General features: G+C 55.8%; 187 protein-coding genes, 2 tRNA genes and 2 pseudogenes (2 of these 191 running past the window's edge). 137 read left to right on the top strand and 54 right to left on the bottom strand.

The window, feature by feature from the left end:
* The 4 genes in view from OB87_RS02870 to OB87_RS02855 are tightly spaced (at most 9 nt apart) and all read left to right on the top strand, a layout consistent with a single transcriptional unit that may run on beyond the window.
* On the top strand, positions 1-136 hold the end of the coding sequence (locus tag OB87_RS02870; RefSeq protein ID WP_033567898.1) for an ABC transporter permease. Its footprint begins 587 nt before the window's first position; only the last 136 of its 723 coding nucleotides appear in the window; its start codon lies beyond the left edge, outside the window; the stop codon is at positions 134-136.
* The gene (locus OB87_RS02865; RefSeq protein ID WP_033567897.1) at positions 133-849 is read left to right on the top strand and encodes an ABC transporter permease; all 717 of its coding nucleotides are present in this window, start codon (positions 133-135) and stop codon (positions 847-849) included. The genes OB87_RS02870 and OB87_RS02865 overlap by 4 nt, the downstream gene beginning before the upstream one ends.
* Positions 842-1624 carry an ABC transporter ATP-binding protein gene (locus OB87_RS02860; RefSeq protein ID WP_033567896.1) on the top strand — a complete coding sequence of 261 codons (783 nt, stop codon included), beginning with the start codon at positions 842-844 and terminating at the stop codon, positions 1622-1624. Before OB87_RS02865 ends, OB87_RS02860 begins: the two co-directional genes overlap by 8 nt.
* 9 nt (positions 1625-1633) lie before the next feature.
* Entirely contained in the window at positions 1634-3181 is a 1548-nt protein-coding gene (locus OB87_RS02855) for an HAL/PAL/TAL family ammonia-lyase (RefSeq protein ID WP_033567895.1), read from the top strand.
* 47 nt (positions 3182-3228) lie between these two features.
* Here the strand turns inward: OB87_RS02855 and OB87_RS02850 are convergent, their stop codons facing one another.
* The 4 genes from OB87_RS02850 to hutC all read right to left on the bottom strand — a co-directional run bounded on the left by OB87_RS02850 (position 3229) and on the right by hutC (position 8304).
* Positions 3229-3921: a response regulator gene (locus OB87_RS02850; RefSeq protein WP_072025410.1), complete on the bottom strand. Its 693-nt coding sequence runs from the start codon at positions 3919-3921 to the stop codon at positions 3229-3231.
* Positions 3922-3944: 23 nt separating this feature from the next.
* Positions 3945-5558, bottom strand: coding sequence for an ATP-binding protein (locus OB87_RS02845; RefSeq protein WP_033567894.1), 1614 nt, complete (start codon positions 5556-5558; stop codon positions 3945-3947).
* Positions 5559-5646: 88 nt separating this feature from the next.
* Positions 5647-6963: a PTS transporter subunit IIC gene (locus OB87_RS02840; RefSeq protein WP_033567893.1), complete on the bottom strand. Its 1317-nt coding sequence runs from the start codon at positions 6961-6963 to the stop codon at positions 5647-5649.
* A 630-nt stretch (positions 6964-7593) separates the two neighbouring features.
* Complete coding sequence (hutC, locus tag OB87_RS02835; protein ID WP_395856381.1) at positions 7594-8304, bottom strand: histidine utilization repressor; 711 nt, start codon at positions 8302-8304, stop codon at positions 7594-7596.
* A 501-nt stretch (positions 8305-8805) separates the two neighbouring features.
* Here hutC and OB87_RS02830 point away from each other — a divergent pair.
* From OB87_RS02830 to hutU, 4 genes are all read left to right on the top strand, one after another.
* Entirely contained in the window at positions 8806-9570 is a 765-nt protein-coding gene (locus tag OB87_RS02830; RefSeq protein ID WP_033567891.1) for a YkgJ family cysteine cluster protein, read from the top strand.
* A 283-nt stretch (positions 9571-9853) separates the two neighbouring features.
* On the top strand, positions 9854-9988 hold the full coding sequence (locus OB87_RS21075) for a hypothetical protein (protein ID WP_268745826.1): 135 nt from the start codon (positions 9854-9856) through the stop codon (positions 9986-9988).
* Positions 9989-10102: 114 nt separating this feature from the next.
* Complete coding sequence (hutH, locus tag OB87_RS02825; protein WP_033567890.1) at positions 10103-11659, top strand: histidine ammonia-lyase; 1557 nt, start codon at positions 10103-10105, stop codon at positions 11657-11659.
* 13 nt (positions 11660-11672) lie between these two features.
* Complete coding sequence (hutU, locus tag OB87_RS02820; RefSeq protein WP_033567889.1) at positions 11673-13364, top strand: urocanate hydratase; 1692 nt, start codon at positions 11673-11675, stop codon at positions 13362-13364.
* A 34-nt stretch (positions 13365-13398) separates the two neighbouring features.
* Here the strand turns inward: hutU and OB87_RS20475 are convergent, their stop codons facing one another.
* Positions 13399-13659: a hypothetical protein gene (locus OB87_RS20475; RefSeq protein ID WP_152605864.1), complete on the bottom strand. Its 261-nt coding sequence runs from the start codon at positions 13657-13659 to the stop codon at positions 13399-13401.
* Positions 13660-13772: 113 nt separating this feature from the next.
* A complete protein-coding gene (locus OB87_RS02815) occupies positions 13773-14204 on the bottom strand; it encodes a DUF29 domain-containing protein (RefSeq protein WP_033567888.1) in 432 nt (143 codons plus the stop codon).
* Positions 14205-14529: 325 nt separating this feature from the next.
* On the opposite strand from OB87_RS02815, the gene OB87_RS02810 reads away from it, so the two are divergent.
* Positions 14530-15618 (top strand): iron-containing alcohol dehydrogenase family protein, encoded by a 1089-nt coding sequence (locus OB87_RS02810; protein WP_033567887.1) that lies wholly within the window; start codon positions 14530-14532, stop codon positions 15616-15618.
* Between the two features lie 98 nt (positions 15619-15716).
* On the opposite strand, the gene pelI is transcribed toward OB87_RS02810, so the two are convergent.
* The gene (gene pelI, locus OB87_RS02805; protein WP_033567886.1) at positions 15717-16757 is read right to left on the bottom strand and encodes a pectate lyase PelI; all 1041 of its coding nucleotides are present in this window, start codon (positions 16755-16757) and stop codon (positions 15717-15719) included.
* 604 nt (positions 16758-17361) lie between these two features.
* Here pelI and OB87_RS02800 point away from each other — a divergent pair.
* The gene (locus tag OB87_RS02800; protein WP_033567885.1) at positions 17362-17697 is read left to right on the top strand and encodes a hypothetical protein; all 336 of its coding nucleotides are present in this window, start codon (positions 17362-17364) and stop codon (positions 17695-17697) included.
* Positions 17698-17950: 253 nt separating this feature from the next.
* Here OB87_RS02800 and OB87_RS02790 read toward each other — a convergent pair whose 3' ends face one another.
* Positions 17951-19054 (bottom strand): M20 peptidase aminoacylase family protein, encoded by a 1104-nt coding sequence (locus OB87_RS02790; protein ID WP_033567883.1) that lies wholly within the window; start codon positions 19052-19054, stop codon positions 17951-17953.
* Positions 19055-19347: 293 nt separating this feature from the next.
* Positions 19348-20457 (bottom strand): ABC transporter ATP-binding protein, encoded by a 1110-nt coding sequence (locus tag OB87_RS02785; RefSeq protein ID WP_033567882.1) that lies wholly within the window; start codon positions 20455-20457, stop codon positions 19348-19350.
* Positions 20458-20813: 356 nt separating this feature from the next.
* Here OB87_RS02785 and OB87_RS02780 point away from each other — a divergent pair, with 356 nt between their 5' ends.
* The 6 genes from OB87_RS02780 (at position 20814) to OB87_RS02755 (ending at position 28196) form a co-directional block, all read left to right on the top strand.
* Entirely contained in the window at positions 20814-22046 is a 1233-nt protein-coding gene (locus tag OB87_RS02780) for an extracellular solute-binding protein (RefSeq protein WP_033567881.1), read from the top strand.
* Positions 22047-22120: 74 nt separating this feature from the next.
* Positions 22121-23428, top strand: coding sequence for a carbohydrate ABC transporter permease (locus tag OB87_RS02775; protein WP_033567880.1), 1308 nt, complete (start codon positions 22121-22123; stop codon positions 23426-23428).
* Positions 23429-23438: 10 nt separating this feature from the next.
* Entirely contained in the window at positions 23439-24305 is an 867-nt protein-coding gene (locus OB87_RS02770) for a sugar ABC transporter permease (RefSeq protein WP_033567879.1), read from the top strand.
* A gap of 5 nt (positions 24306-24310) precedes the next feature.
* Positions 24311-25510, top strand: coding sequence for a glycoside hydrolase family 53 protein (locus tag OB87_RS02765; RefSeq protein ID WP_033567878.1), 1200 nt, complete (start codon positions 24311-24313; stop codon positions 25508-25510).
* Between the two features lie 196 nt (positions 25511-25706).
* Positions 25707-27764 carry a beta-galactosidase gene (locus tag OB87_RS02760; RefSeq protein ID WP_033567877.1) on the top strand — a complete coding sequence of 686 codons (2058 nt, stop codon included), beginning with the start codon at positions 25707-25709 and terminating at the stop codon, positions 27762-27764.
* 117 nt (positions 27765-27881) lie between these two features.
* Positions 27882-28196: a PTS transporter subunit EIIB gene (locus OB87_RS02755; RefSeq protein WP_033567876.1), complete on the top strand. Its 315-nt coding sequence runs from the start codon at positions 27882-27884 to the stop codon at positions 28194-28196.
* 114 nt (positions 28197-28310) lie between these two features.
* Here OB87_RS02755 and OB87_RS02750 read toward each other — a convergent pair whose 3' ends face one another.
* On the bottom strand, positions 28311-29582 hold the full coding sequence (locus tag OB87_RS02750; protein ID WP_033567875.1) for a maltoporin: 1272 nt from the start codon (positions 29580-29582) through the stop codon (positions 28311-28313).
* A 267-nt stretch (positions 29583-29849) separates the two neighbouring features.
* Between OB87_RS02750 and OB87_RS02745 the strand changes: the two genes are divergently transcribed.
* On the top strand, positions 29850-30923 hold the full coding sequence (locus OB87_RS02745) for a LacI family DNA-binding transcriptional regulator (protein ID WP_033567988.1): 1074 nt from the start codon (positions 29850-29852) through the stop codon (positions 30921-30923).
* Positions 30924-30944: 21 nt separating this feature from the next.
* Here OB87_RS02745 and OB87_RS02740 read toward each other — a convergent pair whose 3' ends face one another.
* Complete coding sequence (locus OB87_RS02740) at positions 30945-31844, bottom strand: LysR family transcriptional regulator (protein WP_033567874.1); 900 nt, start codon at positions 31842-31844, stop codon at positions 30945-30947.
* 147 nt (positions 31845-31991) lie between these two features.
* Between OB87_RS02740 and OB87_RS02735 the strand changes: the two genes are divergently transcribed.
* The 4 genes from OB87_RS02735 (at position 31992) to OB87_RS02720 (ending at position 36641) form a co-directional block, all read left to right on the top strand.
* Positions 31992-32648: an RraA family protein gene (locus tag OB87_RS02735; RefSeq protein WP_033567987.1), complete on the top strand. Its 657-nt coding sequence runs from the start codon at positions 31992-31994 to the stop codon at positions 32646-32648.
* Positions 32648-33877: an aminotransferase class I/II-fold pyridoxal phosphate-dependent enzyme gene (locus OB87_RS02730; protein WP_235425222.1), complete on the top strand. Its 1230-nt coding sequence runs from the start codon at positions 32648-32650 to the stop codon at positions 33875-33877. The genes OB87_RS02735 and OB87_RS02730 overlap by 1 nt, the downstream gene beginning before the upstream one ends.
* Before the next feature lie 118 nt (positions 33878-33995).
* On the top strand, positions 33996-35261 hold the full coding sequence (locus OB87_RS02725) for a cation:dicarboxylate symporter family transporter (protein ID WP_200884261.1): 1266 nt from the start codon (positions 33996-33998) through the stop codon (positions 35259-35261).
* A 105-nt stretch (positions 35262-35366) separates the two neighbouring features.
* Positions 35367-36641 (top strand): Glu/Leu/Phe/Val family dehydrogenase, encoded by a 1275-nt coding sequence (locus OB87_RS02720; protein WP_033567873.1) that lies wholly within the window; start codon positions 35367-35369, stop codon positions 36639-36641.
* Between the two features lie 69 nt (positions 36642-36710).
* Here the strand turns inward: OB87_RS02720 and OB87_RS02715 are convergent, their stop codons facing one another.
* Positions 36711-37613 (bottom strand): LysR family transcriptional regulator, encoded by a 903-nt coding sequence (locus tag OB87_RS02715; protein ID WP_033567872.1) that lies wholly within the window; start codon positions 37611-37613, stop codon positions 36711-36713.
* A 154-nt stretch (positions 37614-37767) separates the two neighbouring features.
* Here OB87_RS02715 and OB87_RS02710 point away from each other — a divergent pair, with 154 nt between their 5' ends.
* From OB87_RS02710 to OB87_RS02695, 4 genes are all read left to right on the top strand, one after another.
* Positions 37768-38583, top strand: a complete 816-nt coding sequence (locus tag OB87_RS02710) for an ABC transporter substrate-binding protein (protein WP_033567871.1) — start codon at positions 37768-37770, stop codon at positions 38581-38583.
* Between the two features lie 153 nt (positions 38584-38736).
* Entirely contained in the window at positions 38737-39429 is a 693-nt protein-coding gene (locus tag OB87_RS02705; protein WP_033567870.1) for an amino acid ABC transporter permease, read from the top strand.
* Between the two features lie 2 nt (positions 39430-39431).
* Entirely contained in the window at positions 39432-40133 is a 702-nt protein-coding gene (locus OB87_RS02700) for an amino acid ABC transporter permease (RefSeq protein ID WP_033567984.1), read from the top strand.
* A gap of 56 nt (positions 40134-40189) precedes the next feature.
* On the top strand, positions 40190-40918 hold the full coding sequence (locus OB87_RS02695; protein WP_033567869.1) for an amino acid ABC transporter ATP-binding protein: 729 nt from the start codon (positions 40190-40192) through the stop codon (positions 40916-40918).
* Between the two features lie 13 nt (positions 40919-40931).
* Here the strand turns inward: OB87_RS02695 and OB87_RS02690 are convergent, their stop codons facing one another.
* The gene (locus OB87_RS02690) at positions 40932-41840 is read right to left on the bottom strand and encodes a LysR family transcriptional regulator (RefSeq protein ID WP_033567868.1); all 909 of its coding nucleotides are present in this window, start codon (positions 41838-41840) and stop codon (positions 40932-40934) included.
* A gap of 135 nt (positions 41841-41975) precedes the next feature.
* Here OB87_RS02690 and OB87_RS02685 point away from each other — a divergent pair, with 135 nt between their 5' ends.
* Positions 41976-42587, top strand: coding sequence for an FMN-dependent NADH-azoreductase (locus tag OB87_RS02685; protein WP_033567867.1), 612 nt, complete (start codon positions 41976-41978; stop codon positions 42585-42587).
* A gap of 175 nt (positions 42588-42762) precedes the next feature.
* A complete protein-coding gene (locus OB87_RS02680; protein WP_033567866.1) occupies positions 42763-43617 on the top strand; it encodes a pirin family protein in 855 nt (284 codons plus the stop codon).
* Between the two features lie 179 nt (positions 43618-43796).
* Here OB87_RS02680 and OB87_RS02675 read toward each other — a convergent pair whose 3' ends face one another.
* Both OB87_RS02675 and OB87_RS02670 read right to left on the bottom strand, forming a co-directional pair.
* Positions 43797-43985, bottom strand: a complete 189-nt coding sequence (locus OB87_RS02675; protein ID WP_033567865.1) for a YjfB family protein — start codon at positions 43983-43985, stop codon at positions 43797-43799.
* Positions 43986-44176: 191 nt separating this feature from the next.
* A complete protein-coding gene (locus OB87_RS02670; protein WP_033567864.1) occupies positions 44177-45298 on the bottom strand; it encodes a ribosomal protein uL16 3-hydroxylase in 1122 nt (373 codons plus the stop codon).
* Positions 45299-45518: 220 nt separating this feature from the next.
* On the opposite strand from OB87_RS02670, the gene hsdR reads away from it, so the two are divergent.
* The 4 genes and pseudogenes from hsdR to OB87_RS02650 all read left to right on the top strand — a co-directional run.
* A complete protein-coding gene (gene hsdR / locus OB87_RS02665) occupies positions 45519-47960 on the top strand; it encodes an EcoAI/FtnUII family type I restriction enzme subunit R (protein WP_033567863.1) in 2442 nt (813 codons plus the stop codon).
* Between the two features lie 69 nt (positions 47961-48029).
* Positions 48030-49502 carry an N-6 DNA methylase gene (locus OB87_RS02660; RefSeq protein ID WP_033567862.1) on the top strand — a complete coding sequence of 491 codons (1473 nt, stop codon included), beginning with the start codon at positions 48030-48032 and terminating at the stop codon, positions 49500-49502.
* Complete coding sequence (locus OB87_RS02655) at positions 49502-51247, top strand: restriction endonuclease subunit S (RefSeq protein WP_033567861.1); 1746 nt, start codon at positions 49502-49504, stop codon at positions 51245-51247. Before OB87_RS02660 ends, OB87_RS02655 begins: the two co-directional genes overlap by 1 nt.
* Positions 51248-51257: 10 nt before the next feature.
* Positions 51258-51551: pseudogene (locus OB87_RS02650) on the top strand (nuclease); the annotation flags it as partial.
* Positions 51552-51658: 107 nt separating this feature from the next.
* Here OB87_RS02650 and OB87_RS02645 read toward each other — a convergent pair.
* The 3 genes and pseudogenes from OB87_RS02645 to OB87_RS02635 form a co-directional block, all read right to left on the bottom strand.
* Positions 51659-52608, bottom strand: a pseudogene (locus OB87_RS02645) (nucleotidyl transferase AbiEii/AbiGii toxin family protein).
* Complete coding sequence (locus OB87_RS02640) at positions 52601-52996, bottom strand: DUF6088 family protein (RefSeq protein ID WP_033567859.1); 396 nt, start codon at positions 52994-52996, stop codon at positions 52601-52603. The pseudogene OB87_RS02645 and the gene OB87_RS02640 overlap by 8 nt, the downstream one beginning before the upstream one ends.
* A gap of 403 nt (positions 52997-53399) precedes the next feature.
* Positions 53400-53476, bottom strand: a tRNA-Arg gene (locus OB87_RS02635).
* 333 nt (positions 53477-53809) lie between these two features.
* Here OB87_RS02635 and OB87_RS02630 point away from each other — a divergent pair.
* A complete protein-coding gene (locus OB87_RS02630; protein WP_050515605.1) occupies positions 53810-56254 on the top strand; it encodes a DUF3772 domain-containing protein in 2445 nt (814 codons plus the stop codon).
* Between the two features lie 108 nt (positions 56255-56362).
* Here OB87_RS02630 and OB87_RS02625 read toward each other — a convergent pair whose 3' ends face one another.
* Positions 56363-57223: a D-amino-acid transaminase gene (locus tag OB87_RS02625; protein ID WP_033567858.1), complete on the bottom strand. Its 861-nt coding sequence runs from the start codon at positions 57221-57223 to the stop codon at positions 56363-56365.
* A 445-nt stretch (positions 57224-57668) separates the two neighbouring features.
* Here OB87_RS02625 and alaC point away from each other — a divergent pair, with 445 nt between their 5' ends.
* Positions 57669-58910 (top strand): alanine transaminase, encoded by a 1242-nt coding sequence (gene alaC / locus OB87_RS02620; protein WP_033567982.1) that lies wholly within the window; start codon positions 57669-57671, stop codon positions 58908-58910.
* A 155-nt stretch (positions 58911-59065) separates the two neighbouring features.
* Positions 59066-59461, top strand: a complete 396-nt coding sequence (gene outS / locus OB87_RS02615) for a GspS family T2SS pilot lipoprotein variant OutS (RefSeq protein ID WP_033567857.1) — start codon at positions 59066-59068, stop codon at positions 59459-59461.
* 51 nt (positions 59462-59512) lie between these two features.
* Here outS and gspB read toward each other — a convergent pair whose 3' ends face one another.
* Positions 59513-60133 (bottom strand): type II secretion system assembly factor GspB, encoded by a 621-nt coding sequence (gene gspB / locus OB87_RS02610; RefSeq protein WP_033567856.1) that lies wholly within the window; start codon positions 60131-60133, stop codon positions 59513-59515.
* A 1186-nt stretch (positions 60134-61319) separates the two neighbouring features.
* Here gspB and gspC point away from each other — a divergent pair.
* From gspC to OB87_RS02550, 12 genes are all read left to right on the top strand, one after another.
* A complete protein-coding gene (gene gspC, locus OB87_RS02605; protein WP_033567855.1) occupies positions 61320-62135 on the top strand; it encodes a type II secretion system protein GspC in 816 nt (271 codons plus the stop codon).
* 16 nt (positions 62136-62151) lie between these two features.
* Positions 62152-64266, top strand: a complete 2115-nt coding sequence (gene gspD / locus OB87_RS02600) for a type II secretion system secretin GspD (RefSeq protein ID WP_395856379.1) — start codon at positions 62152-62154, stop codon at positions 64264-64266.
* Positions 64263-65759: a type II secretion system ATPase GspE gene (gspE, locus tag OB87_RS02595; RefSeq protein WP_033567853.1), complete on the top strand. Its 1497-nt coding sequence runs from the start codon at positions 64263-64265 to the stop codon at positions 65757-65759. Before gspD ends, gspE begins: the two co-directional genes overlap by 4 nt.
* A gap of 1 nt (position 65760) precedes the next feature.
* A complete protein-coding gene (gene gspF, locus OB87_RS02590) occupies positions 65761-66987 on the top strand; it encodes a type II secretion system inner membrane protein GspF (protein ID WP_033567852.1) in 1227 nt (408 codons plus the stop codon).
* Positions 66988-67021: 34 nt separating this feature from the next.
* Positions 67022-67480: a type II secretion system major pseudopilin GspG gene (gene gspG / locus OB87_RS02585; RefSeq protein ID WP_033567851.1), complete on the top strand. Its 459-nt coding sequence runs from the start codon at positions 67022-67024 to the stop codon at positions 67478-67480.
* A 2-nt stretch (positions 67481-67482) separates the two neighbouring features.
* Positions 67483-68022: a type II secretion system minor pseudopilin GspH gene (gspH, locus tag OB87_RS02580; RefSeq protein ID WP_033567850.1), complete on the top strand. Its 540-nt coding sequence runs from the start codon at positions 67483-67485 to the stop codon at positions 68020-68022.
* Positions 68023-68025: 3 nt separating this feature from the next.
* Positions 68026-68403, top strand: coding sequence for a type II secretion system minor pseudopilin GspI (gene gspI, locus OB87_RS02575; protein ID WP_033567849.1), 378 nt, complete (start codon positions 68026-68028; stop codon positions 68401-68403).
* Complete coding sequence (gspJ, locus tag OB87_RS02570; protein ID WP_033567848.1) at positions 68400-69140, top strand: type II secretion system minor pseudopilin GspJ; 741 nt, start codon at positions 68400-68402, stop codon at positions 69138-69140. Before gspI ends, gspJ begins: the two co-directional genes overlap by 4 nt.
* Positions 69137-70201 (top strand): type II secretion system minor pseudopilin GspK, encoded by a 1065-nt coding sequence (gene gspK / locus OB87_RS02565; RefSeq protein ID WP_033567847.1) that lies wholly within the window; start codon positions 69137-69139, stop codon positions 70199-70201. Before gspJ ends, gspK begins: the two co-directional genes overlap by 4 nt.
* On the top strand, positions 70198-71400 hold the full coding sequence (gene gspL, locus OB87_RS02560; RefSeq protein WP_033567846.1) for a type II secretion system protein GspL: 1203 nt from the start codon (positions 70198-70200) through the stop codon (positions 71398-71400). Before gspK ends, gspL begins: the two co-directional genes overlap by 4 nt.
* Entirely contained in the window at positions 71397-71885 is a 489-nt protein-coding gene (gene gspM / locus OB87_RS02555) for a type II secretion system protein GspM (RefSeq protein WP_033567845.1), read from the top strand. The genes gspL and gspM overlap by 4 nt, the downstream gene beginning before the upstream one ends.
* A 179-nt stretch (positions 71886-72064) precedes the next feature.
* A complete protein-coding gene (locus tag OB87_RS02550) occupies positions 72065-72916 on the top strand; it encodes a prepilin peptidase (RefSeq protein WP_033567844.1) in 852 nt (283 codons plus the stop codon).
* Positions 72917-73097: 181 nt separating this feature from the next.
* Here OB87_RS02550 and ypdK read toward each other — a convergent pair whose 3' ends face one another.
* Positions 73098-73163: a membrane protein YpdK gene (gene ypdK / locus OB87_RS21135; RefSeq protein ID WP_395856377.1), complete on the bottom strand. Its 66-nt coding sequence runs from the start codon at positions 73161-73163 to the stop codon at positions 73098-73100.
* A 498-nt stretch (positions 73164-73661) separates the two neighbouring features.
* Here ypdK and OB87_RS02545 point away from each other — a divergent pair, with 498 nt between their 5' ends.
* Positions 73662-74234: an RBBP9/YdeN family alpha/beta hydrolase gene (locus tag OB87_RS02545; protein WP_033567981.1), complete on the top strand. Its 573-nt coding sequence runs from the start codon at positions 73662-73664 to the stop codon at positions 74232-74234.
* Positions 74235-74632: 398 nt separating this feature from the next.
* On the opposite strand, the gene OB87_RS02540 is transcribed toward OB87_RS02545, so the two are convergent.
* From OB87_RS02540 to OB87_RS02515, 6 genes are all read right to left on the bottom strand, one after another.
* The gene (locus tag OB87_RS02540; RefSeq protein WP_033567843.1) at positions 74633-75049 is read right to left on the bottom strand and encodes a hotdog fold thioesterase; all 417 of its coding nucleotides are present in this window, start codon (positions 75047-75049) and stop codon (positions 74633-74635) included.
* 23 nt (positions 75050-75072) lie between these two features.
* Positions 75073-75831 (bottom strand): 2,3-dihydro-2,3-dihydroxybenzoate dehydrogenase, encoded by a 759-nt coding sequence (gene dhbA / locus OB87_RS02535; protein ID WP_033567842.1) that lies wholly within the window; start codon positions 75829-75831, stop codon positions 75073-75075.
* Entirely contained in the window at positions 75828-76703 is an 876-nt protein-coding gene (locus OB87_RS02530; protein ID WP_033567841.1) for an isochorismatase family protein, read from the bottom strand. Before OB87_RS02530 ends, dhbA begins: the two co-directional genes overlap by 4 nt.
* Positions 76704-76706: 3 nt before the next feature.
* Positions 76707-78335, bottom strand: a complete 1629-nt coding sequence (locus OB87_RS02525; protein ID WP_033567840.1) for a (2,3-dihydroxybenzoyl)adenylate synthase — start codon at positions 78333-78335, stop codon at positions 76707-76709.
* Positions 78332-79519 carry an isochorismate synthase gene (locus OB87_RS02520; protein ID WP_033567839.1) on the bottom strand — a complete coding sequence of 396 codons (1188 nt, stop codon included), beginning with the start codon at positions 79517-79519 and terminating at the stop codon, positions 78332-78334. Before OB87_RS02520 ends, OB87_RS02525 begins: the two co-directional genes overlap by 4 nt.
* Positions 79520-79602: 83 nt before the next feature.
* Entirely contained in the window at positions 79603-81810 is a 2208-nt protein-coding gene (locus OB87_RS02515; protein ID WP_033567838.1) for a TonB-dependent siderophore receptor, read from the bottom strand.
* Positions 81811-82122: 312 nt separating this feature from the next.
* On the opposite strand from OB87_RS02515, the gene fes reads away from it, so the two are divergent.
* From fes to OB87_RS02500, 3 genes are all read left to right on the top strand, one after another.
* Positions 82123-83430: an enterochelin esterase gene (gene fes, locus OB87_RS02510; protein ID WP_033567837.1), complete on the top strand. Its 1308-nt coding sequence runs from the start codon at positions 82123-82125 to the stop codon at positions 83428-83430.
* A gap of 78 nt (positions 83431-83508) precedes the next feature.
* Positions 83509-83727, top strand: coding sequence for an MbtH family protein (locus OB87_RS02505; protein WP_033567836.1), 219 nt, complete (start codon positions 83509-83511; stop codon positions 83725-83727).
* 51 nt (positions 83728-83778) lie between these two features.
* On the top strand, positions 83779-92343 hold the full coding sequence (locus OB87_RS02500) for a non-ribosomal peptide synthetase (RefSeq protein WP_081977335.1): 8565 nt from the start codon (positions 83779-83781) through the stop codon (positions 92341-92343).
* A 452-nt stretch (positions 92344-92795) separates the two neighbouring features.
* Here OB87_RS02500 and OB87_RS02495 read toward each other — a convergent pair whose 3' ends face one another.
* Genes OB87_RS02495 through fepD form a run of 3 tightly spaced genes read right to left on the bottom strand, consistent with a single transcriptional unit; the run spans position 92796 to position 95723 of the window.
* Positions 92796-93593 (bottom strand): ABC transporter ATP-binding protein, encoded by a 798-nt coding sequence (locus OB87_RS02495; RefSeq protein WP_033567835.1) that lies wholly within the window; start codon positions 93591-93593, stop codon positions 92796-92798.
* 36 nt (positions 93594-93629) lie between these two features.
* A complete protein-coding gene (gene fepG / locus OB87_RS02490; protein ID WP_033567834.1) occupies positions 93630-94664 on the bottom strand; it encodes an iron-enterobactin ABC transporter permease in 1035 nt (344 codons plus the stop codon).
* A gap of 12 nt (positions 94665-94676) precedes the next feature.
* Complete coding sequence (fepD, locus tag OB87_RS02485; protein ID WP_033567833.1) at positions 94677-95723, bottom strand: Fe(3+)-siderophore ABC transporter permease; 1047 nt, start codon at positions 95721-95723, stop codon at positions 94677-94679.
* Between the two features lie 206 nt (positions 95724-95929).
* Between fepD and entS the strand changes: the two genes are divergently transcribed.
* Positions 95930-97210 carry an enterobactin transporter EntS gene (gene entS / locus OB87_RS02480; RefSeq protein ID WP_033567832.1) on the top strand — a complete coding sequence of 427 codons (1281 nt, stop codon included), beginning with the start codon at positions 95930-95932 and terminating at the stop codon, positions 97208-97210.
* Between the two features lie 34 nt (positions 97211-97244).
* On the opposite strand, the gene fepB is transcribed toward entS, so the two are convergent.
* Positions 97245-98309, bottom strand: a complete 1065-nt coding sequence (fepB, locus tag OB87_RS02475; protein WP_033567831.1) for a Fe2+-enterobactin ABC transporter substrate-binding protein — start codon at positions 98307-98309, stop codon at positions 97245-97247.
* 411 nt (positions 98310-98720) lie between these two features.
* Between fepB and OB87_RS02470 the strand changes: the two genes are divergently transcribed.
* The gene (locus OB87_RS02470; RefSeq protein WP_033567830.1) at positions 98721-100580 is read left to right on the top strand and encodes an Svx/AvrXca family virulence/avirulence protein; all 1860 of its coding nucleotides are present in this window, start codon (positions 98721-98723) and stop codon (positions 100578-100580) included.
* Positions 100581-100649: 69 nt separating this feature from the next.
* Here the strand turns inward: OB87_RS02470 and OB87_RS02465 are convergent, their stop codons facing one another.
* Positions 100650-101459, bottom strand: coding sequence for a 5'-nucleotidase, lipoprotein e(P4) family (locus OB87_RS02465; protein ID WP_033567829.1), 810 nt, complete (start codon positions 101457-101459; stop codon positions 100650-100652).
* A gap of 868 nt (positions 101460-102327) precedes the next feature.
* Between OB87_RS02465 and OB87_RS02460 the strand changes: the two genes are divergently transcribed.
* The gene (locus tag OB87_RS02460) at positions 102328-103119 is read left to right on the top strand and encodes an NPP1 family protein (protein WP_033567828.1); all 792 of its coding nucleotides are present in this window, start codon (positions 102328-102330) and stop codon (positions 103117-103119) included.
* A gap of 234 nt (positions 103120-103353) precedes the next feature.
* On the opposite strand, the gene OB87_RS02455 is transcribed toward OB87_RS02460, so the two are convergent.
* Positions 103354-103428: transfer RNA gene (locus OB87_RS02455), tRNA-Arg, on the bottom strand.
* 499 nt (positions 103429-103927) lie between these two features.
* On the opposite strand from OB87_RS02455, the gene mlaA reads away from it, so the two are divergent.
* Both mlaA and mqo read left to right on the top strand, forming a co-directional pair.
* The gene (gene mlaA, locus OB87_RS02450) at positions 103928-104689 is read left to right on the top strand and encodes a phospholipid-binding lipoprotein MlaA (protein ID WP_033567827.1); all 762 of its coding nucleotides are present in this window, start codon (positions 103928-103930) and stop codon (positions 104687-104689) included.
* Positions 104690-105112: 423 nt separating this feature from the next.
* Positions 105113-106684, top strand: a complete 1572-nt coding sequence (gene mqo / locus OB87_RS02445; RefSeq protein ID WP_033567826.1) for a malate dehydrogenase (quinone) — start codon at positions 105113-105115, stop codon at positions 106682-106684.
* A gap of 77 nt (positions 106685-106761) precedes the next feature.
* On the opposite strand, the gene fadL is transcribed toward mqo, so the two are convergent.
* Positions 106762-108027, bottom strand: a complete 1266-nt coding sequence (fadL, locus tag OB87_RS02440; RefSeq protein ID WP_033567825.1) for a long-chain fatty acid transporter FadL — start codon at positions 108025-108027, stop codon at positions 106762-106764.
* Between the two features lie 380 nt (positions 108028-108407).
* On the opposite strand from fadL, the gene OB87_RS02435 reads away from it, so the two are divergent.
* From OB87_RS02435 to sixA, 4 genes are all read left to right on the top strand, one after another.
* Positions 108408-108704 carry a YfcZ/YiiS family protein gene (locus OB87_RS02435; protein ID WP_081977333.1) on the top strand — a complete coding sequence of 99 codons (297 nt, stop codon included), beginning with the start codon at positions 108408-108410 and terminating at the stop codon, positions 108702-108704.
* A gap of 274 nt (positions 108705-108978) precedes the next feature.
* Positions 108979-110298, top strand: a complete 1320-nt coding sequence (fadI, locus tag OB87_RS02430) for an acetyl-CoA C-acyltransferase FadI (protein WP_395856339.1) — start codon at positions 108979-108981, stop codon at positions 110296-110298.
* The gene (gene fadJ / locus OB87_RS02425; protein WP_033567823.1) at positions 110295-112487 is read left to right on the top strand and encodes a fatty acid oxidation complex subunit alpha FadJ; all 2193 of its coding nucleotides are present in this window, start codon (positions 110295-110297) and stop codon (positions 112485-112487) included. Before fadI ends, fadJ begins: the two co-directional genes overlap by 4 nt.
* A gap of 875 nt (positions 112488-113362) precedes the next feature.
* Complete coding sequence (sixA, locus tag OB87_RS02420) at positions 113363-113848, top strand: phosphohistidine phosphatase SixA (protein ID WP_033567822.1); 486 nt, start codon at positions 113363-113365, stop codon at positions 113846-113848.
* Positions 113849-113955: 107 nt separating this feature from the next.
* On the opposite strand, the gene smrB is transcribed toward sixA, so the two are convergent.
* Positions 113956-114498 (bottom strand): endonuclease SmrB, encoded by a 543-nt coding sequence (gene smrB / locus OB87_RS02415; protein ID WP_033567821.1) that lies wholly within the window; start codon positions 114496-114498, stop codon positions 113956-113958.
* 207 nt (positions 114499-114705) lie between these two features.
* Between smrB and prmB the strand changes: the two genes are divergently transcribed.
* From prmB to OB87_RS02385, 6 genes are all read left to right on the top strand, one after another.
* Complete coding sequence (prmB, locus tag OB87_RS02410) at positions 114706-115638, top strand: 50S ribosomal protein L3 N(5)-glutamine methyltransferase (RefSeq protein WP_033567820.1); 933 nt, start codon at positions 114706-114708, stop codon at positions 115636-115638.
* A 72-nt stretch (positions 115639-115710) separates the two neighbouring features.
* Positions 115711-116796, top strand: a complete 1086-nt coding sequence (aroC, locus tag OB87_RS02405) for a chorismate synthase (RefSeq protein ID WP_033567819.1) — start codon at positions 115711-115713, stop codon at positions 116794-116796.
* A gap of 35 nt (positions 116797-116831) precedes the next feature.
* On the top strand, positions 116832-117662 hold the full coding sequence (gene mepA, locus OB87_RS02400; protein ID WP_033567818.1) for a penicillin-insensitive murein endopeptidase: 831 nt from the start codon (positions 116832-116834) through the stop codon (positions 117660-117662).
* Between the two features lie 3 nt (positions 117663-117665).
* Positions 117666-118466, top strand: coding sequence for a sulfite exporter TauE/SafE family protein (locus OB87_RS02395; RefSeq protein WP_033567817.1), 801 nt, complete (start codon positions 117666-117668; stop codon positions 118464-118466).
* Positions 118466-119029 carry an elongation factor P hydroxylase gene (locus OB87_RS02390; protein WP_033567816.1) on the top strand — a complete coding sequence of 188 codons (564 nt, stop codon included), beginning with the start codon at positions 118466-118468 and terminating at the stop codon, positions 119027-119029. The genes OB87_RS02395 and OB87_RS02390 overlap by 1 nt, the downstream gene beginning before the upstream one ends.
* A gap of 35 nt (positions 119030-119064) precedes the next feature.
* Complete coding sequence (locus OB87_RS02385) at positions 119065-119343, top strand: YfcL family protein (protein WP_033567815.1); 279 nt, start codon at positions 119065-119067, stop codon at positions 119341-119343.
* Between the two features lie 163 nt (positions 119344-119506).
* Here OB87_RS02385 and OB87_RS02380 read toward each other — a convergent pair whose 3' ends face one another.
* The gene (locus OB87_RS02380) at positions 119507-120403 is read right to left on the bottom strand and encodes a LysR family transcriptional regulator (protein ID WP_033567814.1); all 897 of its coding nucleotides are present in this window, start codon (positions 120401-120403) and stop codon (positions 119507-119509) included.
* Positions 120404-120710: 307 nt separating this feature from the next.
* On the opposite strand from OB87_RS02380, the gene OB87_RS02375 reads away from it, so the two are divergent.
* The 4 genes from OB87_RS02375 (at position 120711) to OB87_RS02360 (ending at position 124007) form a co-directional block, all read left to right on the top strand.
* Positions 120711-122129 carry a coniferyl aldehyde dehydrogenase gene (locus OB87_RS02375; RefSeq protein ID WP_033567813.1) on the top strand — a complete coding sequence of 473 codons (1419 nt, stop codon included), beginning with the start codon at positions 120711-120713 and terminating at the stop codon, positions 122127-122129.
* Positions 122130-122195: 66 nt separating this feature from the next.
* Positions 122196-122873: a type 1 glutamine amidotransferase domain-containing protein gene (locus OB87_RS02370; RefSeq protein WP_033567812.1), complete on the top strand. Its 678-nt coding sequence runs from the start codon at positions 122196-122198 to the stop codon at positions 122871-122873.
* Positions 122874-122898: 25 nt separating this feature from the next.
* Positions 122899-123528, top strand: coding sequence for a glutathione S-transferase family protein (locus OB87_RS02365; RefSeq protein WP_033567811.1), 630 nt, complete (start codon positions 122899-122901; stop codon positions 123526-123528).
* 53 nt (positions 123529-123581) lie between these two features.
* Complete coding sequence (locus tag OB87_RS02360) at positions 123582-124007, top strand: organic hydroperoxide resistance protein (RefSeq protein ID WP_033567810.1); 426 nt, start codon at positions 123582-123584, stop codon at positions 124005-124007.
* 88 nt (positions 124008-124095) lie between these two features.
* On the opposite strand, the gene OB87_RS02355 is transcribed toward OB87_RS02360, so the two are convergent.
* The 4 genes from OB87_RS02355 to mnmC form a co-directional block, all read right to left on the bottom strand.
* On the bottom strand, positions 124096-124410 hold the full coding sequence (locus OB87_RS02355; protein ID WP_033567809.1) for an AzlD domain-containing protein: 315 nt from the start codon (positions 124408-124410) through the stop codon (positions 124096-124098).
* Positions 124407-125135 (bottom strand): AzlC family ABC transporter permease, encoded by a 729-nt coding sequence (locus tag OB87_RS02350; RefSeq protein WP_081977332.1) that lies wholly within the window; start codon positions 125133-125135, stop codon positions 124407-124409. The genes OB87_RS02355 and OB87_RS02350 overlap by 4 nt, the downstream gene beginning before the upstream one ends.
* A gap of 87 nt (positions 125136-125222) precedes the next feature.
* Positions 125223-126056, bottom strand: a complete 834-nt coding sequence (locus tag OB87_RS02345; protein WP_033567808.1) for an AraC family transcriptional regulator — start codon at positions 126054-126056, stop codon at positions 125223-125225.
* A gap of 59 nt (positions 126057-126115) precedes the next feature.
* A complete protein-coding gene (gene mnmC / locus OB87_RS02340) occupies positions 126116-128134 on the bottom strand; it encodes a bifunctional tRNA (5-methylaminomethyl-2-thiouridine)(34)-methyltransferase MnmD/FAD-dependent 5-carboxymethylaminomethyl-2-thiouridine(34) oxidoreductase MnmC (protein ID WP_033567807.1) in 2019 nt (672 codons plus the stop codon).
* A gap of 158 nt (positions 128135-128292) precedes the next feature.
* Here mnmC and fabB point away from each other — a divergent pair, with 158 nt between their 5' ends.
* Positions 128293-129510, top strand: a complete 1218-nt coding sequence (gene fabB / locus OB87_RS02335) for a beta-ketoacyl-ACP synthase I (RefSeq protein ID WP_033567806.1) — start codon at positions 128293-128295, stop codon at positions 129508-129510.
* 137 nt (positions 129511-129647) lie between these two features.
* Here the strand turns inward: fabB and flk are convergent, their stop codons facing one another.
* The 4 genes from flk to OB87_RS02315 form a co-directional block, all read right to left on the bottom strand.
* Positions 129648-130850, bottom strand: coding sequence for a flagella biosynthesis regulator Flk (gene flk, locus OB87_RS02330; protein WP_033567805.1), 1203 nt, complete (start codon positions 130848-130850; stop codon positions 129648-129650).
* 285 nt (positions 130851-131135) lie between these two features.
* Positions 131136-132650, bottom strand: coding sequence for a tripartite tricarboxylate transporter permease (locus OB87_RS02325; RefSeq protein ID WP_033567804.1), 1515 nt, complete (start codon positions 132648-132650; stop codon positions 131136-131138).
* 15 nt (positions 132651-132665) lie between these two features.
* Positions 132666-133094, bottom strand: coding sequence for a tripartite tricarboxylate transporter TctB family protein (locus OB87_RS02320; RefSeq protein WP_033567803.1), 429 nt, complete (start codon positions 133092-133094; stop codon positions 132666-132668).
* Between the two features lie 11 nt (positions 133095-133105).
* Entirely contained in the window at positions 133106-134089 is a 984-nt protein-coding gene (locus OB87_RS02315) for a Bug family tripartite tricarboxylate transporter substrate binding protein (protein ID WP_395856331.1), read from the bottom strand.
* Between the two features lie 194 nt (positions 134090-134283).
* Between OB87_RS02315 and tctD the strand changes: the two genes are divergently transcribed.
* The 16 genes from tctD to hisP all read left to right on the top strand — a co-directional run bounded on the left by tctD (position 134284) and on the right by hisP (position 150096).
* The gene (gene tctD / locus OB87_RS02310) at positions 134284-134958 is read left to right on the top strand and encodes a transcriptional regulator TctD (RefSeq protein WP_033567801.1); all 675 of its coding nucleotides are present in this window, start codon (positions 134284-134286) and stop codon (positions 134956-134958) included.
* The gene (locus OB87_RS02305; RefSeq protein WP_033567800.1) at positions 134945-136351 is read left to right on the top strand and encodes a sensor histidine kinase; all 1407 of its coding nucleotides are present in this window, start codon (positions 134945-134947) and stop codon (positions 136349-136351) included. The genes tctD and OB87_RS02305 overlap by 14 nt, the downstream gene beginning before the upstream one ends.
* 154 nt (positions 136352-136505) lie before the next feature.
* Entirely contained in the window at positions 136506-137639 is a 1134-nt protein-coding gene (pdxB, locus tag OB87_RS02300; protein ID WP_033567977.1) for a 4-phosphoerythronate dehydrogenase PdxB, read from the top strand.
* A gap of 85 nt (positions 137640-137724) precedes the next feature.
* Positions 137725-138735, top strand: a complete 1011-nt coding sequence (locus OB87_RS02295; RefSeq protein WP_033567799.1) for an aspartate-semialdehyde dehydrogenase — start codon at positions 137725-137727, stop codon at positions 138733-138735.
* Positions 138735-139565: a tRNA pseudouridine(38-40) synthase TruA gene (truA, locus tag OB87_RS02290; RefSeq protein WP_033567798.1), complete on the top strand. Its 831-nt coding sequence runs from the start codon at positions 138735-138737 to the stop codon at positions 139563-139565. The genes OB87_RS02295 and truA overlap by 1 nt, the downstream gene beginning before the upstream one ends.
* A gap of 62 nt (positions 139566-139627) precedes the next feature.
* Positions 139628-140293, top strand: coding sequence for a DedA family protein (locus tag OB87_RS02285; RefSeq protein WP_395856328.1), 666 nt, complete (start codon positions 139628-139630; stop codon positions 140291-140293).
* A gap of 230 nt (positions 140294-140523) precedes the next feature.
* On the top strand, positions 140524-141435 hold the full coding sequence (accD, locus tag OB87_RS02280) for an acetyl-CoA carboxylase, carboxyltransferase subunit beta (RefSeq protein ID WP_033567797.1): 912 nt from the start codon (positions 140524-140526) through the stop codon (positions 141433-141435).
* Between the two features lie 79 nt (positions 141436-141514).
* Positions 141515-142783, top strand: coding sequence for a bifunctional tetrahydrofolate synthase/dihydrofolate synthase (gene folC, locus OB87_RS02275; protein ID WP_033567796.1), 1269 nt, complete (start codon positions 141515-141517; stop codon positions 142781-142783).
* Entirely contained in the window at positions 142773-143624 is an 852-nt protein-coding gene (dedD, locus tag OB87_RS02270; RefSeq protein ID WP_033567795.1) for a cell division protein DedD, read from the top strand. The genes folC and dedD overlap by 11 nt, the downstream gene beginning before the upstream one ends.
* Before the next feature lie 286 nt (positions 143625-143910).
* Entirely contained in the window at positions 143911-144402 is a 492-nt protein-coding gene (gene cvpA, locus OB87_RS02265) for a colicin V production protein (protein ID WP_033567794.1), read from the top strand.
* Between the two features lie 30 nt (positions 144403-144432).
* Positions 144433-145950, top strand: coding sequence for an amidophosphoribosyltransferase (gene purF / locus OB87_RS02260; protein WP_033567793.1), 1518 nt, complete (start codon positions 144433-144435; stop codon positions 145948-145950).
* A gap of 140 nt (positions 145951-146090) precedes the next feature.
* Positions 146091-146660, top strand: coding sequence for a UbiX family flavin prenyltransferase (locus tag OB87_RS02255; RefSeq protein ID WP_033567792.1), 570 nt, complete (start codon positions 146091-146093; stop codon positions 146658-146660).
* A 377-nt stretch (positions 146661-147037) separates the two neighbouring features.
* Positions 147038-147817, top strand: a complete 780-nt coding sequence (locus tag OB87_RS02250; RefSeq protein WP_033567791.1) for a lysine/arginine/ornithine ABC transporter substrate-binding protein — start codon at positions 147038-147040, stop codon at positions 147815-147817.
* Positions 147818-147885: 68 nt separating this feature from the next.
* Complete coding sequence (locus OB87_RS02245; RefSeq protein ID WP_033567790.1) at positions 147886-148575, top strand: histidine ABC transporter permease HisQ; 690 nt, start codon at positions 147886-147888, stop codon at positions 148573-148575.
* The gene (locus tag OB87_RS02240; protein WP_033567789.1) at positions 148568-149284 is read left to right on the top strand and encodes an ABC transporter permease; all 717 of its coding nucleotides are present in this window, start codon (positions 148568-148570) and stop codon (positions 149282-149284) included. Before OB87_RS02245 ends, OB87_RS02240 begins: the two co-directional genes overlap by 8 nt.
* Positions 149285-149322: 38 nt before the next feature.
* Positions 149323-150096, top strand: a complete 774-nt coding sequence (hisP, locus tag OB87_RS02235; RefSeq protein WP_033567788.1) for a histidine ABC transporter ATP-binding protein HisP — start codon at positions 149323-149325, stop codon at positions 150094-150096.
* A 41-nt stretch (positions 150097-150137) separates the two neighbouring features.
* Here hisP and OB87_RS02230 read toward each other — a convergent pair whose 3' ends face one another.
* Together OB87_RS02230 and yfcG are read right to left on the bottom strand one after the other, a co-directional pair.
* Positions 150138-151046, bottom strand: coding sequence for a TIGR01777 family oxidoreductase (locus tag OB87_RS02230; protein WP_033567787.1), 909 nt, complete (start codon positions 151044-151046; stop codon positions 150138-150140).
* A gap of 267 nt (positions 151047-151313) precedes the next feature.
* On the bottom strand, positions 151314-151943 hold the full coding sequence (gene yfcG, locus OB87_RS02225) for a GSH-dependent disulfide bond oxidoreductase (RefSeq protein ID WP_033567786.1): 630 nt from the start codon (positions 151941-151943) through the stop codon (positions 151314-151316).
* A gap of 251 nt (positions 151944-152194) precedes the next feature.
* On the opposite strand from yfcG, the gene yfcE reads away from it, so the two are divergent.
* Both yfcE and yfcD read left to right on the top strand, forming a co-directional pair.
* Positions 152195-152746: a phosphodiesterase gene (yfcE, locus tag OB87_RS02220; RefSeq protein WP_033567785.1), complete on the top strand. Its 552-nt coding sequence runs from the start codon at positions 152195-152197 to the stop codon at positions 152744-152746.
* Positions 152747-152836: 90 nt separating this feature from the next.
* Entirely contained in the window at positions 152837-153448 is a 612-nt protein-coding gene (yfcD, locus tag OB87_RS02215; RefSeq protein ID WP_050515604.1) for an NUDIX hydrolase YfcD, read from the top strand.
* A gap of 106 nt (positions 153449-153554) precedes the next feature.
* Here the strand turns inward: yfcD and pta are convergent, their stop codons facing one another.
* Both pta and ackA read right to left on the bottom strand, forming a co-directional pair.
* Positions 153555-155696, bottom strand: coding sequence for a phosphate acetyltransferase (gene pta / locus OB87_RS02210; RefSeq protein ID WP_033567784.1), 2142 nt, complete (start codon positions 155694-155696; stop codon positions 153555-153557).
* Positions 155697-155787: 91 nt separating this feature from the next.
* On the bottom strand, positions 155788-156990 hold the full coding sequence (gene ackA / locus OB87_RS02205; RefSeq protein WP_033567783.1) for an acetate kinase: 1203 nt from the start codon (positions 156988-156990) through the stop codon (positions 155788-155790).
* A 488-nt stretch (positions 156991-157478) separates the two neighbouring features.
* Here ackA and yfbV point away from each other — a divergent pair, with 488 nt between their 5' ends.
* The 4 genes from yfbV (at position 157479) to OB87_RS02185 (ending at position 161241) form a co-directional block, all read left to right on the top strand.
* Entirely contained in the window at positions 157479-157934 is a 456-nt protein-coding gene (gene yfbV / locus OB87_RS02200) for a terminus macrodomain insulation protein YfbV (RefSeq protein WP_033567782.1), read from the top strand.
* 136 nt (positions 157935-158070) lie between these two features.
* Entirely contained in the window at positions 158071-158565 is a 495-nt protein-coding gene (locus tag OB87_RS02195; RefSeq protein ID WP_033567781.1) for a YfbU family protein, read from the top strand.
* A 36-nt stretch (positions 158566-158601) separates the two neighbouring features.
* Positions 158602-159258, top strand: coding sequence for a sugar phosphatase (locus OB87_RS02190; protein WP_033567780.1), 657 nt, complete (start codon positions 158602-158604; stop codon positions 159256-159258).
* Positions 159259-159405: 147 nt separating this feature from the next.
* On the top strand, positions 159406-161241 hold the full coding sequence (locus OB87_RS02185) for an SLC13 family permease (RefSeq protein WP_200884259.1): 1836 nt from the start codon (positions 159406-159408) through the stop codon (positions 161239-161241).
* Positions 161242-161313: 72 nt separating this feature from the next.
* Here OB87_RS02185 and yfbR read toward each other — a convergent pair whose 3' ends face one another.
* Together yfbR and OB87_RS02175 are read right to left on the bottom strand one after the other, a co-directional pair.
* Positions 161314-161913, bottom strand: coding sequence for a 5'-deoxynucleotidase (gene yfbR / locus OB87_RS02180; RefSeq protein ID WP_033567779.1), 600 nt, complete (start codon positions 161911-161913; stop codon positions 161314-161316).
* 144 nt (positions 161914-162057) lie between these two features.
* Entirely contained in the window at positions 162058-163272 is a 1215-nt protein-coding gene (locus tag OB87_RS02175; protein WP_033567778.1) for a pyridoxal phosphate-dependent aminotransferase, read from the bottom strand.
* A 1591-nt stretch (positions 163273-164863) separates the two neighbouring features.
* On the opposite strand from OB87_RS02175, the gene lrhA reads away from it, so the two are divergent.
* From lrhA to OB87_RS02100, 15 genes are all read left to right on the top strand, one after another.
* Positions 164864-165814, top strand: a complete 951-nt coding sequence (lrhA, locus tag OB87_RS02170) for a transcriptional regulator LrhA (RefSeq protein ID WP_033567777.1) — start codon at positions 164864-164866, stop codon at positions 165812-165814.
* Between the two features lie 649 nt (positions 165815-166463).
* Positions 166464-166907: an NADH-quinone oxidoreductase subunit A gene (locus OB87_RS02165; protein ID WP_033567776.1), complete on the top strand. Its 444-nt coding sequence runs from the start codon at positions 166464-166466 to the stop codon at positions 166905-166907.
* 18 nt (positions 166908-166925) lie between these two features.
* Positions 166926-167600: a NuoB/complex I 20 kDa subunit family protein gene (locus OB87_RS02160; RefSeq protein WP_033567775.1), complete on the top strand. Its 675-nt coding sequence runs from the start codon at positions 166926-166928 to the stop codon at positions 167598-167600.
* Between the two features lie 117 nt (positions 167601-167717).
* Positions 167718-169517 carry an NADH-quinone oxidoreductase subunit C/D gene (gene nuoC, locus OB87_RS02155; RefSeq protein WP_033567774.1) on the top strand — a complete coding sequence of 600 codons (1800 nt, stop codon included), beginning with the start codon at positions 167718-167720 and terminating at the stop codon, positions 169515-169517.
* A 2-nt stretch (positions 169518-169519) separates the two neighbouring features.
* Positions 169520-170050 carry an NADH-quinone oxidoreductase subunit NuoE gene (gene nuoE / locus OB87_RS02150; RefSeq protein WP_033567773.1) on the top strand — a complete coding sequence of 177 codons (531 nt, stop codon included), beginning with the start codon at positions 169520-169522 and terminating at the stop codon, positions 170048-170050.
* Positions 170047-171396 carry an NADH-quinone oxidoreductase subunit NuoF gene (gene nuoF / locus OB87_RS02145; protein WP_033567772.1) on the top strand — a complete coding sequence of 450 codons (1350 nt, stop codon included), beginning with the start codon at positions 170047-170049 and terminating at the stop codon, positions 171394-171396. Before nuoE ends, nuoF begins: the two co-directional genes overlap by 4 nt.
* 113 nt (positions 171397-171509) lie before the next feature.
* Positions 171510-174236 carry an NADH-quinone oxidoreductase subunit NuoG gene (gene nuoG / locus OB87_RS02140; protein ID WP_033567973.1) on the top strand — a complete coding sequence of 909 codons (2727 nt, stop codon included), beginning with the start codon at positions 171510-171512 and terminating at the stop codon, positions 174234-174236.
* Positions 174233-175207: an NADH-quinone oxidoreductase subunit NuoH gene (gene nuoH / locus OB87_RS02135; protein ID WP_033567771.1), complete on the top strand. Its 975-nt coding sequence runs from the start codon at positions 174233-174235 to the stop codon at positions 175205-175207. Before nuoG ends, nuoH begins: the two co-directional genes overlap by 4 nt.
* A 16-nt stretch (positions 175208-175223) precedes the next feature.
* Entirely contained in the window at positions 175224-175766 is a 543-nt protein-coding gene (nuoI, locus tag OB87_RS02130) for an NADH-quinone oxidoreductase subunit NuoI (protein ID WP_013318702.1), read from the top strand.
* 10 nt (positions 175767-175776) lie between these two features.
* Positions 175777-176328: an NADH-quinone oxidoreductase subunit J gene (gene nuoJ / locus OB87_RS02125; RefSeq protein WP_033567770.1), complete on the top strand. Its 552-nt coding sequence runs from the start codon at positions 175777-175779 to the stop codon at positions 176326-176328.
* Positions 176325-176627: an NADH-quinone oxidoreductase subunit NuoK gene (gene nuoK / locus OB87_RS02120; protein WP_012885391.1), complete on the top strand. Its 303-nt coding sequence runs from the start codon at positions 176325-176327 to the stop codon at positions 176625-176627. The genes nuoJ and nuoK overlap by 4 nt, the downstream gene beginning before the upstream one ends.
* Complete coding sequence (gene nuoL, locus OB87_RS02115) at positions 176624-178474, top strand: NADH-quinone oxidoreductase subunit L (protein ID WP_033567769.1); 1851 nt, start codon at positions 176624-176626, stop codon at positions 178472-178474. Before nuoK ends, nuoL begins: the two co-directional genes overlap by 4 nt.
* Before the next feature lie 96 nt (positions 178475-178570).
* A complete protein-coding gene (gene nuoM, locus OB87_RS02110; protein ID WP_033567972.1) occupies positions 178571-180106 on the top strand; it encodes an NADH-quinone oxidoreductase subunit M in 1536 nt (511 codons plus the stop codon).
* Between the two features lie 6 nt (positions 180107-180112).
* Positions 180113-181570: an NADH-quinone oxidoreductase subunit NuoN gene (gene nuoN / locus OB87_RS02105; protein WP_033567768.1), complete on the top strand. Its 1458-nt coding sequence runs from the start codon at positions 180113-180115 to the stop codon at positions 181568-181570.
* A 742-nt stretch (positions 181571-182312) separates the two neighbouring features.
* Positions 182313-184145 (top strand): multicopper oxidase family protein, encoded by a 1833-nt coding sequence (locus OB87_RS02100; protein ID WP_235425221.1) that lies wholly within the window; start codon positions 182313-182315, stop codon positions 184143-184145.
* A gap of 390 nt (positions 184146-184535) precedes the next feature.
* On the opposite strand, the gene OB87_RS02095 is transcribed toward OB87_RS02100, so the two are convergent.
* A complete protein-coding gene (locus tag OB87_RS02095; protein WP_033567766.1) occupies positions 184536-185417 on the bottom strand; it encodes a PhzF family phenazine biosynthesis protein in 882 nt (293 codons plus the stop codon).
* A gap of 212 nt (positions 185418-185629) precedes the next feature.
* On the opposite strand from OB87_RS02095, the gene OB87_RS02090 reads away from it, so the two are divergent.
* The 19 genes from OB87_RS02090 (at position 185630) to fdoI (ending at position 208811) form a co-directional block, all read left to right on the top strand.
* A complete protein-coding gene (locus OB87_RS02090) occupies positions 185630-187222 on the top strand; it encodes an ABC-F family ATPase (protein WP_033567765.1) in 1593 nt (530 codons plus the stop codon).
* A gap of 593 nt (positions 187223-187815) precedes the next feature.
* Positions 187816-188943 carry a hydrogenase 2 small subunit gene (hybO, locus tag OB87_RS02085; RefSeq protein WP_072025409.1) on the top strand — a complete coding sequence of 376 codons (1128 nt, stop codon included), beginning with the start codon at positions 187816-187818 and terminating at the stop codon, positions 188941-188943.
* A gap of 3 nt (positions 188944-188946) precedes the next feature.
* Positions 188947-189963, top strand: coding sequence for a hydrogenase 2 operon protein HybA (gene hybA, locus OB87_RS02080; protein WP_033567764.1), 1017 nt, complete (start codon positions 188947-188949; stop codon positions 189961-189963).
* The gene (gene hybB / locus OB87_RS02075) at positions 189950-191149 is read left to right on the top strand and encodes a Ni/Fe-hydrogenase cytochrome b subunit (protein WP_033567763.1); all 1200 of its coding nucleotides are present in this window, start codon (positions 189950-189952) and stop codon (positions 191147-191149) included. Before hybA ends, hybB begins: the two co-directional genes overlap by 14 nt.
* Complete coding sequence (gene hybC, locus OB87_RS02070; protein ID WP_033567762.1) at positions 191127-192833, top strand: hydrogenase 2 large subunit; 1707 nt, start codon at positions 191127-191129, stop codon at positions 192831-192833. The genes hybB and hybC overlap by 23 nt, the downstream gene beginning before the upstream one ends.
* Entirely contained in the window at positions 192833-193333 is a 501-nt protein-coding gene (locus tag OB87_RS02065) for a HyaD/HybD family hydrogenase maturation endopeptidase (protein ID WP_033567761.1), read from the top strand. The genes hybC and OB87_RS02065 overlap by 1 nt, the downstream gene beginning before the upstream one ends.
* On the top strand, positions 193323-193889 hold the full coding sequence (gene hybE, locus OB87_RS02060; RefSeq protein ID WP_123250037.1) for a hydrogenase-2 assembly chaperone: 567 nt from the start codon (positions 193323-193325) through the stop codon (positions 193887-193889). Before OB87_RS02065 ends, hybE begins: the two co-directional genes overlap by 11 nt.
* Positions 193882-194223 carry a hydrogenase maturation nickel metallochaperone HypA gene (gene hypA / locus OB87_RS02055; RefSeq protein WP_033567760.1) on the top strand — a complete coding sequence of 114 codons (342 nt, stop codon included), beginning with the start codon at positions 193882-193884 and terminating at the stop codon, positions 194221-194223. The genes hybE and hypA overlap by 8 nt, the downstream gene beginning before the upstream one ends.
* Before the next feature lie 65 nt (positions 194224-194288).
* On the top strand, positions 194289-195479 hold the full coding sequence (gene hypB / locus OB87_RS02050; RefSeq protein WP_050515603.1) for a hydrogenase nickel incorporation protein HypB: 1191 nt from the start codon (positions 194289-194291) through the stop codon (positions 195477-195479).
* A 2-nt stretch (positions 195480-195481) separates the two neighbouring features.
* A complete protein-coding gene (gene hybG, locus OB87_RS02045; protein WP_033567759.1) occupies positions 195482-195769 on the top strand; it encodes a hydrogenase maturation factor HybG in 288 nt (95 codons plus the stop codon).
* Positions 195756-196871, top strand: a complete 1116-nt coding sequence (gene hypD / locus OB87_RS02040; RefSeq protein ID WP_033567758.1) for a hydrogenase formation protein HypD — start codon at positions 195756-195758, stop codon at positions 196869-196871. The genes hybG and hypD overlap by 14 nt, the downstream gene beginning before the upstream one ends.
* Positions 196871-197899, top strand: a complete 1029-nt coding sequence (gene hypE / locus OB87_RS02035) for a hydrogenase expression/formation protein HypE (protein WP_033567757.1) — start codon at positions 196871-196873, stop codon at positions 197897-197899. The genes hypD and hypE overlap by 1 nt, the downstream gene beginning before the upstream one ends.
* Positions 197900-198267: 368 nt before the next feature.
* Positions 198268-200568 carry a carbamoyltransferase HypF gene (gene hypF / locus OB87_RS02030; RefSeq protein WP_033567756.1) on the top strand — a complete coding sequence of 767 codons (2301 nt, stop codon included), beginning with the start codon at positions 198268-198270 and terminating at the stop codon, positions 200566-200568.
* Positions 200569-200662: 94 nt separating this feature from the next.
* Positions 200663-201148 (top strand): YlaC family protein, encoded by a 486-nt coding sequence (locus tag OB87_RS02025; RefSeq protein ID WP_033567755.1) that lies wholly within the window; start codon positions 200663-200665, stop codon positions 201146-201148.
* A gap of 124 nt (positions 201149-201272) precedes the next feature.
* Positions 201273-201998 (top strand): glutamine amidotransferase, encoded by a 726-nt coding sequence (locus tag OB87_RS02020; RefSeq protein ID WP_072025408.1) that lies wholly within the window; start codon positions 201273-201275, stop codon positions 201996-201998.
* Between the two features lie 28 nt (positions 201999-202026).
* The gene (locus OB87_RS02015; protein ID WP_033567754.1) at positions 202027-203448 is read left to right on the top strand and encodes an aminotransferase-like domain-containing protein; all 1422 of its coding nucleotides are present in this window, start codon (positions 202027-202029) and stop codon (positions 203446-203448) included.
* Between the two features lie 775 nt (positions 203449-204223).
* Positions 204224-207274: a formate dehydrogenase-N subunit alpha gene (gene fdnG / locus OB87_RS02010; protein ID WP_072025407.1), complete on the top strand. Its 3051-nt coding sequence runs from the start codon at positions 204224-204226 to the stop codon at positions 207272-207274.
* A 15-nt stretch (positions 207275-207289) separates the two neighbouring features.
* On the top strand, positions 207290-208192 hold the full coding sequence (fdxH, locus tag OB87_RS02005; protein WP_033567753.1) for a formate dehydrogenase subunit beta: 903 nt from the start codon (positions 207290-207292) through the stop codon (positions 208190-208192).
* The gene (gene fdoI / locus OB87_RS02000; protein ID WP_033567752.1) at positions 208179-208811 is read left to right on the top strand and encodes a formate dehydrogenase cytochrome b556 subunit; all 633 of its coding nucleotides are present in this window, start codon (positions 208179-208181) and stop codon (positions 208809-208811) included. Before fdxH ends, fdoI begins: the two co-directional genes overlap by 14 nt.
* A gap of 376 nt (positions 208812-209187) precedes the next feature.
* Here fdoI and OB87_RS01995 read toward each other — a convergent pair whose 3' ends face one another.
* On the bottom strand, positions 209188-210492 hold the full coding sequence (locus OB87_RS01995) for an MFS transporter (protein WP_033567966.1): 1305 nt from the start codon (positions 210490-210492) through the stop codon (positions 209188-209190).
* A 308-nt stretch (positions 210493-210800) separates the two neighbouring features.
* Between OB87_RS01995 and fdhE the strand changes: the two genes are divergently transcribed.
* Both fdhE and OB87_RS01985 read left to right on the top strand, forming a co-directional pair.
* Positions 210801-211739 carry a formate dehydrogenase accessory protein FdhE gene (fdhE, locus tag OB87_RS01990; RefSeq protein ID WP_033567751.1) on the top strand — a complete coding sequence of 313 codons (939 nt, stop codon included), beginning with the start codon at positions 210801-210803 and terminating at the stop codon, positions 211737-211739.
* Positions 211740-212398: 659 nt separating this feature from the next.
* Positions 212399-213382 (top strand): alpha/beta hydrolase, encoded by a 984-nt coding sequence (locus OB87_RS01985; protein ID WP_033567750.1) that lies wholly within the window; start codon positions 212399-212401, stop codon positions 213380-213382.
* A 73-nt stretch (positions 213383-213455) separates the two neighbouring features.
* Here OB87_RS01985 and OB87_RS01980 read toward each other — a convergent pair whose 3' ends face one another.
* Together OB87_RS01980 and OB87_RS01975 are read right to left on the bottom strand one after the other, a co-directional pair.
* Complete coding sequence (locus tag OB87_RS01980) at positions 213456-214673, bottom strand: multidrug effflux MFS transporter (RefSeq protein WP_033567749.1); 1218 nt, start codon at positions 214671-214673, stop codon at positions 213456-213458.
* Positions 214670-215266: a TetR/AcrR family transcriptional regulator gene (locus OB87_RS01975; RefSeq protein WP_033567748.1), complete on the bottom strand. Its 597-nt coding sequence runs from the start codon at positions 215264-215266 to the stop codon at positions 214670-214672. The genes OB87_RS01980 and OB87_RS01975 overlap by 4 nt, the downstream gene beginning before the upstream one ends.
* 122 nt (positions 215267-215388) lie before the next feature.
* Here OB87_RS01975 and OB87_RS01970 point away from each other — a divergent pair, with 122 nt between their 5' ends.
* From OB87_RS01970 to OB87_RS01930, 9 genes are all read left to right on the top strand, one after another.
* Positions 215389-216534, top strand: coding sequence for an efflux RND transporter periplasmic adaptor subunit (locus OB87_RS01970; protein WP_033567747.1), 1146 nt, complete (start codon positions 215389-215391; stop codon positions 216532-216534).
* Between the two features lie 2 nt (positions 216535-216536).
* Complete coding sequence (locus OB87_RS01965; RefSeq protein WP_033567746.1) at positions 216537-219698, top strand: efflux RND transporter permease subunit; 3162 nt, start codon at positions 216537-216539, stop codon at positions 219696-219698.
* Positions 219698-221092: an efflux transporter outer membrane subunit gene (locus OB87_RS01960; RefSeq protein ID WP_033567745.1), complete on the top strand. Its 1395-nt coding sequence runs from the start codon at positions 219698-219700 to the stop codon at positions 221090-221092. The genes OB87_RS01965 and OB87_RS01960 overlap by 1 nt, the downstream gene beginning before the upstream one ends.
* Positions 221093-221209: 117 nt before the next feature.
* Positions 221210-222499: a nitrate regulatory protein gene (locus OB87_RS01955; RefSeq protein ID WP_033567744.1), complete on the top strand. Its 1290-nt coding sequence runs from the start codon at positions 221210-221212 to the stop codon at positions 222497-222499.
* A 467-nt stretch (positions 222500-222966) separates the two neighbouring features.
* Entirely contained in the window at positions 222967-224244 is a 1278-nt protein-coding gene (locus OB87_RS01950) for a CmpA/NrtA family ABC transporter substrate-binding protein (protein ID WP_033567965.1), read from the top strand.
* A gap of 12 nt (positions 224245-224256) precedes the next feature.
* Complete coding sequence (gene ntrB, locus OB87_RS01945) at positions 224257-225192, top strand: nitrate ABC transporter permease (RefSeq protein ID WP_033567743.1); 936 nt, start codon at positions 224257-224259, stop codon at positions 225190-225192.
* A 10-nt stretch (positions 225193-225202) separates the two neighbouring features.
* On the top strand, positions 225203-225997 hold the full coding sequence (locus OB87_RS01940; RefSeq protein WP_033567742.1) for an ABC transporter ATP-binding protein: 795 nt from the start codon (positions 225203-225205) through the stop codon (positions 225995-225997).
* 15 nt (positions 225998-226012) lie between these two features.
* Positions 226013-230170 carry a nitrite reductase large subunit NirB gene (gene nirB / locus OB87_RS01935; protein WP_081977330.1) on the top strand — a complete coding sequence of 1386 codons (4158 nt, stop codon included), beginning with the start codon at positions 226013-226015 and terminating at the stop codon, positions 230168-230170.
* Positions 230167-230686 carry the 5' end (the start) of a nitrate reductase gene (locus OB87_RS01930; RefSeq protein ID WP_033567741.1) on the top strand. It continues 2129 nt past the right edge of the window, so the window shows 520 of its 2649 coding nt (coding positions 1-520); it begins with the start codon at positions 230167-230169; the stop codon falls past the right edge of the window. Before nirB ends, OB87_RS01930 begins: the two co-directional genes overlap by 4 nt.

Raw genomic sequence — 230686 nt, 5'->3', positions numbered from 1 at the left:
TGACTACTTTCTGTTTTACCTCGCTGGCGCGGCGATCTACCTGATCCTGACGGTGTTTTCCAACAGCGCGTTTGCCCGTCTGGAGCGCTTTTTGTCCCAGCCTTATCACCGCAAAACGATTCAGGAGCCGTCATGATCGATATTGCTTTTCTGACGCAGACGTTCCTGCGATTACTGTCGGCGCTGCCGGTGACGCTGGGGCTGTTTTTTTCCTCGTTCGCGGTCGGGGCGGTGCTCTCGGTACTGCTGGTGGCGATGCGGGTTAGCGCGGTCTGGCCGCTGAGCGGGTTTGCCCGCTTGTATATGCTGATCTTTCGCGGTACGCCGCTGCTGATTCAGCTGTTTCTGGTCTATTACGGGCTGGGGCAGTTCAGCACGGTACGCGACAGCCTGTTCTGGCCGGTGCTGCGCGACCCTTTCAGTTGTGCCGTGCTGGCGCTGGCGCTGTGCACCGCCGGTTATACCGCAGAAATTCTGCGCGGCGCACTGCTGTCTATTCCCGCCGGGCAGATTGAAGCCGGTCTGGCGTGTGGTATGTCGCGCTGGCTGCTGTTGCGCCGTATCATCGCGCCGGTCGCGTTGCGTCATGCGCTGCCCGCCTGGTCGACCGAGGCGATTTTGCTGATCAAATCCACCGCGCTGGCCAGTCTGGTCACGGTGTGGGATGTCACTGGCGTGGCGCAACAGATAATCCAGCGTACCTACCGCACGCTGGAGGTGTTTGTCTGCGCGGCGCTGATTTACCTGTTGCTGAACTTCATTATTGTCAGAGTATTTGCCTGGCTGGAACGCGCCTTATCGCCGAATTTGGCCGCCGTGCCGATGTCTACCGGGAGAGAGCATGAATAAAACCGCCCCCATCACCTTATCGATGATCGATATCCGCAAATCCTTCGGTGCGCTTGAGGTGCTCAAGGGCATCTCGCTGGATGCGCGCAAAGGCGAAGTGATTTCACTGCTGGGTTCCAGCGGGTCGGGCAAGAGCACCTTTTTGCGTTGTATCAATCTGCTGGAAACACCGGACGACGGCACGGTTGCCGTCAGCGGCGAAATGATCCTGATGAAGCGCCATAAACTCGGCCATCAGGTCGCGGCCGACCGGCGTCAGGTGGAACGGCTACGTACCCGGCTGGGGATGGTGTTCCAGAATTTCAATCTGTGGAGCCACATGACGGTGCTGCAAAACGTCATCGAAGGGCCGTTGCATATCCTCAGACGTTCGCGCACGGAATGCATCGAACAGGCTGAAGCGCTGCTGGCGAAAGTCGGGTTGTACGAACGGCGGCACTTTTATCCGACGCAACTGTCCGGCGGTCAGCAACAGCGGGTGGCGATTGCCCGCGCGCTGTCGATGGAGCCGGATGTGATGCTGTTCGATGAGCCGACCTCGGCGCTGGACCCGGAGCTGGTCGGCGACGTGCTGAAAGTGATGCGCGGGCTGGCCGAAGAGGGGCGCACGATGCTGGTGGTCACCCATGAAATGGGGTTCGCCCGCCACGTCTCCAGCCGGGTAGTGTTCATGCATCAGGGGCGGATTGATTGTGAGGGCACGCCCGATGCCATGTTCAGCGGCGACAGCTCGCCGCGTTTTCAGCAATTTATCGCCAGTCATCAGAGCGTATAGGGAGGCAACATGCACACTGACGTTTGCTGGGGTGACACGCCGCTGGCCTGGCATGAACTGGTGCAGGTGGCGCGCCACGGCGCACGCCTGAGCCTGAGTGAATCGGCCTGGCAGCGGATGCAGCAGTCGCGGCGTATCGTCGAACAGATTGTGGACAGCGAAACACTGGCCTATGGCGTGAATACCGGGCTGGGCGCGTTATGCAATGTGACCTTGCCGGTGGCAGACCTGTCACGGTTGTCGCGTAATACCTTGCTGAGCCACGCCTGCGGTGTGGGGCCACGGCTGCCGGTCGAGCAGACCCGTGCCATCCTATGCGCGGCGATCGCCAATTACAGTCACGGCAAGTCGGGGATTCAACCGGCTATCGTGCAGGCGCTGCTGACGCTACTGAATCAGGGGGCGACGCCGTGCGTGCCGTCGCAGGGCTCGGTCGGCTATCTCACCCATATGGCGCACATCGGGCTGGCGCTGATCGGCGTCGGCGAGGTGGAACTGCAAGGGCAGGTGTTGCCCGCGCTGGACGCGTTGCAGCGCATTGGTGTCACGCCGGTGACGTTGGGGGCGAAAGACGGGCTGTCGCTGGTCAACGGCACACCGTGCATGACCGGGCTGGCCTGTCTGGCGCTGGATGACGCTGCGCGGCAACTGGACTGGGCCGATGTAACCGGCGCGATGAGCTTTGAGGCGCTGCGCGGGCAGATCGTGGCGTTTGACCCTGACGTACTGGCGTTAAAACCGAGCGCAGGCATTCAGCAGGTTGGGCAGCGTGTGCGCGCCTTGCTGGCCGGAAGCCAGATCATCGCCGAGAGCGAAGGCATTCGCACGCAGGATGCACTGAGTTTGCGCTCCATCCCCCAAATTCACGGCGCTTGCCGCGATCAGTTTGCGTCGGCGACGCAGCGCATCGAGATGGAACTGAACGCCGCCACCGATAACCCGCTGGTGCTGGGCACGCCGGAACAATGGCGGGTGGTATCGCAGGCGAACCCGCATGGCGAAGCGGTGGCGCTGGCGGCGGACAGCCTGGCGCTGGCATTATGCGAGCTGGCGGGGGTGGCGGAGCGTCGGCTGGACCGGCTGATCAATCCGCTGGTGAGCGGGCTGCCGCCGTTTCTGGTCGCCCAGCCGGGGGTCAATTCCGGCATGATGATCGCCCAGTATGTGGCTGCCTCGCTTTGCGGCGAGAACCGCCTGTTGGCGCAGCCCGCGGTGGTGGATAACTTTGTCACCTCCGGCTTGCAGGAAGATCACCTCAGTATGGGCACTCCAGCGGTACTCAAACTCTTGAAGCTGGCCGAAAACGTCTGGCACGTGCTGGCGATCGAATACTTACTGGCGGCGCAGGCGCTGGATTTTCTCGGCCCGGATAATGCTGGCATGGGCACCCGCCGGGCGTGGCAGGTGCTGCGTCAGCAGGTCGCCGTCTGGCAGGACGATCGCTGGCTGGCACCGGATATCGCCAGCGCGGTGCAGGTGCTGCGGCATCAGGATCTTCATTGGGATGACGAGCCGCAGCCTGAACAGGCTGATGGGGCGGCAGACTCGCGCGCCTAACCACTAGCGGAAGCGGGGACTCACAGGCAAGCGGCGCGTGGTGCCAGTTAGTTGAAGGTCAGGCGGTAAAAGCGCTGAGGGCGGCCGACGTTGCCGTGCTGAATGTGTGCTTCCAGCAGTTTGATGTTCTTGCAGTACTCAAGGTAGCGCCGGGCGGTGGACTTGCTGATGCCGATCATGTCGCTCAGGCTGTCGGCGGTGTGCTGCACGTTTTCGCCGGAGAACGCCGCCCGCACCTGATTGAGCGTCAACTCATCGATACCTTTCGGGTAGTTGAATCCGGCTGGCGTGCTGTCGGGCAGCGACTGACGTATTACCCGGTCGATCTCTTCCTGCGGCAGGTGTGATTTCTGGTGTACCTTTCGGTTGAACATCAGGTAGTTTTTTAACGCTTCTTCCAACCGTTCCAGCATGAACGGTTTGACCAGATAGTCACAGGCACCGTGGCGTATCGCGCTTTTGATGGTATCGATATCGTTGGCGGCGGTGATGAAAATGACATCGATATCCGGCTGCGTGGCACGCAGATGTTTCATCATGTCGATCCCCGTGCCATCGGGCAGATAGTTATCCAGCATCACGAGGTCGGGTTTTTGGGCGGCGATGGCGATGCGGGCGTCGGCAAGGGTATCGGCGCTGCCTAATAGCAGGAATTCAGAGTGCTTCCTGACGAAGCTTTCAATAAAGAAAGCCATGTCGTGGTTATCTTCAACCAAAAATACGCTGATCGTGTTTGCCATAGCGTTAATCTTCTAACTTTTTGTTAATTCTTGGGAATATAAACGGAAAAAACCGCGCCGTTATTATCGTCAGCCGCATCGACCAGACACGCGCCCCGCGCTTTCTGCACCAGTGACTGCACCAGATACAACCCCACGCCGTGATGACGGCCTGTTTTACTGGTCGCGCCTTTCACAAACAGCGTCTCTGCGGCTGTCTGGCTGAGGCCAGGACCATTATCCTGAACCGACAACACAATTTCATCACTACAGTCATTGAGATACAGCTCGATAGCTTGCGTATGGGCGGGCATCTTCACCGTTGCTTCCAGCGCGTTATCCAACAGGTTGCCGATGATGCAGGCCATCTCCTCGGCGCTCAGTGGTGCGTCCGCGCCGGTGTAATAGGACAGCGGGTCAATACGCAGGTCGATGCCCAGTTCGCCTGCACGCCCCAGCTTGCCGAGAATCAACCCGGCAACGCATGGGCAGTGAAAGGACCGGATGATCGCATCATAAAATTGCTGCTGTTGGGCATTTTCTTGTGCGACGTACTGACTGACCCGCTCATATTCTCCCAACTGAATCAAACCGTAGATAATGGCCAGCCGGTTTTTGAACTCGTGACTGAGCACCCGCAGCTCTTCGCTTTCATGTTTAATGTGGTTGACCCGTTGGGTCATCAGGGTTTCATTGGTCTTTTCTCGCAGACTGATCACGAAACCGGCAAACGTATCCTGCTGGTTGAGGATGATGGCCCGGTTGGCGATAAACGTCGAACCGTTGAAGGTGACATCCACATCGTGGCACTCCTGACGTTCGGCGGATAAGAAAAAATCGGCGGGTACGACATAATCGGTAATCTGGTGTCCGGTCAGTGGGCCGTGAGTATGGTCGATGGCGAGCATCTTTTTGGCGGCGTTGTTGATGGCGATAATGCGCCCGTCCGGACTGACGGCGATCACGCCATCGTAAATGGCGTGCAGAATGGCTCTGCGCACCTGATATTTATAGTTGATCATTTCCGGCGTCAGGCCGGACATCTGTTTTTTCAGCAGGCGGTAGGAAAATACACCGCCCAGCAAGATCAGAATAAATACGGAAATCAGCAGGCCGAAGAAGGGGGAAAAATAGTCCGCCAGCAGCACCCGACGGTGCGCTTCCGTATACCCGACCGACACATAGCCGATATAGTTTCCATCCAGAATAAAGGGTGCGCGCGTTTTTACCGTGGCACCAGAATAGCCGGTATTGTTGACGGTATAGCTTTTCCCGGCGCGCAGCAGGGTGATATTGCCGATATCCTTGATAGCCAGATTTACCTGCGCAGGGTCGGGATGGTAGAGGCGGATGTTATCCGGGTCGCTAATCACAATAAGATCCGCATCGCTGCGGGCGTAGCGCTGATCAATCAGGCTACGCAGCGTCACCAGATCCCGACGGTGGACCGCCTGTTTGAGCGCTGAGTCTTGCGAGATAATCAGCGCCAGATTTTTGGATTTATCCGCCACATCGTGATAGAGCAGGTTGTTGATAACGAGAAAAACGGCGCAGCCGGTTACCACCACCACGGCCAGTGACGTGATGAAATAGTAAAGTATTATCTGATACTTATAAAAGCTTCTTGGCCCATTATCGGCGGTTAAGGCCTCTGGCATGGTGGATTCCGTCAGTCATGGTTGCACGGTAAACACAATGCCCCCAGGTGGGGGCTATCGGGGTAAATATACCATCGCAAGCCTGTTTTTAGCGATTCAGCAGCGATAACGCACTGTGCAACGACAGGCCCAGCAGCGTGAAATCGGTCGTCGAATAGGTGGTGGGTGCATCAACGCCCGCATCGTGGATTGGCTGGAAAATGAATGCAGACCCCGCAATGGAGATGATGCCGCAGGCCACCGCACCGATGATCGCACCACGAATACCGCCGGTGGCGTTACCGATAATGCCCGCGCCGCCGCCGCTGGCAAAGGTAAACAGCAGGCTAGGCACCATCGCCGGATAACCAAATACCGGCAACAGAATCATGGTCAGGAAGCCGCTGATGGTGCAGCAGATAAAACCGATGAAAACCGCATTATTGGAATAGGGAAACAGCGAATAGATTTCAATCGCCGGGATGGATTTCTTGATGACTTTATCGCTGATACCTTTAAACGCTGGGATCAACTCTTCGATAAACATATGCACGCCGCGAGTCAGCATGTAGACACCCGCTGCAAACAGCCCGGCTTGTTTCAGCAGGAACAGAAAAATATTGGTATGACTGTGGTCTTTATTGCCTGCATCGGCGATCACCTGTACATGATCGGCACCGGCGACCAGGGCGGAGATAACAAAGAACAGCAGCATCACAAAGAAAGTCGAAACTTGTTTATCTTTTAAAAAACCAATACTGGTTGGGATAGCCAGTTTTTCTGCATCATTTTCTTTGTTGCCCAATTTTTCTCCTAACCAGCCAGCCAGCATATAACTGGTGGAACCGAACTGGCCGATAGAGAAATCGCCGGATTGTCTCAATGCATCGCAATTATCAATTTGGCGGCAATAACGCACCAGCAGGGCTGGAGAAATAACACACCATATCCCGGTAATAATGGTCGCCAGGATAGCGGAGTTAGAAACAGAAATGCCGTGCAGCATGGCGATGATCGTCAGGCAGCTCACCATAAAGAAAACATGATGCCCGGACAGGACGATATATTTCAATGGCGTAATTTTAGCCAAAACAATATTGAAAAGCATCGCACCAATAAGCCCGGCGGCAATCGCTGAAGAATAGATCTGACCCAGCTTTTCCATCGCGACAACAATAACCACTTCGTTGTTAGGCACAATACCCTGAACGTGAAAAGCGGTCAGGAATATTTTTGAAAAATTATTCAGTGACGGAGAAATAAGCAGATTGGCACTGGCAAAAAGAATGACAAAACCAAGGTAGGTCTTGATGGTTGATGTAATAATATCGTTAATATTCTTCTTTTGAATGATATTTCCCAGCATAGTAAAAAGACTCACCAATATGGCGGCGTCTTTTAATAGCTCGATAATAAACTTAAGCACAGCATACCCCTTTATTCATAATCTTTTGACCGGGGTAAAGTAACTGCGTTCATGTTAGTGAAAGTTGATCAGTGATCACATTGATGAATAAATAAAAAGAATTAAATGATTTTTATGCGCTTAATTATTATTTTATTGATTTATTATTTTTCTTTCTTTACCGTCGGTCGGTGCTCTGGAGTTAATGGTTTTATTTGTTTCATGTTAACCAATATAATTCGCGATGTTAAGTAAAATGATGGTTAAGGACGCGAATAGCTCAAGTTGCAGGACAAAACGTATTGCGTTTTGAACAACGCGAAGCGTTGGCCCTCACACCGGCAACTTGAAGTATGACGGGTATATTTAGGGTATAAAATCATTTGCAATAATAACGCGTAACCGAATAAACGCGGGTGGTTTTGGCACTGCTGTGGAACTTGTCTCCCCTTGTGATACAACATGGCTGACTCCGCCCGCTTTTCTGATTATCAATCGTTGATCATGACATTTGTTGAACATCACATGTGTTGAGCAAGGCATGTCTTGCAGAACCTGATTTTCACCCTGCTGGTAGCGGCATAGTGAAAATCAGGTTTTTGTCTTTCTCATCGGTGAGTTACCACGATTCAAACCATCAGGGCGTGTTGGCTAGCCGCCAAAGCGGCCGAATAGCTGATAGCGGGAGCCGGGATAAAACAGACGCGCGGCGGTGACGACCCGCGAGCCGTGCCAGGTGCGGCGACGGATCAGCAAGCACGGTTCCTGTTCGCCCAGCGTCAGCAGGTCGCGCTGATGCGGTTCGGCGGCGACGGCTTCCACCCGGTGTTCGCCCGCGGTCAACGGTGCCACGCGGCTCAGGTAGCTGTGCGGTGTATCGCGGGTGAAATCCTGCTGTAGATAGTCTGGAGCCACCTGCGGGTTGACGTAACGGATCTCCAACTGCACGGGGATGTCGTTTTCGTAATGCACGATCTGTGAGTGAAACAGTGGCTGGCCGAGGGCGATATCCAGTTGCGCGGCCTGATCGCCATCGGCGCTAAGGGTTTCCAGCACCAGTACCCGGCTGCTATGACGATGACCTCGGGCGGCGATTTCATCGGCGATGTTGTGTACTTCCAACATGGCGGTATGCGCCTTCTGCTCCGCCACAAATGTGCCTACGCCTTGCATCCGTACCAAAAATCCTTCGCTGGTCAGTTCCCGCAACGCTCGGTTGATGGTCATACGGCTGACGCCCAGTTCATTCACCAGTTCGCTTTCCGACGGCACCCGCTGATGCGATTGCCAGACACCGCTGCGAATCTGGCTAATGATCGCCTGTTTTACCCGCTGGTAGATCGGCGCAGGGGTATCACTCATGGCGGCGGCAAGTTGGGAAGCGGTTTGCAGGTCGGTCAAGGCGTCATCCTCAAAGGCAACAAATGAGCGCAGTGTAGCGAATAACGACCAGTCCTGTATAGACAACCGGTTCTCTTCGACCGCAAAACGACTGACGGGAAACGGCCATCAGGCGTTTTCCATGATGGCTCTGGCTCTGGCTCTGGCTCGGCGCGGCGTTACTCTTTTTCATTTTACAGGCCGTCAATCACCGGATTGCCTGATCCTCTTGCAAGCCAACAAATAAGGCTCAGGCCAGTAATCGCCTGGGCTACACGCTATTTCCCCACACTTTGTAAATTTATCAAAATATCGATCCTTAACATTAAACTGACGATATCTTTACGAAATCCTGATCTTTGGTGGTGACGTCCGATCTTCACCGGAGAAGACGTGTTCATCGGTTTCACCCGCTCATTGAAACGGCTTCCATCAGGTTTCTTCCTTTCTGTGCTCGTAGGCGTTAATTAAGGGTCATTATCAATGGATACATCGTTTTCCTGTGTGGGGTGCGGCAAGTGCTGCATGGGGCATCATGTCCCTCTGACACTGGCAGAAGTGCGTGAGTGGGCGCAGGATGGTGGGCAAATCATCATTCTGGCCGAAGGCTTTTTGCACAATGGCATCGGTATTCTGCCGGAACAGCGTCAACATGCCCAGTCGCGCTCCTGTGACGTGGTAAGCGGCGAAACTCGGGCGTTTATTGCGATCACGTTTGCGGCGTACAACCCGGATTCCTGCCGTCATCTGGATGGGGATTTGCGTTGCCAGATTTATGACAGGCGGCCGCTGGTATGCCGCATTTACCCGATGGAGATCAACCCACATATTCCGCTGCGGCAGGCCAGCAAAGACTGCCCGCCGGAGGCCTGGTTGCAGGGTGATGTGCTGATTGCCTCTGATCGGTTGGTGGACCGCGAGACGCAGGCGCTGATCGAACGCTCCCGTCAGGCGGACCGTGAAGAGATCAATATCAAAGCCTCGATCTGTAACTGGTTGGGGATTACCACCAGTGCATTAAAAGGGGATGGTTTCACCGCCTATCTGCCGGAGATGAGCGCCTTTACCTCCGCGCTGGAGCTAGCCGGGCAATTCACCGCTCAGGAACATGCCGAAGCCGCGGTCAGCCGGGTATGGCAGTTCCATGTTTCCGGCGAAAATGTGCTGGCGTCGTTACAGCAGGCTGGTGCACAGGCCATCACCGGGCCATCGCAGTATTATGGATTTATCGGTTTGAATGCCGCCTGATACTGAAATTGATTTGCGAACAGCCTCAAACAGCGCAATACCGCGTGCATGACTAAAACAGGGCAGGGCGCACCGTTATGGGGCAGCCTTGCTGTTCTTCCTTCGCGTTGAGGCCCATCCCGCAGCCTGTTTGCGCTGTTTTTCCCGCTCCTTCGCCCGTTTCGCTGGGCTGGCATGACCCTTGCTTGTATAGACAAGACTATAACACTGGAACTATCACTTGCTCTTTTCCTGACGGGAACAGAAACAGGCGTGCAGTATCAGGTTGTACGGGGGGATCTCGTTGCTGGCGGTTTGTCACCACGACATCGACATGGTGGTGGATTTTCCCTGGCCGAGAGACTATACCCTTAACACCTGGCCAGAATTGATGGCGCTGAAAGCGCAGGTGATGGCAGCGATTCACCGTGGAATCTGACAGGCGCGAGCGTGCCTGCCGGAGAGGAAGAATGAGAGATACGTACCGGCTGGATAATAGAAAAGGCGTCAGCCGGATTTTTTTAGCTCCACTTGTCTATACAGGATTAGATATATGTCACAAACCCGAAACTATTGCCTGATGCCCGGCGCGGTAGACCTTGCCACGCTGCGTGCTATTTATCAGGGCAATGTGACCCTGACGCTGGACGCACAGGCGCGCGCGGCGGTGGCGGCGGCGCAGGAAACGGTACAGGGCATTATCCGTCAGGACCGGGTGGTCTATGGCATCAACACCGGTTTTGGCAAGCTGGCCCAGACCCGCATTCCGGCGGACCGGCTGGCAGAGTTGCAACGCAATCTGGTGCTGTCGCATAGCGTGGGCATCGGCGACCTGCTGCCGGATGACGTGCTGCGTCTGGTGATGGCGACCAAAGTCATCAGCCTGGCGCGCGGGCATTCCGGGGTGCGGTTGCGGGTGATCGATACCTTGCTGGCGCTGTTCAACGCTGGGGTGATGCCCTGTATTCCGGAGAAAGGCTCGGTAGGTGCCAGTGGCGATCTGGCACCGCTGGCGCACCTGTCGCTGCTGTTGTTGGGAGAAGGGCAGGCGCGGGTCGACGGCGCGCTGATCCCGGCGGTTGAAGGGCTGGCGCGGGCGGGGGTCGAACCGTTGGTGCTGGGGCCGAAAGAGGGGCTGGCGCTGCTCAACGGCACCCAGGTATCCACCGCGCTGGCGCTGCGTGGGTTGTTCGAGGCCGAGAACGTGTTTGCCGCCGGGCTGGTGGCCGGTGCGTTGTCGCTGGAAGCGATCAAAGGCTCGGTCAAGCCGTTTGACGCCCGTATCCATCAGGCGCGCGGCCAGCAAGGACAGATTGCGGTCGCGGCGGCGGTCAGCGCATTACTGACGGACAGCGACATTTTGCAGTCGCACGTCAACTGCGGCCGGGTGCAGGACCCGTACTCCATTCGCTGTGTGCCGCAGGTCATGGGCGCGTGCCTGGACAATCTACAGCACGCCGCCCGCGTGTTACGCATCGAAGCCAACGCCGCGTCGGATAATCCGCTGGTGTTTCCGGAAACCGATGAGGTGATCTCCGGTGGCAATTTCCACGCCGAACCGGTGGCATTCGCCGCCGACATCATCGCGCTGGCGGTGGCGGAGATCGGCGCGATTTCTGAACGGCGCATGGCGCTACTGCTCGACAGCACGTTGTCCGGGTTGCCGCCGTTTCTGGTTAACGACGGTGGCGTCAACTCCGGTTTCATGATCGCCCAGGTGACCGCCGCCGCGCTGGCGTCAGAGAACAAGTCGCTGGCCCATCCCGGTAGCGTGGACAGCCTGCCCACCTCCGCCAATCAGGAAGATCATGTATCGATGGCGACCTACGCCGCCCGCCGTCTCGGCAGCATGTGTTTTAACACCGCCACCGTGGTGGGCATTGAAGCGATGGCTGCCGCGCAGGGCATCGATTTCCACCGTCCACTGAAAAGCTCGCCGTTACTGGAGCGTGAACTGGTACAGGTGCGTGAACAGGTCGCGTTTCTGGACCACGACCGCCTGATGGCGACGGATATTGACCTGATGCGCCAGTGGGCCAGCCGTGAGCACTGGCCGTCCGTCATCACCGCATTATTACCTAGCTATGCCGCTGAACCGGCGTTCGTTTGATAAGGAATCCGCTATGACCACCTCTTCTTCGACGACTTCTTCTGTTGCCCGTGTTGTGCGCGCGCCGCACGGAACGGAGCTGCACTGTGAAAACTGGCTGATCGAAGCCGCCTACCGCATGATCCAGAACAACCTCGACCCGGACGTGGCCGAGCGCCCGGAAGATCTGGTGGTGTATGGCGGTATTGGCAAGGCGGCGCGCAACTGGGCCTGCTTTGACGCCATTCTGGCTAGCCTGCGCCAGTTAAAAGCGGATGAAACGCTGCTGGTGCAGTCCGGCAAACCGGTAGGGGTGTTTCGCACCCACGCCGACGCCCCCAGAGTATTGATCGCTAACTCGAACCTGGTGCCGCACTGGGCCACCTGGGAACACTTTCATGAACTGGATAAGGCCGGGCTGATGATGTACGGCCAGATGACCGCCGGATCGTGGATCTACATCGGTGCGCAGGGCATCGTGCAGGGCACCTATGAAACGTTTGCCGAAGCAGGTCGCCAGCACTACCACGGCGACCTGAGCGGTAAGTGGATCCTCACCGCCGGTCTTGGCGGTATGGGGGGAGCCCAGCCGCTGGCTGGGGTACTGGCCGGAGCATCGGTACTGGCGGTGGAGTGTCAGGAATCTCGCATCGATTTTCGGCTGCGCACCCGCTATCTGGATTACAAGACCGACAGCATCGACGACGCGCTGGCGATGATCGCCGATGCCGTCGCACACAAGAAAGCCATCTCTGTTGGCCTGCTGGGCAACGCCGCCGAGGTGTTGCCGGAGCTGGTAAAACGCGCCAACGCTGGTGGCATGAAACCGGATATCGTCACCGACCAGACCTCCGCCCACGACCCGCTCAACGGTTATCTGCCGGTGGGCTGGAGCGTGGCGCGCTGGCAACAGGAACGCCTCAGCAACCCGGAGGCAGTGACGAAAGCCGCCTGCGCCTCAATGGCGGTACATGTACAGGCGATGCTGGATTTTTGCCACATGGGCGTGCCCACCGTGGATTACGGCAACAATATCCGCCAGCGCGCGTTTGATGAAGGCGTGCGCGACGCCTTTGATTTCCCCGGTTTCGTCCCGGCCTATATCCGCCCGCTGTTTTGCGAAGGCAAGGGGCCGTTCCGCTGGGTGGCGCTGTCCGGCGATCCGGAAGATATCTACAAGACCGACGCGAAGTTGAAGGCGCTGTTCCCGGATAATCACCATCTGCACCGCTGGCTGGACATGGCGCGCGAGCGTATCGCTTTTCAGGGACTGCCGTCGCGCATCTGCTGGCTGGGGCTGGGGGAGCGGCATCTGGCCGGGCTGGCGTTCAACGAGATGGTGCGCAATGGTGAGCTGAAAGCGCCGGTTGTGATTGGCCGTGACCACCTGGACTGCGGTTCGGTGGCCTCGCCCAACCGGGAAACGGAAGCGATGCAGGACGGTTCAGACGCGGTATCAGACTGGCCGCTGCTCAACGCGCTGCTGAATACGGCAGGCGGTGCCACCTGGGTCAGCCTGCATCATGGCGGCGGCGTCGGCATGGGCTTCTCCCAGCACGCCGGGATGGTGATCGTCTGCGACGGCAGCGAACAGGCCGATGCCCGACTGGCGCGGGTACTGTGGAACGACCCGGCTACCGGGGTGATGCGCCACGCCGACGCGGGTTACGACATCGCCAAAGCCTGTGCCGCAGAGCATCGGTTGAATTTGCCGATGGTGAAATAGACACGTCGGTGCTTAGAGCCTATTGAGATAGGCTCTAAGCACCAGGAACGATCCCTCCACGCCAAAAAGAAAATGCTACTTTTTTAAAGTTGATATTCCAGAAATTTCCAGATGGCCAAAAAAGCAAGATATTGGTAGCATCTCCAGGCAGTGATGATACCGTCTTTTTCAAGAGGAGTTTATCCTTATCATTAGTCGCAGCAGAATAACCATGAATGAAGATATTCAGTACTTCACCTCTCGAAGCACTACAAAAATCAAGATAGACCTCGTTATTAAATCTAGTGTCCTTCACACAGCCTCCATTGCTTATATAAATAGTGCTTAACACAACTTTTATAATTAAAAAGCCATGCAAACAAAATAACGCCGGAAAGCCGACGTTATTATTAAAAATACTAAGTTTTCTTATTCTGGATAAAAATCAGGGTTAACAGCTTGTTCAAATGACCAGGGACAGTTAGTTGGGAATAACCCACGATTCAGGCCGGTTTCACGTTCGGCACCAATTACCGCATCTCCATAAGCATCCGCGATAATATCCTGGAGCCGGGATTTGAGGCTCGGGTTCTCGGATAGAACACGCATAGCCTTACGGCGCTGTTCCTCTATGGTCAACTGCCAGCTTTTTCCGCGATGGCTCGGCTGGTATTCCCATTTCAGCAGATGCATAAACAACACCTGAAGCCGGGACTCCAGTTCCCGTCGTTCGCTTCGCCCCATCGCTTCGATTTCCTCCAGCAGGTTATGAACGTCTAACTCAGCCAGACGACCAGAGCGTAATAAACTTGCTTGCTCCTGAGTCCAGCCGTAAAAGTCATTGTCATAATGGATTGTCATATATCCTCCCCTGAGCTGCGGGCATACCATCTTGATGTACTGAGTCTGTCAGAGAAAAAAAGGTTAGTCAAAAATAGCAAAATACCGATGTGCGCAGCATCCACTCCTTCGCCGACGGCTTTGGCCTTAACCCTGACGTCGCCATGCGCGTACTGGATAAAAACCATCCTCACGCCATGATGAAACTAAGCGAACTGTCGCGAGGAACCGGCTATCAATGGCATGGTGTTTGCTTGATGAAGGGAATGTATTGGTCGCGCAGGGGCAGGGCCGTGTCCCATGAGGCCATTAGCCGCAATCATAACTAACAGGAATAGCGATAAAGATGACACAACAGGTTTTCTTCCCGGCCACGGTGTTGCGTGGCGCGGGTGTCAGTCAACAGTTAGGCGGAGTGTGCGCCCGTCTCGGGCGTCGGGTGTTGGTCGCGGGAGGGCACCAGGCCCTGGCGGCGGCGCAGACGTTGATCATTGACCAACTGCGACAGGCTGGGGTGACGCTGACCGCGGTGGAGTGGTCTGGCGAGCAGTGCAGCGTCAGCCAGATTGAACGCTTGTGCGTGCGGGTGCACGAAACAGACAGCGATGTGTTGCTGGCGGTCGGCGGCGGCAAGGCGCTGGACACCGGTAAAGCGGTGGCCTTCCAGTGCGGCATTCCGGTGGTGACGTTGCCGACGATTGCGGCGACCTGCGCTGCGGTGACGCCGTTGTCGGTGCGTTATCACGACGACGGCCATTTCCACGATTTATACCATCTGCCGGTGGCACCGGCGGCGGTGGTTATCGACAGTGCGCTGCTGGCGCGGGCGCCGCTGCGTTGGTTGGCCGCCGGGCTGGGGGATACGCTGGCAAAATGGTATGAGTTCCGCGCTATTGATCGCGGTGGCAACGGCAGCGGTTTTGCCGCGTCGTCGCGTGCCAACAGCGAAATCTGCTTTCGGTTGATCGAACAGTACGGTGAGGATGCTTGTCGCGCCGTAATGGCCGGGCAGCATAACGACGCGCTCGATCAGGTGCTGGACGCTATCTTCCTGTTCGCCGGGCTGACTTCGCTGATGGCCAGCGGCGCGCACGCGGCGGCGGCTCATGCGTTGTACGAAGGGTTTACCGTCTGTGACAAGACTCGCGAATTCGGCCACGGCCTGCTGGTCGGCTTCGGCAATCTGTGCCTGCTGGCGCTGGAGCAGCGCAGCGATGAAGAACTGCTGGCGGCGATTCGGCTGGCTCAGGCTTGTGCGGTGCCGTTGACGCTGGCGGCGATCTGCCCGGATTTGTCGGAGGCGGAGCTGGCGGCGATCGTGCGCGCCTCGGTTGATGCGCCGGATATGGCGGCGATGCCGTTTACTGTGACGGAGCAGCAGGTACACCAGGCGATGCACCGGGTGGAGGCGCTGGCAGCCCGTGTGGCAGGGTAAACTGTGTCACTGGCAGTAAAAAGACCGGGCGGGTAGCCCGGTCTTTGTTTGATACTTGAGGAAGCCCATGTTGTGTTTCAATCAGTCAGGCGACCCTATCAGAGTTTGGTCACATCTGAACGGCTAACTTTACAGTTGGCGGTATTCCATTGATCTTCTTCTTTGTACTTCTTGCTTTCGCCGTTGCCTTTTTCGACGCCGATGTACTCTTCGCAAACCTTCGGTTTGCCTGCTTTATAGTTTTTGATCTTGATGTTTTTAAGGGTTGCCACATCACCGTAGTTGCGGTTGACCCCAGCAATACTACCGATGGTGCCATTGACAATCAGTCCGTCAACGTTCAGGAAACGGGGACCGCCGTTGTTGGTGCAGTCGCCGCATGAACGCCACAACTTCCCGTGCTCACCGGTCAGGGTGAAATTGCCTTTTACCACCGTGGTACTATTTTTAGCGTTCTGCTGCAACACCTTGTCCGGTTTGCCGCCATAACCGCCGTTGGCGTTATGCGCGATCCCGCCGATGATGGTCATGGTTTTGCCGTTATTGGTTGCGGCATCTTCACAGACGTCTTCCCAGATCACGTTTTCGATGGTGCAGTTACCGCTGTCGCAGTGAATGCCGTCTGCACCGCCTTTGGCAGAAATACGCAGGTTTTTCACCGTGGCGTTTTTCAAAATGATCAGCGGTTTTTGTTTATCGCTGTCATTCGGGCAAGAGGTGCCGATGGTTACACCGCCGCAGTCCACCGTGCGGTTTTCGAATGTAGCACCCGGCTTACACTCGGAACTGGCTTTCGCTGCACGCAGCGGGCCAGTGCTCGGCGCGGTAGTCACGGCATTCGATGCAGTCTGGTTTTGCGTATCGCTGACCACATCCACCCAGTACCAGTAATTGACGCCGCTATTGGTATCTGCATCCTGGAAGGTACGGGTTTCCGCATCCAGCACGGCGATACGTTCACGCAGGTCCGGGTTGCTGGTGGTGCCGCGATAAACTTCCTGGCGAGCTACTTTACTTTCATCGGTGGACCAGCCCAGATAATTAACATCGCTTTTCTGGGTCATCATCAGCGTGGTTTGGGCGGCGAATGAGGGGGCCACCAGAGTGAGTGCACACAGAGGTATTACATATTTAAACATACAATCTCCTTGTAAATCCCACAGATATTGACTCTCGTTCAATTGAGAGAAAAAAATAAAAGAGGGGCTTCCTGAAAGTATCGTGTTCACTATAGAACAAAAAAATAAAAGTGCCAGAAAAATAAACCGCTGTTTTGAAAAATAACCTGATGTGAATGTTATTTATTTTACTTTCTGTTTTAAAATGAGATCTTCGTCATCTTTATTTTTGAAAGCTGAGTAATTTATAAAAAATGAATGTGATGAAGATCTTTTTTTCATGGCCGTGTTATTGATTTTTTTTCTATTGCAAGAGCGAAGGTGAATAACTATGTGCCGCCCGGCGCTATGATAATACCGTCATAACGTTTATTCAGTGGTTATTGCAATGTGAATAATTTGTTTATTTTTGAGGGTTTTGCTGGCAGCTAGCGACAAGGGCGTCGTGTGGTGTCGGCCGGGAGCCGAATGGAAGAACCCCTGATGACAAACATGCGGCCATGTCGGAGGCAAAGGACTTAACGCGCCTGCAATGCGAAAAACGACAGATATATTCAGAGGTGTCGCTTTGCTGCTGAATAGGCATCTCCAGGGGTTCATACACATTTTAATAGGGATATCTGTGATGATGATAAATAAAGCCGCTTTTAGTGTGTTGATGACTGTTATGTTATCGGGGTGTGGCGGTAATGAGCCGACCGAACAGGATATTCGGCACGCTGTTGATGAGATGGCGGCTCAAACGAATCAGGAGATTGAAAAAAAAGTCGGTACGCTTTTTAATGACGAAATGGTGCTTAAAGTTAATTCGCTAAAAAAACTGAACTGCATCAAAAGTAAAAATAAAATTTATCAGTGTAATATTGATTTAGATGTGTCATTACCCTTGGCTGGCAATAAAAAAGAGATCGTTAATTTGACCTTCATTCAGGAAGCCGATTCATGGAGGCTGATTAAATAATCTATACCCAAAATAATTCGAGTTGCAGGAAGGCGGCAAGAGAGTGAATCCCGATGAGCTTACACAGGTAAGTGATTCGGGTGAATGACAAATTGGCGTAAGCCGATTTGAACGCTGCTTGCAGCGGCCCCGAAGGGGCGAGGCCCATGAAATGGGCCGAGTAACGCAGCCAACACACCTGCAACTTGAAGTATGACGGGGATAAGTCTTTCCTGATAAGCATCTCCGGCTCATTGCCGGGGATGCCCTGAGATTATCCCAACATCCTTTCCACGCAGCGTTTGAATACCTGCACGCCGGTTTCCAGCGACGATAATTCAAAGTGCATATCCGGATGGTGCAGCCCCGGTTTGAGATTGGTGCCCAGCCCCCAGAAGCCCGCTTTAACCTGGGGTTTCAGTCGTGGGTAGAAGAAGAAGTCCTCTCCGCCTGCGGTGCTTTTGGGGGCGGCCAGACCGGCTTCACCCAGCACATCCCGGATAGCTGCGCTGATAAGCGCCGTCGCATCGTCATGAATATCCGCCGCCGGGATCTCTTTTAGCAGATTGATTTCGACCGTCGCCCCGTAAGCCGCCGCGCTGTACTCAATGGCACGGATCACCTTTGCCTTTAACTCGTCCATCGCGTCATTCTGTGACGAACGCAAGTCCCAGCACACCGTGGCGCTATCAGGAATGGAGTTGGTCACGCCAGCATCACACAGAAAACGGGTGGCTTTGGCGCTCCAGGTCAGGTGTGGTGCCAGCGGGACCGCTTTCACCGCCATGACCGCGTTGGCGGCAGCTTCCAGTGCGTTCACCCCCAGATGCGGTCGTGCGCCGTGCGCCGGTTGGCCGTGAAAACTGACTTCCAGCGTACTGCTGGCGGAATAGTACATCGCCGGTATTGCCTCGCCCAGACGGCACTCTTCTACCGGTCGCAAGTGAAAGCCGAGGATCATGTCCACGTCGTCAATAGCGCCACCTTCCACCAGGGCGATAGCTCCGGTGCCCAGCTCTTCGGCGGGCTGAAACAGGATCTTCAGCCGTCCTTTTTTTACCACACCATCGCGCATTAGCTCTTGAGCCGCGGTCAGTACCACGGAGGCGTGGGCGTCGTGTCCGCAGGTATGGCGGGCACAGAATTCGCCGTCAATGATGTGACCCAATGCATCCATGTCGGCGCGCAACGCCAGCACCGGGCCGGGCACGCCACTATTTAATTCCGCCACGATACCGGTGGTGCCGTTGACGCCGCGGGTGAGGTGGTAGCCTGCGGCGTCCAGTTGCGCAGCCAGATAATCGGCGGTCTTGAACTCCTGAAATCCCAGTTCCGGAATGGTGTGCAGGTAACGATAGTGATCGAGTACGTTGGACATGACGTCCCTCTTGGTGTTCGTCAACAATGATGGTCAGCGTGCAGCAAGAGTTATGCCAGATGAAAATGATGTGCGATGAACGCGATACCGGCTTAGCCGAAACCCAGGGCGATAGGGAACAGGGTCTGGAGCACTTTCGATGTTGTGGATGGGCAGGCTTACCGTGCGTTGCCAGCATGATAACCCCCCTTTCGCCAGAAGGTAACGCCATGCCCTATCAGGATACTTATCTTCACCGAACCGGGGCATGGCCTGCACCTGACAGGTGCCCGTTGGGAGCGGTGGTGATGACGTCAGTGCATGTCAGGGACGATAGCGTCAGCGTTGATGCGCAAACCCTCGGCGTCAAACACCAGACAGTGGGCGGCGTCGAAACCGACGGTAATCGCCTGCCAGGGGCGGAACTGCACGTCGCCGGGCAGCAGGATTTTGACGCCATCGTGACCGTAGCACTGGCCGAACAGGTAGGTGTTGTTGCCCAGCCGTTCCACCACTTCGCACTGAAAGGCCAGCGTGGCCTGATGTGATGGCTGAATGCCAAGATGTTCCGGGCGAATGCCCAGCGTAATGGCGTCGCCGGGCTGTAGCGGCGTAGTCTCAATATCCAGCGTCAGCGTTTTATCCGCCGTCAGCGTTACCGTTAATTGATGCGGCTGCCAGGCGACGACGGTGGCGGGCAGGAAGTTCATTTTGGGCGAACCGATAAAACCGGCGACGAAGCGGTTAATTGGGTTGTAGTACAGCGCCATCGGTGAGCCGGTTTGTTCCACCTTACCGTTGTTCATCACCACGATTTTGTCGGCCAGCGTCATCGCCTCCACCTGGTCGTGGGTGACATACACCATGGTGGTTTTCAGCTCCTGATGCAGCTTGGCGATGTGCAGGCGCATGTCGACCCGCAGTTCGGCGTCAAGGTTGGAAAGTGGTTCATCGAACATAAACACTTTCGGATTGCGCACAATGGCGCGGCCGATGGCGACGCGCTGGCGCTGGCCGCCGGACAGCTGTTTGGGTTTGCGGTCCAGCAAGTGGGACAACTGCAAGGTTTTCGCGACCATCTCGACCTGATGGCGAATCTCTGCCTTCGGCACCTTGTTGACCTTAAGCCCGTAGCCCATGTTTTCCGCCACCGTCATGTGCGGGTAGAGCGCGTAGGACTGAAACACCATCGCCACGCCGCGGTGGGCAGGGGCGACGTCATTCATCACTTCGTTATCAATCAGAATGTCGCCATCGCTAATCTCTTCCAGTCCGGCGATCATCCGCAGCAATGTCGATTTGCCGCAGCCGGAAGGCCCGACAAACACCGCGAATTCACCCGCCTGAATATCCAGATTGATGTTGTGCAGCGTTTCCGTTTTGCCAAAGCGTTTAGTGACATTTTTTAAGCATATGCTGGACATCCGTTTTTCCTCAACGGGTTATCAATACGGTGACCGCAGGGGCGGGCCGGGTAGCGCTGACAAGGTTATGTATTACGTATAACAAATTTTGTGGTAATCCTGACGGCGCTGTTACGTTGAGATGACTATAACCACCTTGTTTTTAGCGCCCTATCGGCATGTTTCATTTCTGCAATTGTGATCACACAATAGTCACTTTCCTGTCGTCATATCCCTATGGTTAGCGTAGCGTATAACATCATCGTTGGTGAAAAAACGGGTGTTGAATGCCCCATAAAATCAGCCACGGTGTTTTTGTTAATGCGAAGTGCCAGGTTTTTTGCTTAAAAATGTTATACCTTCACACGAGGTCGATAATGAAAACCAAAACGCTTACCGCCCTGCTTCTCTCTGCCACCGCTGTCGGCCAACTGGCGGCCTTTTCGGTACATGCCGCGCAGCAGCTGACTGTTTGGGAAGATATCCGGAAATCAGACGGCATCAAAGACGCCATCGGGGATTTTGAAAAACAGTACAACGTCAAAGTGAACCTGCAAGAAATGCCGTATGCCCAGCAACTGGAAAAACTGCGGCTGGACGGCCCGGCGGGCATCGGCCCCGATGTGCTGGTGATCCCTAACGATCAACTGGGCGGTGCGGTGGTGCAGGGGTTGATTGCGCCACTGAAACTTGACCAGGCCGAGCAAGACCGCTTCACCGAAGCGTCGATGGCGGCATTTCGCATGAACAACCAGGTGTACGGCCTGCCAAAAGCGGTGGAAACCCTGGTGCTGATTTACAACAAGGAACTGGTGAGCAAACCGCCAGCCAGCCTGCAAGAGTGGTATGACTTTTCCCGCCAGCAGCAGGCGCAGAATAAGTTCGGGCTGCTGGCGAAGTTCGATCAGATCTACTACAGCTGGGGCGCTATCGGGCCGATGGGCGGGTACATTTTCGGCAAAAATAACAAAGGCAGCCTCAATCCGTTGGATATCGGCCTGAACACGCCAGGCGCGGTGGATGCGGTGACACTGCTGCGTAAGTTTTACGCCGATAAGCTGTTTCCGGCGGGGATCATCGGCGATAACGGGCTGAACGCCATCGATTCGCTATTCACTGAGAAAAAAGCGGCGGCGGTGATCAACGGCCCCTGGGCATTCCAGCCCTATGAAGCCGCTGGTATTCACTACGGTGTGGCACCGTTGCCGCTGCTGCCAGACGGCAAACCGATGAGCTCGTTCCTCGGCGTGAAAGGGTATGTGGTGTCGACCTGGAGTAAGGACAACGCGCTGGCACAACGGTTTATCGAATTCATCAACCAGCCGCGCTACGTGAAGATTCGCTATCAACGCACCGGTGAGATCCCGCCGCAAAAAAGCATGATTGATGATCCGCTGATTAAAAACGACGAGAAAGCCAGCGCGGTTGCCGTCCAGGCCGCCAGAGCCGTGCCGATGCCGGGCATTCCGGAAATGGGCGAGGTTTGGGGGCCAGCCAACGCGGCGCTGGAGCTGAGCATGACCGGCAAACAGGAGCCGAAAGCGGCGCTCGATAACGCCGTGAAGCAAATCAAGATGCAGGTCGAGGCGATGCAGGCCAGCAATCAGTAATAACCGTCATCCGTTAACGCAGTAGGCCACACCGAGCGGGAGGGCTGCCTCCCGCGACTAGTAAGGAGCAGCGTGTGATTATCAGTTCCGGCGAACCCCTGTCCGGGGAAAAACGCACCCGACGCCACGCCTGGGTCGCGGCGTTATGCGCGGTGCTGCCCGGCGGCGGGCAGTTTTATCATCGCCAGTGGGCGAAGGGCATGATTTTTCTGGTGCTGCTCGGCAGCTATCTGGGGGTGTTTCATGACTTTCTGCGTACCGGCCTGTGGGGCGTGTACACCCTGGGGGAAGAGGTGCCGCGCGACAATTCGGTTTTCCTGCTGGCGGAAGGGATCATCAGCCTGCTGATTATCGCCTTTGGTGTGCTGATTTACGCCTTGTCGATCAACGATGCCTGGCGTAATGGCAAACGGCGGGATGATGGGCTGGCGCTGAACAGCGTGCGGCAGCAATACCGGCTGCTGCTGAGTGAGGGCTTTCCTTACCTGATGATTACCCCCGGCTTTATTCTGCTGGTGTTCGTGGTGATCTTCCCGATCCTGTTCGGTTTCGCCATCGCGTTTACCAACTACAACCTGTACCACACACCGCCTGCCAAACTGGTGGAGTGGGTTGGGATGAAGAACTTCGTCAGCATTTTTACCCTCAGCATCTGGCGCTCGACCTTTTTCGACGTGTTGCAGTGGACGGTGGTCTGGACGCTGCTGGCGACCACGTTGCAGTGCACGGTGGGCGTGTTGCTGGCGATTTTGGTTAACCAGAAAGATCTACGCTTGAAGCCGCTGATCCGCACGATTTTCATTCTGCCGTGGGCGGTGCCGGGGTTTGTCACCATTCTGGTGTTCGCCGGTATGTTCAACGACTCATTCGGTGTCATCAATAATGCCATTCTGGCGTCGGTGGGCATCAGCCCGAAAGCCTGGCTGACCGACCCGTTCTGGACCAAAACGGCGTTGATCATGATGCAGACCTGGCTCGGGTTCCCGTTTGTGTTCGCCATGACCACCGGCGTGTTGCAGGCCATTCCTGATGACTTGTACGAGGCGGCCACCATGGACGGTGCCAGCCGCTGGACGCAACTGCGCACCATTACGCTGCCGCTGGTGCTGTACTCCATCGCGCCGATCATCATCACCCAGTACACCTTCAACTTTAACAATTTCAACATCATCTACCTGTTCAACAACGGTGGGCCCGCCGTGGCCGGTTCCAATGCCGGGGGCACCGACATTCTGGTGTCCTGGATTTACAAACTGACGATGTCGTCGTCTCAGTATGCGATTGCCGCCACCATCACCATCCTGCTGTCGATTTTCGTGGTCGGGCTGGCGTTGTGGCAATTCCGGGCGACCCGGTCATTCAAGAACGATGAGATGGCGTAAGGGGAACGTGATGGCAACGTCTCACAAGAGTAAACAAAGCAGCATCAAACGCGAGAAAGCCATTCGGCTGGCACTGTCCTGGCTGGTGATTATCGCAGTGTCGGTGGTGATCATTTACCCGCTGGTGTGGACGGTCGGGGCGTCGCTCAATGCGGGCAACAGCCTGCTGAGCACCTCGATTATTCCGGAAAATCCGTCCTTTCAGCATTACGAGGAGCTGTTTAACGGCCAGGTCAATTACCTGACCTGGTACTGGAACTCGATGAAAATCAGCTTCCTGACCATGATCCTGACGTTGCTAAGCGTCAGTTTCACCGCCTACGCGTTTTCGCGCTTCCGTTTCAAAGGGCGGCAAAACGGGCTGATGCTGTTTTTGCTGTTGCAGATGATCCCGCAGTTCTCCGCGCTGATTGCCATTTTTGTGCTGTCGCAGTTGCTGGGGTTGATCAACAGCCATCTGGCGCTGGTGCTGATTTATGTCGCGGGCATGATCCCGATGAACACCTATTTGATGAAAGGCTATCTGGACGCCATTCCCCGTGAGCTTGACGAGTCGGCGCGCATGGACGGGGCGGGTAACTTCCGCATTTTCATCGAGATCATTATTCCCTTGTCCAAGCCAATCATCGCCGTGGTGGCGCTGTTTTCCTTCACCGGTCCGCTGGGGGATTTCATCCTGTCCAGCACCATTCTGCGCACCCCGGACAAATACACCCTGCCCATCGGCCTGTACAACCTGGTGGCGCAGAAAATGGGGGCCAGTTACACCACCTACGCCGCTGGCGCGGTGCTGATTGCCGTGCCGGTCGCGCTGCTTTACCTGATGCTGCAAAAATATTTTGTCTCCGGCCTTACCTCAGGCAGTACCAAAGGATAATCGCGATGAAAAAGATGATACCCGCATTACTGGCTGTTTCCCTGTCGCTGGGCGCGATGCCGCTCATGGCGGCGGAATCTGTTGTTATTAAACCGCTGCGCAATGTCCCGGCCGATTTTATCAAGGGCGCGGATATCTCCACGTTGCTGGAAGTGGAGCGTCAGGGCGGTGTGTTTTACGACGAAAACCACGTGCGCGTCGACCCGGTAGCGCTGCTGAAAAAAAATGGCGTTAACTACATCCGGTTGCGGTTGTGGGTAGACCCAAAAGACAGCACCGGGCACCCCTACGGCGGTGGCGATAACGATCTGGCGACCACCCTGGCACTGGCTAAACGCGCCAAAGCGCAAGGCATGAAGCTGCTGCTGGATTTCCACTACAGCGACTTCTGGACCGACCCCGGCAAGCAGTTCAAGCCGAAAGCCTGGGCCAACCTGTCTTACGATCAACTGAAAGTCGCCGTTCATGACTATACCCGCGACACCATCGCCCGTTTCAAGAAGGAAGGGGTGTTGCCGGATATGGTGCAGATTGGCAATGAGGCCAACGGTGGCATCCTGTGGCCGGAAGGTAAAAGCTGGGGGCAGGGCGGCGGCGAATTCGACCGGTTGGCCGGTTTGCTGAACGCTGCCATCGCCGGTTTGCGCGAAAATCTCAGCTCGCCGGGGCAGGTCAAAATCATGCTTCATCTGGCGGAAGGCACCAAGAACGACACCTTCCGCTGGTGGTTTGATGAAATCACCAAACGTGGCGTGCCGTTCGATGTGATCGGCCTGTCGATGTACACCTACTGGAACGGCCCGATCAGCGCATTAAAAGCCAACATGGACGACATCAGCCAGCGCTACAACAAGGACGTCATCGTGGTTGAGGCTGCCTACGGTTACACCCTGGCTAACTGCGATAACGCCGAAAACAGTTTTGGTGAAAAGGAAGCGACGGCGGGCGGTTACCCGGCCACCGTACAAGGGCAGGCCGATTTCATCCGCGACCTGATGCAAAGCGTGATTGACGTACCGAAAAAGCACGGTAAAGGCGTGTTCTATTGGGAGCCGACCTGGATAACCCCGCCGGGAAATACCTGGGCCACCGAAGCCGGTATGAATTACATCAACGACCACTGGAAATTGGGCAACGCCCGTGAAAATCAGGCGTTATTTAATTGTCAGGGGGAGGTACTGCCTTCGATAAAAGTCTTTAAATAAATACCCGTCATACTTCAAGTTGCAGATGCGTTGGTTCTATTGAAGCTCGAATTATTTTGGGTATACACCCGGCATATTTCACGTGCAGGCGCGTTGGTGGCCCCGGCTTATTGTTGGGGGTGATGTGGTTGCCGCCTGCCTGCATCGTGAAATAAAGGGAATACACCGTCTGCCTATTCAGTCTTAAGGATGTTTTATGAAACGATTCCCGCCTTTGAATCCGAAGGTCGAAGGGTTATTACATGGCGCTGATTATAATCCGGAGCAATGGGAGAATTACCCCGGCATTATTGACGACGATATCGCCATGATGAAACAGGTAAAATGCAATGTCATGTCGGTCGGTATTTTTAGCTGGTCCAAACTGGAACCGCAGGAAGGCGTGTACCGGTTCGACTGGCTGGATGAGGTTCTCGATAAATTATACCGGCAGGGCATTTCGGTGTTTCTGGCGACCCCCAGCGGCGCACGCCCAGCCTGGATGTCGCAACGTTACCCGGAAGTACTGCGTGTAGGGCGTGATCGGGTGTCGGCGCTGCACGGTGGTCGTCACAATCACTGCCTGTCATCGCCGGTGTATCGGGATAAGGTCCAAAAAATCAATACGTTGCTGGCAGAACGCTACGGGCATCACCCGGCGGTGATCGGCTGGCATATTTCCAATGAATACAGCGGCGAGTGCCATTGCGAGCGCTGTCAGCAGGCGTTTCGCACCTGGCTACAGGCACGTTACCAAACGCTGGATAACCTCAATCACGCCTGGTGGAGCGATTTCTGGAGCCATACCTACAGCGACTGGTCGCAGATTGAATCGCCCGCGCCGCAGGGCGAAGTGTCCATTCACGGGCTGAACCTTGACTGGCGGCGCTTTAACACCGCACAGGCGACCGATTTCTGCGCGCAGGAAATCGCCCCGTTGAAGCGGGTGAACCCGGCTATTCCGGCGACCACCAACTTCATGGAGTACTTTTACGATTACGACTACTGGCAGTTGTCGCGCGTGCTGGACTTCATCTCCTGGGACAGCTACCCGATGTGGCACCGGGACAAGGACGACGTTACGCTGGCCTGTTATATCGCCCTGTTTCACGATCTGATGCGTTCGCTCAAGCAGGGCAAACCCTTTGTACTGATGGAATCGACCCCCAGCGTGACCAACTGGCAGCCGCTCAGCAAGCTCAAGAAGCCGGGGATGCATATTCTCTCCTCGCTACAGGCGGTGGCCCACGGCGCGGATGCGGTGCAGTACTTCCAGTGGCGTAAAAGCCGCGGTTCGGTGGAGAAATTCCACGGTGCGGTGGTGGATCATGTCGGCCATGTTGATACCCGCGTTGGCCGCGAAGTGGCGCAACTCGGCCAGATCTTGTCGCAGCTGGATGCGGTGGCGGGCAGCCGGGTCGAGGCGCAGGTGGCTATCCTGTTTGACTGGGAAAGCCGCTGGGCGATGGATGATGCGCAGGGGCCGCGCAATGCCGGGCTGGAGTACGAAAAAACGGTGGCGGAACACTACCGCCCGTTCTGGGAGCAGGGGATCGCCGTCGATGTCATCAACGCCGACTGCGATTTCAGCGGCTACCGGCTGTTGATTGCGCCGATGCTGTACATGGTGCGGCCAGGGTTTGCCGAGCGCGTCGAGCAGTTTGTGCGGCAGGGTGGGCACGTGGTGGTGACCTACTGGAGCGGCATCGTTAACGAAAGCGACCTGTGTTATCAGGGCGGATTCCCCGGCCCGCTGCGCCCGCTGTTGGGTATCTGGTCAGAAGAGATCGACTGTCTGGCCGATGGCGAATATAACCGGGTGTTGGGGCTGGCGGACAACGATATCGGGCTGAAGGGACCGTATCAGGCGCGCCACCTGTGCGAGTTGATCCACCTTGAAAGTGCCACAGCGCTCGCCAGTTATTGTGATGATTTCTATGCCGGAAGACCGGCGGTGACGGTCAATTGCGTCGGTGCAGGGAAAGCCTGGTACGTGGCCTCGCGTAACTGTCTGCCGTTCCAGCGCGATTTCTTCGCCAACATTATCCGTGAGCTGGCGTTGCCTCGGGCGTTGGATATCCCGCTGCCACCGGCGGTGACGGCCCACCGGCGTACCAACGGTGACGACGAGTTTATCTTCATCGAAAACTACAGCGCATTACCGCAGCCCATCCAGTTGCCCTCCGGGTATAGCGATATGCTGACTGGGTTGCCGCTGGTGGATGTGGTCCTTTCCGCCTGGGATTGCCGGGTGATTCGTCGCCGTCTGGTCTGACGGCGTTCAGCCTGCGCCCATCGCCGTTACCGGCATGGGCGCTTTCTTCTGGGCGATGACCCACCGTGCGGATGGGCGTCGCCGTATACCGAACGATACCTTCACAGGAGTATGCTCATGGTCAGTCTGCATTCTGTTATGCGTTATTTTTCGCACCCGAAACCGACGGCGGAATTAAGCGACGACGATAAACAGCAGATTCAGCGTCTGCTGCGGTTATTTGGTGGGCGGGATAATATCGAGCAGGTCGATGCCTGTATTACCCGGCTGCGGGTGACGGTAAAAAACCTGAGTTTGGTTGATTCACAAGGATTACAGCAAGAAGGCGCGCTGGGCGTCATTATTCTTGGTCAACAGGTTCATGCCATATTCGGTAAGCAGTCGGATACATTGCGTAAATTACTGGAGGAACATTTCTCCCGGCCGGAATAACACACTGTAAATAAAAAGAGGATAACCCGGCTGGTTATCCTCAAAACATAGCGCTAAATGTTCAGATAACAATGATGAAAAAACTACCGGAGAAGGGAATATTCCGGGTGCTGGTTACCACCAGGCTTCCACCTGTACGCCAACGTTCCAGGTGTTATTGGCGGTGCCATCTTTAAACGGTTTGCCGTCCTGGCTGTCGTTCAGATAAGAGGTGTAGAGGCGCAATTCCGGACGCGACATAAATGCCGGGCCTGCCGCCAGTGCCAGCGCCAGGGTGTATTTCTCACCGCTTTGTTTAAACGAGGTGCCGTTTTTGAAGTTATCTTTCTGGGTGAAGGCACCCACTTCGCCAATGCCACGCACATAATCGGTAAACTGGTATTGCAGGCGTCCTACCAGTGACAACAGCCGGGTGGTGTCGGTCGCTTCGTTGATGTGGTCAGCCGAACCCCAGGTCAACACATGGTTGAACGATAACCGGTCGGTGAGCGGGATCAGGCCGGTGTTGATGGCGCGATAACCGGTGGCGCTGTTAACCTGGTTCCACATGTCGTACCAACCGCCGCCCTGCGACACCATGTTTTGTGCCAGCCCTTTGTTGGCGTACTGCAACACCACTTTATTGTAACCACCCAGCATATCCTGACTGATTTCGCCGGTCAGCATGACGCCGTTGTCCGCGTCGTACAGGCCACCGAAGTCTTTCTGTTTTTTGGTGGTGTTCGGCATAGCGTAGTCGATGCCGAACTCTGTCCAGGCACCTTTCCAGGGTTTCAGCCCGGCGTAGCGGATGTCGGCATAGTTGATATTGACGTTGCTATTACCGTTGATGCGGTCATCAACCGCGTTGGCATCGCCGCGGATCCAGGCGACCGACAGCGCACCAGGGCCGAGCGTATAGTTCTCGATCCCAGCACCAGAACCAGAGATATTCCAGTATTTTGTATCGATAATGTGCAGATCGTGACGCTGATAGTAGCGTTTACCGCCCCAGATCACGGCGTTAGGATCACCGGGGACCAGCCCTTTGATTTGCAGGTTCAACTGACGCAGGCCAAATTGGGCGTCATCACCGATGGTGGTTTCGTTATCGTTGGAGCCATCCGACACCATGCTGACCATGCTGTCGACGTAGAAACTGACATCGTTCTTTTTGTACACCTCCGAGCCCAGTTCGACTTCGCCGTAGGTATCGTTTTCGTTACCCAGACGGCCTACTTTGTTTTTTTGCCATTGTGACATGCCGCCATCATTGGACACCCCCACGCCAGCGCGCAGATAGCCGTGAAAATCAATGGGGACGGTGGTGGCTTCGGCTGCCAGCAATGCTGGAGCCGTCAGTATGGCGGTGAGTGCGGTAGTGAGAGTAAGGAGTTTGGTGTTCATGGCGGCCTCTTGTTGTTATGTACTACGTTCACAATTCGTGTCTAATAAAATGCCTTGCCGTAATTTCGAGCAACGCATTCGTTGTTTTATTGTGATTTAATGCAAATAAATCATTTTGTTTTGTAATGATTGGTGATGCGTGTCACGAGTTTTTGATATGTGAACGTAATACTTTCGTGTAATTTGCGCTGTGTGGGGTTCGGAACCTGTTTTTTTCGCCGGGCCTGCTGTTACAATCCCGGTAAAACCATGATGGGAAACCTGACCATGAAGTCGAAAAGCGCTACGTTAGAAGATGTTGCCCGCCATGCGGGCGTCTCTTATCAGACGGTATCGCGGGTATTGAATAAATCTGCGAATGTCTCCGAGTCCACGCGCCGCAAGGTAGAACAGTCCATCGAACTGCTGCGCTATGTTCCTAATCGGCTGGCCCAGCAACTGGTAGGCAAACAGAGCATGACGGTGGGGTTGGTGACGACATCGCTGGCATTGCACGCGCCGTCACAAGTTGCGGCAGCGGTGAAAAGATATGCGAATGTGGAAGGCTATCAGGTGCTGATCTCCATGATTGATGAGAACGTCAATCACAGCATTCAGGATTCCATCAATGAACTCAAGTCACAGCGGGTTGATAAGGTTATCATTAACGTGCCGCTGGAGACGGAAGAAGCAGAGCACATCGCCGCCGACAATGACGATATTCTCTGCTTGTTTCTGGACGTTGACCCCTACAGTTCGGTGTTCAACGTGTCGTTTAATCCGGCGGACGGCACGCGCGCCAGCGTGAAGTATCTGTATGAACTGGGGCACCGCGATTTTGCTTTACTGGCGGGACCGGCTGGCTCGGTTTCAGCACGCTTGCGGCTGAAAAACTGGCTGGAAACCCTGGAGGGATACGGCCTGACGCCGACAACGGTGATTCACGGCAACTGGGATGCGCAAAGCGGTTACGCTGGCGCATTGCAGATGTTGCGGGAAACGCCGCAATTCAGCGCGGTACTGGTCGCTAACGATCAAATGGCGCTCGGGGTATTGAGTGCTTTTCACCAGAATCAACTCACCATCCCCGGTCAGAAATCGGTAATTGGCTACGACGGCACCTATGAAAGTTCGTTCTTCCATCCGGCGCTGACGACTGTCTCGCTGGACCTCGACCTGCAAGGCAAAGAGGCGGTACACCGTTTGCTGAACGCCAACGACAGCGACATGCAGCGATCGTCGTCCATCCTGCCTGCCCGGCTGGTAATCCGTAATTCCACCGGTCCCCGCCTTGATGAACAGCGTGATTTACAGCAAATCGCCGAAGAACTGCGCTTGATTGCGCATCGGTTGAGCCAGTAGCCGGTGCCAGCTGTCCTGCTGTCAGGACAGCTGGAGGTGTTCAAAGTTGCAGCTATTAACGGCGATATGGGCGATGTCTGGAATCAGGCCCACATTTCGATCAGAGCGATACATAACGGCATAGCGCACCAGCGGCGGGGCGGGCTTCAGTTTTACAATGCCGAGTTTCCCTTGGGTAATTAAGTGACGCAGTGCATGGGCAGGGAGGTAGGTGATACCCAATCCGGCAATTGCCAGGCCAATTTGGGCAATGAGATTGCTGCAAACAATCGTTTTATTTAATACCACATTGCGGCTGGCAAAGTAGCGTTCATAAATCAGCCCTGTGCCAGATTGTGTTCCCTGTGTTAAAAAGGAATAGTCTGCGATGTCAGTCAGACTCAGTTCTTTATGTGGTGGTATGAGATTTGGGGAACACATCCAGGCATTCTCCACGCTTTTTAATGGTGTGGTGATAAGCCGGGCGTCGTTGTAAATATCCGGAATGACAATAATATCCAGTTGGTCATTCGTCAGTTGATTGAATAGATTAAAACTGACATCAATTGTCGGATGAATGAGAACTTTAGGATAGTCCGCGCGAATATTCTCAATTAGCCCTGGTAGCCAGGTCATGGCGGTTAATTCCGTAACGCCGAGTCTTAGGTTGCTAAATAAGATTTTCTTATCGCTTATTCGTTCCAGCATGGCATCACGGCGTGCGACGATATCCTGACAATAATCCAGCAACTCCCGGCCTTTATGTGTCAGACGGGCATTTCTGCTTTTACGATCAAATATCTCGATATCAAATACCGCTTCAATCTCATGGATGCGCTTGGAAATAGCGGATTGCGACATGTTGAGTTTACTGGCTGCCGCTTCAAAACTGCCCATGTTGACAATCCAAATCAAGGCATCCATCTGCTTAAATGTGATCATTCTCGTTCTTTTTTCATGAAAAAAAGTGATGGTGTTTCATGTTAAAATATCGCTAAAAATGGTGAAAGTCTACGATTACTATCGGGGTGAGTCAGGCTGACTCGATGACGATTAATGCTTTTTAACCATTTGATATTAGAGATATTTATGGCTAATCCTGGCAGCATTGTTAACCCAGCTATCTCCCCGATGAATGCTGAGGAACGCGACGCGTTCGCGCATGTGGTGACCCCCCATCTTAGCGATAATATGTCGCGTAATATTGGCGTGAAAGGACTCCAGCGGATAAATAAAAACGGCAAACTGATCGGTACAGCGTTAACGGTAAAAGTACGTGGTGGCGACAATTTGCTGGTCTATAAAGCCATGACCATGATTCAACCGGGACATGTTCTGGTGATTGATGCTCAAGGTGATGAAAATAATGCCGTCATTGGCGAGTTAATCAAGCTGGATTGTGTTCGTCGCGGCTGCGTCGGGTTTGTTGTCGATGGTGCCATTCGTGATGTTGCCAGCTTTGAAAATACCCCGTGTTACGCCAGAAGCATCACGCATAAAGGCCCCTTTAAAAATGGTCCGGGTGAAATTAATACGCCGATTTGTGTTGGCGGGCAGGTCATTTCACCGGGCGATATTCTTGTCGGCGACGAAGATGGCGTGGTGTGTTTTGCCCATGAATATAAAGAGTCACTGCTATCGTTAGCGGCCGGTCATGCAGAAAAAGAAGAACAGGTTAAACGGCAAATCGCAGCGGGTGATGCTTCCTGGTATACCGCGCTATTACAGGAAAAAGGGTATTTGTAATGATGACTGACTCGACATTGCTTTCTTATCGTTTAAAACGTATTAAACCATCCCCCAGTATTGCTGCCAACGAATTGGTGGGGAAATTACGTAGTGAAGGGAAAGACATCATCAATTTTACGATTGGTGAGCCGGACTTCGATACGCCACAACATATTATCGAGGCCGCGGTTAACGCGATGAGACAAGGCGAAACGCATTATACGCCAGCAAGCGGCACCGTGGCGCTGAGAAAGGCCATTGCGCAGAAGCTGCAACGCGATAATCACCTGACGTATGGGTTGGATGAGATCGTGTGTGGCAGTGGTGGTAAACACATTATTTTCCACGCGTTTGCTGCGACGCTGAATGCGCAGGATGAAGTCATCATTCATGCCCCTTACTGGGTTTCCTATCCTGATTTAGCCGTACTGAATGACGCCTTTCCCGTTGTGATTGAAGGGGATAGTGTCAATCAGTTCAAACTGACGCCTGAAGCGCTGAGTAAAGCGATTACGCCATCAACCAAATGGGTGGTGCTTAATTACCCGAATAACCCCAGTGGTGCGGTGTATTCAGCGGATGAATTACGTGAGCTGGCCGCGGTGCTGCGTCAGCATCCACATGTGCTCATTATGCTGGATGAAATCTATGAACACTTTGTTTATGGCGAGCATCAGCATATCTCCATGGCTGCTGTGGCACCTGACCTGCGTGAACGCATACTCATCGTCAACGGTGCCTCTAAAGGCTATGCCATGACAGGGTGGCGTCTTGGGTTCGGTGCTGGACCGGCGTGGCTGATTGCTGCTATGGCTAAACTGTTGTCGCAGACAACGACCTGCCCTGCGTCGGTCAGCCAGGCGGCGGCGGTTGCTGCTTTTGCTGGTGATCAGCAACCGGTGAAAGCCATGCTGGAGATCTATAAAGCACGGCGTGACGTGATTGTTTCTGCGTTAAGTGAGATACCCGGAATTCGTTTTGCACCACCAGCCGGGGCGTTTTATTTGTATGTGGATGTCAGCGGGTTACTGGGTAAAGTCACGGCGTCGGGAAAAGTACTTGGAAGCGATGACGATGTTGTCGAATACCTGTTAACCGACGGCGGTGTTGCGACGGTTGGTGGCCGGGCTTACGGTATGTCTCCCTTTTTACGTATTTCCTTTGCCAGTTCGTTGGATGCCATTAATGAAGGATGCCGACGCATCCGCGCTGCTATCGATAAACTGAACGCATCACCGATGTGTTAAATAATCTCTGTCGTAGAAAGATGATGCCAGGTCATTCCCTGGCATGAGTTGATGACCGGGGAAATTAATAAAAATAAAAGTAAACACACAATACAACCAATCTAGTTAGGGGAAACCTATGCCAAGAATATCCTTGTTATGGCAAATCATTATCGGGCTCTGTCTCGGTATCGGTATTGGGTTGGTTTTGAACCAACATCAAGAATACAGCCATTGGATTATTGAGCAGATATTGCAGCCTGCTGGCGATATCTTTATCAAGTTAATGAAGATGATCGTTATTCCTATTGTATTTTCCTGCCTTATCGTTGGTATTGCCGGGCACGGTGATAGCAAGTCTATGGGGCGTCTTGGTGCCAAAACGATCGCCTATTTTCTCAGTGTGACAACGGTCGCTATTCTGTGCGGGCTGGTGGTGGGGAATGTCGTCAAGCCAGGTGAAGGCGTAGATATGTCATCAATGGTGAAAACGTCGATATCCGTTGCTGGTTCGGCAGCGCATGGTCATGGGCTGGGACAGGTTATTCTTGGCATTATCCCCGACAATATTATTTCTGCTATGGCGAACGGTAATCTCTTGCCGGTGATTTTCTTTGCCGTGATGTTCAGCCTGGGGTTGAGCTCGGTGGAAAAATCGAAGAAAGAGGCCATTGTAACCACCTTTTCAGGTATTGCTGATGCGATGTTCCGCGTCACTAACATGATTATGGCGTATTCACCGATCGGCATTTTTGGCATGATGGGGGTCACGGTATCGACATTTGGCGCTGCCTCGTTGCTGCCGTTGATTAAGCTAATTGTGACGACCTATATTACTGCGCTGTTATTTGTCCTGGTCATTTTTGGCATTATCGCCCGAGTTGCCGGTATCAATATTTTCTCGCTGATAAAATTTATTCGTAGCGAATTGGTTTTGGCTTTTTCAAGCGCCAGCTCTGCCTCGGTATTGCCGCAAGTGATGCAAAAGGTAGAGCGTTTTGGTGCGGATAAATCGATTACCAGTTTTGTCGTTCCTACGGGATATTCGTTTAATCTGGACGGTGCCTCGTTATTTTTGGGGATCGGGACGTTATTTATCGCTCAGATTTATAACATTCATCTCTCGTTATCGGATCAATTGGTACTGGTTGCAACGATGGTAATCACGTCGAAAGGTGCGGCGGGTGTACCGGGATTTATGTTTGTCATTTTATCCGCAACGTTATCCAGCGTTGGTATCCCCCTGGAAGGGATCGCGTTTATCGCCGGGGTTTATCGATTAATGGACATGCCCAATACCGCACTCAATGTATTAGGTAATGCATTGGCACCCTTGGTGATTGCGAAATGGGAAAGTAAGTTCGATGTACAACGGCATCAGCAGGCTCTGAGCCGTGGGCAATGATCCTGCCGATTACCACGCCATACCACAAATACTTCAAGTTGCAGGACAACCCCCCGCGACTTGAAGTATGACGGGTATAAAAGAGCAATAAAGGAGCTTTCGGTCATGTCTCAGCTTTCTTATGTTAACAATCACGATGCTAATGCATGGAAAACCTACCTGGCGCAAATTGACAGGGTGGCACCTTATCTGGGTGACCTCTCGCACTGGGTTGATACGTTACGCCACCCCAAGCGTGCGCTGATCGTTGATATCCCGTTGGTGATGGATGACGGCACGATTCGGCATTTTGAAGGTTTCCGCGTACAGCACAACCTGTCGCGAGGGCCGGGTAAAGGTGGCATTCGTTACCATCCGAATGTGGATTTGAACGAGGTCATGGCGCTGTCGGCCTGGATGACGATCAAAGCGGCGGCACTGAACTTGCCGTTCGGCGGTGCGAAAGGCGGTATTCGGGTTGACCCTGCAACACTGTCGGAAAGCGAATTGGAGCGTTTAACCCGGCGTTACACCAGCGAAATCAGCCTGATTATTGGGCCGCAGCAGGATATTCCCGCGCCTGACGTCGGCACGAATGCCAAAGTGATGGCCTGGGTTATGGATACCTATTCCATGAATGTAGGGGCTACCGTCACCGGCGTTGTAACCGGCAAACCAGTACATCTTGGCGGCTCATTAGGGCGTGTAAAAGCGACCGGCCGCGGCGTGTTTGTGACTGGCAGGGAAGTCGCCAGAAAGCTGAATATTGATGTAGCCCGCTCCCGCGTTGCGGTGCAGGGGTTCGGCAATGTTGGCAGTGAAGCGGCTGTGTTATTTGCCGAAGCTGGCGCACGGGTGGTGTGTGTACAGGATCATTCCGGTACGTTGTATAACGGCAATGGTATGGATCTCGGCGCGTTAGCGGACTGGGTGAAAACACATAAAGCTGTCGTCGGTTTTCCGGGGGCGGAGCCACTGGCTGATGAGTTATTTTGGGATGTGGAGGCCGAGATTATCGTCCCGGCCGCCCTGGAAGGGCAAATTACTGCCGCACGGGCGCAGCGACTCAAGTGTAAATTGGTGCTTGAGGGGGCGAATGGGCCAACGTATCCCGATGCGGATGATATTCTGGCACAACGTGGTGTGACGGTAGTACCGGATGTCATTTGCAATGCCGGTGGCGTTACTGTCAGCTATTTTGAATGGGTGCAGGATATCGCCAGTTATTTCTGGACCGAAGAGGAAATCAATGCACGAATGGATAAAATTATCGGCGACGCTATCCATGCCGTTTGGGATAAATCCACAGAAAAACAGTGCACGCTCAGAACGGCTGCTTATATTGTCGCCTGTGAGCGTATTTTAACCGCGCGGAAAGAAAGGGGCATTTACCCAGGGTAAACAGCAGGGGTTATGCTCTGAAGATTTAGGGCAAGGCCCAGGGATGGGCCGAGTAAGAGCGACTTATCTTTATGATAAATCACCACTAAGAATAGTATTAAAGTCGCAGCAGTTTTGTGCCAGCATGATAATCGATGAGATTAACTCGCTGCGAACGTCTGATTTATATATGGCCACGTAAGTGACAGGGGGAAGCGTCGGCGTCACGTCCAGTTCTACCAGCATTCCCATATCAACCAATCTTTGAAGGCAGTTTTTAGGGAAATAACTGATCCCTAACCCTGATATCGTCAAAGCCAGTAATGCGACGATACTATTACTTACCAGTTTATGCTCCGGGTTGAAACCGACCATTTTAAACCAACGATGATAGATTAATCCCGGCCCTGATTTATCCATTAATAATTTATGTTCCCCTAATTCGTGCAGACGAAGGGCACCGTCAGCATCATTAAACAAACCCGGCTTGCACATCCACACATTATCGACTTTTCCTACCGGCTGGGACACCAACTGCGGCTCTGAAAATGCATCAGGCACAATCATTAAATCAATATGGTCGGTCAGTAATTTTTCTCGAAGATTGATACTCATATCGACGTCAGGCTCAAGAGTGACCCGAGGGTAGTGGCTTTGTATCAGCCTAACTAAACGCGGTAGCCAGGTCATCGCTGTTAATTCGGTTACACCAATTCGAATTGAACGTTCAATAATATCAGGAGAGCTGATTTGTTCTAATGCTGAGGCGCGCATATCCAGAATACGTTTCGCCAGGATTAACATTTCCTCGCCTTTCTCTGTTAATCGGGAAGCGCGTTGGTTTCGGTCAAATAACGGAATGCCTAATATATTTTCCAGTTCTTGTATTCTTTTTGAAATTGCTGACTGTGTTGTGTGCAATTTTAGTGCGGCAGGTTGGAAACCACCTAACTGCGCGACCCAATAAAGTGCTTCAAGTTGTTTGAATGTCATGTTTGCACCAGTATGAATGGTTTTAGGTTTATTAAATCTCTTTTTGGAATTAAACACAATAACATTAAGTCGTTTTTTTTATTTTTTAACTGTGAGTAGGATACTATTCAGACAGGGTGATTAAGCATGATAAATGTAAAAATTAGGGGGTTTTATGCGTCGTTTAGTGGCATCGTTAATTGCAGTTGGATCTATTTTTACTGCCATGCAAGCCTCGGCCGATCAGCTTGCGGATATAAAAGCAAAAGGCGTGCTGGTTTGCGGTACATTGGGGACGACAGAACCATTCAGTTTTACTAATCCTGAAACCCGGCAATTAGAAGGGTATGACGTAGACTTTTGTAAGTCCATCGCTGACGGCCTGGGCGTTAAGCTGGAATTAAAACAAATTTCCGTTCCAGCCCGTATTCCTGAATTGATTCAGGGGCGAGTGGATATTCTGGCTGCCGCATTAGGCTGGACACCAGAGCGCGCCCAGCAGATAGCCTATAGCGATCAATATTATCTCAGCCTGACTAAAATTGCCGCACGCCATAACGACGGCTTCAAGGATATTTATGCGTTATCAGGGAAACGCATTAGTGCGCCTAAAGGGTCTACTTCAGAAATGGCGGTTAAAAAAGTCCTGCCGGGTTCACCGACCATGACCTTTCAGGACCCCCCCGCCGCTTTCCTGGCGCTCCAGCAGAGCAAGGTTGATGGCATCGCGCTTGGCGAGCTGATGTTGGTGAAGTATAAAAATCAGCTTACGGGCAAAGATAGCATCGATATTCTGGAGCCGGAAATTATGGTCGAACATTGGGGGCTGGGAATACGTAAGGATGAACCGGCATTTCTGGGCAAGGTGAATGAAATCCTCGGGAATATGGAAAAATCAGGTGAGGCGGCCAACATTTTTGATAAATGGGTTGGTCCTAATACCGCGTATAAGTTGCAGCGCAACTTTACTATAAAACCAATTAAGGAATAAAGCTGGTTGATTGTGCCCTACCAAAAAATAACAGCATTATCTTATAACATAAAGTATTCGGGTTGCAGGGGAAATACGCTGCGTTTAGAACACCGCACCTGCAACCTGACGTATGACGGGTATAAATAGCACACCTAATTAAAGGTTAGAACTATGTCGCTGGATTTCTCTGTCCTGCTAACGGGTGATTATCCATCAAGAATATTTAATGGGTTTATTACCATGATGGGGCTGTCATTGTCTTCCTGGGTTCTGGCAATGGTGCTCGGTGCGGTATTAGCCATTATCAGGATGAGTAATCAAAAGCTGTTTCATCCTGTTGTGGCTGTCTATGTGGAATATCACCAAAATGTTCCCATGCTGGTCCAGCTATTTATCTGGTATTTCGGTATTCCAGCATTGCTCCCGATGGATATACAGCGCTGGATTAACGAACATCATGGCGAGTTTTTATGTGCCTTTATCTCTATTGGGCTAACCATGTCGGCTTATATGTCGGAGGATTTACGGGGCGGCATCCGTTCTATTCCTTATTCACAATACGAAACCTCACGGGCGCTTGGCCTGAGCTACCTCAAAACGGCGCGTCTGGTGGTGGTTCCTCAGGCATTACGAATTGCCTTGCCCGCGCTGGTGAACCATTCCGTTTTGTTGTTTAAAAATAGTAGCCTGGCAATGGCAATTGGACTTGCTGAATTAACTTATGCTACCCGAGAAATTGAAAGTGAATCATTCCATACGGTAGAGGTTTATTTACTGGCAACATTCATTTATCTCGCGGTTTCACTGCTTATTATGTACATGGGCAGTGTGCTTGAACAACGTTATCGTATTAAATCGAGGTAATGATGGGTGACATGATGCATATCTTACGCGATAACGGACTATTGCTGTTAATCGGGCAATATCCACAAGGTCCACTGGGCGGAATTGTAGTGACATTAATATTGTCTGCGCTGGGGATCTTATTGGCCCTCCCGCTGGGAATTTTACTGGCAGTGGCGCGCATCAGCCCTTTTCCCTGGTTGAACCGCCCGGCGACCTGCATCGTGTATCTGGTGCGCGGCGTGCCATTACTGATGTTTATTTTCTGGGTATATTTTTTCGCACCTGCGTTGATTGGTCATGCTATTAGTGGTTTTTCGACCATGTTGATCACGCTGGTGATTTATGAAGGTGCCTATATTTCAGAGATTGTCCGCGCCGGGATTCAGGGGTTGCCCAAAGGCCAGATGGAGGCATCGCGTGCGGTAGGGTTAAGCTATATTCAGTCGCTGAAAAAGGTCATGTTACCGCAAGCATTGTATAACATGATACCTGCGTTAATAGGGCAATGTGTGTCCGTGATTAAAGATACGTCTTTGGCCTATATTATTAGTGTTAACGAGTTAACCTATGCGGCTAATCAGATTAATAATGCCTTGCTCACGAAATCCTTTCAGGTATTTTTCCTGTTGGCGATTATCTATTTCATCCTCGGCTATTTGCTGACCCAATTTTCACGCTATATCGAACGTCGAATTTCTTATAAGCGAGCAGGTGTTGCCTGAGCGGTTATTCATCTTAAGGTGTGCTTATGTCAACGATAAAACATAATTCTCCCCCAATGATTACCTTTGTGGGGGTGAACAAGTGGTACGGTGCTTATCATGCTCTCAATAGTATTACGGCAGAAATTAAGCTGGGAGAGGTGGTGGTCGTTTGTGGGCCATCAGGATCAGGAAAGTCCACCTTGATTCGAACCGTCAATCGGCTGGAGGAAATTCAGGGCGGCATCATCAACTTTGATGGAAAAGATATACATTCCGCCAACCTGAATATTAATGACTACCGGTGTAATGTCGGGTTTGTCTTCCAGAGTTTCAATCTTTTCCCGCACCTTTCCGTGGCCGATAACATTATGCTGGCACCGGTTAATGTGAGAAAGCAAAGCCGTCCGCAAGCGCGTGCCAGAGCACTGGAGTTGCTTGAACGGGTTGGCCTGGCGGATAAGGCCGATGCATATCCAGGGCAGCTATCCGGAGGCCAGCAACAGCGTGTTGCCATTGCGCGGGCATTAGCGATGGACCCACCGGTAATGCTGTTTGACGAACCGACCAGTGCGTTGGACCCGGAAATGGTCGGTGAGGTGCTTCAGGTCATGAAAAATTTGGCCCGTGACGGTATGACGATGATGTGCGTGACACATGAGATGAATTTTGCTCGCGAAGTGGCGGATACCATTTGGTTTATGGATAAAGGCACACTCATCGAAACGGGTAATCCAGACGATTTTTTTACACACCCGCAAAGCGAACGGGCGCAGAAATTCTTGTCTGAATTACGCGCTCACTGATGTTACTGGCGTGTCAGGTCGGGCGGAGGCGGGAACAGGCGGTCATCCGTTCGATAAGCCAGCGGCCAGCGGGGCCTGGTGGGTTATCGATACGGTATACGGCCGACATCAGCATGGACGGCTCGTTAACCGGTTCATCTTCAATGGTGAGTTTGACCAGACGACCGCTTTCAAGGTCTGACTGGACGGTATGTATCGGCATTCCCCCCCAGCCCAACCCATTGAGTAAGAAAGCCTGTTTAGCAAAGAGGTCTGCCAGTTTCCAGGTTTTGGGGGACATGACGCCAAATTCTCGCCCTGTGGAATGCTCAGAGCGATCGGTCAGTACCAGTTGGACATGGTTGGCGAGTTCCTGCCGGGGGATCGGCCCCTGAAACGCGGCGAGCGGATGGTCTGCGGCGGCGACCATGGCGAAGGCGACGCGGGCCAGAGGCTCGGTGACGATGCCCGGCGGCGTCACCGGAAGAAAACCGACGATACCCACACTGGCGTGCCTGTCCAATACCGGTTGGTACGCCGCGCCCAACGCTTCAACATAGACGCGTAATGGCACGTTGGGAAACTGTTCGCGGAATGCTTTGGCCGCGTCAGTCAGTACGTCAATGGGGAAGAAGACATCGACCACGATGGTTAGCTCCGGTTCCAGCCCGGCGGCCATGCCTTTGGCACGCGATTTCATCGCATCAACACCGGCGACGATATTGCGAGCATTGACCAGTAATGCCGTACCTATCGGTGTCAGCCTCGGGTAACGGCCACTGCGATCAAAAAGCTCCACATTAAGCTGTTCTTCCAGACCACGTACCAGCTCACTGATGGCGGACTGCGCTCGCCTGAGTCGACGCGCCGCTGCCGAGAAGCTTCCTTCATCAACGGCGGCAATGAATGTTCGTAATTGATCCAGCGATACGCCATCGAGCATAGGGAATCCTGAAGTATCTGAAATAGAGATGGTATATATAATAATATAGCGTCTATTCAGATTGTTTGCAGGGTGAAATACTCCAGTCGTCATCCATACGCCGACCTGTTCCGGCCTTGTTTAGGAGATCTACCTGTGAGCATTCTGCATATTGATTCCAGTATTCTCGGCGGCCATTCCGTGAGCCGCCTGCTGTCTGCTGAGATTGTGGCCCGACAACGCCATATCCACCCGGAAAAAAACGTTATTCGCCGGGATCTCGCCGCTGATGCGGCATTACATCTCTCCCCCGACCATCTCGCCGTTTTCCAGGGCGGCACACCGGGCTCCCCGGCGCTTGGGCAGGATATCGTCCTTGGTGGTGCTTACATCAACGAGCTATTCGCCGCCGACGTCATCGTCATCGGCGTGCCGATGTACAACTTCTCGATCCCTTCGCAGCTCAAAGGTTGGATCGACCGTGTTCTGGTGGCCGGGCGTACCTTCCGCTATACCGAAAACGGCTCGGAAGGTTTGCTGCCGACAGGCAAGAAGGTGTTCATCGCCTCGGCGCGGGGCGGCGTTTACAGCGGCACCAGCCCGGCAGCCCCATTCGATCATCAGGAATCCTATCTGACTGCTGTGCTCAATTTCATCGGTTTGACCGACATCACCATTATTCGTGCAGAAGGTCTGGCGCTTGGTGATGACGCCAAAACCGCGGCGATTGCCCAAGCCAGGGCGGAAATCAACGCGCTCATCGCCTGAGTTCCCGTCGGGAAGGTGAGGGTTGCACGGTGCCCCCCGTTGTTGATGGGGTGCGGCACCGTCTTATCGCGCGGGCCATTTCGACATGCTGCTTCCCGCGCTAAGAGACGGCCCTTCACCACAAACGACGGCTTATAACTGAAAAAACGTTCTTCGCTGCAAAAAGGTACTGCTTATGGCACACCATCAGGCTTTCTCTACGACAACGCGAGCCGTTGTTCACCGTACTTCCGGGCAACGCTTTGGTCCTATCACCCGGATGATGTCACCGGGCGATGTGGGGCAGTGGGTCAAACCCTTCGTTTTTCTGGATCTGTTCGAGGCGGTGCCGTCAACCGGTTCAGGGTTCAGACCGCATCCGCACTCAGGTATTGCGACGCTCACAACCTTCCTCGAAGGCCGCATGACCTATGGCGATACCACCGGAAAACAGGGGGTGATGACCGCGGGATCGGTCGAGTGGATGCGTGCGGGAGGCGGGGTGTGGCACGCCGGTGAGCCTGCGCCTGACCACATGATGCGTGGGTATCAGCTCTGGATTGCACTACCGCCATCACTTGAGCTTGCACCTGCCCAGAGCCTGTATCTGACACCGGAACAGATCGCGTGTGACGGACCGGCGCGTATCCTGCTGGGCCGCTATGGCAACAAGGTCAGCCCGATTCCGCTACCGGTGTCCATCACCTACCTTCACGTCCTACTGGCGGACGGCGAACGTTGGACCTACCAACCCGCCGCTGATCACGATACGGCGTGGCTGGCGCTGAACAGCGGCAAGCTGCATGTCGGCGGTACGGTGCTTGAGCGCGAACTGGCGGTGTTCGAGCAAGGTAATGGAGTAATCGAGATGACGGCCGAGGGGGATGTCGAGCTGGTCATCGGTTCAGCGGCTACACATCCGTATCCGCTCGTGATGGGCGCGTATTCAGTCCACACCAATATCGACGCACTCGCCGAAGGCGAACGCACGATCAAGCAACTGCAACACAGCCCAGCGTTCACCGCGCTTAACCGCCGCGAAGCGCTGTGATCTTAACGTCATTTGAAAGGAACTGTTATTGGCGGTGGGGTGGACGGGCACCCAATCGCTTATCAACTGCGTGATGTCTAGTTAGTCGCTGCTATTGGTCTGCAACACCGCGACTGGTTTGCCAAACGATGATCTGTTTGCCAAACCATGACGAGTTCGTCAAACCACGCTAGTAGCGATTATGCCGTGGTATTGATATTGCGGCCAATCGCCGGGTTGGCGGGCAACTGTGGAATGGACTCAATGAGATTGGTTACTGTATTTTTCTGATTTTCCAATGATTTCTTCAGAACAGTCGTACCGATCTCGCTGCTCAGTTGCATGTTACTAAGGCCAGTGGAAAGTGATGCAATTTGTGATACATCCATCTTGGTTATCCTATTTCTGAGTTTGAGGAAGCCCGATACGCAAGGGAAATTCCCTGCTCATCAGTACACCGATGAGCTGGCGGCATGTGCGCCAGCTTTGATGGTATCGGTTTTTTCTGTTCAAACTTTAGCCTAGCAGATAGCGCCCATTACTGCCGCGCTATTTTTCCTGAAAACCAGGCGTCGGGAAGTTATTTGTCAAAAAACCAGTAACCCTGATTAACCAGCCCGGTCAGTTCCGCGATGAAAGCCGGATTGTGCAGCGCTTCGCCGAGTTCTTTTTTACCGAGCGTGGTGTAACGGCACAGCGCATCAGCGGCTTGCGGGGCGACCGTTTCCAGCTTTTCGCTGTTGATGAAAAAACTGTCGCCGATATGCAGTACCCGCAGCCCGTTTAAACGGGTCAGGGTTTCACCCGCCATCAGCGCGTCGGCAATTTCATCCGGTTCGTAGGGCGGCTCTGCGGGGGCGATATCCAGCTCATGGCGCGGTGTCGTCGCGAAGCGGCCGAACCACTGTTTAAAGTCTTCCGGTTGATTGAGCATGTCGATCATCATCGCGCGCAGGCGGTCCAGCTCATACGCTTCCACCCGGCCTGGGTGTTCCCGGCAGGTTAAATCCGGGTCGCTGTAGTGCTCGCCGCCGAGATCGTTTTCCAGCGCATAGTCGGCAAAACTGCTGATTAAATCCCGGCCGTTAGGTCCGCGGAAACCGACCGAGTAATTGAGCGCGGTTTCAAAGGTGAAGCCGTCGTGCGGGAAGCCCGGTGGAATATATAAAATGTCGCCCGGCGCAAGCTCTTCATCGATGATCGGTGTGAATGGGTCAACGTGCAGCAGCGCCGGATGCGGGCAGAACTGCCGCATCGGCAGCTTATCGCCAACGCGCCAGCGGCGGCGGCCCATCCCCTGAATGATAAACACGTCGTACTGGTCGATATGCGGCCCGACGCCGCCGCCCGGCACGGAAAAGGAGATCATCAGGTCGTCTAAACGCCAGTCCGGCAGCACGCGAAACGGCCGCACCAGCTCGGCAGACGGAACATGCCAGTGATTAACCGCCTGAGCTAACAGCGACCAGTCGGTTTCCCCTAAATGATCGAACTGCTCAAACGGCCCGTTCCACGCCTGCCACTGCCCATTAACATGGCTGACGATGCGGCTGTCCACCTCCGGCTCCATCGCCAGCCCCGCCAGTTCATCCGGCGTAATGGGGTCGACGAAGTTCGGGAAGGCATTCTTTAAAACAACGGGTTGTTTTTGCCAGTATTTTTCTAAAAATTCGGGCCAGTTAAGGTTGAGTTGATAAGCCATACGTTCACACCAGTGAGAAGACAAACGGGCTTGATTATAAAGAGGCTCACGCCTGTACCGCTTTGTCATGGGTCAAGGTAGCGCGCTCGGGATGCGGCCCAATCTATGCTGCCGAATACGGGATTGACCCATTGCTACCCAAAACCTCGTTTCGGGTCATTACCTGATGCACTAATCTGTGTAAAATCAGCGCTAACCCAATATCGTGGAGTGCTCTGCTATGGCTGGCGTGAACAAAACGCACCTGACTGAAACGGATATCATCAGCAAATTTATCCTTCCCGCGGTGAAGGAAGCAGGCTGGGATGATGTGGCGCAGATCCGTCAGGAAGTGAAACTGCGTGATGGCAAGGTGGTGGTGCGTGGCAAATTGGCCTCACGCATCAAAGTCAAATCCGCCGATATTGTGCTGTATCACAAGCCCAATTTGCCGTTGGCGGTGATCGAAGCCAAGGCCAACCAGCACGCCATCAGCAAAGGGATGCAGCAGGGGTTGGATTATGCCCGCCTGCTCGATGTGCCCTTTGTTTTTGCCTCTAACGGTGATGGGTTTGTTTTCCACGATAAAACCAATCCGCAGCAGCTCGAATCCGAAATCGCCCTCAGCGACTTCCCAACACCTGAACAGCTGTGGCAAAAATACTGTGTCTGGAAAGGGTTCACGCAGGAACAGCTACCCATTATCAGCCAGGATTATTACGACGACGGTAGCGGAAAATCCCCCCGTTATTATCAGATGCAGGCTGTTAACCGCACGGTGGATGCCGTGTCGGCCGGAAAGAACCGCATTCTGCTGGTGATGGCGACAGGGACAGGAAAAACCTACACCGCGTTCCAGATAATCTGGCGATTGTGGAAAGCCAAACACAAAAAACGCATCCTGTTCCTCGCGGACCGCAATGTGCTGGTCGACCAGGCCAAACGTAATGATTTTCAGCCGTTCGGCACCGCGATGACCAAGGTTTCCGGGCGCACCATCGACCCGGCTTACGAGGTGCATCTGGCGTTGTATCAGGCGATAACCGGGCCGGAAGAACATCAGAAAGCCTATAAACAGGTATCACCGGACTTCTTTGACCTGATCGTGATTGACGAATGCCACCGTGGCAGCGCGTCTGAAGATTCTGCCTGGCGCGAGATTCTGGAATATTTCGGCAGTGCCACGCAGGTGGGGCTGACGGCAACGCCAAAAGAAACCGAAGACGTCTCTAATATCGATTACTTCGGCGAACCGGTTTACACCTACTCGCTGAAAGAGGGCATTGAAGACGGTTTCCTCGCGCCTTACAAAGTGGTGCGCGTTGATATCGACGTTGACGTGCAAGGCTGGCGGCCCATAAAAGGCCAGTTGGATAAATACGGCGCAGAAATTGAAGACCGTATCTACAACCTGAAAGATTTTGACCGCACGCTGGTGATTGATGAACGCACCATGCTGGTGGCGCAAACCATCACCGATTACCTCAAACGTACCAACCCGATGGATAAAACCATCGTTTTCTGTAACGACATCGATCACGCCGACCGAATGCGCCACGCGCTGGTGATCCTCAATGCGCAAGAGGTGTTGAAGAACGAAAAATACGTGATGAAAATCACCGGCGATGACGATATCGGCAAGGCGGAATTGGAGAACTTCACCAACCCCAAAAAAGCCTACCCGGTGATTGCCACCACGTCTGAACTGATGACCACCGGCGTCGATGCACAGACCTGCAAACTGGTGGTACTGGATCAAAACATTCAGTCGATGACCAAGTTCAAACAAATCATCGGGCGCGGCACACGCATCAACGAAAAGCACGGCAAGCTGTGGTTCACCATCCTCGACTTCAAAAAAGCCACCGAGCTGTTTGCCGACCCTCGCTTTGACGGCGTGCCAGAAAAAGTACTGGTGGTAACACCCGGCGACATTTCCGACAGCGATTCCGACTTCAATGAACAACTGGATGCGGAAGATAACGCGGATAACGGCGATAACCCCGGCAATAACGCGCGCGAAGACGATGCGGGTTATCAGGCCGAGCGCGACAGGCAGTCGGGCAGCGGTGAATTCCATCATGACAACGAAAACAGAGCCCGCAAATTCTATGTGAACGGCGTGGCGGTGAACGTGCTGGCGAAGCGCGTTCAGTATTACGATGCCGACGGCAAACTGGTCACCGAATCCTTCCAGGATTACACCCGCAAAACGCTGCTCAAAGACCGTGAATACGCGTCACTGGATAGCTTCGTGCGCAAATGGCAGCAGGCACCCCGCAAGCAGGTGATTATCGACGAACTGGCACAACTGGGCATTCTGTGGGATGTGCTGGCCGAAGAGGTGGGTAAAGATCTCGACCCGTTTGATTTGCTCTGCCATGTGGTGTACGGTCAGCCGCCGTTAACTCGTCGGGAGCGTGCCGCCAATGTGCGTAAACGCAACTACTTCACCCAATACGCCGAACCGGCGCGGCAGGTGCTTAGCTCGTTGCTGGATAAATACGCCGACGAAGGGGTGCAGGAAATTGAGGATGTGCAGGTGCTGAAACTAAAACCGTTCGATACCCTGGGCCGCCCCATTGAGATCATCAAAACCCGCTTTGGTGACAAGCAGGCGTATGAGCAAGCCGTCAACGAACTGGAAAACGAAATCTACCAGTTACCACCGCGCTCCGCCTGATAATGAACACAGACTGCCACTGGCCGCGCCTGCCGCCAGTGGCATCCTTTTTTAGAATGGAAAGAAAACATGTCGATTAGCTCAGTCATTAAATCCCTTCAGGACATTATGCGTAAAGACGCCGGTGTCGATGGCGATGCCCAGCGACTGGGGCAGCTCTCATGGCTGCTGTTTCTGAAGATTTTTGATACCCAGGAAGAAGAGCTGGAACTGGAGCAGGATCACTACCAGTTCCCGATCCCGCAGCGCTATTTGTGGCGCAGTTGGGCGGCGAACAGCGAAGGCATCACCGGTGATGCGCTGCTGGAATTTGTCAACGATGACCTGTTTCCAACCCTGAAAAACCTCACCGCGCCGATCGATAAAAACCCGCGTGGCTTTGTGGTCAAACAGGCGTTCAGCGATGCCTACAACTACATGAAAAACGGCACCTTGCTGCGTCAGGTGATCAACAAACTTAACGAAATCGACTTCAGCAGCAGTCAGGAGCGCCACCTGTTTGGCGATATCTACGAACAGATCCTGCGCGACCTGCAAAGCGCCGGTAATGCGGGCGAGTTCTACACCCCGCGTGCGGTGACGCGCTTTATGGTCAACCGCATCGACCCAAAACTGGGCGAGTCGATTATGGACCCGGCCTGCGGTACTGGCGGTTTCCTCGCCTGCGCGTTCGACCATGTAAAAGCGCATTACGTCAACACCACCGAAGACCACAAAAGGCTGCAACAGCAGATCTACGGCGTAGAGAAGAAACAGCTTCCGCACCTGCTGTGCACCACCAACATGCTGCTGCACGGCATTGAAGTACCGGTACAAATTCGCCACGACAACACGCTCAACAAGCCGCTCTCTTCCTGGGACGAACAGGTGGATGTGATTGTCACCAACCCACCGTTTGGCGGCACCGAAGAAGACGGCATTGAGAAGAACTTCCCGGCAGAGATGCAGACCCGTGAAACCGCCGATCTGTTCCTGCAACTGATTATCGAAGTGCTGGCAGACAAAGGCCGCGCGGCGGTAGTGCTGCCGGATGGCACGCTATTTGGCGAAGGCGTAAAAACCAAAATCAAAAAGCTGCTCACCGAAACGTGCAACCTGCACACCATCGTGCGGTTACCGAACGGCGTGTTCAATCCGTATACCGGCATCAAAACCAATATTCTGTTCTTCACCAAGGGCCAGCCAACCAAACAGGTGTGGTTCTACGAACACCCGTACCCGGACGGCGTGAAAAACTACAGCAAAACCAAACCGATGAAGTTTGACGAGTTCCAGGCGGAAATCGATTGGTGGGGCCAGGAAGAAGACGGTTTTGCCAGCCGTGAAGAGAATAATCAGGCGTGGAAAGTCAGCATCGACGACATCATCGCCCGCAACTTTAACCTTAATATCAAGAACCCGTATCAGGGCGAAACCCTCAGCCACGACCCGGACGAACTGCTGGCGCAGTACCAGACGCAGCAGGCGGAAATCAGCGAACTGCGTAACCAGTTGCGCGATATCCTCGGTGCCGCGCTTTCTGGCAACAAGGGGGCGAACTGATGTCTGTTGAGACGCTTATCACCGACCATATTGATATCTGGTCTTCTGCCCTGCAAACCCGCTCCACTGCCGGGCGCGGTAGCAACGGCAAAATCGACCTCTACGGCATTAAGAAACTGCGTGAGCTGATTCTGGAACTGGCGGTACGCGGCAAACTGGTGCCGCAAGACCCGAATGATGAACCGGCGTCTGAACTGTTAAAGCGTATTGCTGCCGAGAAAGCCGAGCTGGTGAAACAGGGGAAGATTAAACAGCAGAAGCCGCTGCCGGAAATTAGTGAGGACGAGAAGCCGTTTGAATTGCCGAGCGGGTGGGAGTGGACAAGAATAAATCATGTCGGTCATGACTGGGGGCAAAAAACTCCCGAAAGTGATTTCACATATATTGATGTTGGATCTATTAACAAAGAAATAGGCATCATTGCAGAACCAGCAATAATAAAAGCTCAAGATGCACCTTCACGAGCAAGGAAAATTGTTCGTAGAAATACTGTCATATACTCTACAGTTCGTCCTTATCTGCTTAATATTGCAGTGATAAATGATGATTTCTATCCAGAGCCTATTGCTAGTACAGCATTCGCAATAGTCCACCCATGGGATGGTATTTCATCAACATTTATTTATCATTACCTTCGCTCACCGGTATTTATTAGTTACGTTGAAAGTTGTCAGACAGGGATTGCTTACCCTGCGATTAATGATAAGCAGTTTTTTACTGGAGTAATTGCTATACCTCCATCCGAAGAACAGCGCCTTATTGTAGATAAAGTCAATGAACTCATGTCCCTCTGCGACCAACTGGAACAGCAATCTCTAACCAGTCTCGATGCCCATCAGCAACTGGTAGACATCCTGCTGGCAACGCTGACCGATAGCCAAAATGCCGAAGAACTCGCCGAAAACTGGGCGCGAATCAGCCAGCATTTCGACACGCTATTTACCACCGAAGCAAGTATCGATGCGCTTAAGCAAACCATTCTGCAACTGGCGGTGATGGGCAAACTGGTGCCGCAAGACCCCAACGACGAACCGGCATCTGAACTGCTTAAACGTATTGAACAGGAAAAAGCGCAACTGGTAAAAGAAGGAAAAATTAAAAAACAAAAACCGTTGCCGCCGGTGAGTGATGAAGAAAAACCGTTTGAGTTGCCAGAGGGGTGGGAGTGGTGCCGTATAATCGAAATAGCTCAGGTCGGTACAGGGGCAACACCATCCAGAGATAACTCTGATTATTGGCAGCATCCTGAGTACAATTGGGTTACAAGTGGTGAAACCTCTTCACCATTTATATTTAATACGGCTGAGAAAATCTCTGTAAAAGCTGTAAAAGAAACAAATGTGTCCATTTATTCTCCAGGTACACTGATTATTGCAATGTATGGTCAAGGGAAAACTCGTGGCCAAATAACTGAGTTATGTATTTCAGCTGGCACAAATCAAGCTTGTGCAGCAATTCAGCTTTTTGATAAAAATGAATATCACCGTCGTTATATAAAATTGTTTTTCGAAAAATCTTATGAAGACTTAAGAAGTTTGGCAGCAGGAGGAGCACAACCAAATTTAAATTTGGCAAAAGTATCGAATACGTTAATTCCGATGCCGCCTTTCAGTGAACAAATAAAAATAACCACCAAGGTTGAGGAATTATTTAAGGTTTGCGACAACCTCAAATCCCGCCTCCAATCCGCCCAACAAACCCAGCTCCATCTGGCGGATGCGCTCACTGAGGCCGCATTAAACTAAGGAACAGACGATGCCGATTCATCATGCTATCTGGCGGGTAGGGGAGAACCCTCAGCCGCTGACCATCAGTAAAATAGCCAGCGAGCAATTGTTGGAGACGATGATCTTAAACGATCCCACCATTCTCTCTGACCAGTGGATGATTATCGGCCATCAGGAACCGACGCTCGATAAAGGGCGCATCGACTTGCTGGCGATTGCGCCGGATGCGTCGCTGATCCTGATTGAGCTTAAACGTGACCGCACGCCGCGTGAGGTGGTGGCGCAGGCGCTGGATTACGCCTCCTGGGTGGATGACTTAACCATGGCGACACACGGTAGAAAAACTAAAGCGGTATTTCGGGAAGTGGAACACGGCGTTGTGATGTCCCGGTGATGATATTAAAACAGAGGGAATATCAATAGTTAGCGCTATGATTTCATTACACTTAATGCAGTTTGGCGAAAACAACCATAGGCTTCTTCCCATGAAACGCGGGGTTCACAAACACCATTGGTGCTAAGAATTGTTGATAGCGCATTTTATAAACAGGATTGCTAGCCAGTTCTTCCAGCCCCCTTTTGAGTTCCTCAATAGGTGATTTGCAGAACTCAGGATACTGATTACCGTAACGTTCAATATCTTGCCCAATACATTCCTGAATAAAATGAGTTAAAACGGGAGCATTAACGCCTTTCTCTCTGACAATACAAAAATTGTCGTAGATATGGCGCACCAATGATTCATCCTCTGTTCGTTCCACATCACGCATACTTGCAGCCGTTCTACGCATCATCGAAACCAGTTTTTCAGCCTGTGTACTGGTAACCGTGGCACACGGAAATGCTCGAACCCGTTCCCCTTTTTTCGTGACATCAGTTATTAATGAATAAATATCACGCGTTTCTGATGATTCAAGCAAGTCTGTTTCCATCAACTCCAGTTTAATAAAGGGGCGCAGGCAGGGGATTTGTGAATACGTCTGCGGATAACGCACGGGAATGTCATTGTAACGATATTCATCGCGAGTGACTTTGGGATAGTCATCGTCAAAACTAAAAAAACCTGAAGCAATAACCACTTCGGTAATCGTCCGGATGATCTCTTTACGGATATTCTTACGCTGGTTTCTTGAGCTTTGCTGCAAAAAATTAGCGGTAGGAACCAGTTTGATATCTACATCTTCTGACATCCGGTTTAACGATATCCCTGCTTTCGACAACGCTGTGCCTCCGGCAAAAACCAGTTGATGCGTATCAAAAATCAGAGGCTGAAGCAGGCGTAATAATTCAACGATGTAATAATCTTTCTCCACTATGGCGACAGACTCAATGCCCAATGCATCGGCAACGTCAGGAAATAATCCGGTTAAGTCATCCATTTAATTTGCTATTCCCGACAGACAACACGCGCTTAAAACGTGGGGAGGTTTTGATTTCCACTGATGCCGGAACCTGAGTTGACTTGCCGCTATTGTAGGCGTTAGCTGCATCAGCAAGGTTATAGTCTACTTTTAGACGTTCTAGCGCTTCGATCATTACCGCAGCAGAACCACCGGGAGAGGCGGGCATTAACCTACCCGTAATCGCGTTTTTCCGTGCTTTGGTGTAGACGCCATAGCCCACTTTCAGTAGCTGCTCTTCTTTCACCAATTCACGAAGTGCTCTGCCAACTTGATCGTAACCTGCAACATCGCTGAAGTCGTCACGAGTGAAAACATAGCGCTTTGAGCGTTTCAGCCGTGACTGAATACGAGCTTTTATCGTCATGCCACTCTCCTTTGTTTATTTATTAACCATAGCAAACATACGACAAATTTAACAGCAAAAATACGACAGGATAAGATGTGATCCTACCTACGTAATATGGATAAGGTCCTAAGCGAGGTTTTACCTGGCGCTGTTAACTATCACAGTAAACGGCCCCATGAATCCCTGAATACCCTGATACCGGAGGCGTCTCGGCTGATGGTTGAAGACCTGGAAATCTCAAACAGTGTGTAGGACTAAGGCCGGGGTACTTAGCGTTTCTTATTGAACATAACGTACTTCCAGTGACCCAAATGAAGCGACAACGCGATGGACCACACTGGACCTCAGTAGGCGATAATGCACAAGAGGTTTGTCAACGTTAAGAAAATGCGGAATACAAAGAGAGGAATACAAAGAGAGATGGTACGCCCTACAGGATTCGAACCTGTGACCTACGGCTTAGAAGGCCGTTGCTCTATCCAACTGAGCTAAGGGCGCCTTGATGGGATACAGTCGCTTGGCGATGTGGGCTGGATTATACCGGGCATCCCTGGTGAGTCAATGAATTGGCACGTGATTTGGACTGGTCGGCGAATCCCTGAACAACCTTCGTCTTGTTTCCTGTTATTCCTGCAAATGAAACCGGCACATTGGAAGCCATCTCGCAAATTGAACGGTTTCGGTGATATCTGTTTGAGTTCTTCCCCCATTGCTGAGTAAGTTATTGGCTATCTCGTCTGCAGGTATCGATGCAGGCTGTTACTCCATCCCAGGTCATCCGTGCCGAAATGGCTGCACGGTTGACGACAGTATCAAGGGCACACGAGGTCTATGCGTAAAGGGTTACTTGGAATTTACGGTTGGATGCTGCTGATGGCGCTGGTTGCCTTCAGTTCGGTCAGTATGGCCGCCACAGTTCCTGCGCCGGATGGGCAGGAGGAAACCGCGGACAAGGTGAATGTGGATACCGAACTGGTCAAGTTGCAAAAACAGCTTGATGGCATCAAACAGCAGGTATCCGGCACCACTGCTGATGCCAAACTCAATGCATTAAATGACACCACGCTGGAACTGGTCACCAGTGCGGACAAGCTCGTTAGTATCCTGACGCCAATGGGGGCGCAATTGCAGGCGCAACTGGACGTTCTGGGGCCCGCGCCGCAGCCACAGGCTGCCGTAACAGAAACCGCCGAAGTCACCCGTAAACGCGCCACGCTTAACCAGCAGAAACAGAAACTGGATACCCAGGCCAGCCAGGTGCAGGCAATTAAAACCGGGGCGGAGAACCTGTCGACACAGATTCTGGCGCTGCGTCGAAATGTACTGAAAAGTCAGTTGGCGCTCAATTCTGGCAGTATTCTTGGCAGCCGCTTTTGGTCACCGATTCTCAAACCCATGCAGGAAGACATCGAACGGTTATCCGATTTGAAGGATGACCTGAGCGAGTCGTTTATTGCCGCCTGGCAACCCGAATGGCGTTACGGGTCGGCGTTTTTTCTGCTGCTGGCGGTGGTGCTGAGTACCGCAGGGCGGAAATTATTGGAGAAATATCTGGCGCGGGCGGGCATTCATTGGCTGCCGGAAGGTCGCCTGCGGCGCAGTTTTTTGGCTATCGCGGTGGTGTTTTCCACTGCGTTGACGATGGGGCTGGCGGTCCTGCTGGTGGATTATGTTTTTACTCGTCATGGCGATGTGACCGATCGTGCCGAAGGATTCATGGAAAGCCTGGTCCGGCTGGTGGTGTTCTGTTCGATGATTTCCGGACTGGGGCGGGCTTTTCTCTCCAATAAGCGCCCGTCGTGGCGGTTGCCCGCGATTGCCAACCCGGTGGCTCGGGCGATGGAACCGTTCTCGATTATTGCCACCGGTTTTATTGTGCTCTTTGGCATCGTTGAGCAGGTCAATACTATCAGCGGCATTTCGGTGGGGGTAACGGTAGTTGGCAACGGCTTATCGTCACTTTTTCTGGCGTTAACGGCTGGGGCGATAGCCTTGCGTAGCGATCAGATTCGTCGGCGTATGGTGGAGGCAGGCGAATCGCCAGAAGCACGTTCAACCCTGTCGGGATTGATTCATCTGGCCGTACTGCTGATTGCGCTGGCGGTACTGGTATCGCTGCTGATTGGCTATATCTCGCTGGCGCGTTTTCTGATGTATGAGCTGGTGTGGGTTGGCATGGTGGTATCGCTGTTGTATCTGTTGACCACGTTTGTGGAAGACGTGTGCGAAAGCCTGTTTTCCCCAGCGTTTGCCAGCGGTCGGCAGATCAAGCGAACGCTGAATCTGGATGACCGACATTTGGACCAAGCCGCGGCTATTTTGTCCGCCGGGTTTAAAGTGCTGTTGATTCTGATGGCGGTCATGGCACTGCTGAATGGCACGTTTGGTTCGACCACGCCGGTCGAGCTGGTGCAGAAGGCGGTGGAAATCTGGGGCGGGAAGGGCCTGGAATCCATCAGCATCGTGCCCGCCCATTTGGTGAATGCCGTGGTTCTGCTGGTTATCGGCATTTACAGTTTGCGGGTATCCCGCCGCTGGCTGGAGCACGAATTCTTTCCGAAAACGACGCTGGAAGCCGGTATCAAAGCCTCTCTGGTGACGTTGTATTCCAACCTTGGCTACATCCTGATTATTCTGCTGACGCTGGCGACGCTGGGTATCGAGTGGAACAAGTTGGCGTGGATTGTCAGCGCCCTGTCGGTTGGGATCGGTTTTGGTTTACAGGAGATCGTGAAGAACTTTATTTCCGGGTTGATTCTGCTGACTGAACGGCCGGTCAAGGTGGGCGATCTGGTTAACATCAGTGGTGTTGAAGGCGATATTCGGCGTATCAATGTGCGTGCGACGGAAATTCAATTGGGCGACCGTTCTACGGTGATCGTGCCCAACTCCCAGTTTATTTCACAGAATGTGCGCAACATTACCATGGGGAATCCGCATGGGGTGGCGACGCTGGCGCTGACCTTTCCGCTGGATATTGACCCGGAGGTGGTCAAAAACATTCTGCTGGATGCTTACGCTGCGCATGAAAAAATTCTGGAAACCCCAGCGCCGTCGGTCATGTTCAGCCAACTGACCCCAAATGGCATGGTGCTCAGCGTGACCGGGTATGTCGGCAGCCCGCGTATGGTGGCGTCGGCCAAAAGCGATCTGTTATTCGATATCATCAAACGCCTGAGAACCGAGAGTATTCCGTTGGCGGTGCCGCAGAAAATGGTGCTGGAAAGCAATGTCGATGTGGCCGCGTTGCAGGCGGAGGCGTCGCCCAGAGAGTAAACGTGGTTGAGAGCCAATGTGGTTGCGGTGTGCGGGTAACCTGTCACGGCAAACAGAAGCAGACCGGCTTTCCTGATGGATGGCGAGCCGGTCCGCAACACGAGCGGGTTAACGTGTTTGCGCGTGGGCCATCTCGATGTAGATGTCGCGCAGGCAGCGAGTGACCGGGCCTGGCTTGCCATCGCCGACCTGACGACCGTCGATTTTCACGACCGGCAAGACAAAGGAGGTAGCGGAAGTGATGAAGATCTCCCGCGCCTGCCAGGCTTCTTCCGGTGTGAACGGGCGTTCTTCTACCGCAATTTGCTGCTGTTCGGCCAGTTTCAGCAGGGACTGGCGGGTAATACCGTGCAGGATATCGTGACTCAGCGGGCGGGTAACGACGGTATTGTTTTCCAGCACGATATAGCAGTTGCAGGAGGTGCCTTCGGTGACAAAACCATTTTCGACTAACAGCGCATCGTCAGCCTGGTGAGCGTGTGCAAACTCTTTCGCCATACAAGCGGCCAGCAGGCTGACCGTTTTGATATCGCGGCGATGCCAGCGGATATCCGGGCAGGTGACGACGGATAACCCGGTTTCGGCTTTAGGGTGATTGATGATCGGGCGATCCTGCGTGAACAGGACCAGCGTCGGCTTGACCTCGGCCGACGGAAAATAGAAGTCGCGATCGCCGCCGTTGCCGCGGCTGAGCTGAAGGTAAATCGAGCCTTCATGCAGGTGGTTTCGTTCAATCAGTTGCTGGTGGATGGTTTTGAGGTCATCGATCGACACCGGCAGAGATAAAGAAAGCTCACGGCAGGAGCGTTGCAGCCGCACCAGATGGGCATCCAGGTCAACCAGCCCACCGTTGATGACCGACGTCACCTCATAAACGGCGTCAGCAAACAGAAAACCGCGATCGAACACCGAAATGGTGGCTTGAGATTCCGGCAGGTACTGACCATCAACATAAACACTGCGCTGCATGACAACACTCCTTAATGATGTCGGGCATAAAACCACGCCGCACTGCCGTATCTGAGTAGCGGCAACGGCTTCTGGGATAAAACGGTTCAGGAATAAAACCATTCAAGAATAAAACCATTCAGGAATCGGACGGGCTGTTCTGCCGACAGCAGTTGGAGGCATCGGGGGCAAAGATTGTCGCGCGTCGTAACCGCGCATAAAGATACTGATTTCTTGGATGGGGTGAAAGAGCGTTGCAACAGTCTGTCACAGGAAAAGGTGCTAAAGAGACGTCAGCGACGCTTGACCTTGACGCGCCATCAGCAAGCTACATGCGGGTGGCGAAAAATAATCGCCTGGCGATCTCGACAAATCTCTGCCAACTGGGATAGGGTGAATGACGGTCCGTTTTGCGGGCCAGGCGTCGCTCGGACGGTCCGGGCGCTCACGTTATCCTGAGGATCTTATGGCTGATTTTAATTCTCCGCGCCGTTTCACGCGCATCGAACGTCTCCCCCCTTACGTTTTTAATATCACCGCTGAGCTAAAAATGGCTGCCCGTCGTCGGGGTGAGGACATTATTGATTTCAGCATGGGTAACCCGGATGGCCCCACGCCGCCGCACATTGTCGAAAAACTGTGTACGGTGGCTCAGCGTGAAGATACCCACGGTTACTCCACATCGCGCGGTATTCCCCGGTTGCGCCGGGCGATTTCCCGCTGGTACGCCGATCGCTACCAGGTGGATATTGACCCGGAAAGCGAAGCGATTGTCACCATCGGCTCCAAAGAAGGTTTGGCGCATTTGATGCTGGCGACGCTCGATCACGGCGACACCGTGCTGGTGCCTAACCCCAGTTATCCGATCCACATCTATGGTGCGGTGATTGCTGGTGCTCAGGTGCGTTCGGTGCCGCTGGTTGATGGCGTTGATTTCTTCAACGAGCTGGAACGGGCTATCCGCGAAAGTATTCCCAAGCCTAAGATGATGATTCTGGGCTTTCCGTCAAACCCGACCGCACAGTGTGTGGAGCTGGATTTTTTTGAGCGGGTTGTGGCGTTGGCTAAACAGTACGGGGTGCTGGTGGTGCATGACCTGGCGTATGCCGACATCGTGTACGATGGTTGGAAAGCGCCGTCGATTATGCAAGTGCCCGGAGCCAAAGAGATCGCGGTGGAGTTCTTCACGCTGTCGAAGAGCTACAACATGGCGGGCTGGCGCATCGGTTTCATGGTTGGTAACCCGGAGCTGGTGAATGCACTGGCGCGCATCAAAAGTTATCACGACTATGGCACGTTCACGCCGTTGCAGGTGGCGGCGATTGCCGCGTTGGAAGGTGATCAGCAGTGTGTGCGTGATATTGCCGAGCAGTACCGTCAGCGTCGTAATGTGCTGGTGCGTGGTTTGCATGAAGCTGGCTGGATGGTGGATGAACCGAAGGCGTCGATGTATGTGTGGGCGAAGATTCCGGACGCCTACGCCCATCTGGGGTCGCTGGAGTTCGCCAAACGTCTGCTGGCGGAAGCGAAAGTGTGCGTGTCGCCCGGAATCGGATTCGGTGATTACGGTGATACACACGTGCGTTTCGCCTTGATTGAAAATCAGGATCGCATTCGGCAGGCGGTGCGCGGCATCAAAGCCATGTTCCGGGCTGACGGGGTGTTGTCTGGTAATAACGTGTTGTCCGGCAGTAAAAAAGGCGAGTAAGCCTGTCGGGCGCACTTGCAGAAATATTTTTCTGATGGTTTGATCACGCCGTCCTTTGCCGCCGCTTGTGGCGGCAAAGGGATAATGATTTGCTAAGCGGATACCCAAACCGGGTATCCCAGAGATGGAACTTAATCAATAAGACGAGTCGAGTCATGCATTTATCTTCGCTAAAAATGGTCTTTTTGGGTGTCTGTTGCCTGAGTCTGGCGGCTTGCCAGGTGCCGGTGAAAAACACCGCTTCCCGCAGTGCGGCCAGTGTGTCGACTAATGAGCAAATCAGCCAGTTGGCGTCATTGGTGGCAGCCAGTAAATACCTTCGTGTGCAATGTGAGCGCAGCGACTTGCCGGATGACGGCACCATATTGAGAACGGCGGTGAAGGTGGCCTCACAAAAAGGCTGGGACACCAGTCACTATCAATCTTTGCCACAATTGAGCGAGAACCTGTATCAGGGGCTGCTGAAAGACGGTACACCCAAAGCCACACAGTGCTCGTCGTTCAATCGCTCGATGACGCCGTTTCTTGACGCGATGCGTACCGCCCGCTAATTCCTCATTCCGTTAATGAAAAAAGCAACTGCATGATGTGCAGTTGCTGTGTCATTTTTTGGTTGTTCTGGCTGTTTTTTCCGGTTTTGACGTCGGCTCGGGGTCACTAGCTTGTGTCGCGTCAGCGTCCGGTTTCCCGCCCGGCCAGTCCTGCAACGAGTCCAGAATGAACGCTTCACCGTTAAAGCTGAAGATCACCATGTCCTGCTCAATTTGTTCTATCACCAGCCCCGGATACGGGCTGTCGCCTTCCCGATAGCGCTCTCCGTTCAGGGTAACACTGCGTTTATCCGGATCAGAGGTATAAACATGTGCGCTGAAGGCGATATAAGGCAACTCTCCCGGTTTCGCTGTTTGCCAGCCAACCGCCGTTTTTGGCGCTTTATCTTCCGCTGTGACCTCTGGCGAGGTGGTGGTTTCCCTGTTATCGGTAGCGGCTTTTAGCGGGGGGAGAGGCGTCGGCTCGGCGGCCGTTGCAGGTACGACGATTTTAATCGGTGGAGCGGCGATTGCGGCGGTGGGGGCTGAAAGCGAAGAGGAACTGACATCCGCCCAGCGTTGATGACCAAACCAGCCCAGCGTGAATAGCAGCAATGCGTAAACAATCAACAAATAACCGGGTATGCGGTAACCGGCCTGGGTTGATGATGTCACTTCCGGTGTTTTTTTCACGTTTTACCTCAAACGTTATGCAACCTGACGCTCATCCTGAGCGTACCATAACAGAGCCTGACAGCGCGTCTGACGCCTCATTTTTCAGGGAATGAGACGGAATAATCAACGTTTCATCCCAGTTATGTGACCTAAATGCCATTTTGACAACATTCTATTACGCTGATCATTAATGCCGGTAAAACTTTGAGGCTGGTCGCAAAAAAAAAACGGCAATATGTTTTAATGAAACGGCGTTTTACTCTCATGGTGTCGCTGTTTCTGTTTGACGGTGTTCGAGTGAGAATACCCGTTTAAGGATAGCGGGAGTAGCCACAACACCTGTGTCATTGTGGTTACGTTGATGTATATCAGGATGGTAAATAACGGTTAGTGATTAAATGAATCGTTATTACACCCAAAATAATTCGAGTTGCAGGAAAGCCAACGTACCTGCAACTTGAAGTATGGCGGGTATAAATACTAGTTCGGCTTGTTATCATCTCACCTCCCGGTGTCGATAACCGGGAGGATGCCAGAATAAGGGACTGTGGCTGTGGTTTGTACAGATAATAAGCATGAACCTGTTTATTGAGAAAATACGTGCCATTTATCGTGCGAATTGGCAATACCAGTCATGATATGAAATGAGTGCGTAAATAAAATGTGGTGTTCTTGTGTCGCAGAATACTTTTTCGTTCCTGGTAAGTAACGATAAATGCGGACATGACCGATTCTGTCAGGTGTTTATTGGAAAATAGTGGGAAAAATGGTTGCTGACCGGGGGATTGTCTTGTCATTAACCTGGGTTATATTATTGGGCGTTTCAGCCTTATCCGGCGCAATGATATTGCGTGCAGATCGCCTGGCATAAACAGGAAACAGGATGCCTGTCAGCCAGTAACACGCTTGCCGACAGGCTGCGTACTTGCGTGATGTGACGGGCTGAAAACTGCCAGAACATAACCGCCAGAACATAAATGTCATACGGCGCTCATCGCTTTTTCTGGCGAATGGGTTGGCGAGTAGAATTATCCGGACAGGCTGCTTAGCCATGGCCGGAGCGACATCAAAACAGCAACAATGCAAAAGCGTTGTTTTCAGGCATGACAGCCATGCTTTCGAAAACCAGCGCGGTATGGCCCTTATTCCACGTTCGCGAACGTGGCAAGGATAATCGGCGAACACATAGGGATAATGTTTGCAGATGAATATCTCGAAACTGCCACCGTTATCTCCGTCTGTCATCAGACGGATTTTATTTTATCTGCTGATGCTGCTCTTTTGTCAGCAATTAGCCATGATCTTCTGGCGTATTGGCTTACCGGACAACGCGCCGGTCACCAGCGTGCAGATCACCCCAGCACAGGCCAGACAGCAGCCCGTTACCCTGAATGATTTTACGTTATTTGGTGTTTCCCCCGAGAGAAGTAAGGCCGGGCTGGATACGTCGCAAATGAGTAATCTGCCGCCTTCTACGCTGAACCTTTCACTGACTGGTGTGATGGCAGGCGACGACGCTTCCCGTTCTATCGCCATTATCAGCAAAGACAACGAGCAATTTAGTCGCGGTGTGAACGAAGAGGTTCCCGGTTATAACGCCAAAATTGTTTCGATCCAGCCGGATAAAGTGGTGTTGCAGTACCAGGGGCGCTATGAAGTGCTGGGTTTGTACAGCCAGGAAGGTAACAGCCCGGACGGTGTCCCTGGCGCACAAATTAATGAGCAGCTTCAGCAGCGCGCTTCCACGACCATGAGCGATTACGTCTCTTTCTCCCCGGTCATGAACGACAGCAAACTGCAAGGCTACCGGTTGAATCCGGGGCCGAAGAGCGATTCATTCTACCGCGTCGGACTTCAGGATAACGATATGGCTGTGGCCCTGAATGGGTTGGATTTGCGTGATGAAGAGCAGGCGAAAAAAGCCATGGAACGCATGGCTGATGTGCATAACTTTACCCTGACGGTGGAGCGGGATGGTCAGCGTCAGGATATTTATATGGAATTTGGGGGAGACGAGTAACGTGCTTGGCAAAGGGATAAAAAAAAGCTGGGGGTGGCTGGGGCTAACCGTTCTCCTGCTTGGCTCGCCGTGTGGCTGGGCTGCCGAATTTTCAGCCAGTTTTAAAGGGACCGATATTCAGGAGTTCATCAATACGGTCAGTAAAAACCTGAACAAGACGGTGATTATTGACCCGACGGTTCGCGGCACCATCAGCGTGCGCAGCTATGACATGATGAACGAAGGGCAGTATTACCAGTTCTTTCTCAGTGTGCTGGATGTGTATGGCTTCTCGGTGGTGCCGATGGATAACGGCGTATTGAAAGTCATCCGTTCCAAAGACGCTAAATCGTCTTCTATTCCGCTGGCGAATAACGAACAGCCGGGAGTCGGCGACGAGCTGGTGACCCGCGTGGTGCCGCTTAACAATGTAGCGGCACGTGATTTGGCTCCGTTGCTGCGTCAGCTCAACGATAACGCCGGTGCGGGTACAGTGGTGCATTATGAGCCGTCCAACGTGTTGTTGATGACCGGGCGTGCGGCGGTCATCAAACGTCTGGTGGATATCGTCAATACGGTGGATAAAACCGGCGACCGTGAAATGGTCACCGTGCCATTGACCTACGCTTCGGCGGAAGACGTCGCCAAACTGGTGAACGATCTCAACAAAAGCGATGAAAAGAACGCATTGCCCAGCACCATGCTGGCAAACGTGGTGGCGGATGGCCGCACCAACTCCGTCGTGGTGAGTGGTGAAGAAAACGCCCGTCAGCGTGCGGTGGAGATGATCCGCCAGTTGGATCGCAAACAGGTGGTGCAAGGCGGAACTAAGGTTATCTATCTCAAGTACGCCAAAGCGCTGGATCTGATCGAAGTGCTGGCCGGTAATGGCACCAGTGGCAACCGCAATTCATCGTCGAATGCGTCTCGGCCGTCATCGCCACGTTCCAGCAGCAGTTCAAACAGCAACAGCAATTCCAGTTCGTCCAGCAATTCTTCTTCCGGTAGTTCGTCTTCGTCGTCCAACTCCAGTATGGGCTTTGGCTCTGCGTTTGGTTCCACCAGCAGTTCGGGTGGTCGCACTATCACGATTCAGGGCAAAGAAGTGACGGTTCGCGCCCATGATCAGACCAACTCACTGATCATTACCGCGCCACCCGATATCATGCGGGACCTGGAGCAGGTGATCAATCAACTGGATATTCGTCGTCCGCAGGTGTTGGTAGAAGCAATCATCGCCGAAATTCAGGATGCCGATGGGCTAAATCTGGGGATCCAGTGGGCTAACAAGCGTGCCGGGATGAGCCAGTTCACCAACACGGGGATTCCAATTTCAACGGCGGTGATCGGAACCGATCAGTTCCGCAGCGACGGTACGCTGACGACGGCGTATGCCAATGCGATCGGTAGTTTTAATGGTATTACCGCCGGTTTTTATCGCGGTAACTGGTCAATGTTGCTGACTGCGTTGTCCAGCGACAGCAAGAACGATGTACTGGCGACGCCAAGCATTGTGACGCTGGATAACATGGAAGCGACCTTCAATGTGGGTCAGGAAGTGCCGGTCTTGACCGGTTCGCAGACCACATCGGCCGACAACATTTTCAATACCGTCGAGCGTAAGACCGTTGGTATCAAGCTGCGGGTAAAACCGCAGATCAACGAAGGCGATTCGGTGTTGCTGCAAATTGAGCAGGAAGTCTCCAGTGTGGCGGACAGCAACAGCAGCACCAACAGTTCACTTGGCGTGACTTTTAATACCCGTACCGTGAACAATGCGGTGATGGTCACCAACGGCGAAACCGTGGTCGTAGGTGGGCTGCTCGATAAGACGGCTGTTGAAACCAATAACAAAGTACCGTTGCTGGGCGATATTCCGTGGCTGGGTAGCCTGTTTCGTTCAAAAAGTCAGACAGTCAGCAAACGCAACCTGATGCTGTTTTTACGCCCAACCATTATCCGCGACCCACAGCAATATCAGCAGGCGTCGATCAGTAAATACCGTTCTTTCAATAACGAACAGCAGCAGCAACGCGGCGAAGGCAACAGCGTGCTGGACAACAACACCCTGCGTTTGTCCGGTGGCAATACGTACACTTTCCGCCAGGTACAGTCGTCCATCTCCGCCTTTTATCAGCCGGAGGGGCGATGAGCGATCAGCCCGTCAACACGCCTGAACTGCGACCGGTGCTGCCATTTGCTTTTGCCCGGTCGCAGCAGATTCTGTTGTTGCAGGATGAATCGGCTACGGCGGCGGAAGTGATGTGCGTGCCCGAGACGTCGGCACCGGCGTTGCTGGAAGCGCGCCGGGTTGCCGGGGTGCCGTTGACGGTGAGTCTGGTCAGCCCGGAAGAATTTGAACGACAACTGGTGATACGTTATCAGCGCGACTCCGAAGAGGCGCGTCGCCTGATGGAAGACATCGGCAACGATATTGATTTCTATACGCTGGCGGAAGAGCTACCGGACAGCGACGACTTGCTGGATGGCGAAGATGACGCGCCGATTATTCGGCTGATCAACGCCATGCTCACCGAAGCCATCAAGCACAAGGCCTCGGATATTCATATCGAAACCTTTGAACGTCATCTGTTGATCCGGTTTCGTATTGATGGCGTGTTGCGAGAAATCCTGCGGCCGCAGCGCCAGCTGGCGTCATTGCTGGTTTCCCGTATCAAAGTGATGGCTAAGCTGGATATCGCCGAGAAACGTGTCCCGCAGGATGGCCGCATGGCACTGCGTATTGGCGGCCGCGCGATTGACGTGCGTGTGTCGACCCTGCCTTCCAACTACGGCGAGCGCGTTGTGTTGCGTCTGCTCGACAAGAACAGCGTCCGGCTTGATCTGGAAACGCTGGGGATGGCCGAGCACAACCGCCGCCAATTGGATACGTTAATCCACCGTCCGCACGGCATCATTCTGGTGACCGGGCCTACCGGCTCGGGGAAAAGTACCACCCTGTATGCGGCGCTGAGCCGCCTCAATTCCGCCGAACGCAACATTATGACGGTGGAAGACCCGATTGAATACGAGCTGGAAGGCATCGGGCAGACCCAGGTCAACCCGAAGGTTGATATGACCTTCGCCCGTGGTTTGCGTGCGATTCTGCGCCAGGACCCTGATGTGGTGCTGGTGGGGGAAATCCGTGACGGCGAAACCGCGCAGATTGCGGTACAGGCGTCGCTGACCGGCCATCTGGTGCTATCCACACTGCATACCAACAGCGCGTTGGGCGCGTTGTCCCGCTTGCAGGATATGGGCATCGAGCCGTTCCTGTTGTCCACATCGTTGTTAGGGGTGCTGGCGCAGCGGTTGGTGCGAACATTGTGCCCGTCCTGCCGTCAGCCTTATGTCCTCAACGACGAACAGGCACAGCAGACCGGTCTGGCCGTGGGGACCACGCTCTACCATCCCGGTGGGTGCGAAAAGTGCAATTACAGCGGCTATCGCGGCCGTACCGGCATCCATGAATTGTTGCTGATCGACGATACGGTGCGCACCGCCATTCATCACGGCGAAAGTGAACTGGGTATCGCCCGGATGCTGGGGGATAACCGGGTCACCATTCGTCAGGACGGGCTGGATAAGGTTTTGGCGGGTATCACCACGTGGGAAGAAGTGGTGCGTGTAACGAAAGAGGAATGACATGGCGCTGTTCCAGTATCAGGCATTGACCGCCCAGGGAAAGAAAAGTCAGGGGATGCAGGAAGCGGACTCTGCTCGTCACGCTCGTCAGTTGCTGCGTGAGAAAGGGCTGGTGCCGGTCAAGATTGAGGAGCAGCGCGGAGAGGTGACGGCTCGCAGCGGCTTCTCACTGTCGCCACGCCGTTCGCATCGTATTAGCGCCAGCGATCTGGCATTGCTGACCCGTCAATTGGCGACGCTGGTGGCGGCGGCATTGCCGCTGGAAGAGGCGTTGGACGCGGTAGCGAAACAGAGCGAAAAGCCGAAGCTAAGTGCGTTGATGGCAGCGGTGCGTGCCAAAGTAGTCGAAGGGCATTCGCTGGCCGAGGCGATGGGTAATTTCCCTGGCAGCTTCGAGCGTTTGTACTGCGCGATGGTGGCGGCAGGTGAAGCTTCTGGTCATCTGGATGCCGTGCTGAATCGGCTGGCGGATTACACTGAGCAACGCCAGCAGATGCGCAGCCGTATCCAGCAGGCGATGATCTATCCTTGCGTGTTGACCCTGGTGGCGATTTCGGTGGTATCTATCCTGCTGTCCGCCGTGGTGCCCAAGGTGGTCGAACAGTTTATCCACATGAAGCAGGCGTTGCCGCTGTCGACCCGGTTGCTGATGGGCGTCAGCGATGCAGTGAGATCCTACGGCCCCTGGGTGGTGTTATTGCTGGTGCTGGCGGTGATGGGGCTTCGCGTGTTGCTGCGCCAGGAAAAACACCGTCTTGTCTTCCATCAGCGATTGTTGTTCCTTCCGTTGATCGGGCGTATTGCGCGGGGGCTAAACACCGCCCGTTACGCCCGTACCCTAAGCATCCTGAATTCCAGCGCCGTGCCATTATTGCAGGCGATGCGCATCAGTGGCGATGTGTTGACCAACGATTACGCTCGTTTCCGGCTGGGGCAGGCGACCGATGCGGTGCGTGAAGGCGTGAGTCTGCACAAAGCGCTGGAGCAGACGTCGCTGTTTCCGCCGATGATGCGCCACATGATCGCCAGTGGTGAGCGTAGTGGTGAACTGGATGGCATGTTAACCCGTGCGGCGGACAATCAGGATCGCGAGTTCAGCGCTCAGATGACACTGGCGCTCGGGTTGTTTGAACCGCTGCTGGTCGTCAGCATGGCCGGTATCGTGTTGTTCATCGTGCTGGCGATTCTCCAGCCGATTTTGCAGTTGAATACCCTAATGAGTATGTAGCGAAGATTGATACGTTTAATGAGGTAACGAAAAGATGGAACGACGTCAGCGAGGTTTTACCCTGTTGGAAATCATGGTGGTCATCGTCATTCTCGGCGTACTGGCCAGTTTGGTTGTCCCGAACCTAATGGGCAACAAAGAAAAAGCCGACAAGCAGAAAGCCATCAGCGACATAGTTGCGCTGGAGAGCGCACTGGATATGTACAAGCTGGATAACAGCCGTTACCCGACGACTGAGCAAGGGCTGGGGGCGTTAGTGAAAAAACCGACCACACCGCCGGAACCACGTAATTACCCGCAGGATGGTTATATTCGCCGCTTGCCGCAGGACCCATGGGGTGCAGAATACCAGTTGGTCAGCCCCGGCCGTCACGGCAAAGTGGACGTGTTCTCCTACGGTCCGGATGGTATGCCGGATACGGATGACGACATCGGTAACTGGAATGTCGGCAACGGTCACAGCAACGGTAGTAACGGTAACGGGAACCCCTGATCGTGCGTCAGCGGGGATTTACGCTGCTGGAGATCATGCTGGTGGTGTTGCTGGCCGGTGTGGCCGCCACATTGGTGATGATGGCGATTCCTGCACCTAAGCAGCAGGACAGCGGCTGGCAGATCGCCCGCTTCAAGGCGCAGTTGCAGTACGCGGTGGAGGACAGCCAGATGAATGACCACATTCTGGGCATTTATATCCAGCCCCGCCGCTGGCAATACGCGTTGCTGCAACGCCAGGTGGTAGAAAACTCGCCAGAAGAGCAGCAACGCCTGCGTTATGTCTGGGTTCCCTGGCAGCCGTACCGGATGTCCTCGCCCAGCGAGTTACCGGATGGCTTTCAGATTGAACTGTCCACGCAGGTGGGTGCGGCGGGGGATGGTGCCGGATTTTCGCCGGGCAATGGCGACCCGCACATTCTGATCCTGCCGGGCGGCGAAGTTACGCCATTTCGTCTGACGTTGCGTAATGGCAGCAATTCAGCCTGGCTACAGGTGGATACCAATGGTCGGGTGCAGACGTCGCCGGAAGCGGAGCAATAAGGGATGAAACAGCAGGGAATGACGTTGCTCGAAGTGATGGTGGCGTTGGTGATTTTCGCACTGGCCGGACTAACGGTGCTGAAAACGACCGCGCAGCAAGCGAATGGGCTGGGTCGGCTGGAAGAAAAAACGTTTGCACTCTGGATTGCAGAAAACCAGCAGGCGGTGATGCGGCTGGAAAAACAGTGGCCGCAGACGCAATGGGTGGATGGCGAAGTCAATTTTGCCGGTTCGCTCTGGTTCTGGCGTATTCAGGGGGTGGCAACCGCGGACACGCGAGTGCGTGCGGTCGATGTTGAGGTGCGTCATGAGCGCGACAGTCGGGCCGCTGATGCCGTATTACGCAGCTATCAGGTTCAGCCGGGAGAACCCGCGCAGTGAAACGGGCCGATCGCGGATTTACCCTGCTGGAAGTGATGCTGGCGCTGGCGATTTTCGCCGCGCTCAGCCTGGCGGCGTCGCAAGTCATGAATGGCGTGATGCGCAACGATGAGGTTTCGGCGCGTAAAGAGGCCCGTCTGGCGGAGTTGCAGCGGGCTTTTTCTTTGATGGATCGCGATTTTTCACAAATCGTTCCCCGTCGCAGTCAGGGCTATGAGCTGGGGTTTTACGCCGAGCGTTATCAATTAAGCAGCGCCGACTGGGCGGTTAGCTTCATCCGCAATGGTTGGCTCAATCCGTTGGGGATTATGCCGCGCTCTGAATTACAACGTGTCGGGTATCGGTTGCGCGGCGATACACTGGAGCGGCTGTTTTATGACTCGTCCGAGCCGCTGTCCACGCAGGAGGCGGCGATACGTCCGGTGTTAACCGGCGTAACGGGGTTTGTATTGCGCTTTTTCGGCAAAGATGGCTGGCAGGACCGCTGGGACGATCCGGCTCACCTGCCGCAAGGGATTGCCATGGTCGTTACCTTGCGGGACTACGGTGAGATTACCCGCGTGTTCCTGGTGACACCTCGCTATGTGGAGGCGCAGCGTAAGGGCGGACCGAATGGCAATAATGGCGATGAGAACAAGGACGAGAACAGTCAGGATCAGCCGCCGCAGGAAAATACCGACTCATCTGGCGAGCAGAATCAACCATCGCCGGATGACAACGGCGGAGGTGACTCATGAGTCGTCGGCAGCGTGGTGTCGCCCTGTTGATTGTAATGCTGATGCTGGCGTTGATGGTCACCATCGCGGCGTCGATTACCGAGCGTAGCGGCAAAGCATGGCAACGTACCAGCAATCTGCTAAACCGTACACAGGCTCGCTGGTATGCGCTGGGTGCAGAAGCGTTAATTTCCAGTACGTTGCAGCGTGATGCCCAGGCATCGCCGGAAAGTACCTTCATCGGTCAACCCTGGTCGAAGGTGGACCATCAGATGATGGCGGACGGCAGCGAAATTCGTGCGCAAGTGCTGGATGGTCAGGCGTGTCTCAATCTTAATGCGCTCAGTCCGGCTAAAAAAACGACGCCGAATAATGCATCCGGTAATGGTAGTAACAGTAATAACAGTGACGGCAACAGTAATACCGACACCAACACTCAAAGCCCGCCTTCCAAAGGCGGCAATCCCGGGCAGGGGCCTTACGCCGCGCAGGTATTTCGGCAGTTGCTGATAGTACTGGGCGATGATCCAAAGCAGGCCGAGCGCGTAACGGATGCGGTGCGTGACTGGATCGACGAGGATAGCGAACCGTTGATGAACGGTGCGGAAGACGACAGCTATGTCAACTTTCACCCCGGCAACCAGCGTATGACGGATGTCACGGAGCTACGGGCGGTCATGGGTGTGGATGCGGCGCTGTACCGCCGGTTATTGCCTTATGTGTGCGTGTTGCCGGTGGACAAGCTGGTTGTCAACGTCAATACCCTGACGCCAGAGAGCGCGCCATTGCTGTCGGCGCTGTTCATGGGGGAGATGAGCGTCGACGCGGCCGAGCGTATTTTGCAGCAACGTCCGCCTCAGGGGTGGCGCAATCTTAATGAATTTATGGGGCTGTCACCACTGCCGGAAAACGCGAAAAGCGGCGTCCGTCAGGTCTTGGCGATCAAGAGCGAGTGGTTCCTCGCCGACATTCAGATACGGGTGGATGACAGTGAATTCTATCAACGCAGTCTGTTTCATCGTGGCAAGCAGATTGAGGTGGTACAACGTCAGTACGGGGGATATAGGACGGTGAACCCATGAACAGGGCCGAGAACGTCAGCGGCAAACAACAGCTGATTTTGCGGTTGTCCGCAGAGACTTCAGACTGTCTGGAATGGCTGATCTGGTCTGTCAGCCGTCACCAGACCCTGACGCAGGGTAACGGAACGCTGGAGCGTTTGCAGTCGGTATTAGCGGATTATCCGGTGATGTCGGTGCGGGTGCTGGTGCCGTCGACCGATGTTACGTTCCACAGCCTGGCGTTGCCGCGTCAGTCGCGCCGCCAATTGCTGCAAGCCATTCCCTTTATGCTGGAAGAGCAGGTCGCGAGCGATATCGACCAACTGCATTTTGCCGTCATGGAAATGCAAGGCGACAACGCGACTGTCGCGGTGGTACAGAAATCACGATTGCAGTCGTGGCTGAACCTGTGTGAAACCTTGGGCGTGCCGGTCGAAACGGTTGTGCCGGATGTGATGACGTTACCGCGAGCCGACAGCGCCTGGAGTGCCATCAGCCATCAGAATCTGTGGCTGTTTCGGTTAGAGTCCGGCATGGGCATGGCGGCAGAAGAGAGCTGGTATCAGTCGCTGCTGGCTGGGTTTCAGCCGTTGCCCGCCGTGCACTGCTATAGCCCGGTGCCCGCATCGGCTGTGACCTGGCAACCGCAACCGGTGACGGATTTGCTGACGCTGGCCGCACAAGCCAGCCTGCCGATGAGTATGGATTTACGTCAGGGCGAATACGCGCCAGTGAAACCCTGGAAGCAGGCGCTGCTACCGTGGCGCAATGTGTTGATCGCGTTGTTTGCCTGGCTGCTACTGGTGCTGGGCGAGTCGGTCTGGACTCATTACCAGCTGTATCGTCAGGCGGATTACTGGCGTCAGGAGAGTGTGCGGGTGTACCGCAAACTGTTTCCGGACGAGAAGCAGGTGGTGAACCCACGTGCGCAGATGCAGCGTCATTTGCAGGAAGCGCGCTCCGGCATGAGTGGTTTTGCGCTGACGGAACAGATGAACCGGTTGCAGCAATTGGTGGCGCAGAATGATGGTGTGTCGCTGCAATCACTCTCTTACGATCGCAGCCGCGATGAGTTGCGCCTCAATTTGCGTGCGACGTCTTATGCACAAATGGAGCAGTTCCGTCAGCAGGCGCAGGCTTATTTCCAGATCCCACCGGGTGAAATGAAGCAGGAAAAAGACCATGTGGAAGGCCAATTAACGCTAAGGAGTCAGCCATGAATGAATTACGCCGTCGCTGGCAGACAATGAGCCAGCGCGAACGGATGATGACGCTGGCGTGCGGTGGGCTGGTGCTGTTGTGTCTTCTGTATTATTTGTTCTGGGCTCCCTGGCAGGAACAGGCGCGGCAGTGGCGGATGTCGATTGATCGCGAACGCCAGACCGTGCGTTGGATGCAACAGCAAGCACCGCGCTTGCCACCGGCTGACGGCGCACGGCGGCAGATCGCCGGTCGGGACATCAGCCTGACGGTGCTGGTGCCGCAGAGTGCGGCACGCTACGGTATCACCGTACTGCGTATGCAGCCGCAGGAGTCACAGGTATCCGTAACGTTGGCGCGTAGCGATTTCAACAATCTGTTGCACTGGCTGGCTGAGCTGGAACAGAAAAACGGTGTCATTACCCAGGGGCTGGATGTGACGGCGGTTCCCAACAGTACCGGCATTGTAGAGGTGACCCGGTTGTCGCTGGAGCGGGTGCTGTAACCGGCGTAACGGTCAGCCAACGGGAGGAAAACGGCCAGTCTACGCACAGTGCGACTGTCGATAACCTCCCAATCTGCGTGTCAGTACGCAAAAAACATGGCTTGTGATTCACCTGTCTGGCACGGGCTGGCGTCTTGTGTCAGCATACCGGGCCATCAGGGTCGGGATGGGAGAACAACATGGATCTGCTCGCCTTTGCCAGCGCATTCCCGCGCATCTGGCTGACGGCACTGCTCTTGCTGGGGTTGATTATCGGTAGTTTTCTCAACGTGGTGATCCACCGGCTGCCGGTGATGCTGGAAAGGCGCTGGCAGCAGGAAGCGCGTTTTCAGCTTGGTCAGCCCGTTGGCGTTCCCTCTTCCCGTTATGACCTGTGCTGGCCGCCATCGTCCTGCCCTCATTGCCATCAACGACTGCGTGTGCGCGACAACATTCCGCTGCTGAGCTGGATAAAGCTACGCGGGCGCGCCCATTGCTGTGGTGGTGCGATATCCTGGCGCTATCCGCTGATTGAGTTGCTGTCCGGGTTGTCGTTTCTGTTGGCTGGCGTGCTCTGGCAGCCGGGGCTGGCGCTGCTCGGAGCATTGCTGTGTTTGGGGATGCTGCTGACCTTGGCTGCGATTGACGCCCGAACCCAGCTGTTGCCGGATATCATGACCCTTCCGCTGCTATGGGGCGGTTTGTTGTTTAATCTGGCAGATACTTTTGTGCCGCTTGAGCAGGCAGTGGTCGGTGCGATGGCGGGCTATCTGTCACTGTGGCTGATTTACTGGGCATTTCGTCTGCTGAGTGGCCGTGAAGCGCTGGGGCAGGGGGATTTCAAATTACTGGCCGCGCTGGGTGCCTGGCTGGGCTGGCAGGCGTTACCGAATCTGGTGTTGATTGCCTCACTGTCTGGATTGGTGGCAACACTGTTGTGGCGGCGCGTGCGCGGTATCAACATGCAGCAGCCACTGGCGTTTGGCCCCTGGCTGGCCGTGGGTGGCGCAGTAAGCCTGGTTTTGAATGTGTTAGGGGGCTGGAGTCACTGAGCCGTTACTGCGCATTGCCGGGCGGTATGGGGTGATATCGGTTATTCCCATAAAAAAACAGGCTGGCAGAGTGGCTGCCAGCCTGTCGTTTGTTCGTCTTTCGTGTGTGCCTGATAATTATTTTTTGTTGTTGCTCCGACAGGAGCCGCCTGCCGAAGTGGATGGTGAAATACCGTCAGGGTTATTCCAGCATCAGTAAAAAAGTGCCTACCCACAAAAACAGAATAAATGATACGCCCATGAACATGTACTTCACTGATTTCTCTCCAGCAGTATCACGCCAGTAATGATTCCGATTGTGCGTTTCGCCGTTCAGGAACAGCCGGTTCTGGGCCGTTCTCCCAGCCATCGGTGCCATTGGCGGACAGATGACAGAACCGGCGCTAAATCTACGCCGGGTTAGGGGCGAAGTTCAAGTGGAATGGTTTTAAATTCAGTGGGAATAGCATTAAAAAGCATGGATAGCCTGTGACTTGTCGGACAAGCCGACAGGCGATGCCTGTTAGTGAAACGTGACAGCGGCGGGAGTACGCGGGATAACGGCCCGGAGCCTGGGTGGCGCTGGTTAACAACCCGCATAATTAAGGAACACAGTCTAGGATACAAATCGGGAATCACGTGGTAGGCTGTAAGCCGGTACTGATATTGTTATCAGATTGTAATGAAAAGGGTGTAAAGGACGACGGTATCACTGATGGTGTCCGTGCTACCCTGGCAGGCAATCAACAGGGAGATACAGAACCTGATGCAGACAGCAGAAGTAGACCAGCGGATGATGGACATTGACCTGAGCCTGACCATGGTGTTGGTGCCGGGGCTACGCGACAGTGATGAAGAGCATTGGCAAAGCCATTGGGAGCGTCGCTTCCCATTCTGGCGGCGCATCCGCCAGAAAGAGTGGTATCAGGCGGATCTGGACCGCTGGGTTCTGGCGATTCGTCGCGAACTGTCCACCTGTGATCGACCCGCGGTGTTGATTGGTCACAGCTTTGGTGCACTGGCTGCCTGCCATGTGGTTCAGCAAGGTATGGAAGGTATCGCGGGTGTGATGCTGGTGGCCCCAGCCGAACCTATGCGCTTTGAGATTGAAGAGCGTATTCAGGCTGAACGACTGGCGGTGCCCAGTCTGGCGTTCGCCAGCCACAACGATCCGTTAATGACGTTTTCCCGTGCTGAGTATTGGGCGAATGCCTGGGGCAGCGACCTGGTCGATGTCGGCGAGGGCGGGCACATCAATGCGGAGTCGGGGTTCGGTAAATGGGAGTACGGGGTGCAGCGACTGGCTGCTTTTGCCGGGCAACTCACACCCACCGCTTGATAGCGTTCTGGCGTGCGGGGGCGCAAGCACACGTCTTCGCCGCGTGATAATCCTTCACTTTGTTATAACCAATACGCTGCCATTAGCACCGAATGGTTTGGCAGCGCTCTCCACGATGGTGTATACCCGTCATACTTCAAGTTACAGGTGTGTTGGCCCTCTCGGCATTCATCTTTGTGCGTGAAGCGCTGGATACGCGGCAGGGAAGCCCCTAGCCAGAGGTCAAGGAGAGGCGGCGTTTGAGCCTCTTCTTGTCGTGCGTGCGATGAAGCGTCAAAGAAATGACACCGCTTATTCCGCACGAAACTATTCACTGACCGGACAAACTTCACTATTCATAAAACAACATAGTTGTTTGTCAACAGCCTCAAAAGAGGCCATTGGCCTCCTTTCTCACATTACGGCTGAATAACCGCCGTGGTCAGCCGGGCGATGCAGCAGCGCCGTTGGCGCTCGTCCACGATCTCTATCTGCCAGACCTGCGTCTGGCGGCCCAGATGCAATGGCTGGCAGATACCCCGAACGTCACCCTGAGTAACAGCCCGCAGGTGGCTGGCGTTGATTTCTACGCCGACCACGCTGGCACCCGGTTCGGTACACAGCCAGCCCGCCACTGACCCCAATGATTCCGCCAGCACCACCGATGCGCCGCCGTGCAGCAGGCCAAACGGCTGCCGGGTACGGGCATCCACCGGCAGGGTGGCTTCCAGACTGTTGTCCGTCATGTGGGTAAAGCGGATACCCAGATGGGATACCATGCAGTCGTCGCTCATCTGATTGAGTGCTTCCAGTGAGCTGGCGCGTTTCCAGATCATGCTCATTTCTCCGTGAAAACCGGTTATGCACCCAGTGTGGCACCGCCGTCGATCACCATATCCTGTAGCGTGACGTGGCTGGCGAGATCGGAAGCCAGAAACAGTACCGCATCGGTGATTTCGCGCGGCCGGGCAATTTTGCCGAGCGGAATCCCCAGCTTGAACTGCTCGGGAAAACCGGCGATGGTGTGCTGTTCCGAAGCGGGTGAGTGCCACAGGCTGCGTTGCATCGGCGTGTCGGTGGAGCCGGGTGACACCAGATTGCAACGCACCCCGTAGGGGGCCAATTCCAGCCCAACGGTCAGGCACAGGCTGCGCAGCGCCGCTTTGGACGCACAATAGGCGGCCATGCCGACCCGTGGTACATGTGCGGCGTTAGACCCAATCGAAACAATCGCGCCGCTACGTTGTTGCTGAAACTGCGGGATCAGCGCCTGAAACAGGTGAAACGCGCCTCCCGCGTTGACATTCAGGCAATCCTGCCAGTCTTGCTGGCTGAGCGCTTCGGTCTGGCCCATGCGCAAGATGCCTGCACCGTTCACCAGCACATCCAAATGTGGTGTTTGCGCCAGCAGCGTCGCGCAGACATCGGCAACGGCAGCGGCGTTGCTGATATCCAGCTCAACGGCGCGAAACGGCAGGTCGTCAGTGGAAAACGCGCGGTCGAATCCGGTGACGGTAGCGCCTGCGTCGGCGAAACGGCAGGCAATGTCATAACCGATACCGCGCCCGGCACCGGTCACCCACACCTGTTTGCCGCTGAAATCCAGTGTGACGCTCATGCTTCCTCCCGCTGAGGCTGACTGAGCAGTTGGTGCCAGTGGCGCAGCGTGGGGTTTTTCACCAGCGCCACGAAGTCGAGGTCGTGCCCCTGCTGACGCCAGCGGGTCACCAGCGACATGATGCGCACTGAGTCCAACCCGTAGTCCAGCAGGTTGTCGTCGTCGCTGATGTCATCGTCATCATCCAGTAACGGCAGCAGCTCGGCGCGCAAACGCGCCAGGCTGTCATCGGCGTGCGGTTCCAGTGCTTCCAGCAGTTGCCCGCTGGTCAGCACCCGGCCACAACGCCCGGCGGTGTAACGCAGCGCCATCAGGTGCTCTTCCTGAGAGAAATCCGCCAGCGCGTCGGCTACCATGAACGGTTTGATATCGCGCATAAACGCGTCGGTGGCGGTGGTCAGGCAACCGATGTGTGCGTATACCCCGCAGATAATCAGCTGATCGCGGCCTGCCGCTTTCAGCCGTTGTTCCAGATCGGAACGGTGGAACGCGCTGTAGCGCCATTTCACCAGCACGGTGTCGTTGGCGTCTGGCGTCAGGGCCGCGGTGATTTGCTGTTGGTCCGGGTGACGGTTCAGGCCCGGTCCCCACATGTCGTTGAGCAGCGCCCGGTCGGCGTCGCTCTGCTGGTTGGGTTGTGCGGTGTAGAACACCGGAATGCCTTGCTGGTGGCACGCTTGTCGAATGCGTGCGACATTAGCGACCAACTGCTCGGTCAGCGGGCTGTTTTCTCCCCAGAAATTGAGGAAATAGTTCTGCATATCATGAATCAGCAGGGCGGCTCGCGACGTCTCGACCGGCCAGTTAACCTTGTTGACCGGCAATTGCGCCACGCCGGGAAGCGGGTAGGCGTTCAGTTTTGGAATAGCCATGGTTTATTCTCCTGCGGCGGCGGCCGCCACGCGCTGTTGCGCCAGCTGGCGTAAGCGCTGTTTATCGACTTTGCCCACCGCGGTTTCCGGCAGGGTAGGCAGTTGTTCAAATCGGTCTGGTAGTTTGTAGTCGGCGATGCCTTGTTCGCGCAGATGGCGGCGTAGCACTACCGCTTTAAGCGGTTCGCGGGTGACCAGAAACGCGCAGCTTTTCTCGCCCATCATCGGGTCTGGCACCGCCACCAGTGCGGCGTTGATCACCAATGGGTGACGCAGCAGCAGGTTTTCGATCTCCTCAGCAGCGATCTTTTCCCCACCCCGGTTGATCTGATCTTTTTCGCGCCCCACCACCTGCAAATAGCCATCCGCCTGTTGGATAACCAGATCGCCGGAGCAGTAAAAACCATCATCGTTAAAGACCTGGCGGTTGTGCGCCGGGCTGCGGTAGTACCCCCGAAAGGTATAAGGGCCGCGTGTCATCAGTCGGCCGGGTTCGCCGTGCGGTAACGGGTTGCCATCGGCGTCAGCCACCCATACGTCGTCATCGTCGCTGATAGGTCGGCCTTGGGTGGTGAAACGGTGGGCATCGTCGTCGTCCAGCCGGGTGTAGTTCACCAGTCCTTCCGCCATGCCAAAGACCTGTTGCAGTTGACAGCCCAGTTCCGTTGGTATGCGACGCGCCAGCGCTTCGCTCAAGCGCGCGCCGCCAACCTGCAACACCTGTAAACTCGCCAGCGCGTGGCGATTGCCGGATAACGCCACCGCTTCCAGCCACAGCGTGACAGCGGGCGGCACCAGCGCGGTCAGCGTGATCTGGTGTTGGGCAATCAGCGGGAAGCAGCAGCTTGGGCTGGGGTCGTTTGCCAGCACGACCGTGCCACCGGCATAGAACACGCCGAGTGCGCCCGGCGAACTGAGCGGATAGTTGTGGGCGGCGGGTAACGCGCACAGAAAACGGGTATGCGCGTTGACCTGACAGATCTCCACGCTGCCGCGGATGCTGTAGTAATAATCGTTATGGGTACGGGGGATCAGTTTCGGCGTGCCGGTGCTGCCGCCGGAAAGCTGGAAAAATGCCACCTGATCGGCGGGTGTCGGCGTAGCGGCCAGCGGGTCACCCTCTTCCTGTAACAGTGGCGACAGCGCCAGCGCGGAATCGGCATCGCCTCGCAGAATCACCTGTTGTAGCGACGGACAGCGTTGGCGCAGTTCGTGGATAAAACTGTCGTTGGCAAACAGCGGGTGGCTACGATCGGCGATCAACAACGTTGGGGCTATCTGATCGGCGTAGGCGCACAGCTCGCTGCGTTGATGGCTGAACAACGCGTTCACCGGCACAATACCGGCACGCAGCAGCGCAAAGTACGTCAGATAGAATTCGGCGACGTTGCCCAACTGCACCAGCGCGGTCTGCCCCGGTTTGATCCCCCGGCGTTGCAGCGCACACGCCAACTGCGCCACCTGCCGATTCATCTGTCGGTAACTGAGCGCGCGTTCGCCGCAGATCAGTGCGATGTCGTCATTGTCGGCGTGTCGGGTCAGGATGTCGCCCAGCGGCAAGTCCTGCCAGTAGCCTCGCTCACGATAGCGTTGTTCCAGTTCGGGCGGCCAACGGGTGAATTCAATCATCATGCTGCACACTCCTGATCCTGTCGCAGACCAAATGCACGCAGCATGGTGCTCAATTTAACGCCGGTTTCATGCCATTCGGACACCGGCTGGGAATCCGGCACAATGCCTGCACCGGCAAACAGCCGTACCCGGTTTTGTTGGACTTCGCCGCAGCGAATGGTGACGACCCACTGACCGTTGCCTTCATCGTCGCACCAGCCGACGATGCCGCCGAACAGCCCGCGTGAGAACGGCTCCAGTTGGGCGATGCGATCGCGGGCCGCTTCGAAAGGTACGCCGCACAGCGCCGGTGTGGGATGCAGCAGGCAGGCGATGGATAACGCGTTTTCCTGCGGGTCCAGCACCTCGCCCTGAATCCGGGTAGCCAGATGCCACAGCACCGGCGTACTGAGTAACTCCGGCGTGTCCGGAATGGTCAGCGTCCGGCAGCGAGAGGCCAAAACCCGGTGGATGTCATCGGTGACCAGACGGTGCTCATGACGATCTTTGGCTGATGCCATCAGCATACGGCGCAGGCGCTGGTCTTCCACCGGGTCGTCACTGCGGCGGGCTGAACCGGCCAACGGCTGCGACACAATGTGATGCCCTTGCTTATTCAGCAGCAGTTCCGGGCTGGCACCCAGCAGCGCGCCCTGTTCCAGCGGTACGTGGAAATTGTAGCTCCACGGGTTCTGCTGGTTGAGTTGCAACAGCAGGCGAATCGAGTCCAGCGGTTGCTCGGTAGTGATATCCAACAGGCGGGACAGCACTATCTTGTTCAGCTCGCCGCTGCGGGTTGCGGCAACCCCGGCACTGACCATCTGGCAAAATGCATCCTGCTCCGGTACTTCACGGATCTGACGCGCGGTGAGCGGCGATGATGGCGGTATGGCGTGCTGCAACGTCTCGCGTGCGAACCAGTGCGACTGTTGCGGCACGAACAGGCGGGCAGGCTGGCGTTTGTCGAACGGGATGGCACCAACCAGCAACGGCCGGGCGATACCGTCCTGACAGGCGCGGGCAAACAGCGTTTTTACCTGCTGCTGAACATCGCCTTGCAGGTGACCGCCGTCTGCCACTGCCGTCGCCAGAGTGGCGTAACACCCGCGGGTATGCAGGCTGTTGTCGGGAGACAGAAACAGAAAATCATCGTGCTGAAGTGTGCGAGCATCTAGCGATGAAGAGGTGGCTGCGAGCGTTGACACGGGGGTTATCCTTATGTCGTGAGTGAACAAAATGGTGGCGCGCAGGCGTCACCGCAGGGCGGGAAACCCCGCCCTGCCGCGTATTACCAGCTGTAGCTAACCGTAGCGACGACGGTGCGTCCGCTGCCGTAGAAGCAGGCGGTATCACCACCGCATGAGGCCACATAGCGTTTGTCGGTCAGGTTGTTGACGTTCAGTTGTACCGTTGTGCCTTTCAGTTGCGAGGCGAGCGAACCCAGTTCGTAACGTGCCATCGCGTCGTACAGGGTGTAAGACGGTACTTTGAAACTCTCTGCGTTATCGCCGTAGGTTGAGCCGATATAACGCACGCCGGTGCCCAGCGTGACGCCTCTCAGCGGACCATTCTGGAAGCTGTAGCTGCCCCAGGCGGAAGCGGAATGGCGTGGAATAGACGACGGCGTTTTGTTGACCTGGCTGGCGGTGTTGCTTTCTTTGGTGACCGCATCGGTATAGGTGTAAGCCGCCATCAGGCTGATTTCCGGCGTCAGTTGCGAGTGAACTTCGGTTTCCACCCCTTTGGATTTCACCTTGCCGATCTGCTCGTTGTATTGGGTCACACTGTTGTACGAAGTGATGTTTTTCTGTGTGATATCGAACAGCGATACGGTCAGCAGGGTATTGCTACCCTTGGGCTGGAATTTCACCCCCACTTCCTTCTGCTCACCAGTGGTGGGCTTAAAGGCTGGTGTGCCCGGCGCGCCGGAATCCAGGTTGGGTTCGAACGAGGTGCTGTAGCTGGCATACGGTGAAATACCGTTGTCGAAGGCGTACAGCAGACCAGCGCGGCCGGTGAATTTGTTGTCGTTTTGCTGGGTCGTGGTGCGGGTGGTGCGATCCTGTGTGCGTATTTCGCTCCAGTCATGACGGCCAGACAGCAGCAGATTCCACTGGTTCCATTCCATCTGGTCTTGCAGATATACACCGACCTGATCGAGTTTTTTCTTGTAAGACTGGTTCAGTGATAACTGGCTATCATCCACCAGATAGGAACCGCCATAACTGGGGTTGGCCCAGTCAAAGTTGTACTGGTTGCCGCTGTTGCGCCAGTAGTTGTAATCGCGGTCCTGCCATTTGTAATCCAGTCCGCCCAGCAGGGTGTGCTCTACCTCGCCGGTTGCCAGTTTGACCTTGAGCTGGTTATCCAGCCCCAGTTCATCGGCATTCAGTTCTTCACGTACCTGACGGCGCGACAGCGACGTGTCGGAGATTTCCGGGTTACTCCAGGTGTAAACCAGATACTTGTAGCGTTCCCGCAACTGGGAATAGCGAAGGTTTTGCTGGAAGGTCACGTTGTCGCTAAAGGAGTGATCGAAAATATAACCGATGCCGACCTGTTCGCGTTTTGAACGGCTGTAGTTCGGGTCGCTGACGTTCAGGTCTTCGGGAATATAGCCCGCGCTGGCTTCGGTCACCGTACCGATTTTCGGCAGGAAATTGCGGTAACCGGCTTTCGGGTCGTTCTGGTAGCTGGTCAGCAGTGTAAAACTGGTGTCGCTGTTCGGCAGCCAGGTGATCGCCGGTGCGATGGCAACGCGTTTCTCTTTGTAATCCTTGACGAATTCATCGCGGGTGCTGGCGATACCATTGAGGCGATACAGCAGGGTCTTGTCGTCGTTGAGCGCGCCACCGAAGTCAAACGCGGCTTCGCCCAAATGCTGGTTACCGGCGCTGAACTGAACCTTGCGGATGGTTTCAGCGGTCGGGCGTTTACTGGTCATGCTGATAAGCCCGCCGGGATTCACCTGTCCATACAGTACCGATGCCGGGCCGTGCACCAGTTCCACTCGCTCCAGCAACCAGGGGTCGATTTTTCCCAGCGCCGCGCCCTGGCCGCTCAGGCCGTAGCTCAGGCCGTCGAGGAATTTTGGCGCGTAACGGAACCCGCGGGCGATCACTTCATCGTTGCGGTTGGAAGAACCACGATAATTGGTGACCACGCCACTGGAGTAGTTCAGTGCGTCAGAAACAGAGGAAACCGCCTGTGCATCCATCTGGTCGCGGGTCACTACAGTGACTGACTGCGGGGTTTTAATCAGTGGCGTGCTGGTTTTAGTGCCGGAGGCGCTTTCTTTCGCCACGATACCTTTCAGCGGTGCAGTGACACTTTCACCGGCGTTGGCCGACACAATCATGGTATCGGTGCTGGTGGTTTCTGCTGCCTGCGCGTGTGCTGCCATCAGTAGCGTGGAAGCCAGTACGGCTGGCATCGTCTTTTTATTTTTCTGCCAAGACTTTAATTTTTTTAATTGTTTATTCCTGGTGCACTGCATCAGTGTTCCCCTCCTGTGAAAGACCTTATTTTTTGTATGTTTCTGGCTTCTTCTTCACCGACCCTGCCATTCATCCCATTCAATAAATAAATTTATTTAAAATTCAATTAATTGAATTTACATGATGTGTTTTGTGACCGGTGTATGAGTTTGTTTGTCCCGCTAAAAATCGGGAGTTGCATCTTATTGCAAATGTAAATAGTTCTCAATATTATTTCTCTTGTCTCTAGATTTGTAAATCACTCAAGCAACACATTAGCTTGGTTAATTAAATGTAAGAAAAACGTAAAGGGCAGTCCCTGGGAGGTTTTGATGTCGGCAGCACAGACGTCAGGTTTCGCCGCAGCACTGTTGTCATCGCCTCTGGCAGGGGAAGAGGTGTGGTGGCAGCAGGTTGCCGAATTAGGAACGCCATTGGTGGAAGCGCAGGATGCCGGGCGGGTGTGGGTGACGTTTCTCTGGCGCGATCCGGACGGTGACGAGCGCTATTCCGCCATCCGGCGGGTGTATGCCGATATCAACGGCGTGACTGATCACCACAGCACCAGCCCGCAGAGTCTGGAACGGCTGCCCGGCACCGATGTCTGGCACTGGTCGATGAGCATTGAACATGACTGGCGTGGTAGCTATGCCCTGATTCCTGTCGTGGCGGCGCAACTGCCGCCGGTGTTTAGTGACGATGAGCAACAGCGGGACGAACAGCAGCGAGAATGGTGGTGTTCGCTGTTTCCCTGCGCGATCGCCGATCCGCTCAATGTGGCCCAGCCGTGGGGTGAACAGTTATCCGCTGCGCATATGCCGCAGGCCCCCTCGCAGCAGGCCTGGCGCGCGGTGGACAACGGCTCGGCGTTACCACCGGATGCAGCCCGGCTGACGGTATTTGACTGGCGGAGCGAACGGCTCGACAACCAGCGCCGTATCTGGCTGTACACCACCGGCGTGAGTGAAACACCGGCACAGCGGCCATTGTGCATGGTGCTGGACGGGCAGAAATGGGCGCAGGAGACACCACTATTTGCCGCGCTGGATGCGGAAACCGCACAGGGCAATCTGCCGCCTGCGGTCTGGTTGTTTATTGATGCCATTGACGGGGAAACCCGCTGTCGGGAACTGCCGTGCGATGCGGCGTTCTGGCAGGCGGTACAGGGGGAATTGTTGCCGCAGGTGGCGCACCTGACGTCATTCAGTGACGACCCGAACCACACCGTCGTCTCCGGCCAGAGTTACGGCGGACTGGCGGCGCTGTACGCCGGGCTGCACTGGCCACAACGCTTTGGTCGGGTGCTCACCCAGTCCGGTTCTTTCTGGTGGCCGAATCTGCAATTCATCACCGATTTTGACCTGCGCGACACGCTGGAACCCGGCGTGCTGGTCACGCAGGTCAGGCAGGGTGGACGGACGGCCTCCCCGCTGGTGATTTTTCAGGAAGCCGGACGGCGTGAGGCGGATATCGCCTTCGTCAATCAGCAGATGTATGACGCGCTGACGGCGGCGGGGCATCAGGTTCACCAGCGCGTGTATGCCGGTGGGCATGACACGTTGTGCTGGCGCGGCGGGTTGATTGACGGCTTCCGTTGGCTGCTGAACGACGCGGGCTTAACGGTGGCGTCCCAGGGGTAAGTCTATAGCCCAGGGGTAAGTCTATAGGCTGCCGACGTCTGACGGACGGCGGCAGCGCAATAACACGAGGTAACAACAATGAGTCAGGAACAACTTAATCCGTTTGACGATGATCGTCTGGCGTTTTTTGTGCTGGTTAATGAACAGCAGCAATACAGCCTGTGGCCAGCGTTCGCTGCGGTGCCGCCAGGGTGGAACACCGTATACGGGCCGGAATCCCGCGAGGCGTGCATCGCCTATACCGAAACCCACTGGCAAGACATGCGCCCGGCCAGTCTGCGGACCACTGAAGCTTAACCCGCGTTCACCAGTCAGGAATGTTTCCGTTGACGGAGTAAGGAAAACAACGTGTCAGAACTATCCCATCCATCCACCCCATCACAGCCCGGTTTACTGCCTGTGCATCAGACAAATTCTCGGGAATTGCCGCTGGTAGCGGCCCAGCCTGGCATCTGGATGGCCGATCATATCGCTACCCAATCGAATGCCTTTAGCATCGCACACGCGCTGGAGTTGAACGGCCCGGTGGACCCGTCTCGCCTGTCGGCGGCGATTCGTCAGGGGTTGGCCGAGGCCGATACGGTACAGGCTCGCTTTGGCCTGAATGAGCATGATCAGCCGGTGCAGTGGCTGCCGGACACATCGCAAGCCGCAGGCATCCGTGAACCGGAATTGCTGGATTTCAGCAACCCGGCGCAGGGTGAACAGGCCGCCTGGGCGCTGATGCATACAGACCTGGCGGCACCGCTGTCGGCCGATGGCGATCAGCCGTTTTATCGTCAGGTGATCATGCGGGTATCGGCACAGCCGGAGCGCTGGTTCTGGTATCAGCGTTTTCATCATTTGATGTTGGATGGCTTTAGTTTTGACGCCTTGACCCGGCGGATCGTCGCGATTTACAACGCGCTTGGTGAGGGTGAAACACTGACGGACTCGCCATTTACGTCATTTGCCGAGGTGGTGACAGAATATCAGGCGTGGGAGCGTTCGCCTGCCTGCCAGCAGGCGGCAGCATTTTGGCACGAGCACACCCGCGCATTGCCGACGCCGGTGTCGCTGGCGGCGGACGTGTGCGCCCCAGCTCCAGCGGGAACCCGGACGTTACATCAACAGCTAACTCTTCCTGCTGCGCCCTTTGTCGCGCTGGCAGAGCAACAGTGTGGTGGTCGGGCGCAACCGGCTGAGATCGCGATGGCGGCGCTGATGATTTACCTCTATCGGATGAGTGGGGAGCCGCACCTGTCGGTCGGTTTCCCGTTCATGCGGCGAATGGGGTCGGCGGCGCTGTGCGCCTGTGGGCCGGTGGTCAATGTGTTGCCGCTACAGCTCACGCTGCGTCCTGATATGACCCTCATCGAGGTTGTGGCGGCGTTGCAGGCGGAAGTCAAAGCGGTGCGGCGTCATCAACGCTATGAAGCGGAACAATTGCGGCGGGATCGCGGTCTGGTTGGCGGTAGCGATGGGTTGTACGGGCCGGTGATCAACTTCAAGGTCTACAACGCCGGGTTGACGCTGGGAGACACGCCGGTCACGACGCACGTACTGGCGATGGGACCGGTAGACGACCTGGAGTTTACCCTCGGTGTGCAGGACGACGAACTGCAACTGGAGCTGGTCGCCAATCCGGCTCGTTATGATCGCCCGTCGTTACAGGGGCATGTGCAGCGGTTGCAGCATCTGTTGGAACAACTGTGGCAGCAGCCAGATAGCGCGATTGCTGCGCTATCCCTGCTTAGCGACAGCGAATGGCGACATATCGACGGATGGGGCAGCGGCCCGGCACTGACCATACCGGCGACGTTGCGTTCGGTGCTGGATTGTCTGCAACAACAGGTACAGCAGCAGCCTGATGCGTTGGCCGTGGCTTGTGGCCGCGAACACCTCAGCTACCGCGAGCTGTCGGCACGGGTGATGCAACTGGCGCGTCAGCTAAGGGCGCAAGGCATCGGCGCGGGGGATGTGGTGGCGATCGGCGTGCCGCGTTCGGTGTCGTCGGTGGTGGCGATTTTCGGGGTGTTAACCAGCGGTGCCACCTACATGCCGCTGGATCTGGATTACCCGCGTGAACGTCTGGCGCTGATGTGTGACGACGCGCGTCCGGCGTTGCTGCTGACCCACAGCGCCGTGCGCGCGCAGATGCCAGACCTGCCGCAGGTGCTGTGTCTCGACGACGCCGCCTTGCGGGCCGAGTGCGCCCGCTTGCCCGCACATCCGGTGACGGATGCGGAACGGCGCGAGCCGCTGTGCGGCGAACATCTGGCCTACATGATCTATACCTCCGGCTCGACCGGAAAGCCGAAAGGGGTAATGAGTACCCACGCCGGTTTACTCAACCTGATGATGTCCCATTCGAGCTTCCTGTTCGGCCCGGCGATTGCGCGTTTCTCACAGCAGCACGGCCGCCGCCTGCGCGCCGGGCACACCGCGTCATTCTCCTTCGACTCCTCGTGGGAGCCGCTGTTTTGCATGATGATGGGCAGCGAACTGCACATTTTCGACGAAGAACTGCGTAAAGACGCCTGGGCGCTGGTACAGCATCTTAATCAGACGCCGATTGACCTGATGGACATCACGCCGTCGTTCTTCACCCAGATGATCGACAGCGGCCTGCTGGAGGCGGATAACCACCAGCCTGCATTCATCATGATCGGCGGTGAAGCGGCCACGCCGCGGCTGTGGCAACGGATGCGTCAGCATCCACAGATGGAAATCCATAATTACTATGGGCCGTCGGAATACACCATCGATACCCTGGGGGCGCGGGTCACGGTGGCGGATCAACCGGTTATCGGTCAGCCGGTCGCCAACACCCGTGTGTGGCTGCTGGACAACCAGCTGCGCCCGGTGCCGGTAGGTGTGCCCGGTGAACTGTATATCGCCGGGCCGGGGTTGGCGCGCGGCTATCTGCGCCGCCCGGATCTCACCGCCACGCGTTTTGTTGCCTGTCCGTTTATACCGGGCGCGGTGATGTACCGCAGTGGCGACCTGATGCGCTGGCGTCATGACGGCCAGTTATCGTTCATCGGCCGTGTTGACCACCAGATCAAGGTGCGTGGTTTCCGCGTGGAACTGGGCGAGGTGGAAAACGGGCTGGTGTCGCTGGCCGAGGTCAGTACCGCGGTGGTGATCGCTGAACCGCTTGGCGCGACGCACCGGCTGATTGGCTATTGCTCGGTGCCGGACGACGCCGTTCGCGCACAACCGGATATCGCCGCTCGCCTGCTGGCGCAGTTGGCGGAGCAACTGCCGGATTACATGATCCCGGCGGTGCTGATGGTGATGGCGGAGTTGCCGTTGACCGTCAACGGCAAGATTGACCGCCAGGCGTTGCCGAAGCCGCAGCAGGCCGCTGCGGTGGCCGGGCGCGAACCGGCTACCGAACAGGAACGACTGATTTGCCAGTCCATCGCCAGCCTGCTGAAGCTGGACGTCGTGAGCGCCGAGGCGGATTTCTTCGCGCTGGGCGGCGACAGCATTTCCGCGATGGGGTTGGGCACACTGTTGCGCCGCGCCGGTTGGCAGCTACGGCCGAAAGCGATTTTTGCCGAGCGTACCCCGGCGCGGATGGCGCTGGCATTACAGCCACTGTCCGAAACGGCTCTACCGACTCGCACGGTACGGCATGGCGTGGTGGACGGTTTGCCGATCATCCACAGCTTCGCCCGGCAGGCGGGAATGACTCAACGATTTGCCCACGGCGTATTCCTGTCGGTGCCTGACACGCTGCAACCCGCACACCTGACGCAGGCATTGAACGCGCTGGCGCAGGCGCATCCGGCGTTGAGCGCCATCACCCGTGACGGGCAACTGGTAATTGAAGCGTCTTCAGCGGTGACGATACCGGTACACTGCGACGCGCTGACGGCGCAGGAGCCGGTTGACGCGGCGGCCGAACGTGCGTTTGAGTCGGCCGTGGCGCGTCTCGACCCGGCGGCGGGTCAGATGATGCAGGCGGTGCTGCTGCAACGCGATAACCGTGCTTGCGGGCTGGTGCTGGTTATCCACCATCTGGTGGTGGACGGCGTATCGTGGCGCGTGCTGTTGCCGGAATTACGTCAGGTGGCGGAGGCGGCGATGGCCGGTCAAGTGGCTGCGTTGCCTGCGGAAGCCTGTTCGTTGGTCGACTGGTCCATCAGCCTGAAAGGGCAGGTCGCGGCGCGACGTGCGGAATTACCATTCTGGCAGTCGATGCTGGCATCCCCGCTGCCGCGGTTAGGGCGTCGTCGTCTTGACCCGACACAGGATCAGGAATGTACCCGACAGCAGGCGCGCCGGGTGTTGGACGCCGGGCTAACCCATGCGGTGCTGAGCACCTTGCCGACGTGCTATCAGGCACGGGTGGACGAGATCCTGCTGGGGGCGTTGGTGCTGTCTTGCCACCGTCACTTTGGTGTGCAGCCGCTGCGGCTGGCGCTGGAATCCCACGGTCGTATCGATACGCCAGAGGGATTAGATCTTGGGCGCACGGTGGGTTGGCTGACCGCCGAATACCCGGTGTGTATTGACGCGCCGACGGAACAGGTCGACACGCCCTGGGCCATGCTACGGTCTGTGAAGGGGGTGCTGCGGGCGGTGGCGGATCGCGGTGTCGGTTACGGTGTGCTGCGTTATCTGGACGCGCAAAGCGCCGGAGAACTGGCGGCGCTGGAAGATAACGCGCCGGAGATCCTGTTCAACTATCTGGGGCGGTTTGATGCCGCCGACGGTCTGTGGTCCGCGTGCCGTAGCGACCGCTATTTCCGCGATGCCTTTGCCGTGGCTCAAGCACCAGAAATGCCGCTCAGTCATCCGCTGGACGTCAATATCTTCGTCGATGAAGGTGAATCGCAGCCACAACTGGCTATCCACTGGGGATGGGCAGAGTCGATTTTTGCGCCGGAAGATATAGAGGCACTGCATCAAGGTGTGGTGCAGACGATCACGCAGTGGCGGGAACTGGCAGATTATCCGCCGTTGTCTGATACGCTGGTTGCCGCTGAAGTGGCGCAGGCCAGTGTAAATGACGACGTGCTGACGCGCCTGCGTCAACACTACGGGCCACTGACGGCGGTGTTGCCGGTACTGCCGTTGCAGCAAGGGCTGTTATTCCACGCCCAATTGACACAAATCGCCGGTAGTTACAACTCGCTGACCCGGCTGTCACTGCGTGGCCCGCTGTCGGTGGCGCAATTGAGTCAGGCACTGGAGGCGGTGGTCCGTCATCACCCGCAGTTGGCGGCGCGGTTTGACACCGAACAGGCGTCGGCACCGTTACAGGTGCTGCCGATACTGCGTGATGATTATTGCTACTGGCCGCTGGATCTCCATACGTTGCCCGCGCTGTCGGCAGACGAGGAAACCGAGGCATTGCTGGCGCTGGAGCACGCTGAACTGGCGCGCGATTTGTTCCACCAGCCTTCGTCAATGCTGCACGCCTTGCTGGTCAGTCACGCGGACGGGGAACGTCACACGCTGTTCCTCAACGCACACCATCTGGTGGTGGATGGCTGGTCGACCCCGGTGTGTCTGCACGACTTGTTCACCGCGCTGTATCAGGGCAGTCACGCGCTGACGCCACTCACGGTGCCGTATGCCGACATTATCCGCCAGTTGGCGGCCCGTGACGCGGAAGCCTCACGTCAACGCTGGCGCGCTGTACTGGCCGGGGCGCGCCCGACGCTGCTGTTTGGCGACGGTCCGCATCACGGCGACGTCCGCGAGCTGGAATTGCTGCCGGAGCCGCCACTGGAACAGGGGCTGCTGTCTCTGTGCAAACAGCATGGTCTGACGCTCAACAGCGTAATGCAGGGTATCTGGGGGATGCTGCTTAGCGCCAGTAGCGGCGCGGATGATGTGGTATTCGGCTCGCCGGTGTCTGGCCGGTTCGGTCAGATTGACGGCATCAACCAGCAGGTCGGGCTGTTCAGCAATACGCTGCCGGTACGGGTGCGGCTGGATGCGTCGCGGGCGCTGTTGCCGCAGTTGGCCGAACTACAGGCGCAGCAAATCCAACTGATTGAGCACGACGATGTGGGGCTGGGCGAAATCCAGCAACTGGCGGGCACTGGTACGCTGTTCGACACCCTGTTGGTGGTGGAGAACTACCCGGATGGTGACGCGCTGAGTCAGGCGGGGCAGGCGCTGCGCTGCGAGGCTGTCAACAATCGGGGTTACACCCATTATCCGTTGACGCTGCTGGTGTTGCCTGGCAAACGGCTGCGGCTGCTGATGGAATACCGCGACAGCGTGGCGCAGCCGCAACGGCTGGCGCAGCGCCTGTTGCTGCTACTGGAGCAGTTGGTGGCCGCGCCGGAGCGCCCATTGTCGTCCTGGAACCTGCAACTGCCCGAGGAACAGGCACTGCTGGCGGCGGTCAACCGCACCGAGCAGCCGGTGCCGCCGGGCACCTTACATCAGGCGCTGGCGGCGCAGGCGCAACGCACGCCGGAACGTATCGCGCTGGTGGATAGCCAGCACCAGTTAACTTACCAGCAGGTACAACGGCAGACCCGCTTGCTGGCCGACAGGCTGATCGACGCCGGGGTACGTCCCGGCGATATCGTGGCGGTGGCGCTGCCGCGCTCGGTGCGCCTCAGCCTGGCGCTGTACGCCATTCTGGAAACCGGTGCCGCCTGGCTGCCGCTGGATACCGGCTACCCGGATGAACGACTGGCGCTGATGGTAGAGGACGCGCAACCCCGGTTGATGATCACCGAAAGCAGCCTACAGCCGCGCTTTGCCAAACTGGCCGATGTGTTGTTGCTGGATACGCTGGCGGATGAACGCCAGTCGCCGCGTCACCCGTCGCCACCGGTAGCGGAACAGCAGGCGGCTTACGTGATTTACACCTCCGGCTCCACCGGTCGCCCGAAAGGGGTGGTGGTCGGCCATCAGGCCATCGTCAACCGCTTGTGGTGGATGCAGCACCAGTACCCGTTGCAGGCGGATGACGTGATATTGCAGAAAACACCGTGCAGTTTCGATGTTTCGGTATGGGAGTTCTTCTGGCCGCTGATGGTCGGTGCCCGGTTGGTGATGGCACCGCCGGACGCACACCGCGACCCGGATGCGCTGGTGCAGTTGATCAACGACTATGCGGTGACCACGATGCATTTCGTACCGTCTATGCTGGCGGCTTGGGTCAGTGCGCTGGAGACGCGCCCGCGCACAGAAATCGGCTGCGGCAGCCTGCGGCGGGTGTTCTGTAGCGGTGAAGCATTATCGCGCGAACTGGCGCTGAATTATCAGTCGCTCATCGCGGCACCGTTGCATAACTTATACGGCCCGACCGAAGCGGCGGTGGACGTTACCTGGCAACCGGCGTCCGGCGAGGCGCTGGACCGCTGTCCGTTGCCGGGTATTCCTATTGGCCTGCCCGTATGGAACACCCAACTGCGCATTCTGGACGGCGCGCTGCGACCGGTGCCGGTTGGCGTACCGGGCGATCTGTATCTGTGCGGCATTCAACTGGCGCAGGGGTATTTGCGTCGGCCGGATCTGACCGCCAGCCGTTTTGTGGCCGACCCGTTCGCCACCGGCGAGCGGATGTACCGCACCGGCGACATCGCGCGCTGGCTGGAAGACGGCACGGTGGACTATCTCGGTCGCAGCGACGACCAGTTGAAAATCCGCGGGCAGCGCATCGAGCTGGGAGAAATCGAGCAGGTGCTGCTGGCGCAGCCTGATGTGGCGCAGGCGGTGGTCGGCGCACGCGAGCTGGGCGGAAAACAGACCCACTTGCACGGTGCCGATGCCCGGCAACTGGTGGCCTGGCTGGTGCCGCAGGCGGGCGCAACGCTGGATGTTGACGCATTACAACAGGCGCTGTCGCAGCAACTGCCCGCGCACATGGTGCCGGTGAGTTACGTACTGATGACGGTATTCCCGCTCAGTGCTAACGGTAAGCTTGATCGCAAAGCGCTGCCGACGCCTGCCGGGCAACAGGCCGCCGGGCGCGCGCCGCAGACGGACAGCGAACGGGCGATCGCCGCGCTGTTTATCGAATTGCTGGCGTGCGAGACGGTATCGGCACAGGACGACTTCTTCGCGCTGGGCGGTCATTCGTTGCTGGCGATGCGGCTGGCGGCGGAGATTCGTCGTCAGTTGCAGCATTCGCTGACGGTCGGGCAGATCATGGCGGCGCGCAGTATCGAGCGCCTCGCTGCGCTGGTGGAGGGTGATACCGACAGCAGCCAGGACGGCAACGGCGAAACCCTGCCGCTGCGTTCCGGTCACGGACCGGCGTTGTTCTGTGTGCATCCGGCGTCGGGCTTTGCCTGGCAGTACGCCGGGCTACTGCGTTATCTGGACGGGGAGTACCCGATCGTCGGGTTGCAATCGCCGCGACCGGATGGGGTGATCGCCCGTTGCGCGTCGGTGGACGAGATGTGTGATCATCATCTGACGACTATCCGCCGCCTTCAACCGCAGGGGCCGTATTTCCTGCTGGGCTATTCGCTGGGCGGCACGCTGGCGCATGGTATCGCGGCGCGATTGCAGCAGGCGGGCGAAACGGTGTCGTTCCTCGGCCTGCTGGATACCTATCCGCCGGAAGGGCAGGACTGGGCTGCACCGGACGAAGCCGATGCCCGCGAGGAAGTGGCACGCGAACAGGCTGGGTTTATGGCCGACACGCAAGCGGAGGACGACCCACAACTGCGGGCGGAGCGAGCGGCGATGTTCGGTAATATTGTCGCCAACTATCAGGATGCGGTACGGTTGTTGTCATCGGCCCGCTCGGGCCGTTACGACGGTGACGCTACGCTGTTTGTGGCCACCCGCACCTTGCCGACTGACATGGATGTCAACGCCACCTGGGCGCCGTATGTGAGCACGCTGACGCAGTACCTGCAGTCTTGCGAACATGCGGATATTCTATCGCCAGAGTCGCTGGAAAACCTGGGGCCACTGCTGAATAAGCTGCTGCTCAGGTGAGTGGGAACATGGCCGACGATAGTCGGCTATGGAGGCTGTAGACAACCATCTTAATCGTCAGCAATGGGTTTTTCTGGCGTAAAAAACTGTGCCGAGGTGTTCGTCTTCGCCGGGTGAGCCGCATGGACGCGGCGAAAGCCCGTGCCGCGTCTGACAAAAACGCGAAAAGCGTTTTTGAACAGCGTTTACGCTGGCCCGCAGGGCGAGCCACAGCATGTGGCGAGTAATCGCGTCACGGGCGGCCCGAACAGCGAAGGCGAACGCCGAGGGGACCGCGCCAGCGGTACAGTTTAGCCATCAGCCAGAGGTCAAGGAGAGGCGGCGTTGAGCCTCTCCTTGTCGTGCGTGCGATGATGTTGCAAAGGGATAACGGATGTCATCAAGCACGAAACCTCTCGCAACTCCAACATAAATCACCAATAACAAAACAACAGCGCTGTTTGTCAACAGCGTCAAGGCGCCGGATGATGGCGGCCGCAGGGGACGATCAGCGGGGTGTGAGAAACCGGGTCATCGATGATGACGCAGGCCATGCCGAACACCGCCTGCACCAGTTCGGCGGTGATGATATCGGCGGGCGCGCCTTGTGCCATCACGGCACCTGCGCGCATCACGATCAGGTGGTCGGCGTAGCGGCAGGCCTGATTAAGATCGTGCAATACCGCCACCAGCGTGCGGTCATGTTGCTGATTCAGTTCACGGAACAGGTCCAGCAGGTCGATTTGATGGGCGATATCCAGCCAGGTGGTGGGTTCGTCCAGCAGCAACAACGGCGTTTGCTGCGCCAGTACCATCGCAATCCACACTCGCTGGCGCTGCCCGCCAGAAAGCTCGTCTACGCTGCGTTCTGCCAACTCGCTAACATTGGTGGCGGCCATCGCCTGTTCTACCGCTGTCTGGTCTGCCTCGCTCCACTGGCGCAGCAGCGTCTGGTGCGGGTAGCGTCCGCGTGCCACCAGATCCATCACCGTGATGTTGTCCGGCACGATGGCGTGCTGCGGCAGCAGACCTAACTGGCGGGCCAGTGTTTTGGTGGGAATACGGTGAATGCGGGTGCCGTCCAGCAAAACATCGCCCGCCATTGGTTTCAGCAGGCGGCATAACGCGCGCAGCAGGGTGGACTTGCCGCAGGCGTTGGGGCCGATAATCACGCTGAACTTACCGGCCGGGATCGCCACGCTCAGATCACGGGCGATGATTTTGTTGTCGTAGCCCAGCGTTAACTGCTCGGCGCGCAAAAGGTGTGTCATCAGAGTCACTCTTTACAGACAAATTAACGTTGCTGATTACCGGCGTGATTCACGGATCAGCAGCCCGATCAGATACAACCCGCCGATGCTGACCGTCACCGAACCTACCGGTAACTGCCGACCGGTGAACAGATGCTGAGCGACGATATCGGCCGTCAGCAACAGTAGGCCGCCCACCAGCGCGGCGGCGCATAGCGGCACTGTGCTGGCGCGGGTCAGACGGCGCGCAATCTGCGGTGCCGCCAGTGCGATAAAGGAAATCGGTCCGGCGCTGGCGGTCACCACCGCAATCAGCACGATACCGACCAGCATCAGCCACAACCGGCTGGCCTCGGCGTTAACGCCCAGCGATCGGGCGCTGTCATCCCCCATTTCCAGCAGTTGCAGACGCCGCGCCAGCAGCAGCGTTGCCAGCAGTGTCAGCGGAATCAGCCACAGCGCGGGCGTGGCTTTGGCCCAGGTCATGCCATTCAGTGAACCCGCACCCCACAGCGCCGCGGTCATCACCGTTTCCAGTGCGCCGGTGATCATCAACCAGGTGTTGAATGCAGACAGTACCGCGCTGACGGCGATGCCGACGATGATCAGCCGAAAACCGCTGATCCCCCGTCGCCACGCCAGCAGGTAGACCACCAGCGCCGTCGCCAGCCCGCCCAACACCGCGCCGCCAGCAATCTGGTAGTAGCTGCCGTGCAGCAGAATGATGGTGACTAGCGCACCCGTGTGAGCACCGGTATTGAAGCCTACGACGTCCGGGCTGCCCAGCGGGTTACGGGTCAATGACTGAAAGACCGCGCCGCTGACACCCAGCCCGGCACCGAATAGTAATGCCATCACCGCACGCGGAGCGCGCCACTGGGTCACCACGGTGACGGTGCTGGCATCGCCGTGACCGGCCAGCGCCTGCCAGACCGTTAACGCTGACAGCGGCAGGGTGCCGAGGCTGACCGCCAGCGTCAGTAGCGCCGCGCCGCCCAACAGCAATGACAGATTGATCCACAGTGCACGCAGCGGCAGTCGGCCGCTAATGAAACCGCTTGGTGCGCGCAGAAACAGGGTTCGGGTAGACATAACGTGGTCTTCCTATGACTTGCGTTGACGCACCAGCCAAATCAAAACCGGTGCGCCGATAAAGGCAGTGACGATGGACACCCGCAACTCGCCCGGCACCAGCAGACGGCCGACAATGTCAGCACCCAGCAGCAGCATCGGCGCAAACAGCAGCGAATAGATCAAAACCCAGCGTTGATCCGGGCCCGCCCAGCCGCGCGCGATATGGGGGATCATCAAGCCGACGAACCCAATAGGGCCAGCCAGCGCGGTAGCGGAACCACACAGCAGCATTACCGACAGCATGGCAATCACGCGGATTAACGCTACACGGGTGCCGAGCGCGGTGGCGAGGTCTTCCCCCATGCTGAGCGTATTCAACGAGCGGGCGGCGAAAAACGCCAGCGCACAGCCCAGCAGCACGGTTGGTGTGACCCAGGCGATATTGCTCAGCGAGCGAATGTCCAGCGTACCGGCTTCCCATAAGCGCAACTGATCAAACGCCAGCGGGTTGAGCAGCGACAGCGACGAGGTGAAGCCAGACAGCACGGCACTCAGCGCCACGCCCGCCAGCGTCAGACGTATCGGGTTGACCCGTCCGCCGCTTAGCGTGCCGATGAGCCAAACCATCAGGCTGGCAACGAGTACGCCAAGCCAGGCAAAACCCAACCAGGAGGCCATACCGGTAATGCCGAAGAAACTGATACCGAGCACGATAGCGAAACTGGCACCGGCGTTGACGCCGAGGATGCCGGGGTCGGCGAGTGGATTACGGGTCAGCGCCTGCATTACCGCACCCGATGCGCCCAGCGCCATACCCACCAGTATACCGGCCAACGTGCGTGGCAGCCGGGCTTGCAGAATGATGATGCTGTCCGGGCCTTGCAGGCGGCCGGTCAGGCTGTGCCAAACCACCTCTGGTGCGATAGCCCTGGCACCGAGCATCAGGCTGGCGAGACAGATAAGCATCAGCAGTATCAAACAGGGAACAATACCGGCGATGCGTCGGCCGGTTAATGATGATGAGCCACGTTGTAAGCTGACTGACGCGGTGGCCTGGACGGAAAGGGGGAACCGCATTGATAAGAATCGCTTTATTAAAAAATGCATATGATTATTATTATCATTAATGTTATGGCGTGACTAGAATAGCATACGGGTTTCGGCAAAGACATTGACCTGGAGCCGGGTTGGCATCATTTACCGCACTGCCTGGGCCGCGAAGGGTGGCGGCGCGATTCTGATAGAACGCATTTTGATTAAGAACAGGAATTCAACAAACGCTCATGGCTAAATCTTCTTTTTTTCTCGACTTCAGTTTGCTGAAGGAGAATGCGCATTTTCGCGCCATTTTTGTGGCTCGCATGTTGTCGGTGTTTGCCCTTGGCATGTTGACGGTAGGGGTGCCGGTACAGATTCAGGCGATGACCGGCTCTACGCTACAGGTCGGGATGGCGGTGGCGCTGGACGGCATCGGCATGTTTATCGGGTTGATGCTGGGCGGGGTGCTGGCGGACCGCTTCGATCGCCGCAAGCTGATCCTGTTTGCCCGCGGCACTTGTGGGCTGGGGTTCGTGGCGCTGAGTCTGAATGCGTTTTCCGGCTCACCGTCATTACTGGCGCTCTACGTACTGGCAGCCTGGGATGGTTTCTTCGGCGCGCTGGGCATGACGGCGCTGATGGCGGTGATACCGTTGCTGGTCGGGCGGGAAAATCTGCCCGCTGCCGGGGCGCTGACCATGCTGACGGTGCGGTTAGGTGCGATTCTATCACCCGCGCTGGGTGGGGTGATCATCGTCGCGGGCGGTGTGGGCTGGAACTTCGCTGTCGCTGCCATCGGCACGCTGGCGACATTGATCCCCTTGGTGCGGTTACCGTCGATGCAACCGGCACCGGGTAAGCCGGAGCATCCGTTGCAGGCACTGGCGGGCGGGGTGCGCTTCGTGTGTGCTCAACCGGTGGTCGGCTGTGTGGTGTTGCTGGGGATGCTGGTGAGTATCGTCGGCGCGATGCGGGTGTTGTTTCCGGCATTGGCGGCGGATGCTTACCACGCTGGGCCGTCGGCGGTGGGATTGATGTATTCTGCGGTGCCGCTGGGTGCCATGATCGGCGCATTCACCAGCGGCTGGGTATCGGGAACGCAACGACCGGGGAAGATTCTGCTGGGTTGCGCGACGGGGGCGTTTCTGGCGGTAGCGTCACTGGGGTTGTTCAGCCATTTGCTGCCCGCGCTGCTGGCGCTGGTTTGCTACGGCTACTTTAACGCGATCACCTCACTGTTGCAGTTCACCCTGATCCAGAGCTATACGCCGGACCACCTGCTGGGACGGGTCAATAGCCTGGGAACGGCGCAGGATGTCACTGGCGATTCAGCCGGTGCGCTGATATTGGGGTTGATGGGCAAACTGCTGGTGCCTGCGACCAGTATTCTGGCTTTTGGCACCGTCGCCGCGTTGCTGGGCGGGGTGATCGCGCTGCTGGTGCGCCCGCTGCGTCAGTGCCGCTTTGGCGAACCGGCAGCGTCGCCGGAGGAAGAGGACACCGGCGACGCGGTACACGAGGGGTAGGCGGCGCATTGCTGCGCCGACAGACCCCGGCCCGTTAGTGGGATGTCGGCTGGCGGAAGACCTGTTCGATCTTATTTAGCATGTTGCTGGCGCTGTAATAGTCGAGCCGAAAGGTGTCCGGCCCCATCGCCCAGATGCGGTGCTGCATGACCGGCTCCAGGTGGCTGAGGAACGGATTAGCGATGACCCGATTAACAGTATCGTCGTCGTTGGCGAACAGCAGCAGTGACTGGCCGTTGAGGCTGCCTGCCATGTTCTCACCGGAGATTTGCAAAATATCCTGCCGTTTACCCATTCGGGTTTCGGTGGGCAGATTGTCCGGTAACGACGCCAACTGGAACCCCAGCTCAGACAGCAATTGTCCCTGTGCGGAGGCATGGGTCCACAAGTTAACCCCACGGCCGTCTTCATAATACACCAGCGCCGACACCGGCTGAGGTGGCAGTTGAATCGCTTGCTTCACGCTCTGCACCCGTTGTTCGAAGCGTTCAACCACCTGGCGGGCATCGGCTTCGTGGCCGATGGCTTCGCCCAGATACCAGGCCAGTTGCTGCCAGCTTTTATCGCCGTAATCCACCACCAGCGTCGGCGCGATGGCGGAAAGTTGCTCATACAATTTCAGGGCGGAGTCACCACCGGTCGCCGCAATAATGATCATGTCCGGTGCGGCGGCAGCGATGGCTTCTGCATTTGGCTCAGTGATGTAGAGCGGTTTGACGCCGCGGGCTTTTGCCTCGGCGCTCCACTGGCGAAAGAATCCCTGATCATCGGCCACGATGGTATTGGGGCTGGTTGCACCGGAGCCTACCAGTGGCGCATTGATCGCCAGCAACGTGCCGCTGATGGTCACGCTGGTCGACACGATGCGCTGAGGCGCGTGGGTGAGGGTTACGGGGCCTTTCAGCGTTTGAACTGTGCGGGGCCAGCCTGCTGACGTTGCCGCTGAAGCCTGTTGATCGGGCGAGGCGGTGTTGTCACAACCGGCGAGCAGCAGCATCGCCATCACTCCCCATATCCACATAATGCCGCGTTTATTTCTATTGACGGATACACCTGTTCCGGATAGCACGCCTACCGCGCGCCAGTCTGATTCCACCATACGATTACCTGTCGAGCATGAAAAAGAGTGCTGCAAGGTTATCGATAATGCGTCTCATAAACAATGATGTCGTCGAAATCATGAATTTATATTAATAATCCTTCGAGTTAAAAATTATCAGTCATACCTGCTGCCTTTTTCTGGGTTTGTAATTTCATCGGTTTTTTAAGGCAAAAAACATGATTTGATTTGTGAAGTTTTGTCAGTGATTACTCAGCTTCATGTATCACGATATTAAAAAGTGTAATAAAATTAATGTGTCTATCCATTAGGAGAGACAGCAATTTTTATACAAAACCGGTCACGAAGACCGCAAGGCTGCCTTTGACGTCCGATGTCTGGAGGCTTGTTTTCCTTTTCATTGGATCGTGAGAAGGCGTACTTATCATTATCATGCTCGGAAACGGACTTATGTCGCAGATAAGAAAGCGTATTTCTCTGGGTCGCTGCCTGCTTGCCGCGGGCAGTTTATTGGCGGCAAATGTCGCTTATGCGGATGAAACCTGTGTGGCGGGGAACTGGCAAGTCAGTAACGTCAGTGACATGCCGACAGCACAGTATCAAACCGAACATTTTGCCTTTCGTTGGAATAATAGCAGTCAGGTCAACCGCAACGATGTCGTTGCGGCGGGCAAACAGCTGGAGTTGATTTGGGATAAATTTATCAACCAGATCAAATTCCCACAGCCGTATTGCAACGCGACCGTCAAGTACAAAGCGAATATTCATATCGACCCGTCTTTCGGCCTGAACGGCGGGATCGCCGATGGCGGCACCATGGGAATGTGGATCGGTCCCGGTGCGCTGCTTGACCACTGGGGTCTGGCTCATGAGTTTACCCACGCGTTGCAAGGGCAGACTGGCAGCTTCCAGTCTTACGGCAATCAAAACTTCGTTGGCTGGATTTGGGAATCTCACGCCAACTGGATGGCGCATCAACTGGATGAATACCGCGGCACTTCCGCGCATTGTTCCGACATGCTGGTGAACTATCCGCATCTTTATCTCGGCTCGACTCGTGATCGCTACTGTAACTGGCAGTTCATGGAGCATCTGAAAAACCGCTACGGTTACAGCGCCGTTAACGACATCTGGGCCAATGCGCCGAAAGTCGGCAGCGCCGAACAGAACACCACCGATCCGATCAGCGTGCTGAAGAGCAACATGGGTTGGAGCCAGTCCGAGTTGAACGACTTCTTCGGCGACTGGGCGATGCACAACGTCAACTGGGATTACACCGACCCTGATGGCTACGATCGCGGCAGCTTCTACCGCCGTACTTACGGTGGCTACGGTGCGGTAACGCCGTCGCAAGACAACGCCGATGAACTGCTGCGTACCACGGCGCTGGAGCCGGTTAGCGCTTCTGGGGTAAGGCGTTTTGCTGTGCCATTCGACCAGGCACCGCAACGTTGGGGCTACAACATCGTGCGCCTGATTCCCGATAGTGGTGCTACCAAGGTGACGGTATCGTTCCGGGGTGTGGTGCAGAGTGCCCCTGCGGTTAATAGTTTGCCAGGTCTGAAGAATGATCCGGCATCCCTGACTCAGCCGGACTCCGACTGGCGTTGGGGGCTGGTGGCAATCGACTCGGCGGGCAAGAGCCGTTACAGCGCATTACAGCGTGGTGCCTCGGCCAAAATCAGCAACTTCGCCGTGAAATCGAGCGACAAAGGGTTATATCTGGTGGTGATGGGGTCGCCGTCGCAAATGCACCAGATTACCTGGGATCAAGCCTACTACTCGCTGTACCGCTACCCGTGGACAGTGGACCTGACCAACGCCTGGGCGGAAGGTTCACAGCCGAACGCGCCGACACCGACCGCTAATGGCCGCCGTCACAGCAACGGCGGTGGCTGGGTGGCTAATGGCGCGGAAGTGGCGTCGACGGCTTATGTCGGGCCGTATGCTCGTGTTATCGGCGGAAAGGTACTGGATTATGCCCGTATCGAAGATCATGCCACCGTACTGAGCGGCACCGTCTCTGGCAACGCTCGGGTTAGTGGCCTGACGGTAGTGCAGGGCGACACGGTGATCAAGGACAACGCGCAGGTTAACACGGTGTTCAAAGGACCGGGCGCTTTCGAACGCGGCGTGGTGGTATCCGGCACGGCGCAACTGCGCGGCGATGCTGAGATCCGCGGTGTTTCCGTGTCCAGAGGTGTGTTCTACGGCTTCATTGACGAAAATGAAGTGAAGGATAGCCAGGCCGGAGCCAACCTGACCGATGCTGTACCGGAAGTGACTGAGCGCCCAGCTTACGCACAATAACCACTGGTTAGGCAACGGTGTTCACGTTGAGAGTAGAATGAAGTAACGGGGCGAAAGCCCCGTTTTTCATTATTGTCCGTTCCAGGCACGGATTTGCTGGTCGCGTACTTGCAGTTTCTGTTCCGGTGTTAGCTTGTTGTAGTCGCTGCTGAGGCCGCTTTCCCAGTCGCCGTAAAGCGGGTTAGGCAGCACGATAAATTGCGTACCGAATTTCGCCTGATTGTTACTGACGAACGCCCGACGTGCGGTATTGTCCTTATGATAAGTCGCGGCACCGAAGTCGTTCAGGTTATCTCCCACGTACAGCACAATGTTATTGCCCTGAGCGGCGATATCGTCAAAGCGTGCCTGCTTGTTGCTGTTGCCCTTGCTTAACCATAGCGTCTGGTCGTTCACGCTCGGAAAACCGAGTTTGACCAGATTGTCTCGCGTGTCGCTCGCTTCGATAATCAGCCGGTTGGAGACATAAAAAACCTGGCCGCCATGACTGTCGACATAACGGGCGAACTCCACCGCACCCGGCACAGCCAGCGCCTGACGGGCCTGGGACCAGCGGTTCCAACTTAGCGGGCTGAATGATTTATGTTCTTTGGCCTGCCAGCCGCTGTAGGCGCTGTTGTCCAGCATGGTTTCGTCGATATCAACTATCACCGTCTTTTTCTTGCCCGGTTTGGCTGGCGCGGCGTCGAAGGCCATCCGCGCGGTGTTGAACGCCTGATAGCACAACGCCTGATATTCACCCGATTGCTGGAACCAGTTCAGGGCCAGCACCGACTGGTTAGCGAGCGTGGTCTGGGCACTCTGAGTCGCGGGCGTGGTACAGCCGGTTAACGCCAGTACTGCCATCAGGGCGCTGGCGCTGAAAGTCAGCTTTTTCATGGTTCTTCCTTTGTTGTTGGCGAGCAAGGCGAGTACGCCGAGCTGAAATAGTGCGGTAGTAGTATCGAAGCAGGTATATATCGGAGAGTAAATATGCTGGTTTTATTTGTTCGCACTTTTTTAAGAACTGTCACGAATCGGCTTACAGAAGGAGTCGGTGGGAATCATAATGAAAACTATCCTACGACAACGACTGTAGCCTGTTGAAATGGCAAATACTATTCCTGAGCGTCAATAAAAAATAAAGGAAACTCATATTTCAGGCTCCCGGTGTGTTGGCTTCAACCTATTCACCCTAATTACTTATCTGGGTAAGTGATTGGGAATTCACTCACGTGCTGCGGGGTAATACGTTGCATTGTTCAATACACCAGGGTGTGGCCCTGTAGCTCGGATGCGTTAGGGTCTATTTTTATGGGGGGTAAGCAATGCGTTGCGCCAGAGAAATGCTTGAGTTGATGCTGGTTGGGTTGGTGTTATTTGTTTTATTTTTTCAGTGAATTAAAATGGTTATTTGAGGTGTGGAAGGTGCTGGTGATATGACAAAAAAAGAAGGCGAAACTGAAGGGGGTATTAATTTTTATTCGTAATGATTTTATTTCTGTATTGTTTTTTAGTTCTGTTTTTTTGAAATGGGTGGTTTTCTGGGGGGGTATGATAAAACTCGCGATGATTAATTATTGAACCCTGGTTAAAAAAGCAGTTATGATGGTTTTAACCAGCCAGATGTATGAGTCGGTATTTATTTTCAGTTGTAATCGGGTGTCGTCATAGTACTAATTAATATGAATCACCCACCTTTCTTATGCTTTTAAAAAGCACTTACAGGCATGATGCCTCATTAAGTAAAACAGAAACAGGAGATGGTATGTTTTTTAAGAAGACAGCTGTTCTGGCAACACTCCCCCTTTGGGTTACGTTTGCGGCTCACGCCGATGATTTTGACAAGCTGGATCAGGCGTTGCCTTCCGGCGTTAATGCCGCGTCGATTGCGCCGGTATTCGATTTCGATACGGACGGCTGTTTGCCCAGCGCCGGAATAAGTCGTAGCGGCAAGCAGAATGGCGGCCTTAACCCGACCGGTAGCCTGACAGGCGGTTGCCGCTGGTCCACTTTTCTGGACAAATCCAACACCTTGCACCGCTATGCTTGCGTCAATAACGGTGGCAATCGTTACTGCGGCCATTTTTACGCGCTCTACTTCCTGAAAGATCAGATTGTGGCTGGCATCAAGAGCGGGCACCGTCACGACTGGGAATATGCGGCCGTCTGGACCAAAAACGGCACCGTGACGCACGGCAGTTACAGCGCCCACGGTAAACTGACGACGGAGGCGGCATCCAGCCTCGACAAACAAAATGGTCACCTGAAGTTTGTGTACCATAAAGATGGTGCGCTGACCCATGCATTCCGTTTTGCCAAATCAGGCGAACAGGCGGAAAACCCCTACAACACATTTGTTACGCCGGATATTGTTAGCTGGTATACGGTGCATGGCGATGGTGTCAGCAATCAGGACATGCGTAATAAGATGAACACCTTCAATTATGAGTCGGCTGATATTCCGATGAAGGACAGCAATTTCCTGTCTAATCTGAACAACGGCAAACCGGGTGATTACCCGAACTTTACACAAGCCAGTGTAGAGAGTTCTAAATAATCCTCATGCCGGGCCGCTCGGCCCGGCTGTTTATGATCCTTCCTCTTATTTAATTTTCCTAATGACATCTATTCGATGTCACTCCACGTTCCCTTATTTGCGGCGCGAACCCTGTATATGCATACCCATATCAGGACACGGATATTGACCGATAATTGTCGTCGCAGCCTGGCGTTGTGCCGGGTTAGGGGTGAGGAAAAAGATGAAAGGAGAGATCGAGGATTTTAGATTAACTGGCGTCCCCAGCAGGGATCGAACCTGCAACTAGCCCTTAGGAGGGGCTTGTTATATCCATTTAACTATGGGGACTGCGTTGGCGTCGCATTATAACCGATTTGGCTGTCGCCATAAGCACTTGCCGGTGCGTTTGCTTAATTCGCCACCAATTTGGGCCTGAATCGCGGCCTTAATCATGATATCTTTCGCTACGCTGACCGTCAGACAAATGGGTGACGGGTTACGCAAATCACTGAATTAGGGAGCGATCGCACAATTGGTGCTGGAATTATACCAGTGCCTGAAGCAGGATCCGCATCCTCCAATGTTGACCGTCGCGTCAGCCGATGTGACGACGGTGGCTTCCCGAGCAAGGGTGCCCGGCATGAACCGGACAATTCCGAAGCGTTAATGGGAGCGGCGTCACTTCTGGTGTCGCTATTAAACGATCGCCATTTTTCCAACAGACCGCCACCGGCGGCACGGGCAAACCAAAGCCCGGTGTATTAAGATGATAACATGTGGCCTTATGCGCTGGCGGCTCAATGGCAGGCCGTACGGACTGCATGAAAGTTCAGCAGGGAGATACGTTATGAATTTTCGTCTGGGTGGTGTGGTGTTGACGAGTGCATTGCTTGTCGGCTGTGCCAGTTCTAAAACCTCAGCGCCTGAGCAGCGTTCGGATCCGCTGGAAGGATTCAACCGAACCATGTTCGGCTTTAACTACAACGTGTTGGATCCGTATGTAGTGCGCCCGGCAGCGGTGGCCTGGCGTGATTATATGCCACAACCGGCGCGAAATGGTCTGACCAATTTCTTCGTTAACCTGTCTGAACCCGCCACTATGGTGAACTATTTCGTCGAAGGGAAACCCTACCAGGCGATGATTCACTTTAACCGTTTCTTCCTTAATACCTTGCTGGGGATGGGCGGCCTGATTGACGTCGCGGCGATGGCGAATCCCAAACTGGCGAAAGAGGAACCGCACCGCTTCGGCAGTACCTTGGGGCATTATGATGTCGGTTATGGGCCTTATCTGGTTCTGCCGGGTTATGGCAGTGCCACGTTGCGTGAAGACGGCGGTGGGGTGGCGGATACGCTTTATCCGCCACTGAGTTATCTCACTTTCTGGATGTCGGCTGGCAAATGGGTGGTGGAAGGTCTGGAAACCCGCGCCCGTCTGTTGGATTCCGACGGGCTGCTGCGTAATTCGTCCGACCCTTATCTGATGGTGCGCGATGCCTATTTCCAGCGTCACGATTTCCTGGCTAACGACGGTAAATCCGCCCCGGTGGTTAACCCGAATGCCAAGGCGATTGAAGGCAGTTTGGACGAAATCGATTCAGGTAAATAAGCTTTTTGTCAGTATTGACGGGCACCTGCGGGTGCCTTTTGTCATTAATCCTCCTACTTTCCCGCCTGAAACACGCCAAACTGATTGTTTGTGAAACGTTATATTGTTGTTGAGTATTTATTTAATTACATAAATTTATTTCCACTGTCGATGTAACAATAATAACAGCCGGTTAGAGAGGGTAACGATTCAGCCGCCCTGAGCAGCACTTCACGCATTGCGTCATGTGCGCTTATCTCCGCCTGCCGTCAGCCAGTTTTCCCCATACTGAAAAGAGACGAAGGCGGTGCCGCACACCTGCTATGGGTTGCCGCTGTGTTTCTTCTGATTCATGGTTCATCGCTGCTGCATCGTTATCTCGCTAATCTGGAATCACCCTTGTTCACCTGCAGGGATGACACATTGATATAACGGGATATAAACATGAAAAAACTATTGGTTACCACCTTGTGTCTGGGTGCCATAGGGCTGACGCAGCCTGTTGTGGCGGAAGAAAATAAGGCCGTGGATGTGGTGCTGATTGGCGGCGGTGTCATGAGCGCGACGCTGGGCACCTATCTGCAAGAGCTGGAGCCGAACTGGAGCATCAGCATGGTCGAGCGTCTGGACAATGTGGCTGAGGAAAGCTCCAACGGCTGGAATAACGCCGGTACGGGTCACTCCGCTTTTATGGAGCTGAACTACACGCCGGAAAAAGCCGATGGCTCGATTGATATCAGCAAGGCGGTCGAAATCAGCGAAGCGTTCGAAGTCTCCCGTCAGTTCTGGTCTTATCAAATTTCTCACAATGTGATGAAAGACCCGTCGTCGTTTATCAATAGCGTGCCGCACATGAGCTTCGTGTGGGGCGATGACAACGTTAATTTCCTGCACAAACGTTACCAGGCGCTGCAACACAGCACCCTATTCCGTGGCATGGAGTTCTCCGACAACGCCGAGCAGATCAAACAGTGGGTTCCACTGGTGATGGAAGGGCGTGATCCGCAACAGAAGATTGCCGCCACCCGTATGCCGATCGGCACTGATGTTAACTACGGTGAAGTTACCCGTCAGTTGGTGGATGGGTTGAAACAACATACCAATTTCAACCTGAAACTGAGCAACGAAGTTCGCGACATCAAGCGTAACCCGGATAAAACCTGGAACGTGGTGATTGCCGACCTGAAAAATGGCGGTAAAGAGAGCACGATAAAAGCCAAATTCGTGTTTATCGGTGCTGGCGGTGCCGCGCTGCAACTGCTGCAAAAATCCGGTATTCCGGAAGCAGACAACTATGGCGGTTTCCCGGTTGGCGGCGAGTTTCTGGTCACCGATAATCAGGATATCGTAAAACGTCATCTTGCCAAGGTGTACGGCAAAGCGTCGGTTGGTGCGCCGCCGATGTCCGTACCGCATCTGGATACCCGCATTTTCAACGGCAAACCAGTGCTGCTGTTCGGGCCGTTTGCGACCTTCTCCAGTAAGTTCCTGAAAAACGGTTCACTGTGGGATCTGCTCTCGTCCATGAACACCTCCAACTTTATGCCGATGGTGAATGTCGGGATCGATAACTTCGATTTGGTGAAGTACCTGATCGGCCAGCTAATGATGAGCGACGATGATCGCTTTGCCGCGCTGAAAGAGTACTTCCCACTGGCGAAACAGTCTGACTGGCGTTTGGCAGTGGCAGGGCAGCGTGTACAAATCATCAAGAAAGATAAAAATCTGGGTGGTGTACTGAAGTTGGGCACCGAGATTGTCAGCGACAAAGACGGCTCCATCGCCGCGCTGTTGGGCGCTTCACCGGGTGCGTCCACGGCTGCGCCGATCATGCTGAGCCTGATGCAAACCGTGTTCAAGGATAAGGTTGCGACGCCGGAATGGCAGGCCAAACTGAAGGAAATTATTCCGTCTTACGGCCAGAAACTGGAAGGCAATATTGACCTGACCAACAAGATTCGCGGTTACACCAGCAGTACGCTGAAACTGAACTATATGGAAGTGAAGCCGGAATAATGCCGCTGGCATAACCGACGTCCCATCGTATCAAAGGCCGCAATCGCGGCCTTTTTTACGAATACAGTTTATTCAGGTTAGAAACTGTAGTTGAAGTTTACGCCGTACAACCATGCCCGGCCTTCAGACGTAAAGGTGTAGGAAGGCAGGTTGGCCGCGACGCCAGCTTCGTGGATAGTCACTTTTTGGCCGTGCATGTAGGACACGCCCACATCTACCGAGGCGTCTTTGTTGAAGGCGTAGGTGGTGCCCACGCTTAACCAGAGACGATCCTGATCCGGAATGGAAATGGTGCGCTTGTCGGCGGGCACCGGGCTGTCGTCAAACGCGATACCGGTGCGGAAAGTCCAGTTGTCGTTGTAGTAGTACGTGGTGCCCAGCGCGATGCGGTAAGCATCGTGGAAGCTCTCGTCTTTTTGGAACAGTTGCTGCCCGTTGCTGCTGGTAGCGCGCAGTTCCTGGAAGGAACTCCAACTGGTGTAGGCCAGGCTGTAGTGAACCGCCCATTGTGGAGCAACACGGTGGTAAGCGGAAAGCTCCCACATTTCTGGCAGGTTGAGCGTCAGCTTGCCGGGGATGGTGGTGCCGCTGGTGCCGCGCGGGGCGGCCAGGTCGCTTCGGAAGGAACCGTCAAAGTCGATGTCGACTTTGGAGCGGTAGCTCAGGCCAAAGCGGTTGTTTTTATCCAGCTCATACAGGATGCCTGCGTTCCAGCCGTAGCCCCATTCTTTACCATCCAGATGGGTAATCTCAGACGTTGAACGCACACCCAGAACGGGGCCGACTTCACCCGCGTTACGCACAATCTTGGCATCGGCATACACGGCGTTGACGCCCAGCCCAAAGCTGAAATGCTGGTTGAGACGATAAGCAGCGCTCAGATTCAGGTTGGTGGTTTTCAGGTCGGTTTTGCCCGCGATGGAACCGGCACTGAAATTGTCGCTGAATTCAGTCGCCAGACCGAAGTTGGTGGTGGCGGATGCGCCTACCGCCCACTGCTCGTTCAGCGGCATGATGAAGTGCAGGTTGGGCACCCAGGCGTGCGGCGCAATATTGCTTGCGCTGGCGTCACGACCGGTGCTGCTGGAACCGCGCAGATCGATATCCGGATTAATGTAGGTCACGCCGCCGGAAAAGGCGGGGCGATCAAACATCGTCATGGTCGCCGGGTTGCGGCTGCCAGAGGTCGCATTGTCTGCGATAGCGCTCTCGCCGGAAAACGCGCGGCCCAGACCGGATGAGGAGAACTCATTCAGCTGAAAGCCCGCGGCGAACGTATGGGATGCCATCAGCGCCAGCGCCACAGCAAGTGATGTTTTCTTTAACAGGACTTTCTGGCTCATGACCAAAACCTCACTGAACGTTTGTCGTTTTATTAAGCGTGTAATAAGGGACGCGCATTGTAGGGGGGGTTATTGGGCTGACAAATCAGACCAGTTACGAAAAGTATAAAAGTAAAACGCTGAAATGTTTTCTTTCAGTTCCACAAATGTTGCAAAAATGATTAAGAAATTAGATCTAGTTAACAAATGTCATGATTGTGTTGAGATGATTTAGCCTATTTCATTGAAAAGTAACGTATAAATGTGATTTGTGTCACGTAATACCCCTTTAATCGGTAAGTGCTAGTGATAGACGGTTGTGGTGAGTAAAATGGGGGCAGAATAGATGGATAGCGTGCTTCCGATTGTGGAGGTGCCTGTCGCCGCAGAGGAGTTTTGCCATGACAAACGCGATTAACAAATGTAGCGCAGAAGAAACCGCCGCCTGTTGCTGTGTGGATGTGGGAACCGTAATGGATAACACCGATTGCACTGCATCGTACAGCCGTGTATTTCCCCACCGCAGCGACGCGGAACAGACGCAGAAGCAACTGACGGAAAAAGCCCGTTCGGTTGAATCCGAGCCTTGTGTGATTGATGCTCGTCTGTCTGAGGTGGAAGGCGGGGTCAAACTGGATATGGATTTCACGTTTAGCTGTCAGGCTGAAACGCTGATCTTCCAGTTGGGCCTGCGCTAATACAGCGACAGCCACCCTGAGCACGCCGCGAGCCTCTTCTCGTGTGCTTGCCTTCGCTTTGCGGCTGATCCGTTGCGATCAGCCGTGCTCACAAGCCTTCCCGCTTCATCATTTTTCCTTTTCATTACCTCCTCTTTAATTTCCGTTGTGCCTGAGCGCCAGGAAGCGTGGCGTGGCTCGCTATTTGGTATCTGCTTGTTTGCATAATGTAATCTTCAGGTTAACAATGAGTTCAGACCCCATTAGTCGCTGCAAAGGGATGAACGGAATGGTTATGCGCGAACGCGAAGTAGTGCCGCTGGTCACCCGACGTGGCGATCGCATTGCGATTGTCAGTGGGCTGAGAACCCCATTTGCCCGGCAGGCAACGGTTTATCATGGTATTCCGGCGCTGGAACTGGGTAAGCTGGTGGTCAATGAACTGCTGCTGCGTAGCGGTGTTGACCCGGAGCTGGTGCAACAGCTGGTATTCGGGCAGGTGATTCAGATGCCGGAAGCGCCGAATATCGCCCGCGAAATCGTGCTGGGCAGCGGAATGAGCGTGCATACCGATGCTTATAGCGTTTCCCGCGCCTGCGCCACCAGCTTTCAGGCGGTTGCCAACGTGGCGGAAAGCATTCTGGCCGGGGCTATCGACATGGGTATTGCCGGTGGTGCGGATTCGGCTTCCGTATTGCCTATTGGTGTTAGCAAAGCGCTGGCGCGCACGCTGGTCGACTTTTCTCGTGCCAGAACCTTTCGTCAGCGGTTGGCGTTGCTTGCTCGCCTGCGGCCACGAGATTTACTGCCAGTAGCACCCGCAGTGGCGGAGTATTCCACCGGGCTGCGCATGGGCGACACCGCCGAGCAGATGGCGAAGGATTATCGGATTAGCCGCGACGCGCAGGACGCGTTCGCTCACCTCTCCCATCAACGCGCGGCGCAGGCCTGGGCCGATGGCATCCTGCGTGACGAGGTGATGACCGCCTGGGTGCCGCCGTATAAGCAAGCAATTAATGAAGACAATACGATTCGTCGCGACAGCGCGCCGGAACAGTATTCCCGCCTGAAACCCGCCTTTGATCGTCGCTACGGTAGCGTGACCGCCGGTAACAGCTCACCGTTAACCGATGGTGCCGCTGCTGTACTACTGATGAGTGAATCCCGTGCCAGCGAACTGAAACTGACGCCGCTTGGTTACCTGCGCAGCTATGCGTTTAGCGCCATTCCGGTACAGCAGGACATGCTGGTGGGACCGGTGTACGCCACGCCACTGGCGCTCGATCGGGCGGGTATTCGGCTTGATGACCTGGCGTTGATCGACATGCACGAAGCTTTCGCCGCCCAAACGCTGGCTAATCTGCACCTGTTCGCCAGCGCGGAATTCGCTCGCGATAAACTTGGGCGCAGTGCACCGGTGGGGGAGGTGGACCCAATGCGTTTCAATGTGCGGGGCGGCTCAATCGCCTACGGGCATCCGTTTGCCGCGACCGGTGCCCGCATGATCACCCAGACGCTGCATGAACTGCGTCGGCGAGGCGGCGGATTGGGGCTGGTGACCGCTTGTGCGGCGGGAGGGCTGGGAGCAGCCATGGTGCTGGAGGTAACGGAATGACCGATCAAAATTTGAGGCATCAGGCGCACGAACATGAGGTGCAAGCCGCTTTCCAACTGACGCTACGCCCGGACCATATTGGCGTGATCACCGTGGATGTCCCCGGCGAGAAAGTGAATACCCTGAAAGCGGAATTTGCGCAACAGATGCGAGCGGTGCTGAAGCAGGCCCGACAGCACAGTGGTTTGCAGGGGCTGGTTATCCTTTCCGGCAAGCCGGAATCGTTCATCGTCGGGGCGGATATCGGCATGTTGGATGCCTGTTCTGACGCGGCGGCGGCGCAGGCGCTGGCTGAAACCGGGCAGGAAACACTGGAGGCGATCGCCCATTTGCCGTTTCCGGTGGTGGCGGCCATTCACGGCGCTTGTCTGGGCGGCGGGCTGGAACTGGCGCTGGCTTGCGATTATCGCCTTTGTACGCCGGACGACAGCACCCGTCTCGGGTTGCCGGAAGTGCAATTGGGGCTATTGCCAGGTGCAGGTGGCACCCAGCGGCTTCCGCGCCTGATTGGTGTGGATCGTGCGCTGGAATCGATATTGACCGGGCGGCAGTGGCGAGCGACTCAGGCACGACGGCTCGGGCTGGTGGATGAGGTGGTGCCACATGCGGTATTGCTGGAAGCAGCGTTGGGTTTCGTCCGCCGTGGTAAGCGGCGGCCGTCCTCACCTGGCTGGCGGCATCGATTACTGATGCTGCCCTACGTGCGCCGTTGGTTGTTTGAACGGGTACGACGGCAGACTCAGGCAAAAACCCAGGGCAACTACCCGGCGGTTGATAGCATTCTTGCTGTGGTGCGTAGTGGCCTGGAGCAGGGCAGTTCCGCGGGATATCAGGCAGAAGCTCGCGCGTTTGGTCGACTGGTGATGTCAGCGGAGTCTGTGGCGTTGCGGCGACTGTTTTTTACTGCCACTGCACTGAAAAAAGATCAGGGTGCATCGGTCGAGCCCGGCCCATTGCGCCGGGTCGGGGTGCTGGGTGGCGGGTTGATGGGCGGTGGCATCGCCGACGTTACGGCGCTGAATGGCCGACTGCCAGTAAGGATCAAAGATATTCATGAACAAGGTATTACCCAGGCGCTGCGCAGCAGTTGGCAGCGGTTGAACAAACAGGTAGAACGCCGCCGCATTACGCCCGCAGAACAGCGACAGCGGATGAGCCTGATTTCCGGTGGAACCGATTACCGGGGTTTTGAGCGCGTTGATGTGGTCGTGGAAGCGGTATTTGAAGACTTAGCACTCAAACAGCAGATGGTGCGGGAAGTCGACGCGGTGACGCCACCGCATACGGTGTTCGCCTCGAATACATCGTCGTTGCCGATCCACCAGATTGCCGCAGGCTCCAGTCGACCCGAACAGGTCATCGGCCTGCACTATTTCAGCCCGGTAGACAAAATGCCGCTGGTTGAGGTGATTCCCCATGCCGGAACCAGCGAGCAAGCCTTGTCCACTACGGTGGCACTGGCGAAGAAACAGGGCAAAACCGCCATCGTGGTGGCAGATAAGGCCGGGTTTTATGTTAACCGTATCCTGGCACCTTACCTGAACGAAGCGGCTCGTTGTCTGCTCGAAGGCGAACCGGTCGAGTCGGTTGATAGGGCTCTGGTGCGTTTCGGCTTCCCTGTTGGGCCTTTTACCCTGCTGGATGAGGTGGGGATTGATGTGGCGATGAAGATCGTACCGGTACTGGTGGCAGAGCTGGGTGAGCGGTTTTGTGCCCCTCCCGCGCTGGAAGCTATTGCCCGCGACAACCGTAAAGGCCGCAAGAACGGTCGCGGTTTTTATCGCTACAACCAGTCGCGTTATGAACGGCTATGCGGTTTGTGGCGACGTCAGGGTAAAACGTCTGACGACAGACTCTACCGCTTGCTGGATGTGACGCCCAAGGCGCATTTGGACCCGGTGCTAATGGCACAGCGCTGCGTCATGATGATGCTGAATGAAGCGGTGCGTTGTCTGGATGAAGGCGTTGTTCGCTGCCCTGGCGACGGTGACATCGGTGCGGTGATGGGGATTGGGTTCCCGCCGTTTCTGGGCGGTCCGTTCCACTACATGAATCAGCTAGGGATAGAAACAGTAGTAGGCACCCTGTTGTCGTTGCAGGCGCAATACGGCGATCGCTTTGCACCGGCGGAAGGGTTGCTACGGCGACAGTCGCAGCAGGTTGGCTTCGTGGATGAAGCGAGACATTGAGTGGGAGAAGGGAGTGCGAACCCGTTATCTACCCTTTTGTTTTTTATTCTTGTCGGATGAGTAAATAATAAATTAAACAGTCATAAGGCAGATTTTTTGAATGAAATAACCCGATTTTGTTTAAAAAATTATTTTATTATCTGGCGCGAAACGTTATTTGTCAGATTCGCTTTTCGGTGAAAAATTAATTGATAAAAAAACTGAATACAACGATGTATTAGCAGGGTGATTTTTTATTTCATTGAAATTTATTGTTTTTTATTTAAACACTCCATTGTCTTTACCACCCAGTGCAACAATTCCCTGAATGCTGGGCATAATACCGCGCTGAATTATTTAAACGTACTGTATTCAGCACCAGTGTTTTCTCTGTTCACTATAGTGAGGTGGGGTATTTTTTCCAGTGTTTCCCGCCGTTATAAGATGAAAAAGTGTAAAAGTGTCAGAAAAATAAAACCGATGCCGATTTATTCTGTATTGTGAGGATTGGTGATTTTTTTATCTAAATGAAAATTATTTTTTAGTCTAAACTGCTGTTAAATGAAATCTAAAAGATAGTTAGCAGCATATTATGATAATGTAGGGCCGGTTTTGCCCTGCGTGGATTAAGGTTAATTGCCTGAAAAACGGGAAGTTGTCGGTTCATGGTAAGACGGTGGGGCCGTGGTACAGCGCGGTGCATGGTGTGATTGGTTGCGATTCATCGGTAATTGGGGTAAAAAAATGCGCTTTGCGTTGGTCAAAACGCCATCAGTATGATGTGCGATACCCGATACCAGGCTGTGACCTGCCGCAAAACGGCCCCGTGCCAATTCAGCTAATCTGAAGCTATCCCCAGGGTTTATTGTCCTTTTTCATCAATATAGCGGTGTAATATGCAAGTTTTGATCATGCGTCATGGTGATGCCGTACCTGACGCCGCCAGTGATGCGCTCCGGCCTTTAAGCAGCCGGGGAGATGAAGAATCTCGTCTGATGGCAGCCTGGCTCAACGATCAGTCGATTGATATTGATCGGGTGCTGGTGAGCCCTTATGTGCGGGCTCAGCAGACGTTGCAGGTCGTGGCGGAGGTGTTGCCGCTGCCGGAAAGCGAGTGTCTGCCGGAACTGACGCCGGGAGGCAATGCTGAACTGGTGTGCGACTATCTGTTGACGCTGGCGAAAGAGGGCACCAGTGCGGTGTTGGTGGTTTCCCACCTGCCACTGGTGGGGTATCTGGTTGCCGGGTTGTGCCCGACGGAGACTGCCCCCATGTTTGCCACGTCGGCTATTGCCCACGTCGAGCTGGATGACGTTTCCGGTACGGGGGTATATCACTGGCAGGTCACACCGTCTCAACTGACGGCCAAAGTCAAACCCTGAACGTCCGACAACAGGTGCCGTTAGCGGCTCCTGTGTGGTTTTCATACGGTTTCCCGCCGCAGGCGATTTTCCAGAACGGCGAAGAAGGTGAGGCGAGGAGAAAAGGGTTATTCCTCGTCGGTGCTTTCCTGCGCCACCAGCACCAGCAAGGCTGCATTACCACCAAATTCTTTCGGTGCCTGATGAAACGCCAACACATCCGGGTGTTGGGCCAGCCATAACGGCGTTTGCTGTTTAAGAATGTGTTTGCCGTGGCCGTGCATCACGCAGGCACAGTAGACATGTTCGCGTCGGCAGGCGGCCAGTAGTGCCCCCAATTCCTGCTTGGCTTCCAACTGCGTCAGTCCGTGCAAATCCAGAAACAGTTCTGGCGAATAGTCGCCGCGACGCAGTTTCTTCAGTTCGTAATGACTGGCACCGGGCCGGACGTAGCGCGTCGGCCCGTCATTTTCCAGTTGTGGCTGGAATTCATCCGAGAAATAGAAACTGGCGTCCACCTGTTCCTGCATCATCCGCCGTGGTGGTAATGTGCCAGGTTTGATGCGGGCCGGACGGTGAACGTAGGTATCCTGACGTAACCGGGTGGCACCCGCCACCGACGTGCGGAAAAGCGCCTGTTCCTCGTCATCAAGCATGAATTTTTTTTTCATTGTGCGTCACTCTGTCATCGTCGCGGTTCTGTTGCAGAATCTTAATACGGTATTCACACAGTTTACCTGTTCCGTGCCGGTCACTAAACAAAACCTTATCGTTACATCCCACGGTCCGCGCCGTCTGGCGGTGATATCTGCTGATTTGTCGCCGTCTTCATGGCAAACTACGGCCATCACAGAGACAGTAGTCTGCGGAGGACAAACTTGGACAAAATTTTCGTCGATGAGGCGGTCAACGATCTGCATACCATTCAGGATATGCTGCGCTGGACAGTAAGCCGGTTTAACGCCGCCAACGTCTACTATGGACACGGCACCGATAATCCGTGGGATGAGGCGGTGCAACTGGTGCTGCCCAGCCTGTTTCTGCCAATCGATATTCCGGAAGACATGTATCTCGCCCGGCTGACGTCCAGCGAGCGTCATCGCATCGTCGAGCGGGTGATTCGCCGCGTCAATGAACGTATTCCGGTGGCTTATCTGACGAATAAAGCCTGGTTTTGCGGACTGGAATTTTATGTCGACGAGCGGGTGCTGGTGCCCCGTTCGCCGATTGGTGAGTTGATCAACAATCGCTTTGCGTCGTTGTTGCCCAACGCGCCGCACCATATTCTCGACTTGTGCACCGGCAGCGGTTGCATTGCCATCGCCTGTGCCCAGGCATTCCCTGAAGCCGAAGTGGATGCGGTGGATATTTCCACCGAAGCGCTGGCAGTGACTGAACAGAACATCCAGCAACATGGCATGGAATACAACGTCACGCCGATTCGTTCCGACTTGTTCCGTGACTTGCCCGCGATTCAGTATGACCTGATCGTCACCAACCCGCCATACGTGGACGAGGAAGACATGGCCGACCTGCCGCAGGAATACCGCTTCGAGCCGGAATTAGGGCTGGCGGCGGGCAGTGACGGCCTGAAACTGGTGCGCCGGATTCTGGCGTGCGCGCCGGATTTCCTGACCGAAGCGGGCGTGCTGATTTGTGAAGTCGGCAACAGCATGGTGCATCTGATAGATCAGTATCCGGATATTCCATTTACCTGGCTGGAGTTCGATAACGGCGGCGACGGTGTCTTCATGTTGACCCGTTCCCAACTGCTGGACTGTCAGGCGCATTTCAGCCTTTACCGGGATTAATCCCTCTACAGGGCGGTGGGCGGTCACTATCCGTCTGACGCCCTGATGTTTTTTCAATGCTAAGGAGCCGTGATGGCAGGAAACAGTATTGGTCAGTTTTTCCGTGTCACCACCTTTGGTGAATCTCATGGCATCGCTCTGGGATGCGTGGTGGATGGCGTACCTCCGGGTATTCCGCTGACCGAGGCCGATTTGCAGCACGACCTGGACCGTCGTCGCCCGGGAACGTCTCGTTATACCACCCAGCGCCGCGAGCCGGATCAGGTTCGTATTCTGTCCGGGGTGTTTGAAGGCGTGACAACCGGCACCAGTATCGGTCTGCTAATTGAAAATACCGATCAGCGTTCGCAGGACTACGGTGCCATCAAGGATCTGTTCCGCCCCGGCCACGCCGATTACACCTATGAGCAAAAATACGGCATCCGCGATTACCGTGGCGGCGGCCGTTCTTCTGCCCGAGAAACCGCCATGCGCGTCGCGGCGGGCGCTATTGCCAAAAAATACCTGCAACAGCAGCATGGCGTAGTGATCCGCGGCTATCTGGCGCAGATGGGCGATGTGGTGTGCGAACTCAAAGAGTGGGCGCAGGTGGAACAAAACCCGTTTTTCTGCCCGGATGTGGACAAGATCGACGCGCTGGATGAACTGATGCGCGCCCTGAAAAAAGAAGGGGACTCCATCGGTGCAAAAATCACGGTGGTGGCAGAGTCGGTGCCGCCGGGGTTAGGCGAGCCGGTGTTTGATCGTCTTGACGCTGACCTGGCTCACGCACTGATGAGCATCAATGCCGTTAAAGGCGTAGAGATCGGCGACGGGTTTGCTGTGGTCAACAAGCGTGGCAGCGAAAACCGTGATGAAATCACACCAGACGGTTTTCAGAGCAACCATGCGGGCGGCATTCTGGGCGGCATCAGCAGTGGTCAGGCGATCACCGCCCATCTGGCGCTGAAACCGACTTCCAGCATCACCGTACCGGGGCGTACCATCACCCGCGACGGCGACGCAACGGAAATGATCACCCGTGGTCGTCATGACCCGTGCGTAGGCATTCGCGCGGTGCCGATTGCCGAAGCGATGATGGCGATTGTTCTGATGGACCATCTGCTGCGCCAGCGCGCGCAGTGTGCGGACGTGGCGAGTCAGGTTCCCCGTTGGTAACACGATAAAACACCGAACACGAATACCATAACATAATGAAAAGAAACTGGATTGGGATGGCAGCGCTGCTGTTTTGCAGCGCCACACTGGCGAAGACACCCTGGCAGGCGATAAGCCACCCGGTGGCCGGTCAGCCCCAGGCAATCGGCGCGTTTGCCAATGGTTGCATTATTGGCGCACAGCCACTGGCGTTACAGTCACCGGACTACCAGGTGATGCGTGTCGACCAGCGGCGTTATTTCGGTCATCCGGACCTGCTGGCGTTCATCAATCGCCTTAGTACCAGCGTGCATCGCACGACCGGTGGCACGGTGCTGATTGGCGACATGGGAATGCCGGCTGGCGGGCGCTTTAGCAGTGGTCATGCCAGCCATCAGTCGGGGCTGGATGTGGATATCTGGCTGCAACTGCCGCGTCAGCGCTGGAGTCAGCAGCAGTTGTTGCAACCGCAACCGTTGGACCTGGTGCTGGCGGACGGTAAAAACGTCAATCCACGCGTCTGGTCGCCGGATGTACAGAAGTTGGTAAAAACGGCGGCGCAGGATAATGACGTCACGCGCATCTTCGTCAATCCGGCTATTAAAAAGCAGCTGTGCCTGGAAGCGGGTAGCGATCGCAGTTGGCTGCATAAGGTTCGGCCGTGGTTCGCTCATCGTGCACATATGCATGTGCGGCTGCGCTGCCCGGCGGAGAGCCTGGAGTGTCAGGAACAGGATGCACCGCCTGCGGGCGACGGCTGTGGCGCTGAGCTGAATAGTTGGTTCCAGCCGCGTAAGCCGGGTGCCGAAACACCGATTAAAACACCCCCTCCTCCGTTGCCGCCGTCCTGTCAGGCGTTGCTTGATCGCCATCTCATCGTGGAATAATTCATGGAATGGTTCGTTGTTGGGCCAGATATTCTGGCCCTGTTGTTTCTGGCGAGCGTGATCGCCGGGTTTGTGGACTCCATTGCCGGTGGCGGTGGGTTGTTGTCCATTCCTGTTCTATTGGCAGCGGGGCTGTCTCCTGCTCAGGTGCTGGCGACCAACAAATTGCAGGCGGTGGGTGGTTCATTTTCCGCCAGCCTGTATTTCATCCGCCGCAAAGCGGTAGACATGAGACTGTTGACGCTGACGGTGCCGCTGACCTTTGTGGGGGCGGTATTCGGTGCCTGGTTGATCCAGCAGATTCACGCCGATTTTCTGCGTAAATTGCTGCCTGTGCTGGTGATCGGCATCGGCCTCTATTTTCTGCTCATGCCGAAAATAGGGGATGAGGATCGTCATGCGCGCCTGTCGCTGCTGCCGTTTTCTCTGTTAGGCGGTGCCTGTGTCGGGTTTTACGACGGTTTCTTTGGGCCGGGTGCCGGGTCGTTTTACGCACTGGCCTATGTCACCCTGCTGGGATTCAACCTGGCGAAAGCCACCGCGCACGCCAAAGTACTCAACTTTACCTCTAACTTCGGCAGCCTGTTGTTTTTCATGCTGGGCGGTCAGGTGGTATGGGGGGTTGGTCTGGTGATGCTGGTTGGGCAGATTATCGGTGCTCGACTGGGGGCCAGAATGGTGCTGACCAAGGGGCAAAAACTGATTCGCCCGATGCTGGTGGTGATGTCCGCCCTGATGAGCATCAAATTGATTCATGACAACCACGGCAGCGAGATTGCCCGTTGGCTGGGACAGCTATTCTGATGACGATGTTGACTGAAACTGCACACACTCACCATTACGACCAGTTGATCACCATTTTCAACCGGTGTTTTAGCGAGGAATACAACACCCGGCTGGTGAAGGGTGATGATGAGCCTATTTACCTACCGGCCGATGAGCAGGCACCGTATCACCGCATTGTGTTCGCACACGGGTTTTATGCCAGTGGTATGCACGAGATTTCCCACTGGTGCATCGCCGGTGAAGAACGGCGTAAATTGGTGGATTTCGGCTACTGGTACTGCCCGGACGGGCGTGATGCCGCGACCCAGAGCCAGTTTGAGTCGGTGGAAATCAAGCCGCAGGCACTGGAGTGGATGTTCTGTGTGGCTGCTGGTTTCCCGTTTAACGTCAGCTGCGACAATCTGGATGGCGATGTCGACCCGGACCGCATTGCTTTTCAGCGTCGGGTACACGCGCAGGTCATGATTTACCTGCAACAGGGTGTGCCTGCCCGACCTGCGCGCTTTATTCAGGCGCTGCGGGACTTTTACCATACTGCGCCGCAAACCGCGGCGGACTTTCCTTATCCGGCCGATCTGTAATGTTCGGCGGGCAACACGATAACTGAGGACCATCAATGATCGCAGAATTCGAGGCGCGCATCCTGACGCTGATTGACAATATGGTGGAGCACGCCAGCGATGATGAACTGTTTGCCAGTGGTTACCTGCGCGGTCACCTGACGTTGGCAGTGGCAGAAGCCGAAGCGCATGGCGAACAAACGGCGCAGGCGCTTCATGCGCGGGTACAGGACAGTCTGAATAAGGCGATTAATAACGGCGAGCTATCGCCGCCGGATCAGGCGCTGGTCGCCCAGGTTTGGGAATCGCTGTATCAGCAGGCGCAAGTGCAGTAACTCGCACGAAGGTCGGATGGGCGGTCGCCTGTTGCGACCGGTGATGGGGTTTTAACCCTTCGCTGAAACGGATTGCGTGACCGGCATACGTGCGGTCACGCAATTTGCACGGGTGTATCTTCAGGCCCGGATGTCACTGGGTTGTCTCAACGGCGCGATAAATCTACAGCCCGTGTTTTTGTCTTAACCGAAACAGCAAGGCTTGTCTGGCATGGGCGACGCGCGGCTGACGCAGCGCGCTGGGTTGCCAGAGTAAATAGTAACTTCGGCTGGCCCGCGCTATGGGGGCAGGAATTTCGCGCAATTCTCCCCGCTCAATATACGGTGTGCATAAATACGCAGGCAGGGCGCTCCAGCCAAATCCCTGACACAGTAAGCTGCATAAGGCGCGTAGATCTTGCCCGACCATAGCAGGAAGAATCACGGGGGCCTGCACCCGGTTCGCCGTAAACCAGTTATCGATAAGCGGGAGCGTCAGGCTATAGGCCAGCACCGGTTCGGTTTGCATCGCGGCCAGTGTATCGGGTGTGTTCATCAGTCGGGTGACGACCTGGGGCGAAGCAACCGCCATCACTTCGTCAGTCAGCATCAGCTCGCTTTTTAACCGGGTGTCATGCGAGGGGGCCGCCGAGATCCCCAGGTCGCAGTACCCTTCAATCAAGCTTTGGGTAATCGCGTCGTAATCCCCGGTTTGCATCCGGACACGGACCCCCACTTCCAGCAGCGGCAGCAATTGTTTGGCGACAACCTCAGCCAGAAAATCCGCATGACCAATGATTTGTAATGCACCAGCCAGTTCCAGTGAACGTGCTTTCACCGAGGCCAGCGCGTTTTCTGCCTCATCCAGCCGGTCGCCAATATCCGCCGCCAGTTCATCGGCCACCGATGTGGGGATGACGCCCCGCGTTTGCCGCTCAAACAGCGGCCGCCCGATCGACATTTCCAACCCCGCGATATGCTGCGATACCGCAGGCTGCGTCAGGTTAAGCGTGCGTGCAGCTCCGCTGATAGAGCGTTGTCGATATACCTCAACAAAGGTTCTCAACCGAACAAGAGACATACATCACCTATAAATTTTTTTATACCAATGCCTAACTATGCTAGTTGGTCATAATGGATTAATGCCGGTAAAGTGCGCCCTATCAAAACATAACTACCTTTTGTTCGAAAGGTGGTTTGCAGGAAGTAAAGGAAAATTTATATCAGAGCCAGGCGGCAAGCGAAGGGATCGCACTCCATCGTGACGGTTTGAGCGGATACATCCGCCAACCGCGATTCCAGTCACCGTGAGCTTAATGGATACGCGCGTTTTGTTTTCCCGTTGGCGGGAAGCAAAGACATCACACGATTATTAAGGATTTACTCCCATGCCTTCAGCGCAAACGAACAACGATTTAAAAGCAATATTGCAGACCATGAAGAATGCCCATATCGCGAATGGCCCGGCTGATGCTGCGCTGCGTCGCGACAGGTTGTTACGCAGTGCGCGTCTGATTCGGGAGAATTACTCGTCACTCAGCAAAGCGATGGATACGGATTTTGGTCATCGTAGCCGTTATCAGTCGCTGGTAGCGGATATGGCGACGACGGTAAAAACGCTCGAACATTCCGCAGAGTACGTAGCGCAATGGATGAAACCGGAATTCGTCGACAGCCCCGTGCCGGGGATGCAGTCCTGGATACAACAGCAGCCGCTGGGCGTGGTTGGGGTGATAAGCCCGTGGAATTTCCCCATCAATCTGGCATTTGCTCCGCTGGCTGGCGTGTTTGCCGCAGGCAATACCGCAATGCTGAAGCCTTCGGAACTGACGCCCGCCACCTCGGAATTGCTGGCGGAACTGATCGCGCGTTACTTTGACCCGCTGGAGTTGGAGGTGGTGCTGGGGGATGCATCGATTGGTGAGGCGTTCAGCAGCCTGCCTTTTGACCATTTGGTCTTTACCGGCAGTTCTACCGTTGGTCGCCATGTGATGCGTGCCGCAGCCGATAATCTGGTGCCCGTTACACTGGAACTGGGGGGGAAATCGCCGGTGGTCATCGACCGTGATGCGGATGTTAGCCTGGCGGCACAGCGCACCCTGACCGTGAAGACCTTTAATGCCGGTCAGATCTGCCTTTCCCCTGATTACGTCATGCTGCCGGAAGAGCAGGTTGATGCCTTTGTTCAGGCCAGCAAAGCGTTTATGGCTCAGGCATTCCCGACGCTTCAGAGCAACCCTGACTATACGTCGATCATTACGCCGCGACACTATGAGCGCCTGGTTGGCCTGCTGAAGGATGCGGAAAAACACGGGGCGACACTGGTGAGCCTGGCACCTCAGGGCGAGCCGGATGTTGATGCGGTTTCCCGCAAGATCGCACCGCATCTGGTGCTGAATGTCACCGATGAGATGCAGATTATGCAGGAGGAGATCTTCGGACCACTGTTACCGGTACGCACCTGCCATTCGCAGGAGGAGGCGGTGGCGTACATCAACGCGCATCCCCGCCCGCTGGCGGCGTATTACTTTGGTCAGCAGTCGGCACGGCAAGCCGCGTTCGCTGAACAGACCACGTCAGGCGCACTGGTTATCAATGATGTGATGACGCACGCCAGTATTGATGCACTGCCGTTTGGCGGGGTAGGGGCTTCCGGCATGGGGGCTTACCACGGCATTCATGGTTTCCGCCGCTTTAGCCACGCCAAAGCGGTGGTGGTTCAGGATGAAGAGGGTGCATCCAACCTGCGTTTGCGGGCACCCTATAGCGATAAAGTGTCTCAGCTTGAAGCCTTTTTGCAAGGCTGAGAAAGATAGACTGAATACTGAATACTGAATACTGAATACTGAATAAGTGAGTGAAGGAGAAGGATGATGAAAGTACTGATGGTATTGACGTCTCACGACGCGCTGGGAAACACAGGCAAGAAAACCGGGTTTTGGCTTGAAGAGTTCGCCGCCCCTTATTACACCTTTAAAGATGCTGGTGCTGATGTGGTACTGGTGTCGCCAGCGGGCGGACAGCCACCGCTGGACCCGAAAAGCGATTTGCCGGAATTCCAGACCGAACTGACCCATCGCTTCAAGGCCGACCCGGCAGCACAGCAAGCGCTGGCTTCCACAGCCAAACTGGACAGCGTGCGCATGGACGATTTCGACACGGTGTTTTATCCGGGTGGCCATGGTCCGCTGTGGGATTTGGCGGAATCGCCGGTTTCCATTGCGTTGATCGAAGCCTTTGAACGTGCCGGAAAACCCATCGGTTTTGTATGCCATGCTCCCGGTGCCTTGCGCCATGTCAAAGCCGCCAATGGCGAGCCGCTGATCAAAGGTCGTCGGGTTACCGGGTTTACCAACACGGAAGAAGCAACAGTAGAGTTGACGGATGTGGTGCCGTTTTTGATTGAAGACGAGTTCCAGAAACTGGGCGGGCTGTATTCCAAAGGCCCCGACTGGCACCCTTACGTCGTCGAAGACGGTAAGCTCGTCACCGGGCAGAACCCGGCCAGCTCAGAAGCGGTTGCCAAGGCGTTGTTGAAACAGCTGGCCTAATCGGCGGATACAGGAAACAGGCAGAATGACCATACGATTGCATCATCTGAATGATTCGCGTTCCATGCGTATTCTCTGGTTGCTGGAAGAGGCGCAGCTTCCCTATGAGCTGATCTGCTACCAGCGTAATCCGCAGACGCAACTGGCACCCGAGGCGCTCAAGGCTATCCATCCGCTGGGGAAATCGCCGGTGGTGGAGATTGACGGCAAGGTGATTGCCGAGTCCGGCGCGATTGTTGAGTACATTATCGGTAAATACGCACCGCAACTGGCACCCGATGAGCAGGATGCGAGTTATGCCGACTATCTGCAATGGATTCACTTTGCGGAAAGTTCGGCCATGCTGCCGGTATTACTGAAAGTCTTTAATCAGTTTGAGAAGAATACCGGTCAGACGCTGAATTTTCTGGACGACTATGCCGAGGTGGAGTTCAAAAAAGTGTTTTCCTATTTGAACGACTACCTGGCTTCGCGCGAGTTTATTGTCGGGCAGCGCCTGACCGGTGCGGACTTTATGCTGGGGTTCGTGGTGAAGCTGGTTACGGAGCGCTTTAATCTGGGGCAGCAGTACCCCCATATTCTTCGCTATTCGCAACGTATTGCTGATATCCCGAGCCTACAGAAAGCACAGCGTCTGGAGTCAACTCAGGCCTGACGGTCTTTACTGATCTCAGAACGGTTATCTTGTCTTAAAAGGGAGTTACAACTATGGCTGTTGAGAAAGTACTTTATCGTGCCCAGGCTTCGGTGACCGGCGGGCGGGATGGACACGCGGTTTCCGATGATAATCACCTCGATCTGAAACTGACCACACCGCGCGAGCTGGGCGGCCTTGGCGGTTCCGGCACCAACCCCGAGCAACTGTTTGCCGCCGGTTACGCGGCCTGTTTTACCGGCGCGCTGAAACTGGTGGCCTCTAAAGAGAAGGTGTTGGTTCCCTCCGCCACAGTGATTGAAGGCCTTGTAGGCATTGGTCCATCCGGTGACGGTTTCGGTATCGAAGTTGAACTGCGCATTACCATTCCCGGCATGGACAAGGCGCAGGCTCAGGCGTTGGTGGAAAAAGCGCATCAGGTTTGCCCCTATTCCAACGCTACGCGCGGCAATATCGATGTGACATTGACCGTGTTGTAATTGTTTTTTGGATAAGTGTTGTAACTGTTTGTCGGATAAAGGGATGGCGCTCACTCGGCCATCCCTGTTCCCTATTTTTCAACGTGGGCTATTGCAGCCAGAAACAGAGCGCATAAAACACGCCCAGACTCGCCATTACCGCCAGCATGGTGTGGCGAACCAGCAAGGCAATCGCCACGCTAGCCACCGCGCCCCACAAATAGGGGTTATCCGGAAAAGGGCGCAGCGTTTCGTGATGCAACAGAACAACCGGCCCGCAAATGGCCGTCAGCAAACAAGGTGCAGAGTAGTTAAGCGCTTGCCGGAACAGTGCAGGTAGCCTGACGGGAACGCCGGGTTCCAGAAACACGTAGCGGTAAGTAAACACAACCAGCGCCAGTAGCAGTAATAATCCCCAACTCATGATGTTTCTCCGTTCAGCCGCGCCATCAGAACCGAAACGGCCATGCCGCCGAGGCCCGCTATCATGATGGCACCTTCAATGTGCCAGTAAGCCAGCAGCATCGACATCAACAGTGAAAACAGCGTCCCGACCAGCACAGGCAGGCGTTTGACCATCGGCACCACCAGCGTGATAAAGGTGGCGACGATAGAAAAATCCAGATGGTAGTTGTCGAGATCGGGAATGGCCCGAGCCATCAGCACGCCCGCCAGACTGCATACCACCCAGCACAGATAAAACGTTATCCCGGCACCGAGTAGGTAAGCGGTGGTCAGCTTTGTCTTTGCGGCTATCGCCAGCGCGAATAACTCATCGGTCAGCAAAAAACCGAGCAACAGACGATAACGCGCTTTTAATGGGGCGATAGTGGGGCGTAACGTTAAGCCATAAATCAGGTGCTGGGCGGTGATCACCATGACGGTCAGTAAGATGGTCATGACGCTGCTCCCCGACATCAACAGGCTCAGCGTCACCAACTGTGCTGCACCGGCGAAGATAATGGCCGACATCCCCACCGCTTGCCAGAAGCTCAGCCCAGCCTGCACCGCCATTGAGCCTGCCAGAATCCCCCAGGGAATAACCGCCACACACAGGGGCAGAGTAGCGACGGCACCGCTAAGAAATCGGCTGGATGCCGAATCCGACGGATATCGTCGTGATAGGGCGGTGAAAGGTGAAAAAGACATAACCACAATTCTCTTCATTCAGCGAATAAGCCGGAAGCATAGACGGGAGAATGGCGGCGGTATTGAAAGAAATTGCCTGCTGTCTGATTACTTCAGGGTACGGACAAACTCACCCGGTGTGATGCCCATCGTGCGTTTGAAATGGCGATTGAAGTGGCTCTGATCAGAGAATCCGCACTGGGATGCGGTGTCAGACAGGCTAATACCGTTTATCAGCAGCGAGCGCGCCTGACGCAGGCGAGCCTGAACCAGATAAGCATGGGGCGTCATGCCCAGCAGTGCTTTGAATTGCCTGAGAAAATGCCACGGGCTAAGGCCAGCGGCCTCCGCCAGTTGCAGCAGGCTGATATCCTGCTCTGGACATTCGTCAAGCCACGCTTTCGCCCGCAGAATGGACTGGCTTGCCGCTGGCAAGGTCCGCCCGTCGGCGCGGGTTTTGCTGTAGCGCATCATCAGCCAGCTCAATGACGAAAACAGCAGGGTTTCTTTCAACAGGCTATTGCCTGCCTGCGGCAATAGGGTGAAAGCCAGCCGCAGTTGCGCCGACAAACCGGGGTCATGCAAGACCGCATCAGGAAACCACGGCGTAGCGCCTTGCGGCACGCGCAGATCGCGCGACAGGTGGCATAACAAGTCCGGCGAAGGATAGATGGCACGATAGGACCAGCCGCTGGCGACCTCGGCGTGGCCGGTATGAACTTCATCGGCATTGACCAGAATGATATCGCCAGTGGGGGCGACGTGCTCACCACCGGTGCGATAGAAACGCTGCGCGCCTTCCTCAATCACACCGATACAGAAATTCTCATGCGAATGGCGGGAAAATCGCTGTTGATGATAGCGAGCCTGCAACATTTCCAGCCCGCCCAGATCTTTCAGGTGGTGAAATTGCACTTCTTCCCGCGATGACGGTTTTCCCATAACCCGCTCCTGAATCCTGTTTGGTATAAAATTGCTGCCGCATTGAGTGCACTATCCAATTATATCGCTTTGCCTTTCAGCAATTTCCTCACCCAAAACCGATTGGGGTGCAGGGCTGCCAGCGTATCGCTGTCCAGCGGCAGTGGTTCGCCAAACAGCTGTGATGCCAGTATTTCGGCGGCCAATGGTGCAGAGCATAAACCGCGTGACCCCAACGCGCCAATCAGATAGAGATTCGGCCAGGATGGGGCCGCGGTCACGTCATCCCCGTTAGCCAGCTGTGTCGGTAGACTCTGATAACACGCCAGTGTTTGTGGGTAATCCGGCACCTGACCCAGCAACGGCAGATGATCGCGGAGCGCGCAGCGCACGCCGCAACGTGCCTGTTGCCCGGTGATATCCACCTCGGTGGGCCAGTCACTGTCGGGCAGACAATCAATCAGCCGCTGACGGTTTTGCTGTTGATCGGTTTCACGGTAATCCGTATCTGTATCGCCACGGTGATAGCTGGCACCGATGCAGTGCGTGTGGTGATGCGGGCTGGCTGGCGTCAGGTAGCCATCGTAGCACAGCACCTGACGCAGCGCAGACAGCGACGGCGTGTCGGGGACGTGGCTGACCTGACCGCGCACCGCGTAGACGGGCAGATGACGGGTCTGTTCCCAGTCGGCTAGCTGATGACCGTTAGCCAACACCACCGTGGCGTGTTGTCGCTGATGGCCGTCCGCCAGCGTTAACTGCCAGCCGCTATCGGTGTTGTCGAGTGCCACGACCGTAGTAGACAATTGCGCCTGAAGCCCCTGTTGGCAGGCCAGCGCTAGGGCCGATGCGGTCAGCTCGGCCGGGCACAGCCAGCCGCCCTGCGGGTAGGTGAGGCCGTGGGTATGTAGCGGTACGCCGACCTGTTTGGTCAGGGTCGGTGCGTCCGCCGCTCGCACCAGCGTCTCCGGCCAGTTTCCGGCCAGTATCTGGGCGATTTTGCGCGTGCTTTTCTCATCGTAAGCCAGCTGGCTTACACCGCACCAGTCGTGTTCAAACGTTACACCTTGCGCGGCGAGGGCGTCATAGCAGCGACGGGCGAAGCCGAACGCGGTGGCGAAAAATCCCGATAACGCATCCTGCTTGTCGTTCAGCAGCGGATAAAGCGCGCCCTGACGATTGCCGGAGGCGCGTTGTCCCACCTGGTCGTCGGCGCAGTACAACGTTACCTGCGCGCCGCGTCGCAGCAGCGCCAGCGCGGTCAGTACCGCTGCGATGCCGCCGCCGACAATCGCCACATCCTGCGGGTGGGTAGCCGCAGGCCGTGCATACCAGGGCGTCGGGTGTGGTGGTTCACTGCTGTGCGATACCACGCCGCACAGCATTTCCCGTTTCTGCCCAAATCCCTTGATTTTGCTGACGTCAAATCCCGCCTGTTGCAGCCCCCGGCGCACAAAACCGGCGGCGGTAAAGGTTGCGAACGTCCCGCCGCTGCGACACAAACGAGCCATAGCGTGAAATAACGCCTCGGTCCACATGTCTGGATTTTTGGCTGGGGCGAACCCGTCGAGAAACCAGGCGTCGATATGCTGGGTTAGGCTGTTATCCAATGTGGGCAGCAGGGTGTTGACGTCGCCGAACCACAGATCCAGTGTGATGCGCCCCTGCGCCAGAATCAGCCGGTGACAGCCGGGCAGCGCCAGCGGCCAGTGTTGACGCAATTCGTCGGCGAAGGGGGCCAGTTCCGGCCAACTGGCGTGGGCGGCGGCCAGGTCCGCCTGACGCAGCGGAAATTTCTCAAAACTGATGAAGTGCAGCCGTTGCAATGCGGCGTCCGGTTGTTGCTGGCGAAACTGTTCGAACGCCTGCCACAGCGTCAGGAAATTCAGCCCGGTGCCAAAGCCGGTTTCCGCCACGGTGCAGACCGGGCCGGGATGATCGAGGAAACGCTGTGGAAAGCCGTTGCCCTTAAGAAAGACGTAACGGGTTTCCGCCAGACCATCCTGATTGGAGAAATAAACGTCATCAAACTGTTGCGATACAGGTGTACCCTGAGCGTTCCAGTTCAGGTCTGCATGTTGGATGGAAGGGCTTGTCACGGCAACTAACTCATTATTCAGGCGGTGGCGCGATTTTAACGAGTGGTTTATTAAGTCGCAAATTTGAGAAAAGTTAGTCTGATCGGACTTGTTCAGCTTACATCTGTACGCTAAAGTGCGGAGCTAAATCCAAACTCTACAAGCGGAAGAGGTATTGAATGAAACGTGCGGTGATTACGGGTCTGGGTATTCTGTCCAGCATCGGTAATAACAAAGAGGAAGTGCTGGCATCCCTGCGTGAAGGCCGTTCTGGCATCACTTTCTCCGAAGAGCTGAAAGATTCCGGTATGCGTAGCCACGTCTGGGGCAATGTCAAACTGGATACGGCGGGTCTGATTGAACGTAAGGTTGTACGTTTCATGAGCGATGCCTCTATTTACGCTTATCTGAGCATGGAAGAAGCCATCAAGGATTCTGGCCTGTCGGAAGAGCAATATCAGCACAATCCGCGTGTTGGCTTGATCGCCGGTTCCGGCGGTTCTGCGCGTTCTCAGGTGTTTGGCGCTGATGCTATGCGCAGCCCGCGTGCTCTGAAAGCTGTTGGCCCTTACGTCGTGACCAAGGCGATGGGTTCTGCGGTTTCCGCCTGTCTGGCGACACCGTTTAAAATCCAGGGTGTGAACTACTCCATCAGCTCTGCTTGTGCGACCTCCGCGCACTGTATCGGTAACGCCGTTGAGCAGATTCAGATGGGCAAGCAGGACATCGTGTTTGCTGGCGGCGGCGAAGAGCTGTGCTGGGAACTGGCGTGTGAGTTTGACGCGATGGGCGCACTGTCCACCAAATACAACGAGACGCCGGAACGCGCTTCCCGTACTTATGACGCGGATCGCGATGGTTTCGTGATTGCTGGCGGCGGCGGTATGGTGGTAGTGGAAGAGCTGGAGCACGCGCTGGCGCGCGGCGCGCATATCTACGCCGAAGTGATTGGCTATGGCGCGACGTCCGATGGCGCTGACATGGTGGCTCCGTCAGGCGAGGGCGCGGTGCGCTGCATGAAGCTGGCGCTGCAGGATGTCGATACCCCGGTCGATTACATCAATACGCATGGCACCTCAACGCCGGTGGGTGATGTGAAAGAACTGTGGGCTATCCGTCAGGTGTTTGGTGATAACGTTCCGCCGATCTCTTCCACCAAAGCGATGACCGGTCACTCGTTGGGTGCGGCGGGCGTGCAGGAAGCTATCTATACGCTGCTGATGCTGGAGCACGGTTTCATCGCGCCGAGCATCAACGTTGAAACGCTGGACGAGCAGGCGGAAGGTATGAACGTCGTTACCGAGTCGACTGAGCGTCAACTGACTACCGTGATGTCTAACGGTTTCGGTTTTGGCGGCACCAACGCCGTGCTGGTGATGCGCAAATTCGCGCAGTAATCACATCATGCATGAATAAAAATACCGGAGCGTGCTCCGGTATTTTTTTGTCTGACGATCGTGTTCGTGGCTGCCAATCCGCTTTTCTCTGCTGCGTACTCTGATTTCCCGCGCGTTACAGCACGACTCACTTCAGCTCACAATACTACCCACATCAGCAAAGCCACCACCAGGACTGCCACCAGCGCCAATCCGATAGGTTTGTTGACCAGTGAGCGCCATTCCTGCGGCAACGCGACGATTAACGGGTTGATAAACGGCTGCAACGGCGTAGTGGACGCCTCTTGTATCTGTTGGAGCCGCCGACGATAGAGGAACGTCACCACGTCGCTGATTTGCGACGGCGTGAGCGGTGTTTGTGGTGTGATGTTCAGGGTGCTGCGGGTGAAGTCCTGCAACAGTTGTTGTTCCTGCTGGTCAAGCGGCTGCTTCAGCGCCGCCTGCAGCGTATGCAGGGTGGGCAGAGTATGCTGCTGCAACAGAATACTTTGGGTGTTGAGGAACTGGCTTAACACCTGAAAGTTCTTCGCCGGAATCGGGTCGCCGGTTTTCAGGCCCTGCATGTCCATCAGCGTTTGCCAGACTTTACCCGGTGATTCACCAGTTAATGCCACCAGCTTTGATACCAATTGGTTGAGCTGGTTGTGTTCTGCCGGGAGCAGAGCGCGGTCCAACAGTGCGGTCGCCGCCGATGATGAATTGCCGGTTAAACCGTCCGGAATAACTCCGGCTTGCAATAGTGCGGCCAACTGCTGAGTCGTTTGCGGCAGCGGCGGTGGAATGGTGGTGGCACCCGGCGTCTGTGGAAACTGAATCGGCTGCCCTGTTGCGGTATTGCCAAACGGCAGCGCCGAGGTATTCCCCCCGGCAGACAACTGGCCGTTTTGCAGTAGCGTCACCACCAGCTTTAGCTGCGACGGTGTCAGTGAACTCAGCACCGTGTGGCCGAACTGTTGGCGGATGAAATCGCTGACGGCCTGGCGGTTATTCCCCTGGGATAACAGCGTGGTCAACTGTTGCAGCAACTGGCGGGTATCCTGCGAACTTTGTACGTTCGCCAGTCGGTTCTGCAAGCTTTGCTCAGCCGCCGGAAACTGGCTGGCAAGCAACTCCGCACTATTTTTCGTGCCGAGTTCTGCACGCAAGGTTGCCCAAACTTCCGCCGGTTTAGCCCCGCTCAGGGTAGAGATCTGCGTCACCAGCTTTTCCAGCGAGGTACGCTGCGCCAGCGTAAGCGGTGAGTCATCCGTCTGGGGCGATGCCGAATTTTTCGACAACGTGGTTTCCAGCGATTTTTCTCCCGGCAGGGAAACGTTACCGGGGTTACTGATCGGTTGCATGGTGTGATCCTTACCGTAGACGCGTGACGGGATTTCGCCTCAGCCCGATGAAGTTATCGCCATCATATCTATCATCAGTATACCTGGTCTTATCGTCGCTATTGCATCATAACAACGGTGCGGTATTACCGATAGCCGTCGGGCGTGAACAGGCGAAAATTCCGTTGAACCGAACGAAAAGGCGAAAAAACATATGACTGGCGTGAAGTACGCTGATTCTGATGGGTAAAGCGGCGCGCGGATGGTGTAATCCGCGGCGCTCGCTTTATGTGACGGATGCGGGTGTTATGGGTGGGGGACGGAACGGCGTTGAATACGCCACCGCCAGTATTTCACAACCGGTGGCACCAGCAGAATCAGCACCGCCATGCTCAGCAGTGTCTGGCTGATACGCCCGTCCCACAGAATGGATAACTCCCCGTTACTGATGGACAACGCACGGCGCAGGTTTTGCTCCAGCATTTCCCCCAGCACAAAACCCAGAATCAGCGGTGACATGGGAAAGTGCATTTTGCGCAGCAGGTAGCCGAACACCCCCAGCCCGACCATCAGCAGCAGGTCGAAGGTGGTGCTGTGTACCGCGTAGACACCGACGGCGGAAATGGCGGCGATCGTCGGCACCAGAAACCACATCGGAATCGCCAGCATACGGGTGAATACGCCGATCATGGGAAGATTGAGCAATAACAGCATCAGGTTGCCGATCAGCATGGCGGCGATCAAACCCCAAACGATATCCGGCTGTTCGGTAAACATGGCGGGGCCCGGCGTGATGTTGTACAGCGTCAACGCGCCCATCATCACGGCGGTGGTGCCGGAGCCGGGAACGCCCAGCGTCAACATTGGAATGAATGAACCGCAGGCGGAGGCGTTGTTGGCCGCTTCCGGTGCCGCTACGCCACGGATATCACCGTTGCCGAAGTTGCCACTGTTACCGCTGATCTTTTTCTCGGTCATCCAGGCCATCGCGCTGGCGATAGTCGCCCCGGCACCCGGCAGTATGCCAACAAAGAATCCCAGCAATGAAGATCGCAGCGTCGCCCCGATACACTGTATGCCTTCCCTGACATTAAATATCATGCGCCCGGTAGCCCTGGTGACCTTTTGCCCACCGCCGGTATGTTCCAGCATCAGCAGGATTTCGCTAACGGAAAACAGGCCGATCACCACCACCACGAACTGGATGCCGTCAGACAAATGCACACTATCGAAGGTGAAACGGTAGACGCCGGTATTGGCGTCGACGCCGACGGTCGCCATCGACAGACCAATCAACGCCGACAGAAAGGACTTCAGCGGGTTGTGGCTCATCATACTGCCGAGGCAGGCGATGGCGAACACCATCAGAGCAAAATACTCGGCGGGGCCAAACGCCAGCGACCAGTTGGCCAGCAACGGCGCGAACAGAATAATGCCAGCAATAGCGATGCTCGATCCGACGAACGAACTGACGGCGGAAATAGACAGCGCCACACCGGCTTTTCCCTGCTGCGCCATCGGGTAACCGTCAAGCGCGGTCATGATGGCACCGGCGTCTCCCGGCACATTGAGCAGAATGGAGGAGATGCGCCCGCCGTATTCGCAACCGAGGTAAACGGTGGCGAGCAGAATCAGTGCAGACTCTGCGGGCAGTTTGAGCGCGAAAGCCAACGGCATCAGAATCGCGACGCCGTTGATCGGGCCAAGGCCGGGCAGCAGCCCGACGATGGTGCCGATAAAACAGCCGATCAGCGCAATCATCAGGTTTTGCGGCGTCATCGCCACCGCAAATCCCTGCATCAGAAAAGACCAGGTATCCATGAGATTGTCTCCCGGTTAGAACCACGCGCCCATCGGCAACGTGACATCAAGCAGTTTATCGAACGCGTAAAATAGCGATACGCCCATCACCGCGCCGGACAAGGCTGCCAGCCACCACACCGCGCCAAACAGCATACCCATGCCGCAACCCAACAGAGCGGTCGTTAGCGGGAAACCCAGCGATTCAAACAGCCAGGCATACAATGCCAGCATCACGACCAGCAGTGACAAGCGCTGGAAGACCAACGGAGACGGCCAGTCGATGGTGTCTGGTTTACGCAGCAACATGAGAACGGCACACAACGCCATTAATCCCAGAATGGCGAGGGGAAACGGGCGCGGGCCGACCGGTTCGTAGCTGTACTCACTTTGGATCCCCCAGCCGATGGTCAGGCCAATCAGGCATAGCACCAGCCAGACCCCGGCAAACAAACGATCGCTCATGATGGGCTCCTTTATTTAGCCAGCCCGAACTGCTTTGCCTGTTCGCGGTAATCCGCGACCTGCTTTTTGACGTAGGTATCCAGCGCCTGCCCAGTCAGGTTGAATTCGAACAGGCCACGCTGGTCGCGCTGTTTCTTGAATTCGTCGGTAGCGGCGATCTTCTTAAAGGTTTGTTCCCACCACTGGTAGCTGGCGTCGCTGACTTTGGGGCCAAGGTAGAAGCCACGGATGACCGGCCAGACCAGGTCGACTCCCTGTTCTTTGGCGGTGGGGATATCCGCCAGCTGTCCCGGCAGACGTTGGTCGGAGAACACCGCCAGCACCCGAATCTTGCCACCCTGCAAATGCGGCACCATTTCACTGATATCGCCGGAAACCGCCTGCACGTGCCCGCCCAGCATGGCGGTCAGTGGTTCGCCACCGCCTTCGAACGCCACATAGCGCATGTCGCGCGGATTGATACCGGCGTGGCGCGCCAGCATTGCGGTTTTCATCCAGTCCTGACTACCGATGGAGGCACCGGCACCGACGACCACCTGATTGGGGGTTTTCTGCATAGCGGTGAGCAAGTCTTTCAGTGTCTGGTAAGGCGAGTCAGCCCGTACTGCGATCATGCCGTAGTCGGTGCCGACCGCCGCCAGCCATTTCACGTCATCGACGCCGTAGCGCCCAAATTTGCCCTGCGCCAGATTGAGCAGTGAGCCGCCGGAAAAAGCGACCACGGTGCCGGGTTCGTCCGGGCGCTGCGCCACGATGGCGTTGTAAGCCACGGCACCCACGCCGCCGGGCATGTAGGTGACGCGCATCGGGCTATCGAGGGTGCCGGTTTCCTGCAGCGAGATTTGCAGCAATTTACAGGTCAGGTCGAAGCCGCCGCCCGGCTTGGCCGGGGCGATACATTCGGTACGGGTTGGTGTGGCAGCCTGGGTGGATGTTGCAACGGTAAACAATCCGCACAACGAGAGAGAAAGGGCGAGGTATTTTTTCATTGTCATTCCTTCCTGTTTGTCATCCCCGAAACGGGTGTTGTTATATTGTTAATATTGTAGTCTTTCAGTTACCTTTCAGTTATTGAAAATGTGTTCAGGATGTGATTGGGGTCGCTTAAAAAACAGCGCAATCTTGAGGGACAATAGCCGTCGGATAGTTACCAAAAGGGGACGAGTAATGTGGAAACAGGCTGACGACGATGCGACTTTTACTGGTTGAGGATCACCCTGAACTGGCCCACTGGCTGGAAAAAGCACTGGGTGAGGCCGGGTTCGCGGTGGATAGGGTAGGTGATGGTGTGGCAGCGGACCACCTGTTGCAGCAGGAAACCTATGCGCTGGTGGTGCTGGATGTGTCGTTACCGCGCATGGATGGACTGGCGTTGCTGGCCCGCTTGCGTAAACGCGGCCAGGATCTGCCGGTACTGCTGCTGACGGCCCGCACCAGTGTGGCGGACCGGGTAAGGGGGCTGAATCTGGGGGCCGATGATTACCTGACCAAACCGTTCGAACTGGCCGAGCTGGAAGCGCGGTTACGCGCGCTGCTGCGGCGCAGTCAGGGGCTGGTACAGGAAGTGCAGCGTCTGGGCGATCTCAGTTGGCACGATGAAGGCTATTTTCTGTTGCAGGAAAAACCGCTGGCACTGACGCCGCGGGAGCAGGCGGTGTTGCATACGTTGATGCAGCGCCGTGGCCGCCCGGTGTCGCGCCAGTATCTGTATGAGCAGGTGTTTACCCTGACGGACGACGCCAGCCCGGACAGCCTGGATTTGTACGTGCACCGTATCCGCAAAAAATTGGCGGGCAGCGATGTGATGATCGTTACCCTGCGTGGACTGGGGTACAGCCTGGAGTGTAACCATGGCGAAAGTTAGTTCGCTGCGCGGCCAACTGATGCGCTATCTCGGCTTGCCGATGGCACTGCTATGGGCATTGTCGGTTTGGAGCCACTATCACAGTGCGCAAGGGGCGGCGACACAGGCATACGACCGCTCTCTGCTGGCTTCGGCCCGCACGGTGGCTGAACGGCTGACGGTGCGCAACGGGCAGTTAGCGGTGGATGTGCCCTGGGTGGTGTTGGACAGCTTTGAGCGCAACATGAATGACCAGCTCTATTATCAGGTGGTGACGCCTCAGGGAAAAACCCTTTCCGGTTATGACGACCTGCCGCCGCTGCCCCGTGGTATTCCGCTGTCGCGTGATTACCCGGCGCTGGCGCATTTTTATGATGCTCGTTATCACGGGCGGGCTATTCGAGTGGTGGCACTGTGGCAGCCGGTTCATGAATCCAGTGTGGAGGGCATGGTGTTGATTCTGGTGGCGGAAACGCTGAGTTCCCGCGAGGCTTTCGCACACCGGCAACTGCTGACGGCGGTGATTAGCCAGAGCGCGCTGGTCCTGTTGGCGCTATTGCTGGTGCTGCTGTTGTTTCGCAAGCTGTTGCGGCCGCTACGTCAGTTATCCAGTGTGATGGTGCGGCGCGAGCCAGGAGACTTAACGCCGTTGCCGCCACTGTTACCCTGGTCGGAAATGCAACCGTTACTGGTGGCGTTCAACCGTTATATCGGGCGGTTGAGCGGATTGGTGCAACGCCAGGAGCGTTTTGGTGCGGATGCAGCACATCAGCTCAGAACGCCGCTGGCGGTGCTGAAAACGCAGGTTGACGTGGCGTTGAACAGTTCGCAACCTGCTCAGTGGCGTGACAGCCTCACTGGTATGCGCACCACACTGGACGACACCATCCAACTGACCGACCGCCTGCTGCAATTGTCACGCCTGAGAGCACAGGACAGCAAAGAACATACCTGGCAAACGGTGGACCTGGCCGAACTGGTACGGGATGCCTGCTTTTCCCGTTTGCCCCAGGCTCGTAGCCGACAAATCGATCTGGGCTACGAAGGCGATGAGCATTGCCTGATTCGCGGTGAACCGCTACTGCTGGCAGAGTTGTGCGCTAACTTGCTGGATAATGCGCTGAAATACACCCCATCGGGCGGGGGGGTAACCGCACGGGTTCAGGCACAGTACCTGGAGGTGGAGGACAGCGGTCCCGGTATTCCGCCCGGCGAGCGCGAGCAGGCGATGAGGCCGTTTCACCGGCTGGATAACCACGGCGGTTTGCCGGGGGCGGGGTTGGGGCTGGCTCTGGTCAGGGATATTGCCCTCTGGCATCGTACCCGCGTTCAGTTGCTGGACAGCCCGGCGCTGGGTGGTCTGCGGGTGCGGATTGCATTTGGTGAGTCGGCATGTGGCGAGCCGTCGGCCTGATAAAACGTATCCATGAGTGTGATGCGTGGTTCGCAATGCCGCCCGTCTGCCGTTCCCGTCGTCAGTGTTACCCGGTGCCGGTTTGTGGCAGAATAATGCCCTTCGTTTCATCGCTGCGGCGCGGGTGTCTCAGCGGTCTATCAGGAAAGCCAACGTGAAAATCCTAGTTGATGAAAATATGCCTTACGCGCAGACGCTGTTCAGCCGTCTGGGCGAGGTGACGGCGGTGCCGGGGCGGCCGATTCCGACGGATGCCCTGAACGGGGCGGATGCGCTGATGGTACGTTCAGTCACCAAAGTGAACGCCGACCTGCTGACCGGCAAAGCGGTGAAGTTTGTTGGTACGGCGACGGCGGGAACCGATCATGTCGATGAAGCCTTTCTGCGCCAACAGGGCATCGCCTTTTCCGCCGCGCCCGGTTGTAATGCGATTGCGGTGGTGGAGTATGTGTTTTCCTCGCTGCTGATGTTGGCGGAACGCGATGGCTTCAATCTGACGGATCGTACCGTCGGCATTATCGGGGTGGGCAACGTAGGTTCCCGTCTCAATGACCGGCTGACGGCGCTGGGTGTGCGCACGCTGCTGTGTGACCCGCCGCGGGCGGATCGTGGTGACAGCGGGCCGTTCCTGTCGTTGGACGAGGTAGTGGCGCAGGCCGATGTGCTGACGTTTCACACGCCGCTGCTCAAAGATGGCCCTTACGCTACCTGGCACAGCGTGGATGCTGCGCTGCTGGCGCGTTTGAAAGACGGCACCATCCTGATTAACGCCTGCCGGGGTCCGGTGGTGGATAACGCTGCTTTGCTGGCGGCGTTGCAAGGCGGCAAAAACCTCAGCGTGGTGCTGGACGTATGGGAGCCGGAGCCGGAATTGTCCATCGAGCTGCTTGAACGGGTCGACATCGGCACCGCGCATATTGCTGGTTATACGTTGGAAGGCAAAGCGCGCGGCACCACCCAGGTTTTCGAAGCCTGGAGCCATTTCATTGGTCAACCGCAACAGGTCGCCCTGTCGTCGCTGCTGCCGACACCGGAACTGTCTGAGGTTACCCTGACCGTGCCACTGGATGAGCGTCAGCTCAAACGGCTGGTGCATCTGGTGTATGATGTGCGCCGTGACGACGCCTTGTTGCGTCAGGTAGCGCACGTGCCCGGCGAATTTGACCGGCTGCGCAAGTTCTATCAGGAGCGGCGCGAGTGGTCATCGCTGCATGTCGTCTGCGCCGATCGGGAGAGTGCAGACCGGCTGAACCGGCTGGGTTTTACCGCGTCGGTCAACGAACACTAATTTCCAGTATCAAAATCAGATTAATCCGGGCGGTGCGATCATCGTCCGGTGTGTTTTATTCATTATTCTTGGGGAGAACGATCACATGTCCAATGGCTGGAATATCGCGCTGCTGGGCGCGACCGGTGCCGTCGGCACCGCGTTGCTGGAGCTGTTGCAGGAACGTGAGTTTCCCGTGGGTGAACTTTATGCGCTGGCGAGTGAAAACAGCGTCGGCGAGAGCCTGCGTTTTAGCGGCCGTTCGCTGCGGGTGGAAGACGCCGCAGATTTCGACTGGTCGCAGGTACAACTGGCGTTTTTCGTCGCCGGTATGGAAGCCAGCGCCCGCTATGCCGAAGCGGCGGGTAACGCCGGTTGTCTGGTGATTGACAGCAGCGGTCTGTTCGCGCTGGAGCCGGATGTGCCGCTGGTGGTGCCGGGCGTCAACCCGCACGTGCTGGCGGATTACCGCAACCGCAATATCGTGGCGGTGGCGGACAGCCTGACCAGCCAGTTGCTCACCGCGATCAAACCGCTGACGGAGCAGGCCGGGCTGTCGCGTCTGCATGTGGCCAATCTGCTGTCGGTGTCGGCTCATGGCAAGGCGGCGGTAGATGACCTGGCGGGCCAGAGCGCTCGCCTGCTCAACGGTATTCCGGCTGAGCCGGGGTTGTTCCCGAAACAGCTGGCGTTCAACCTGTTGCCGCTGTTGGCGGATAGTGAAGGCAGCGTGCGTGAAGAACGTCGGCTGGTGGAGCAAGTGCGCAAGGTATTGCAGGACGACGGCCTGCCGATTTCGGTCAGTTGCGTACAGTCGCCGGTGTTTTATGGCCATGCGCAGGTGGTGCATCTGGAAGCATTGCGCCCGTTGTCTGCCGATGAAGCACGCGACGTGCTGGCGCAGGCGGGCGATGTGGCACTGAGCGAGGAAGATGACTACCCGACGCAGGTAGAAGACGCGTCAGGCAATGTACAACTGAATATTGGCTGTCTGCGCAACGATTACGGCATACCTGAGCTGTTGCAGTTCTGGTCGGTGGCCGACAATATCCGTTTCGGCGGTGCGCTGATGGCGGTGGAAACCGCCGAACGGCTGATTGAGGAGTACCTGGGGTAATGACGGCGTTGCAGCACGCGGATAACGAGGCGCCGCTGAAAATTGCCCTGGGGATCGAGTATGACGGCAGTCGTTATTACGGCTGGCAGCGTCAGGCTGAAGTAAACAGCGTTCAGGGATGTCTGGAGGCGGCGCTGTCTCAGGTGGCGAACGAACGAATCGACGTATTTTGCGCCGGTCGGACCGACGCTGGGGTGCACGCGACCGGACAGGTGGTGCATTTCACCACCCGCGCGGTACGTAAAGATGCGGCCTGGACCATGGGTGTTAACGCCAACTTGCCGCCAGATATCGCGGTGCGTTGGGTGAAAACGGTGGATGATGCGTTTCATGCCCGTTTCAGCGCCACTGCTCGTCGTTACCGCTACGTGATTTATAACCGGCGCTTCCGACCTGCAATTCTGTCGCAGGGGGTGACGCATTACTACCTGCCGCTGGATGCCGAGCGTATGCACCGCGCCGGTCAGTGCCTGCTGGGAGAGAACGATTTTACCTCGTTCCGGGCGGTGCAATGCCAGTCGCGCACACCCTGGCGTAACCTAATGCACCTGCGGGTGGTGCGTCAGGGCGATTATGTCGTGGTGGACATCAAGGCCAACGCGTTTGTGCATCACATGGTGCGTAACATTGTGGGCAGCCTGATGGAAATTGGCTGTGGCAACCAGCCGGAAAACTGGATGGCTGAATTGCTGGCGGCAAAAGACCGAACATTGGCCGCCGCGACGGCGAAAGCCGATGGGCTGTATTTGGTTGCGGTGGATTATCCGCAGGACTTCGCTATTCCCTGCGCGTCGATGGGGCCGCTGTTTCTGCCGGATGTGGTGATTTAACGGGAACTGGCGCGCCGTAAACGAGCGGCGAAGTCGGCATTGAACTGAATAAGGACGCGATTATGCTGGATTTTGTACGGTTTATCATTGATTTCATCCTGCACATTGATGTGCATCTGGCTGGGTTGGTGGCGCAGTATGGCGTATGGATCTACGCGATTCTGTTCCTGATTCTGTTTTGTGAAACCGGCCTGGTGGTTACGCCATTCCTGCCTGGTGATTCGCTGCTATTTGTGGCAGGAGCGCTGGCCGCGTTACCGACCAATGACCTGAACGTTCACCTGATGGTTGCACTGATGGTGGTGGCCGCGGTACTGGGTGATGCGGTGAATTACACTATCGGCCGATTGTTTGGCGAGAAATTGTTCCGTAATCCCCACTCGCGTATTTTCCGGCGCAGCTATCTGGACCGCACTCATGCGTTTTATGAGCGTCACGGCGGTAAGACAATAATTCTGGCGCGCTTTGTGCCGATTGTGAGAACATTTGCGCCCTTTGTCGCCGGGATGGGGCACATGCGTTACCGTGAGTTCGCCCTGTACAACGTGACCGGTGCGCTGCTGTGGGTGTTGTTGTTCACCTATGCCGGTTACCTGTTCGGTGATCTGCCGGTGGTGCAGGAGAACCTGAAGTTATTGATCGTGGCGATCATCTTCATCTCCATTCTGCCGGGGTTGATCGAGTTTTGGCGGCACAAACGCACCCTGACGCGGCAAAATATGAAATAAGTGGAAAATTATTTTAACATCCGGTTTGACCAGTTTTTTATCCACACGCCCGGATCGTTATGGTTTAATGAGCAGCATTTATGGCTGTGTTTGTATAAAACAGCATGAATGACAATGTCCTGTCCCGGTGAGTTCGGGATGCGATATCGCTTTATCGGCGGCGTTGCCAGGGATGGGGTAACGTGTAGCAGCGTACTGGCTGGTGCCAGGTTCAAGCAGAAAGGTTATCAATGAGCTGGATTGAACGAATTCTTAACAAAAGTAATGTCACGCCAACCCGTAAGGCGAATATTCCTGAAGGGGTGTGGACTAAATGTGACAGTTGCGGTCAGGTACTTTACCGCGCCGAACTGGAACGCAACCTGGAAGTGTGTCCGAAATGTGATCACCACATGCGGTTGTCCGCTCGGGCTCGTCTCCATGCGTTTCTGGACAAAGAAGGCATGGTGGAACTGGGCAGCGAGCTGGAACCTAAAGATGTCCTGAAATTCAGAGACTCCAAGAAATACAAGGACCGTATCGTCTCGGCGCAGAAGCAGTCTGACGAAAAAGACGCCCTGGTGGTGATGAAGGGCACGTTGTACGACATGCCGGTGGTTGCGGCTTCGTTCGAATTCTCCTTCATGGGCGGTTCGATGGCGTCTGTTGTTGGTGCGCGGTTTGTCCGTGCCGTTGAGCAGGCACTGGAAGACAACTGCCCGCTGGTTTGTTTCTCCGCCAGTGGCGGTGCCCGTATGCAGGAAGCACTGATGTCGCTGATGCAGATGGCGAAAACCAGTGCGGCGTTGGCGAAAATGCGCGAACGCGGCTTGCCGTATATTTCGGTACTGACCGACCCGACGATGGGTGGCGTGTCCGCCAGTCTGGCGATGTTGGGCGACCTGAACATTGCCGAGCCGAAAGCGCTGATCGGTTTTGCTGGTCCACGTGTTATTGAGCAGACGGTGCGTGAAAAACTGCCGCCGGGCTTCCAGCGCAGTGAATTCCTGCTGGAGAAAGGTGCTATCGATATGATCGTGCGCCGTGCGGATATGCGCTACAAACTGGCAAGCATCCTGTCCCGGTTGACGAATCGTCCGGAGCCGCAGGAGTCCTCCGTGGCGCGGCCATCCGCCTCGCCTGAATCACAGAGTGAAGCCTAATCAATGATGTACCGGGAGCAGGGCGGCGTTGTTGCCGTGTTCCCGGCAGCAATCAACCGTAAGTCAGTGAGCGGGACTCATGGATAATCTTCAGACACCTCAAGCCACGTCGCCTTTGGCCACGTGGCTTCACTATCTTGAACATCTACACTTCCAGACGATTGACCTTGGTTTGGAACGCACCCAACAGGTGGCGGAACGGCTGCATCTGTTGCAACCGGCTCCGCGCGTGTTCACCGTCGCTGGCACCAATGGCAAAGGCACCACGTGTTGCACGCTGGAGTCCATTTTGAGCGCTGCCGGTCTACGGGTGGGTGTATACAGTTCCCCACACTTGCTGCGTTATACCGAACGTGTGCGTATTCAGGGGCGTGAATTGCCAGAGTCCCGGCACGCCGAGGCATTTGCCGCGATTGAAGCCGGTCGCAATGGCACGTCGCTGACCTATTTTGAATTCGGCACGCTGGCGGCGTTGTGGTTGTTTAAGCAGGCACAGCTGGATGTGGTGATCCTGGAAGTCGGGTTGGGCGGTCGTCTGGATGCCACCAATATTGTGGATGCTGATGTCGCGGTTGTTACCAGCATCGCGCTGGATCACACCGACTGGTTGGGCAACGATCGGGAAAGCATTGGCCGTGAAAAGGCGGGTATTTTCCGCAAGAACCGACCGGCCGTAGTGGGCGAACCGGATATGCCGACATCCATTGCCACCGTCGCGCAGGAAAAAGGCGCACAGTTGTTCCGGCGTGGCGCTGACTGGCAGTTTTCGTTGCAGGATGGCGGCTGGCGTTGGCAGAGCGGTGATGTTCATTATGAAGGATTGCCCATTCCAACCGTGCCGCTGGCGAATGCGGCCACCGCCCTGGCAGCGCTGCAAGCCTCCGATATGGCTCTGAGTGTCGATGTCATCCGCCAGGGGCTGCGTCAGGCGCAATTACCGGGACGTTTCCAGATTGTGAGCGAAAAGCCGTTGTTGATTCTGGATGTCGCGCATAATCCTCATGCTGCGGCTTACCTGGCTGCACGACTGGCCGATTTACCACGAGTCGGTAAGGTGCGGGCGGTGATAGGTATGCTGGCGGATAAAGACATTCCTGGTACGCTGGCACAGCTTAAACCACAGGTAGATGTGTGGTATTGCGCTCCGCTGGAAGGGCCACGCGGTGCCGATGCCGAATTGCTGACCACACACCTGGAGCAGGGGACGTCATTTCCGGATGTGACGACGGCCTGGCGACAAGCAATGCAGGACGCCAGTGAAGATGATGTAGTGATTGTTTGTGGTTCTTTCCATACTGTCGCGCATGTGATGGAAGCGCTGGACGGGAGCGGAACGCATGGCGAGTAAATTTCAAAATCGCCTGGTAGGAACGGTTGTGCTGGTGGCGCTGGGGGTGATCGTGCTCCCCGGCCTGCTGGATGGTAAGAAAAAGCATTATGAGGATGACTTCGCTGCGATACCGCTGGTTCCCAAACCGGGTGATACGCTGGAAGCGGAGTCAATGCCGCCGATAAATCAGTCGCTGCCGACCCAGCCGCCTGAAGGCGCAGAAGCTGCGATGCAGAGTAAGGACGAATCGGCAACCGAGACAGGCGAGGAGCAGGATTCCACGCAATCTTCTGCCCGTCATGGCGCGGCTCAGCCGTCGTCTTCCCGCCCGGTTGCAACGCCGATGCCGGTGGTCACCGAGCCACGCGCACCAGTACAGCAAGTGGCACCGCCTGCGATGAAGGCGCAACCCGCGAAGCCTGAAGTTAAAAAACCGGAAGCCAAACCGGAAACCAGGCAAAAGCCCGAGGTGAAAACGGCGGAGAGTAAGGCGGCTGAAAGTAAGTCGACTGAAAAACCGGCTGATACTCGTGCAGCGGAAGCTAAAACGGAAAACAAGACACCGGAAAGCAAGACGCCGGAAAACAAGCCAACAGCTCAGGAGCAGGCACCCGCCGGTCAGGCTTTTGTGGTACAACTGGGCGCGCTGAAGAATGCCGACAAGGTCAATGAAATTGTCGCCAAACTGCGTCTGTCCGGTTATCGAGCCTATACCGTGCCGTCGGCCCCCGTGGCGGGGCAGATTACCCGCATCTACGTCGGGCCAGATGCCTCGAAGCAGAAATTGCAGTCGGCGCTGGGTGAGTTGCAGCAACTTAGTGGGCTGAGCGGACAAGTCCGGTCGTACAGCGCGCGCTAAGGCAGCTAATCAGCCTATGAAAGCAGGGGGTAGGGGAGCACGGCGACCTTGCCCCTTTATTTTTGGGCGGAGCACCGAAATTTGTGGCAGCGCACTGAATCGCTATTGCGGTGTGTGGCGGGTATGGGCGCTATCCACATGGCGGAGGGCGGTTTTTTTTATTTCTTCGCCTATCGAAAAAATCGGCGGGAAATACGCTACGCAAACGTTTTCTTTTTCTGTTAGAATGCGCCGCGAACAGGATGACCGGCGCTATGATTGTCATCGTTCATTATTAGGATAGTTCATGGTTTGGGTTGATTACGTCATTATCGGGATTATCGGATTCTCGGCTCTGGTCAGTCTCATCCGGGGGTTTGTACGTGAAGCGCTGTCACTGGTGACCTGGGGGGCGGCGTTCTTTATCGCCAGCCACTACTATGTCTATCTCGCGGGCTATTTCACGCGGTTTAATGATGAGCTGGTGCGCAACGGTATCGCCATTGCCATTCTGTTTATTGCGACGTTGATTGTGGGTGCTATCGTCAATTATGTGATCGGTTCGCTGGTTGAACGCACCGGACTATCAGGCACTGACCGGGTACTGGGCATTTGCTTTGGTGCATTGCGCGGTGTGTTGATCGTTTCCGCACTGCTGTTCTTTCTGGATACCTTCACCGGTTTTTCACAGAGCGCCGACTGGAAGCAGTCCCATTTAATCCCGCAGTTCAGTTATATCATCAGGTGGTTTTTTGACTACCTGCAAAGCACGTCGAGTTTCTTGCCGCGGCACATCTAGCCGCGGTAGCGCTGATGAGGAAAAGACCACATGTGCGGTATTGTCGGTATCGCCGGTTTTACACCGGTCAACCAGTCGATTTATGACGCGTTAACGGTGTTACAGCACCGTGGGCAGGATGCCGCAGGCATCGTCACCATTAATGATGCCAACTACTTTCGCCTGCGCAAAGCCAACGGCCTGGTGAAAGATGTGTTTGAAGCCCGGCACATGCAACGGTTGCAGGGCAACATGGGGATTGGCCACGTGCGCTATCCCACCGCAGGCAGTTCCAGTGCCTCAGAGGCCCAGCCGTTTTACGTCAATTCCCCGTTCGGGATTACGCTGGCCCACAACGGTAACCTGACCAACGCCCATGAATTGCGTAAAAAGCTGTTTGAAGAAGGGCGTCGTCATGTCAATACCACCTCAGATTCTGAAATCCTGCTGAATGTGTTTGCCAAAGAGCTGGATCGTTTTCAGCACTACCCGCTGGAAGCGGACAACATTTTTGCCGCTGTGGCGGCGGTGCATCAACAGATTCGTGGCGCTTATGCCTGCATCGGCATGATCATCGGTCACGGCATGGTGGCGTTCCGTGATCCGAACGGCATTCGCCCGCTGGTTATCGGCAAGCGCGAACTGCAAGATGGTCGCAACGAGTACATGGTGGCGTCGGAAAGCGTAGCGCTGGATACGCTGGGCTTTGAGTTTCTGCGTGATGTGGCACCGGGCGAAGCGGTATACATTACCGAGAACGGCCAACTGTTCACCCGTCAATGCGCGGAAAACCCGAAAAGCCATCCGTGCTTGTTCGAATACGTTTATTTCGCCCGTCCTGATTCCTTTATCGACAAGATTTCGGTCTACAGCGCCCGTGTGCGTATGGGCCAGAAACTGGGTGAAAAGATTGCCCGCCAGTGGGAAGAACTGGATATCGACGTGGTGATTCCTATTCCAGAAACGTCCTGCGATATCGCGCTGGAAATAGCCCGCATCATCAACAAGCCGTACCGTCAGGGCTTTGTGAAAAACCGCTATGTTGGCCGTACTTTTATCATGCCGGGGCAGCAAACGCGCATTAAATCGGTACGTCGCAAACTGAACGCCAACCGGGCAGAGTTCCGCGGTAAGAACGTACTGCTGGTGGATGACTCTATCGTGCGCGGCACCACCTCGCAGCAGATCGTGGAGATGGCGCGTGAAGCGGGTGCTAATCGGGTTTATCTGGCCTCTGCAGCACCGGAGATCCGTTTCCCGAACGTGTACGGCATTGACATGCCGAGCGTCAACGAATTGATCGCTCACGGTCGTGAAGTCGAGGAGATTCGTAAGATCATCGGTGCCGATGCGCTGATTTTCCAGGACCTGACTGACCTTATCGACGCGGTGCGTGAAGACAACCCGGAAATCGTTCAGTTTGAATGTTCGGTGTTCAACGGCGTCTATGTGACCAAAGACGTGGACCAGGACTATCTGGATTATCTGGAAGCTCTGCGTAACGATGATGCCAAGGCGATGCGCAGCCAGAATGAAGTCGAAGACCTGGAACTGCACAACGAAGGGTGATTATCGATCGCTCGTCGTGGTTAAAAAGGGAGCGCAGGCTCCCTTTTTTGTCGCTGTTATTCTTGCCAATCCGCGGGTGATGCGGCAAAGTCAGCGCACATGTTTTGCCGTCTCTGTTGCGGTGGGTCTGAGAGGTGAGAATGAAGCGACTGATTGTCGGTATTTCCGGTGCCAGTGGTGTTACCTATGGGGTACGGTTATTACAGGTGCTGCAGCCAGTCGCCGAGATTGAAACTCATCTGGTGATGAGTCCGGCGGCCCGGCAAACGCTGTCGCTGGAAACCGATCTAACCGTGCGCGATGTTCAGTCGCTGGCTGATGTGGTGCACGATTCTCGTGATATTGCTGCCAGCATCTCGTCAGGATCGTTCAAAACAGCCGGTATGGCGATTCTTCCCTGTTCGATCAAGACGTTATCCGGCATTACCCATAGCTATACCGACAGCCTGCTGACGCGTGCAGCGGACGTGGTGCTGAAAGAACGTCGCCCGCTGGTACTGTGCGTGCGGGAAACGCCGCTCCACCTCGGCCATCTGCGTCTGATGAATGCCGCTGCTGAAATGGGCGCGGTGATCATGCCGCCGGTGCCTGCGTTTTATCATCGCCCACAAACTGTGCAGGATATCGTCGATCAGACCGTCAATCGGGTGATTGACCAGTTTGACATTGAGTTGCCCCAGGATCTGTTTACGCGCTGGCAGGGTGCCTAACTGCTTCATTTATAATCATAAAACATACCATTACGTCGCTTGTTGAGGGCAGGGTGTTTTGCACTTTTTTGTGGCGCAGTGCTTTTGTGGTGCATTCATGTGCACCACAATGGTGCTATTGATGCAGACCGCCAACGTCCTACTCGTTATCCTGATAGCATGAGTTGATATAATTCATTGATTATATTGATGCGGCTATCATGATCACCCTGTCTAATTTGATGCAAAATTGCATATTCTTTATGGCATAAAATTTGCTATGTTTTGACAAACAAGGTGCGATTCAACGCACACAGCAAACACATGTATCACCACAGTTTCACGGTCAGACTTCACGAATCACTTAGGCATACACAATCATAAATAAGGGTAACGCAATGAAAAAAATGTTGAAACTTTTGCCATTAGCACTGGTATTCGCAGCAGGCAGCGCCCTCGCCGAGGTTCCGAAAAATATCAAGATTGGCACCGATCCTACGTATGCGCCGTTTGAATCCAAGGACGCCAGTGGTCAACTGGTCGGGTTTGATATCGACCTGGCAAAAGAACTGTGTAAACGCATTCAGGCAAACTGTACTTTCGTTGAAAGTGATTTCGATGCGTTGATCCCGTCGCTGAAAGCGAAAAAGATCGACGCCATCATTTCTTCCCTGTCCATTACCGAGAAACGCCAGCAGGAAATCGCCTTTACGGACAAACTGTACGCCGCCAATGCCCGTCTGATCGCCAAAAAAGGCTCACCGATTCTGCCAACACTGGATGCGCTGAAAGGTAAGCGTGTCGGCGTGCTGCAAGCCTCCACGCAGGAAGCTTACGCCAACCAGTACTGGCAGCCGAAAGGTATTGATGTGGTGGCTTACCAAAATCAGGATCTGATCTATGCCGATCTGACCGCTGGCCGTATCGATGCCGCGTTTCAGGATGAAGTTGCAGGTAGCGAAGGCTTCCTGAAACAGGCTGCGGGCAAAGACTATGCCTTTGCCGGTCCGGCGGTGAAAGACGACAAACTGTTCGGCGTGGGCACCGGTATGGGGCTGCGCAAGAACGAAACCGAACTGAAAGCCGCGTTGGACAAAGCCTTTGCAGCCATGCGCAAAGACGGTACTTACAACACGCTGGCCAAGAAGTACTTTGACTTCGACGTCTACGGTGAATAAGCCTTCCTGATTAACCTCTGCCTGCCTCGTGCAGGCAGAGGTGTGCCTTTTCTGAGCGGATTGATGTAATGCTTTATGGCTATTCCGAATTAATCATGGACGGCGCGCGCATGACGTTGCAATTGGCGTTGTGCTCGCTGGTGCTGGCGCTGCTGATTGGTCTGGTGGGTGCGGCGGCAAAGCTGTCGTCCAGTCGTCTGTTGTCCGGCTTTTTTTCCGGTTACACCACGCTGATTCGCGGTGTACCGGACCTGGTGCTGATGCTGCTGATTTTTTACGGTCTGCAGATGGTGCTCAACAGTGTCACCGAGGCACTTGGCCTGGATCAGATCGATATCGACCCGCTGGCAGCAGGGATTATTACGCTGGGGTTTATTTACGGTGCCTATTTCACCGAAACCTTCCGCGGTGCTTATCTGGCGGTGCCTCGTGGTCAGATTGAGGCGGCGGTGGCGTTTGGGTTTACACCGATGAAAGTGTTTCGTCGCATCATGTTTCCATCAATGATGCGCTTTGCGCTGCCGGGAATCGGCAACAACTGGCAGGTGATTCTCAAAGCGACTGCGCTGGTGTCGCTGCTGGGATTGAGCGACGTGATAAAAGCGACCCAACTGGCTGGAAAGGGAACCCATCATCCGTTCTTTTTCGCCATTGTGGCTGGCGTGCTGTATCTGATTTTTACCACCCTTTCCAACGGGGTGCTGTGGTGGCTGGAAAAACGCTACTCGCAGGGAGTCCGGAAAGTAAATTATGAGTGAGATTCTGCAACAATACTGGCAGGCCCTGCTGTGGAGTGACGGCTATCGCCTCACCGGGTTGGCGATGACGTTATGGCTGCTGATTATATCGGTAACTATCGGCGGGTTGATGGCGGTTCCGCTGGCGGTAGCCCGCGTTTCGCCTCGTCGTCGCTACTGGCTGCCGGTATGGGTCTTTACCTATGTGTTTCGCGGCACGCCGCTGTATGTGCAACTGCTGGTGTTCTACTCCGGCGTGTACAGCCTGGAAATTGTGCGCGGCACCGACCTGCTGAACGCGTTTTTCCGCAGCGGCCTGAATTGCGCCATTCTGGCACTGGCGCTGAATACTTGCGCTTATACCACCGAAATCTTCGCTGGCGCGATTCGCTCGGTGCCACATGGCGAAATCGAAGCCGCCCGCGCCTATGGTTTTTCACGTTTCAAACAGTACCGTTGCATCATTCTGCCGGGCGCGTTGCGTATCGCGCTGCCCGCCTACAGCAACGAAGTCATCCTGATGCTGCATTCCACCGCGCTGGCCTTTACCGTGACCGTGCCGGATTTACTGAAAGTGGCGCGCGATATCAACGCCGCTACCTACCAGCCGTTTTACGCGTTCGGCATCGCGGGAGTGATGTATCTGGCGGTATCGTTTGTGTTGATTTCGTTGTTTAGAAAGGCTGAGCGTCGCTGGTTACGGCATCTTCATACCCGTTCATCCCATTAACCGTTCATTCCATTAAAGAGTGCAGGAACAGACAAAGAATGCAGAATAATAAGCTGATGGTGACGGAATTACGTAAGCGTTATGGTCAGCATGAGGTGCTGAAAGGCATTTCATTACAGGCTAAAGCCGGGGACGTTATTTCCATTATCGGTTCATCGGGGTCGGGTAAAAGCACCTTGTTGCGCTGTATTAACTTTTTGGAAAAACCCTGTGAAGGGTCGATCCATGTGAATGGTCAGGAAATTCACATGGTGCGGGACAAGGACGGGCAGCTCAAGGTATTCGACAAGAAGCAGTTACAGCTGCTGCGCACCCGGTTGACGATGGTATTCCAGCATTTCAACTTGTGGAGCTTTATGACCGCGCTGGATAACGTGATGGAAGCACCGGTACAGGTGCTGGGGCTGGGTAAGGCGGAAGCCCGCAAACGGGCTGAATTCTACCTGAACAAGGTGGGGATCACCGGCGCATCACAGGAGAAATACCCGTCCGACTTGTCTGGCGGTCAGCAGCAGCGTGTGTCCATCGCCCGCGCGCTGGCGATGGAGCCGGATGTGTTACTGTTTGACGAGCCTACGTCTGCGCTGGATCCGGAATTGGTGGGCGAAGTGCTACGCATCATGCAGCAACTGGCGGAAGAGGGCAAAACCATGGTGGTGGTGACCCATGAAATGGAATTTGCCCGGCATGTCTCCAACCATGTGATTTTCCTGCATCAGGGTCTGGTGGAGGAAGAAGGGCCGCCGGAGGCGGTATTCGGCAACCCGCAAAGCCCGCGTTTGCAGCAGTTCCTGTCCGGTGCGCTGAAGTAACGTTCCGTACCGTCACATCGTCCCCGCACCGGCTGGCCCGCTCAGCCTGCGCGGGGATGCAGTAAATCGTTCAGCGCCTCTTCCAGTTCAAAGAAGCGAAAACCAAAACCGGCTTTTTCCAGCCGCTGTGGAATAGCCCGTTGTCCGCCCAGCAGCAATGTTGCCGCTTCACCCATCACCACCCTAAGCACCCATCCGGGCGTGCGCACAAAGCCGGGACGATCCAGTGTACCTGCCAGCATGGCGGAAAATTTCTCATTACGTACCGGGTAGGGTGACACCATATTGAACGGCCCCCTCAGGATCGGATTATCCAGCAGATAAAGAATGGCATTGGTCATGTCGTCGATATGGATCCACGGCAGATATTGCTTGCCGGAGCCGATCGGGCCGCCCAGACCCAGTCGGAAAATGGGCAGCATTTTTGCCAGCGCACCGCCTTCGGTAGACAGCACTACACCGGTGCGTAGCAGGCAAACACGGGTCTGGTCGCTTTCGGCTTCCAGCGCCAGCGCCTCCCAGCGTTCACAGAGTTCGTGTGTGAAATCGTCATGAGGCGGTTCATCTTCGGTCACCAGTGCCTGGCCTTGATCGCCGTAATAACCTACGGCAGAGCCGGATAAGAACACCGTCGGCGGCGTCTGGCTATGACGAATAAGCTGTGTCAACTGACGGGTAATGTCCCAGCGGCTCTGACACAGCCGTGCTTTTTGCGCGCTGGTCCAGCGTTTGTCGGCGATAGGCTCGCCCGCCAGATTGATGACACCGTCAAAACCGTCCAGCGAGGTCTGTTCCTCCAGTCCACGCCAGTAATCAACCTGAGAGCCCCACTGCTGTCGCGCACGTTCCAGAGAGCGGGTCACAACGGTTACCTGATGTGACAGGGACAGCAAACGTGCAATCAGATGACGTCCAATAAGGCCGGTTCCCCCGGTGATCAGTAGCTTCATAGCGGGCCTCGTTTCGTATGTCAGGTTATTCCCTTGCGCCGGGCGGTCGTGCGCCTGCTGGAACACCGTCTCTCATCTTGGTTTTAGCATAGATGATTTGCTTTCATCTGCCGGTGATATTAACCACATCTCAGGGAACTTTTATCAGCGGAACAAGTACTTTTCAAACTTACAGTGTAGCGCGGCAGGATGACGGAAATAGTTTGAAGACGGTCAATCAGCGAGGGAAAACCACGCCCGGTTTACCGGGCGTGGAGACAAGGCTTATCAGGCTTTCGCTGCGAGCTGGTAGGCGCGCTGCGTGGCCGGGCGTTCACGGATGCGTTCAAACCAGCTCTTCACTGCAGGGAAGGCATCAAGGTCGATACGCTGGCGGTCGTGCGATACCACCCAGGGGTAGGTGGCGATGTCGGCAATACTGTACTCATCGCCCGCCAGCCAGTCGTGATGACGCAACTGTGTGTTCAGCACGCCGTACAGACGCTCGGTTTCTTTCTGATAACGGTCGATAGCATAAGGCACCGGCTGGGGCGCGTAGTGGTTGAAATGGTGGTTTTGCCCCAGCATCGGCCCGAAACCAGCCACCTGCCAGAACAACCATTGCAGTGTGGCAGCACGTTCCCGAACATCGGTACTCAGGAGTTTGCCGCTTTTCTCGGCCAGATAGAGCAGAATGGCTCCGGATTCGAATAGGCTGAGCGGTTCGCCCTGATCAGCAGGCTGTTGATCCACAATCGCGGGGATCTTGTTGTTGGGGGAAATCGCCAGAAATTCGGGCTTGAACTGATCGCCTGCACTGATATCTATGCGGTGCAGTTGATAAGGTAACTGTGCTTCTTCCAGGAACAGGGTGATTTTGTGACCGTTTGGGGTAGGGGCGTAGTACACATCAATCATGACTCATTTCTCCATAAGGGAAGTCATCAGCCAGAAACTGATGACTCTGAAAAACAGTTGGCAGGCAAAAGACTAGCACTTTCCCGCCGTAAACATAAATAACCGTTATGGCTATCCTTTTGCCTTCACACCTGTGATCACGCGGTGCCTCTCGGTAGGGGAAGACAACAAACCGATAATTTTGACCAGTGATGACAGGGGTTTTTGGTACTATAGCGGGACCGAATCTTCTCACGCATCGGGATAGCATGATGAAACTGATGTTTGCGTCTGACCTGCATGGCTCGTTGTCTGCCACCGAAACCCTGTTGACCCTTTTTGAACAGAGCGGTGCGGACTGGTTGATCCTGCTGGGCGATTTTCTTAATCACGGCCCCCGCAATCCATTGCCGGATCGTTATCAACCAGCGGATGTGGCGAGCCTGCTGAACCGCTATGCGTCACAGATTATGGCGGTACGGGGTAACTGCGACAGCGAAGTTGACCAGATGCTGTTGCAGTTTCCAATCACCGCGCCCTGGCAACAAGTGCTGCTGCCTGAGCATCGCTTATTTCTGACTCACGGGCACCTTTATCACCCAGAAAAACGACCGCCGTTACATTCCGGCGATGTACTGGTGTTCGGTCATACTCATATCCCGGTGGCCGAGCGACGCGACGATATTTACTGTTTCAACCCCGGCTCAGTCAGCCTGCCTAAAGGTGGTTATCCCGCCAGTTATGGCCTGCTGGATAATGGCGTGTTGCAGGTTGTGCCATTGCAGGGTGGGGAGGCTATTGCACAGGTTGCGATTAGCCACTAACTTAGACGCTACTCTCACATCACATCAATAATTCCAATATTTTTAAAAACTGATGCGCGTGACCGCGCCACGACGAAAGGGTTTCAGAGGATGGTGGAACAAACACAGACGGCAGGCACGGAGTGGGTCGACATTGTTGATGAAAACAACGAGGTTATCGCCCAGTCGAGTCGCCAGCAGATGCGTGCTCAGCATCTGCGGCACCGTGCGACCTACATTGTTGTACATGATGGCATGGGCAAAATTCTGGTCCAGCGCCGCACCGAAACCAAAGATTTTTACCCCGGTTGGCTAGATGCAACGGCAGGCGGCGTGGTGCAAAGCGGTGAAAACCTGCTGGAATCGGCGCGTCGTGAAGCGGAGGAAGAACTGGGCATTGCAGGTGTGCCATTTGCCGAACACGGTCTGTTTTACTACGAAAGCGATGACTGTCGGGTATGGGGCGCGTTGTTCAGTTGTGTCATGCATGGTCCGTTCGCCCTGCAGGCGGAAGAGATTGACGAAGTGAGCTGGTTGACGCCAGAGGAGATTACGGCGCGTTGCGATGAGTTCACCCCAGATTCACTCAAGGCGTTGTCGCTCTGGTTAAGCCGTAACAGCGGCAGCAATGACTACGTTAAACCACCGCGTGTTTCGTCACGAGTTCAGAATGATGATTCAGCCGGAACGGAAGATCACGACGCGGTAGAAGAAGAGCACTGAGTTTTTCGGGTTTTTCGTCGTCATAAAAAAACGCCAGCAATGCTTTGCTGGCGTTTTTGCTTCTGTCTTACCGGTGCATTGAGAAATACACCGGTCATGACATCGATCAGGCGATCTGGGTGGCCTGAATGGCGGTCAGTGCTACGGTGTAGACAATGTCGTCCACCAGCGCGCCGCGGGACAGGTCGTTAACCGGTTTACGCATACCTTGCAGCATTGGCCCGATAGAAATCAGGTCAGCAGAACGCTGTACCGCTTTATAGGTGGTGTTACCGGTGTTGAGGTCCGGGAACACGAACACGGTGGCTTTACCTGCAACCGGTGAGTTCGGTGCTTTGGACAGTGCAACGTCTGCCATGATGGCGGCGTCGTACTGCAACGGACCGTCGATCACCAGATCCGGGCGTTTTTCCTGTGCCAGACGGGTCGCTTCGCGGACTTTATCCACATCGCTGCCCGCACCGGAGTTACCGGTCGAGTAGGAGATCATCGCTACGCGCGGTTCAATACCGAAAGCGGCGGCGGAATCGGCGGACTGAATCGCGATTTCAGCCAACTGCTCAGCGGTCGGATCCGGGTTGATGGCGCAGTCGCCATAGACCAGAACCTGCTCTGGCAGCAGCATGAAGAACACGGAAGACACCAGCGAGCTGCCCGGTGCGGTTTTGATCAACTGCAACGGCGGACGGATGGTGTTGGCGGTGGTGTGAACAGCACCGGATACCAGGCCGTCTACTTCGCCTTGTTCCAACATCAGGGTGCCCAGCACCACGTTGTCTTCCAGTTGCTCGCGGGCGACCACTTCGGTCATGCCTTTGCTCTTACGTAGTTCCACCAGACGCGGTACATAGCGTTCACGCGCTTCAGCCGGATCAACGATTTCGATGCCTTTGCCCAGTTCAACGCCCTGCGCAGCCGCTACGCGCTGAATTTCATCCGGGTTGCCTAACAGTACGCACTGTGCGATGCCACGTTCGGCACAGATAGCCGCAGCCTTAACGGTACGCGGTTCGTCGCCTTCCGGCAGTACGATGCGTTTGCTTGCCTGACGAGCCAGTTCGGTCAGCTGATAGCGGAACGCTGGCGGAGACAGACGGCGTGAACGTTCAGACGCTGCGGTCAGCGAATCGATCCACTGGGTATCGATATGACGTGCTACGTATTCCTGTACTTTTTCTACGCGTTCGTGGTCGTCGGCTGGCAATTCCAGGTTGAAGCTTTGCAGGTTCAGCGAGGTCTGCCAGGTGTTGGTATTGACCATGAATACCGGCAGGCCGGTCTGGAAGGCACGTTCGCACAGCTTGCTGATGGCCGGGTCGATTTCGTAACCGCCAGTCAGCAGCAGAGCACCGATTTCAACGCCGTTCATGGCAGCCAGACAGGCGGCAACCAGTACGTCTGGGCGGTCGGCGGAGGTGACCAGCAGTGAACCAGGACGGAAATGTTCCAGCATATGCGGAATGCTACGGGCGCAGAAGGTCACCGATTTCACACGACGGGTCTGAATATCACCGGCGTTGATCACGCGTGCATTCAGATGGTTAGCCATATCGATGGCACGGGTAGCGATCAGGTCAAAACTCCACGGCACGCAACCCAGAATCGGCAGCGGGCTGTTAGCAAACAGCAGCTTCGGATCGATATTGGCGACGCTGGCTTTGGTGGAGTCATCGAAAATTTCGGACAAATCGGGACGGGTGCGACCCTGTTCATCCACCGGTGCGTTCAGCTTGTTGATGATAACGCCGGTGATGTTTTTGTTCTTGCTACCGCCGAAGCTGGAACGGGCGATGTCGAGACGCTCTTTCAACTGAGCCGGGGAATCATTGCCCAGCGCCAGTACGAAGACGATTTCCGCGTTCAGCGTTTTAGCGATTTCATAGTTCAGCGCGTTGGCGAACTGGTGTTTACGGGTCGGCACCAGGCCTTCTACCAGTACGACTTCCGCGTCTTTGGTGTTTTCGTGATAGCGGGCGATGATCTCTTCCAGCAGCACGTCCTGCTGGTTGCTGCTCAGCATCGACTCCACATAGCTCATCGCCAGCGGCTCGGCGGCCGGAATGGCGGAGGTAGCGCGGACGATGGTGGTGGTCTGATCCAGTGCGTTTTCACCGGAACGCGGCTGTGCGATAGGCTTGAATACGCTCAGGCGCACGCCTTTCTGTTCCATGGAACGAATGACACCCAGGCTGACGCTGGTCAGGCCTACGCTGGTGCCAGTAGGAATCAACATGATTGTACGGGACACGGCTTAACCTCTGTTTGCGGTTGCTCGTTGTTCAAAAACGATGCTTCTAAAACAACTCCGTCAGCCGAAGCTGACGGAGTGGGGAGACTTATCAGGCGGTCAGGCGCAGCGCGTCCTGAGCGATGACCAACTCTTCGTTGGTCGGGATAACCAGAGCCGGGCGGGCACCGTCTTTGGCGATGTTGCCGCCTTTGCCGAAACGGGCAGCCAGATTACGCTCGTGGTCGACAGCGAAGCCCAGCAGACCCAGCTGTTTCAGCGTCAGTTCACGTACCATCGCTGCGTTTTCACCGATGCCGCCGGTGAAGATCACCGCGTCCAGACGACCTTCCATCAGCGCAGAGTAAGAACCGATGTACTTCGCCAGACGGTGGCAGTACACGTTCATGGCGCGTTTGGCGTCTTCTTTGGTGTCGTAGTTGTCTTCTACATAACGGCAGTCGCTGGTGACTTCAGTCAGACCCAGCAGGCCGGATTCTTTGGTCAGCAGTTTGTTGATGCTTTCTACGCTCATGCCCAGAGAGTCATGCAGGTGGAAAACTACCGCCGGGTCGATGTCACCACTACGGGTGCCCATTACCAGACCTTCCAGCGGGGTCAGACCCATGGAGGTATCCACACACTTGCCGTTGCGGATAGCAGAAACAGAACCGCCGTTACCCAGATGGCAGGTGATCACGTTCAGTTCTTCTACCGGTTTGTTCAGGACTTTTGCCGCTTCACGAGAAACGAAGTAGTGGCTAGTACCGTGAGCGCCATAACGGCGGATGTGATGTTCTTTGTATAATTTGTACGGCAGGGCGTACAGGTAGGCTTCTTCCGGCATAGTCTGATGGAACGCGGTGTCAAAGACGGCGACGTTCTTGTCTTTCAGGTGCGGGAATTCCTTCAGTGCTTCTTCGATGCCGATCAGATGAGCCGGGTTGTGCAGCGGCGCGAACGGTACGGCGTCTTTGATGCCCTGCAACACGTCGGCATTGATCACGGCTGACTGGGTGAATTTTTCACCGCCGTGAACGATACGATGGCCGATGGCTACCAGTTGAGCAGACAGTTCCGGCTTCTGGCTGAGGATGGTGTTAACGATGAAGCTCAGTGCTTCACTGTGGGCAGCACCTGCACCCAGTTCAGCTTCCTGTTTGCCACCGTCAATTTTCCATTTGATACGCGCTTCGGGCAGATTGAAGCACTCGGCCAGGCCAGACAGGTATTCGTCTCCGTTGACGGCATCAATGATGGCGAATTTCAGGGAAGAACTGCCACAGTTAAGGACCAGTACTAACTTACTCGACATGGAAGTACCTACTTGTTATACATGGTTAAAAAAATGTCATACAGCAACCAGCGTAGCGCAGAAGGCGGTCGACATTTATGATTAACATCATGGCCGGGTGATTTTTCCAGACATGACAGCGTAAAACGCCGATGTAACCACCGCTCAATAGCGTATTGAACGCCCCGGCAAGGTGACATCAGCGCGGCAAAAACGGCGACAGCAGACACCTATGACGTTCGCTGTGCGTTGAATTCACAGTGGCCGTATTCGCCAACCGACTCAACAAAACGCTGTCTGAAATAGCGGATGGCTAAGCAGCGAGTGCAGCACAACGTGTGTCATACAGCTTTGTGTCATAGTGCTATACAGCTTTTTATCGCAGCCTAAAAGGCTATTTTAGGATACCGATAGCAATCATTAAACACAAAATATATTTTAAGCTTGTCAATTACAGTTGGTGATTTGTACAAATTTTTTATTTTTTATATGTGAAGTTGAGGTTGAGCATGACAACGAAACCCTCCGGCAAAACGGGATGGCTACAACTATTCCGTCTGGGCCAGCACTATATGAAAACCTGGCCGACGGACAAGCGCCTGGCACCGGTGTTTCCTGAAAATCGCGTAGCGCGTGCTACTCGGTTTGCCATTCGTATCATGCCACCAGTGGCTGTCTTTACCCTGACCTGGCAAATCGCGCTGGGCGGGCAACTGGGGCCGAGCGTGGCTACCGCGTTATTTGCCCTTGGCTTGCCGATGCAAGGGTTATGGTGGCTGGGGCGGCGTTCGGTTACCCCGTTACCGCCTTCTTTATTACAGTGGTTTCATGACATTCGTAATAAGCTGTTGGCGTCAGGGATGGCGTTGGCTCCGGTGGAAGGGCAACCCACTTATCAGATGCTGGCAGACGTGCTGAATCGTGCCTTTAAGCAGCTCGACAAGACGTTCCTGGACGATCTTTGATGTAAACCCGGTTTTTAGCCAAAGACGCTGATATTTTTTCCATCGGATTCTGTTTTAAATCAAGAAACGAACGCCAGCCAGTATGCGATTCTGCTGTCAATATCCCTTTAGCCGGAATCAGATTCAGGAGTGCACCATGGAAATGACTAATGCTCAGAGACTTATCCTGTCCAATCAGTACAAAATGATGTCAATGATGGACCCCGATAATGCGGAGCGCTACCGCCGTCTGCAAACGATTATCGAGCGGGGTTATGGGCTGCAAATGCGGGAGTTGGATCGTGATTTTGGCGATTTGAGCGAAGATGTGTGCCGTACCCTCATTAATATTATGGAAATGCACCATGCGCTACAGGTTTCCTGGGCCAATCTGAAAGAGAAACCGGATATGGATGAGCGCCGCGTGGCGTTTCTTGGTTTCGATGCTGCGACTGAAGCGCGTTACCTGGGGTATGTGCGTTTCATGGTGCATGTGGAAGGGCGTTATCCCCATTTTGATTCCGGCACGCATGGCTTTAACTCGCAGACCAAAATGTGGGATAAATACATCCGTATGCTGGCGATTTGGCAATCCTGCCCGCGTCAGTATCACCTGAGTGCGGTGGAGATCGCGCAAATCATTAATGCCTGATAAGTTCGGGACTGATAAATAAAGAAGGGGCTTTCTGTGGAGTGTAAAGGTTTTCTGTTTGATCTTGACGGCACGCTGGTAGATTCACTGCCCGCAGTGGAACGGGCCTGGAGCAACTGGGCAAAAGATCATGATATCGACCCACAGACAGTTCTGGATTTTATTCACGGTAAACAGGCCATCACCTCGTTGCGCCACTTTCTGGCTGGTGCTAGCGAAGAGACGATTCAGCGCGAGTTTGTCGCGCTGGAGCAGGTGGAAGCGAGCGATACCACCGGTATTACGGCTATGCCGGGTGCGCAGGCGCTGTTGGTCAGGCTGGACGAGCTGGATATTCCGTGGGCTATTGTGACGTCGGGAACGGTGCCGATTGCACATGCCCGTCACCGTGCCGCAGGGTTGTCTGCTCCGCGTGAGTTCATCACCGCGGAGCAGGTAGCGCGCGGTAAACCGAATCCAGACGCGTATCTGCTGGGTGCGCAGCGGTTGGGGCTGTCTCCTTCCGAGTGTGTGGTGGTGGAGGATGCGCCAGCTGGCGTGCTGTCTGGTCTGGCGGCGGGGTGTAAGGTTGTTGCGGTGAATGCGCCGACGGATACCCCGCGCCTGAATGAAGTGAATGCTGCATTACATTCCCTTGAGCAATTGCAGATTTCGCGTACAGCAGATGGTTGGGTCAACATTACCTTAAAATGATGTCCAAAACCGGATTAAACCTGATCAAAACCCTGCTTTGTCAGGGTTTTTTTATGGCATTCTGATTATCAGCGGTTTTTCTATGGGATGTGTATTCCTGTTGGAATACTGCTTGATAAATAAGGAGTGTTAACGTCAGGAGGGGGCATGTTGAGCAGTTCTCTGGTCTGGGTTGTCATGCTGCTATTGATTGCCATTGTGCTGTTTGCTACCAGCAAACTGCGCATGGATGTGATTGCGTTGCTGGTGATAGTCGCTTTCGTGCTAAGTGGGACACTGACGTTACAGGAGGCGCTGATTGGTTTCAGCGATCCGAACGTATTCTTGATTGCTGCATTGTTTGTGATTGGCGAAGGTTTAGTGCGAACCGGGGTGGCTTATCAGGTCGGCGATTGGTTAATGCGCGTGGCCGGACAGAGTGAAACCCGCCTGTTGATTTTGCTGATGTGCACCGTGGCACTGCTAGGTGCCTTCATGAGTTCGACCGGCGTGGTGGCTATTTTTATTCCGGTGGTGCTGAATGTCGCCGCACGAATGAAAACCACCCCGGCTCGATTGATGATGCCGCTGGCTTTCGCTGGGCTTATCAGCGGCATGATGACGTTGGTGGCGACGCCGCCCAATATGGTCGTCAGCAGTGAACTGATGCGTACCGGTATGGCTGGGTTCAGCTTTTTCAGCGTTACGCCCATTGGTGTAGTGGTGTTGTTGATAGGCATCGCGTATATGCTGGTAGCCCGCTTTTGGTTGACCACGACGGACAGCGATAGCCTAAAGGATGGGTGGAAACGCAAAACGTTTCGTGACCTGATCCGGGAATACCGACTGACCGGACGGGCGCGCCGACTGGCGATCCGCACCGGTTCACCGCTGATCGGTCAGCGTTTGGATGATTTGCAATTACGTCAGCGCTACGGTGCTAATGTGGTGGGGATTGAGCGCTGGCAGAAATTCCGGCGCATTATGGTCAGCGTCAGCGGCAATAGTGAATTACGATTGAATGATGTGTTGCTGATCGATATGTCGGCATCAGAGGTGGATCTGCGCGAGTTTTGCGCCACCCAGCGTTTGGAGCCGATGGTACTGCGTGGCGAGTATTTCTCTGAACAGGCACGGGATGTGGGAATGGCAGAAGTGTCGTTAATTCCTGACTCCGGGCTGTTGGGTAAAACGTTGCAGGAGGCTTTGTTTCGCAGCCGCTACGGATTAACGGTGGTGGGCATCCGCCGTGACGGTGAGGCGCTGGAGGGTACGCTGGCTGACGAAGCCCTGAAGCTGGGAGATATTCTTCTGGTGATTGGTGACTGGAAAAATATCCGTCTGCTGCACCAGCATAAGCGTCATTTTATTGTGCTCAACCTGCCCGCAGAGGTGGATGAAGTCGCGCCAGCCAGCAATCAGGCACCCCATGCACTGTTTTGTCTGGCGTTAATGGTGGCGATGATGCTTACCGATGAAATCCCCAACGCTATCGCTGCATTGATCGCCTGTCTGCTGATGGGGCAGTTTCGCTGTATTGACATGGAAAGCGCCTATCGAGCTGTGCACTGGCCGAGTCTTATCCTGATTGTAGGGATGATGCCGTTTGCCCTGGCGTTACAGCAAACCGGCGGCGTGGCGTTGGTCGTCAAAGGGTTGATGGAAATAGGTGGTGATGCGGGTCCACATATCATGCTGGTATGCTTGTTCCTGCTATGTGCATTGACGGGGTTGTTCATTTCTAATACGGCGACGGCGGTGCTGATGGCACCGATTGCGGTAGCAGCGGCAGAGCAGATGCAAGTTTCACCGTATCCTTTTGCGATGATTATCGCCATTGCCGCTTCCGCTGCGTTTATGACGCCGGTTTCTTCGCCGGTGAATACGTTAGTGCTGGCACCTGGAGGATATCGTTTTAGTGATTTTGTCCGAGTTGGCGTGCCGTTCACGTTGTTGGTGATGGCGGTCAGCGTGGTGATGGTGCCGTGGCTGTACCCATTTTAAATGCAGACACAAAGAACAAGACAGCCTGGCAGACCCGCTGTCAGGCCGTGTACTGTGTCAATTGACCGCTGGCTAAAGCGGTGACTCCTGGCTAATTTCATCTAACGACAGGCTGAAGCTTGGAATAAACACCGTCATGAAATAATCCATTTCTGGGCTCTGGCGCTGCTGAAGCGTCTTTTCCAGTCGAGCTTTAGCCAGCAAGAATTCATTATTACCAGCCGACAGTTCCTCCAGGCATTTCAGGTACGCGCAAAGCGCATCCGCCTGTTTCACGATAGCGTGCTCTTCCTCACTGATATGGGATTCATCCAACAATGGGCTGAAGTCCTGCTGCAATTCGGCAGGCAGCATTGCAATCAGGTTCTGGCGGGCAATCTTCTCAATCTTCTTGTATTCGTGGGCAATCTGCGCGTTGTAATACTTGATGGGGGTGGGCATGTCGCCGGTCAGCACTTCACTGGCGTCATGGTACATTGCCAGCAGGGAAATGCGGCCAACATTGAGATTGCCGTTGAATTTGCGATTTTTGATCACCGCGAGAGCATGGGCGACAAAGGCTACCTGCAGGCTGTGTTCGGAGACGTTTTCAGTCCGGACATTGCGCATCAGCGGCCAGCGGCTAATCAGTTTCAGGCGGGACAAGTGGGCGAAGAAATGACTTTGAACCATAAGTGTCTCTCGGTGTACAGCGTTAGGGATTCATTGTGGCGGCTCCGACATCAAGAAGCAAATCAGACCGGAGATAGCGGAAAAGGGTACTGGCTGGGGTAATAAAGGAGTCCGGCACCAGTGCGGCACCGGACATCATCCTGATTACTGGTGATAACCTTCCAGGAAACGGCCAAATTTATTGACGGCCATTTCCAGCTCGTCAACACGCGGCAGGGTGACGATACGCAAGTGATCTGGCTCTGGCCAGTTGAAGGCAGTGCCTTGCACCAGCAGTACTTTTTCTTGTAACAGCAGGTCCAAGACCAGCTTCTGGTCGTCATGAATATTGAAGCGTTTGGCGTCAATTCGGGGGAACATATACAGCGCCCCACTCGGTTTGACACAAGACACACCGGGAATCTGGTTAATCAGCTCCCAGGCGCGATTACGCTGCTCGTATAGACGCCCGCCCGGATGGATGAACTCGCTGATGCTTTGGTAACCGCCCAGTGCGGTCTGAATCGCATGTTGCATTGGCACGTTGGCACACAGACGCATCGACGCCAGCATCTCCAGCCCTTCAATGTAACCGCGGGCGTGCTTCTTCGGCCCGTTAAGTACCATCCAACCCTGGCGGAATCCGGCCACGCGATAGGTTTTGGACAAACCGTTAAAGGTGACGGTTAGCAGGTCAGGTGCCAGCGCGGCAATGGAGTGATGCTGGGCCTCATCATAGAGAATCTTGTCGTAGATCTCGTCAGCAAAAATGATCAAGTTATGCTGACGGGCAATCTCGACCACTTCCAGCAACAGTTCTTTGCTGTATACCGCCCCGGTCGGGTTATTGGGGTTGATGATCACGATCCCGCGGGTACGAGGGGTGATTTTACTGCGAATGTCATCCAGATCTGGGAACCAGCCAGCCTCTTCGTCACAGCGGTAATGCACCGCATGACCACTGGAAAGCGATACCGCCGCGGTCCACAACGGGTAATCCGGCGCTGGCACCAGCATTTCGTCACCGGTATTCAGTAATGCCTGCATCGACTGGACGATCAGTTCGGAAACGCCGTTGCCGATATAGACGTCTTCCAGCGTGACGTCGCGCATATCACGAGCCTGATAGTGTTGTACGATGGCTTTACGGGCGGAATAGAGCCCTTTGGAATCGCAGTAGCCTTGTGCTGTTGGCAGATTGCGGATGACATCCACCAGAATTTCATCCGGCGCATCAAACCCAAAAGGTGCCGGGTTGCCGATGTTCAGCTTGAGTACCTTGTTACCTTCTTCTTCCAGCCGTTTGGCTTCTTTTAGTACCGGACCACGAATATCGTAACAAACGTTTTCCAGTTTTTTCGATTTTTCTATCGGTGACATTTAACAAACCTTTTACAGGATCCTATTCCTGATGAGTAATCGCCTAACCTGTCTAATGTACTCTTCCCGCCGTGCGTTTTGAAGAATCATTACTATGGCTGTGAAGTCGGTTCCAGATAGCGCCCAGAACAGTGCAATAAATGCCGTCATTGTTAATGATGTGTGATTGAATTGTGATGGCTGTTTTATTTTTAAACCTAATACTGAGAGCGAGATCCATAAAATAGTCTCTGGTGCCACTAATTTATCCCGCCAGATCGCATGACGAAGCATTAATCATGTATCAAATGAGGCCACCGAGAATAATCGCAGCAGCAATTGAGGTATTTTTTATGCCCGTTTCAAGCACTGAAACCGGTATCATAAAATGGTGACCGCCGTAAGCGTTATAAAAACCATTTTTAAAATACGGTAATGGAAGAGGGGTGAGAGAAAGTTTCTCGATGGAAAATTAGGGCGGTGTTTCTTCTTCGGAAAAATAAAATGCAGACAACACGCTGATAAATAGAACATGGCGTTATTTAAGTAAGTGATGAAAAGTTCATAGGGAGAATAAAAAGGATGGGGTATATCTCATCGCTGATCAGAGATTTGCAGTCTGGAGGAAATCGCTCCGAGTAACTTCATGAAAATTTATGTTACATGTGATATCCTTTCGCGTCATTTAATAAATTTACAAAAATATAGTAATCCTTACATAAAAACTGAGTCACGTAGTGATAGTAACTCACTGTATTAAGTGGGTTTGCGGCTGAGTTGTGCCAGTTCTGGCTTGAGCGCTATCACTTGGGGCAGTGAAGGGATAGTGAAGTGGATTCATCAGATGACTTGATGGTTTTTATGTTTGAATTAAAACGGGATTTCAAATTGAATAGTGTGATTTGAGAGTTTGTTGATGTTTTAAACGCAATGTTTTTTTCAAGCAAACAAAGAATCAATGATGCACGAAGTATGCGCTAAAAGTGAAAAATAAGAGAATTCGTTTATTTTGATGCGTAGGCATCGTAACGTAAGTGCAATCAAAATCTTATATCTCCCTTTGTAAATTTCCGACGAAGTGAGACGGCTGGTTTTCTTTTGATTTTTATTTTATTATCTAAAATAAATAAAGAGGTTCTTTTTGAAAGTCTGATTACGTAATAAGATGCTTAAATAAGGAGGCTGAGGGAAGAGGCGATTCGGACATAAGGAATATATACCCAAATAATTCGAGTTGTAGGACAACCGGCTGGCGTGTTGAACAATGCAACGCATTGGCACTTTAGGGCAAGGTTCATAAGAGCCTTGTGACGCGGCAACCGAGAGAATCCCCAAGAGCTTACATCAGTAAGTGACTGGGGTGAGTGACAATTGGCGTAAGCCGATTTGAACGTTGCTGGCAGCAGCCCCGAAGGGGAGAGGCCCATGAAATGGACCGAGTAACGCAGCCAACGCACCTGCAACTTGAAGTATGACGGGGATACGTAGCCTTTTGCCGTAACCGTTCGTCTGCGATACTGTCCGTCTTTTATTGTGCGTCCGGCCCTTGCCGGGCACGACATCAACACCAGGTATGTTTGTTAAAAATTAAAATAGATAAGTGAAGAACCGTATGACAAATACAAGTCGCCCTGTCCTCAACCTTGATCTCGATCTGTTGAGAACGTTCGTCGCCGTTGCAGATTTGAATACGTTTGCAGCTGCCGCTGTGGCTGTGTGTAGAACACAGTCGGCAGTGAGCCAACAGATGCAGCGTCTGGAACAATTGATTGGTAAGGAGCTGTTTGCCCGCCACGGGCGAAACAAGCTGTTGACCGAACATGGCATCCAGTTTCTTGGGTATGCCAGAAAAATCTTGCAGTTTAATGATGAGGCCTGTGCCTCGCTGATGTACAGCGATATTCAGGGTACGCTGACTATCGGCGCGTCTGATGACACGGCGGATACCATCCTGCCTTTCATCTTGCAGCGTGTTACGACCGTATTCCCGAAACTGTCGATTGCCGTCAGTATCAAACGCAGCGCAGAAATGACGGATATGCTGCAACAAGGGAAAATTGATCTGGTCATTTCTACGAGTAATAGTGACGATTTGCCATATGTGCTGCTGCGCACATCACCGACATTATGGTACTGCTCGGCTGATTATCAGTACCAGTCGGGTGAGACTGTTTCGCTGGTGGTGCTGGATGAGCCGAGTCCGTTCCGCTCGCTGGCGCTGGAGCAACTGACCGCAGCGGGTATTCCGTGGAAGATCTCTTATGTTGCTTCTACGTTATCTGCAGTACGTGCAGCGGTAAAAGCCGGTCTTGGGGTCACCGTGCGTTCGGTAGAAATGATGAGCCCGGAACTGCGCGTGCTGGGTGAAGAGGAAGGTCTGCCGAAACTGCCTGATACTCGTTATTATCTGTGCAGGAATCCGGACCACGATAACGAGCTGACCAATGCCATTTTCAGCGCTATTGAATCCGGCACTCGTTCGCATTTGCTGCCGGTTAGTGCTGGCGCGGAAAACGATACACGGGAACCGCCGACAGACGAATCATTAAAAGATGTTACCTGAATATAGACATAGCGGGGTGAAGAGCCCCGCTATGGCTTTCATCTTCTAGCCAACCTTTTCTGTGTAGTTTCTCTCGTCATGTCTGGCCTATTCACTTCCTGCTTCCTTTCTCGTCCAGACTTCCTGTCTATTCCATGCTGCTTATCACGCTGTTTGTGTTCTTTTTTTATTAAAACCGCATTTCTATTTTTTTAAAGTCATGTTGACCGAATGAAAAGAGCAATGGTTGAGCAATTGACGTAATTTTTTTACTAACATAAATGAAAAAAGTGTGCCCTGGATCAAAAAATACCCCTATTAACACTATGGGGGAACAGGAATTCTTGCCGAAAATGTTATAGTCACCCTGCCAATAAGGGCTTTGCGTGGCTGGAATCGTTAACGTGAAGCGATTGACTGACTCGATTTAGTCACCGTGTTGCACACAAAATGTTAACGAAACTACGTGCATGTAAAGTAATGTGCTGTTATTTTTAGTGACGTTGAAAATAAGGTTACATAACAGGGAATCAGGCCGCATTAAACAGCCGCTTAACCTTATAAGTTGTGGTGTTTTTGTGGCGAAAAATCCTTCCTTTTAATCGATGTGGCGACGAACTGCCGACACAAAGAGCAGGTGTCCGCTCACTTTTGATGAGTAAGCAAGAGTATGTCAACAACTACTGAAGTCCTCGCCCATCACTGGGCCTTTGCGCTATTCGTTATCGTTGCTGTAGGTCTCTGCGGCTTTATGCTGCTCGGCGGCTTCCTGTTGGGAGGCAGGGCCCGAGCCAGACACAAAAACATTCCTTATGAATCAGGTATCGATTCCGTTGGCTCCGCACGGTTGCGTCTCTCCGCCAAATTTTACCTGGTCGCTATGTTTTTCGTTATTTTCGACGTTGAAGCCCTCTATCTCTACGCTTGGTCCGTATCTATTCGGGAAAGCGGCTGGATAGGCTTCGTCGAGGCCACAATTTTCATTTTGGTGTTGTTGGCTGGTTTGATCTATCTGGTGCGTATCGGCGCGTTGGACTGGACGCCGACGCGTTCCAAGAGACAAGTCGTGAAATCCAATGTCGTGACTCAGACCACCAACACTCATCAGCAGTAATAGCGAGGCATTTAGAAGATGGATTATACGCTCACCCGCATTGACCCGGACGGTGAGAACGACCGTTACCCCCTCCAGAAGCAAGAGATTGTCAGCGATCCGCTTGAGCAGCATGTCAATCGCAGCGTTTTCATGGGCAACCTCGAACAGTCGCTGCACAGCATGGTCAACTGGGGGCGCAGCAATTCCCTGTGGCCTTATAACTTCGGTCTTTCTTGCTGTTATGTGGAAATGGCGACGTCGTTTACTTCTGTACATGACGTTGCGCGTTTTGGTTCCGAAGTTATCCGTGCCTCACCACGTCAGGCGGACTTCATGGTTGTGGCTGGTACGCCATTTTTGAAAATGGCACCGGTCATTCAGCGTTTGTACGACCAGATGCTGGCACCAAAATGGGTAATTTCCATGGGGGCCTGTGCGAATTCCGGCGGTATGTACGATATTTATTCCGTGGTGCAAGGCGTGGACAAGTTCCTGCCGGTTGATGTGTACATCCCAGGATGCCCACCGCGTCCGGAAGCCTACATGCAAGCGCTGCTGCTGCTTAAAGAGTCCATCGGTAAGGAACGCCGCCCTCTGTCATGGGTGGTAGGCGATCAGGGGGTTTACCGCGCCAATATGGAATCCGAGCGCGAACGTAAACGGGGAGAACGCATTGCGGTAACCAATCTGCGTTCTCCTGATGAGATTTGACCCTGTGAGTGAAGGCTGTAGTGGCTACGTAAAATCACGATAAATTCATATCACGATAAATCGTGTGTAGCCATTATCAGTCACAGAAATAGCACGTTTACTGTGGTGACATAATTTATGACAGATTTAACGACGCACGATGTCGCTCTGCCTGCGTGGCAAACCCGTGATCATCTGGATGATCCGGTGGTCAGCGAGCTGTGTAACCGTTTTGGACCGGAAGCATTCACCGTTCAGGCAACCCGTACTGGTTTACCGGTGGTTTGGGTGAAGCGCGAGCAGTTGCTGGACGTAGTGGCTTTTCTGAAAAAACAGCCCAAACCTTATGTGATGCTACTTGACCTGCATGGTGTCGATGAACGCCTGCGTACTCATCGCCAGGGTTTGCCGGACGCTGATTTCACCGTTTTCTATCACCTGATTTCGATTGAGCGCAACCGCGATATCATGCTGAAGGTGGCACTGTCGGAAAACGATCTGAATATGCCGACCCTGACCAAACTGTTTCCCAACGCTAACTGGTACGAACGTGAAGTGTGGGACATGTTTGGCATCACCTTCAAAGGGCACCCGCATCTGACGCGTATCATGATGCCGCAGACCTGGCAGGGGCATCCGTTGCGTAAGGATTTCCCGGCGCGTGCTACCGAGTTCGATCCTTTCGTGCTGACCAAGCAGCGCGAGGATATGGAGATGGAGTCCCTGACCTTCAAACCAGAAGAGTGGGGGATGAAGCGCGGTACGAATAACGAAGACTTCATGTTCCTGAACCTGGGGCCGAACCACCCGTCTGCGCATGGTGCCTTCCGTATCATTCTGCAGCTCGACGGTGAAGAGATTGTCGATTGTATCCCTGATATCGGCTATCACCACCGCGGCGCGGAAAAAATGGGTGAGCGCCAATCCTGGCATAGCTACATCCCTTATACCGACCGTATCGAGTACCTCGGCGGTTGCGTGAATGAAATGCCGTATGTACTGGCGGTGGAAAAACTGGCTGGTATTGAGGTGCCGGAGCGCGTGAAGGTTATCCGCGTCATGCTGTCCGAATTGTTCCGTATCAACAGTCACCTGCTGTACATCAGTACCTTTATTCAGGACGTCGGCGCGATGACGCCGGTGTTCTTTGCGTTTACTGATCGTCAGAAAATCTACGATCTGGTGGAAGCGATTACTGGCTACCGTATGCATCCGGCCTGGTTCCGCATCGGCGGCGTGGCGCACGATCTGCCGCGTGGCTGGGAACGACTGCTGCGTGAATTCCTGGACTGGATGCCAGCACGTTTGGACACCTACATCAAGGCGGCGTTGCAAAACAGCATCCTGAAAGGGCGTTCACAAGGTGTTGCGGCTTATAACGCCAAAGAAGCGCTGGAGTGGGGCGTGACCGGTGCTGGTCTGCGCGCTACCGGCATCGCATTCGACGTGCGTAAATCACGGCCTTACTCCGGCTATGAAAACTTCGACTTTGAGGTGCCGGTAGGTGATGGCATCAGCGACTGCTACAGCCGTGTGATGCTGAAAGTGGAAGAGCTGCGTCAGAGTATGCGTATTCTGGAACAATGCCTGAAGAATATGCCGGAAGGCCCGTTCAAGGCCGACCATCCGCTGACCACACCGCCGCCGAAAGAGCGTACGCTTCAACACATTGAAACGCTGATTAACCACTTCCTGCAGGTTTCCTGGGGGCCGGTGATGCCTGCTAACGAGTCATTCCAGATGATCGAGGCCACTAAAGGGGTTAACAGTTACTACCTGACCAGTGACGGCAGCACCATGAGCTACCGCACCCGTATTCGCACGCCGAGTTTCCCGCACCTGCAACAGATTCCGTCGGTGATTCGCGGCTGCCTGGTATCCGACTTGATCGTATACCTCGGTAGTATTGATTTTGTCATGTCAGATGTGGACCGCTAATTATGCACGAACATAACAACACTCAGGATTCGATCGATGCTCCGGCGCAGGCCGCCAGCGATGTTTTTGTGTTAAGTGACACAGAGCGTGACGCTATCGAGCATGAAAAACACCACTATGAAGATGCACGCGCTGCGTCTATTGAAGCGCTGAAGATTGTACAGAAACAGCGTGGCTGGGTGCCGGATGGTGCGATTGATGCGATTGCCGAGATTCTTGGCATTCCTGCCAGCGACGTGGAAGGCGTGGCGACATTCTACAGTCAGATCTTCCGTCAGCCGGTCGGGCGTCATGTGATTCGTTACTGCGACAGCGTAGTGTGTCATATCACAGGTTATCAGGGGATCCAGGCGGCGCTGGAAAGAAAGCTGAATATCAAGCCGGGTCAGACTACTTTTGATGGCCGTTTCACGCTGCTGCCGACCTGCTGTCTGGGTAACTGCGACAAGGGGCCGACCATGATGATCGACGAAGACACCCACAGTCAGCTGAAGCCTGATGATATCGATTCGTTACTGGAGCAGTATCAATGAGTAAAAACATTGTTCTGACGGCTGAACAGCATCCTTTAACCTGGCGTCTGCGTGCAGACAAGCAGCCGGTATGGCTGGACGAATACCGCAGCAAAAATGGCTATGCCGGTGCCCAAAAGGCGCTGACCGGTATGGCGCAGGATGCGGTCGTCAACCTGGTTAAAGATGCCGGTTTGCGTGGTCGCGGCGGTGCAGGCTTCTCCACGGGTCTTAAGTGGAGCCTGATGCCGAAAGATGAAAGCATGAATATCCGCTATCTGCTGTGCAACGCGGATGAAATGGAGCCGGGTACATACAAAGACCGCCTGCTGATGGAGCAGATGCCGCATTTGCTGGTGGAAGGTATGCTTATCGGCGCTTATGCGTTGAAAGCCTATCGCGGTTATATTTTCCTGCGTGGCGAATACATTGAAGCGGCGGCGAATTTGCGTCGTGCTATTGCTGAAGCGACAGAAGCCGGGCTGCTTGGCAAAAACATCATGGGCACCGGCTTTAATTTTGAGCTGTTTGTGCACACCGGTGCCGGTCGTTACATCTGTGGTGAAGAAACTGCACTGATCAACTCGCTGGAAGGTCGTCGCGCCAATCCGCGCTCCAAACCGCCGTTCCCGGCTTCCGCTGGCGTATGGGGTAAACCCACCTGCGTAAACAACGTGGAAACGCTGTGTAACGTGCCTGCCATCATTGAGCATGGTGTGGAATGGTATCAGGGACTGTCTGCCGGTAAGAGTAAAGACGCGGGCACCAAACTGATGGGTTTCTCCGGCCGGGTGAACAATCCTGGGCTCTGGGAATTACCGTTCGGCACCACCGCCCGTGAAATTCTGGAAGATTACGCTGGCGGGATGCGTGATGGCCTGACATTGAAAGCCTGGCAACCCGGTGGGGCTGGTACAGACTTCCTGACCGATGCGCACCTGGATCTGCCGATGGATTTCGAAAACATCGGTAAGGCGGGGAGTCGTTTGGGTACAGCGTTGGCGATGGCGGTCGACAATGAAATCAACATGGTATCGCTGACGCGCAACCTGGAAGAGTTTTTCGCTCGTGAATCTTGTGGCTGGTGTACGCCGTGCCGCGATGGTTTGCCGTGGAGCGTCAAGATTCTGCGTGCGCTTGAGCGTGGGGAAGGGCAACCGGGCGACATTGAAACGCTGGAGCAGTTGTGCCGCTTCCTGGGGCCGGGCAATACCTTCTGCGCCCATGCGCCGGGGGCGGTCGAACCGCTGCAGAGCGCCATTAAATATTTCCGGGACGAATTCGAGGCAGGCATCGCCAGACAGGTTGTCAGTAATGCCAAACCGATTGGTGGCATTCAGCCCAACCTGCTGAAACAGCGCTGGTAATCGTGCAATTCGGCGTGTTGAGCATCACGCCGGAGTTAACGCCGATTCATCCCGCAGACAGAATTTTTGATTAGTGCCCGCCCGAGGCGGGCTGTTATGGAAGCATGCTGACTATGGCAACGATTCATGTAGACGGCAAAGAATATGAAGTGGACGGAGCGGATAACCTGCTGCAGGCTTGTCTGTCTCTGGGACTTGATATTCCCTACTTTTGCTGGCACCCGGCGCTGGGGAGCGTCGGTGCTTGTCGCCTGTGTGCGGTCAAGCAGTACCAGAACGCGGAAGATACCCGTGGTCGTCTGGTAATGTCCTGTATGACGCCTGCGTCGGATGGCACCTTTATTGCCATTGACGATGACGAGGCAAAGCAGTTCCGCAAGACGATTGTTGAATTCCTGATGACCAACCACCCCCACGACTGTCCGGTTTGTGAGGAAGGGGGCAACTGTCATCTGCAGGACATGACCGTAATGACGGGACACAACTTCCGTCGTTACCGTTTCACCAAGCGTACACACCACAATCAGGACCTCGGCCCGTTCATCTCCCACGAAATGAACCGCTGTATTGCCTGTTACCGTTGCGTGCGGTACTACAAGGATTATGCCGACGGTAAAGACCTGGGTGTTTACGGCGCGCATGACAACGTGTATTTCGGCCGTCCAGAAGATGGCGTGTTGGAAAGTGAATTTTCCGGCAACCTGGTGGAAGTCTGCCCGACTGGGGTCTTCACCGATAAGACTCACTCCGAACGTTATAACCGCAAGTGGGATATGCAGTTCGCGCCCAGCATTTGCCAGCAGTGCAGCGTGGGTTGTAATACCAGCCCAGGTGAGCGTTATGGCGAATTGCGCCGCATCGAAAACCGCTATAACGGCAGCGTAAACCACTATTTTCTGTGCGACCGCGGCCGTTTTGGTTACGGCTACGTCAACCTGAAAGACCGTCCGCGTCAGCCGCTGCAACGCCGCGGTGATGACTGGATTGCGCTGAACGCCGAGCAGGCGTTGCAGGGCGCGGCCGATGTGCTGCGTCAGGCGAAAAAAGTGATTGGTATCGGATCGCCGCGCGCCAGTGTGGAAAGTAACTTCGCATTGCGTGAACTGGTCGGTGCCGACAATTTTTACACGGGTGTCTCTCAGGCAGAGCAACAGCGCTTGCAACTGATGCTTAAAGTGCTGAAAGAGAGCGGAGTGCATACGCCGTCTCTGCGTGAAATCGAAGGCTATGATGCTGTGCTAGTGCTGGGCGAAGATCTGACCCAGACCGGCGCGCGTATTGCATTGGCTGTGCGCCAAGCTGTGAAAGGTAAAGCCCGTGAAATGGCGGCGGCCCAGAAAGTGGCCGACTGGCAGATTGCAGCGATCCTGAACATCGGTCAGCACGCTAAACACCCGCTGTTCGTCACCAACGTCGACAGCACCCGTTTGGACGATATCGCCGCCTGGAATTACCGCGCGCCGGTAGCAGAGCAGGCCAGATTGGGTTTTGCCATCGCTCACGCGCTCGACAATGCCGCACCAGCGGTCAGCGATTTGTCGGCAGACCTCAGCCAGAAAGTGGACGTGATTGTTCAGGCGCTGGCTGGCGCACGTAAACCGCTGATTATCTCCGGCACCAACGCGGGCAGCGATGATGTGATCGCCGCCGCCGCTAACGTCGCCAAAGCGCTGAAAGGCCGTGGCTCCGATGTCGGCATTACCTTTGTGGCGGCTTCAGCCAACAGCATGGGCGTAACCATGATGGGCGGTGGTTCGCTGGATGAAGCACTGTCGCAACTGGAAACCGGCGACGCTGACAGTGTAGTGGTATTGGAAAACGACCTGTATCGCCATGCACCGGCCGCTCGTGTGGATGCGGCGCTGGCGAAGGCTGCCAACCTGATTGTGCTGGATCATCAGCGCACCGCGATCATGGATAAGGCTGGCCTGGTGCTGTCTTCCGCCAGCTTTGCGGAAAGTGACGGCACGCTCGTCAATCAGGAAGGCCGAGCTCAGCGTTTCTTCCAGGTTTATGACCCGACTTACTACGACAGTAAAGTGGTCATGCTGGAAAGCTGGCGCTGGTTGCACTCCCTTTACATCACCTACAACAGCCGTCAGGTGGACTGGACACAGCTGGACCATGTAATTGACGCTTGCGTTAACGCGTTGCCGCAACTGGCTGCGATCAAAGACGCCGCGCCGGATGCATCGTTCCGTGTCAAGGGCCAGAAACTGGCGCGTGAACCGCATCGTTATAGTGGTCGTACCGCCATGCGCGCCAACATCAGCGTGCATGAGCCGCGTCAGCCGCAGGATAAGGACACCATGTTTACCTTCTCGATGGAAGGGAACAACAGTCCGCTGGCTGAGCGTCAGCAGGTGCCGTTTGCCTGGGCACCGGGCTGGAACTCACCACAGGCGTGGAACAAATTCCAGGATGAAGTGGGTGGGCATCTGCGCCACGGTGATCCGGGTGTCCGCCTGATCGAGGCTGGTGAAGGTTCGCTGGCCTATTTCAGCCAGATTCCCGCACCGTTTGTCCCGCAACAGGGTCAATGGCAGGTTGCGCCTTACTACAACCTGTTCGGCAGTGATGAGCTGTCGCAGCGCTCCGGCGTTATCCAGCAGCGTATGCCGCAGGCTTGCGCGGTAGTGAATCAGGCTGATGCCGCATTGCTGGGCGTCAATACCGGTGCACTGCTGGACATTACCTGTGGTGGTCAGACGCTGCGTCTGCCGGTGCGTCTGAGCACCGAGCTGCGTCAAGGCCAGGTTGGTTTGCCGCTGGGCTTTCCGGGGATTGCTCCGGTGCTGGCGGGCGCGACCGTTGAAATGCTGCGGGAGGCTGCGCAATGAGTTGGTTGACTCCGGAAGTACTGGACATTCTGGCCACCGTCGGCAAAGCGATCGTGATTCTGTTGGTCGTGGTGAGCTGCGGCGCGCTCATGAGTATGGGGGAGCGCCGTCTGCTGGCGCTGTTCCAGGGGCGTTACGGGCCTAACCGCGTGGGCTGGGGTGGTTCGCTCCAACTGGTGGCGGACATGCTCAAGATGTTCTTCAAGGAAGACTGGACGCCGCCGTTTGCCGACAAGGTGATTTTCACCCTGGCACCGGTGATTGCCTTTACTTCGCTGTTGCTGTCGTTCGCCATCGTACCGGTCAGTCCGACCTGGCAGGTGGTTAACCTGAACATCGGGGTGCTGTTCTTCCTGATGATGGCGGGTCTGGCGGTTTACGCTGTGCTGTTCGCCGGTTGGTCCAGTAACAACAAATATTCGCTGCTGGGGGCGGTGCGTGCTTCTGCGCAAACGCTAAGTTATGAAGTGTTCCTCGGGTTGTCCCTGATGGGCGTAGTGGCGCAGGCGGGGTCGTTCAACATGGCCGATATCGTCAATGCGCAGTCCACGGTGTGGAACGTTGTCCCGCAGTTCTTTGGTTTTATTACCTTTGCGATCGCGGGTGTCGCGGTGTGTCACCGTCATCCGTTCGACCAGCCAGAAGCCGAGCAGGAACTGGCGGATGGTTACCACATCGAATACGCCGGGATGAAGTTCGGTCTGTTCTTCGTTGGCGAATATATCGGTATCGTGACGGTTTCCGCGTTGATCGTGACGCTGTTCTTCGGTGGTTGGCACGGACCTTTCCTGCCGCCGTTCGTCTGGTTTGCGTTGAAGACGGCGTTTTTCATGATGATGTTCATCCTGATTCGTGCGTCGTTGCCTCGTCCGCGTTATGACCAGGTAATGGCATTCGGCTGGCGGGTGTGTCTGCCGCTGACGCTGCTGAACCTGCTGGCGACCGCCGCAGTCATTCTGTACAACGCTTGATAAGGGTGAATAAACCATGACACTGAAAGAACTTTTGATTGGTTTCGGCACCCAGGTACGCAGTATCTGCATGGTGGGTTCCAACGCGTTTAAAAAGCGTGAAACCAAAATGTATCCGGAAGAGCCAGTAAATCCGCCACCGCGTTTTCGTGGCCGTATTGTGCTGACCCGTGATCCGGACGGACAGGAACGTTGCGTCGCCTGCAACCTGTGTGCTGTGGCTTGCCCGGTAGGCTGTATCTCGCTGCAGAAGGCGGAAATGAAGGATGGCCGTTGGTATCCTGAGTTCTTCCGCATCAACTTCTCCCGCTGCATTTTCTGCGGTATGTGTGAGGAAGCCTGCCCGACCACAGCTATTCAGCTGACTCCCGATTTCGAAATGGGTGAGTTCAAGCGTCAGGATCTGGTGTACGAAAAAGACGATCTGCTGATCTCGGGGCCGGGTAAATATCCGGAATACAACTTCTACCGGATGGCCGGTATGGCTGTTGATGGGAAAGAGAAGGGCGAAGCCGAAAACGAAGCCAAACCCATTGACGTTAAAGGCCTGCTGCCCTAAGGAGCCAAGCATGGAATTCGCTTTTTATGCGACTGCGATTATTGCGGTACTGGCAACATTACGTGTCATTACCCATACCAATCCAGTACATGCATTACTTTATCTGATTGTTTCGTTGCTGGCGGTAGCCGGTGTGTTCTTCTCGCTGGGGGCGTATTTCGCCGGGGCGCTGGAGATAATTGTTTACGCCGGTGCCATCATGGTGCTGTTCGTCTTCGTGGTGATGATGCTTAACCTCGGTAACTCGGTGGATGAGCAGGAAAAACTGTGGTTAAAACCCAGTGTATGGCTGGGGCCGGGGGTGCTGTCTCTGGTTCTGTTGGCGATTATCGTCAAAGGGATCATCAGCGTCACTGACCAGAACATCGCCGGTAATATTGTTGATGCCAAAGCGGTCGGCATTAGCCTGTTTGGGCCGTATGTGCTGGCAGTCGAGCTGGCATCTATGCTGCTGCTGGCTGGCTTGGTGGTGGCTTTCCACATCGGCCGTGAAGACAAGCGCGGGGAGCTGATTGCCAAAGATCAGGATGCCGACAAGAAAATAACGGAGGAACGCGCATGATTCCGCTACAACATGGCTTACTGCTGGCTGCCATCCTCTTCGTGTTGGGGCTGACCGGGCTGGTGATTCGTCGCAATCTTTTATTCATGCTGATCTGCCTGGAAATCATGATTAACGCGGCGGCGTTGGCTTTCGTGGTCGCCGGTAGCTATTGGGGGCAATCGGATGGTCAGGTGATGTATATCCTGGCTATTACGCTGGCCGCGGCGGAAGCCAGTATTGGCCTGGCGCTGCTGCTGCAGCTGTATCGTCGCCGTCAGACCCTGAATATTGATACTGTCAGTGAGATGCGCGGATGAACTTACTCTATTTAACAATTCTGTTTCCGCTGATCGGATTCCTGTTGTTGGCCTTCTCTCGCGGGCGCTGGTCGGAAAATGTTTCCGCCACTATCGGGGTGGGGTCGATTGGGTTGGCTGCGCTGGTCACTGGTGGCGTCGTAGTGGATTTTCTCAGCCAGCAACAGCCTGGCGGAGTGACCTTCTTCAGTCAGCACCTGTGGAGCTGGATGACGGTCGGCAAGTTCGACATCGGTGTCACGCTGGCGCTGGACGGGCTGTCACTGACTATGTTGTCGGTTGTGACCGGTGTGGGCTTCTTTATCCACCTGTTCGCCTCTTGGTATATGCGCGGTGAAGAGGGGTATTCCCGCTTCTTTGCCTATACCAACCTGTTTATCGCCAGCATGGTGGTATTGGTGCTGGCGGATAACCTGTTGCTGATGTACCTCGGCTGGGAAGGGGTGGGGCTGTGTAGCTATCTGCTGATCGGTTTCTACTACACCAACCCGAACAACGGTGCTGCGGCGATGAAAGCGTTCATCGTGACCCGTGTGGGTGACGTGTTCCTGGCGTTCGCGCTGTTTATCCTGTATCGCGAGTTGGGCACGCTGAACTTCCGCGACCTGATGGTCCTGGCACCGCAGCATCTGGCCGAAGGCTCCCCGGTGATCACCTGGGCGACACTGATGCTGCTGGGTGGTGCGGTCGGTAAATCGGCGCAGTTGCCGTTGCAGACCTGGCTGGCGGATGCGATGGCTGGTCCGACGCCGGTTTCCGCGTTGATCCACGCCGCAACCATGGTGACCGCGGGCGTGTATCTGATCGCCCGTACCCACGGTTTGTTCCTGCTGGCACCGGACGTACTGAATCTGGTTGCTAATGTCGGGGCGGTTACGCTGCTGCTGGCCGGTTTCGCCGCGCTGGTGCAAACCGATATCAAGCGCGTGCTGGCCTACTCGACGATGAGTCAGATTGGCTACATGTTTCTGGCGCTCGGTGTTCAGGCGTGGGATGCGGCTATTTTCCACCTGATGACCCATGCATTCTTCAAAGCGCTGCTGTTCCTGTCGTCCGGTTCGGTAATCCTGGCCTGCCATCACGAGCAGAACATCTTCAAGATGGGTGGGCTGCGTAAGACCATTCCGCTGGTGTATGCCTGCTTCCTGGTGGGCGGTGCCGCCCTGTCGGCGTTGCCAATGGTCACCGCGGGTTTCTTCAGTAAGGATGAAATTCTGGCAGGTGCCTGGGCCAATGGTCACATTAACCTGGTGATTGCCGGTCTGGTGGGCGCGTTCATGACGTCGTTGTACACCTTCCGGATGATTTTTATCGTGTTCCACGGTGAAGCAAAAACCAAAGCCCACGCAGGCAAGGGGATTTCTCATCACCTGCCGTTGTTGGTGCTGCTGGTGCTGTCCACCTTTGTTGGCGCTCAGATTGCTCTGCCGCTGCATGGCGTACTACCGGCTACGACCGAGCTTGAGCACGGTCAGGTTATGACGCTGGAAATCGCCTCCGGCGTGGTAGCCATTGCCGGTATTCTGCTGGCGGCTGCGCTGTGGCTGGGCAAACGTCGGTTGGTGACGAGCGTTGCCAACAGTGCGCCGGGTCGTTTCTTCTCGACATGGTGGTTCCATGCATGGGGATTCGACTGGTTGTACGACAAGGTCTTCGTCAAACCGTATCTGGCTATTGCGACATTGCTGCAGCGCGACCCGCTCAATGCGCTGATGAACATTCCGGCTATCCTGACCCGCTGGGGCAACCGTGCGCTGATCGTCAGCGAAAACGGGCAGGTGCGCTGGTATGTCGCCTCAATGGGGGTCGGTGCCGTGGTGGTGCTGGCGTTGCTGTTGCTGGTCTAAACGATGCGGTAATGCAGAGGGGCGGGGCGCTCGCTGATGAGTGGCCCCGCAGGCAGCAAGTTTTTCGTTTTCTTTAATTTAGGGACACAAAACGCCATGCTACTACCTTGGCTGATTCTTATCCCCTTTATCGGCGGCCTGCTGTGCTGGCAGCTCGAGCGTTTTGGCACTCGCGTGCCGCGCTGGATCGCGCTGATCTCCATGGGGCTGACACTGGCGCTGTCACTGCAGTTGTGGCTGCAGGGCGGCTTTTCGCTGGCGACACCGACGGGCCTGCCGCAATGGCAGTCGGAGTTTGTGCTGAACTGGATACCGCGTTTTGGTATCTCGATTCACCTGGCGCTGGACGGGCTGTCATTACTGATGGTCGTGCTGACTGGCCTGCTGGGCGTACTGGCGATCCTCTGTTCCTGGCGTGAGATTCAACGTTATCAGGGTTTCTTCCATCTGAACCTGCTGTGGATTCTCGGCGGTGTGATTGGTGTCTTCCTGGCCATCGACATGTTCCTGTTCTTCTTCTTCTGGGAAATGATGTTGGTGCCGATGTACTTCCTGATCGCACTGTGGGGGCACAAAGGCTCGGATGGTAAAACCCGTATCGCGGCGGCAACCAAGTTCTTCATCTATACGCAGGCCAGTGGTCTGGTGATGTTGATTGCTATCCTGGCGCTGGTGTTTGTGCACCATAATGCCACCGGCGAATGGACCTTCGATTATTCTCGCCTGTTGAAAACGCCAATGTCCTACGGGCTGGAATATGCGTTGATGCTGGGCTTCTTCATTGCTTTCGCGGTGAAAATGCCGCTGGTGCCGTTGCATGGCTGGCTGCCGGATGCACACAGCCAGGCCCCGACCGCTGGTTCAGTTGACCTGGCGGGGATTTTGCTGAAAACCGCTGCCTACGGTCTGCTGCGCTTCAGCCTGCCGCTGTTCCCGAACGCCTCTCACGATTTTGCACCAATCGCCATGTGGTTGGGTGTTATCGGTATCTTCTACGGTGCCTGGATGGCGTTCAAACAAACCGACATCAAGCGCCTTATCGCTTACACTTCTGTGTCACACATGGGTTTTGTGATGATTGCCATCTATTCCGGCAGTCAACTGGCCTATCAAGGCGCGGTGGTGCAGATGATTGCTCACGGCCTGTCAGCCGCTGGGATGTTCATTATTTGCGGTCAGTTGTATGAACGTCTTCATACCCGCGATTTGCGTCAGATGGGTGGTTTGTGGGGACGTATCCGCTACCTGCCTGCACTGTCGCTGTTTTTCGCGGTAGCTACGCTCGGGATGCCGGGTACGGGTAACTTTGTCGGCGAATTCATGATTCTGTTCGGCAGCTATCCGGTAGTGCCGGTGATTACGGTGATTTCCACCTTCGGTCTGGTGTTTGCTTCCGTTTATTCGCTGGTGATGATGCAGCGCGCTTTCTACGGTGCCGCCAAATCGGACACGCCTTTGCAGGCAATGAGTGCGCGTGAATTGTCGCTTATTCTGCTGCTGGTAGTGCTGTTGGTGCTGCTGGGCGTTTATCCGCAGCCAATCCTGGATACATCCAGCGCGGCGATGGCCAATATCCAGCAATGGTTTGCGTCATCGGTTCAGGGTTCAACAATTTCAACGACAGGGCTGTAATTCGCCATGACAATAACTCCTCAACAACTGATCGCGATATCGCCACTGTTAATCGTTGGATTGACAGTCGTGGTTGTGATGCTGTGCATTGCGTGGCGACGCAACCATTTTGTCAACGCTACGTTGACGGTTATCGGCCTGAACATCGCGTTGTTATCGCTGTATCTGGTTGGCCAGGTTGGGCCGACCGATGTCACCCCGTTGATCCGGGTGGACGGATTTTCGATGTTCTATACCGGCCTGGTGCTGGCGGCGAGTCTGGCGACCAGTACATTCGCCTACCCGTGGCTGGAAGGCTACCCGGACAACAAAGATGAGTTCTATCTGCTGGTGCTGATTGCTGCGCTGGGCGGTATTCTGCTGGCGAGCGCCAACCATTTGGCGGCGTTCTTCATCGGCATCGAACTGATCTCCCTGCCGTTGTTCGGTATGGTGGGTTATGCTTTCCGCCAGAAACGTTCGCTGGAAGCCGCCATCAAATACATGCTGTTGTCTGCTGCGGCGTCCTCGTTCCTGCTGTTTGGTATGGCGCTGGTGTATGCCGATTCCGGCAGCCTGAGCTTTGCCAGCCTCGGTAAGAGCCTGAACGATCACCAGTTACATGCGCCGCTGTTGCTGGCGGGCTTGGGTATGATGCTGGTTGGGCTGGGCTTCAAACTGTCTCTGGTGCCGTTCCACTTGTGGACGCCGGATGTGTATCAGGGGGCACCGGCACCAGTGTCGACCTTCCTGGCGACCGCCAGCAAGATCGCTATTTTCGGTGCTGTGATGCGTTTGTTCCTGTATGCACCGTTGGTGGATACCGAATCGGTACGCACCACGCTGGGTGTGATCGCGTTCGCGTCAATCCTGTTCGGTAACCTGATGGCGGTGGCGCAGAGCAACATCAAACGTCTGTTAGGGTACTCGTCTATCGCGCATCTGGGTTACTTGCTGGTGGCGCTGATTGCCGTACAGACGCACCAGATGGCGCTGGAAACCATCGGCGTATATCTGGCCGGTTACCTGTTCAGCAGCCTGGGCGCGTTCGGCGTGGTGAGCCTGATGTCCAGCCCATATCGGGGGCCGGATGCGGATTCGTTATTCTCCTATCGTGGTCTGTTCTGGCATAAGCCGATCCTGTCTGCGGTGATGACGGTGATGATGCTATCACTGGCCGGTATTCCGATGACACTGGGCTTCTTCGGCAAATTCTACGTACTGGCGGTAGGTGTGAACGCTCACCTGTGGTGGTTAAGTGCGGCAGTCGTCGTAGGTAGCGCCATCGGCCTGTATTACTACCTGCGTGTATTGATAAGCTTGTATTTAAGCGCACCGCAAACTCTGAATCGCGATACGCCGAATAACTGGGCGTTGACCGCGGGTGGCGTTGTGGTACTGATTTCATCCGTACTCGTACTGGTGCTGGGGCTTTACCCGCAGCCGCTGATTTCGCTGGTGCAACTGGCGCAGCCGTTGATGTAATTTCTCTCATACCGTACTGAAAGCCGCGAGTTATCGCGGCTTTTTTTATCCTTACGAATTTGTCATCTTCATCTTTTTCACTCGATTTTCAAACCCTGCCTCAAGTTTTAATGTCCTGGTTTTGAATCAGTTATCGAACGGCATTATGTACAGAAAAATATCGACACAGTGTCTTTGACGGGATTAGGAAAATATCTGATTGCCCGAAATGAACGAGCTATTTACTTTCCCCCGGAATGTCTGGCTTGGAAATAATGACAAGATCTTTTTTTATTTACAGTCCTTGTGAGGCGAGTCGGGCTAATAAAGAGGGGTTGTTATTTTATCCATTAAATTCAATGAGTAATTAGTGGGTTTGGCTAGAGGGGATAGTGATATGGCAACATGTGACAAGGTTGGATACAGAATGACACGCTGTGGTGTTTTTATTTTTCTGCTGACATGGGGGGTATGTAATAGCCATGCCGATGAATCGTCGGTAATAAATAAAAGTCCACAGGATGAAAATAAAGAGGGTGATTTTCTATTTGAAAACCCGCCGCATTTACAGCGGTTGGTCAGATCGCTATTGCAGAACCATTTCAGCGGAGTGCAGGAAGGGAATCAGGAGAAATATTATGAGTTGGATGTCGGGTATGTTGACGGAAAAATTTATGATCCGTCGCAAAACCGTTTTCAAAGGGTACACTTACGGGGTTACACCGGCAGTACGGACAGGCAGTCAGTTATTGGGACACCGTTCGTGGCTCCCCAGATTGATGTGATGCCTGGTGATACGGTGCGCATCCTGCTCAAGAATAATTTACCGGTGGATAACAGCTGCCAGGCGCATCAGATGAATGATGGTGCGACAACCTCTTCTCACACCCGTATGATGAACGGTTCGCTATCATCGCCAAAGTTGTTCGATCCTCCTCACTGTTTTAATGGGACTAACCTACATGCCCACGGTGTCTGGATCAGCCCGACAGGCAATAGTGATAATGTGCTGCTGTCGGTGAATCCGGGTAACAGTTTCGAATACCAGTACAACTTCTCACAGGACATCCCGGCTGGCACTTTCTGGTATCACTCACATCGGCACGGTTCCACCGCGTTGCAGGTTTCCAGCGGTATGGCGGGGGCGTTGATTGTGCATGGCAACCGCAAACCTACGGATATATCGAACGGCGATCTGGATACGCTGTTGGTTGATCCCGACAGTCAGCAGCCATTTCCTGAACATACGGTATTGTTTCAACAGATTCAGTACGCCTGTCTGGGGCCGAACGGCAAGCTGAAACGAGATAAGCAGGGAAATATCAACTGGGACTGCCGCCCTGAGGAAACCGGTGTCATTGAAGATTACGATCAGTTTGGCCCAGGCACCTGGCAGGCGTCCGGCCGATGGACCAGCATCAATGGTGTGGTACTGCCGACGTTTAAAGCCACCGCCGGGCAGGTAGAACGTTGGCGGCTGATTCACGCGGGGGTGCGGGAAACCATCAATCTGGAGTTCCGCAAAATAAAGCCGGGCCAGAGTCTCAACGCGTTGCATCGCAAGGCTTATCTGGGCAATTTACGGCGTCAGGACGTCAGCGCGCTGATTAATGAACTCTGTTCTGGTGAAAAGGTGCCATTCCAGGTGGTCGCCGCTGATGGCTTGACGATGTCTCACTCGCTGACGGCGGATAAAGTCACGCTACAGCCAGGGTATCGTTATGACCTGCTGGCGATGTTTCCGCAAGCGGGCGGTTATTGCATGATTCAACCGCAGCAATCCATGACCGGCAGTATTACTGGTAAAGCTCAGGGTAACAGTTTGCTGGGGTTTGTTTCCGTATCTGGCACGGACAGTATTGCCGTGCGGGACGTTGTGCCGAACTTACGGCGGAAACTGACCTATTCGGCGCAGAAGTTGATGCCGGAAGAGGTTCGCCAGGCGGTTATTCGAGATTTGAATCGTGACGATAACCAGATCTATCTCACCCGGTTCGCACCGCATACAAGGGATGTGAGTGATGAAGAGATTGCTGGTCAGCCACAACAGAAAATCGTTTTCTTTGCCGGCGGCACACAGCCGAAGGCAAACAATGTCTTCGCTATTGGTCACGATTTTGGCGTCGAGAACGTTAACGGCATATGGTTGCCGAAACACATACGGGCTTATGACCCGAAATGGATTGACCTGACTTTGCCGTTATGGGCATCACAGGAGTGGGAATTGCGCTCGTACAGCGTTAGCCATCCGTTTCATATCCACGTGAATCCGTTCCAGATTGTCGCGATTTATGATCCGCAGGGACGTGACGTCAGTTTGCCCGGTGTAACGGAAGCCGATGGCGACAGCCAGTTCGCAGGCCTAAAAGGGCAGTGGAAAGACACCATCTTCGTGAAAACCAACCTGTTGCCGGGTCAGTTGACCGGAACGCCACAGAACTACTATCGCGTACTGCTGAGGACTCGCTATCAGCGTTATATCGGCGAGTTCGTACTGCATTGCCACATTTTGGACCACGAGGATAAAGGCATGATGGAAAATGTCGAGATTGTGCTGCCGCAAACGCAAAAAGGTCAGACAGCGTCAACGAAGTGACCAGAAATCAGATACAAGGATGAAGAAGACTGCGGAATAACTGTCAGAAGGGAGTGAAAAAACTAAAGCCGCCTCGTCTGGATGATTGGGGCGGCTTTTAGTCTGCGGCGCTCATATTAAAACGGGCTGATGATGGAGCCGATACGTTCGCAGTAGCTTACGTAGATGTCGCCCAGTTTTTTGAAGAAATTGATGAATGCGTTCATGTGGTGTCTCCATTATCGTTGTTGAGGTTTTGTGTGATGTTCATCACGGTTTTGATAATAATGGATAAGGAACGTCATTTCAACTTTTTCGTGATGAAAGTCACATTATTTTGAAGACAATGGCAGTGTCGGAGGAATAACAGGCCGCCGTTCTGACGACCTGTTGATAGGAATAGCTGAGTAATCAGAGTGTTATATTTCCATCAATCAAGGTGTTACTGAGGCCGCCAATCCACGGCTGGCCGTCAATGTAGGAAACATTGACCCGGCCGTCTCGGTACAACATGGTGCCTTGGCGCACACGATAACCGAGCGTGTGGTCCGCCTGCTCTGGCAACGGGCGGTGCTGTATCACTCTGGCAATGCAGGCGTTGGCGCTGCCGGTTACCGGGTCTTCTACCACGGCATCATTCATGACAAAGAAGGCCCGTACTTCATAATCGGCAGGACTGGCGTTGTCATGCGGCCCGTAGATCGCGACACCGTCGGTTTGTCCAACTTGTTGTAATCGTTGGAGGTGCGCGGCATCCGGGCGTGCTTCCAGACAGGCGCGTGCACTTTCCATCCGCACCGTCAGCCAGCGGATGCCCATCTGCACGTTGACGGGGCGATGGTTTGGATGACGACGATGGCTGCCGATGGCGCTATCGAGTAATGCGTCATACTGAGGGTCGAGTGTCGTCGTCGTGACGTCCGGCGCGCGAAAGGCGAGCTGGCCGTTATCACCGATAGCGACGGGCACCAGCCCGACGCCGCATTGCTGGATCATCTGATGCGGCACATGTGGTATCAGGCCGGATTCCAGCAGTGCGTGCGCGGTTCCCAGTGTCGGATGTCCGGCGAATGGCAATTCTGCTGATGGGGTGAAAATACGCACCCGATAGTCAGCCAGCGGATCGTCCGGTGGTAGCACAAAGGTGGTTTCCGACAAATTAGTCCAGCGGGCGATGGCCTGCATTTGTTCATCGCTTAGACCCTCGGCATCGAGAATAACGGCCAGCGGATTGCCTGTGGCGGGATGGTGGCTGAACACATCGACCTGTTTAAAACGGCGTGATGACGGCATCTGATCTTTCCTTCTGCGATCGGGAGCAGTGTTCATTATGTACGGTTAACAATATGTTGTCGTGTCTGCCGTCAGGTGTTTTGCAGACTGATGCTGCGATGGCGGGGTATCAAATCTGTATCTGATTAAAAAATGCACGATAATCACCGGGATTCTGTGTCCCGCTTGTGGCATAATGCGCGCCAAATCACATTCCGAATCGAGTAAGTGCTGTGCTGGTAACCAATAATATTACGATGCAATTCGGCAGTAAGCCGTTGTTTGAAAACATTTCTGTTAAATTTGGCGGCGGTAATCGCTATGGCTTGATCGGCGCTAACGGCTGCGGCAAGTCCACCTTTATGAAGATCCTCGGCGGCGATCTGACGCCGAGCGCAGGCAACGTTGCCATCGACCCGAATGAACGAATCGGTAAACTGCGTCAGGATCAGTTCGCGTTTGAACAATACAGCGTGCTGGATACCGTGATTATGGGGCACGCCGAACTGTGGGAAGTCAAGGAAGAACGCGACCGTATTTATTCGCTGAGTGAGATGAGCGAGGAAGATGGCTATCGTGTGGCGGACCTGGAAGCAAAATACGGCGAAATGGATGGTTACAGTGCCGAATCGCGCGCCGGTGAATTGTTGCTGGGCGTGGGGATTCCGCTGGAGCAACATTACGGGCCGATGAGTGAAGTGGCTCCCGGTTGGAAACTGCGTGTCTTGCTGGCACAGGCGCTGTTTTCCAATCCTGATATTCTGTTGCTGGACGAGCCGACCAACAACCTGGACATCGATACCATCCGTTGGCTGGAACAGGTGCTGAATGAGCGCAACAGCACCATGATCATCATTTCCCATGACCGTCACTTCCTGAACATGGTCTGCACGCATATGGCGGATCTGGATTACGGCGAATTGCGCATTTATCCCGGCAACTACGACGAGTACATGACGGCAGCGACGCAGGCGCGCGAGCGTCTGCTGGCGGACAACGCCAAGAAAAAGGCACAGATTGCCGAATTGCAGTCGTTTGTCAGCCGTTTTAGCGCTAACGCGTCCAAATCACGTCAGGCGACTTCTCGTGCCCGCCAGATAGATAAAATTCAGCTGGAAGAGGTGAAAGCATCCAGCCGTCAGAACCCGTTTATCCGTTTTGAACAGGACAAAAAACTGTTCCGTAACGCGCTGGAAATCGACGGGCTGACCAAAGGCTTTGATAACGGTCCGCTGTTCCGCCAGTTGAAAATGCTGGTGGAAGTGGGAGAGAAAGTCGCGATTCTCGGTACTAACGGGATCGGTAAATCCACATTGCTGAAAACGCTGGTTGGCGAACTGGCACCGGACTCCGGCATGGTCAAATGGTCGGAGAACGTTCGTATCGGTTACTACGCGCAGGATCACGAGTACGAGTTTGATGGTGATCTCACCGTGTTTGACTGGATGAGCCAGTGGAAGCAGGAAAACGACGACGAGCAGGCGGTCCGCAGCGTACTGGGGCGCCTGCTGTTTTCTCAGGACGACATCCGTAAAAAGGTCAAGGTGCTGTCCGGGGGGGAAAAGGGCCGGATGCTGTTCGGTAAGCTGATGATGGAAAAACCGAACGTTCTGGTGATGGACGAACCGACCAACCACCTGGATATGGAATCCATTGAGTCGCTGAACATGTCGCTGGAGATGTATCAGGGCACGTTGCTGTTTGTGTCTCACGACCGTGAGTTCGTCAGCTCGCTGGCGACCCGCATTGTGGAAATCACGCCGGGTAAAGTGATCGACTTCAGCGGCAACTACGAAGATTATCTGCGCAGTCGCGGAATCGAATAATTCCCTGTCGTATGACATTTAAAAGCAGCCGGGAAAATGGCTGCTTTTTTATTGCCCCAAATGTTAAAAAAGCCGTATGGATTACTGAAAATAGGTAATGAAGAGTAATAATCCTGTACGAGGAATAGCCAAAGGTCACGCTTTTGTCTTTCATACTGACAGTGACATTATCCTTCAAATGTCTTTTTGAAAGTAAAGTATCTAAAGTAATTTATTTTTACTAATGAATGAGGTGGATCGCTCGAAAAGGAAAGAAATAAAGAAAACGAAGAAGATGTTTTTAAAAAATCAATAATAATCAATATGATAATATTTATATTATAACTGATATAAGTGGTAGTTAAATCGATTAAGCAATTCTGGATCACAAAAAAATATGCGTTTGTTACGCATTGAGATATTTTCTCATTTAATCTGACCTGCCGTGTTTTTAAAAAAGAAATGTCGCGGAGAGCCTCACAGAAGACGTATAAATAAAATGGTTATTCCCCGGCTGCTTGATAGAGATCAAATCGGTGACGTTATTCTCCTCATTATTCTATGCCGACACGTAAATGTGTTACTCCGACCTTGCTACAGGAGAATAATAAAGAATGAATGGGGAAAATATGATGCTTTCCCGTCACGGCATCAATCGCCGTGATTTTATGAAGCTATGTGCAGCACTTGCCGCCACCATGGGGTTAAAAGAGGCCGCCGCCGCAGATATGGCCAAGTCACTGACGTCTCCCCAGCGTCCGCCGGTGATTTGGATTGGTGCGCAGGAATGTACCGGGTGTACTGAATCCCTGTTGCGCGCCACCCACCCGACCATTGAAAACCTGCTGCTGAATACTATCTCGCTGGAATACCACGAAGTTCTTTCCGCTGCCTTTGGCGAACAAGCGGAAGAAAATAAGCACCGCGCTATCGAACAATACAAAGGCAAATATGTCTTGGTGGTGGATGGTTCCATCCCATTGAAGGATGGTGGCATTTACTGCATGGTGGCGGGAAAACCGATTGTCGAGCATATTCGCGCTGCCGCTGAACATGCTGCGGCCATTATTGCCATCGGTTCCTGCTCCGCCTGGGGTGGTGTCCCTGCCAGTGGTTCTAATCCAACCGGTGCCGTCAGCTTACAGCAGGTATTGCCGGGCAAAACCGTTATTAATATTCCCGGTTGTCCGCCTAACCCGCACAACTTCCTGGCAACCGTGGCGCATGTCATCACGTATCAACGAGCCCCCGCGCTCGACAGCCAGAATCGTCCCACCTTCGCCTATGCCCGCCTGATCCACGAAAACTGCGAGCGTCGCCCGCATTTTGACGCTGGCCGCTTTGCCAAAGAGTTTGGCGATGAAGGCCATCGGCAGGGGTGGTGCCTCTACCACCTGGGTTGCAAAGGGCCGGAAACCTATGGCAACTGCCCGACGCTGGAGTTCTGTGACGTAGGGGGCGGCATTTGGCCGGTGGGGATTGGTCACCCATGCTATGGCTGTAACGAGCAAGGCATCGGGTTCACCAAGGGGATTTTCCAGTTGGCCAATGTGGAAAACCCAACGCCGCGCGTTGAAAAACCGGCGGTGACCAGCCCGGAAGGCGGCAACAGCTCTGCTACGGCCACGGGGCTTATCGGCGGCGTGCTGGGAGCGGTGGCTGGCGTCAGCCTGATGGCGGTGCGTGAGCTGGGCCGTCAGCAAAAACAGCAGGACACCGGTAACGCATCCCGGGAGGGTTAAGCCGTGAACAGACGCAATTTTTTCAAGCTGGCTTCTGCCGGGGCGTTGCTGGCGGGCACGCCGCTGGCGACTGAAGCGGCGGCCACCAACCGGCCGCCAATTCCCGGCGCGCTTGGCATGTTGTACGACTCTACGCTGTGCGTGGGTTGTCAGGCGTGTGTGAGCAAATGCCAGCAGGTCAACAAGCTGGACTATAAACCGGATAGCTCGGTTTATAGCGGCGGCGCGGCGACCTGGTCCAATAATGACAAGCTCAGCCCGTATACCAACAACATCATCCAGGTGTGGAGCAGTGGCGACGGTAAAAATAAGGATCAGCCACAAAACGGTTACGCCTATATCAAGAAGCAGTGTATGCACTGCGTCGACCCTAACTGTGTGTCGGTGTGCCCGGTTTCCGCACTGAAGAAAGACCCGAAAACCGGCGTAGTGCATTACGACGCCAGTATCTGCACCGGTTGTCGTTACTGCATGGTGGCCTGCCCCTTCGATGTGCCGAAGTACGACTATGAAAACCCCCTCGGTAAGCTGCACAAATGTGAGCTGTGTAATCAACCGGAACTGGCTCGGCTCGATAAGGGCGGAATGCCGGGGTGTGTGGAGGTTTGTCCAACCGGGGCGGTGATTTATGGCACCCGTGAGCAACTGTTGGATGAAGCGAAACGTCGGTTGGCGCTCAAGCCGGGTGACGAATACGCCTATCCGCGTCAAACGCTGGACAGAAAAGACAGCTACCTGCACACCGTGCCGACTTATGAACGCTATGTCTATGGCGAGAAAGAAGCGGGCGGCACACAGGTGCTGGTGCTAGCTGGGGTGCCGTACCAAAACCTGGAAATGCCCGCGTTGGATTCGCTGTCCACCGGTGCGCGTTCAGAACACATCCAGCATACGTTGTACAAGGGGATGGTGTTGCCGCTGGCGGTGCTGGCTGGGTTGTCGGTGCTGGTGCATCGCAATACCCGTGCCGAGCGGGAAGAGACGCACGACTCACAGGAGAAACCTCATGACGGCGCATAAAGCGAGTCCGTTGGGCGGGCGGCTGGTGAGCTGGCCCATCATGCTACTGGCTCCGCTGGTGGCGATTTGCGCGATCCTGATCGTGAAACGTCTGTTTCTGGGGATCGGCTCGGTTGCCGATCTTAACGGCGGCTACCCGTGGGGGATCTGGATCGCGTTCGACCTGCTGGTCGGCACCGGGTTCGCCTGCGGCGGCTGGGCGCTGGCCTGGGCGGTGTACGTGTTCAATCGCGGTGAATACCATCCGCTGGTGCGCCCGGCGCTGCTCGCCAGCCTGTTCGGCTACTCGCTGGGTGGGTTGTCGATCACCATCGACGTTGGGCGTTACTGGAACCTGCCGTACTTCTACATTCCCGGTTACTTCAACACCAACTCGGTGCTGTTCGAAACCGCGGTGTGTATGACTATCTACATCGGGGTGATGGCGCTGGAGTTCGCGCCGGTGGTGCTGGAACGCTTCGGTTGGAAGGTGTCGCTGAAACGGCTCAACAAGGTGATGTTTTTCATCATTGCATTGGGCGCGCTGCTGCCCACCATGCACCAGTCGTCGATGGGGTCGTTGATGATTTCCGCCGGTTACAAAGTGCATCCGTTGTGGCAGAGCTATGAACTGCTGCCGCTGCTGTCGCTGTTGACCGCGTTCATTATGGGTTTCTCGATTGTCATTTTCGAAGGCTCGCTGGTGCAAGCCGGGCTGAAAGGGCGCGGGCCAGATGAACAGGTATTGCTCCGTAAGCTGACCGGTCTGGCCCATGTGCTGGTGCTGCTGTTTGTGGTGCTGCGCTTCGGCGAGATCGTCTGGCATCAGAAAACGGCACTGCTGTTCGCAGGCGACCGTTTCGCCGTCATGTTCTGGTGTGAAGCCGGGCTGATGTTATTGCCGCTGGTGTTGCTGCGGTTGAAGCGTTGTCGTCAGGACGCCCGTTGGCTGTTCGTCAGCGCGCTCAGCATGTTGTTCGGTGCGGCGTTATGGCGACTGAGCTACTCGCTGCTGGCGTTCAATCCGGGCAACGGCTACCACTACTTCCCCAAAGCGCAGGAGATCCTGATTTCCATTGGCTTCGTCGCCATTGAAGTCTGCGCTTATATCTTGTTAATCCGCCTGCTGCCGGTACTGCCCGCGCTGAAAGGCGAACATACGCATCATCAGGCTGAGGTAAAGCATGAGCCAACGCATCACCATTGATCCCATTACCCGTATCGAAGGGCATCTGCGCATTGATTGCGAAATTGAAAACGGCAAGGTCACCAAAGCCTGGTCATCTGGCACCATGTGGCGCGGTATGGAAGAGATCGTCAAAGGGCGTGACCCGCGTGATGCCTGGATGATCGTGCAGCGTATTTGTGGCGTATGCACCACGGTGCACGCCATTGCCTCGGTACGTGCGGTGGAGAACGCGCTCGGTCTGAATGTGCCGGTCAATGCCCAGCACATCCGCAACCTGATTCTGGCAGCGCACAGTATCCATGACCATATCGTGCATTTCTATCAGTTGTCGGCACTCGACTGGGTGGATGTGACCTCGGCACTGAAAGCTGATCCACAAAAAGCCGCAGCGCTGCTCAAAGGATTGTCCGACTGGCCGCTGAATAATGCCGCCGAGTTCACCAAAGTGCAGCAGAAACTCAAAGATCTGGTAGCCAGCGGCCAGTTAGGGATTTTCGCCAACGGTTACTGGGGGCACCCGGCGATGTCGCTGCCGCCGGAAGTGAACCTGATAGCCGTCGCCCACTATTTGCAAGCACTGGAGTGCCAGCGCGATGCTAACCGTATTGTGGCGATTCTGGGCGGCAAGTCGCCGCACATCCAGAATCTGGCGGTTGGCGGTGTGGCGAACCCGATCAATCTGGACGCGCCGAGCGTGCTTAACCTGGAACGGTTGATGTACGTGAAAAGCTTTATCGATCGGCTCGGCGATTTTATCGAGCAGGTCTACAAAGTGGATTGCGCGGTGATTGCTGCTCACTACCCACAGTGGCTGACGCTGGGGCGTGGTGCTGATCACTACCTGAGCGTGCCAGAACTGCCGACCGACAACAAAAACGGCAGTTTCCTGCTGGCGGGTGGGTATATCGAGAACAGCGACCTGTCGAGCTACCGGCCGATCACCAGTCATAGCGACAAATTCCTGATCGAAGGGATTCGTGAGAGCGGTAAACACGCCTGGTATCAGGACGATCAGCCGCTGGCACCGTGGGAAGGGCTGACCCGTCCTCACTACACCGGCTGGCATGAAGACGGCAAATACTCGTGGGTGAAATCGCCGACCTTCTACGGCAAAACCGTGGAAGTGGGGCCACTGGCCTGGTTGCTGTGCGGTCTGGCTGCAAAGCATAAAGACACGCTGGTTCATTTTGATCAGGTCAAAGCTGCCTATCAGACGCTCAGCGGCCATCAACTGGAAGAGAAACACCTGCACTCCACGCTGGGCCGGGTGATTGGCCGTACCGTGCACTGCTGTGTACTGAAAGATACGCTGGCGCAGCAATGGCAGGCGCTGGTCGACAACATCGGCAAAGGTGACAACCAGACCTTCATCAAGCCAGACTTTTCGCCGGATACCGAATTCCACGGTGTCGGTTTTGGCGAGATGCCGCGCGGTATGCTGTCGCACTGGATCGTGTTCAAGAACGGCAAGATCACCAACTACCAGGCGGTAGTGCCATCCACCTGGACCTCCTGCCCGCGTAACGGTGACGACAAGCCCGGCCCGTATGAGCAGTCGCTGGTGGGTACGCCAGTAGCGGACCCGCACAAGCCGTTGGAAGTGGTACGTACCATCCACTCCTTCGACCCTTGTATGTCTTGTGCGGTGCACGTAGTGGATACCGTCAACGGCAATGAAGTGACCAGGGTGAAGGTGCTGTGATGAATATACTGGTGTTGGGGATCGGCAACATCCTGCTGAGCGATGAAGGCGTCGGGGTGCGGCTAGTTGAGCGTCTGGAACAGCGCTTTGACTGTACGCCAGCCATTGACATCGTGGATGGCGGCACCTGTGGCATGGAACTGATGGAATGCATGGCGGATCGTGACCACCTGATCGTGGCTGATGCGGTGCTCACGGGTCAGGCTGCGGGTAGTGTGACGGTGTTGCGCGACCGCGAGGTGCCAGCACTGTTTACCCGTAAGATTTCCCCGCACCAGTTAGGGCTGGCCGATGTGTTGATGGCGCTGCAACTGACCAGCGAGTTTCCCCGCCAGCTAACGTTGGTGGGGGTAGAGCCGGAAGCGCTCGATTCAGGCATCGGCTTGTCCGATACCGTTACCCGTGCGCTGGAACCGGCGTTGCAGCATATCATCACCGCGCTGCGCCAGAGTGGTGTCACGGTAACGGAGAAGATCGCGCAGGAGGTGTGTGATGACTGACATTTTTCCCGCCACGTCACACGATGAGGGTAATAATTCGCCCGCAATACCCGGTGAGCGCAAGGAAATAGACTGGGTTGCCGGGCATGATCAGAGTCCAGTGGCCTGGCTGGAAGCCGAATTTAGCCGTATTGCGCAGCAGCACATGCGGCTGTTGCCATTTTATCGCGAAGGTATTCCTGTACAGGCCTGTGGATTTACCCTGTTTGAACAGCAGTGGTTCGGTTGCCTGGTGACACCGTGGATGTTGAGCCTGTTGGTGCTGCCGGGACCAGGGCAACAGTGGCCCCGGCGTAAGCTTTCTGACCGGTTGGCGCTGACATTGCCCTGCGGCGATGTGAAGTTCGTGGTGAGCGAGAGTGACGACGGGCAGCAGTACCTGTCCTGTTCGCTGATGTCGCCGCTGGACCCGGCGCTTGACGCCGGACAGGCGTTGCAACTGGCACAGCAAAGTGTTCGCATGGCGCTGTCATTGCCGGTGCGAGATGCCGATGCCCCCGAAAACCTCGACCGCCGCGCGCTGTTCAGCCGTTACCGGAGTCAGCGGGATGCATGAAATTTCCATGTGCTATAACGCGCTGGAGTTGATTGAGCAGCAGGCACGTCAACACGGAGCACAACGCGTCACCGGCGTCTGGCTGGAAATTGGCGCGTTGTCCTGCATCGAAGAGAGCGCGTTACGGTTCTGTTTTGAGTCGGTCTGCCGCCAGACGCTGGCGGAAGGCTGCCAGTTACATCTGTCGGTGCGCCCGGCACAAGCCTGGTGTTGGGAGTGTAGCCAAGCGGTGGAAGTGGCGGACCATGACAGCGGTTGCCCACACTGCGGCGGTCACAGTCTGCGCGTCGAGAGCGGTGACAGTCTGCAATTGAAGCAACTGGCGGTTGAATAGCACGTCGCTTTCAGTCGGCGTGCCATCAGTAAAAAACGGTCTGGTTGACCGGAGGAGTCGTATCAATGTGTACCACATGCGGTTGTGGCGAGGGAGAACGTCGAATCGAAGGCGATGAGCCGACCCATTCACACGACCATCCCCATACGCACGATCACCACCACGAACATAGCCACAGTCATGACCATGTTCACTCTCACCCCCATCGTCATGCGCATCAGCATGAACATCATCACGATGGGCATCACCATGAGCATGACCACCACCATGATCATCCTCATGATCATGAGGATGCATCAGCCGCGCCCGGCGTGATCATTCATCATCACCATTATTACTACCACCACGGCGATGTGCATCACCATTACCACGGTGCGTCGCGTCCGCTGGCATTGCGTCGCGCGCATGATCACTCCCATTCCCACCCTGATCATTCGCACCCTCACCATGCACATGAACACGCCGAGCCGGAAGCGCGCTTTCAGCCGGTGGAGCAGGATCAGCATTTGCATTACGGGCAAGGGGCGGCGGGCACCCATGCACCGGGTGTGGGTCAGCAGCGTCTGTTGCAGATTGAAATGGACGTGCTGAGCAAAAATAACCAACTGGCAGCGCACAACCGTGAGCATTTCGATGCCGATCAGATTCTGGCGTTGAACCTGGTGTCCAGTCCCGGCTCCGGTAAAACTACCTTGCTGACCAGTACGCTGCATTTGTTGCGTGAGCAGGTGCCGTGTGCGGTGATTGAAGGCGACCAGCAGACCACCAATGATGCTGAGCGTATCCGCGCTACCGGCATCCCGGCGATTCAGGTCAACACCGGCAAAGGCTGCCATCTGGATGCACAAATGGTGCACGATGCCATGCACCGGTTGCCACTGCCGCAGCGCAGTCTGCTGTTTATCGAGAACGTCGGCAATCTGGTGTGTCCGGCCGGTTTCGATCTGGGCGAAAGGCACAAAATTGCGGTGCTGTCGGTCACCGAAGGGGAAGACAAACCGCTCAAATACCCGCATATGTTTGCCGCCGCTTCGCTGATGATCATCAACAAGATTGACCTGCTGCCGTATCTGGATTTTGACCTGGAAGCCTGTGTCGCCAATGCGCGTCGCGTCAATCCACAAATCGAGGTGATTGCCTTATCCGCCCGTACCGGCGAGGGGATGGAAGCCTGGCTGGCCTGGCTGGAAGCGCAGTTGCTGGGAAGCGAGTTGGCGAAAACGCCTTCACAACCGTCGCTGTTATCGGGAGCCTAACTATGTGCCTGGGCGTTCCCGGAAAAGTGGTCGCGGTTGGACCGGATCTGCACTACCCGGCGCGGGTGGATGTTTGCGGCGTGCAGCGCGAGGTGAATATCGCGCTGGTATGCGAGGGTGACCCGGCAGCCTTGGTGGGGCAGTGGGTGTTGGTACATGTCGGCTTTGCCATGAGCCTGCTGGATGAGCAGGAAGCGCAGGAGACGCTGGCAGCGCTGCAATCCATGCAGGCGGTCGGGCTGGAGCTGGACGAAGTCAGGCAAACCGGAGCCGTTTATGCAGTACGTTGATGAATTTCGCGATCCCGAGCTGGCGAAAGCGCTGTTACAGCGCATTCAGGTGCTGGTCGATGCGATGCCGCAGTTAAAAACACGTCCGTTACAATTGATGGAAGTGTGCGGCGGGCATACCCACGCTATTTTCAAATTCGGTATCGACCGGTTATTGCCACCGGAGATCGAGTTTGTACATGGGCCGGGCTGCCCGGTATGCGTGCTGCCGATGGGGCGGATTGATGCCTGTCTGGAAATTGCCGCCCGTCCGGAGGTGATTTTTTGTACCTTTGGCGACGCGATGCGAGTGCCGGGCCGCAACGGATCGTTGCAGGATGCCCGCCGTCACGGTGCGGATGTGCGGGTCGTCTATTCGCCGCTGGATGCGCTGGCGCTGGCGGAACAGTTTCCTGACCGGCAGGTGGTGTTTTTCGGATTGGGATTTGAAACCACCATGCCGAGCACCGCGCTGACACTGCAACAGGCCAGGCGTCGCAATATCAAAAATTTCTCCCTGTTTTGCCAGCACATCACCATCATCCCCACACTGAAAAGCCTGCTGGAACAACCAGACTTGCGTATCGACGGCTTTTTAGCGCCGGGGCATGTCAGCATGGTGATTGGCGCTTACCCCTATCAGCCGTTGTGCGATCAGTTCCACAAGCCGTTTGTGGTTACCGGTTTTGAGCCGCTGGATATTTTGCAGGCGCTGCTGATGCTGGTGCAGCAACTGCACGACGAGCGCTGTGAGGTGGAAAACCAGTACCGCCGCATCGTGCCAGATAGCGGCAACACGCTGGCGCAGCAGGCGATGGCGGAGGTGTTCGAAACCAAAGCCAGCAGCGAGTGGCGCGGGTTGGGGGAAATTGCCGATTCGGGTATGCAACTGCGGGCGGAATACGCGGCATTCGATGCCGAACGCCGCTTTAATCCACAGCATCAGCAGGTGGCGGACGAGCCGCTGTCGCGCTGTGGCGAGGTGCTCACCGGTCGTTGCAAACCGGGTGACTGCCCGCTGTTTGGACAACGTTGCACGCCGCAAAACGCTATCGGTGCGCTGATGGTGTCCTCGGAAGGCGCTTGCGCTGCCTACTATCAGTATCGTCGGGAGTGTGCCTGATGAAGAATACCTTATTACCTAAAGAAATTACCCTGGCGCACGGCAGTGGCGGGCAGGCAATGCAGCAATTGATCGAAGGATTGTTTCTGCAACTGTTCGAGAACCCATTGCTGGCGGAGCGTGAAGATCAGGCCCGTTTGCCGCTGGCGGCCTTAAGCGAGCAGGGCGACCGGCTGGCGTTTACCACCGACAGCTACGTCATCGACCCGATCGAGTTTCCCGGTGGTAATATCGGCAAACTGGCGGTGTGCGGCACGGTTAACGATCTGGCGGTGAGTGGCGCGCTACCGCGTTATCTCTCCTGCGGCTTTATTCTGGAAGAAGGGCTGCCAGGTGAGACGCTGCTGCGTCTGGTCACCTCAATGGCGCAGACAGCGCGTGACGCCGGGATTCAGATCGTCACGGGTGACACCAAAGTGGTGCCACGCGGCGCAGCGGACAAAATTTTCATCAATACCGCCGGTATCGGCGTGATTCCCCAAACCGTGCGTTGGGGCACCAGCGAAATCCGCCCCGGCGATCGTCTTATTGTCAGCGGTACACTGGGGGATCACGGTGCCACTATCCTGAATCTGCGTGAGAAGCTGGGTCTGGAAGCAGAGCTGACCAGTGATTGCGCAGTACTGACGCCGCTGATTGCGCCGCTGCGCCAGATTGACGGCGTGCGCGCCCTGCGTGATGCCACCCGCGGCGGGGTAACGGCGATTCTGCATGAGTTCGCCCAGGCCAGCGGCTGCGGTATGGAAGTGCAGGAGAGCGCCTTGCCGGTGAAACCGGCGGTGCGTGGCATCTGCGAACTGCTGGGGCTGGAAGCGTTAAATTTCGCCAACGAAGGCAAACTGGTGCTGGTAGTATCGCCGGAGGCGGAAAGCCGGGTGCTGGATGCGTTACGCTCCCATCCGCTGGGGCGTGATGCTGCGGTTATCGGTAGCGTCACCGATAAAAAACAGGTGCGCCTGTGCGGGGTGTTCGGTGCCTCTCGTCTGTTGGACTTACCCCACAGCGAACCCATGCCGAGGATTTGCTGACACGCAGCTGTTGATAAACAGCCGAACTGTTTTTATCGACAAGATAGTGAGGGATTTCGTGCGCGATAAGCCATATGGTTTCTCTGTTATTTCGTCGCACGCACGACAAGGAGAGGCTCAAACGCCGCCTCTCCTTGACCTCTGGCTGCTAGCTAAACTGTGCCGCTGCGCGGTGCCTTCGACGTTCGCCTTCGCTGTTCGGGCCGCCCGTGACGTGCTCCCGGCACGGCACGGGCTTTCGCCGCGTCCATGCGGCTCACCCGGCGAAGCCGCCCACCTCAGCACAGTTTTTGACGCAGAAAAAACGAACATTCGCGTCTTTGCTGTAGAAACTTCATCCTATAGATCCCAAGTATAGGTTCTTACCTATGTCAGCAATTAATGTACAGACGACATCAGGCGTTGAAATCCGCGTTAAAGGCAAGGTGCAGGGGGTGGGGTTTCGGCCTTATGTCTGGCAAATTGCTCACCGGCTTGGTGCCAAAGGCAGTGTGTTGAATGACGGCGCGGGGGTGTTAGTCCGGCTGTGGCCTGTGAGCGCAGAGGCGGATTTTATTGCTGCGCTATACGCCGAATGCCCGCCGCTGGCGCAGATTGACCAGTTGACATGCCAGCCTTATTGCTGGGAATCCCTGCCGGAGGACTTCACGATTGAGCACAGCGGTGCCGGGCAGATGGACACCCACATCGTGCCGGATGCTGCCACCTGCGAGGCGTGCCGTCAGGAGTTGTTTGACCCGCATGACCGCCGCTACCGTTACCCGTTTATCAACTGCACCCACTGCGGCCCACGTTTTACCCTCATTCGCCAGATGCCTTACGATCGCCCCAATACGGCGATGGCGGCGTTCCCGTTTTGCCCGACGTGTCAGCAGGAATATCAGCACCCGGCGGACCGGCGCTTTCATGCCCAGCCCAACGCCTGCCACACCTGTGGCCCACAAGTGTGGCTGAGCGACGCTTGCCGTACCGTAGCCGAGGGCGATGACGCCATCACGCAGGCGGCGGCAGCGTTGTGTGCCGGGCGAATCGTCGCAATCAAAGGACTGGGCGGGTTTCATCTGGCTTGTGATGCGACCGATGCGCAGGCGGTCGCACAGTTACGAGCACGTAAACATCGTCCAGCCAAACCGCTGGCGGTGATGCTACCGAATGCAGACTGGTTGACGCGGTGCAGCACGCTGGCGGAACCCGCTTCGGCATTGCGTGTTATGCAAAGCCCGGCGGCGCCGATCGTGCTGTTGCCATTACAGCAAAATGGCGCGCTGGCGGCAGGTATTGCGCCCGGTCTGGATGAGGTTGGGCTAATGCTGCCCGCCAACCCGTTGCAGCATTTGCTGCTGGCGGCGGTAGCGCGACCATTGGTGATGACCTCGGGCAATGCCAGCGGTAAGCCGCCAGCGCTGGATAATCCCCAGGCGTTGGCCGATCTGGCCGGTATCGCTGACCTGTGGCTGCTGCATAACCGCGACATCGTACAGCGAGCCGACGACTCGGTAGTACGGATGCAGGGTGGGCAAGCGGAGATGCTGCGGCGTGCACGCGGCTATGTACCGGATGCCTTGCCATTGCCGCCGGGGTTCAGTGGGCAACCAGCGCTGCTGGCGATGGGCGCAGACCTTAAGAACACCTTTTGCCTGCTGCGCGATACCTCCGCGATTATCAGCCAGCATTTAGGTGACCTGGCCGATAACGACGTGGAGCAGCAGTACCGGCAGGCGCAGACGCTGTTCGCCGATATCTACCGCTTTACCCCGCAAGCTATCGTGGTGGATGCGCACCCCGGTTACGTCAGCCATCGTTTGGGGCAGCAGCACGCGGAACAGTTGGGTGTGCCTTGCATTGAGGTGCTGCATCATCATGCACATATCGTCGCCTGCATGGCGGAACATCAGTGGCCGCGTGATGCCGGGCCGGTGATCGGTCTGGCTGTAGACGGTATCGGTTATGGTGGCGACAACCGCTGGTGGGGCGGTGAATGCCTGCGGGTGGATTATGCTCAGTGTCAGCATCTGGGCGGGTTGCCCGCAGTAGCGCTGCCGGGCGCTGATCTGGCGGCTCGCCAGCCGTGGCGTAATCTGCTGGCGCAATTTCTGGCGTTCGTGCCGAACTGGGAAACCTTACCACAAGCCGATGTGATCCCCGCCAGTGCCAGGCCGCTGTTGACGCGCGCTATCGAACGGGGGCTCAATTCGCCGATGGCGTCGTCCGCTGGTCGGTTGTTTGATGCCGTAGCTGCCGCTTGCGGGTTCGCTGGCGAGCAAAGTTGGGAAGGGGGGGCGGCCTGCTGGCTGGAGGCGTTGGCCCGGCAGCATCAGGACAACCTGCCGCCCGTGACCATGCCGCTCTGCGGCAAGCAACTGGATCTGGTGACGTTCTGGCGGCAGTTTTTGGCGTATCGCGCGGCACCGGTCGAGCGTGCCTGGGCGTTTCATGTCGCGCTGGCCGACGGGCTGGCGGCACTGGTACATCAGGCGGCGCGGGAACAGGGATTGAATACGGTCGTGTGTTCCGGTGGGGTGATGCATAACCGTTTGCTGGTCAATCTGTTACGTGAGCGGCTGACCGATTTTACCCTGCTGCTGCCGTCGCGTTTGCCATCCGGCGATGGCGGGCTGGCGCTGGGGCAGGCGCTGATTGCCGCCAGCCGCCTGGCGTCACAACCCTAACTGTTATGGTTTTTTCGCACCAGACTGTATCTGTTCTGATTTATACGCCTGTGCTACCTTCTCGCACGAATAACGCTGTACCGGGAGGATTAGCGTGGACGAAGTCAAACGTATTCTGAGCGAAGAAATCGAGCGCCTGAACCGTGAAGAGCGGCGCGATAACCGTATCCGCTTCAGCCGTAAATTCATGGTGACGCATCCTTATTTGTTTGGCGGTATGCTGGTGAGTTATGTGCCGGTGGCGCTGATTCTGTGGTATGCGCCTTATTTCGGTGCGCCTTATGTGGTCGGGTTTACGCTGTTTTTGCTGCTGATGTCGCTGGCGATGTCGATGGATATCAACCCGCGCTACCGCTTCGAGGATATCGACGCGCTGGATCTGCGGGTCTGTTACAACGGTGAGTGGTACAACAGTCGCCATGTGTCACCCCAAACGCTGGCATTGTTGTTGCAAAGCCCGCAGGTGGCTGAGCCGGTTAAACAGGGTGTCACCAGGTTATTGCAGACCAAGGGTTACCTCTATTTTTACGACGTTTTTTCTCTGGCCTACCGCCCATCCGCACAGTCAATTCCCGGTTGAACGGTCGGTCACTGTCGGTTGCCTGGATGAGTAAAGTTCAACAGCACGAGGCGATGACAGGGCGTGTCTCGCGTGGTAGCTTCAACATTCATCTTGTTGAAAGTCCCGAGGCAAACCGCACGCCATGACGACGTTAACCGCGAATTTCTCCACTTCATCCCGTCGGCCTTCACTGCTTATCGTACAGATGGGTGAGCCGCCTGAACCTATCGCTCATGCGGTGGGTCAACAGGCCGACTGGTTTGGCACCGCGCTGGCTGATGAGGACGTAAGCCTGCATGTGGTACGGCCGGATGCGGGTGATGCCTTGCCAAACCCCGGTGAGCATGACGCTGCCATTATCAGCGGTTCCTGGTCGATGGTGACCGACCGGTTGGACTGGAGCGAACGCACCGCAGACTGGTTGCGACAGAGTGTGAGTGCCGGGCTGCCGGTGCTGGGGGTGTGCTACGGTCATCAGCTGTTGGCTCATGCGTTGGGTGGCACGGTAGCGGATAATCCGAATGGTCGGGAAATGGGGTTGAAGACCGTGACATTGCATGACGGTGCCGCGGAAGATGCGCTGTTGACGGCGATACCGACACAGTTCAACGCCTACCTCAGCCATCGTCAGTCGGTAGTGGCACCGCCGCCCGGTGCGCGGGTGCTGGCGACATCGGAGCAGGATGGGTGCCAGATTATTCGTTATACACCGCACACCTTATCTTTTCAGTTTCACCCGGAGATGGACTCAGCGGTGATGAACGCTTGTCTGCGCCACTGCGCGCTGCCGGAAATGGCCGACAGCGCCGAGCCAGTGTGGGCGCGGCGGTTGCTGCTGGATTTTGTTCGTCTGGCGTTGGCTCGCTGACGGGGTGTTCATTAAAGAGCGTTGAGCCATGGCGAAATTTGAACAGTTGGCCGATCAGATGCTGGCACAGCTACAAGCCGGTATCTGGCAACCGGGGGAGAAATTGCCGTCGCTGCGCGAAAAGGCGGTGCATTCCGGTCTGAGCCTGATGACGGTGCTTCATGCCTATCAACTGCTGGAAAGTCAGGGCTGGATCATTTCACGCCCGCAGTCCGGTTACTACGCTGCGCCACGGATCGAACGGCCCGTCGCGCCGCCCGCCAGTGGCGACGCGGTACACCTGACGGAGAATGTTGACGTCAACCGTTTTATTTTCGATGTGCTGCACGCCAGCCGCTCGCCCGGTGTGGTGCCGTTCGGTTCCGCCTTCCCCGATCCACGACTGTTTCCCCAGCGCCAGTTGACTCGCTCGCTGGCGACGGTGGCGCGCCGGATGCAGCCTGAAAACGCGGTGGATAACCTGCCGCCCGGTAACGAACGGCTACGTAAGCAGATCGCCCAGCGCTATGCGCTACAGGGGATTGCTGTCTCGCCGGATGAAATCGTGATCACCAGCGGCGCGATGGAGTCGCTCAATCTGAGCCTACAGATGCTGACCCGGCCCGGTGATTATGTGGTGGTGGAGTCACCGTCGTTTTACGGCGCGTTGCAGGCGATCGAACGTTTGCAACTGAAAGCGATTGCTATCGCTACCCATCCGCATACGGGTATCGACCTGGCGGCGTTACGTCAGGCATTGCACGATTACCCGATTCGCGCCTGCTGGCTGATGACCAATTTTCACAATCCACTCGGCTGCACACTGGCATGGGAGAAGAAGCAGCAACTGGCCGCGCTGCTGCGTGAGCATCAGGTGCCGCTGATCGAGGATGACGTCTACAGCGAGCTGTACACCGGTGCTCATCGCCCGCTGCCGGTCAAGGCGCTTGATAGTGACGGGCAGGTGCTGCACTGTTCGTCTTTCTCGAAGAATCTGGTTGCCGGATTCCGGGTCGGTTGGGTGGCAGCGGGGCGGTGGGCGCAAGGTATTCAGCGGCTGCAACTGATGAGCACACTTTCTGCCAGTGCGCCGATGCAACTGGCGGTGGCGGATTATCTGGCCACCAGCAGCTACGACAGCCATTTGCGGCGTTTACGGCGCACACTGGAGCAACGTAAACACCGGTTGTATCAGGCGATGAAAACGCATTTCCCCAGTGAGGTGGACATTTATTACGCCGAAGGTGGCTATTTTCTTTGGCTGGGGCTGCCGGAAGCGTTCAATAGCGTCGAACTGTATCAGCAGGCGCTGGCGCAAGGCATCAGTATTGCACCGGGTAGAATGTTCACCACCGGTGATAAATTTGACCGCTATTTCCGCATCAATACCTCTTTCGAATGGCAGGAGAAAACGGAGAGCGCCATCATCGCGTTGGCCGCGTTGCTGAAAAACGGACTGTCCTCTTCCTGACCTAAGTAAGTTCATCGGGATGAAATGAGAGACATCCTGTCTCTCACCAGAGGCCAGCCGTTGGCTGGTCAAATTCGTTCCCGACGAATTTGTCACTCGGTTGCCGCGTTACAAGGCTCAAATGAGCCTTGCCCTGAAGGGCCAACGCTTCGCGTTGTTCAACACGCAATACGTTTTGTCCTGCAACTCGAATTATTTTGGGTATATTTAATTTTCTGCTTTATTTATTTTTAACCTGACTGGTTTATTTATTTTCAGCCGGAATATTATCGTCGTTATTTTTTTATTCGTGACAGTCATTGTCGTTATTTTTTCGCGATGTTCGACGGCTTATAAATACATCACAGACAGTGCGTTCTATAAAAAACACTTAATTATTTCACATTGGAATAACGCCGGGGTGGCCGTTTTTTTGTTTTCGCTATGTAAAAAAATACACAGCGATGCAGCGTGTTAGCGTGATATGGTAATGAGAATTATTCTATTTAAGCGAGTGATAACGTTAAAAAACGACCTGACCGTGATGAATTGTGATGGATTTGTTGTTGTTGAGATAATTAATTGGCGCTTTTTTTTCATCAGTTCATAATACGTATGTTTGGTGGGGGTTTATGCGTTATTTCTGCCATCATCCATTCATATAAATAAAGCATTAATACATAAACACATAAATACGATGTATACCCGAATAAGTTGAGTTGCCGGGAAGACAACACACCTGCAATTCGATGTATGACGGGTATCGCTCTGAGTGATGTCGTGCGAGGAATCTCCCATGCAGGTCAGCAGAAGGCAGTTCTTTAAAATATGCGCAGGCGGTATGGCCGGAACCACGGTCACCGCGTTGGGCTTTTCTCCCAGTGTGGCATTAGCCGAAACGCGGCAATATAAATTATTGCGCGCCAGAGAAACCCGGAATAACTGCACCTACTGTTCAGTCGGGTGCGGGATTCTGATGTACAGCCTGGGTGATGGCGCCAAAAACGCCAAAGCGTCCATTTACCATATCGAAGGGGATCCGGACCATCCGGTCAGTCGGGGTTCTCTCTGCCCGAAAGGGGCTGGGCTGGTGGACTTCATCCACAGCGATCAGCGTCTGAAATACCCGGAATACCGTGCGCCCGGTTCCGACAAGTGGCAGCGCATCAGCTGGGAAGAGGCGTTAGAGCGCATCGCCCGGCTAATGAAAAAAGACCGCGATGCCAATTTTGTCGAAAAAAACAGCGCCGGTGTAACGGTTAACCGCTGGTTGACTACCGGGATGTTGTGTTCGTCAGCGGCCAGCAATGAAACCGGTATTCTGGACCAAAAATTTGCCCGTGCGCTGGGGATGATCGGCATCGATACCCAGGCGCGTCTCTGTCATGGCCCCACGGTTGCTGCGCTGGCACCGACCTTTGGTCGTGGTGCGATGACCAACAACTGGGTGGACATCAAAAACGCCAATGTGATTCTGGTGATGGGCGGTAACCCGGCAGAAGCCCACCCTGTTGGCTTCAAATGGGCGGTAGAGGCCAAGATTCACAACGGTGCCAAACTGATTGTGGTCGACCCGCGGTTCAATCGTTCGGCCGCTGTGGCTGACATGTACTCACCGATTCGCGCTGGGTCTGATATCACCTTCCTGCTTGGTGTTGTCAATTATCTGCTGAGCCATGACAAGGTGCAGATGCCGTATGTGAAGGCGTATACCAATGCCAGCCTGATCGTGCGTGACGATTACCATTTTGACGAAGGCATTTTCAGCGGTTACGACGAAAAAGAACGCAAGTACGACCGCACCTCCTGGCAGTACGAACTGGATGAGAACGGTTTTGCCAAACGTGACGACACCTTGAGCCATCCGCGCTGTGTCTGGAACGTGTTGAAAGAGCACGCCAGCCGCTATACGCCGGATCTGGTAACTAACGTCTGCGGCACGCCGAAGCAGGATTTCCTCACTATTTGTGAGCAACTGGCTTCCACCTGCGTACCGGATCGCACCGCTACCATTATGTATGCGCTGGGCTGGACGCAACACACCGCTGGCGCACAGATTATCCGTACCGCCGCGATGATCCAGCTGTTGCTGGGCAACGTCGGTATGGCGGGCGGTGGTGTGAACGCGCTGCGCGGCCATTCCAACATTCAGGGTTACACCGATTTGGGGCTATTGTCGCTGAACCTGCCGGGTTACATGCCGTTGCCGTCGGAAAAACAGACGTCACTGCAAAGTTATCTGGATCAGGTCACGCCAAAAGCGTTACTGCCGGATCAGGTCAACTACTGGAAGAACACCCCCAAATTTTTTATCAGCATGATGAAGAGTTTCTGGGGTGATAAAGCGCAGAAAGACAACGATTGGGGCTACGACTGGTTGCCGAAGTGGGACAAGAGCTACGATGCGCTGGCGTATTCCCGCATGATGCTGGATGGCAAAGTCAACGGCTATATCGTACAGGGTTTCAATCCGATGGCCGCCTTTGCCGACTCGAACCGAGCCCGTGATGCGCTGAAAAAGCTGAAATACCTGGTTATTATCGACCCACTGGCGACGGAAACCTCTAATTTCTGGCAAAACCACGGTGAGCTGAACGACGTTGATCCCAGCAAGATTCAGACCGAAGTCTTCCGCCTGCCGTCCAGCTGTTTTGCTGAGGAAAACGGGTCCATCGTTAACTCTGGCCGCTGGTTGCAATGGCATTACCAGGGGGCTGAGCCGCCAGGTGAAGCGCGTCATGATGGGGTGATTCTGGCGGGATTGTTCCTGCGCCTGCGTGAGCTGTACGCCAAAGAGGGGGGAGCCAACCCGGCACCGGTGTTGAACATGAGCTGGGATTATCTGGAGCCGGGCGATCCGTCCGCCGAGGAAGTCACCAAAGAGGCCAACGGTCGCGCGCTGGCGGATTTGTTCGATGACAAAGGCAACCTGCTGCTGAAGAAAGGGCAACTGCTGCCCGATTTCTCCCTGCTGCGCGATGACGGCACCACCGCCAGTTTCTGCTGGATTTACGCCGGTTCCTGGACCGAAGCGGGCAACCAGATGGCGCGTCGCGACAACGCTGACCCGTCGGGCCTTGGCTGCACGTCGGGCTGGGCCTGGAGCTGGCCGCAAAACCGCCGCATCCTTTACAACCGCGCCTCAGCAGACGAACAAGGTCGCCCGTGGGATCCGAAGCGTGAGCTGATCCGTTGGAATGGACAGAAGTGGACTGGTATCGATGTGCCGGACTTTGCCGCCACGGTGCCGCCAGGCAGTGCTGCGGGCCCGTTCATCATGAACGCCGAAGGGTTGGGCCGTTTGTTTGCTATCGACAAGATGGCGGAAGGGCCGCTCCCGGCACACTACGAACCACTGGAGTCGCCGCTGAAAACCAACCCGGTTTATAGCAAGGTTCAGGTGAATCCGGCTGCCCGTATCCTGCCTGCCGACCGCCCGTATATGGGAACGGTAGAGGAATTCCCGTTCGTCGCCACCACCTATTCGATCACCGAGTTGTTCCGTCACTGGACCAAGCACGCGCGCCTCAACGCCATCGTGCAGCCGGAACAATTTGTCGAAATCGGTGAAGGGCTGGCGAAACAAAAGGGGATTCAGGCTGGCGATGTGGTGAAAGTCAGCAGCAAGCGGGGATATATCAAGGCGAAAGCGGTCGTCACCAAGCGTATCCGCACCCTGATGATTCAGGGCAAACCGGTGGAAACCATCGGCGTGCCTTGTCACTGGGGCTTTGAAGGCACCACCCAGAAGGGCTTTATGGCGAATATCCTGACGCCACATGTCGGCGACGCCAACAGTCAGACGCCGGAATACAAGGCGTTTCTGGTCAATGTGGAAAAGGCGTAATCGCGGAGAAACACTATGGCAATGCAATCACAAGATATCATTCGTCGCTCCGCGACTAACTCACTGACGCCACCGCCGCAGGCCCGCAACCATAAAGAGCAGGTCGCTAAACTGATCGATGTGACCACCTGTATCGGCTGTAAAGCCTGTCAGGTGGCCTGCTCCGAGTGGAACGACATCCGCGATGACGTCGGGCACAACGTGGGTGTCTACGATAACCCGACCGATCTGAGCGCCAAATCCTGGACGGTCATGAAGTTTGCCGAGTTCGAGGAAAACGGCAAGCTGGAGTGGCTGATCCGTAAGGACGGCTGTATGCACTGCGCCGATCCGGGCTGCCTTAAAGCCTGCCCGTCGGAAGGCGCAATCATCCAGTACGCCAACGGTATTGTCGATTTTCAGTCCGAACATTGTATCGGCTGTGGCTACTGTATCGCTGGTTGTCCGTTCGACGTGCCGCGCATGAACAAGGACGACAACAAGGTGTACAAGTGCACCCTGTGCGTCGACCGCGTGGAGGTTGGGCAGGAACCGTCCTGCGTGAAGACCTGCCCGACCGGGGCGATTCATTTCGGCACTAAGGACGAGATGAAAGTGCTGGCGGCCGAACGGGTGAAAGACCTGAACAGCCGTGGTTACAGCAATGCCGGTTTGTACGACCCAGCCGGTGTCGGCGGCACGCACGTGATGTACGTGTTGCATCACGCCGACAAGCCGCAACTGTACAACGGTTTGCCAGCCAATCCGAGCATCAGCCCGACGGTGACCTTCTGGAAAGGCATCTGGAAACCGCTGGCGGCTATCGGTTTTGCCGCGACCTTCGCCGCCAGCGTATTCCACTATGTGGGGATCGGGCCGAACCGGGTAGAAGACGATGACGACGCGCACCACGAGGGCAAGCAGCATGAAAAAGAGTAATCGGATTCAGCGTTACAGCGCCCCCGAGCGCATTAATCACTGGATTGTGGCGTTCTGTTTTATATTCGCCGCATTGAGCGGATTGGGGTTCTTCTTCCCGTCGCTTAACTGGCTGATGAATGTGCTGGGTACGCCGCAACTGGCGCGCATCCTGCACCCGTTTGTCGGGGTGGTGATGTTTGTCGCTTTCCTGCTGATGTTTTTACGTTACTGGAAACACAACCTGATCGAGCGTAGCGACCTGGAGTGGGCAAAAAACATCCACAAGATCGCCCGTAACGAAGAGGTTGGCGATACCGGGCGCTACAACTTCGGTCAGAAATGCGTGTTCTGGCTGGCGATTACCTGTCTGCTGCTGTTGCTGGCGAGCGGGATTGTGATCTGGCGGCCGTACTTCGCACCGTCGTTCTCCATCCCGGTGATCCGGGCGGCGCTGGTGGTGCATTCGGTGTCGGCGGTAGGGTTGATCCTGACCATCATGGTGCACGTCTACGCCGCCCTGTGGGTGAAAGGCACTATCACCGCGATGGTGGAAGGCTGGGTATCCAGCGGTTGGGCGAAGAAACACCACCCGCGCTGGTATCGTGAGCTGCAATCCAAAGCGCAGGATAAGCACTGATCTACTCGGTGCTGTTGACAAACAGCGGTGTTGTTTTGTTGCTGGCGAACCTCTGTCAGAACAGTGGGAAGTTTCGTGCGTGATAACATTGGTTGTCCCTTTGCAACGCTATCGCACGCACGACAAGGAGAGGCTCAGCGCCGCCTCTCCTTGACCTCTGGCTGAGGGCTAAACCGTGCCGCTAGCGCGGTTCCTTCGGCATTCGCCTTCGCTGTTCGGGCCGCCCGTGACGCTCTCCCGGAGCGGCACGGGCTTTCGCGACGTCCTGTCGCTCACCCGGCGAAGTCGCCCACCTCAGCACGGTTTTGACGCCGTAAACCCCATCTCTACCAGTGACGTTTTTGGCATGATGTTGCCAGGTCGAACACAACCCAACTTAGCGATTTACCAGTTTCGCCGGTAGCGCCACTACCAACAGCGAGCTGAGCAGCAGACAGAAGGCGAAGAACCACAACGCGCCGTTGCCGCTGCCGGTTAGTTCCATCGCGAAACCCATGATCGAGTTGCTGACCAGACCGGCGATATTCGCCAGCGAGCAGGCCAGCGCAAAGCCGGTAGCGGCGGCAGCCCCCGTAAGGAAGGTGGCGGGCAGGCTGAAGAACACCGGTACGGTGCCAATAATGGTGGCTTGTGCCACAGAGAACAGCAGCACCGTTATCACGATATTTTGGGTAAAGAAGGTGCTTGTCACCATCGCCGCCGCGCCCAGCCAGAATGGCACGATGATGTGCCAGCGCCGTTCGCGCAGCCGGTCTGAGCTGGCACCAAGCAACACCATGCCTGCCAGCGCCGCGATACTGGGGATGGCTGTCAGCAGACCGATCTGCCCGAGATCGGCCACACCGGCTTTTTTAATAAAAGTCGGCAGCCAGAACCCCATGGCATAGGCGCACAGCAGTATCGAGAAATCGATGCCACCCAGCATCCAGACTTTCAGGTTGAGGAAGCCGTCGCGAAAGCGGTGTTTCAGATACGGCGCGTCACGGGCGTCGAGCGCCAGGTCGGCGCGCACCTGCGCTTTGTCCGTCTCGCTTAGCCAGCGCGCCTGCTCAATATCGTCTGGTAACAGCCAAAGGGTCAGCACGCCCAGCAGTACGCTTGGCAGACCCTCCAGCAGAAACATCCACTGCCAGCCGTGCAATCCATGAACCGCATCAAAATGTGACATGATCCAGCCTGACAGCGGGCCGCCCACCACGCTGGAAAGCGGTAGACCGATCATAAACAGTGCAATAATGCGACTGCGCCGCCAGGAGGGAAACCAGCGTGTCAGATAGTACAGGACACCCGGCAGAAAACCGGCTTCCGCCGCGCCAAGCAGAAAACGCAGCACGTAGAATTGAACCGGCGTGGTGATAAACATCGTCGCGGCGGACAGTAATCCCCAACTGATCATGATACGCGCGATCCAGATGCGGGCACCGACGCGTTGCAAAATCAGGTTGCTCGGCACTTCGAACAGAATATAGCCGACGAAAAATAGCCCGGCACCCAGACCGAAGGCGACGTCACTGAGCGCGAGCTGATTCGCCATCTGCAGTTTTGCCAGGCCAATATTGATGCGGTCAAGGTAAGCCGCAAGATAGCACAGGCACAAAAATGGAATCAGTCGCCAGGTGATTTTGCGGTAAACCGACGCGATAGCGCCCGGTGAAGGTGTCTGAGAATAAACGGCGGTCATATATGTCGTTTCCAGCATTAGACGGAGTTATCGTTATACCGTTCAGGCGGTGTCCCTTAACAGTGCGCATCTCTGGCTGATGTCCTTTCACCGCAAGCGACGTTCTAGCTGGTGAAAGATCAACATGTAATTTTGCGGTTGATAGCCGGTCGTGTCTATCCAGTTTGGCTGATGTTTTTTATGCTCCGGGTCGGCCCGGAAAATCACTCCTTATTGTGGGGAATAACCTGCTAACATGACGGCATCAAACGGGGCTGGCGTGTGCTCGCATGGCCTCTGTCACATGGATAAACAGGAAACATCACCTGATGAGTATTCGTATTGTGCCGCAGGAGCAATTGGCCGACAGTGAGAAAACCTCAAGCATCGGCACGATCCCTCCCTTGTTGTTCGCTAATCTAAAAAGCCTGTACAGCGGTCGTGCCGAGCGTCTGCGCCAGCTGGCGCAAGATCACCCCCTGGCGGATTACTTGCTGTTTGCTGCCGACGTGGTGGAGGCGCAGGAAAAAGTACGGCATGACCACCCACTGGATAAAGACTTGCTCGACCTGTTGCATGACAAGGTGCACAACAGCGTCGGACGTCCGCCGCTGGATGCCGCCACGTTTGCGCGCGATCCGCACTGGCATACTCTGCTGCGGGCGTTAATTGAGGAGCTGAAAGCGACCGCCAGCGGCCAGGTACTGACCACGTTGGAAAACCTGGAAAAGATGCCGGTACAGCAGTGGGACGAACTGGCGGACGCGCTGATCGCGCAGCAATTCACGCCGGAAAACAACGATAAGGCACCGTTCATCTGGGCAGCGTTGTCGCTGTACTGGGCGCAAATGGCGACCCGGCTGCCAGGGCGAGCGCAGGCCGAGCAGGGCGAGCATCGTCAGTTTTGCCCGGTATGCGGCAGTATGCCGGTTTCCGGCGTGGTGCAGATTGGCACCACCAGCGGCCTGCGCTACCTGCACTGCAACCTGTGCGAAACCGAATGGCATATGGTGCGCGTCAAATGCAGTAACTGTGAGCAGGCGGGTAAACTGAACTACTGGTCGCTGGATGATGAAAAGGCGGCCATCAAAGCAGAAAGCTGTGACGACTGCGGCACCTACCTGAAACTGTTGTACCAGGAAAAAGATCACCGGGTAGAAGCGGTGGCTGACGATCTGGCCTCATTGGTGCTGGATGTGAAAATGGAAGAAGAAGGGTTTTCCCGCAGCAGCATCAACCCATTCTTGTTTCCGGATAGTAACCAGTAGGCGGAATCATCCACCTGCTGGGGCAGCGCGGGGGCTTAGGCACCCGCGCTGAGGTTGCATTTCTCTTTTATTCTTCCTCGCGTTGTGTTGAGTAGAACGCCAGCGTGGTGTCCTGCAACTCGAATTATTTTGGGTATATGCCGTGTGATTCCCAAAATTAATTCATATCAGAAATTAACTTATTTTTAAAAAATATAATGAAATAAAATAACCAATATTATTTCTGCCGTTATTTCTTTTTGTTTTTTAATTTTAATGGTGCGAAGTCGTGGTCTGGGTATGTAGGCGTTTTTCCTCTTACCAACGAACAAGGCTGATTTTTTTATATTCTGAATGGCAAGTATAGTGACGTTGTTCAAAAGGTATTATTTGAACATGTCGTCATATTTCGCTTGCCGCCATGTCGGCTCTGTGACTCGGTTTATTTTACGTCTTTTTATTTTCGGCATTATGCCGCTACGAATGACCTGACTGATGGTGTTATTCCACAGTGATAAAAGTACGTGTTATTAACCTTGCCGTAAAAAGCCGACGTATTGCGTTATTCAATGCGCGATTCGGTTATTTTTCGGGAAAGAGTGAAATATGACTATCAGGAATAATCGCCTGGCAGGCGATTATAAAATATCTTCCCTAAATTATCTAAGGGCTTATTTATTATGACTAACGTAACGAATGTTAATGATCTGATGGGATATACTAAAGGCGCACAGGTTATTCGTGTTAAACCCGTACGCCAACAAATTGATGCGCTTAATGACATCGTTTATTCCCAGATTAAAAGCATACAAAAAGTACAGCAGTTGGAAATGTCGTTGCTTGTTCCACGTACGACGACACTTAAACCGGCGATTGTCTATTTCCCCGGTGGTGGCTTCGCTTCCGCGGCATATGCCAAATACATTGATGTACGTATGGCACTTGCGGAAGCTGGTTTTGTCGTCGCGGCGGCGGAATATCGTGTTATTGCCGACCAATACCCGGCGTTGATCGAGGATGCCAAATCGGCGGTGCGTTACTTACGTGAACACGCCGCAGAATACGGCATTGACCCGAACCGGATTGGTGTGTTGGGTGATTCCGCCGGTGGTTATGTCGCGCAAATGACCGGTGCGACGAATGGGCTGCGTAGCTTTGATAAAGGACGCTTTCTGGATAAATCCTCTGATGTTCAGGCGGTCGTTTCGGCATACGGCATTTCCAATTTGTTGAGCATTGGCGAAGGCCTTCCAGAAAACCTGCTCGTAGTGCATGATTCACCGGCGATAACGGAAGCGTTGTTGGTCAATGGCACGGCATTTGGGGATTTCCCCGGTGCCAGCATTACCAGCGATCCAGCTAAGGCGTTAAACGCCAGCCCGATGGGGCATATCAACGGGAAAAAACCGCCGTATCTCATTATGCACGGCAGTGCGGATACCGTCGTTTCACCGTTGCAGAGCAAGCACCTGTATGAAGCGCTGGTAGCGGGCGGCAACAAAGCGGAGTACCTGCTGCTGGAGGGGGCCGGTCATGGCGATATTAACTGGTTCCAGCCGACTATCATCAACAAAGTCGTCAGTTGGTTTAAACAAACGCTGGGGGAACCCATTCCGGCACCAACGGTGTCTGGCAGTGATGACTCGACTGAAGGTCGCCTGTAAGTAGGTGAAGCCCGTGCCAGATTGATGCTGGCACGGGCTGTGTCCGTCGGGAGTTTGGGTCTTCAGTGCCGGATTATCCCTTGTCCGGTTGAGCTTCCTGAGCGGCACCGCTCAGAGAGAGCAGCAGATAGGCGATGACGGCCAGCAGGTAGCACCCCAGAATCACGAGCGCCATCGACAGTGCACTGGTGCTACCGGTCAGCCCGGTAAATGGCACACTCAGCGCACCGAGCGCGAACATACTCAAACCAATCAGTGCCGAAGCGCTGCCCGCTTTGCCGCCCTGGCTCTGCATCGCCAGTGATGATGCACAAGGGCCGACCACCCCGATCATGGCGATGGCGAAAAACAGCGGAGTCAGAATGCCGATGAGTGGTGCATGTAACAAACCTGCCACCGTCAGCACCAGCGCTGAGATGACCGCAACAGCCAGCCCAACATGCAACACGCGTCGCTCACCCATCCGCAGGCTAAAGTGGGAAGCCAGTTGTCCGGCGGCGATAAGCCCGATGCCGTTGACGGCAAAACACAGACTGAATGCTTGTGGGCTTAGCCCGTACACTTCCTGTAGCACGAATGGCGAGGCACCGATGTAAGCGAACATCCCGGCACCGCACAGCCCTTGTGCCAGACACAACCCCATGAATGCGCGCTCCCGCAACAGACTTCCCAGCGACGACAGCATCGAGCCGACACCCCCGGCGATGCGTCGGTCGGCGGGTAACGTCTCGTTGAGCCGCAGCAGGCACATCGTCAACAACAGGCAGGCTATGATGGCCAGCAGCAAAAAAATGCCGCGCCAGTCGGTTACGCCCAGCAGCAAACCACCCAGTACCGGTGAGAGGATCGGTGCCAGGCCGTTGATCAGCATCAGCAACGAGAAAAAGCGGGTCAGGGCATGACCGACATAGAGATCCCGCGCGACGGCACGAGATAACACCGCACCGCCCGCCCCGGCGATGCCTTGTAGCAACCGGGCGACGATCAACTGACCGATATCCTGTGCCAGTGCGCACCAGACCGACGTCAGCAGCAGCATCACCAGCGACAGCAACAACGGCAGGCGACGCCCCAGCTTGTCGCTCAGTGGGCCAAAGACTAACTGACCGGCCCCCAGCCCGAGCAAACCGGCGGTCAGGCTCAGTTGGGTTGCGGAGGTAGACGTGGAAAGGGCGGTGGTCATCTGTGGCAACGCGGGTAAGTAAAGGTCGGTGCATAGCGGGCCGAGCGCCGACAGGGAACCAAGGATCAGCGCGTATTCGAGCTGCGAGCGGGATAATTTTTTAGTCATGGCGTCTTATCAGGAAACAGTGAATCAAATAGCGATTGGTACAGCGGCTCCAGCACCGCGACCGGGGCGCGTTGCGGGATCACGCTACGAAACGTCGTGCCTTCGCACAATACCGCCATCAGTTCGGTACGTGCGGCGATTTCCGCATCCGAAAAATGCGGAAAACGGTACTTCATCAGCGTACTGGCGCGGGTAAACATCTGCTGGTCAGCTTCCTGCATGATGTTCGCCACCCGTGGGTTGCGGGTGGCTTCCGATGCCACTTCCAGCATCAGCAGGTTATCGTCGTCGTCGCTGTCTCCGGCGATCGGCAACTGGCGGTGGGCCAGCAACGGTGCAAAACGCCGGGGTTCTTCATTTTCCGGCGTCATGCGCTGTAACCGGATGTCGACGATACGCCGCACGATTTCCTCAATGATGTCGTCTTTGTTGACGAAGTAACGGTAAATCTGCCCGACACTAAGCTGCGCTTGTGCGGCGATCTCCGCCATACTCGCGCCGTGAAAGCCGGACTGGCGAAAGCAGTGGCGGGCCGCGGCGATGATTTGATCACGCCGGGCCTGCGCCTTGTTCTCATGATGGGGTGATGGCATAGCAGTGCTCCAATGCCTGGACAACGTTGCTAACGCTATCCTTGCAAATTTTATAAGAAGTCTGACGTCAAATTTTTTATATTGAGAATGAACGTTCATTCTCAATTCTAGGACAGGACTTGATGCGAAGTAACAACTTTATTGTAACAGTGGCTACGTGCGCCGCGTTGTTGACAGGATGCGATCGCAGCGCTGTTTCACCGTCGTCGTCACAACCGGTAGCGGTAACCGTGCAGACGCTGCATGGCGCACCCGTCACGCTGCACAGCGACTTGACCGGCCGCGTGACGGCGGCGATGGTATCCGAGGTGCGCCCGCAGGTGGATGGCATTATTCAGAAACGGTTATTTACCGAAGGCAGCGAAGTGAACGCTGGGCAAGTGCTGTACCAGATAGACCCGGCCAGTTATCAGGCGGCGGCGGATCAGGCTGCCGCCGCGCTGAAAAACGCCCAGTCCACCGTGCGTTCAGCCAAACTGAAAGCTGAACGTTACGCCCGGCTGTTGAAAGAAGAGGGCGTATCGCAGCAGGACGCGGACGACGCGCAGGCCACCTATGAGCAGGATGTCGCCAGTGTGGCGGAAAAAGCGGCTGCCCTGAAAACCGCGCAAATCAACCTGGCGTATACCCGTATTACCGCGCCGATTTCCGGCCGCATCGGTATTTCGTCGGTCACGCCGGGCGCGTTGGTGACCGCCAGCCAGAGCACCGCGCTGGCTACCATTCGCCAACTGAACCCGATCTATGTCGACCTTACCCAGTCCAGCAGTCAGCGACTGGCGTTGCTAGCGCACCAGAAACAGCAGCAGGCGGCAGTAACGCTGACGCTGGAAAACGGCCAGCCTTACAACCAGCCGGGCGTGCTGAAACTGGCGGAGGTGGCGGTGGATGAAGCCACCGGCTCAGTGACGCTGCGCGCCGAGTTCCCTAATGCTGGCCATATGCTGTTACCGGGCATGTTTGTACGTGCTACGGTGGAAACCGCCACCGTGCCGGACGCCATTCTGGCTCCGCAGCAAGGCATCCTGCGTGACACCAAAGGTAACGCCTATGCGCTGGTGGTTAACAACCAGCAGGTGGTGGAGCGACGTGAGGTAGAAACCGGTGAAGCGATGGGCAACCGCTGGCTGATCACTCAAGGGCTGAAGGCGGGTGACCGGCTGATTACCGAAGGCACCGACAAGGTGCGCACGGGCGATAATGTCACCGCCGTTGAGGAGAGCGCCCCGTCGGGTACGGCGACGCCGCGCACGACGGAGGCCCGCTGATCATGTTCTCCCGTTTCTTTATTCATCGCCCGGTGTTTGCCTGGGTGATCGCCATAGTCATTATGCTGGCGGGCGCGTTGTCGATTGAATCGCTGCCGGTGGCGCAGTACCCGAATGTGGCACCACCCTCTGTCGCCATCAAAGCCAGTTACCCCGGCGCGTCCGCCGATACGCTGGAAAACAGCGTCACCCAGGTGATTGAGCAGCAGCTCACCGGGTTGGACGGGCTACTCTATTTTTCTTCCTCCAGCGATTCGAGCGGCGATGTACGCATTACTGCCACGTTTACGCAGGGCACCAATCCGGATACCGCGCAGGTGCAGGTGCAAAACAAGGTGCAACAGGCCACCAGCCGCCTGCCCACTGAGGTACAGCAACAAGGCATTACGGTGACCAAGTCCCAGCAGGATTTCCTGCTGATCATGGCGTTATACGACACCACGGATAAAAGCACCGCCGCCGATATCGCCGACTACATGGTCAGCAACCTGCAAGACCCGCTCTCCAGGGTGGAAGGCGTCGGCAGCGTACAGGTGTTCGGTTCCCAATACGCGATGCGCATCTGGCTGGACCCGACCAAACTGGCGGCGTACAGCCTGATGCCGTCGGATATTTCCTCCGCCATCGAAGCGCAGAACACTCAGGTGTCGGCCGGGAAGATCGGTGCGCAGCCCGCCAGCAGCGATCAGCAATTGACCGCGACGGTCACCGCACAATCACGGCTGAAAACCCCGGCGCAGTTCCGCGACATCATCGTTAAAAGCGAATCCAGCGGCGCGCTGGTGCGCCTTGGCGACGTGGCGCGGGTCGAACTGGGCAACGAGGACTACACCACCACCACGCGGCTGAACGGTCACCCCGCCGCCGGGATCGCGGTGATGCTGTCGTCCGGTGCTAATGCGCTGGCGACGGCGGAGCGGGTGAAAGCCAAAGTGGCGGAGTTCACCCCGCAGATGCAGCAAGGCTACGAAGTGTCCTACCCGAAAGACAGCACCGACTTTATCAAGGTGTCGGTGGAAGAGGTAGTGCAGACCCTGTTTGAAGCCATCGCCCTGGTGGTGCTGGTGATGTTTCTATTCCTGCAGAACCTGCGTGCCACGCTGATCCCGGCGGTGGCGGTGCCGGTGGTATTGCTGGGGACGTTCGGCGTGCTGGCGGTGTTCGGGTACTCCATCAATACCCTGACGCTGTTCGGCATGGTGCTGGCGATCGGCCTGCTGGTGGATGATGCCATCGTGGTAGTGGAAAACGTCGAGCGACTGATGCGCGATCAGGGGCTGTCGCCGGTGGCGGCGACCGAGCAGTCGATGCGTGAGATTTCCAGCGCGCTGGTAGGGGTGGCGCTGGTGCTGAGCGCGGTGTTTCTGCCGATGGCGTTTTTCGGCGGCTCGACCGGGGTGATCTATCGACAGTTCTCCATCACTATCGTGTCCTCTATGTTGCTGTCGGTGGTGGTGGCGTTGACGCTGACACCGGCGTTGTGCGCGGCGTTACTGAAGCCGGTGGTGCATTCGTCGCCGAATGGCAACGGCTTTTTTGCCCGTTTCAACCGCGGGTATGATCGTTTGCAGCAGCGCTATACCGGGCGGGTGGCGCATGTCATTACCGGACCGTGGCGTTATCTGGCGCTGTACGGTTTGCTGATCGTGGCGTTGGGCTTACTGTTCCTGCGGTTGCCGGGCGGTTTCCTGCCTAACGAGGATCAGGGCGATGTCATGGTGCAGTTTACGTTACCAGCGGGTGCCACAGAAGCCCGCACCAGCAAGGTGGGTGAGCGCATCGAGCACTATTTTCTCAATGAAGAGAAAGACAATGTTGACGCCATTTTTGTGATTTCCGGCTTCAACTTCAGCGGCAGCGGTCAAAATGCCGGGATGGCGTTTGTGGCGCTGAAGAACTGGAGCCAGCGCCCCGGCAGCGCGAACAGTTCCGAGGCCATCGCCCATCGCGCCATGCAGGCGCTGTCCACCATTCGCGATGCACAGGTGTTTACCATGTCACCGCCAGCGGTGCAGGGGCTGGGCCAGTCTGACGGCTTTACCTTTGAATTGCAGGCGACCGGCAATACCGACCGCAGCCGTTTACTGGCGTTGCGCGATCAACTGCTGGCGGCCGCGGCGAAAGATCCACGCTTGTCCGCCGTGCGTCCGAACGATTTGGTCCAGATGCCGCAGCTACAGGTGGACCTCGACTACGCCAAAATCCGCGCGCTGGGGCTGTCGATCAGCGATGTCACCAGCACGTTGAGCAGCGCCTGGGGCGGCACCTACGTCAACGACTTCATCGATCGCGGCCGGGTGAAGAAAGTCTACATTCAGGGCGACGCCAGCTCGCGCGGTCAACCGTCGGATCTCGACAAGTGGTTCGTGCGCGGCACCGACAGCAGCGGCAACAGCGTCATGACGCCGTTTTCCTCCTTTGCCACCACCCGCTGGAGCTACGGCCCGGAAAGCCTGTCGCGTTATAACGGCCTGGCGTCTTACGAAATTCAGGGCACCGGCGCGCCCGGCGTCAGCTCCGGCAAGGCGATGGACGAGATGGAAGCGCTGGCGCGGGCGTTGCCAGCCGGTACGACCTTTGCCTGGAGCGAGCTCTCGTATCAGGAGCGGCTAGCCAGTGGGCAGGCGATATCACTCTACGCCATGTCGATTCTGGTGGTGTTCCTGTGTCTGGCCGCGCTGTATGAAAGCTGGAGTATTCCGTTCTCGGTGATGATGGTCATCCCGCTGGGGGTGGTGGGCGCGGTGCTGGCTGCGACATTGCGTGGGCTGGAAAACGACGTCTATTTTCAGGTGGCGTTGCTTACCACCATCGGCCTGTCGGCCAAGAACGCCATTCTGATCGTGGAGTTCGCCGAAGCCGCATACCGGCGCGGTGCCACGTTGTATGAAGCGGCGCTGGAAGGGGCGCGCACCCGTCTTAGGCCGGTGCTGATGACGTCGATGGCGTTTATCGCCGGGGTATTCCCGCTGGCGGTGGCGACCGGCGCAGGTGCCAACAGCCGTATCTCCATCGGTAGCGGTATTGTCGGCGGTACGCTGACTGCCACCGTGCTGGCGATTTTCCTGGTGCCGATGTTCTTTGTGTTGGTCAGACGGGTATTCCCCGGTCGCAAGACGCTGACGGCACCGACCTCGATGACTGACTCGCAGGGAGAAAACTGATGCGCGTTATCATGACCTTACTGACCGGCGCGATGTTGCTATCTGGCTGTTCGCTGGATCCGCACTATCAGCGGCCGTCTGCGCCGGTTCCTGCGGCCTGGCCGCAAGGGGCGGCCTATCCGGCATCGTCTTCGGGCAGACCATCGGCGGACGATATCCCGTGGCGCGAGGTATTGGTGGACGATCGCCTGCGCCAGGTTATCGACATGGCGCTGTCGGACAACCGGGATCTGCGCAAAGCGATTGCCGATGTGGAAGCGGCGCGTGCGCAGCTTGGCGAAACGCGTGCAACGCTGCTGCCAACCATCAACGCCGGGATGGATGGTGATCGCAGCCGTTCGCTCAGCAGCAGTAACGGGACGGTATTGAGCAGCAGCTACGGTGCCAGCCTGTCCACCAGCGCTTTTACGCTGGACTTGTTTGGTAAAAACCGCAGCCTGACCGGTGCGGCGCGGGAAACGTATCTCTCCAGCGCCGCTACTGCCACCAGTACCCGGCTGACGCTGATCGCCGATACCTCCACCGCCTGGGTGGCGCTGGCGACCGCCCGCAGCAATCTGGCACTGGCGCGTCAGACGATGGAGAGCGCCGGGCAGTCGCTGGCGGTGACCCGCAGCCGGTTGCGTAACGGCGTGGCGTCGGCGGTGGATGTGGCGCAGGCGGAAACCGTCTACCAGCAGGCACGGGCGGATGTCGCCAGCGCGCTGACCACCGAAGCGCAGAGTAAGAATGCGCTGGACCTGTTGGCCGGGCAGACTGTGCCGGAGGCACTGTTGCCTGCGGATGTGGCATCGCTGGCGCAGGCGGTGAAACCGGTCGCTGCCGGTATTTCATCCACCGCGCTGTTGCGCCGTCCGGATGTGCAGGCGGCGGAACATACCCTGAAATCGGCCAACGCCAATATCGGCGCGGCGCGGGCGGCGTTTTTCCCCAGCATTACGCTGACCGCCAGCAACGGCCTGAGCAGTGAAGCGCTGTCGTCGCTGTTCAGCGGCGGCGCGCACGTCTGGTCGCTGGCACCGGCCGTCAGCCTGCCGCTTTTCGACGGTGGTGCTAACCTGTCGGCGTTGCGCTACGCCGAGGCGGAAAAACAGGGCTATGTCGCCAGTTACGAGAAAACGTTGCAAACCGCGTTTCGTGAAGTGGCCGACGCACTGGCGCGCAAAGGCACGATTGATGAGCAGCAGGCGGCGCAACGCGATTACGTGGCGGCGGCCGAGCGCAGTTATCAGCTTGCCAGCAACCGCTACCGCGCCGGGGTCGATACCTACCTCAACGTACTGGATGCCCAGCGCACGCTGTACAGCGCCCGTCAGTCGTTGCTCAGCCTGGAGCAGTCGCGGCTGGATAATCTGATCACGCTGTATAACGTATTGGGAGGTGGGGTGAAATAGCCCTCCCGGCACCAGAGGCGTCAGGCAGAAGAGGGTGATTGCCTGGCGCTTTTCCGCTACCGTAGTAGGCGCGTTATTTGCATCAATAGCCTCTCAATGCCGTAATGGAGAACCAGAATGGTGGCGGACCCTTCAACGACAATTCGTTTTCTGATGGCCTCGCGCCAGTGTGAACTGAACAGCCTGCGCGGGCTGCTGCAAAGCGGTGAACTGGTGGGGCGCATCAGCCAACTGGTGCATATGCTGCAACGCGAACGCGGCACCTCCAACCTGTACCTGTGTTCGGACGGGCGGTTGTGCGTGGAGGAATTGCCGCAGCGCAAGCAGGATGTGCAACAGGCCGAGTCGCAATTTATGGAACAACTGGACGACCTGGCGCAGCGCGCCGGGTCGTTGCCGCAGGCCAGCCGACTGTTCAGCCGCGCCGCCAGTGTGGTGTACACGCTGGGATTGCTGCCGTCGCTGCGCCAGCAGGTGCGTCAGCGCGCGTTGCCGCAGTCGGACGCGATGACGGTGTTCAACGACATTATCCGCCATCTCTTGACGCTGGTGTTCGAAGTGTCGGATACCGCAGCAGAACCGGTGATTGCCCGTGCGCTGGTAGCGATGTTCAGTTTCATGCAGGGCAAGGAACTGGCCGGTCAGGAGCGGGCGGTCGGTGCCGCTGCGTTTGCCGCCGGTGAATTTCCGGTCAGTACTCAACAGACATTGCTGGACCTGATTGAACGTCAGGAGCGTTGTTTCGATACCTTCACGAATTTTGCTGATGACGTCAGCCGTGAGCACTGGCTGGCGCTGGCGACCGATCGCGAATTTGAACGGTTGCGGCGCGTGGCCTGCACCCGTGCACCAGATAACCTGCCGCTGGAAGGCAGCCTGCAATGGTTCGCACTGGCGACAGCGCGTATCGACGCCATGAAGCACATCGAAGATCGGCTGGAGCAGACGCTGATGCAACTGTGCCGTGATCGTATCGCTGCCGCCGAGCAGGCTTGCCTTGACCAGCAGGCAGATGTCGCCGGTCTGATGGCGCAGCAGCAGGGTGAAGAGCACAGCTATTCGGTGTTTATCGCCCGCTCGGCGATGGAGCCGGGCGCGTCGGCGCACAACTGGCTTGACAGCGACGGCGTGCGGCCGCAACTGGGGCGTTCGCTGTTGTCGCTGGTGCAGCAGCAGGCTCGGCGCTTACAAGCGCTGGATCATGAACTGGCGGCGATGCGCGCCACGTTGGATGAACGCCGCCAGATTGACCGCGCCAAAGGGCTACTGATGCAGCATCGGGGCTTAAGCGAAGACGAGGCGTATAAAACCCTGCGCCGTATGGCGATGAGCCAGAACAAGAAATTGATCGACATTGCCAACGCCATGCTGGCGGTGGCGGATGTGTTTCAGGATGATACCCCTTGATGGAAAGCAGCAGGTTTGCATGGCGATAACGGAATACGCTCGCCATAAGCGCACATAAAGTGTGCGTGATTTGCCAGATAACGGTGCAGCCGACGCCGTTATCGTCCCCCCGTTCTGACGCGTATCACAGCGATTGCTCGTTTTTGTCATTGGCCTGATATCCCGGCTGAATTGATCCAGCTCAATATTGGCCGCGCTTTCGGCGAGCAGAATAGCCCCATCGGGACACGTCGGTTATCCGGCGCGGCATGGAAGGTTCACTCGATGCATTGTCGGTTAACCGAACAGGCTGCCAGATTGGCACACACCTTGCTTTATCTCCGGTAACAATTCATTGCGACTTTGCAGTGCCAATGGCGGTACGGCGAAGCGCGGGGCAAAGGCGTCCACAAGCGTGCGATTTTCGCATGGCTGTGGACGCCTTTTTGTTTTTGCCGCCGAAACGGCGGGTTGCCGAGGTGTCGTTGATGAGTGATTCCAAAACCGATAACAAAACCAATAACCCAACACAGGCGTTTTCCCGTCGCCAGTTTCTGGTGGGGAGCGCCGTCTTGGGTGGCTCCATGCTGTTGCCGGGAATAATGAACCGCGCCTGGGCGGCCGGTTCTGATGCACCGGAGAAGAAAGAGGTGCGCGTCGGCTTTATTCCACTGACCGACTGCGCATCGGTGGTGATGGCGTCGGTAAAAGGGTTTGACAAGAAATACGGCATCACCATTGTGCCGAGCAAGGAAGCGAGCTGGGCCGCGGTGCGCGACAAGCTGGTGTCCGGCGAACTGGATGCGGCGCACGTGCTTTACGGGTTGCTGTACGGCTTGCAGGCTGGCGCGTCGGGGCCACAGCACAACATGGCGGCGCTGATGACTATCAACAACAACGGCCAGGCGATCACTCTGTCCAATAAGCTGCGCGAAGCGGGCGTGAACGATGGTGCCAGCCTGAAGAAGTTTATTTCAGCCAGCCCGGCGGGGACGTACACCTTCGCCCAGACGTTTCCCACCGGGACTCATGCCATGTGGCTCTATTACTGGCTGGGGGCGGCCGGTATCAACCCGTTTGACGACGTGCGCACCGTGGTCGTGCCGCCGCCGCAAATGGTGGTGAACATGAAGATCGGCAACATGAGCGGTTTCTGCGTCGGTGAACCCTGGAACCAGCGGGCGATTACCGACGGCCTCGGGTTTACCGCCGTCACCTCGCAGGATATCTGGCCGGATCACCCAGAGAAGGTACTCGGCACCAGTGACGAATGGGTGAAAGCCAACCCCAATACCGCCCGCGCACTGACGGCGGCGGTGCTGGAAGCCTCGCGCTGGATCGACAGCTCGGACGACAACCGGCGCGAAACTGCCCGCGTCATCGCCGGGCGTGCTTACGTCAACACCCAGGAGGAGACGATTGTCGGCCGTATGTTGGGGCAATACGACAACGGCGCGGGCAAACAGTGGCAGGACGCGCACGCCATGCGCTTCTACCACGACGGCGAAGTGAACTTCCCGTATCTGTCGGACGGAATGTGGTTCCTCACCCAGCACAAACGCTGGGGCCTGCTGGCGCAGGAGCCGGATTATCAGGCGGTAGCCCGTCAGGTCAATCGCATCGATATCTACAAACAGGCGGCCAGTGCGGTCGGCAATGTGCCGCTGCCATCCAGCGAGATGCGCAGCAGCGTATTGATTGACGGCAAGCGTTGGGACGGCAGCGATCCGGCCGGTTATGCCAACAGCTTCAGCGTGAAAAAGTAACGGAGAGCGACCATGAAAACGCAAGCCCAGATTCTTTCGATCGTGCCGGAGCCGACTGACACGCCGCACCACAACGCGGTCGTGACCGACGCCACCGTTATCACTTTACCTGAAACCGCTGGTGTCGCTGCACCGGCACCGACCGTCGCCCCGCCGCGTGCCGTCTGGCGGCCGCGCCTGAGCCGATGGTTATCCCGGCTGTTGCCGGGCGGCATTGGCATGGTTTTGTTGTTGGCGGTGTGGCAAGTGGCGGCGCTGAGCAGCAAAGGGTTCCCGACGCCGTGGCAAACCTGGCTGGCGGCGCAGAGCATTTTTGCCGACCCCTTTTATGTGGCTGGCCCCAACGACCAGGGCATCGGCTGGAACGTGCTAGCGTCGCTTGAGCGCGTCGGCATCGGTTTTGGGCTGGCGGCGCTGGTGGGCATTCCCGCTGGTTTCCTGATCGGTCGCTTCCGGTTTATGGCGGCGATGTTCAACCCGATTATTTCGCTGTTGCGTCCGGTCAGCCCGCTGGCGTGGCTGCCTATCGGCCTGCTGCTGTTCCAGCGTGCCGAACCGGCTTCCAGCTGGACCATCTTTATCTGCTCCATCTGGCCGATGATCCTCAACACCGCTGAAGGGGTGCGCCAGATTCCGCAGGATTATCTCAACGTGGCGCGGGTGCTGAAGCTGTCCGAATTCACCATCATGCGCAAAATTCTGCTGCCAGCGGTGCTGCCGAGTGTGCTGACCGGGGTGCGGCTGTCGATCGGCATCGCCTGGCTGGTGATCGTGGCGGCGGAAATGCTGACCGGCGGCATCGGTATCGGCTTCTGGATCTGGAACGAGTGGAACAACCTCAACGTGCCCAACATCATCATCGCCATTCTGGTGATTGGCGTGGTCGGGCTGTTACTTGAGCAAGGGCTGATGTTGCTGGCTAAGCGCTTCAGCTATGAAACCCGTTAAGGAGAAACGTATGCGCGATCAACCGATTATCCGTATTCAGCAGGTCAGTCAGCGTTTTTCCACCGCCAGCGGTACGTTTCTGGCGCTCGATAACGTGAGTTTCGATATCCATACCGGGGAAACCCTGAGTTTGATCGGGCACTCCGGCTGCGGCAAGTCAACGCTGCTCAACCTGATTGCTGGGCTGACACTGCCGACCAGCGGCGGCCTGCTGTGCGACAACCGCGAAATCGACGGGCCGGGGCCGGAGCGGGCGGTGGTATTCCAGAACCATTCGCTGCTGCCGTGGCTCACCACCTACGACAACGTGGCGCTGGCGGTGAAGCAGGTATTCCGCGGCCAGATGAGCAAGGCGGAGATGCACGAGTGGATCGTCCATAACCTGGAGCTGGTGCACATGGGACACGCGCTGAACAAGCGCCCGCATGAGATTTCCGGCGGCATGAAGCAGCGGGTGGGCATCGCCCGCGCGCTGGCGATGAAACCCAAGGTGCTGCTGATGGACGAACCCTTTGGTGCGCTGGATGCGCTGACCCGCGCCCATTTGCAGGACGCGGTGATGGAAATCCAGCAGCGGCTGAACACCACCATCGTGCTGATCACCCATGACGTGGATGAAGCGGTGTTGCTCTCCGATCGGGTGCTGATGATGACCAACGGCCCGGCGGCCACGGTGGGCGAGATCATGACGGTGGCGCTGGAGCGCCCACGCTCTCGCGTGGCACTGGCGGATGACCCGCGTTATCACCAGTACCGTCAGCAGGTGCTGCATTTCCTGTATGAGAAGCAGCCGCACGCGGCTTGACGGGAGGACGCAGCCATGAGCGCGCATCTGGTGATTATCGGCAACGGTCTGTCCAGCGCGCGGCTGGTAAAAAGACTGGGGCAACTGGCACCGCAACGCTACCGCGTCACCGTTATCGATCGTGAGCCGCACGACAGCTATAACCGCGTGCTACTTTCCTCGGTGCTGGGGGGCGAAAACGTGTTTGCGGATACCCGGCTGGAACCCGCGCCGGACGGGATGGACGTGACCATCCTGACTGGCGAGTCGGCGCTACGTATTGATCGGGCTACGCGGGAGGTTGTCACCGACTGCCGTCGCCTGACCTATGACCAACTGGTGCTCGCCACCGGTTCCCGCCCGTTTATGCCGCCGTTGCCGGGCATCAACCTGCCGGGGGTGATGGGCTTTCGCACGCGGGATGACGTCGAGCGGATGTGGGCGGCGGTGAGGCAGGGGAAACCGGTGGTGGTGGTCGGCGGTGGACTACTGGGGATTGAAGCCGCTGCTGCGCTGCGCCTGCAAGGGGCGACGGTAACGCTGCTGCACCGCCACACCCGGTTGATGGAGCGCCAGCTCGACGCCACCGCCAGCGACCTGTTGTGTACCCGGCTGCACGAGCGCGGCATCCGTTGCCTGACCGGCGTACAGATTCAGGCGTTTCTTGGTCATACATCGTCCGGCGGCGAGCAGGTGAATGCGGTCGAACTGACTGACGGTACGCGCCTGCCTGCCGGGCTGGTGGTGGTGGCGACCGGCGTACAGCCGGTGTGTGAGCTGGCTCGCGACAGCGGTCTGGCGTGCGGGCGCGGCATTCTGGCGGATGGCCAGTTGCGCACCGCTGATGAATACGTCAGCGCCTTTGGCGAGTGCGCTGAAGTGAAGGGGGAAACGGTCGGGCTGGTGGCCCCCTGTCTGGCGCAGGCCGATGTGCTGGCCGCGCGGCTGGCGGGGCAACCGGTGGCGGATTACGCGCCGCTGGCGCTGGCTACCCGATTGAAAGTTACCGGGATTGACGTGGTGAGCGCGGGGGAATTGCACCCGCAACCGGGTGACCGGCTTCATACCTTGTCAGACCCGCTCGGCGGCCATTATCGCCGCCTGATATTCCGCGACGACCGGTTATGCGGCGCGCTGCTGTTCGGTCATGTCAGTGACAGTCCGCAACTGCTGGCGGCCATGAAGACCAGGCTGCCATCGGCACCGTCGTCGCTTTTGTTTGGTCTGTCTTTTCCTGAAGTAGACAGTCGGCCTGCGGCCGTGAGGATTTCTGTCATGAGTAAACCCGTATTGGTGGTAGTGGGGCACGGTATGGTCGGGCACCACTTTCTGGAGCAACTGGTGGAACGCAACCTGCACCAGCAGTATCACGTGGTGGTGTTTGGCGAGGAGCGCCATCCGGCCTATGACCGGGTACATTTGTCTGAGTATTTTGCCGGTCGCAGCGCCGAATCCCTGTCAATGGTCAGCGAGGGCTTTTTCGAACAGCACGGCATTGAATTGCGCACCGGTTGCCCGGTGACGGAGATTGACCGCCAGCGCCGCTGCGTGCGCGACGCGAACGGCCAGGAAACCCCCTACGACCAATTGGTATTGGCGACCGGTTCCTATCCCTTCGTGCCGCCCATCACGGGTAACGATCGCCCCGGTTGTCTGGTGTATCGCACGTTGGACGATCTGGACGCCATCGCCGCTGAAGCGCGCGAATCGCGCAGTGGTGTCGTGGTGGGTGGCGGCCTGCTGGGGCTGGAAGCGGCCAACGCGCTGCGCCAACTGGGGCTGGAAACCCATGTGGTGGAGTTCGCCCCCAGACTGATGGCGGTGCAACTGGACGACGGCGGTGCGCAACTGCTCAAACGCAAGATTGAGGCGCTGGGCTTGCAGGTACACACCAGCAAGGAAACCCGTGCGATTACGGCGGGCGAGCAGGCACGTCACCGGATGAATTTTGCCGACGGCACGGCGCTGGAAACCGACCTGGTGCTGTTCTCCGCCGGTATCCGCCCGCGCGATCAACTGGCGCGTGACGCCGGGCTGGAGATCGGTGCCCGCGGCGGCATCGTGATCGATAACGATTGCCAGACATCGGATGACGCTATTTTCGCCATTGGCGAGTGCGCGTTATGGCAGGGGCAGATGTTCGGGCTGGTGGCACCGGGCTATCAGATGGCGCGTACCGTCGCCGCCCGGCTGGCGCAACAGGAGCAGTCGTTCACCGGTGCCGACATGAGCACCAAGCTTAAGCTGCTGGGGGTGGACGTGGCGTCGATCGGTGATGCTCACGGTAAAACCGAGGGCAGCCTGAGCTATCAGTGGAACGACGAACCGAATCAGGTCTATAAAAAAATCATTGTCTCGGCGGACGGCAAACGGCTGCTGGGGGCGGTGCTGGTGGGCGACAGCAGCGACTACAGCACGCTGTTGCAGATGAAGCTCAACGACATGACCTTACCTGCGCACCCGGAAAGCCTGATTCTGCCCGCACTGGATGGCGCAGCACCGAAAGGGCTGGGGGTGGCGGCGTTGCCGGACAGCGCCCAGATCTGCTCCTGCCACAACGTCAGCAAAGCGGATATTTTCGCGGCGGTAGATAACGGCTGCACCGATCTGGCATCACTGAAAGCCTGCACCAAGGCGGGGACGGGGTGTGGCGGTTGTGTGCCGTTACTCAAGCAGGTGATGGAATACCGGTTGCAGCAGTCAGGCATCGAGGTGAAAAAAGACATCTGCGAACACTTCGCCTATTCGCGTCAGGAGCTGTACCACCTGATCCGCGTCAACCGCATCCGCAGTTTTGGCGAGTTGATCGCCCGCCACGGTCACGGGCTGGGCTGTGAAATCTGTAAACCGCTCGCCGGATCGATGCTGGCGTCCTGCTGGAACGATTACGTGCTGAAACCCGAACACGTACCGTTGCAGGATACCAACGACCGTTTTCTGGCTAATATCCAGAAAGACGGCACCTACTCGGTGGTGCCGCGCATTCCCGGCGGCGAGATCACCCCGCAGGGATTGATCGCCATCGGTCAGGTGGCCGAACGCTATCACCTGTACACCAAAATTACCGGCGGCCAGCGGGTCGACCTGTTCGGCGCGCGGCTGGAGCAACTGCCCGCTATCTGGCAGGAGCTGATCGACGCCGGGTTTGAAACCGGTCATGCCTACGGTAAGTCACTGCGTACCGTTAAATCCTGCGTTGGCTCCACCTGGTGCCGCTACGGCGTGCAGGACTCCACCTCACTGGCGATTGCGCTGGAGCACCGTTACAAAGGGCTGCGCTCGCCGCACAAGCTCAAGATGGCGGTTTCCGGTTGCACCCGCGAGTGCGCTGAAGCGCAGGGCAAAGACATTGGGGTTATCGCCACCGACAAGGGCTGGAACCTGTATGTGTGCGGTAATGGTGGCATGAAACCGCGTCATGCCGACCTGTTCGCCAGCGATCTGGACACCGATACCCTATTCCGGCTGATCGACCGCCTGCTGATGTTCTACATCCGTACCGGCGACCGCTTGCAGCGCACCAGCGTCTGGCTGGATAACCTGGAAGGCGGCATCGACTACCTGCGTCAGGTGGTGATCGACGACAGTCTGGGTATTGCCGGGGAACTGGAAAACGACATGCGCCAGGTTATCGACAGCTACCAGTGCGAATGGCAGACCACGCTGGCGCATGACGAACACCGGGCGTTGTTCCGCGCCTTCCTTAACAGCGACACACCGGATGAAGCGGTGGTGATGGTGCCGGAGCGCGGGCAGCCTCGCCCCGCCCGTCTGGAAGAGAAGACGACAGCAGCATCAGAGGCGGCGGGCGTGGAAGGCTGGCAGTGCGTTGGCTTCCTCTGCGATATTCCGGCGAATGCCGGCATGGCGGCGCGGGTCGGCCATCAGCAGGTGGCACTGTTTCATCTGCCAGCGACTCAGCCGGGGCAGGCGGCGCACGTGTTCGCGCTCGATAATCAGGAGCCGGGCAGTGGTGCCAACGTGCTGTCGCGCGGCCTTGTCGGCGACGTGGCGGGCGAGCCGGTGGTGATTTCGCCGTTGTATAAAAAGCGTTTGCGTCTGCGTGACGGCGTTAGCCCGGATGACAGTCAACTGCGGGTACGTGCCTGGCCGGTACGTATTGTGCAGGATCGTATCTGGGTGGCAAGCGAGCCGCTGGCGGTAGTATCAGCCGACGTGGCGGAGGCGTTATGAGCGGCTGCCGCACCACCTGTCCTTACTGCGGCGTGGGCTGCGGGGTGATCGCCACTCCACAGCCGGACGGGAGGGTGACCATTGAAGGCGATAGCCAGCACCCGGCCAATCAGGGGCGGTTGTGCGTCAAAGGCTCAGCATTGGGCGACACCTTAGATCTGCAAGGGCGGCTGCTGTGGCCACTGGTTGACGGCCATCGTGTCAGCTGGGAGCAGGCGTTGGACCGGGTCGCGCAGTCGCTCGGCGACATTATTGCGCAGCACGGCCCGCAGGCGGTGGCGTTTTACGGTTCGGGGCAACTGCTGACTGAAGACTATTACGTCGCCAACAAGCTGATGAAGGGATTTATCGGCAGCGCCAACATGGACACCAATTCCCGGTTGTGCATGGCATCAGCGGTGGTCGGGTACAAGCGGGCGTTGGGTGCCGATGCGGTGCCCTGTAACTACGAGGACATCGAACAGGCCGACCTGGTGGTGCTGGTCGGGTCCAACACCGCCTGGGCGCACCCGGTGG

The sequence above is a fragment of the Dickeya undicola genome (assembly GCF_000784735.1).
GTDB lineage: Bacteria > Pseudomonadota > Gammaproteobacteria > Enterobacterales > Enterobacteriaceae > Dickeya > Dickeya undicola.
The sequence above is the reverse complement of the archived record's forward strand: the minus strand, read 5'-3'. Positions and strand labels throughout refer to the sequence as shown.

Excerpts from the sequence above, each read along its gene's own strand:
- OB87_RS02865 (WP_033567897.1), top strand. The coding sequence starts at position 133 with ATGATCGATATTGCTTTTCTGACGCAGACGTTCCTGCGATTACTGTCG.
- OB87_RS02860 (WP_033567896.1), top strand. The coding sequence starts at position 842 with ATGAATAAAACCGCCCCCATCACCTTATCGATGATCGATATCCGCAAA.
- OB87_RS02855 (WP_033567895.1), top strand. The coding sequence starts at position 1,634 with ATGCACACTGACGTTTGCTGGGGTGACACGCCGCTGGCCTGGCATGAA.
- OB87_RS02850 (WP_072025410.1), bottom strand. The coding sequence starts at position 3,921 with ATGGCAAACACGATCAGCGTATTTTTGGTTGAAGATAACCACGACATG.
- OB87_RS02845 (WP_033567894.1), bottom strand. The coding sequence starts at position 5,558 with ATGCCAGAGGCCTTAACCGCCGATAATGGGCCAAGAAGCTTTTATAAG.
- hutC (WP_395856381.1), bottom strand. The coding sequence starts at position 8,304 with ATGAGTGATACCCCTGCGCCGATCTACCAGCGGGTAAAACAGGCGATC.
- OB87_RS02830 (WP_033567891.1), top strand. The coding sequence starts at position 8,806 with ATGGATACATCGTTTTCCTGTGTGGGGTGCGGCAAGTGCTGCATGGGG.
- hutH (WP_033567890.1), top strand. The coding sequence starts at position 10,103 with ATGTCACAAACCCGAAACTATTGCCTGATGCCCGGCGCGGTAGACCTT.
- hutU (WP_033567889.1), top strand. The coding sequence starts at position 11,673 with ATGACCACCTCTTCTTCGACGACTTCTTCTGTTGCCCGTGTTGTGCGC.
- OB87_RS02815 (WP_033567888.1), bottom strand. The coding sequence starts at position 14,204 with ATGACAATCCATTATGACAATGACTTTTACGGCTGGACTCAGGAGCAA.
- OB87_RS02810 (WP_033567887.1), top strand. The coding sequence starts at position 14,530 with ATGACACAACAGGTTTTCTTCCCGGCCACGGTGTTGCGTGGCGCGGGT.
- pelI (WP_033567886.1), bottom strand. The coding sequence starts at position 16,757 with ATGTTTAAATATGTAATACCTCTGTGTGCACTCACTCTGGTGGCCCCC.
- OB87_RS02800 (WP_033567885.1), top strand. The coding sequence starts at position 17,362 with ATGATGATAAATAAAGCCGCTTTTAGTGTGTTGATGACTGTTATGTTA.
- OB87_RS02790 (WP_033567883.1), bottom strand. The coding sequence starts at position 19,054 with ATGTCCAACGTACTCGATCACTATCGTTACCTGCACACCATTCCGGAA.
- OB87_RS02785 (WP_033567882.1), bottom strand. The coding sequence starts at position 20,457 with ATGTCCAGCATATGCTTAAAAAATGTCACTAAACGCTTTGGCAAAACG.
- OB87_RS02780 (WP_033567881.1), top strand. The coding sequence starts at position 20,814 with ATGAAAACCAAAACGCTTACCGCCCTGCTTCTCTCTGCCACCGCTGTC.
- OB87_RS02770 (WP_033567879.1), top strand. The coding sequence starts at position 23,439 with ATGGCAACGTCTCACAAGAGTAAACAAAGCAGCATCAAACGCGAGAAA.
- OB87_RS02765 (WP_033567878.1), top strand. The coding sequence starts at position 24,311 with ATGAAAAAGATGATACCCGCATTACTGGCTGTTTCCCTGTCGCTGGGC.
- OB87_RS02760 (WP_033567877.1), top strand. The coding sequence starts at position 25,707 with ATGAAACGATTCCCGCCTTTGAATCCGAAGGTCGAAGGGTTATTACAT.
- OB87_RS02755 (WP_033567876.1), top strand. The coding sequence starts at position 27,882 with ATGGTCAGTCTGCATTCTGTTATGCGTTATTTTTCGCACCCGAAACCG.
- OB87_RS02750 (WP_033567875.1), bottom strand. The coding sequence starts at position 29,582 with ATGAACACCAAACTCCTTACTCTCACTACCGCACTCACCGCCATACTG.
- OB87_RS02745 (WP_033567988.1), top strand. The coding sequence starts at position 29,850 with ATGAAGTCGAAAAGCGCTACGTTAGAAGATGTTGCCCGCCATGCGGGC.
- OB87_RS02740 (WP_033567874.1), bottom strand. The coding sequence starts at position 31,844 with ATGATCACATTTAAGCAGATGGATGCCTTGATTTGGATTGTCAACATG.
- OB87_RS02735 (WP_033567987.1), top strand. The coding sequence starts at position 31,992 with ATGGCTAATCCTGGCAGCATTGTTAACCCAGCTATCTCCCCGATGAAT.
- OB87_RS02730 (WP_235425222.1), top strand. The coding sequence starts at position 32,648 with ATGATGACTGACTCGACATTGCTTTCTTATCGTTTAAAACGTATTAAA.
- OB87_RS02725 (WP_200884261.1), top strand. The coding sequence starts at position 33,996 with ATGCCAAGAATATCCTTGTTATGGCAAATCATTATCGGGCTCTGTCTC.
- OB87_RS02720 (WP_033567873.1), top strand. The coding sequence starts at position 35,367 with ATGTCTCAGCTTTCTTATGTTAACAATCACGATGCTAATGCATGGAAA.
- OB87_RS02715 (WP_033567872.1), bottom strand. The coding sequence starts at position 37,613 with ATGACATTCAAACAACTTGAAGCACTTTATTGGGTCGCGCAGTTAGGT.
- OB87_RS02710 (WP_033567871.1), top strand. The coding sequence starts at position 37,768 with ATGCGTCGTTTAGTGGCATCGTTAATTGCAGTTGGATCTATTTTTACT.
- OB87_RS02705 (WP_033567870.1), top strand. The coding sequence starts at position 38,737 with ATGTCGCTGGATTTCTCTGTCCTGCTAACGGGTGATTATCCATCAAGA.
- OB87_RS02700 (WP_033567984.1), top strand. The coding sequence starts at position 39,432 with ATGGGTGACATGATGCATATCTTACGCGATAACGGACTATTGCTGTTA.
- OB87_RS02695 (WP_033567869.1), top strand. The coding sequence starts at position 40,190 with ATGATTACCTTTGTGGGGGTGAACAAGTGGTACGGTGCTTATCATGCT.
- OB87_RS02690 (WP_033567868.1), bottom strand. The coding sequence starts at position 41,840 with ATGCTCGATGGCGTATCGCTGGATCAATTACGAACATTCATTGCCGCC.
- OB87_RS02680 (WP_033567866.1), top strand. The coding sequence starts at position 42,763 with ATGGCACACCATCAGGCTTTCTCTACGACAACGCGAGCCGTTGTTCAC.
- OB87_RS02675 (WP_033567865.1), bottom strand. The coding sequence starts at position 43,985 with ATGGATGTATCACAAATTGCATCACTTTCCACTGGCCTTAGTAACATG.
- OB87_RS02670 (WP_033567864.1), bottom strand. The coding sequence starts at position 45,298 with ATGGCTTATCAACTCAACCTTAACTGGCCCGAATTTTTAGAAAAATAC.
- hsdR (WP_033567863.1), top strand. The coding sequence starts at position 45,519 with ATGGCTGGCGTGAACAAAACGCACCTGACTGAAACGGATATCATCAGC.
- OB87_RS02660 (WP_033567862.1), top strand. The coding sequence starts at position 48,030 with ATGTCGATTAGCTCAGTCATTAAATCCCTTCAGGACATTATGCGTAAA.
- OB87_RS02655 (WP_033567861.1), top strand. The coding sequence starts at position 49,502 with ATGTCTGTTGAGACGCTTATCACCGACCATATTGATATCTGGTCTTCT.
- OB87_RS02640 (WP_033567859.1), bottom strand. The coding sequence starts at position 52,996 with ATGACGATAAAAGCTCGTATTCAGTCACGGCTGAAACGCTCAAAGCGC.
- OB87_RS02630 (WP_050515605.1), top strand. The coding sequence starts at position 53,810 with ATGCGTAAAGGGTTACTTGGAATTTACGGTTGGATGCTGCTGATGGCG.
- OB87_RS02625 (WP_033567858.1), bottom strand. The coding sequence starts at position 57,223 with ATGCAGCGCAGTGTTTATGTTGATGGTCAGTACCTGCCGGAATCTCAA.
- alaC (WP_033567982.1), top strand. The coding sequence starts at position 57,669 with ATGGCTGATTTTAATTCTCCGCGCCGTTTCACGCGCATCGAACGTCTC.
- outS (WP_033567857.1), top strand. The coding sequence starts at position 59,066 with ATGCATTTATCTTCGCTAAAAATGGTCTTTTTGGGTGTCTGTTGCCTG.
- gspC (WP_033567855.1), top strand. The coding sequence starts at position 61,320 with ATGAATATCTCGAAACTGCCACCGTTATCTCCGTCTGTCATCAGACGG.
- gspE (WP_033567853.1), top strand. The coding sequence starts at position 64,263 with ATGAGCGATCAGCCCGTCAACACGCCTGAACTGCGACCGGTGCTGCCA.
- gspF (WP_033567852.1), top strand. The coding sequence starts at position 65,761 with ATGGCGCTGTTCCAGTATCAGGCATTGACCGCCCAGGGAAAGAAAAGT.
- gspG (WP_033567851.1), top strand. The coding sequence starts at position 67,022 with ATGGAACGACGTCAGCGAGGTTTTACCCTGTTGGAAATCATGGTGGTC.
- gspI (WP_033567849.1), top strand. The coding sequence starts at position 68,026 with ATGAAACAGCAGGGAATGACGTTGCTCGAAGTGATGGTGGCGTTGGTG.
- gspK (WP_033567847.1), top strand. The coding sequence starts at position 69,137 with ATGAGTCGTCGGCAGCGTGGTGTCGCCCTGTTGATTGTAATGCTGATG.
- gspL (WP_033567846.1), top strand. The coding sequence starts at position 70,198 with ATGAACAGGGCCGAGAACGTCAGCGGCAAACAACAGCTGATTTTGCGG.
- gspM (WP_033567845.1), top strand. The coding sequence starts at position 71,397 with ATGAATGAATTACGCCGTCGCTGGCAGACAATGAGCCAGCGCGAACGG.
- OB87_RS02550 (WP_033567844.1), top strand. The coding sequence starts at position 72,065 with ATGGATCTGCTCGCCTTTGCCAGCGCATTCCCGCGCATCTGGCTGACG.
- OB87_RS02545 (WP_033567981.1), top strand. The coding sequence starts at position 73,662 with ATGCAGACAGCAGAAGTAGACCAGCGGATGATGGACATTGACCTGAGC.
- OB87_RS02540 (WP_033567843.1), bottom strand. The coding sequence starts at position 75,049 with ATGATCTGGAAACGCGCCAGCTCACTGGAAGCACTCAATCAGATGAGC.
- dhbA (WP_033567842.1), bottom strand. The coding sequence starts at position 75,831 with ATGAGCGTCACACTGGATTTCAGCGGCAAACAGGTGTGGGTGACCGGT.
- OB87_RS02530 (WP_033567841.1), bottom strand. The coding sequence starts at position 76,703 with ATGGCTATTCCAAAACTGAACGCCTACCCGCTTCCCGGCGTGGCGCAA.
- OB87_RS02525 (WP_033567840.1), bottom strand. The coding sequence starts at position 78,335 with ATGATGATTGAATTCACCCGTTGGCCGCCCGAACTGGAACAACGCTAT.
- OB87_RS02515 (WP_033567838.1), bottom strand. The coding sequence starts at position 81,810 with ATGCAGTGCACCAGGAATAAACAATTAAAAAAATTAAAGTCTTGGCAG.
- fes (WP_033567837.1), top strand. The coding sequence starts at position 82,123 with ATGTCGGCAGCACAGACGTCAGGTTTCGCCGCAGCACTGTTGTCATCG.
- OB87_RS02505 (WP_033567836.1), top strand. The coding sequence starts at position 83,509 with ATGAGTCAGGAACAACTTAATCCGTTTGACGATGATCGTCTGGCGTTT.
- OB87_RS02495 (WP_033567835.1), bottom strand. The coding sequence starts at position 93,593 with ATGACACACCTTTTGCGCGCCGAGCAGTTAACGCTGGGCTACGACAAC.
- fepG (WP_033567834.1), bottom strand. The coding sequence starts at position 94,664 with ATGTCTACCCGAACCCTGTTTCTGCGCGCACCAAGCGGTTTCATTAGC.
- fepD (WP_033567833.1), bottom strand. The coding sequence starts at position 95,723 with ATGCGGTTCCCCCTTTCCGTCCAGGCCACCGCGTCAGTCAGCTTACAA.
- entS (WP_033567832.1), top strand. The coding sequence starts at position 95,930 with ATGGCTAAATCTTCTTTTTTTCTCGACTTCAGTTTGCTGAAGGAGAAT.
- fepB (WP_033567831.1), bottom strand. The coding sequence starts at position 98,309 with ATGGTGGAATCAGACTGGCGCGCGGTAGGCGTGCTATCCGGAACAGGT.
- OB87_RS02470 (WP_033567830.1), top strand. The coding sequence starts at position 98,721 with ATGTCGCAGATAAGAAAGCGTATTTCTCTGGGTCGCTGCCTGCTTGCC.
- OB87_RS02465 (WP_033567829.1), bottom strand. The coding sequence starts at position 101,459 with ATGAAAAAGCTGACTTTCAGCGCCAGCGCCCTGATGGCAGTACTGGCG.
- OB87_RS02460 (WP_033567828.1), top strand. The coding sequence starts at position 102,328 with ATGTTTTTTAAGAAGACAGCTGTTCTGGCAACACTCCCCCTTTGGGTT.
- mlaA (WP_033567827.1), top strand. The coding sequence starts at position 103,928 with ATGAATTTTCGTCTGGGTGGTGTGGTGTTGACGAGTGCATTGCTTGTC.
- mqo (WP_033567826.1), top strand. The coding sequence starts at position 105,113 with ATGAAAAAACTATTGGTTACCACCTTGTGTCTGGGTGCCATAGGGCTG.
- fadL (WP_033567825.1), bottom strand. The coding sequence starts at position 108,027 with ATGAGCCAGAAAGTCCTGTTAAAGAAAACATCACTTGCTGTGGCGCTG.
- OB87_RS02435 (WP_081977333.1), top strand. The coding sequence starts at position 108,408 with ATGACAAACGCGATTAACAAATGTAGCGCAGAAGAAACCGCCGCCTGT.
- fadI (WP_395856339.1), top strand. The coding sequence starts at position 108,979 with ATGCGCGAACGCGAAGTAGTGCCGCTGGTCACCCGACGTGGCGATCGC.
- fadJ (WP_033567823.1), top strand. The coding sequence starts at position 110,295 with ATGACCGATCAAAATTTGAGGCATCAGGCGCACGAACATGAGGTGCAA.
- sixA (WP_033567822.1), top strand. The coding sequence starts at position 113,363 with ATGCAAGTTTTGATCATGCGTCATGGTGATGCCGTACCTGACGCCGCC.
- smrB (WP_033567821.1), bottom strand. The coding sequence starts at position 114,498 with ATGAAAAAAAAATTCATGCTTGATGACGAGGAACAGGCGCTTTTCCGC.
- aroC (WP_033567819.1), top strand. The coding sequence starts at position 115,711 with ATGGCAGGAAACAGTATTGGTCAGTTTTTCCGTGTCACCACCTTTGGT.
- mepA (WP_033567818.1), top strand. The coding sequence starts at position 116,832 with ATGAAAAGAAACTGGATTGGGATGGCAGCGCTGCTGTTTTGCAGCGCC.
- OB87_RS02395 (WP_033567817.1), top strand. The coding sequence starts at position 117,666 with ATGGAATGGTTCGTTGTTGGGCCAGATATTCTGGCCCTGTTGTTTCTG.
- OB87_RS02390 (WP_033567816.1), top strand. The coding sequence starts at position 118,466 with ATGACGATGTTGACTGAAACTGCACACACTCACCATTACGACCAGTTG.
- OB87_RS02385 (WP_033567815.1), top strand. The coding sequence starts at position 119,065 with ATGATCGCAGAATTCGAGGCGCGCATCCTGACGCTGATTGACAATATG.
- OB87_RS02380 (WP_033567814.1), bottom strand. The coding sequence starts at position 120,403 with ATGTCTCTTGTTCGGTTGAGAACCTTTGTTGAGGTATATCGACAACGC.
- OB87_RS02375 (WP_033567813.1), top strand. The coding sequence starts at position 120,711 with ATGCCTTCAGCGCAAACGAACAACGATTTAAAAGCAATATTGCAGACC.
- OB87_RS02370 (WP_033567812.1), top strand. The coding sequence starts at position 122,196 with ATGAAAGTACTGATGGTATTGACGTCTCACGACGCGCTGGGAAACACA.
- OB87_RS02365 (WP_033567811.1), top strand. The coding sequence starts at position 122,899 with ATGACCATACGATTGCATCATCTGAATGATTCGCGTTCCATGCGTATT.
- OB87_RS02360 (WP_033567810.1), top strand. The coding sequence starts at position 123,582 with ATGGCTGTTGAGAAAGTACTTTATCGTGCCCAGGCTTCGGTGACCGGC.
- OB87_RS02355 (WP_033567809.1), bottom strand. The coding sequence starts at position 124,410 with ATGAGTTGGGGATTATTACTGCTACTGGCGCTGGTTGTGTTTACTTAC.
- OB87_RS02350 (WP_081977332.1), bottom strand. The coding sequence starts at position 125,135 with ATGTCTTTTTCACCTTTCACCGCCCTATCACGACGATATCCGTCGGAT.
- OB87_RS02345 (WP_033567808.1), bottom strand. The coding sequence starts at position 126,056 with ATGGGAAAACCGTCATCGCGGGAAGAAGTGCAATTTCACCACCTGAAA.
- fabB (WP_033567806.1), top strand. The coding sequence starts at position 128,293 with ATGAAACGTGCGGTGATTACGGGTCTGGGTATTCTGTCCAGCATCGGT.
- flk (WP_033567805.1), bottom strand. The coding sequence starts at position 130,850 with ATGCAACCGATCAGTAACCCCGGTAACGTTTCCCTGCCGGGAGAAAAA.
- OB87_RS02325 (WP_033567804.1), bottom strand. The coding sequence starts at position 132,650 with ATGGATACCTGGTCTTTTCTGATGCAGGGATTTGCGGTGGCGATGACG.
- OB87_RS02320 (WP_033567803.1), bottom strand. The coding sequence starts at position 133,094 with ATGAGCGATCGTTTGTTTGCCGGGGTCTGGCTGGTGCTATGCCTGATT.
- OB87_RS02315 (WP_395856331.1), bottom strand. The coding sequence starts at position 134,089 with ATGACAATGAAAAAATACCTCGCCCTTTCTCTCTCGTTGTGCGGATTG.
- tctD (WP_033567801.1), top strand. The coding sequence starts at position 134,284 with ATGCGACTTTTACTGGTTGAGGATCACCCTGAACTGGCCCACTGGCTG.
- OB87_RS02305 (WP_033567800.1), top strand. The coding sequence starts at position 134,945 with ATGGCGAAAGTTAGTTCGCTGCGCGGCCAACTGATGCGCTATCTCGGC.
- OB87_RS02295 (WP_033567799.1), top strand. The coding sequence starts at position 137,725 with ATGTCCAATGGCTGGAATATCGCGCTGCTGGGCGCGACCGGTGCCGTC.
- truA (WP_033567798.1), top strand. The coding sequence starts at position 138,735 with ATGACGGCGTTGCAGCACGCGGATAACGAGGCGCCGCTGAAAATTGCC.
- OB87_RS02285 (WP_395856328.1), top strand. The coding sequence starts at position 139,628 with ATGCTGGATTTTGTACGGTTTATCATTGATTTCATCCTGCACATTGAT.
- accD (WP_033567797.1), top strand. The coding sequence starts at position 140,524 with ATGAGCTGGATTGAACGAATTCTTAACAAAAGTAATGTCACGCCAACC.
- folC (WP_033567796.1), top strand. The coding sequence starts at position 141,515 with ATGGATAATCTTCAGACACCTCAAGCCACGTCGCCTTTGGCCACGTGG.
- dedD (WP_033567795.1), top strand. The coding sequence starts at position 142,773 with ATGGCGAGTAAATTTCAAAATCGCCTGGTAGGAACGGTTGTGCTGGTG.
- cvpA (WP_033567794.1), top strand. The coding sequence starts at position 143,911 with ATGGTTTGGGTTGATTACGTCATTATCGGGATTATCGGATTCTCGGCT.
- purF (WP_033567793.1), top strand. The coding sequence starts at position 144,433 with ATGTGCGGTATTGTCGGTATCGCCGGTTTTACACCGGTCAACCAGTCG.
- OB87_RS02255 (WP_033567792.1), top strand. The coding sequence starts at position 146,091 with ATGAAGCGACTGATTGTCGGTATTTCCGGTGCCAGTGGTGTTACCTAT.
- OB87_RS02250 (WP_033567791.1), top strand. The coding sequence starts at position 147,038 with ATGAAAAAAATGTTGAAACTTTTGCCATTAGCACTGGTATTCGCAGCA.
- OB87_RS02245 (WP_033567790.1), top strand. The coding sequence starts at position 147,886 with ATGCTTTATGGCTATTCCGAATTAATCATGGACGGCGCGCGCATGACG.
- OB87_RS02240 (WP_033567789.1), top strand. The coding sequence starts at position 148,568 with ATGAGTGAGATTCTGCAACAATACTGGCAGGCCCTGCTGTGGAGTGAC.
- hisP (WP_033567788.1), top strand. The coding sequence starts at position 149,323 with ATGCAGAATAATAAGCTGATGGTGACGGAATTACGTAAGCGTTATGGT.
- OB87_RS02230 (WP_033567787.1), bottom strand. The coding sequence starts at position 151,046 with ATGAAGCTACTGATCACCGGGGGAACCGGCCTTATTGGACGTCATCTG.
- yfcG (WP_033567786.1), bottom strand. The coding sequence starts at position 151,943 with ATGATTGATGTGTACTACGCCCCTACCCCAAACGGTCACAAAATCACC.
- yfcE (WP_033567785.1), top strand. The coding sequence starts at position 152,195 with ATGAAACTGATGTTTGCGTCTGACCTGCATGGCTCGTTGTCTGCCACC.
- yfcD (WP_050515604.1), top strand. The coding sequence starts at position 152,837 with ATGGTGGAACAAACACAGACGGCAGGCACGGAGTGGGTCGACATTGTT.
- ackA (WP_033567783.1), bottom strand. The coding sequence starts at position 156,990 with ATGTCGAGTAAGTTAGTACTGGTCCTTAACTGTGGCAGTTCTTCCCTG.
- yfbV (WP_033567782.1), top strand. The coding sequence starts at position 157,479 with ATGACAACGAAACCCTCCGGCAAAACGGGATGGCTACAACTATTCCGT.
- OB87_RS02195 (WP_033567781.1), top strand. The coding sequence starts at position 158,071 with ATGGAAATGACTAATGCTCAGAGACTTATCCTGTCCAATCAGTACAAA.
- OB87_RS02185 (WP_200884259.1), top strand. The coding sequence starts at position 159,406 with ATGTTGAGCAGTTCTCTGGTCTGGGTTGTCATGCTGCTATTGATTGCC.
- yfbR (WP_033567779.1), bottom strand. The coding sequence starts at position 161,913 with ATGGTTCAAAGTCATTTCTTCGCCCACTTGTCCCGCCTGAAACTGATT.
- OB87_RS02175 (WP_033567778.1), bottom strand. The coding sequence starts at position 163,272 with ATGTCACCGATAGAAAAATCGAAAAAACTGGAAAACGTTTGTTACGAT.
- lrhA (WP_033567777.1), top strand. The coding sequence starts at position 164,864 with ATGACAAATACAAGTCGCCCTGTCCTCAACCTTGATCTCGATCTGTTG.
- OB87_RS02165 (WP_033567776.1), top strand. The coding sequence starts at position 166,464 with ATGTCAACAACTACTGAAGTCCTCGCCCATCACTGGGCCTTTGCGCTA.
- OB87_RS02160 (WP_033567775.1), top strand. The coding sequence starts at position 166,926 with ATGGATTATACGCTCACCCGCATTGACCCGGACGGTGAGAACGACCGT.
- nuoC (WP_033567774.1), top strand. The coding sequence starts at position 167,718 with ATGACAGATTTAACGACGCACGATGTCGCTCTGCCTGCGTGGCAAACC.
- nuoE (WP_033567773.1), top strand. The coding sequence starts at position 169,520 with ATGCACGAACATAACAACACTCAGGATTCGATCGATGCTCCGGCGCAG.
- nuoF (WP_033567772.1), top strand. The coding sequence starts at position 170,047 with ATGAGTAAAAACATTGTTCTGACGGCTGAACAGCATCCTTTAACCTGG.
- nuoG (WP_033567973.1), top strand. The coding sequence starts at position 171,510 with ATGGCAACGATTCATGTAGACGGCAAAGAATATGAAGTGGACGGAGCG.
- nuoH (WP_033567771.1), top strand. The coding sequence starts at position 174,233 with ATGAGTTGGTTGACTCCGGAAGTACTGGACATTCTGGCCACCGTCGGC.
- nuoI (WP_013318702.1), top strand. The coding sequence starts at position 175,224 with ATGACACTGAAAGAACTTTTGATTGGTTTCGGCACCCAGGTACGCAGT.
- nuoJ (WP_033567770.1), top strand. The coding sequence starts at position 175,777 with ATGGAATTCGCTTTTTATGCGACTGCGATTATTGCGGTACTGGCAACA.
- nuoK (WP_012885391.1), top strand. The coding sequence starts at position 176,325 with ATGATTCCGCTACAACATGGCTTACTGCTGGCTGCCATCCTCTTCGTG.
- nuoL (WP_033567769.1), top strand. The coding sequence starts at position 176,624 with ATGAACTTACTCTATTTAACAATTCTGTTTCCGCTGATCGGATTCCTG.
- nuoM (WP_033567972.1), top strand. The coding sequence starts at position 178,571 with ATGCTACTACCTTGGCTGATTCTTATCCCCTTTATCGGCGGCCTGCTG.
- nuoN (WP_033567768.1), top strand. The coding sequence starts at position 180,113 with ATGACAATAACTCCTCAACAACTGATCGCGATATCGCCACTGTTAATC.
- OB87_RS02095 (WP_033567766.1), bottom strand. The coding sequence starts at position 185,417 with ATGCCGTCATCACGCCGTTTTAAACAGGTCGATGTGTTCAGCCACCAT.
- hybO (WP_072025409.1), top strand. The coding sequence starts at position 187,816 with ATGAATGGGGAAAATATGATGCTTTCCCGTCACGGCATCAATCGCCGT.
- hybB (WP_033567763.1), top strand. The coding sequence starts at position 189,950 with ATGACGGCGCATAAAGCGAGTCCGTTGGGCGGGCGGCTGGTGAGCTGG.
- hybC (WP_033567762.1), top strand. The coding sequence starts at position 191,127 with ATGAGCCAACGCATCACCATTGATCCCATTACCCGTATCGAAGGGCAT.
- OB87_RS02065 (WP_033567761.1), top strand. The coding sequence starts at position 192,833 with ATGAATATACTGGTGTTGGGGATCGGCAACATCCTGCTGAGCGATGAA.
- hypA (WP_033567760.1), top strand. The coding sequence starts at position 193,882 with ATGCATGAAATTTCCATGTGCTATAACGCGCTGGAGTTGATTGAGCAG.
- hypB (WP_050515603.1), top strand. The coding sequence starts at position 194,289 with ATGTGTACCACATGCGGTTGTGGCGAGGGAGAACGTCGAATCGAAGGC.
- hybG (WP_033567759.1), top strand. The coding sequence starts at position 195,482 with ATGTGCCTGGGCGTTCCCGGAAAAGTGGTCGCGGTTGGACCGGATCTG.
- hypD (WP_033567758.1), top strand. The coding sequence starts at position 195,756 with ATGCAGTACGTTGATGAATTTCGCGATCCCGAGCTGGCGAAAGCGCTG.
- hypE (WP_033567757.1), top strand. The coding sequence starts at position 196,871 with ATGAAGAATACCTTATTACCTAAAGAAATTACCCTGGCGCACGGCAGT.
- hypF (WP_033567756.1), top strand. The coding sequence starts at position 198,268 with ATGTCAGCAATTAATGTACAGACGACATCAGGCGTTGAAATCCGCGTT.
- OB87_RS02020 (WP_072025408.1), top strand. The coding sequence starts at position 201,273 with ATGACGACGTTAACCGCGAATTTCTCCACTTCATCCCGTCGGCCTTCA.
- OB87_RS02015 (WP_033567754.1), top strand. The coding sequence starts at position 202,027 with ATGGCGAAATTTGAACAGTTGGCCGATCAGATGCTGGCACAGCTACAA.
- fdnG (WP_072025407.1), top strand. The coding sequence starts at position 204,224 with ATGCAGGTCAGCAGAAGGCAGTTCTTTAAAATATGCGCAGGCGGTATG.
- fdxH (WP_033567753.1), top strand. The coding sequence starts at position 207,290 with ATGGCAATGCAATCACAAGATATCATTCGTCGCTCCGCGACTAACTCA.
- fdoI (WP_033567752.1), top strand. The coding sequence starts at position 208,179 with ATGAAAAAGAGTAATCGGATTCAGCGTTACAGCGCCCCCGAGCGCATT.
- OB87_RS01995 (WP_033567966.1), bottom strand. The coding sequence starts at position 210,492 with ATGACCGCCGTTTATTCTCAGACACCTTCACCGGGCGCTATCGCGTCG.
- fdhE (WP_033567751.1), top strand. The coding sequence starts at position 210,801 with ATGAGTATTCGTATTGTGCCGCAGGAGCAATTGGCCGACAGTGAGAAA.
- OB87_RS01985 (WP_033567750.1), top strand. The coding sequence starts at position 212,399 with ATGACTAACGTAACGAATGTTAATGATCTGATGGGATATACTAAAGGC.
- OB87_RS01980 (WP_033567749.1), bottom strand. The coding sequence starts at position 214,673 with ATGACTAAAAAATTATCCCGCTCGCAGCTCGAATACGCGCTGATCCTT.
- OB87_RS01975 (WP_033567748.1), bottom strand. The coding sequence starts at position 215,266 with ATGCCATCACCCCATCATGAGAACAAGGCGCAGGCCCGGCGTGATCAA.
- OB87_RS01970 (WP_033567747.1), top strand. The coding sequence starts at position 215,389 with ATGCGAAGTAACAACTTTATTGTAACAGTGGCTACGTGCGCCGCGTTG.
- OB87_RS01965 (WP_033567746.1), top strand. The coding sequence starts at position 216,537 with ATGTTCTCCCGTTTCTTTATTCATCGCCCGGTGTTTGCCTGGGTGATC.
- OB87_RS01960 (WP_033567745.1), top strand. The coding sequence starts at position 219,698 with ATGCGCGTTATCATGACCTTACTGACCGGCGCGATGTTGCTATCTGGC.
- OB87_RS01955 (WP_033567744.1), top strand. The coding sequence starts at position 221,210 with ATGGTGGCGGACCCTTCAACGACAATTCGTTTTCTGATGGCCTCGCGC.
- OB87_RS01950 (WP_033567965.1), top strand. The coding sequence starts at position 222,967 with ATGAGTGATTCCAAAACCGATAACAAAACCAATAACCCAACACAGGCG.
- ntrB (WP_033567743.1), top strand. The coding sequence starts at position 224,257 with ATGAAAACGCAAGCCCAGATTCTTTCGATCGTGCCGGAGCCGACTGAC.
- OB87_RS01940 (WP_033567742.1), top strand. The coding sequence starts at position 225,203 with ATGCGCGATCAACCGATTATCCGTATTCAGCAGGTCAGTCAGCGTTTT.
- nirB (WP_081977330.1), top strand. The coding sequence starts at position 226,013 with ATGAGCGCGCATCTGGTGATTATCGGCAACGGTCTGTCCAGCGCGCGG.